227 protein-coding genes, 5 tRNA genes and 1 riboswitch (2 of these 233 only partly in view) are annotated in these 226,313 nt (G+C 67.3%); of the genes, 162 read left to right on the forward strand and 70 right to left on the reverse strand.

What is annotated here, in order from left to right; all coding sequences use genetic code 11:
* The 7 genes from AAFP35_RS09200 to AAFP35_RS09230 all read left to right on the forward strand — a co-directional run.
* Positions 1–1,135: the 3' portion of a cobyric acid synthase gene (locus AAFP35_RS09200; protein WP_419221264.1), read on the forward strand. Its footprint begins 386 nt before the window's first position; only the last 1,135 of its 1,521 coding nucleotides appear in the window; its start codon lies beyond the left edge, outside the window; its stop codon occupies positions 1,133–1,135.
* Positions 1,136–1,180: 45 nt separating this feature from the next.
* The gene (locus AAFP35_RS09205) at positions 1,181–2,005 is read left to right on the forward strand and encodes an alpha/beta fold hydrolase (protein WP_419221265.1); all 825 of its coding nucleotides are present in this window, start codon (positions 1,181–1,183) and stop codon (positions 2,003–2,005) included.
* Between the two features lie 134 nt (positions 2,006–2,139).
* Positions 2,140–3,153: a DUF6777 domain-containing protein gene (locus AAFP35_RS09210; RefSeq protein ID WP_419221266.1), complete on the forward strand. Its 1,014-nt coding sequence runs from the start codon at positions 2,140–2,142 to the stop codon at positions 3,151–3,153.
* 14 nt (positions 3,154–3,167) lie between these two features.
* On the forward strand, positions 3,168–4,535 hold the full coding sequence (locus AAFP35_RS09215; RefSeq protein ID WP_419221267.1) for a trypsin-like peptidase domain-containing protein: 1,368 nt from the start codon (positions 3,168–3,170) through the stop codon (positions 4,533–4,535).
* A gap of 48 nt (positions 4,536–4,583) precedes the next feature.
* Positions 4,584–5,210, forward strand: coding sequence for a response regulator transcription factor (locus AAFP35_RS09220; RefSeq protein WP_419221268.1), 627 nt, complete (start codon positions 4,584–4,586; stop codon positions 5,208–5,210).
* On the forward strand, positions 5,211–5,843 hold the full coding sequence (locus tag AAFP35_RS09225) for a DUF4255 domain-containing protein (protein WP_419221269.1): 633 nt from the start codon (positions 5,211–5,213) through the stop codon (positions 5,841–5,843).
* Positions 5,840–7,879, forward strand: coding sequence for an ATP-binding protein (locus AAFP35_RS09230; RefSeq protein WP_419221270.1), 2,040 nt, complete (start codon positions 5,840–5,842; stop codon positions 7,877–7,879). The genes AAFP35_RS09225 and AAFP35_RS09230 overlap by 4 nt, the downstream gene beginning before the upstream one ends.
* On the opposite strand, the gene AAFP35_RS09235 is transcribed toward AAFP35_RS09230, so the two are convergent.
* Positions 7,850–9,775 carry a hypothetical protein gene (locus tag AAFP35_RS09235; protein WP_419221271.1) on the reverse strand — a complete coding sequence of 642 codons (1,926 nt, stop codon included), beginning with the start codon at positions 9,773–9,775 and terminating at the stop codon, positions 7,850–7,852. The genes AAFP35_RS09230 and AAFP35_RS09235 overlap by 30 nt on opposite strands.
* Before the next feature lie 382 nt (positions 9,776–10,157).
* Positions 10,158–10,715, reverse strand: coding sequence for a DUF4157 domain-containing protein (locus tag AAFP35_RS09240; protein ID WP_419221272.1), 558 nt, complete (start codon positions 10,713–10,715; stop codon positions 10,158–10,160).
* A 171-nt stretch (positions 10,716–10,886) separates the two neighbouring features.
* Between AAFP35_RS09240 and AAFP35_RS09245 the strand changes: the two genes are divergently transcribed.
* The 12 genes from AAFP35_RS09245 to AAFP35_RS09300 all read left to right on the forward strand — a co-directional run bounded on the left by AAFP35_RS09245 (position 10,887) and on the right by AAFP35_RS09300 (position 22,295).
* The gene (locus AAFP35_RS09245) at positions 10,887–12,419 is read left to right on the forward strand and encodes a phage tail sheath family protein (RefSeq protein WP_419221273.1); all 1,533 of its coding nucleotides are present in this window, start codon (positions 10,887–10,889) and stop codon (positions 12,417–12,419) included.
* A 27-nt stretch (positions 12,420–12,446) separates the two neighbouring features.
* Positions 12,447–12,899 carry a phage tail protein gene (locus tag AAFP35_RS09250; RefSeq protein WP_419221274.1) on the forward strand — a complete coding sequence of 151 codons (453 nt, stop codon included), beginning with the start codon at positions 12,447–12,449 and terminating at the stop codon, positions 12,897–12,899.
* On the forward strand, positions 12,892–13,341 hold the full coding sequence (locus AAFP35_RS09255) for a hypothetical protein (protein WP_419221275.1): 450 nt from the start codon (positions 12,892–12,894) through the stop codon (positions 13,339–13,341). The genes AAFP35_RS09250 and AAFP35_RS09255 overlap by 8 nt, the downstream gene beginning before the upstream one ends.
* Complete coding sequence (locus tag AAFP35_RS09260) at positions 13,281–13,487, forward strand: DUF6760 family protein (RefSeq protein ID WP_419221276.1); 207 nt, start codon at positions 13,281–13,283, stop codon at positions 13,485–13,487. The genes AAFP35_RS09255 and AAFP35_RS09260 overlap by 61 nt, the downstream gene beginning before the upstream one ends.
* A 61-nt stretch (positions 13,488–13,548) precedes the next feature.
* Complete coding sequence (locus AAFP35_RS09265) at positions 13,549–16,086, forward strand: hypothetical protein (RefSeq protein ID WP_419221277.1); 2,538 nt, start codon at positions 13,549–13,551, stop codon at positions 16,084–16,086.
* A gap of 43 nt (positions 16,087–16,129) precedes the next feature.
* Positions 16,130–16,567, forward strand: coding sequence for a phage tail protein (locus AAFP35_RS09270; protein WP_419221278.1), 438 nt, complete (start codon positions 16,130–16,132; stop codon positions 16,565–16,567).
* A complete protein-coding gene (locus AAFP35_RS09275; protein WP_419221279.1) occupies positions 16,567–17,325 on the forward strand; it encodes a peptidase M23 in 759 nt (252 codons plus the stop codon). The genes AAFP35_RS09270 and AAFP35_RS09275 overlap by 1 nt, the downstream gene beginning before the upstream one ends.
* 3 nt (positions 17,326–17,328) lie before the next feature.
* Positions 17,329–19,044 carry a VgrG-related protein gene (locus tag AAFP35_RS09280; protein ID WP_419221280.1) on the forward strand — a complete coding sequence of 572 codons (1,716 nt, stop codon included), beginning with the start codon at positions 17,329–17,331 and terminating at the stop codon, positions 19,042–19,044.
* 12 nt (positions 19,045–19,056) lie between these two features.
* Positions 19,057–19,335 (forward strand): PAAR domain-containing protein, encoded by a 279-nt coding sequence (locus AAFP35_RS09285; RefSeq protein ID WP_419221281.1) that lies wholly within the window; start codon positions 19,057–19,059, stop codon positions 19,333–19,335.
* 15 nt (positions 19,336–19,350) lie between these two features.
* Positions 19,351–19,809 (forward strand): GPW/gp25 family protein, encoded by a 459-nt coding sequence (locus AAFP35_RS09290; RefSeq protein ID WP_419221282.1) that lies wholly within the window; start codon positions 19,351–19,353, stop codon positions 19,807–19,809.
* The gene (locus AAFP35_RS09295) at positions 19,806–21,755 is read left to right on the forward strand and encodes a putative baseplate assembly protein (protein WP_419221283.1); all 1,950 of its coding nucleotides are present in this window, start codon (positions 19,806–19,808) and stop codon (positions 21,753–21,755) included. The genes AAFP35_RS09290 and AAFP35_RS09295 overlap by 4 nt, the downstream gene beginning before the upstream one ends.
* Positions 21,756–22,295, forward strand: a complete 540-nt coding sequence (locus AAFP35_RS09300) for a phage tail protein (protein ID WP_419221284.1) — start codon at positions 21,756–21,758, stop codon at positions 22,293–22,295.
* Between the two features lie 12 nt (positions 22,296–22,307).
* On the opposite strand, the gene mtr is transcribed toward AAFP35_RS09300, so the two are convergent.
* Both mtr and AAFP35_RS09310 read right to left on the reverse strand, forming a co-directional pair.
* Positions 22,308–23,702 carry a mycothione reductase gene (gene mtr / locus AAFP35_RS09305; RefSeq protein WP_419221285.1) on the reverse strand — a complete coding sequence of 465 codons (1,395 nt, stop codon included), beginning with the start codon at positions 23,700–23,702 and terminating at the stop codon, positions 22,308–22,310.
* Positions 23,699–24,850, reverse strand: coding sequence for an alpha/beta hydrolase (locus AAFP35_RS09310; RefSeq protein WP_419221286.1), 1,152 nt, complete (start codon positions 24,848–24,850; stop codon positions 23,699–23,701). The genes mtr and AAFP35_RS09310 overlap by 4 nt, the downstream gene beginning before the upstream one ends.
* A 177-nt stretch (positions 24,851–25,027) precedes the next feature.
* On the opposite strand from AAFP35_RS09310, the gene mqo reads away from it, so the two are divergent.
* Genes mqo through AAFP35_RS09340 form a run of 6 tightly spaced genes read left to right on the forward strand, consistent with a single transcriptional unit; the run spans position 25,028 to position 32,908 of the window.
* Complete coding sequence (gene mqo, locus AAFP35_RS09315; RefSeq protein WP_419221287.1) at positions 25,028–26,557, forward strand: malate dehydrogenase (quinone); 1,530 nt, start codon at positions 25,028–25,030, stop codon at positions 26,555–26,557.
* A gap of 45 nt (positions 26,558–26,602) precedes the next feature.
* Positions 26,603–27,106, forward strand: a complete 504-nt coding sequence (locus AAFP35_RS09320; RefSeq protein ID WP_419221288.1) for a GNAT family N-acetyltransferase — start codon at positions 26,603–26,605, stop codon at positions 27,104–27,106.
* The gene (locus tag AAFP35_RS09325) at positions 27,103–29,145 is read left to right on the forward strand and encodes a VWA domain-containing protein (protein WP_419221289.1); all 2,043 of its coding nucleotides are present in this window, start codon (positions 27,103–27,105) and stop codon (positions 29,143–29,145) included. Before AAFP35_RS09320 ends, AAFP35_RS09325 begins: the two co-directional genes overlap by 4 nt.
* 37 nt (positions 29,146–29,182) lie before the next feature.
* The gene (gene cobO, locus AAFP35_RS09330) at positions 29,183–29,800 is read left to right on the forward strand and encodes a cob(I)yrinic acid a,c-diamide adenosyltransferase (RefSeq protein ID WP_419221290.1); all 618 of its coding nucleotides are present in this window, start codon (positions 29,183–29,185) and stop codon (positions 29,798–29,800) included.
* Between the two features lie 19 nt (positions 29,801–29,819).
* Positions 29,820–31,250: a cobyrinate a,c-diamide synthase gene (locus AAFP35_RS09335; RefSeq protein WP_419221291.1), complete on the forward strand. Its 1,431-nt coding sequence runs from the start codon at positions 29,820–29,822 to the stop codon at positions 31,248–31,250.
* Positions 31,247–32,908 carry a GAF domain-containing protein gene (locus tag AAFP35_RS09340; protein ID WP_419221292.1) on the forward strand — a complete coding sequence of 554 codons (1,662 nt, stop codon included), beginning with the start codon at positions 31,247–31,249 and terminating at the stop codon, positions 32,906–32,908. Before AAFP35_RS09335 ends, AAFP35_RS09340 begins: the two co-directional genes overlap by 4 nt.
* A gap of 11 nt (positions 32,909–32,919) precedes the next feature.
* Here AAFP35_RS09340 and AAFP35_RS09345 read toward each other — a convergent pair whose 3' ends face one another.
* A complete protein-coding gene (locus AAFP35_RS09345) occupies positions 32,920–33,603 on the reverse strand; it encodes a response regulator (RefSeq protein WP_419221293.1) in 684 nt (227 codons plus the stop codon).
* Positions 33,604–33,766: 163 nt separating this feature from the next.
* Between AAFP35_RS09345 and AAFP35_RS09350 the strand changes: the two genes are divergently transcribed.
* From AAFP35_RS09350 to AAFP35_RS09365, 4 genes are all read left to right on the forward strand, one after another.
* On the forward strand, positions 33,767–34,771 hold the full coding sequence (locus AAFP35_RS09350; RefSeq protein WP_419221294.1) for an acyl-ACP desaturase: 1,005 nt from the start codon (positions 33,767–33,769) through the stop codon (positions 34,769–34,771).
* Positions 34,768–35,109: a hypothetical protein gene (locus tag AAFP35_RS09355; RefSeq protein WP_419221295.1), complete on the forward strand. Its 342-nt coding sequence runs from the start codon at positions 34,768–34,770 to the stop codon at positions 35,107–35,109. Before AAFP35_RS09350 ends, AAFP35_RS09355 begins: the two co-directional genes overlap by 4 nt.
* A gap of 42 nt (positions 35,110–35,151) precedes the next feature.
* Positions 35,152–36,387 (forward strand): uroporphyrinogen-III C-methyltransferase, encoded by a 1,236-nt coding sequence (gene cobA, locus AAFP35_RS09360; protein WP_419221296.1) that lies wholly within the window; start codon positions 35,152–35,154, stop codon positions 36,385–36,387.
* A gap of 64 nt (positions 36,388–36,451) precedes the next feature.
* Positions 36,452–37,969 carry a DHA2 family efflux MFS transporter permease subunit gene (locus AAFP35_RS09365; RefSeq protein ID WP_419221297.1) on the forward strand — a complete coding sequence of 506 codons (1,518 nt, stop codon included), beginning with the start codon at positions 36,452–36,454 and terminating at the stop codon, positions 37,967–37,969.
* Between the two features lie 265 nt (positions 37,970–38,234).
* Here AAFP35_RS09365 and AAFP35_RS09370 read toward each other — a convergent pair whose 3' ends face one another.
* From AAFP35_RS09370 to yaaA, 4 genes are read right to left on the reverse strand one after another with little or no spacing between them, the layout of a single operon-like run.
* Positions 38,235–38,846: an AAA family ATPase gene (locus AAFP35_RS09370; protein ID WP_419221298.1), complete on the reverse strand. Its 612-nt coding sequence runs from the start codon at positions 38,844–38,846 to the stop codon at positions 38,235–38,237.
* Between the two features lie 32 nt (positions 38,847–38,878).
* Entirely contained in the window at positions 38,879–39,892 is a 1,014-nt protein-coding gene (locus tag AAFP35_RS09375) for a cation diffusion facilitator family transporter (protein WP_419221299.1), read from the reverse strand.
* Positions 39,889–40,302: an ArsR/SmtB family transcription factor gene (locus AAFP35_RS09380; RefSeq protein WP_419221300.1), complete on the reverse strand. Its 414-nt coding sequence runs from the start codon at positions 40,300–40,302 to the stop codon at positions 39,889–39,891. The genes AAFP35_RS09375 and AAFP35_RS09380 overlap by 4 nt, the downstream gene beginning before the upstream one ends.
* 49 nt (positions 40,303–40,351) lie before the next feature.
* Positions 40,352–41,092: a peroxide stress protein YaaA gene (gene yaaA / locus AAFP35_RS09385; RefSeq protein WP_419221301.1), complete on the reverse strand. Its 741-nt coding sequence runs from the start codon at positions 41,090–41,092 to the stop codon at positions 40,352–40,354.
* Positions 41,093–41,215: 123 nt separating this feature from the next.
* Here yaaA and AAFP35_RS09390 point away from each other — a divergent pair, with 123 nt between their 5' ends.
* Positions 41,216–42,946 (forward strand): proline--tRNA ligase, encoded by a 1,731-nt coding sequence (locus AAFP35_RS09390; RefSeq protein ID WP_419221302.1) that lies wholly within the window; start codon positions 41,216–41,218, stop codon positions 42,944–42,946.
* A gap of 34 nt (positions 42,947–42,980) precedes the next feature.
* Here AAFP35_RS09390 and AAFP35_RS09395 read toward each other — a convergent pair whose 3' ends face one another.
* Both AAFP35_RS09395 and AAFP35_RS09400 read right to left on the reverse strand, forming a co-directional pair.
* Entirely contained in the window at positions 42,981–43,415 is a 435-nt protein-coding gene (locus AAFP35_RS09395) for a ferritin-like domain-containing protein (protein WP_419221303.1), read from the reverse strand.
* Entirely contained in the window at positions 43,412–43,903 is a 492-nt protein-coding gene (locus tag AAFP35_RS09400; protein WP_419221304.1) for a hypothetical protein, read from the reverse strand. The genes AAFP35_RS09395 and AAFP35_RS09400 overlap by 4 nt, the downstream gene beginning before the upstream one ends.
* A gap of 124 nt (positions 43,904–44,027) precedes the next feature.
* Between AAFP35_RS09400 and rimP the strand changes: the two genes are divergently transcribed.
* From rimP to truB, 11 genes are all read left to right on the forward strand, one after another.
* Entirely contained in the window at positions 44,028–44,573 is a 546-nt protein-coding gene (gene rimP / locus AAFP35_RS09405) for a ribosome maturation factor RimP (protein WP_419221305.1), read from the forward strand.
* A gap of 146 nt (positions 44,574–44,719) precedes the next feature.
* A complete protein-coding gene (nusA, locus tag AAFP35_RS09410) occupies positions 44,720–45,724 on the forward strand; it encodes a transcription termination factor NusA (RefSeq protein WP_419221306.1) in 1,005 nt (334 codons plus the stop codon).
* Positions 45,725–45,780: 56 nt separating this feature from the next.
* The gene (locus AAFP35_RS09415) at positions 45,781–46,128 is read left to right on the forward strand and encodes a YlxR family protein (RefSeq protein ID WP_419221307.1); all 348 of its coding nucleotides are present in this window, start codon (positions 45,781–45,783) and stop codon (positions 46,126–46,128) included.
* Positions 46,129–46,232: 104 nt separating this feature from the next.
* Positions 46,233–49,034 (forward strand): translation initiation factor IF-2, encoded by a 2,802-nt coding sequence (infB, locus tag AAFP35_RS09420; RefSeq protein WP_419221308.1) that lies wholly within the window; start codon positions 46,233–46,235, stop codon positions 49,032–49,034.
* A 163-nt stretch (positions 49,035–49,197) separates the two neighbouring features.
* On the forward strand, positions 49,198–49,665 hold the full coding sequence (rbfA, locus tag AAFP35_RS09425) for a 30S ribosome-binding factor RbfA (protein ID WP_419221309.1): 468 nt from the start codon (positions 49,198–49,200) through the stop codon (positions 49,663–49,665).
* Positions 49,662–50,618: a DHH family phosphoesterase gene (locus tag AAFP35_RS09430; protein ID WP_419221310.1), complete on the forward strand. Its 957-nt coding sequence runs from the start codon at positions 49,662–49,664 to the stop codon at positions 50,616–50,618. Before rbfA ends, AAFP35_RS09430 begins: the two co-directional genes overlap by 4 nt.
* A complete protein-coding gene (locus AAFP35_RS09435; RefSeq protein ID WP_419221558.1) occupies positions 50,615–51,973 on the forward strand; it encodes an MATE family efflux transporter in 1,359 nt (452 codons plus the stop codon). The genes AAFP35_RS09430 and AAFP35_RS09435 overlap by 4 nt, the downstream gene beginning before the upstream one ends.
* A gap of 41 nt (positions 51,974–52,014) precedes the next feature.
* Positions 52,015–52,767 carry an esterase/lipase family protein gene (locus AAFP35_RS09440; RefSeq protein ID WP_419221311.1) on the forward strand — a complete coding sequence of 251 codons (753 nt, stop codon included), beginning with the start codon at positions 52,015–52,017 and terminating at the stop codon, positions 52,765–52,767.
* A 30-nt stretch (positions 52,768–52,797) separates the two neighbouring features.
* Positions 52,798–53,784 (forward strand): metallophosphoesterase family protein, encoded by a 987-nt coding sequence (locus AAFP35_RS09445; protein WP_419221312.1) that lies wholly within the window; start codon positions 52,798–52,800, stop codon positions 53,782–53,784.
* The gene (locus AAFP35_RS09450; RefSeq protein WP_419221313.1) at positions 53,781–54,437 is read left to right on the forward strand and encodes a 4'-phosphopantetheinyl transferase family protein; all 657 of its coding nucleotides are present in this window, start codon (positions 53,781–53,783) and stop codon (positions 54,435–54,437) included. Before AAFP35_RS09445 ends, AAFP35_RS09450 begins: the two co-directional genes overlap by 4 nt.
* Before the next feature lies 1 nt (position 54,438).
* Positions 54,439–55,341 carry a tRNA pseudouridine(55) synthase TruB gene (gene truB / locus AAFP35_RS09455; RefSeq protein WP_419221314.1) on the forward strand — a complete coding sequence of 301 codons (903 nt, stop codon included), beginning with the start codon at positions 54,439–54,441 and terminating at the stop codon, positions 55,339–55,341.
* A 102-nt stretch (positions 55,342–55,443) separates the two neighbouring features.
* On the opposite strand, the gene AAFP35_RS09460 is transcribed toward truB, so the two are convergent.
* Positions 55,444–56,199: a metal-dependent transcriptional regulator gene (locus AAFP35_RS09460; protein WP_419221315.1), complete on the reverse strand. Its 756-nt coding sequence runs from the start codon at positions 56,197–56,199 to the stop codon at positions 55,444–55,446.
* Between the two features lie 183 nt (positions 56,200–56,382).
* Here AAFP35_RS09460 and AAFP35_RS09465 point away from each other — a divergent pair, with 183 nt between their 5' ends.
* From AAFP35_RS09465 to AAFP35_RS09485, 5 genes are all read left to right on the forward strand, one after another.
* On the forward strand, positions 56,383–57,351 hold the full coding sequence (locus AAFP35_RS09465) for a bifunctional riboflavin kinase/FAD synthetase (RefSeq protein ID WP_419221316.1): 969 nt from the start codon (positions 56,383–56,385) through the stop codon (positions 57,349–57,351).
* A gap of 150 nt (positions 57,352–57,501) precedes the next feature.
* Positions 57,502–57,771, forward strand: coding sequence for a 30S ribosomal protein S15 (gene rpsO, locus AAFP35_RS09470; protein WP_419221317.1), 270 nt, complete (start codon positions 57,502–57,504; stop codon positions 57,769–57,771).
* A gap of 448 nt (positions 57,772–58,219) precedes the next feature.
* Positions 58,220–60,487: a polyribonucleotide nucleotidyltransferase gene (locus tag AAFP35_RS09475; protein WP_419221318.1), complete on the forward strand. Its 2,268-nt coding sequence runs from the start codon at positions 58,220–58,222 to the stop codon at positions 60,485–60,487.
* A 108-nt stretch (positions 60,488–60,595) separates the two neighbouring features.
* A complete protein-coding gene (locus tag AAFP35_RS09480; protein WP_419221319.1) occupies positions 60,596–62,083 on the forward strand; it encodes a putative nucleotidyltransferase substrate binding domain-containing protein in 1,488 nt (495 codons plus the stop codon).
* Positions 62,084–62,088: 5 nt separating this feature from the next.
* Positions 62,089–62,859 (forward strand): NRDE family protein, encoded by a 771-nt coding sequence (locus AAFP35_RS09485; RefSeq protein WP_419221320.1) that lies wholly within the window; start codon positions 62,089–62,091, stop codon positions 62,857–62,859.
* Between the two features lie 64 nt (positions 62,860–62,923).
* Here AAFP35_RS09485 and ald read toward each other — a convergent pair whose 3' ends face one another.
* Positions 62,924–64,030, reverse strand: a complete 1,107-nt coding sequence (gene ald, locus AAFP35_RS09490; RefSeq protein WP_419221321.1) for an alanine dehydrogenase — start codon at positions 64,028–64,030, stop codon at positions 62,924–62,926.
* A 182-nt stretch (positions 64,031–64,212) separates the two neighbouring features.
* Here ald and AAFP35_RS09495 point away from each other — a divergent pair, with 182 nt between their 5' ends.
* The 6 genes from AAFP35_RS09495 (at position 64,213) to AAFP35_RS09520 (ending at position 68,740) form a co-directional block, all read left to right on the forward strand.
* Complete coding sequence (locus tag AAFP35_RS09495; protein WP_419221559.1) at positions 64,213–64,671, forward strand: Lrp/AsnC family transcriptional regulator; 459 nt, start codon at positions 64,213–64,215, stop codon at positions 64,669–64,671.
* 92 nt (positions 64,672–64,763) lie between these two features.
* Positions 64,764–65,516 (forward strand): 4-hydroxy-tetrahydrodipicolinate reductase, encoded by a 753-nt coding sequence (gene dapB / locus AAFP35_RS09500; RefSeq protein ID WP_419221322.1) that lies wholly within the window; start codon positions 64,764–64,766, stop codon positions 65,514–65,516.
* A 3-nt stretch (positions 65,517–65,519) separates the two neighbouring features.
* On the forward strand, positions 65,520–65,999 hold the full coding sequence (locus tag AAFP35_RS09505; protein WP_419221323.1) for a hypothetical protein: 480 nt from the start codon (positions 65,520–65,522) through the stop codon (positions 65,997–65,999).
* A complete protein-coding gene (locus AAFP35_RS09510) occupies positions 65,996–66,448 on the forward strand; it encodes a flavodoxin family protein (RefSeq protein ID WP_419221324.1) in 453 nt (150 codons plus the stop codon). Before AAFP35_RS09505 ends, AAFP35_RS09510 begins: the two co-directional genes overlap by 4 nt.
* 18 nt (positions 66,449–66,466) lie before the next feature.
* Positions 66,467–67,003, forward strand: coding sequence for a nitroreductase family protein (locus tag AAFP35_RS09515; RefSeq protein WP_419221325.1), 537 nt, complete (start codon positions 66,467–66,469; stop codon positions 67,001–67,003).
* A 186-nt stretch (positions 67,004–67,189) separates the two neighbouring features.
* Positions 67,190–68,740 carry a DUF222 domain-containing protein gene (locus tag AAFP35_RS09520; protein ID WP_419221326.1) on the forward strand — a complete coding sequence of 517 codons (1,551 nt, stop codon included), beginning with the start codon at positions 67,190–67,192 and terminating at the stop codon, positions 68,738–68,740.
* Between the two features lie 9 nt (positions 68,741–68,749).
* Here the strand turns inward: AAFP35_RS09520 and AAFP35_RS09525 are convergent, their stop codons facing one another.
* Entirely contained in the window at positions 68,750–69,442 is a 693-nt protein-coding gene (locus tag AAFP35_RS09525) for a TetR/AcrR family transcriptional regulator (protein ID WP_419221327.1), read from the reverse strand.
* Between the two features lie 45 nt (positions 69,443–69,487).
* Between AAFP35_RS09525 and AAFP35_RS09530 the strand changes: the two genes are divergently transcribed.
* Genes AAFP35_RS09530 through AAFP35_RS09545 form a run of 4 tightly spaced genes read left to right on the forward strand, consistent with a single transcriptional unit; the run spans position 69,488 to position 72,469 of the window.
* Positions 69,488–69,823 (forward strand): hypothetical protein, encoded by a 336-nt coding sequence (locus tag AAFP35_RS09530; protein ID WP_419221328.1) that lies wholly within the window; start codon positions 69,488–69,490, stop codon positions 69,821–69,823.
* A 47-nt stretch (positions 69,824–69,870) separates the two neighbouring features.
* Positions 69,871–70,704: a thymidylate synthase gene (locus AAFP35_RS09535; protein WP_419221329.1), complete on the forward strand. Its 834-nt coding sequence runs from the start codon at positions 69,871–69,873 to the stop codon at positions 70,702–70,704.
* Between the two features lie 35 nt (positions 70,705–70,739).
* Positions 70,740–71,249, forward strand: a complete 510-nt coding sequence (locus AAFP35_RS09540) for a dihydrofolate reductase (RefSeq protein ID WP_419221330.1) — start codon at positions 70,740–70,742, stop codon at positions 71,247–71,249.
* Positions 71,246–72,469 carry a winged helix-turn-helix domain-containing protein gene (locus tag AAFP35_RS09545; RefSeq protein WP_419221331.1) on the forward strand — a complete coding sequence of 408 codons (1,224 nt, stop codon included), beginning with the start codon at positions 71,246–71,248 and terminating at the stop codon, positions 72,467–72,469. Before AAFP35_RS09540 ends, AAFP35_RS09545 begins: the two co-directional genes overlap by 4 nt.
* 21 nt (positions 72,470–72,490) lie before the next feature.
* On the opposite strand, the gene AAFP35_RS09550 is transcribed toward AAFP35_RS09545, so the two are convergent.
* On the reverse strand, positions 72,491–73,507 hold the full coding sequence (locus AAFP35_RS09550; RefSeq protein ID WP_419221332.1) for an NADP-dependent oxidoreductase: 1,017 nt from the start codon (positions 73,505–73,507) through the stop codon (positions 72,491–72,493).
* A gap of 96 nt (positions 73,508–73,603) precedes the next feature.
* Between AAFP35_RS09550 and AAFP35_RS09555 the strand changes: the two genes are divergently transcribed.
* Together AAFP35_RS09555 and AAFP35_RS09560 are read left to right on the forward strand one after the other, a co-directional pair.
* Complete coding sequence (locus AAFP35_RS09555; protein WP_419221333.1) at positions 73,604–74,200, forward strand: TetR/AcrR family transcriptional regulator; 597 nt, start codon at positions 73,604–73,606, stop codon at positions 74,198–74,200.
* 75 nt (positions 74,201–74,275) lie between these two features.
* Positions 74,276–75,040 (forward strand): HAD-IIB family hydrolase, encoded by a 765-nt coding sequence (locus AAFP35_RS09560; protein ID WP_419221334.1) that lies wholly within the window; start codon positions 74,276–74,278, stop codon positions 75,038–75,040.
* Between the two features lie 66 nt (positions 75,041–75,106).
* Here the strand turns inward: AAFP35_RS09560 and AAFP35_RS09565 are convergent, their stop codons facing one another.
* Together AAFP35_RS09565 and AAFP35_RS09570 are read right to left on the reverse strand one after the other, a co-directional pair.
* A complete protein-coding gene (locus tag AAFP35_RS09565; RefSeq protein ID WP_419221335.1) occupies positions 75,107–75,919 on the reverse strand; it encodes a tyrosine-protein phosphatase in 813 nt (270 codons plus the stop codon).
* Positions 75,920–76,001: 82 nt separating this feature from the next.
* Complete coding sequence (locus tag AAFP35_RS09570) at positions 76,002–77,714, reverse strand: alkaline phosphatase D family protein (RefSeq protein ID WP_419221336.1); 1,713 nt, start codon at positions 77,712–77,714, stop codon at positions 76,002–76,004.
* 153 nt (positions 77,715–77,867) lie between these two features.
* Between AAFP35_RS09570 and AAFP35_RS09575 the strand changes: the two genes are divergently transcribed.
* The 7 genes from AAFP35_RS09575 to AAFP35_RS09605 all read left to right on the forward strand — a co-directional run bounded on the left by AAFP35_RS09575 (position 77,868) and on the right by AAFP35_RS09605 (position 87,325).
* Complete coding sequence (locus AAFP35_RS09575; RefSeq protein WP_419221337.1) at positions 77,868–78,674, forward strand: DUF427 domain-containing protein; 807 nt, start codon at positions 77,868–77,870, stop codon at positions 78,672–78,674.
* 86 nt (positions 78,675–78,760) lie between these two features.
* A complete protein-coding gene (thyX, locus tag AAFP35_RS09580; RefSeq protein WP_419221338.1) occupies positions 78,761–79,513 on the forward strand; it encodes an FAD-dependent thymidylate synthase in 753 nt (250 codons plus the stop codon).
* 62 nt (positions 79,514–79,575) lie between these two features.
* A complete protein-coding gene (dapA, locus tag AAFP35_RS09585) occupies positions 79,576–80,481 on the forward strand; it encodes a 4-hydroxy-tetrahydrodipicolinate synthase (protein ID WP_419221339.1) in 906 nt (301 codons plus the stop codon).
* Positions 80,481–82,466 (forward strand): RNase J family beta-CASP ribonuclease, encoded by a 1,986-nt coding sequence (locus AAFP35_RS09590; protein WP_419221340.1) that lies wholly within the window; start codon positions 80,481–80,483, stop codon positions 82,464–82,466. Before dapA ends, AAFP35_RS09590 begins: the two co-directional genes overlap by 1 nt.
* 18 nt (positions 82,467–82,484) lie before the next feature.
* On the forward strand, positions 82,485–83,117 hold the full coding sequence (locus tag AAFP35_RS09595; RefSeq protein WP_419221341.1) for a TIGR03085 family metal-binding protein: 633 nt from the start codon (positions 82,485–82,487) through the stop codon (positions 83,115–83,117).
* Positions 83,118–83,233: 116 nt separating this feature from the next.
* Entirely contained in the window at positions 83,234–86,098 is a 2,865-nt protein-coding gene (locus AAFP35_RS09600) for a DNA translocase FtsK 4TM domain-containing protein (RefSeq protein WP_419221342.1), read from the forward strand.
* Between the two features lie 240 nt (positions 86,099–86,338).
* Positions 86,339–87,325: a TerC family protein gene (locus AAFP35_RS09605; RefSeq protein WP_419221343.1), complete on the forward strand. Its 987-nt coding sequence runs from the start codon at positions 86,339–86,341 to the stop codon at positions 87,323–87,325.
* 22 nt (positions 87,326–87,347) lie between these two features.
* Here the strand turns inward: AAFP35_RS09605 and AAFP35_RS09610 are convergent, their stop codons facing one another.
* Together AAFP35_RS09610 and AAFP35_RS09615 are read right to left on the reverse strand one after the other, a co-directional pair.
* Entirely contained in the window at positions 87,348–87,632 is a 285-nt protein-coding gene (locus tag AAFP35_RS09610) for a YciI family protein (protein WP_419221344.1), read from the reverse strand.
* A 76-nt stretch (positions 87,633–87,708) separates the two neighbouring features.
* Positions 87,709–88,230 (reverse strand): amino-acid N-acetyltransferase, encoded by a 522-nt coding sequence (locus AAFP35_RS09615; protein WP_419221345.1) that lies wholly within the window; start codon positions 88,228–88,230, stop codon positions 87,709–87,711.
* 168 nt (positions 88,231–88,398) lie between these two features.
* Here AAFP35_RS09615 and pgsA (AAFP35_RS09620) point away from each other — a divergent pair, with 168 nt between their 5' ends.
* The 7 genes from pgsA (AAFP35_RS09620) to AAFP35_RS09650 all read left to right on the forward strand — a co-directional run bounded on the left by pgsA (AAFP35_RS09620) (position 88,399) and on the right by AAFP35_RS09650 (position 93,840).
* On the forward strand, positions 88,399–89,106 hold the full coding sequence (gene pgsA / locus AAFP35_RS09620) for a CDP-diacylglycerol--glycerol-3-phosphate 3-phosphatidyltransferase (protein WP_419221346.1): 708 nt from the start codon (positions 88,399–88,401) through the stop codon (positions 89,104–89,106).
* 219 nt (positions 89,107–89,325) lie between these two features.
* The gene (locus tag AAFP35_RS09625; protein ID WP_419221347.1) at positions 89,326–89,688 is read left to right on the forward strand and encodes a helix-turn-helix domain-containing protein; all 363 of its coding nucleotides are present in this window, start codon (positions 89,326–89,328) and stop codon (positions 89,686–89,688) included.
* Between the two features lie 84 nt (positions 89,689–89,772).
* Positions 89,773–90,582 (forward strand): PspA/IM30 family protein, encoded by an 810-nt coding sequence (locus tag AAFP35_RS09630; protein WP_419221348.1) that lies wholly within the window; start codon positions 89,773–89,775, stop codon positions 90,580–90,582.
* Between the two features lie 14 nt (positions 90,583–90,596).
* Positions 90,597–91,766, forward strand: a complete 1,170-nt coding sequence (locus AAFP35_RS09635) for a glycosyltransferase (RefSeq protein WP_419221349.1) — start codon at positions 90,597–90,599, stop codon at positions 91,764–91,766.
* Positions 91,767–91,795: 29 nt separating this feature from the next.
* Entirely contained in the window at positions 91,796–91,990 is a 195-nt protein-coding gene (locus AAFP35_RS09640; protein ID WP_419221350.1) for a DUF3046 domain-containing protein, read from the forward strand.
* 270 nt (positions 91,991–92,260) lie between these two features.
* Positions 92,261–93,304 (forward strand): recombinase RecA, encoded by a 1,044-nt coding sequence (gene recA, locus AAFP35_RS09645; RefSeq protein ID WP_419221351.1) that lies wholly within the window; start codon positions 92,261–92,263, stop codon positions 93,302–93,304.
* A 20-nt stretch (positions 93,305–93,324) separates the two neighbouring features.
* Entirely contained in the window at positions 93,325–93,840 is a 516-nt protein-coding gene (locus AAFP35_RS09650; RefSeq protein WP_419221352.1) for a regulatory protein RecX, read from the forward strand.
* 32 nt (positions 93,841–93,872) lie between these two features.
* Here the strand turns inward: AAFP35_RS09650 and AAFP35_RS09655 are convergent, their stop codons facing one another.
* Genes AAFP35_RS09655 through AAFP35_RS09670 form a run of 4 tightly spaced genes read right to left on the reverse strand, consistent with a single transcriptional unit; the run spans position 93,873 to position 97,202 of the window.
* Positions 93,873–94,760 carry an amino acid ABC transporter permease gene (locus AAFP35_RS09655; RefSeq protein ID WP_419221353.1) on the reverse strand — a complete coding sequence of 296 codons (888 nt, stop codon included), beginning with the start codon at positions 94,758–94,760 and terminating at the stop codon, positions 93,873–93,875.
* Complete coding sequence (locus AAFP35_RS09660; protein ID WP_419221354.1) at positions 94,757–95,440, reverse strand: amino acid ABC transporter permease; 684 nt, start codon at positions 95,438–95,440, stop codon at positions 94,757–94,759. The genes AAFP35_RS09655 and AAFP35_RS09660 overlap by 4 nt, the downstream gene beginning before the upstream one ends.
* A gap of 36 nt (positions 95,441–95,476) precedes the next feature.
* Positions 95,477–96,472, reverse strand: a complete 996-nt coding sequence (locus AAFP35_RS09665) for a glutamate ABC transporter substrate-binding protein (protein ID WP_419221355.1) — start codon at positions 96,470–96,472, stop codon at positions 95,477–95,479.
* Between the two features lies 1 nt (position 96,473).
* Positions 96,474–97,202 (reverse strand): amino acid ABC transporter ATP-binding protein, encoded by a 729-nt coding sequence (locus AAFP35_RS09670; RefSeq protein WP_419221560.1) that lies wholly within the window; start codon positions 97,200–97,202, stop codon positions 96,474–96,476.
* Between the two features lie 226 nt (positions 97,203–97,428).
* Between AAFP35_RS09670 and miaB the strand changes: the two genes are divergently transcribed.
* On the forward strand, positions 97,429–98,898 hold the full coding sequence (gene miaB / locus AAFP35_RS09675) for a tRNA (N6-isopentenyl adenosine(37)-C2)-methylthiotransferase MiaB (protein WP_419221561.1): 1,470 nt from the start codon (positions 97,429–97,431) through the stop codon (positions 98,896–98,898).
* Positions 98,898–99,485 carry a hypothetical protein gene (locus AAFP35_RS09680; RefSeq protein ID WP_419221356.1) on the forward strand — a complete coding sequence of 196 codons (588 nt, stop codon included), beginning with the start codon at positions 98,898–98,900 and terminating at the stop codon, positions 99,483–99,485. Before miaB ends, AAFP35_RS09680 begins: the two co-directional genes overlap by 1 nt.
* 26 nt (positions 99,486–99,511) lie before the next feature.
* Here AAFP35_RS09680 and AAFP35_RS09685 read toward each other — a convergent pair whose 3' ends face one another.
* The gene (locus AAFP35_RS09685; RefSeq protein ID WP_419221357.1) at positions 99,512–100,903 is read right to left on the reverse strand and encodes a DUF349 domain-containing protein; all 1,392 of its coding nucleotides are present in this window, start codon (positions 100,901–100,903) and stop codon (positions 99,512–99,514) included.
* A 6-nt stretch (positions 100,904–100,909) separates the two neighbouring features.
* Between AAFP35_RS09685 and AAFP35_RS09690 the strand changes: the two genes are divergently transcribed.
* From AAFP35_RS09690 to hflX, 4 genes are read left to right on the forward strand one after another with little or no spacing between them, the layout of a single operon-like run.
* Positions 100,910–101,824: a hypothetical protein gene (locus tag AAFP35_RS09690; protein WP_419221358.1), complete on the forward strand. Its 915-nt coding sequence runs from the start codon at positions 100,910–100,912 to the stop codon at positions 101,822–101,824.
* Positions 101,821–102,726: a tRNA (adenosine(37)-N6)-dimethylallyltransferase MiaA gene (gene miaA, locus AAFP35_RS09695; protein WP_419221359.1), complete on the forward strand. Its 906-nt coding sequence runs from the start codon at positions 101,821–101,823 to the stop codon at positions 102,724–102,726. The genes AAFP35_RS09690 and miaA overlap by 4 nt, the downstream gene beginning before the upstream one ends.
* Before the next feature lie 27 nt (positions 102,727–102,753).
* On the forward strand, positions 102,754–103,656 hold the full coding sequence (dapF, locus tag AAFP35_RS09700; RefSeq protein ID WP_419221360.1) for a diaminopimelate epimerase: 903 nt from the start codon (positions 102,754–102,756) through the stop codon (positions 103,654–103,656).
* Positions 103,657–103,710: 54 nt separating this feature from the next.
* Positions 103,711–105,207 (forward strand): GTPase HflX, encoded by a 1,497-nt coding sequence (gene hflX / locus AAFP35_RS09705; RefSeq protein WP_419221361.1) that lies wholly within the window; start codon positions 103,711–103,713, stop codon positions 105,205–105,207.
* Positions 105,208–105,295: 88 nt separating this feature from the next.
* Here hflX and AAFP35_RS09710 read toward each other — a convergent pair whose 3' ends face one another.
* The 4 genes from AAFP35_RS09710 to AAFP35_RS09725 all read right to left on the reverse strand — a co-directional run bounded on the left by AAFP35_RS09710 (position 105,296) and on the right by AAFP35_RS09725 (position 109,566).
* Positions 105,296–105,556: an HPr family phosphocarrier protein gene (locus AAFP35_RS09710; protein WP_419221362.1), complete on the reverse strand. Its 261-nt coding sequence runs from the start codon at positions 105,554–105,556 to the stop codon at positions 105,296–105,298.
* Between the two features lie 82 nt (positions 105,557–105,638).
* Positions 105,639–107,708: a PTS fructose transporter subunit IIABC gene (locus AAFP35_RS09715; protein ID WP_419221363.1), complete on the reverse strand. Its 2,070-nt coding sequence runs from the start codon at positions 107,706–107,708 to the stop codon at positions 105,639–105,641.
* A gap of 29 nt (positions 107,709–107,737) precedes the next feature.
* Positions 107,738–108,784 carry a 1-phosphofructokinase family hexose kinase gene (locus AAFP35_RS09720; RefSeq protein ID WP_419221364.1) on the reverse strand — a complete coding sequence of 349 codons (1,047 nt, stop codon included), beginning with the start codon at positions 108,782–108,784 and terminating at the stop codon, positions 107,738–107,740.
* A gap of 14 nt (positions 108,785–108,798) precedes the next feature.
* The gene (locus AAFP35_RS09725; protein ID WP_419221365.1) at positions 108,799–109,566 is read right to left on the reverse strand and encodes a DeoR/GlpR family DNA-binding transcription regulator; all 768 of its coding nucleotides are present in this window, start codon (positions 109,564–109,566) and stop codon (positions 108,799–108,801) included.
* Positions 109,567–109,733: 167 nt separating this feature from the next.
* Here AAFP35_RS09725 and AAFP35_RS09730 point away from each other — a divergent pair, with 167 nt between their 5' ends.
* Positions 109,734–111,407 (forward strand): phosphoenolpyruvate--protein phosphotransferase, encoded by a 1,674-nt coding sequence (locus AAFP35_RS09730; RefSeq protein ID WP_419221366.1) that lies wholly within the window; start codon positions 109,734–109,736, stop codon positions 111,405–111,407.
* A gap of 18 nt (positions 111,408–111,425) precedes the next feature.
* Here the strand turns inward: AAFP35_RS09730 and lexA are convergent, their stop codons facing one another.
* A complete protein-coding gene (gene lexA, locus AAFP35_RS09735; protein ID WP_419221367.1) occupies positions 111,426–112,163 on the reverse strand; it encodes a transcriptional repressor LexA in 738 nt (245 codons plus the stop codon).
* A 200-nt stretch (positions 112,164–112,363) separates the two neighbouring features.
* Between lexA and AAFP35_RS09740 the strand changes: the two genes are divergently transcribed.
* The gene (locus tag AAFP35_RS09740) at positions 112,364–112,858 is read left to right on the forward strand and encodes a LysM peptidoglycan-binding domain-containing protein (RefSeq protein ID WP_419221368.1); all 495 of its coding nucleotides are present in this window, start codon (positions 112,364–112,366) and stop codon (positions 112,856–112,858) included.
* Positions 112,859–112,962: 104 nt separating this feature from the next.
* On the forward strand, positions 112,963–113,421 hold the full coding sequence (gene nrdR / locus AAFP35_RS09745) for a transcriptional regulator NrdR (protein WP_419221369.1): 459 nt from the start codon (positions 112,963–112,965) through the stop codon (positions 113,419–113,421).
* 37 nt (positions 113,422–113,458) lie between these two features.
* Here nrdR and hrpA read toward each other — a convergent pair whose 3' ends face one another.
* The gene (hrpA, locus tag AAFP35_RS09750; RefSeq protein ID WP_419221370.1) at positions 113,459–117,370 is read right to left on the reverse strand and encodes an ATP-dependent RNA helicase HrpA; all 3,912 of its coding nucleotides are present in this window, start codon (positions 117,368–117,370) and stop codon (positions 113,459–113,461) included.
* A 25-nt stretch (positions 117,371–117,395) separates the two neighbouring features.
* Here hrpA and AAFP35_RS09755 point away from each other — a divergent pair, with 25 nt between their 5' ends.
* Positions 117,396–118,625 carry an aspartate aminotransferase family protein gene (locus AAFP35_RS09755; RefSeq protein WP_419221371.1) on the forward strand — a complete coding sequence of 410 codons (1,230 nt, stop codon included), beginning with the start codon at positions 117,396–117,398 and terminating at the stop codon, positions 118,623–118,625.
* Between the two features lie 267 nt (positions 118,626–118,892).
* On the opposite strand, the gene AAFP35_RS09760 is transcribed toward AAFP35_RS09755, so the two are convergent.
* Entirely contained in the window at positions 118,893–119,426 is a 534-nt protein-coding gene (locus tag AAFP35_RS09760) for an alkyl hydroperoxide reductase (RefSeq protein WP_419221372.1), read from the reverse strand.
* 11 nt (positions 119,427–119,437) lie between these two features.
* Complete coding sequence (locus AAFP35_RS09765; protein WP_419221373.1) at positions 119,438–120,025, reverse strand: peroxiredoxin; 588 nt, start codon at positions 120,023–120,025, stop codon at positions 119,438–119,440.
* Between the two features lie 132 nt (positions 120,026–120,157).
* Between AAFP35_RS09765 and AAFP35_RS09770 the strand changes: the two genes are divergently transcribed.
* Positions 120,158–121,096, forward strand: coding sequence for a hydrogen peroxide-inducible genes activator (locus AAFP35_RS09770; protein WP_419221374.1), 939 nt, complete (start codon positions 120,158–120,160; stop codon positions 121,094–121,096).
* 1 nt (position 121,097) lies between these two features.
* On the opposite strand, the gene AAFP35_RS09775 is transcribed toward AAFP35_RS09770, so the two are convergent.
* Positions 121,098–123,194 (reverse strand): DEAD/DEAH box helicase, encoded by a 2,097-nt coding sequence (locus AAFP35_RS09775; protein ID WP_419221562.1) that lies wholly within the window; start codon positions 123,192–123,194, stop codon positions 121,098–121,100.
* Positions 123,191–124,156, reverse strand: coding sequence for a PAC2 family protein (locus AAFP35_RS09780; protein WP_419221375.1), 966 nt, complete (start codon positions 124,154–124,156; stop codon positions 123,191–123,193). The genes AAFP35_RS09775 and AAFP35_RS09780 overlap by 4 nt, the downstream gene beginning before the upstream one ends.
* Positions 124,157–124,324: 168 nt before the next feature.
* On the opposite strand from AAFP35_RS09780, the gene AAFP35_RS09785 reads away from it, so the two are divergent.
* Positions 124,325–125,020: a hypothetical protein gene (locus tag AAFP35_RS09785; RefSeq protein WP_419221376.1), complete on the forward strand. Its 696-nt coding sequence runs from the start codon at positions 124,325–124,327 to the stop codon at positions 125,018–125,020.
* Between the two features lie 104 nt (positions 125,021–125,124).
* Positions 125,125–126,201, forward strand: a complete 1,077-nt coding sequence (locus AAFP35_RS09790; RefSeq protein ID WP_419221377.1) for a DUF4192 domain-containing protein — start codon at positions 125,125–125,127, stop codon at positions 126,199–126,201.
* Positions 126,202–126,238: 37 nt separating this feature from the next.
* Here AAFP35_RS09790 and AAFP35_RS09795 read toward each other — a convergent pair whose 3' ends face one another.
* Positions 126,239–126,922: an iron dependent repressor, metal binding and dimerization domain protein gene (locus AAFP35_RS09795; protein ID WP_419221563.1), complete on the reverse strand. Its 684-nt coding sequence runs from the start codon at positions 126,920–126,922 to the stop codon at positions 126,239–126,241.
* Positions 126,923–127,037: 115 nt separating this feature from the next.
* On the opposite strand from AAFP35_RS09795, the gene AAFP35_RS09800 reads away from it, so the two are divergent.
* Both AAFP35_RS09800 and AAFP35_RS09805 read left to right on the forward strand, forming a co-directional pair.
* Positions 127,038–128,303, forward strand: coding sequence for an acetoin utilization protein AcuC (locus AAFP35_RS09800; protein ID WP_419221378.1), 1,266 nt, complete (start codon positions 127,038–127,040; stop codon positions 128,301–128,303).
* Entirely contained in the window at positions 128,296–131,124 is a 2,829-nt protein-coding gene (locus AAFP35_RS09805) for a GNAT family N-acetyltransferase (RefSeq protein ID WP_419221379.1), read from the forward strand. Before AAFP35_RS09800 ends, AAFP35_RS09805 begins: the two co-directional genes overlap by 8 nt.
* Positions 131,125–131,128: 4 nt before the next feature.
* Here the strand turns inward: AAFP35_RS09805 and AAFP35_RS09810 are convergent, their stop codons facing one another.
* Together AAFP35_RS09810 and AAFP35_RS09815 are read right to left on the reverse strand one after the other, a co-directional pair.
* On the reverse strand, positions 131,129–132,145 hold the full coding sequence (locus AAFP35_RS09810; protein ID WP_419221380.1) for a sigma-70 family RNA polymerase sigma factor: 1,017 nt from the start codon (positions 132,143–132,145) through the stop codon (positions 131,129–131,131).
* A gap of 158 nt (positions 132,146–132,303) precedes the next feature.
* Positions 132,304–132,753: a DUF3099 domain-containing protein gene (locus AAFP35_RS09815; RefSeq protein WP_419221564.1), complete on the reverse strand. Its 450-nt coding sequence runs from the start codon at positions 132,751–132,753 to the stop codon at positions 132,304–132,306.
* A 106-nt stretch (positions 132,754–132,859) separates the two neighbouring features.
* Between AAFP35_RS09815 and AAFP35_RS09820 the strand changes: the two genes are divergently transcribed.
* Positions 132,860–133,126 (forward strand): DUF3039 domain-containing protein, encoded by a 267-nt coding sequence (locus AAFP35_RS09820; RefSeq protein WP_419221381.1) that lies wholly within the window; start codon positions 132,860–132,862, stop codon positions 133,124–133,126.
* A gap of 23 nt (positions 133,127–133,149) precedes the next feature.
* On the opposite strand, the gene AAFP35_RS09825 is transcribed toward AAFP35_RS09820, so the two are convergent.
* Entirely contained in the window at positions 133,150–134,367 is a 1,218-nt protein-coding gene (locus tag AAFP35_RS09825; RefSeq protein WP_419221565.1) for a YihY/virulence factor BrkB family protein, read from the reverse strand.
* Positions 134,368–134,531: 164 nt separating this feature from the next.
* On the opposite strand from AAFP35_RS09825, the gene AAFP35_RS09830 reads away from it, so the two are divergent.
* Positions 134,532–136,256 carry a DEAD/DEAH box helicase gene (locus AAFP35_RS09830; protein WP_419221382.1) on the forward strand — a complete coding sequence of 575 codons (1,725 nt, stop codon included), beginning with the start codon at positions 134,532–134,534 and terminating at the stop codon, positions 136,254–136,256.
* 90 nt (positions 136,257–136,346) lie between these two features.
* Here the strand turns inward: AAFP35_RS09830 and AAFP35_RS09835 are convergent, their stop codons facing one another.
* Positions 136,347–136,553 carry a DUF7455 domain-containing protein gene (locus AAFP35_RS09835; protein ID WP_419221383.1) on the reverse strand — a complete coding sequence of 69 codons (207 nt, stop codon included), beginning with the start codon at positions 136,551–136,553 and terminating at the stop codon, positions 136,347–136,349.
* Between the two features lie 218 nt (positions 136,554–136,771).
* Here AAFP35_RS09835 and AAFP35_RS09840 point away from each other — a divergent pair, with 218 nt between their 5' ends.
* Positions 136,772–137,197: a DUF952 domain-containing protein gene (locus AAFP35_RS09840; protein ID WP_419221384.1), complete on the forward strand. Its 426-nt coding sequence runs from the start codon at positions 136,772–136,774 to the stop codon at positions 137,195–137,197.
* 111 nt (positions 137,198–137,308) lie between these two features.
* Here the strand turns inward: AAFP35_RS09840 and AAFP35_RS09845 are convergent, their stop codons facing one another.
* Complete coding sequence (locus AAFP35_RS09845) at positions 137,309–138,739, reverse strand: RNA polymerase sigma factor (RefSeq protein ID WP_419221385.1); 1,431 nt, start codon at positions 138,737–138,739, stop codon at positions 137,309–137,311.
* A 183-nt stretch (positions 138,740–138,922) separates the two neighbouring features.
* Entirely contained in the window at positions 138,923–139,717 is a 795-nt protein-coding gene (gene ppgK, locus AAFP35_RS09850; RefSeq protein WP_419221386.1) for a polyphosphate--glucose phosphotransferase, read from the reverse strand.
* 173 nt (positions 139,718–139,890) lie between these two features.
* Here ppgK and AAFP35_RS09855 point away from each other — a divergent pair, with 173 nt between their 5' ends.
* A complete protein-coding gene (locus tag AAFP35_RS09855) occupies positions 139,891–140,781 on the forward strand; it encodes an inositol monophosphatase family protein (protein ID WP_419221387.1) in 891 nt (296 codons plus the stop codon).
* A 244-nt stretch (positions 140,782–141,025) separates the two neighbouring features.
* Here AAFP35_RS09855 and cei read toward each other — a convergent pair whose 3' ends face one another.
* The gene (gene cei, locus AAFP35_RS09860; protein WP_419221388.1) at positions 141,026–141,745 is read right to left on the reverse strand and encodes an envelope integrity protein Cei; all 720 of its coding nucleotides are present in this window, start codon (positions 141,743–141,745) and stop codon (positions 141,026–141,028) included.
* A gap of 381 nt (positions 141,746–142,126) precedes the next feature.
* Here cei and AAFP35_RS09865 point away from each other — a divergent pair, with 381 nt between their 5' ends.
* Positions 142,127–142,426 (forward strand): DUF4193 domain-containing protein, encoded by a 300-nt coding sequence (locus tag AAFP35_RS09865; RefSeq protein WP_419221389.1) that lies wholly within the window; start codon positions 142,127–142,129, stop codon positions 142,424–142,426.
* A gap of 62 nt (positions 142,427–142,488) precedes the next feature.
* Here the strand turns inward: AAFP35_RS09865 and AAFP35_RS09870 are convergent, their stop codons facing one another.
* Positions 142,489–143,028 carry a DUF3093 domain-containing protein gene (locus tag AAFP35_RS09870; protein WP_419221390.1) on the reverse strand — a complete coding sequence of 180 codons (540 nt, stop codon included), beginning with the start codon at positions 143,026–143,028 and terminating at the stop codon, positions 142,489–142,491.
* 22 nt (positions 143,029–143,050) lie between these two features.
* On the opposite strand from AAFP35_RS09870, the gene dut reads away from it, so the two are divergent.
* The gene (gene dut, locus AAFP35_RS09875; RefSeq protein WP_419221391.1) at positions 143,051–143,536 is read left to right on the forward strand and encodes a dUTP diphosphatase; all 486 of its coding nucleotides are present in this window, start codon (positions 143,051–143,053) and stop codon (positions 143,534–143,536) included.
* Between the two features lie 10 nt (positions 143,537–143,546).
* Positions 143,547–144,347, forward strand: coding sequence for a DUF3710 domain-containing protein (locus AAFP35_RS09880; protein WP_419221392.1), 801 nt, complete (start codon positions 143,547–143,549; stop codon positions 144,345–144,347).
* A gap of 9 nt (positions 144,348–144,356) precedes the next feature.
* Here AAFP35_RS09880 and AAFP35_RS09885 read toward each other — a convergent pair whose 3' ends face one another.
* Positions 144,357–145,067, reverse strand: coding sequence for an alpha/beta hydrolase (locus tag AAFP35_RS09885; protein ID WP_419221393.1), 711 nt, complete (start codon positions 145,065–145,067; stop codon positions 144,357–144,359).
* A gap of 115 nt (positions 145,068–145,182) precedes the next feature.
* On the opposite strand from AAFP35_RS09885, the gene AAFP35_RS09890 reads away from it, so the two are divergent.
* A complete protein-coding gene (locus AAFP35_RS09890) occupies positions 145,183–145,560 on the forward strand; it encodes an OB-fold nucleic acid binding domain-containing protein (RefSeq protein ID WP_419221394.1) in 378 nt (125 codons plus the stop codon).
* The gene (locus AAFP35_RS09895; RefSeq protein WP_419221395.1) at positions 145,557–146,249 is read left to right on the forward strand and encodes a DUF3159 domain-containing protein; all 693 of its coding nucleotides are present in this window, start codon (positions 145,557–145,559) and stop codon (positions 146,247–146,249) included. The genes AAFP35_RS09890 and AAFP35_RS09895 overlap by 4 nt, the downstream gene beginning before the upstream one ends.
* On the opposite strand, the gene AAFP35_RS09900 is transcribed toward AAFP35_RS09895, so the two are convergent.
* Both AAFP35_RS09900 and AAFP35_RS09905 read right to left on the reverse strand, forming a co-directional pair.
* Complete coding sequence (locus tag AAFP35_RS09900) at positions 146,235–146,894, reverse strand: potassium channel family protein (protein ID WP_419221396.1); 660 nt, start codon at positions 146,892–146,894, stop codon at positions 146,235–146,237. The two genes, AAFP35_RS09895 and AAFP35_RS09900, sit on opposite strands and share 15 nt — an antisense overlap.
* A 17-nt stretch (positions 146,895–146,911) precedes the next feature.
* On the reverse strand, positions 146,912–147,577 hold the full coding sequence (locus AAFP35_RS09905) for a potassium channel family protein (protein WP_419221397.1): 666 nt from the start codon (positions 147,575–147,577) through the stop codon (positions 146,912–146,914).
* Between the two features lie 106 nt (positions 147,578–147,683).
* Between AAFP35_RS09905 and AAFP35_RS09910 the strand changes: the two genes are divergently transcribed.
* The 3 genes from AAFP35_RS09910 to dxs all read left to right on the forward strand — a co-directional run bounded on the left by AAFP35_RS09910 (position 147,684) and on the right by dxs (position 153,097).
* Positions 147,684–149,696, forward strand: coding sequence for an APC family permease (locus AAFP35_RS09910; RefSeq protein WP_419221398.1), 2,013 nt, complete (start codon positions 147,684–147,686; stop codon positions 149,694–149,696).
* Entirely contained in the window at positions 149,693–151,018 is a 1,326-nt protein-coding gene (locus tag AAFP35_RS09915) for a class I SAM-dependent RNA methyltransferase (RefSeq protein ID WP_419221399.1), read from the forward strand. The genes AAFP35_RS09910 and AAFP35_RS09915 overlap by 4 nt, the downstream gene beginning before the upstream one ends.
* 141 nt (positions 151,019–151,159) lie before the next feature.
* A complete protein-coding gene (dxs, locus tag AAFP35_RS09920; protein WP_419221566.1) occupies positions 151,160–153,097 on the forward strand; it encodes a 1-deoxy-D-xylulose-5-phosphate synthase in 1,938 nt (645 codons plus the stop codon).
* 7 nt (positions 153,098–153,104) lie between these two features.
* Here dxs and AAFP35_RS09925 read toward each other — a convergent pair whose 3' ends face one another.
* Positions 153,105–154,340 carry an HRDC domain-containing protein gene (locus AAFP35_RS09925; protein ID WP_419221400.1) on the reverse strand — a complete coding sequence of 412 codons (1,236 nt, stop codon included), beginning with the start codon at positions 154,338–154,340 and terminating at the stop codon, positions 153,105–153,107.
* 17 nt (positions 154,341–154,357) lie between these two features.
* Positions 154,358–154,978: a DUF3000 domain-containing protein gene (locus AAFP35_RS09930; protein ID WP_419221401.1), complete on the reverse strand. Its 621-nt coding sequence runs from the start codon at positions 154,976–154,978 to the stop codon at positions 154,358–154,360.
* Between the two features lie 69 nt (positions 154,979–155,047).
* Here AAFP35_RS09930 and hemE point away from each other — a divergent pair, with 69 nt between their 5' ends.
* The 3 genes from hemE to hemQ are packed head-to-tail and all read left to right on the forward strand — an operon-like array spanning position 155,048 to position 158,243.
* Positions 155,048–156,112, forward strand: a complete 1,065-nt coding sequence (hemE, locus tag AAFP35_RS09935) for a uroporphyrinogen decarboxylase (RefSeq protein WP_419221402.1) — start codon at positions 155,048–155,050, stop codon at positions 156,110–156,112.
* The gene (gene hemG / locus AAFP35_RS09940) at positions 156,112–157,509 is read left to right on the forward strand and encodes a protoporphyrinogen oxidase (protein WP_419221403.1); all 1,398 of its coding nucleotides are present in this window, start codon (positions 156,112–156,114) and stop codon (positions 157,507–157,509) included. The genes hemE and hemG overlap by 1 nt, the downstream gene beginning before the upstream one ends.
* Before the next feature lie 38 nt (positions 157,510–157,547).
* Positions 157,548–158,243: a hydrogen peroxide-dependent heme synthase gene (hemQ, locus tag AAFP35_RS09945; RefSeq protein ID WP_419221404.1), complete on the forward strand. Its 696-nt coding sequence runs from the start codon at positions 157,548–157,550 to the stop codon at positions 158,241–158,243.
* A gap of 45 nt (positions 158,244–158,288) precedes the next feature.
* Here hemQ and msrB read toward each other — a convergent pair whose 3' ends face one another.
* From msrB to AAFP35_RS09965, 4 genes are all read right to left on the reverse strand, one after another.
* Positions 158,289–158,717: a peptide-methionine (R)-S-oxide reductase MsrB gene (msrB, locus tag AAFP35_RS09950; RefSeq protein ID WP_419221405.1), complete on the reverse strand. Its 429-nt coding sequence runs from the start codon at positions 158,715–158,717 to the stop codon at positions 158,289–158,291.
* Positions 158,714–159,997, reverse strand: a complete 1,284-nt coding sequence (locus AAFP35_RS09955; protein WP_419221406.1) for a glycosyltransferase family 87 protein — start codon at positions 159,995–159,997, stop codon at positions 158,714–158,716. The genes msrB and AAFP35_RS09955 overlap by 4 nt, the downstream gene beginning before the upstream one ends.
* Positions 159,998–160,026: 29 nt before the next feature.
* Positions 160,027–161,562 (reverse strand): alpha/beta hydrolase, encoded by a 1,536-nt coding sequence (locus tag AAFP35_RS09960; protein ID WP_419221567.1) that lies wholly within the window; start codon positions 161,560–161,562, stop codon positions 160,027–160,029.
* Positions 161,563–161,623: 61 nt separating this feature from the next.
* Positions 161,624–162,427, reverse strand: coding sequence for a dihydrofolate reductase family protein (locus AAFP35_RS09965; protein WP_419221407.1), 804 nt, complete (start codon positions 162,425–162,427; stop codon positions 161,624–161,626).
* Positions 162,428–162,462: 35 nt separating this feature from the next.
* Between AAFP35_RS09965 and zapE the strand changes: the two genes are divergently transcribed.
* Positions 162,463–163,479, forward strand: coding sequence for a cell division protein ZapE (zapE, locus tag AAFP35_RS09970; RefSeq protein ID WP_419221408.1), 1,017 nt, complete (start codon positions 162,463–162,465; stop codon positions 163,477–163,479).
* Positions 163,480–163,539: 60 nt separating this feature from the next.
* On the opposite strand, the gene AAFP35_RS09975 is transcribed toward zapE, so the two are convergent.
* From AAFP35_RS09975 to AAFP35_RS09985, 3 genes are read right to left on the reverse strand one after another with little or no spacing between them, the layout of a single operon-like run.
* Positions 163,540–164,085 (reverse strand): GNAT family N-acetyltransferase, encoded by a 546-nt coding sequence (locus AAFP35_RS09975; protein WP_419221409.1) that lies wholly within the window; start codon positions 164,083–164,085, stop codon positions 163,540–163,542.
* Positions 164,082–164,720: a carboxymuconolactone decarboxylase family protein gene (locus tag AAFP35_RS09980; protein WP_419221410.1), complete on the reverse strand. Its 639-nt coding sequence runs from the start codon at positions 164,718–164,720 to the stop codon at positions 164,082–164,084. Before AAFP35_RS09980 ends, AAFP35_RS09975 begins: the two co-directional genes overlap by 4 nt.
* Positions 164,720–165,286: a VOC family protein gene (locus AAFP35_RS09985; protein ID WP_419221411.1), complete on the reverse strand. Its 567-nt coding sequence runs from the start codon at positions 165,284–165,286 to the stop codon at positions 164,720–164,722. The genes AAFP35_RS09980 and AAFP35_RS09985 overlap by 1 nt, the downstream gene beginning before the upstream one ends.
* A 56-nt stretch (positions 165,287–165,342) precedes the next feature.
* On the opposite strand from AAFP35_RS09985, the gene AAFP35_RS09990 reads away from it, so the two are divergent.
* The 5 genes from AAFP35_RS09990 to AAFP35_RS10010 are packed head-to-tail and all read left to right on the forward strand — an operon-like array spanning position 165,343 to position 169,884.
* Positions 165,343–166,005 carry a TetR/AcrR family transcriptional regulator gene (locus tag AAFP35_RS09990; RefSeq protein ID WP_419221412.1) on the forward strand — a complete coding sequence of 221 codons (663 nt, stop codon included), beginning with the start codon at positions 165,343–165,345 and terminating at the stop codon, positions 166,003–166,005.
* Complete coding sequence (locus tag AAFP35_RS09995) at positions 166,002–166,373, forward strand: nuclear transport factor 2 family protein (protein ID WP_419221413.1); 372 nt, start codon at positions 166,002–166,004, stop codon at positions 166,371–166,373. The genes AAFP35_RS09990 and AAFP35_RS09995 overlap by 4 nt, the downstream gene beginning before the upstream one ends.
* Positions 166,374–166,427: 54 nt before the next feature.
* The gene (locus tag AAFP35_RS10000; protein ID WP_419221568.1) at positions 166,428–167,585 is read left to right on the forward strand and encodes an acyl-CoA dehydrogenase family protein; all 1,158 of its coding nucleotides are present in this window, start codon (positions 166,428–166,430) and stop codon (positions 167,583–167,585) included.
* Positions 167,582–168,961 (forward strand): phosphotransferase family protein, encoded by a 1,380-nt coding sequence (locus tag AAFP35_RS10005; protein WP_419221414.1) that lies wholly within the window; start codon positions 167,582–167,584, stop codon positions 168,959–168,961. Before AAFP35_RS10000 ends, AAFP35_RS10005 begins: the two co-directional genes overlap by 4 nt.
* 29 nt (positions 168,962–168,990) lie before the next feature.
* Complete coding sequence (locus AAFP35_RS10010; protein WP_419221415.1) at positions 168,991–169,884, forward strand: isocitrate lyase/PEP mutase family protein; 894 nt, start codon at positions 168,991–168,993, stop codon at positions 169,882–169,884.
* 95 nt (positions 169,885–169,979) lie between these two features.
* Here the strand turns inward: AAFP35_RS10010 and AAFP35_RS10015 are convergent, their stop codons facing one another.
* The 5 genes from AAFP35_RS10015 to AAFP35_RS10035 all read right to left on the reverse strand — a co-directional run bounded on the left by AAFP35_RS10015 (position 169,980) and on the right by AAFP35_RS10035 (position 173,583).
* A complete protein-coding gene (locus AAFP35_RS10015; RefSeq protein WP_419221416.1) occupies positions 169,980–171,524 on the reverse strand; it encodes a long-chain-fatty-acid--CoA ligase in 1,545 nt (514 codons plus the stop codon).
* Complete coding sequence (locus AAFP35_RS10020; RefSeq protein WP_419221417.1) at positions 171,524–172,507, reverse strand: SMP-30/gluconolactonase/LRE family protein; 984 nt, start codon at positions 172,505–172,507, stop codon at positions 171,524–171,526. The genes AAFP35_RS10015 and AAFP35_RS10020 overlap by 1 nt, the downstream gene beginning before the upstream one ends.
* Before the next feature lie 161 nt (positions 172,508–172,668).
* On the reverse strand, positions 172,669–172,995 hold the full coding sequence (locus AAFP35_RS10025) for a hypothetical protein (protein ID WP_419221418.1): 327 nt from the start codon (positions 172,993–172,995) through the stop codon (positions 172,669–172,671).
* An 85-nt stretch (positions 172,996–173,080) separates the two neighbouring features.
* A tRNA-Gly gene (locus AAFP35_RS10030) sits at positions 173,081–173,156 on the reverse strand.
* 97 nt (positions 173,157–173,253) lie between these two features.
* Entirely contained in the window at positions 173,254–173,583 is a 330-nt protein-coding gene (locus tag AAFP35_RS10035) for a hypothetical protein (RefSeq protein WP_419221419.1), read from the reverse strand.
* A gap of 296 nt (positions 173,584–173,879) precedes the next feature.
* Between AAFP35_RS10035 and AAFP35_RS10040 the strand changes: the two genes are divergently transcribed.
* The 6 genes from AAFP35_RS10040 to AAFP35_RS10065 all read left to right on the forward strand — a co-directional run bounded on the left by AAFP35_RS10040 (position 173,880) and on the right by AAFP35_RS10065 (position 177,898).
* Complete coding sequence (locus AAFP35_RS10040; RefSeq protein WP_419221420.1) at positions 173,880–175,040, forward strand: tyrosine-type recombinase/integrase; 1,161 nt, start codon at positions 173,880–173,882, stop codon at positions 175,038–175,040.
* A 239-nt stretch (positions 175,041–175,279) separates the two neighbouring features.
* The gene (locus AAFP35_RS10045) at positions 175,280–175,474 is read left to right on the forward strand and encodes an excisionase family DNA-binding protein (RefSeq protein ID WP_419221569.1); all 195 of its coding nucleotides are present in this window, start codon (positions 175,280–175,282) and stop codon (positions 175,472–175,474) included.
* Complete coding sequence (locus tag AAFP35_RS10050) at positions 175,471–176,880, forward strand: hypothetical protein (protein WP_419221421.1); 1,410 nt, start codon at positions 175,471–175,473, stop codon at positions 176,878–176,880. The genes AAFP35_RS10045 and AAFP35_RS10050 overlap by 4 nt, the downstream gene beginning before the upstream one ends.
* Positions 176,881–177,166: 286 nt before the next feature.
* Positions 177,167–177,490: a hypothetical protein gene (locus tag AAFP35_RS10055; protein WP_419221422.1), complete on the forward strand. Its 324-nt coding sequence runs from the start codon at positions 177,167–177,169 to the stop codon at positions 177,488–177,490.
* Complete coding sequence (locus AAFP35_RS10060; RefSeq protein ID WP_419221423.1) at positions 177,487–177,651, forward strand: hypothetical protein; 165 nt, start codon at positions 177,487–177,489, stop codon at positions 177,649–177,651. Before AAFP35_RS10055 ends, AAFP35_RS10060 begins: the two co-directional genes overlap by 4 nt.
* Positions 177,638–177,898 (forward strand): hypothetical protein, encoded by a 261-nt coding sequence (locus AAFP35_RS10065; RefSeq protein WP_419221424.1) that lies wholly within the window; start codon positions 177,638–177,640, stop codon positions 177,896–177,898. The genes AAFP35_RS10060 and AAFP35_RS10065 overlap by 14 nt, the downstream gene beginning before the upstream one ends.
* A 413-nt stretch (positions 177,899–178,311) precedes the next feature.
* Here AAFP35_RS10065 and AAFP35_RS10070 read toward each other — a convergent pair whose 3' ends face one another.
* Positions 178,312–178,503 (reverse strand): hypothetical protein, encoded by a 192-nt coding sequence (locus AAFP35_RS10070; protein WP_419221425.1) that lies wholly within the window; start codon positions 178,501–178,503, stop codon positions 178,312–178,314.
* A 14-nt stretch (positions 178,504–178,517) separates the two neighbouring features.
* On the opposite strand from AAFP35_RS10070, the gene AAFP35_RS10075 reads away from it, so the two are divergent.
* The 7 genes from AAFP35_RS10075 (at position 178,518) to AAFP35_RS10105 (ending at position 184,040) form a co-directional block, all read left to right on the forward strand.
* Positions 178,518–179,969, forward strand: a complete 1,452-nt coding sequence (locus AAFP35_RS10075) for a terminase large subunit domain-containing protein (protein ID WP_419221426.1) — start codon at positions 178,518–178,520, stop codon at positions 179,967–179,969.
* Complete coding sequence (locus tag AAFP35_RS10080) at positions 179,966–181,315, forward strand: phage portal protein (RefSeq protein WP_419221427.1); 1,350 nt, start codon at positions 179,966–179,968, stop codon at positions 181,313–181,315. The genes AAFP35_RS10075 and AAFP35_RS10080 overlap by 4 nt, the downstream gene beginning before the upstream one ends.
* Positions 181,312–181,842, forward strand: coding sequence for a hypothetical protein (locus AAFP35_RS10085; protein WP_419221428.1), 531 nt, complete (start codon positions 181,312–181,314; stop codon positions 181,840–181,842). The genes AAFP35_RS10080 and AAFP35_RS10085 overlap by 4 nt, the downstream gene beginning before the upstream one ends.
* Complete coding sequence (locus AAFP35_RS10090) at positions 181,839–182,276, forward strand: hypothetical protein (RefSeq protein ID WP_419221429.1); 438 nt, start codon at positions 181,839–181,841, stop codon at positions 182,274–182,276. The genes AAFP35_RS10085 and AAFP35_RS10090 overlap by 4 nt, the downstream gene beginning before the upstream one ends.
* 308 nt (positions 182,277–182,584) lie before the next feature.
* A complete protein-coding gene (locus AAFP35_RS10095; RefSeq protein ID WP_419221430.1) occupies positions 182,585–183,424 on the forward strand; it encodes a phage major capsid protein in 840 nt (279 codons plus the stop codon).
* Positions 183,421–183,735 carry a hypothetical protein gene (locus tag AAFP35_RS10100; protein WP_419221431.1) on the forward strand — a complete coding sequence of 105 codons (315 nt, stop codon included), beginning with the start codon at positions 183,421–183,423 and terminating at the stop codon, positions 183,733–183,735. The genes AAFP35_RS10095 and AAFP35_RS10100 overlap by 4 nt, the downstream gene beginning before the upstream one ends.
* Positions 183,732–184,040 carry a hypothetical protein gene (locus AAFP35_RS10105; protein ID WP_419221432.1) on the forward strand — a complete coding sequence of 103 codons (309 nt, stop codon included), beginning with the start codon at positions 183,732–183,734 and terminating at the stop codon, positions 184,038–184,040. Before AAFP35_RS10100 ends, AAFP35_RS10105 begins: the two co-directional genes overlap by 4 nt.
* A gap of 70 nt (positions 184,041–184,110) precedes the next feature.
* Here the strand turns inward: AAFP35_RS10105 and AAFP35_RS10110 are convergent, their stop codons facing one another.
* From AAFP35_RS10110 to AAFP35_RS10125, 4 genes are all read right to left on the reverse strand, one after another.
* Entirely contained in the window at positions 184,111–184,515 is a 405-nt protein-coding gene (locus AAFP35_RS10110; RefSeq protein ID WP_419221433.1) for a hypothetical protein, read from the reverse strand.
* Between the two features lie 112 nt (positions 184,516–184,627).
* Positions 184,628–184,702 (reverse strand) — tRNA-Val (locus AAFP35_RS10115).
* A gap of 22 nt (positions 184,703–184,724) precedes the next feature.
* Positions 184,725–184,798 (reverse strand) — tRNA-Cys (locus AAFP35_RS10120).
* 22 nt (positions 184,799–184,820) lie between these two features.
* Positions 184,821–184,893 (reverse strand) — tRNA-Gly (locus AAFP35_RS10125).
* A 210-nt stretch (positions 184,894–185,103) separates the two neighbouring features.
* Between AAFP35_RS10125 and AAFP35_RS10130 the strand changes: the two genes are divergently transcribed.
* From AAFP35_RS10130 to AAFP35_RS10150, 5 genes are all read left to right on the forward strand, one after another.
* Positions 185,104–185,178: transfer RNA gene (locus tag AAFP35_RS10130), tRNA-Val, on the forward strand.
* Between the two features lie 223 nt (positions 185,179–185,401).
* Positions 185,402–185,695, forward strand: coding sequence for a hypothetical protein (locus tag AAFP35_RS10135; protein WP_419221570.1), 294 nt, complete (start codon positions 185,402–185,404; stop codon positions 185,693–185,695).
* Positions 185,692–186,516 (forward strand): hypothetical protein, encoded by an 825-nt coding sequence (locus tag AAFP35_RS10140; protein WP_419221434.1) that lies wholly within the window; start codon positions 185,692–185,694, stop codon positions 186,514–186,516. Before AAFP35_RS10135 ends, AAFP35_RS10140 begins: the two co-directional genes overlap by 4 nt.
* A 64-nt stretch (positions 186,517–186,580) precedes the next feature.
* Positions 186,581–188,509 (forward strand): fumarate reductase/succinate dehydrogenase flavoprotein subunit, encoded by a 1,929-nt coding sequence (locus tag AAFP35_RS10145; protein WP_419221435.1) that lies wholly within the window; start codon positions 186,581–186,583, stop codon positions 188,507–188,509.
* A 1-nt stretch (position 188,510) separates the two neighbouring features.
* Entirely contained in the window at positions 188,511–189,257 is a 747-nt protein-coding gene (locus tag AAFP35_RS10150; RefSeq protein WP_419221436.1) for a succinate dehydrogenase/fumarate reductase iron-sulfur subunit, read from the forward strand.
* A gap of 51 nt (positions 189,258–189,308) precedes the next feature.
* Here the strand turns inward: AAFP35_RS10150 and AAFP35_RS10155 are convergent, their stop codons facing one another.
* On the reverse strand, positions 189,309–190,070 hold the full coding sequence (locus tag AAFP35_RS10155) for a 3-oxoacyl-ACP reductase (RefSeq protein WP_419221571.1): 762 nt from the start codon (positions 190,068–190,070) through the stop codon (positions 189,309–189,311).
* A gap of 20 nt (positions 190,071–190,090) precedes the next feature.
* Positions 190,091–190,185, reverse strand: a riboswitch (TPP riboswitch).
* A 461-nt stretch (positions 190,186–190,646) separates the two neighbouring features.
* Here AAFP35_RS10155 and AAFP35_RS10160 point away from each other — a divergent pair.
* The 13 genes from AAFP35_RS10160 to AAFP35_RS10220 all read left to right on the forward strand — a co-directional run bounded on the left by AAFP35_RS10160 (position 190,647) and on the right by AAFP35_RS10220 (position 202,666).
* On the forward strand, positions 190,647–191,198 hold the full coding sequence (locus AAFP35_RS10160; RefSeq protein ID WP_419221437.1) for an aromatic-ring-hydroxylating dioxygenase subunit beta: 552 nt from the start codon (positions 190,647–190,649) through the stop codon (positions 191,196–191,198).
* A 28-nt stretch (positions 191,199–191,226) separates the two neighbouring features.
* The gene (locus tag AAFP35_RS10165) at positions 191,227–192,618 is read left to right on the forward strand and encodes an aromatic ring-hydroxylating oxygenase subunit alpha (protein ID WP_419221438.1); all 1,392 of its coding nucleotides are present in this window, start codon (positions 191,227–191,229) and stop codon (positions 192,616–192,618) included.
* The gene (locus tag AAFP35_RS10170) at positions 192,615–193,289 is read left to right on the forward strand and encodes an isochorismatase family protein (protein ID WP_419221439.1); all 675 of its coding nucleotides are present in this window, start codon (positions 192,615–192,617) and stop codon (positions 193,287–193,289) included. Before AAFP35_RS10165 ends, AAFP35_RS10170 begins: the two co-directional genes overlap by 4 nt.
* Complete coding sequence (locus tag AAFP35_RS10175; protein WP_419221440.1) at positions 193,286–194,557, forward strand: NADH-ubiquinone oxidoreductase-F iron-sulfur binding region domain-containing protein; 1,272 nt, start codon at positions 193,286–193,288, stop codon at positions 194,555–194,557. The genes AAFP35_RS10170 and AAFP35_RS10175 overlap by 4 nt, the downstream gene beginning before the upstream one ends.
* Positions 194,554–194,745, forward strand: a complete 192-nt coding sequence (locus AAFP35_RS10180) for a ferredoxin (protein WP_419221441.1) — start codon at positions 194,554–194,556, stop codon at positions 194,743–194,745. The genes AAFP35_RS10175 and AAFP35_RS10180 overlap by 4 nt, the downstream gene beginning before the upstream one ends.
* Before the next feature lie 75 nt (positions 194,746–194,820).
* Positions 194,821–195,594, forward strand: a complete 774-nt coding sequence (locus tag AAFP35_RS10185; RefSeq protein ID WP_419221442.1) for an SDR family oxidoreductase — start codon at positions 194,821–194,823, stop codon at positions 195,592–195,594.
* Positions 195,595–195,687: 93 nt separating this feature from the next.
* Positions 195,688–196,701, forward strand: a complete 1,014-nt coding sequence (locus AAFP35_RS10190; RefSeq protein ID WP_419221443.1) for a hypothetical protein — start codon at positions 195,688–195,690, stop codon at positions 196,699–196,701.
* A gap of 36 nt (positions 196,702–196,737) precedes the next feature.
* Entirely contained in the window at positions 196,738–197,874 is a 1,137-nt protein-coding gene (locus tag AAFP35_RS10195; protein ID WP_419221444.1) for a protocatechuate 3,4-dioxygenase, read from the forward strand.
* Positions 197,871–198,782: a nitrilase-related carbon-nitrogen hydrolase gene (locus AAFP35_RS10200; RefSeq protein WP_419221445.1), complete on the forward strand. Its 912-nt coding sequence runs from the start codon at positions 197,871–197,873 to the stop codon at positions 198,780–198,782. Before AAFP35_RS10195 ends, AAFP35_RS10200 begins: the two co-directional genes overlap by 4 nt.
* On the forward strand, positions 198,779–199,069 hold the full coding sequence (locus AAFP35_RS10205; RefSeq protein WP_419221446.1) for a hypothetical protein: 291 nt from the start codon (positions 198,779–198,781) through the stop codon (positions 199,067–199,069). The genes AAFP35_RS10200 and AAFP35_RS10205 overlap by 4 nt, the downstream gene beginning before the upstream one ends.
* A gap of 1 nt (position 199,070) precedes the next feature.
* Positions 199,071–199,910, forward strand: a complete 840-nt coding sequence (locus AAFP35_RS10210; protein ID WP_419221447.1) for a GntR family transcriptional regulator — start codon at positions 199,071–199,073, stop codon at positions 199,908–199,910.
* Positions 199,907–200,659: an Asp/Glu racemase gene (locus tag AAFP35_RS10215; protein ID WP_419221448.1), complete on the forward strand. Its 753-nt coding sequence runs from the start codon at positions 199,907–199,909 to the stop codon at positions 200,657–200,659. The genes AAFP35_RS10210 and AAFP35_RS10215 overlap by 4 nt, the downstream gene beginning before the upstream one ends.
* 72 nt (positions 200,660–200,731) lie before the next feature.
* Entirely contained in the window at positions 200,732–202,666 is a 1,935-nt protein-coding gene (locus AAFP35_RS10220; protein WP_419221449.1) for an FAD-dependent oxidoreductase, read from the forward strand.
* Positions 202,667–202,679: 13 nt separating this feature from the next.
* On the opposite strand, the gene AAFP35_RS10225 is transcribed toward AAFP35_RS10220, so the two are convergent.
* Positions 202,680–203,543 carry a GntR family transcriptional regulator gene (locus AAFP35_RS10225; protein WP_419221450.1) on the reverse strand — a complete coding sequence of 288 codons (864 nt, stop codon included), beginning with the start codon at positions 203,541–203,543 and terminating at the stop codon, positions 202,680–202,682.
* Between the two features lie 253 nt (positions 203,544–203,796).
* Here AAFP35_RS10225 and AAFP35_RS10230 point away from each other — a divergent pair, with 253 nt between their 5' ends.
* From AAFP35_RS10230 to AAFP35_RS10245, 4 genes are read left to right on the forward strand one after another with little or no spacing between them, the layout of a single operon-like run.
* Positions 203,797–205,212, forward strand: a complete 1,416-nt coding sequence (locus AAFP35_RS10230; RefSeq protein WP_419221451.1) for a purine-cytosine permease family protein — start codon at positions 203,797–203,799, stop codon at positions 205,210–205,212.
* A 55-nt stretch (positions 205,213–205,267) separates the two neighbouring features.
* Positions 205,268–206,101 carry a VOC family protein gene (locus tag AAFP35_RS10235; protein WP_419221452.1) on the forward strand — a complete coding sequence of 278 codons (834 nt, stop codon included), beginning with the start codon at positions 205,268–205,270 and terminating at the stop codon, positions 206,099–206,101.
* Between the two features lie 36 nt (positions 206,102–206,137).
* A complete protein-coding gene (locus tag AAFP35_RS10240; RefSeq protein ID WP_419221453.1) occupies positions 206,138–206,947 on the forward strand; it encodes an SDR family NAD(P)-dependent oxidoreductase in 810 nt (269 codons plus the stop codon).
* Positions 206,948–207,005: 58 nt separating this feature from the next.
* Positions 207,006–207,422: a TIGR02611 family protein gene (locus AAFP35_RS10245; protein ID WP_419221454.1), complete on the forward strand. Its 417-nt coding sequence runs from the start codon at positions 207,006–207,008 to the stop codon at positions 207,420–207,422.
* 13 nt (positions 207,423–207,435) lie between these two features.
* On the opposite strand, the gene AAFP35_RS10250 is transcribed toward AAFP35_RS10245, so the two are convergent.
* Both AAFP35_RS10250 and AAFP35_RS10255 read right to left on the reverse strand, forming a co-directional pair.
* Positions 207,436–207,660, reverse strand: a complete 225-nt coding sequence (locus AAFP35_RS10250) for a hypothetical protein (protein ID WP_419221455.1) — start codon at positions 207,658–207,660, stop codon at positions 207,436–207,438.
* Positions 207,657–208,241 (reverse strand): recombinase family protein, encoded by a 585-nt coding sequence (locus AAFP35_RS10255; RefSeq protein ID WP_419221456.1) that lies wholly within the window; start codon positions 208,239–208,241, stop codon positions 207,657–207,659. Before AAFP35_RS10255 ends, AAFP35_RS10250 begins: the two co-directional genes overlap by 4 nt.
* 297 nt (positions 208,242–208,538) lie before the next feature.
* On the opposite strand from AAFP35_RS10255, the gene thrS reads away from it, so the two are divergent.
* The 12 genes from thrS (at position 208,539) to AAFP35_RS10315 (ending at position 219,704) form a co-directional block, all read left to right on the forward strand.
* Complete coding sequence (thrS, locus tag AAFP35_RS10260; RefSeq protein ID WP_419221457.1) at positions 208,539–210,584, forward strand: threonine--tRNA ligase; 2,046 nt, start codon at positions 208,539–208,541, stop codon at positions 210,582–210,584.
* Positions 210,577–211,128 (forward strand): HIT family protein, encoded by a 552-nt coding sequence (locus AAFP35_RS10265; protein ID WP_419221458.1) that lies wholly within the window; start codon positions 210,577–210,579, stop codon positions 211,126–211,128. Before thrS ends, AAFP35_RS10265 begins: the two co-directional genes overlap by 8 nt.
* 34 nt (positions 211,129–211,162) lie before the next feature.
* Positions 211,163–211,885 carry a phosphatidylinositol phosphate synthase gene (gene pgsA / locus AAFP35_RS10270; RefSeq protein ID WP_419221459.1) on the forward strand — a complete coding sequence of 241 codons (723 nt, stop codon included), beginning with the start codon at positions 211,163–211,165 and terminating at the stop codon, positions 211,883–211,885.
* Entirely contained in the window at positions 211,882–212,796 is a 915-nt protein-coding gene (locus AAFP35_RS10275) for a phosphatidylinositol mannoside acyltransferase (protein WP_419221460.1), read from the forward strand. Before pgsA (AAFP35_RS10270) ends, AAFP35_RS10275 begins: the two co-directional genes overlap by 4 nt.
* Entirely contained in the window at positions 212,793–213,917 is a 1,125-nt protein-coding gene (locus AAFP35_RS10280; RefSeq protein WP_419221461.1) for a glycosyltransferase family 4 protein, read from the forward strand. The genes AAFP35_RS10275 and AAFP35_RS10280 overlap by 4 nt, the downstream gene beginning before the upstream one ends.
* Positions 213,918–213,928: 11 nt before the next feature.
* Entirely contained in the window at positions 213,929–214,465 is a 537-nt protein-coding gene (locus tag AAFP35_RS10285) for an NUDIX hydrolase (protein ID WP_419221462.1), read from the forward strand.
* Positions 214,466–214,556: 91 nt separating this feature from the next.
* A complete protein-coding gene (pdxS, locus tag AAFP35_RS10290) occupies positions 214,557–215,492 on the forward strand; it encodes a pyridoxal 5'-phosphate synthase lyase subunit PdxS (protein WP_419221463.1) in 936 nt (311 codons plus the stop codon).
* A gap of 28 nt (positions 215,493–215,520) precedes the next feature.
* The gene (locus tag AAFP35_RS10295; RefSeq protein WP_419221464.1) at positions 215,521–216,411 is read left to right on the forward strand and encodes a PP2C family protein-serine/threonine phosphatase; all 891 of its coding nucleotides are present in this window, start codon (positions 215,521–215,523) and stop codon (positions 216,409–216,411) included.
* Between the two features lie 106 nt (positions 216,412–216,517).
* The gene (locus tag AAFP35_RS10300; RefSeq protein WP_419221465.1) at positions 216,518–217,072 is read left to right on the forward strand and encodes a LuxR C-terminal-related transcriptional regulator; all 555 of its coding nucleotides are present in this window, start codon (positions 216,518–216,520) and stop codon (positions 217,070–217,072) included.
* 304 nt (positions 217,073–217,376) lie between these two features.
* Positions 217,377–218,231: an acyl-CoA thioesterase gene (locus AAFP35_RS10305; RefSeq protein ID WP_419221466.1), complete on the forward strand. Its 855-nt coding sequence runs from the start codon at positions 217,377–217,379 to the stop codon at positions 218,229–218,231.
* Positions 218,228–218,854: a pyridoxal 5'-phosphate synthase glutaminase subunit PdxT gene (gene pdxT, locus AAFP35_RS10310; protein WP_419221467.1), complete on the forward strand. Its 627-nt coding sequence runs from the start codon at positions 218,228–218,230 to the stop codon at positions 218,852–218,854. The genes AAFP35_RS10305 and pdxT overlap by 4 nt, the downstream gene beginning before the upstream one ends.
* Before the next feature lie 97 nt (positions 218,855–218,951).
* Positions 218,952–219,704, forward strand: coding sequence for a YebC/PmpR family DNA-binding transcriptional regulator (locus tag AAFP35_RS10315; protein WP_419221468.1), 753 nt, complete (start codon positions 218,952–218,954; stop codon positions 219,702–219,704).
* Positions 219,705–219,771: 67 nt separating this feature from the next.
* On the opposite strand, the gene AAFP35_RS10320 is transcribed toward AAFP35_RS10315, so the two are convergent.
* Entirely contained in the window at positions 219,772–220,380 is a 609-nt protein-coding gene (locus tag AAFP35_RS10320; RefSeq protein WP_419221469.1) for a hypothetical protein, read from the reverse strand.
* 93 nt (positions 220,381–220,473) lie between these two features.
* Between AAFP35_RS10320 and ruvC the strand changes: the two genes are divergently transcribed.
* The 7 genes from ruvC to AAFP35_RS10355 form a co-directional block, all read left to right on the forward strand.
* Positions 220,474–221,061 (forward strand): crossover junction endodeoxyribonuclease RuvC, encoded by a 588-nt coding sequence (gene ruvC, locus AAFP35_RS10325; protein ID WP_419221470.1) that lies wholly within the window; start codon positions 220,474–220,476, stop codon positions 221,059–221,061.
* On the forward strand, positions 221,058–221,654 hold the full coding sequence (gene ruvA, locus AAFP35_RS10330) for a Holliday junction branch migration protein RuvA (RefSeq protein ID WP_419221471.1): 597 nt from the start codon (positions 221,058–221,060) through the stop codon (positions 221,652–221,654). The genes ruvC and ruvA overlap by 4 nt, the downstream gene beginning before the upstream one ends.
* A gap of 10 nt (positions 221,655–221,664) precedes the next feature.
* A complete protein-coding gene (gene ruvB, locus AAFP35_RS10335; protein ID WP_419221472.1) occupies positions 221,665–222,741 on the forward strand; it encodes a Holliday junction branch migration DNA helicase RuvB in 1,077 nt (358 codons plus the stop codon).
* 151 nt (positions 222,742–222,892) lie between these two features.
* Positions 222,893–223,291, forward strand: a complete 399-nt coding sequence (yajC, locus tag AAFP35_RS10340; protein ID WP_419221473.1) for a preprotein translocase subunit YajC — start codon at positions 222,893–222,895, stop codon at positions 223,289–223,291.
* Between the two features lie 135 nt (positions 223,292–223,426).
* Positions 223,427–225,052, forward strand: a complete 1,626-nt coding sequence (secD, locus tag AAFP35_RS10345; protein ID WP_419221474.1) for a protein translocase subunit SecD — start codon at positions 223,427–223,429, stop codon at positions 225,050–225,052.
* Entirely contained in the window at positions 225,049–226,290 is a 1,242-nt protein-coding gene (gene secF, locus AAFP35_RS10350; RefSeq protein ID WP_419221475.1) for a protein translocase subunit SecF, read from the forward strand. Before secD ends, secF begins: the two co-directional genes overlap by 4 nt.
* 9 nt (positions 226,291–226,299) lie before the next feature.
* Positions 226,300–226,313, forward strand: the 5' end (the start) of a protein-coding gene (locus AAFP35_RS10355; protein WP_419221476.1) for an ABC transporter substrate-binding protein. 1,687 nt of this gene lie beyond the right edge of the window; 14 of the gene's 1,701 nt are visible here — the first part of the coding sequence; its start codon is at positions 226,300–226,302; its stop codon lies beyond the right edge, outside the window.

Here is a 226,313-nt window from a genome sequence, read left to right on the forward strand (position 1 = left end):
GATCTGTGAGGGTGCCGGATCGGTGGCCGAGATCAACCTGCGGGCCACCGACATCGCGAACATGGGTCTGGCACAGGCCGGTCGGCTCCCTGTCCTGGTGGTCTCCGACATCGACCGAGGTGGATCGTTGGCCCACCTGTTCGGTACCACGGCCGTGCTCGCGCCGGAGGACCAACGCTTGATCGTCGGCCACGTGATCAACAAGTTCCGCGGGGATCCGGCGATCCTGCGGCCCGGCCTCGACCAGCTGACCGCACTCACCGGCCGCCCGACCCTCGGCGTCATCCCGTTCGCCACCGATCTGTGGCTCGACGCCGAGGACTCACTCGCCGTACCGGTCGGTCGTCGAGTCGGTCCGCCCGACACCACCGCTGCGGCCGAACGGATCTCGGTGGCCGCGATCCGACTCCCGCGGGTGTCCAACACGACCGATGTGGAGGCCCTGGCCTGTGAGCCGGGCGTCGATGTCACCTGGGTCGACGATCCGGCCGCCGTGGCCGCCGCCGACCTGGCCGTGCTGCCGGGAACCCGTGCGACCGTCGCCGACCTCACCTGGCTGCGCGAGCGGGGCATCGCCGACGCGCTCGTGGGCCGGGCCAGACGCGCTCGTCCGGTCCTGGGTATCTGCGGTGGATTCCAGATGCTCGCCCGACGTATCGACGACCCGGTCGAGTCCGGGGCCGGTCCGGTCGACGGGCTCGGTCTGCTCGACGTCGAGATCGCCTTCGACGCGGACAAGACACTCCGGCAGGTCTCCGGAGTGGGTGCGGGACAAGTGATCACGGGATATGAGATTCACCACGGGCGGGTGCGTTCCTCCGCCGAGGCGGCCTGGATCACCGACGACCGGCACGGTGACGAAGGTGCTGTACGGGGCGCGCTGCGGGGAACACATTGGCACGGCCTGCTCGCCTCGGATGCCTTTCGGAGAGTGTTCCTGCGTCAGGTCGCCGACGAATGCGGCAAGTCGGGTTTCGTCGTGGCGACCGACACCGTCGTGGAACAGGTCCGCACCGCACAGGTCGACCTCATGGCCGATCTCGTCGCCGAGCACCTCGACGTCGCCGCCATCGAGGCGATCATCGATGGCGGGGTCACCCTCGCCCCGCCGGTGATCGCGCACACGCTGCGTTGACCTGCGGATCGGCGGCGACGGTCGGTTCTCGCCTATCCTGAGCCGGTGAACACGCAACAGCGCGCGGTGAAGGTGGGCGAACACACCTTCGACGTCCGTTTCGGCGGCCCGGACGGTGGCACCTGGGTGCTCCTGCTGCACGGATTTCCGGTGAACAGTTCCTGCTTCGACACCGTGGTCCCGAGACTCCATGAAAGTGGTCTGCGCACAATCGTTTTCGACCAGCGCGGATACAGTCCCGGCGCTCGGCCGACCGAGGTGGAGGCGTACCACATCGACCATCTGGCGGGTGACGCGCTCGGTGTCCTCGACGCACTCGAGGTGCAGTACGCGATGCTGGTCGGCCACGACTGGGGCGGTCTCGTCGGTTGGCATCTGGCGGCCAAGCATCTCGACCGGTTCACCGGGTACGTCGCGGCGAGCACCGGACATCCGTCGGCGACCCGGGACGCCCTCAAGAGTGGTGATCAGCGGCAGAAGTCCGCGTACATCCTCGATTTCGTCGCCGACGACGCCGAGGAGAAACTGTTGGCCCGCAACGGGGTCCTGCTGCGACGCGCCGGGGTGACGGCAGAGGAGCTGGCTCCACTGCAGGAGCCCGGTGCGCTCACCGGGCCGCTGAACTGGTATCGCGCGAACTTCACCGGCAACATCAAGGAGACGATGTCCTGCCCGCCGGTGGAGATCCCCACCACGATGGTGTGGGGCGACTCCGATCCCGCGTTGGGCCGGGAGCAGGCAGAGGGCACGGGACGATACGTCTACTCCGATTACCGCTTCTGCGAGCTGCCCGGCGTCGACCATTGGATTCCGCAGCACGCCGCTGCGGCGTTGGCCAGCGAGATCGCACTGCGCTCGGCGGTCTTCTGACCTGTCGCGCCCGGTGCGGGTCACCGGCGCCCCCGGCCGAGTAGCGCCGAACGTCTGTGGAGTAGTCCGGCGCGTACGAACAGGCGTAGTCGGCTACGCATGCCCTGAGCTGCACGGACCACAAGAATTGGTGCATGGCGAGACAGGGACGTTCCACGACCGTGCATGCGCGGCCGGGTATGCGCGGATTCGGGGCGATCGTCGCCGCGGTCCTGGTGCTGGCGATGGCCGGCTGTATGAAGGACGCGGGATCCGACACCGAGAGCCACGAGGTGGCCCTGGAATCGGCGACGTCACAGGGTGAGTCCCCGTGGACCGAATCCGTCGCCGATCCGGTCGACCCGGCGAAGATCGTCACCCTGGATGCGACCGTCACCGGCGCCGCCGGTCAGGGGCGGACCACCGACGGCGCCGCGGTCGGTATCTACGGTGGCAGTGACGACCAGACGATCTGCGATACGGACCAACTCGTCGGCTTTCTGAACGCCAATCCCGACAAGGCGGCGGCGTGGCGCGAGGTGCTCGGGGTGAGCGACATCGGCGGTTACGTCGCAACGCTGCGGCCGGTGGTGCTGCTGCGTGACACCGTGGTGACCGATCACGGCTACGAGGACGGGCAGGCGACCGCATTCACCGCACTGCTGCAGGCAGACACGGCGGTCCTCGTGGACCCGGACTGGGTTCCGCGTGTGCGCTGCGCCAGCGGCAGCCCGCTGACCCCCACGACAGTGGCCCTCGACAACGCGACCTATACCGGCCAGCGGTGGGCCAACTGGGAGCAGCATCAGGTGGTGCTGCCGCCGAAGTCGACGGACGGGTCCGGCACGACCGGGTCGTCGGAGACCTCCGGACCGTCCGGCTCGGCGCCCTCGGTCGGGTCATCACTCCCGATGCCGCCGTCGGGCGCGCAGAATCCGGAGGACCCCCAAGACGGGTCCCAGGCCCCACAGCCGGGCACCGACGGCGACAACACCGCTCCCGACGAGGACAACGGTCAGACGCCTCCCGATGAGGGAAACACCGATCCGGGGACCGGCGACACCGGGAACCAGCTCCCGGGCGGCGAGGGGGACATGAACAACGGTGGTGGCACCGAGATCGAGCCCCAGGTCGGGGTCGACGAAGCACCGCCGACCCAGAATCCCTAGAGGCGGGACAGGTCATGCAACCAACACGGCTCGGCGCACGGCAACGGGCGGCACACGATGGCAGAACGCAGTGTGCGGCAAGAGTATTCGTCACCCTCACGGTGGCGGGCGTCACCGCGGCATCGACGATGCTGTGGGCGTCGCCCGCGGCAGCCGCACCGGATTCCGCCAACGCGGCCACTCGCGCCGCCGCGGTGATCAAGCCGTCCGTCGTCTACCTGGAGACCTGGTTGCCCGATCACACCCACTATCGGTGCTCGGGTTTCGGGGTCAGTCCGGACGGCTATATCGCCACGGCAGGGCATTGCGTCGATCCCGACCACCTCTCCGGTGCCGAGCAACTGGCCGCCTCCGGCAATCAGATACTGGATCAGATAGCACAGACCGGGATGCGGGTCGCGGTGCTGCTGCCAGGGCCCAGCGGGGAGAAACCCACCCTCGTCGCCTCGCGGGTCGTCGACGCCCGGCCGCAGAATCAGGGTGACGTCGCGTTGGTGAAGGTTCCGCGAACGAATCTGCCGTCTGCACAACTCGCGGCGGGGCCACCGGAGATCGCCCAGCCGGTCCAGTCCTTCGGCTACCCGAAGGAATCCGATGCGCCGGTCGACTACACCAACCTGGAGGCCACCGCGCGCAGCGGCACCGTCAACGCAATCAAGACGATCGGTCCCGCCTCGTTCATCGAGGTCAGTGCCGACCTGGCGCAGGGGATGAGCGGCGGACCGACGATCAACGACGACGGTAAGGTTCTCGGCGTCAACAGCTTTCGTCCCCAGGCGATCGACGACGGCACCGGAGGGTCGTTGAATCCCAACGCCTCCTACATCGCTGCCGCGAGTGAGTTGCGTGAGATGTTGCGCAACAACGGGGTGACACCGGAACTCTCACCCGCCGACGACGCGTACCGTGCGGCGCTCGGCCAGTACTACGACGGTGATTACGGAGAGGCGGCAAAGAATTTCGATCTCGCCGACCAACTGACTCCCGGCTATCCCAATGCCGAGGAACTCAAGACCGATGCGATCCGCAACCGGGAAGCGTCCGGCGATCACGACTCGCAGACCAGCGGTCTGGTCTCGGCACTGCTCATCGGCGGTGGCATCGTCGTGGTGCTGGCCCTGCTGGGAGCCGGTGGCTACTACCTCTACTCGCGGCGTGGCAACCGAGGCGGCGGTGACATGCCGGGTGGGGCGGTCCCGGCGGGAGCGGCGCCTGCGCCGCAACCGGCGCACTCCGGTGCCCCTGCCGCGGCGGGGCCGACGGAAGCGACCCGGCCGGTGCCCGGCGCACCCGCGGGCGACGCCATCCGTTGCCAGAATTGCGGATTCGAGATACCGCCGGGCCAGGCGTTCTGTGGTCGGTGCGGGAAACAGCAGGACTGACGGCGAGCCCGCCGACACCATGCATGAGCACGTTGGGAGACAGAGATCATGCAACGCAGAATCACCACCTATGTCTATTCGAACGACCCCGTCCTGCAGGCGGGTGTGGCCAGTCAGCTCGGACTGCGTCCGGAGGTGATCGTGGTCGGCGAGGCGGCGCTGGACACTGCAGAGGTGGCGGTGGTGGTCGCCGACCAACTCGACGACTCGGTGCGCAGAAATCTGAAGGCACTGCAGCGCAACGGTGTTCCCCGCACCATGCTCGTGCTCGGGGTCATCGACGACGCCGTCGTGGTGGCCGCGGCAGAGGCAGGCGTGAGTGGCCTCGTCCGGCGCGGTGAGGCGACGGCGGACACGTTGACCCGCCACATCCGCAAGGTCGCCGACGGTTGCGGGGTGGTGCCGGCCGACCTCGTCGGAAGTCTGCTCGGTCAGGTTGGCAGGTTGCAGCGCCAGGTGCTCGCGCCTCGCGGCCTGCACTTCTCGGGTCTGACCGAACGCGAGATCGACGTCCTGCGGCTGGTTTCCGAGGGCTACGACACCGCGGCCATCGCCAAACAGCTGTGCTACAGCGAACGGACCGTCAAGAACGTCCTGCACGAGGTGACCACCCGACTCCAGTTGCGCAACCGCTCGCACGCCGTCGCCTATGCGTTGCGTGAGGGGCTGATCTGAGTGATCGACGAGATCGATGCCGCGCTGCGCACGATCATCGTCGACGAGGCGCTGGCGGGAGCCGGGGTGGAACTGTCGTTCGACGCCCCGACCAAGGAGTGGGCGTCGCGGCGCAGCGGACCCACGATCTGCGCCTACCTCTATGACATCCGTGAAGACGTACGGCGGCGTGAGACCGGCTTCGTCAACGAGTACCGGGACGGGCGGACCGTGGCGCGACACCGTCCACCACGGTATTTCCGGCTGTCCTATCTGGTGGCGGCGTGGACGCAGCGGCCCGAAGACGAACACGGTCTGCTGTCGCGCCTGCTGCAACAGATGATCAACTACCAGTCGATCCCGATCGAACGACTCGGTCCGACGCTGCGCGACCTCGGTCTGCCGGTCACGATGACCGTCGCGCTGCCGCCATCGGAGGACCGGTCGTTCGCCGACGTGTGGAGTGCGCTGGGGGGAGAACTCAAGCCGTCGGTGGACGTGGTGATCTGCGCGCCGTTGCCGGTGACCCGCACACAGGTCGTCGGGCCGCCGGTGCGGACACCGGTGCTGCGCACCGGGGACATCCGTGAGCCCGCTCGCGCCGAGGTGGTGCGGGCGCCTCGGGCCGATCGGCGGCGCGAGGATTCGGCATGACCGCCTCGCTGTGGTATCTGCACGCGCGGATGGGGTTGGTGGAGGCCAGGATCCGGGAGGTGGTGGAGTTCCGCAGGCTGGTCGACCCCACCCCGGACGACCCGTTCCGTGGCCTCTACATCGGTGAACCGACGGTCGCCGCACTCTTGGACCCACACGATGACCCACCGTGTGCGGACCACGACCGCCGGGAGTCGATCGAAGGTGAGGCCGACGATCTGGAGGCCGGAGGCGCCGTCGTCGGGCTGCGGACGTTGGCGCGTACCGCCGGACTGACCGAGATCGACGTGGAACTCCTGCTCATCTGCGCACTGCCCGAGATCGATGCGCGGTGGGAGCGGCTGTACGGCTACCTCAATGACGACGTCTCACGGCGCCGTGCCTCTCCCGCTCTGGCGTTGGCGCTGGCCGGGCGTTCCGCGTGGGACGCCGTCGCCCGCGGCCGTCTGGCCGAGGGCGCACCGCTGGTGCGATTGGGCCTGATGTGTGTCGACGATCGGGACCGGCCGTTCCTGACCCGTACGCTGCGCGTGCCCGACCGGGTCGTCGATCACCTGCTCGGCGGCGACGCGGTTCCGCATCCGATCGTCGACCTGCTGGTCGATCCCGGGCGACATGCCGGAGCCGCCGCCACGAGGGTCCGTCGTGCACTGGCCGGAGCATGCGATCTCGTGTACCTCCGCGACGACACCGCCGGAACAGGTTGTGCGGCTGCCGCATCCGCGGTCGCCGAGGGTGGACGCACGGCGGTGATCGTCGATGCGGCTCGCATCGGTGCCGCCGACGTCGACGAACTGCTGCCGATCATCCGCCGAGAGGCCGTGTTGCGCGACGCCGTCGTCATCGTCGACACCTTCCATGAGCTGCCCGCGAGTCGGGCACGTCGCTGTCTGTTCGACTGCCCGACCCCGGTGATCTGTGTCGGTCAGGGCCCGTGGTCTCCGGAAGCCTGCGATCGGTTGCCGGTGGTCGTCGAGGTACCGGTGACGGGACCCGACGAACGAGCCACCACATGGCGAGACGGGCTGGCGGACGAAGGGTCGGACATCGCCGTCGAGGAACTCGCGGTGTACGCGTTGAACCCGGCGCAGATCCGTCGGGCGGTGGCCAACGCGACCACCGTCGCGGCCATCGAGTCGTCGGATGTCACCGGCCATCACGTGCGTGAGGGCGCCCGGATGCTGAATTCCGCAGGGCTGCAGCGTCTGGCGCGTCGTACGACCCCCGCCGTCGACTGGTCCGATCTGGTGCTGCCCGCGGCGACGTTGGCGATGCTGCACGACCTCGGTGCGCGGGCACGCCACCGGGATCGTGTGCTGGGTGAATGGCGGATGCGGCGCGGCGGTGGGCGCGGCGACGGGGTGATCGGTCTGTTCGCGGGCGATTCCGGCACCGGCAAGACGATGGCGGCCGAAGTGCTCGCCGACGATCTCGGTCTGGACATGTACACCGTCGATCTCGCGTCGGTGGTGTCGAAGTGGATCGGGGAGACCGAGAAGAATCTGGATCGCATCTTCGCCGAGGCCGAGTCGGTGCATGCGGTACTGGTCTTCGATGAGGCCGATGCGCTGTTCGGCAAACGCAGCGAGGTCCGCGACGCACAGGATCGGCACGCCAACGTCGAGACCGCATACCTGCTGCAGCGCATGGAATCCTTCCGCGGGCTGGCGATCCTGACCACCAATCTGCGTGCCAACCTCGACGACGCGTTCACCCGGCGGCTCGACGCCGTCATCGAGTTCGGTCGCCCGGACGAGGACGCGCGCCGCGAACTGTGGCGTCGATGCCTGAGCGCACCCGTACCCTGTGCCGCCGACGTCGACCTGGATCTCTGTGCCCGGTCATTCGTGATGAACGGCGGCAACATCCGGGCCGCAGCGGTGACCGCGGCCTATCGAGCCGCGGCCGCCGACCGCGCCGTGGTCACCGACGACCTCTACTGGGGCGTGGAGCAGGAGTACCGCAAGCTCGGGCGGCTCATCGGCCCCGAGTTCGAGCGCGCGCCCTCATCGTCGGCGAATACACAGTCCGCCTAGGAATCCCGACACCGCTCCGACGACGACCAGTACCGCGCCGTAGGCGACCCCACCGACGACGATGCCGGTTGTCGTGGTGGCCAGGAAGACCATGTAGCCGACGAAACCTGCGGCCATGGCGATGGCCGCCGTCTGGGTCGTCTTGCCCGACCGCGCGAACACCCCGAGCGCCATCGCGGCCGCGAGCACCAGCACCACGACACGGGCAGGCGGTTGGGTGGCGAACAACTGTCGCAACTCGCCGTCGAGGTCATCCGGGATGGCGACCCCCAACCTATCCACGCCGAAGAAGTGTTCGGGGATGCGCGTCCACGGCGACAGCGCTCCGGCGGCCGCGACCAGGGCGCCGAGGAGGGTCAACACCACCCGGGCGACCGGCATCCAGTCCGACGTCCGCTGAGCGAACGTGCCCTCGCAGGTGACGGTGCCGCGACCGTCGGTCGCCGTGAACGACAGCTGTCGCTCGGCGCTCTCCCCGGCGTCGGGCGGGTTCGCCGTGATCGTCGTCTCCGCCCACACCGATTGCCGCGGCGGCACCTGCACGCTCGCGGGTCGGACCGTGACGCGGGCCGCGGCCTCCGGATCAGAACCGGCGAGATACACGGTCAGCCACTGGTCGGAACCCGCGTTGTCGACGATCAGCCTGCTGTGCCCTGTGGACGTGTTGCGCACCGAGATCTTGCTGGGATGCAGGCGCAGCGCCGCGGTGGTGATGGCGGCCGGTGACCGCGACAGGGTCAATGTGCCGGTGGTCTCGGCTTCCTCGACCTCATCGTTCGCGAGAACACTGAACGGATAGGAGACATCCTTGCCGATCTCGGGCGGCTCGGCCTCGACGGTGAGCCGCATGGTCGCGATCCGTCCCGCCGCCACGTCGATCCGAGATGTCGGAAATGTGAACGACACCCGACCCTCGGGGTCGCGGCCGCCGACGGTGAGCGTGCGGTCCTGGGTTCCGCGGCGATTGTCGACGACGAGCAGCAGGTCGGCCATCGCGAAGTCCTTGACCCGCATGACACTCGGCTCCAGTCGCAGGGTGACCGGCACATGCTCGGGGGCCTGCGAGCGCTGCTGTGTCACCGTCACCGACGTCTCGGTGTGCTCGTCGTCGCTCGTGGCCGTGATCGCCAGGCGCCGCTCGGTGGTCGCGCCGTGGTCGAGTTCGGGCATGGCAAACGCGAGCGTTGCCGTCGCGGTGGCACCCGCTTCGACGGTGCAGCGCGCCGGCGTGACGTCGAATCTCACCACACCCTCGGGCTCGGTTGCCGTCAACGACACCGTCTGCGGATAATTCGATGCCGAGTTATCCAGGGCCAGTTGTGCTTTGCCTTCGTTCTCATCGAGGAGCCGGATCATCGAGGGATGTGCGGTGACCGTCACCGGCCGCCCGAAGCGGGGGACCGTCAGCTCCACGCGGGCGGGCGTGCTCTTGTGTTCGTCGGTCAGCGAGCAGATGAGCAGATCCACGCTCACCGTCTGGGCCTCGGGTACCGGGCCGTCGGCGAGGCCGAACGTGACCGGGACCATCGCGTCGGAGCGGGGGAGCAGTCGGATCTCCTCGTGGGTCACGCGCAGCCAGGACGGCGCGGTCGGGATCTGCACGACGTAGCCGTCGACGACGGGCGACGGGTTGTACATGTGCAGTGACATCGGCACGGCGACTTCGGGATCCAGTGTGAGCGCCGTCTGGTCCGCCTCGACCGTCGGTGCGATCACGCGACTCGCGTCCGCGGCCGTCGCCGGGGTGACCGGTGTTGTCGTCGACATACCCGACGGGGTGGCCGGCCGCGCGGGGGCGGCCGTCTGCGACCACCCGAAATACGCGTCGCATTCGGTGCAGAACTGGGTCCCCGGTGGGTTCGCGGCTCCACACGCCTCGCAGATGATGTCGCTCATGGCTGGCTCTTTCGCTTCGGCGGCGTCGGCTCACGTCGTCGCATGCTCAGCCTCGCATCGGTCGCGTGCCGCCCCAATCTCGAACGGTCCCCTCCGAGCTACCCGATCGTGCAGACATCGTTGCCCTCGGTGGTTCGGGTGTGCGCGGTTCTGCTGTGGGCTGCGGACTGGGGGCGGCCCGGACGCTGTGTGAGACGGGTCCGCGGGTGGGGGCGCCTCCGGACTGCACGAAAGTCGATGGCGCACCCTGGAATCCGCCCACGATCTGGCACGACCCTGAAACCTGTCCCGGTGAGGACGGTGAGGACGTTTATGTCCCTGCCACCTCGCTGGTGGGCGGTTATCGGGGGCAAGCAGAATCCTGGGCAGATTTCGGTGGACGTCAGTGCCCGACGACCCGGGCGGCGGTCTCGGTGGCCTCGCGTTCGAAGCGGTCCGACGGGTGGCTGACGCTCAGGCCGTCGCCCGTCGGCGTGCCGTCGACCGGACCGCTGCGTTGCTGCACGACATGGGTCAGTTCGTGGGCCAAGGTGGTGCGACCTGCGGTGCTGGCCGGATCGTAAGCGCCCCGGCCGAACACGATGTCGGAGCCGACGGTGTACGCATGGGCATTGACGGCGAGTGCAGACTCCTGGGCACTGCCGTTGTCATGGATGCGGACATCGCCGAAATCGTGCCCGAGCCGGGACTCCATGTCCGTTCGCACCTGCGGATCGAGTGGCCGCCCGCCCTGCGAAAGAACATTCTGTACCGACTGGGCCGGCGACATCACGCCGGCGACTGCCGCGTTACCCGCCGCGCGTTGGAGATCGGCAAGGGGAGAGTCGGCGAACAACGCCGACAACGAGGTTCCGGCACTGGAGCGGGAGGCATCACGGGCTCGCGCCGTGCTCTCGGCAGCGGGCGCGTGGGGTTGTGTCGCGTGCAAACGCTGTTGCATGTTCGCAGCGTAGGCCGCCGCCCGAGTCTTCGGCACCGGCCCGCCGTCACTCTGCCCGAAAGGACATCCGGAACTGCCCCTCGCACCGGCCGAACGCACATTCTGCGGCGCCGACGATGAGCCCATCATCGATGGAAACCGCAGCCTCACACGGCGAATCAGGAGAACACCATGCCAACGTATCTCTCACCCGGTGTCTACGTCGAGGAGGTGGCGTCCGGTTCGCGGCCCATCGAGGGCGTCGGTACCGCGGTCGCCGCATTCGTGGGGCTCGCCGAGAGCGGCCCGTTCGACACTCCGACCCTGGTGTCCAACTGGACCCAGTTCACCTCCACCTTCGGGGGGTTCTTGGCCAACACCGCGCTGGCCCAGTCGGTCTTCGCGTACTTCCAGAACGGTGGCGGCAACTGTTACATCGTGCGGATCGGACACGGGGCGGATCCGTCGGGCAATGGCGATGCGCGCAAGGCCATCGAGGCGCGGCCGGCTCAGGCGGAGGTGGGCAACCTCAAGGTGATCGCACTCGACGAGGCGGCACCCGATCGCAGCCTGTCGGTGGAGGTCGCCGACCCCGACGACGGCGCCCCCGAGGGCAGCGTCAAGGTCGTGGTGAAACGCGGCGACGAGGTCGTCGAACAACACACGGGGCTGGTCTCCGGACGTGGACAGAACAGCCTGAAGACCGTGGTGAACAACGAGTCCAAGGTGATCAAGCTCGAGACCGTCACCGGCCAGTCCGGCGCCGAGATCGTGAAGGGCGCCTCCGCGGTCCTGGTCTCCCCGCCGCCGACGGCGGATGTCCCGTCCACGCTGGGAACGCAGGACTACGTCGGTGACGTGGAGTCCCGCACCGGCGTCTCCGGGCTCGAGGCCGTCGACGACATCACGATGGTCGCGATCCCCGATCTGATGACCGCGTACGCACAGAAGTCCATCGATCTGGACACGGTGAAATCCGTTCAGCTGGCGATGATCGCACACTGCGAACTGATGGGCGACAGGATGGCCATCCTGGACACACCGCCCGGTCTGAATGCCCAGCAGGTGAAGCAATGGCGCACCGAGACAACAGGTTATGACTCGAAGTACGCCGCGATGTACTGGCCGTGGATCGGTGTCGGGAAAGGCGAGTATCTGCCGCCGTCGGGCTTCATGGCCGGGATCTGGGGTCGCAACGACGACACCCGAGGCGTGCACAAGGCGCCCGCGAACGAGGTGGTGCGCGGGGCTCTCGACGTGCAGACGCAGATCACCCGCAACGAGCATGACCTACTGAATCCCTCTGGTGTCAACTGCATCCGGGCCTTTCCGGGTCGCGGTATCCGCGTGTGGGGTGCCCGGACGATGTCGTCCGATCCGGAATGGCGGTACCTCAACATCCGGCGGCTGTTCAACTATCTGGAGGAGTCGATCCTCGACGGCACCAACTGGGTCGTGTTCGAACCCAACGATCCTGCCCTGTGGGCCCGGTTGCGGCGCACCATCAGTGCGTTCCTGGTCAACGAATGGCGTCGCGGGGCGCTGTTCGGGGTGACACCCGACGAGGCCTTCTTCGTCAAATGTGACGCCGAGACGAATCCCGCCGAGGGGATCGACGCAGGCGAAGTGGTCTGTCAGATCGGTGTGGCGCCGGTGAAGCCTGCCGAGTTCGTCATCTTCCGGCTCTCCCAGTACTCCGGCGGCACCAGCCTCGTCGCCGAATGACCGCCACGACGAAAGTGATGTGACACCATGGCACTCCCCGAATTCGACAGCTCCGTCGGCCATTCCTTCGGCCTGGAGTTCGACGGCATCCAGATCAAGAGCATCACCGAGGTCAACGGGCTCAAGATGGAACAGGACGTCATCGAGTACAAATCCAATTCCGCCAGCGACGGCAAGTATTCGATCAAGAAGCTTCCCGGTCGGTGGAAGGCCGGCGAGATGACGTTGACCCGGCCGCTCACCGACGACAACAGTTTCGACAAGTGGATCAAGGATTCGCAGCTCGGCAAGATGGGCGATGTCCGCAAGGGCGGCGCGATCGTGGTCTACGACTACGAGGGCAGCGCGGTGAAGCGGTACAAGGTCACCAACGCATGGCCCAAGAGCCTCGAGGTCAACACGATGAAGGCCGGGGACACCAGCGTGCTCACCGAGAAGCTGGTGCTCACCTACGAACGGCTGGAGGTCGACGGTGCGTAGAACGCATGGCGGCGCCGCACTTCTCGATCATCCAGGTGACGACAGGCCTGTCGAACACGGATCGGTCGGGGAGGCGCTGTGCACCGAGTTCGACTTCGTGCTCCCGAGGGGCTACGTGGATGCGGCTGGTGTCGTCCACCGCGACGGGACCATGCGATTGGCCACCGCGCGTGACGAACTCGTGTCCCAACGTGACGACCGCGTCCGGGAGAACCCGGGCTATCTGACGGTGGTACTCATCAGCCGGGTGACGACCCGACTCGGTGATCTCGACGATGTCCACGCCGGGGTCGTGGAATCGATGTTCGCCTCCGATCTGGCATTTCTCCAGGATCTCTACCGACGGGTGAATCAGGAGGGCCACACCCGGGCGGGGGTCGTGTGCCCGCACTGCAGCGGCGAGTTCGCCGTCGACCTCTCGGGTGGCCGCCTGGGGGAATAGCAACGTACGAGATCGATCATCTGTACCGCGAGATCTCGTACGTCGCACTGAATTTCCACTGGAGCAGAGGTGAGATCCTCGACCTCGAGCATGCCGAACGGCAGCGGTACGTCCGACTGATCAACGACCTGACATCCACGGACTGAGACATGACATCTCAACCGACTGGGACCTGACGTCCACCGAGTGCGCAGAAGGGGTGACGCGATGAACTGGCGATGGCCGTGGCGCCGTCCGGTCGAGACCGGCAGCCTGCAGCGCAGCGCGAGCCCGGTGCCCGACGTCGGTCCTTCGCGTCCCACCCGTGCGGCGATCGCGCCGATGCGCATCGCCATGGACGACCAGATCAGCACCACCGGTGACTTCGCCACGGCGGTGACCGGGGACCCGCGTCCACTGACGTTGTCGGCGCTGGAGACCACCGTGGACGTGCAACGCGACGCGGCGCTCCTCGACGACCCGGCCACCATCCGGGTCGGACATGTGCAACGGACGATGCCCTGTGCCGCGCCGACGATCATGGCGACGACCGATCGGCGGCCGCCGCCGCTCTCGGCTCCGCAGTCGTCCTCCTGGTCGCACTCGCCCTCGTTGACGACGGGCGATCCTCCGGTGGCCGCGGACAACGATCCCGCCACAGGTGGGATGTTCCCGACGGTTGTCGATGGTCTCGCGACGACGGGGATCTCGGGTGTCACGACCACACCTCTGCCCGGGCCCCTGCAACTGACCCCGATCACCCCGGACGATTCGTCCGTCCCCGAATTCCGCAGCGCTGGTTCGATTTCTGCCCCCTCGACGGTGCTGCCGTCGAGACCTACCGATCCCGCACCTGTGGTGCCGGTCGGCGTGGCAGGCCGAGACGTCCAGCGCCTCCAGACGGTGCCGGTCTCGCGATACGCCCCGCTGTCTCCCCGCGAGCCGGCACCTCCCTCGTTCCCGTCGCCGCCGACGGGGTCCGTGTCCGACGTACCGCAGGTGGTGTCGACCGGACCGCGAGACCCCGCGGACCTGTCGACGGAGGCCGCCGGTACTCCGGCGGGCACGATCGAGTCGCCGGTCAGCCGGGTGGGCGAAACCGACCGGACGACGTTGTCGCACATACCCGACGGTGCGACGAGCGGCACCGTGTTCCCCGGCGACGGGCCGATCGTGTCACGTTCGCTGCAGCTCGACCGGGCGCCCTCCACGTCGGAGCCGGTCACCGCCAGCGAGTCGATCGCAGTGGTGCCCGCGCCGTCGCCGACGGGTGTCGCCGACGTGTCGGTGGTGCAGCGCAGTGAGCAGCTCGTGCAACCGAGGCTTGAGTCGGCGTACGGGACCGGCACGGCGTCGTCGGTGCCGAGGAAGGTTGCCGTGCAGCGAGACACGGCTCGGCCGTCAGAGTTGCCGTTCCCACCACCGACCCAGCCGGCACCGGGCGTACCGAACCGACCGCCGCCACACCAGGTGTCCACGCCATCGACCGGTTCGTGGCCCGTGGCCGTGCAGCGGACCGCGGCACGGCAGCCGGTGCCGACGTACCCGTCGAACCAGGCCGCTGGCGCATCGACCGGTGCGCGACCCGTGCAGCGATCCTCGCCGACACGACCGGCGCCAGCGCCCCAATCGCACCAGCCGGAGGCGCAACAGGCGGCGACATCGAGGAGTTCGCGGCCGGCCGCCGTGCAGCGCACCTCACCCGAACCGATGACTGGCGAGGGCATCGGAGTACCCGAGTCGGCGGACCTGTCGATCACCGCCGCACCCGCCGCCGGCGTGCCGACGACCCGAAGCGCCGAACCCCAGCCGGTCGTGCACCTGGCCCCCGACGCAGCCGTCGTTCCCGCCGCACTCGCGCTTCAACCGACAGCGACGCATCCGACAGCGATGGAACCGCTAGCGATGCAACGGTCCCAGGCGGAGCCGACAGCAATTCGGCGAGCGGCAACACAACCGGTGGCGACACAACCGGCGGCGACACAACGGTCTGGGGCACATGTGCCAGCGTCGGGGCGGTCGGCACAGAACACCCACGGGGGCAGCACATTGCGGTCGATACCGAGGACCGACGGCGCGTCTGCTCGGCCGATCCAACGCAGTGCGGTGGGCCGCCCGGTGTCGTCGTCGGGGCCGTCGTACGACACCTCGTCGGGACCTCCCGACATTCCTGCCGCGACCGCTCATTCGGTGACGACATCGGCGCCGGTGTCGTTCGCGACGATGTTCGGCGTGGGTGGTTCCGGCCCCGTGTCGCCGACCGCGGGCATCGCACAGCGAACGTCGCCGACGGTACGTGCCGAGGGACCGTCGGATGACGGACCGGACGGACCTCAGGTCACGGCACAGCGTTTCGCACTCCCGGTGGTGCCGGGGGAACCGTCACAGTTCCTGCGCGACCGCATGGCGGATACCGCGTCGACGGTCCGCGACCGTCTCGGATCGGCGATACCCGATGCGGCGGGCGGGCCCGACCGACACATCGTCACCGACGCCACGGATGTCGCGGCCGACGCGGCACATTCGGCCATGAGCGGTGTGGCGCAAGGGGTGCACGGTCTTGCGCAGATTCCGGGTGCGGCCACCGGGGCGATCACAAACGAGGCGATCACCGACGCGGCGACCGCCATGACCGCACCACGGACCGGCGCAGGCGCCGAGGATCTCGAAGAACTCGCCCGCCGACTCCACGAACCACTGTCGGCCCGGCTGCGCACCGAACTGTGGCTGGACCGAGAACGTTCCGGCTTGCTGACCGACCGGTGAGCCTGCACCGACACATCGACGTCCATCGACCTTGGGAGACGACATGACCACCGCGGATCCGGCTGTGAGCGTGTGCTTCTCGGTCAGTGTCGATTCGGCTCCGCTCGGCGATTTCGTCAGCTGCGAGGGTCTCGGGCTCGAGATCGTCATGGAGCAGCGAGAGGAGGGCGGAAACAACGGCATGGTGTGGCAGCTACCGACGCGGGTGAAGTACAGCAACATCAAGCTCACCCGACCGGTGGGTGAGGACAGTTACCAACTGGCGGAATGGGTCAGCGCGGTGGTGGCCGGCTACACCCCGACCACGGCAAAGATCGCGGCCAAGAACGGTGACGGCGAGACCGTCGCGGAATGGTCACTCGACGGAGTGCTGCCGGTCCGGTGGACCGGCCCGTCGTTGAGCGTGGACAACCCCAAGGTGGCGATCGAGACCCTCGAACTCGTCCATCGCGGTATCCGCGGGTCGAAGGGAGATGAGTGATGGGCGCGGCGGTGGCGCTGTCCGCGCCGTCGGCCGGGTCATCGGGGCAGTCGACCTCCGCCGACCAGATCGTCCACGCCGAGCTGGAGCTCTACGAACCGACCAAGGCCCCGGGCGGAGCGAAACCGGGAGCGCCGCTGGGGTCCATCGCGTTCCAGTTCAACCCCCGGGAGGTGACCATCACCAAGGCCGCGAAATGGGAGAGCAAGCCGACCAAAGGCGCGGCCAAGGCCGGCGCCGCGGAGTTCATGGGCGCCCAGCCGTGCACGCTCTCGCTGGAGATGTTCCTCGACGGCACCGAGAAGCACGACGACAGCGTGGCGAAGGGCGTCGATCGGCTCATGGCATGTTGCGTGCCGACCAGCGCCACCACCGGGACACCCAAGGCGATGCCGCCGCTGGTCGTCTTCAAATGGGGTGGGTTGACGAGCTTTCCGGGTTTCATCACCAAGGTGACGGCGAAGTTCACCCTGTTCGCCGCCGACGGCGCACCGCTGCGCGCGGTGTGCACCGTGGATCTCGAGGAGATGCCGGGCGGCAAGGGCGGACAGAATCCGACATCGCGGGCCGCGGCCGCGCGACGCACCCATGTCCTGGTCGCGGGGGAGTCGTTGGCGATCATCGCGCATCGCGAGTACGGCGATCCCAACCGGTGGCGTGCCATCGCCGACTTCAACGGCATCGACGACCCGATGCGTGTTCCGTCGGGCACCGTGATCCGATTGCCCGGTGTCGACGACGTGCGTGGCGGGCGGTGACCCGTGGCCACCACATCCGGATTCACCATCGCCGTCGGCGGGACACCGCTGCCCGACACGGTGATGCTGCAGTTGGTGTCGGCATACGTGGACACCAACACCGGGCTGCCCGACGCCTTCGCACTCCGGTTCCGTGACAACGCGCGCGGAGTGCTCACCGACGGGGGCATCCGGATCGGTGCGCCGATCCGGATCGCCATCAGCACCGATGCGCAACCTGCCCCGAAGGACCTCCTGATCGGGGAGATCACCGCGATCGAAGCCGAGTTCGAGAAGTCCGGCACATTCACCACCGTGCGCGGATACGACCAGTCACATCGCCTGTTCCGGGGGCGCCACACCGCAGCCTTCACCCAGGCGACGGCGTCGGACGCCGCAACCCAGTGCGCGCGCCGGGCCGGGCTCCGTCCGGGACGCATCGTCGCGTCGCCGACCGTCTACGACCACATCTCCCAACGCGACCAGACCGATTGGGAGTTCCTCACCGCCCTGGCCCGCGGTATCGGATATCGGGTCGGGGTCTGCGACGGCGCCCTGGATTTCGGTCCACCGACCGAGGCGCAGAGTGCTCCCGGCGCGGACCCGGAGAATCCACTGGTGCTGCGCTTCGGCGTCGACATCACGCGGTTGCGTTCGTCGATCACCGCTGCCGAACAGGTCGGGCACGTCGAAGTCCGTGGTTGGGACGTGGCGACCAAACAACCCATCGTCGGGACCGCGCAGCCGGACGCGCCCAGCGCCCGGCTCGGCGACGTCGACCCGGCGGGGCTGGCGGGCGTGTTCGGCAACCGCACCCACGTCGAATCCGATCGCGGACTGCGCTCTCAGGCCGAAGCCGACGAGGCCGCCCGAGCACGAGCTCAGACGATCGCCAGCGGCTACTGCGAGATCGATGCCGTGTGCACCGGCAATCCGGCGCTGCGCGCGGGTGTCGCGGTCGCGGTGAGCGACCTCGGTGCCCCGTTCGACGGCAAGTTCGTGCTCACCGCGGCCCGCCACCGCTACGAGCCCAACGGCGGATACACCACCGCCATCGCCGTCTCGGCGGCGCACGACCGCAGCCTGCTGGGGCTGACGTCGGCCGGCGCGGCGCGTCCGGGCGACAGGGGAGCCGGCGTGGTGGTCGCACAGGTCACCGACATCAACGATCCCGAGGGCCGAGGCCGTGTGCGACTGGCATTTCCGCAGCTGTCCGACGACTACGTCAGCGGATGGGCTCGCACCGTGATGGCCGGCGCCGGCAAAGACCGCGGCGCCCTGATCATGCCGGAGGTCGGCGACGAGGTGCTCGTCGCCTTCGAACGCGGCGACGGCGATCACCCGTATGTGCTGGGCGGACTGTTCAACGGTGTCGACACCCCCGACAAGCGCGGAGTCACGCTGGTGGACAACGGTTCCGGAGCGGCGAACCGACGTTCCGTGGTGTCTCGGCGCGGCCACCGAATCGACCTCAACGACGAGGACGGTCGGACCGAGGGAGTGGTCGTCGCCACCGGCGACGACGCGCTGCGGATCGAACTCGACGCGGTGGGCCGGGCCATCACGGTGCGCAGTGCGGGGACGATCGCGATCAAGGCCGACCAGGGCATCACCCTCGACGCCGGCGCAGGGACGCTCGGACTGCGTGGCGGTCGCGTCACGGTCGATGCATCGACCGCCGCCCAGCTCTCCGCTTCCGGTCCGCTCACGGTGCAGGGCACACCCATCAAACTCAACTGAGGAGAAGAGACCATGCCACCCGCAGCCCGGGTCGGAGACCCGACCGCCCACCCCGGCGTCATCGGGCCGCCCGGCTGCCCGACGGTGCTCATCGGCGGAATGCCCGCGGCGACCGTCGGCACGCCGCACATCTGTTCGTTCCCGCCGCCGGCGGTACACCCACCCACGACCATCGCAGGCCCGGGCTGCCCGACCGTGCTGATCGGCGGTCGTCCCGCGGCTCGCGTCGGCGACCTGGCCGGTTGCGGTGCCCCGGTGATCGCCGGAGCCCCCACCGTGCTGATCGGATGAGAGGTCGACATCATCATGGACACAAGACCTTCCGTCGACTTCGTCGGCCGCGGATGGGCGTTTCCGATCCGGACCGATCCGACCGGGGCATTCGCGCTCGCCGGGGGAGGGGTCGACGTCGAGCAGGCGATCGAGATCATCCTGCGGACAGCACCGGGTGAGCGGCCGATGCGTCCCGAATTCGGCTGCCGCATCAACGATCACGTGTTCTCGCCGGCGAATGCCGCGACCGCTGCGTCCATCGCGCGCGATGTGCGGACGGCACTCGAGGACTGGGAGCCACGCATCGACGTCGAGGACATCGGCGTCGACTTCTCCGCCGCGGATCGCGGCACCTTCCACATCGACGTCCGCTACCGCATCCACGGCCGCAACGACATCCGCAATCTGGTGTTCCCTTTCTACGTGATCCCCGACGAACCCGATGACTCCGGCGCCGTCGCCGATGCCACCCCACCGACCGAGATGAGATGACCGCCATGCTGCCCGCCCCCGACCTCGACGACCGGCACTTTCAGACACTCGTCGACGACGCACGCCGCCTGGTGCGCGAACGGTTTCCGGAATGGAGTGATCACAACATCTCCGATCCGGGGATCACCCTGATCGAGGCGGTGGCCACCATGGTCGACCAACTCATCTACCGACTGAACCGGGTGCCGGATCGCAACTATCTGAAGTTCCTCGATCTGCTCGGTCTCGAGATGCGCCCCGCGTCCACCGCACGGACACGCGTGACGTTCTGGCTGTCGGCGCCGCAGCCGCAAACCGTCGAGGTGCGGACCGACACCGAGGTGGGGACGGTCCGCACCGACATCGCCGAATCGGTCGTGTTCTCCACCGAACGCAACCTCGCGATCGTCCCGTGCAGCGCCGAGCGCGTGTTCGCGGCACCCGCGGGCACCCCACCCACCGACCGGAGTCTGTCTCTGGGCCACGGTGGTTTCGACTGTTTCGCCGCCACCCCGCGGCCTGATGACGCGCTGCTCATCGAACTGTCGGCGCCGGTGCCGTCGTGTGCGGTACTGCTGCGTTTCACCTGCCGGGTGGCCGGAGTCGGGGTGGATCCCCGCCATCCGCCGCTGCAGTGGGAGGCGCTGACCGGACACGGATGGGTGCCGTGTGATCTCGGACTCGACGAGACAGGCGGCCTCAACGAGCCCGGTGACGTCGTCGTGCACCTTCCCGACGATCATGCCCGCGCGGTGGTCGCAGGCAATCGCGGCGCATGGCTGCGCTGCCGCGTGGTCGACGCCATTGCCGGGCAGAGCGCCTACTCGCGTTCACCGCACATCGAGGCGGTGAGCGCACAGACCATCGGCGGCACGGTCGGCGCCGCGCATTCGCAAGGCGTCAGTGGCGAGGTCCTCGGCATCTCCGACGGCACGGTGGCGCAACGGTTCTCGCTGCACCAAGGTCCCGTGGTGCCGTCCGACGAACTGACCGTGTCGGTCTCCGACGGCGGAACCCGCGCCACCTGGACGGCCGTCGAGGACTTCGCCGACTGCGGTCCCGACGACCAGGTGTTCCACCTCGACGCCGTCTCCGGGGAGATCGTGTTCGGACCGGCCATCCGTGAGGCCGACGGTTCGTTGCGGTCCTACGGGGCGGTGCCGGGCAAAGGCGCGGTCGTCGGCGTCGACGAGTACCGGATCGGTGGTGGTGCCCGAGGCAACGTCGGGGTCGGACAGATCCGGGTGCTCAAGACGAGTGTGCCGTTCGTGTCCCGGGTGGAGAACCGGGTCGCCGCCGTCGGTGGCGCGCAGGCCGAGACCATCGACGAGCTCAAACTGCGCGGACCGGTGGTGCTGCGCTCCCGCGGGCGCGCGGTCACCGCAGAAGATTTCGAGGAGCTCACCCGGCAGGCGGCACCGGAGATCGCCCGCGCCCATTGCCTGCCCGCCGACGAGACGGGGGCGGGGTCGGTACGTCTGCTCGTGGTCCCGCATGTGGCGTCGGACGCCGAAGGTCAGATCCGCCTGCACGATCTCACCCCGTCGCCGGACACCCTGGCGGCGATCGCCGAGCATCTCGAACGTCGCCGCCTGATCGGTACGCGGCTGCTCGTCGAACCGCCGCGCTACATCGGGGTGACCGTGTTGGTCAGGGTCACCGCCGCCGTCGGTTTCGAACGGCAGGCGGTCGCGGCCGACGTCACGGTGCGGCTCTACCGACTGCTGCACCCGGTGTACGGGGGCCGTAGCGGCAACGGCTGGACGGTGGGCCGTTCGCTCGGTGAACCCGACATCGCCGCCGCCGTCGCCGACGTCCCCGGCGTCGACATGGGACAGGACGTGAGCGTCGAGCTGTTCGCCGTCAACCCGGCGACCGGGCGGCGCAGCCCGGAGCCGACCGACCGATTGTCCTTGCCGCCCAACGGGTTGTTCCTGTCACATCAACATCAGGTGCGGGTGGTGTAGATGCGCGGAGAACTACCGGAGGTGTTGAGCCCCTTCCCGGTCGGCGCCACACTGCCGTCGATCTACATCGACGATCCGTGTGCCCAGGGGCTGTGTGCAGTCTTCGACCGGATGTTGGCGCCCGTGCTCGCGGTGCTCGATTCCTTTCCCGCGCATCTGGATCCGGGGACCGCACCGGACGACTCGTTGAGCTGGCTGGCCGCGTGGATCGGGCTGGTCCTCGACGGTCACGAGAGTGCGGACAAGAAGCGGGAACTGATCTCCGCGGGCGCCGAACTGCTGCGCTGGCGCGGAACCGTGCGCGGTGTCCGAGACGCCATCACCGCGGCGTTCGGGGTGGTGCCCGAGATCGCCGAATCCGGCGGCGTCACCACCTCGGCCGAACCCACCGGGCCGCCGCAGGAACAGGCCGCACCGCTCATCGTGGTCACCCTCGTGGTGGACGACCCGGACACGATCGACCGCCAGCGCCTCGACGGGGTGGTGGCGCGGGTCAAGCCGGCGCACCTGCCGCATCGCGTGGAGGTGGTGGCGCGCTGATCGTGTCGGGGCTCAGATGTCCAGACCCAGCAGCGCGTTCTCCAACACCTCGGGCATCGCCGGATGGATCCAGTACTGGCCGCGTGCCATCTCGTGAGCGGGCAGCCCGAACGACATCGCCTGGATCACCGGCTGGATGACGGTCGGTGCCTGCGGGCCGATGATGTGCGCGCCCACCAGTTTTCCGGTGCCGCGCTCGGCGATCAGCTTGCAGAAGCCGGTGGTGTCCTCCATTGCCCAGCCGTAGGCGACGTCACCATAGGCCTGCACCTTGACGGTGATGTCGATGCCGCGTTCGCGCGCCTGCGCCTCTGTGAGTCCCACGTCGGCGATCTGCGGGTGGGTGAACACCGCAGCCGGAACGAACCGGTGATCGAACGAGTCGAGATCGTCGGCGTCCCAACCTCTGAGCAGGTTGGCCTGGACCACCCGCTGCTCGTGGTTGGCGACATGCTTGAGCTGATAGGGCGAGCTGACATCACCCAGCGCCCACACGCCCCGGGCTCCGGTGCGGCCATGTGCGTCGCAGACGACGCGGCCGTCGATCGCAGGCTCGATGCCGATCGTGTCCAGGCCGAGACGATCTCCGTTCGGCCTGCGGCCGACGGCGACGAGCAGAGCATCGCCCTCGACCGACGTACCGTCGGCGAACCCGAGCCGGACGCCGCCGTCGGGAAGTGTGGCCGCATCGGTGAGCGTGGCGTCCAGATGCACGTCCCACTTCGACTGCGCGATCTCGGTGAAACGTCTCGATATGTCTGCGTCGGCCTTGCGCAGCAGGGCCGGTCCACGTGCCACGATGGAGACCCGGCTGCCGAGTGATCCGAACACGTGCGCGAATTCCGCTGCGATGTAACCGCTTCCGACGATGATCAGATGTTCGGGTAGTCGGTCGAGTCGCATCACGTCGTTGTTGGTGTGATAGCGGACGCCGGACTCGGCGATGATCGGCGGGATGATGGCGCGCGATCCCGCGGCCAGAACCACCTCTGTGGCCAGGACCTCGGTGTCCGCCGTGACCAGTCGGTAGCGTCCGAGATCATCGCGACCCGCGAACTCCACGTGGCTCGGGTACACGGTGATGTTCGGACAGCGGTCGACGCGATACTCCTTGCCGCCGGCGGAGATCGGGTCGATGCGTCCGAACACACGCTCGACGACGGCAGGCCAGTCGGTCTCGAATCCGCTGCTCTTGACGCCGTAGCGGGCGCTGGTGGCAATGGTCTCAGCGACCTCGCCTGCGTAGACGAACATCTTGGTGGGGATACAGCCGACGTTCAGACAGGTGCCGCCGTAGACGCCCTCTTCGAAGATGGCGATCGTGCGGTCGTCGAACCGCTCGTCCGGGATGGAATTGCCGCTGCCGCTGCCGATGATGGCCAGGTCCACGACCTGCGTCGCCGTCATGCTCTGTCTCCTGTGGTCGACTCGGTCGTGTGCGAGTGAGGTGCGAAGGTGCTGCCACCCGCAGTCCGGCGGATGCCGGACAGCCAGCCATCGACCTCTCGATAGGCCTGTGCGCGTGCGCGTTCCACGGACAGGAACACATCGTGGCGGGCATCGGTGATGGGCGACACGGTGACCCGGTTGCCGAGGTTTCCGCTCCACCGCGCGATGTGCGCGACGTCGAGGACCACATCAGAATCGTCGACGCTCGACGGTGTGCTCCGATCGAAGATCGTCTTGTCCGACCGCAACACCAGCGCGGGCACGCCAACGTCGATGCCGCGATGCAGCCGGGCGTGTCCGGCGCGGACGGCCTGCAGGAAGCCGAAGGACACCGGGAACCCACCCATCGGCTTCAGCGTCAGGTCGTAGGCCCACTCGCCGCCGGTGCTCTCGTGGATGCTGCGCCCGTACCCCTCCGACAGCTTCTGCGGCACCACGGACTTGGGCCGCGCGGCGGCCGCGGCGCGCAACACCGCCGACACCGGCAACGAACGCAAGACCGGGCTGCCCTGCAGGTCGAACCACGGACTGTTCAGCAACAGTCCGGTGACATGCGCATGGCGGTGCGGCGAGCGCTCACGAAGCCGATCCAGCCACAGCGGGGTGATCAGACCGCCGGTCGAGTGCGCCGCCACGACGACCTCGGCCGGGCCGCCCGCCGCGGTGGTCTCCTCGATGACCACGTCGAGCGCGCGTCCGAGCTCCTCGTCGTACTGCCGTAGATCGGTGGTGAAATGCGCGGTGTGATGCGGCTGCAGCGACCGGCCGCACTTGCGTAGATCGAGCGCGTAGAACTCGTAGCCACGGTCGTGGAAGAACTCGGCGAGGGGTTCGTGGAAGAAGTAGTCGGTGAAACCGTGCACATACAGCACCGCTCCGCTTCTTCCGCTCCCGGCGCCGTTTTGATTCGGCCCGCTCGCTACGCTCCCGGCGCCGGTGACATTCGGCCCGCTCGCTACGCTCCCGGCGCCGGTGCCGGCTTTCCGGACGAGAGTCGCGGTGACGGGGTCCTCACCGTCAGGGTCCGGCCCCAGCGGCAGGGTGAGAACTTCGTAGCGGTCCAGCAGATGATCGGGTTGCCAATCGGCCCCGGGAGATGCGCTCACACACCCAACTGTAGAGAAGTCGCCCGCGGGGCCCCGGGCGAGTGCGAGTGTCGCCCAGCCCACACTTGACCCACGCGATTCTTTTCCGGACGCCCCGATGGGGGACAATGGTCGTTGACTCAGGACGACCAAGCCCCAACGTCGATCGTCCGAACTCAGCTGAAGGAGAGCTCACACGTGTCTCAATCGGTGATCAAGACGGACGTCGTGCTGGTCGGTGCCGGAATCATGAGTGCAACCCTCGGCGCACTGTTGCGTCGGTTGCAGCCGGACTGGTCGATCAGCCTGTTCGAGCGGCTCGACGCCGCAGCCGCCGAGAGCAGTGACCCCTGGAACAACGCCGGTACCGGTCACTCGGCCCTCTGCGAGTTGAACTACACCCCGCGCACTGCGGACGGCGATGTCGACATCACCAAGGCGCTCAACATCAACGAGCAGTTCCAGGTGTCGCGGCAGTTCTGGGCGCACGCCGTCGACAACGGCATCCTCGGCGATCCGAGCGAGTTCATCAATCCCATCCCGCACGTGAGCTTCACGCACGGACCCGCAGGCGTCGACTACCTGCGCAAGCGCTACGACCGGCTGGCCGGTCAGGTGCTGTTCGAAGGGATGGAGTTCGTCGACGATCCGAGCGTCTTCGCCGAACGACTGCCCTTGATGTCGGCCGGACGTGACTTCTCCGACCCGGTCGCACTCAACTGGTTCACCGACGGCACCGACGTCGATTTCGGTGCGCTGACCCAGCAGTTGCTCAACTTCGTCGGCCGCAGTGGTGCAGATATCTACTTCGGTCACCAGGTGACCAACCTCACCAAGCAGTCCGACGGCAGCTGGGTCGTCAAGGTCCGCAATGCGCGCACCAAGGAGAAGCTGACCGTGCAGGCGAAGTTCGTCTTCGTCGGTGCCGGCGGCGGTGCCCTGCACCTGCTGCAGAAGTCGGGGATCGCCGAGGCCAAGGGCTTCGGTGGATTCCCGGTGTCGGGCGAGTTCTTCCGCTGCACCAATCCCGACCTCATCGACGGCCATCACGCGAAGGTGTACGGCCAGGCCGCGGTCGGCGCGCCGCCGATGTCGGTGCCGCATCTCGACACCCGCGTGATCAACCACAAGCCAGGCCTGCTGTTCGGGCCGTATGCCGGTTGGTCACCCAAGTTCCTCAAGAACGGCAAGGTCACCGACCTGCCGTCCACGGTGAAGCCGGGCAACCTGTTGCCGATGATGTCCATCGCCCCGCAGGAGTTCGGTCTGCTCAAGTACCTGATCGGGGAGTTGGCCGCGAGTCGCGCCGACCGCGTGGACACGCTCTCGGAGTTCGTGCCGCGCGCCGACGGCTCCGACTGGGAGATCATCACCGCGGGCCAGCGTGTCCAGGTCATCCGCAAGACCGGTGTCGGCGGCACGTTGGAGTTCGGCACCGCGGTCGTGACCGCAGCCGACGGCACCATCGGTGGCCTGCTCGGCGCGTCCCCGGGCGCGTCGACCGCGGTCCCGGCGATGCTGCAGGTCCTCGAGCGTTGCTTCCCCCAGCAGTACGCGGGGTGGGCGCCTGCACTGACCGAGATGATCCCGTCGTTCGGACGCAAGCTGTCCGACAACCGCGACCTGTTCCGGCAGGTGTGGGACTGGACCAGTGCGAGCCTGCAGCTCAAACGCGGCACCGAGGTGACGGCGGCCGACGCCGGCCAGGCGGCGACCTCGGCGGTCTGACCCTCACATGGTGGGTCACCACCCGAGTGTGATAGTCACGACATCATGACTCCGGCAGGGCAGCTGCATCATCGTCCGACCGCGGAGCTCAAGGTGTCGGTCCTCTACGAGATCCTGCGTCTGCGGGTGGATGTCTTCGTCGTGGAACAAGCGTGTCCCTATCCCGAACTCGACGGTCGCGACCTCGAGCCGAAGACCGAACAGTTCTGGATCGCAGGCGATGACGGCGTGATCGCCACGCTGCGGCTGCTCGTCGATCCACCGACCGCCGACGGCAGTCCCGTCTACCGCATCGGACGGGTCTGTACCGAACGCGGCCATCGAGGCGAGGGGCTGACGGCCAGACTCATCCGGGCGGCACTCGACGGTGTCGGCGACCACCCGTGCCGCATCGAGGCACAGGCATATCTTGTGGAGATGTACGCGAAGTTCGGTTTCGCCGTCGACGGCGACGAGTATCTGGAGGACGGTATCCCGCACGTCACCATGCGCCGCGATCCGCGCGGTGTCCTCGGTCCACACACCGCACCGGGGAACCGGGTTCGATGAGCGGACGTCACCGTACCGCCGACCGGCAGGTCCACTATCCGTTCAGTGCGGTCGTCGGGCAGGAGCGTCTGAAGCTGGCGCTGATCCTGTCCGCCATCGCGCCCGGGATCGGCGGCGTGTTGATCCGCGGAGAGAAGGGCACCGCGAAGTCCACCATCGTCCGGGGCCTCGGACCACTGCTCGGCGGCGAATCCGATGCCGACGGCACGGCGGGCCACCGGCGTGGACATGTGGTGGAACTACCGATCGGTGCCACCGAGGACCGGGTGATCGGCTCGCTGGATCTGACGGCGGTACTCAGCGCGGGTCGCGCCGAGTTCACCCCGGGTCTGCTGGCGCGCGCCGACGGGGGCGTGCTCTACATCGACGAGGTCAACCTGCTCGCCGATCACCTCGTCGACGTGCTGCTCGACGCGGCCGCCAGCGGTCGCGTCACCATCGAACGCGACGGTGTCTCGCACACCCAGGCCGCCGACTTCGTCTTGGTCGGCACGATGAATCCCGAAGAGGGAGAACTGCGTCCGCAGTTGCTGGACAGATTCGGGTTGGCCGTCGACGTCGCCGCCGGGCGTGACATCGACGAACGTGTTGCGATCATCGCCAGGCGCATGGAATTCGACGCCGACCCGGAGACCTTCGTGGCCGCGCACGCCGATGCCGAGGCGGAGCTGGCCAAGCGCATCGCGGCGGCCCGGGAGGTACTCGGGACGGTCATGGTGCCGCCCGCCGAACTCCGTCGCATCGCAGGGATCTGCGCCCATCTCGAAGTGGACGGTCTGCGAGGCGACATCGTCGTGGCCCGCACCGCGGCCGCGCACGCCGCCTGGCGTCAGGCCGGCGAGGTGGCCGAAGAAGACGTCCGGGTGGCCGTCGAACTCGCGCTGCCGCATCGTCGGCGCCGCAACCCGTTCGACGAATCCGGTCTGACCCCTGAGCAACTCGACGACGCGATGGATGCGGGCGCGGATGCGTCCGGGACGGATCCCGACGACGACCCGGACCCGGGGCCCGACGGTGGTGACACCCCGCCGGACGATTCCGACGGACACGACGCCGACGGAAACGACACCGACGGTGACGACGCGACCGGGGGACCGGCCGACGACGCGCCCGTCGACCCCGCCGATCGCGAGCGGACCGACGACACACCGGCAACGCAGACGTCGGACGCCGAGGGGCGTGACAGCGACGACGAGAAGCCGTCGCCGACCGTCGGTGGTGCGCGGTTCGGATCGCCGCGCAGCGGTGCCCAGGTCCGGCGGATGACGCGGATGCGGGTCGAGGGGCTCGGCAACGGGGATCCGGGACGACGCTCACGTGCCCGATCGTGTCGTGGGCAGACCACGCACGCAACAGATTTCGAGACAGGTGCACCCGTGCACCTGTTCGGGACGATCCTCTCGGCCGCCGAACGTGGTCACCGGACCGCGGGTGATGGGTCTGGCTTGCGGGTGGTCGCCGACGATCTGCGTGCCGCACAGCGAGTCGGTACGGAGGGCAACCTGGTGGTCTTCCTCGTCGATCTGTCCGGCTCGATGACGGCACGTCGACGGCTCGCCGCGGTCACCGACCTGTGTGTCGACCTGCTGCGCGATTCCTACACGCGACGTGACCGAGTCGCGGTGGTGGTGGCGCGCGGCGCGGAGGCGACGGTCGCGGTGCCACCGACGCGTTCGGTGGACATCGCGGTGCGCCGACTCGCCGACATCCGTACCGGTGGACGCACCCCGCTCGCCGAAGGACTGCAGGCCGCCGATGACCTCATCACCCGTGCGGTGCGGCGAGAGCCCCGGCGCAGGCCGCTGCTCGTCGTGCTCACCGACGGGCGTGCCACGGCGGGACGCGACGCGGCACCTCGCGCACGGTCGGCGGCGTTGGACATCGGGCGTCGCGGCGTCGAGTCCGTCGTCGTCGACTGCGAACAGGGCATGATTCGGCTGGGCCTCGCCGCGGAACTGGCTGCGGCGCTCGGTGGTCGCTGCCTGCCCATGGACGAACTCACCGCAGGCACGCTGACCAGGACCCGACGCGCTGCCTGACCTCGCCAGACACCCCCGATCGGCAGGAGACACACAAGTGCCCCGAGGAGTACCCGACAGCGTTCCCGACGACGGGCTCACCACACGCCAGCGCCGTAACCAGCCGGTCCTGGCGGTGCACACCGGCGACGGCAAAGGTAAATCGACGGCAGCGTTCGGAATGGCCATGCGCGCCTGGAACGCCGGCATGCGGGTGGCCGTCTTCCAGTTCGTCAAGAGCGCGAAGTGGCGGGTGGGCGAGGAAACCGCGCTCACCGCGTTGGGCGCGGTGCACGAGCAGACGGGAGAAGGCGGGACCGTCGAATGGCACAAGATGGGGCAGGGCTGGTCGTGGTTGCGCGCCAACGTCGACCAGGACGACGACCACGCCTCGGCGGCCCAGGCGGGCTGGACCGAGATCGCCCGTCGGATCGCCGCCGAGCAGCACGACTTCTACGTCCTCGACGAGTTCACCTACCCGTTGGACTGGGGCTGGGTGGACACCGACGAGGTGGTGGCCACCCTCCGCGATCGTCCCGGTCGCCAGCACGTGGTGATCACGGGTCGGCGTGCCCCCGCCACTCTCGTGTCGGCGGCGGACCTGGTCACCGAGATGCGCAAGGTTGCGCATCCGATGGATGCCGGGCGCAAGGGGCAGAAGGGGATCGAATGGTGACGCGACGGGGTCGACGCGCATGACCGGCGTTCCCGCCGTGGTGGTGGCCGCACCGTCGTCGGGCAGCGGCAAGACCACCGTGACCACCGGACTGATCGGGGCGTTGAAGGCGGCCGGTCATCGGGTGGCCCCGTTCAAGGTGGGCCCCGACTACATCGACCCCGGCTACCACGCCGTGGCCGCCGGGGTCGTCGGCCGCAATCTCGACCCCAATCTGGTGGGTACCGAGTTGATCGGACCGCTCTTCGCGGCGGGGTCGGCGGGCGCCGACATCGCTGTCGTCGAGGGCGTGATGGGTCTGTTCGACGGCCGCATCCTCGAGGGGCAGGACGATCCCACCGGATTCGGGTCGACCGCGCACGTGGCGCGGCTGATCGGGGCGCCGGTCGTCCTCGTCGTCGACGCCGCCGGCCACAGCCAATCGCTCGCGGCCGTGCTGCACGGTTTCATCGGGTACGACCCGTCGGTGCGGATCGTCGGGGTGATCCTCAATCGGGTGGGTTCCGACCGGCACGAGGCGGTCCTGCGGCAGGCCTGCGTCCGCGTCGGACTGCCGGTGTTGGGGGTGCTGGGCCGCAACCCGGATCTGACGGTTCCCTCGCGGCATCTCGGTCTGATCCCGGCTGCGGAGCGACGTGACGACGCGGTCCGTGCCGTCGATGCGATGACCGGCCTCGTCGGTGCCGCGCTGGATCTGCCCGCGATCGTCGCCGCGGCGCGCACTCGGGTGTCGCAGACGACGACGGCGTGGTCGGCCGGGACCGTGATGGCGCAAGAGGGGATGGCGCAAGAGGGGATGATCTCGGCCGATGGCAGACGTCCCGTCGTGGCGGTGGCCGGTGGCGCGGCCTTCACCTTCGGGTACGCGGAACATCGCGAGATGCTCGTCGCCGCAGGCGCCGACGCCGTCGGCTTCGACCCGCTGCATGAATCCTTGCCGTCGGGTACGGACGCGGTCGTGATCGGCGGCGGGTTCCCCGAGGAGCACGCCGAGGCGTTGGCCGCGAACGAGCCGTTGCGCGCCGATCTCGCCGCGCACGCCCGTGCAGGTCGGCCGATCGTCGCGGAGTGCGCCGGATTGCTCTATCTCGCAACCGAACTCGACGGACACCCGATGTCGGGTGTGCTCGACGTCGTCGGTCGGTTCCGACCCACCCTGACGCTCGGCTACCGTGACGCGGTGGCGCCCGGCGACTCGGTGGCGTTCACGGCAGGGCAACGTGTCACCGGCCACGAGTTCCATCGCTCGACGGTGATCGCCGGGGAGGGGGCGCCCACGCCGGCCTGGGCGTGGCGTGACCATGACGGCACCGCGGGTACCCACGGCTTCGCGTCCGGTTCGGTCCACGCGTCCTATCTCCATGTCCATCCGGCCGGAACTCCTTCTGCTGTGGCGAGATTCGTATCGGCGGCCAGGGCCGCGGCGGCGACGCCGGAGCGTGCCGGATGAATCCCCGAGGCCTCACCGAGGCACTCGACGCGCTGGCCCGCAACGGTGTCGACGACCCAGTCATGCTGCGCGACCTGCTCGAAGCCGTCCTGGTCGTCGGTCAGGGCCTGGAACTCGACGAGGCGTTGCAGCGCATCGTCGAGGTCGCGTGCGAGGTGCTCGGCGCACGGTACGGCGCGCTCGGGGTGCGCGGCCCGTCCGGTGGACTGAGCGCGTTCGTCTACACCGGCATCGCCCCGGCCGAACGGGCACGGATGGGGCATCTGCCCGTCGGGCACGGAGTCCTCGGCGTCCTGATCGAAGACCCGCAGGTGCTGCGTATCCATGCGTTGTCCGACCACCCCGCGTCGGTGGGATTCCCGGTGAATCATCCGCCGATGACCACTTTTCTGGGCGCGCCCATCATCATCCGTGGATCGGTGTTCGGCAGCATCTATCTCACCGAGAAGCGCTCCGCGCCCGAGTTCACCGAGACCGACGAATCGCTGGTCGCCGTGCTGGCCGTCGCCGCGGGAATCGCCGTCGACAACGCCCGCTTGTTCGAACGGGCGCGTACCCGGCACCGGTGGATGCAGGTGATCGCCCGGCGCGGATCCGAGCCGCTGGCCGGAATCGCCTTGGAGGACACGCTGTCCCGCCTGTGCGTCGAGGTCGCCGAGCTCACCGGGGCGGTGGACGTGTTCCTGCTCACCGACGAGGCCGGTGAGGTCACCGCGCTCGCCCACACCGGCCCGCCCATCGTGGTCGGGGACCTGACACTGCCGTCCGACGAGCAGCGCATGGTGCTGCCGGCCGACGAGGTGCCGTCGGAGATCGTGCGGCGCGACGCCGCGTGGGCGACCGTGCAGAGCCTGCAGCGGGCGTCCGGTGTCTTCGGTTGGATCGTGATCACCCACCGCCGCCGTCCGGAATGGGATGACGAGGCGGCATCGGGTCTCGCCGGTGTCGCGGAGGTGGCCTCACTGGCCGTCGCCTACGCCGAGCAACAGCAGATGGCCCGTGATCTCGAGGTCCTGGCCGATCGGCACCGTATCGCCCGCGATCTCCACGATCACGTCATCCAGCGACTGTTCGCGATCGGCATGTCCGTACAGACGATGCTCGCCGCGTCGGCGGCAGGCGAACCCATCACCGAGACCGAGGCCCAACGGGCGACCACGTCCCGACTGCAGCAGGTGGTCACCGACCTCGACCGCACGATCGCGCAGATCCGGACGTCGATCTTCGACCTGCAGACGGTGCCGGGGCATCACGACACCGCGACGTTGCGGCGTCGCGTGCTCGACATAGTCTCCGAACTCGCCGCGCACGCGCCGATCGCGCCCGGCGTGCAGTTCGCCGGCCCGGTCGACACGGTGGTGCCGGAATCACTCGGGCCGCACATCGACGCGGTGTTGCGGGAGGGGCTGTCCAACGCGTTGCGCCACGCACGTGCCGAACACATCGACGTGGCCGTCCGCGCCGACGACGAGGTGCTGACCGTGGAGATCCGCGACGACGGGATCGGCATCGGTTCCGGCGTGACCTACCGCGGTCTGGACAATCTGACCCGACGTGCCGAACAGTGCGACGGAGTGTTCGACGTGGTGACCGGCGCACGCGGCGCACGACACGGCGGCGGCACCACTCTCACCTGGTCGGTGCCGCTGTCGGGCTGACCACGGCGGATCTAGCGTCTGCCGTCACGCAATTTGGTGGCCATCACGGCCACCTGCGTACGACGCTGCATGTCCAACTTGGCCAGGATGCGTGAGACGTAGTTCTTGATCGTCTTCTCCGCCAAGAACATCCGCTCGGCGATCTGCCGGTTGGTGAGACCTTCGCCGATGAGGTTGAACACCTCGCGTTCTTGCTGGGTGAGTTCGGCGAGCGGATCGTTCGGGGTGTCGCGGCCGTCGCGCAGCCTGGCCAGCAAGGCGGCGGTGCTGCGATCGTCGAGCAACGACCCCCCACGGCCGACGGTTCGGACCGCGGCGACGAGGTCGTGACCGAGGATCTGTTTGAGCACGAACCCGGATGCGCCCGCGAGCACCGCGGCGAGAAGAGCGTCGTCGTCGGAGTAGCTGGTGAGCATCAGGCAGTGCACGGACGGTTCGGCCGCACGGACGTCCCGGCAGAGTTCCACCCCGCTGCCGTCGGGCAACCGGACGTCGAGGACGGCGACGTCGGGCTTGGCGGCCAGGATGCCGACCTTGGCCTCTCCGACGGAGGCTGCTTCGCCGACCACTTCCAGATCGGGGGCGGTGCCGAGCAGGTCACGCAGCCCGCGCCGGACCAACTCGTGGTCGTCGACGAGGAAGACGCGGACCGGTGCGGACGCGGATGCGCTGTTCGGGGTGGCGTCTGCGGGCATGTCCGAAACGCTACTCGCAGAGGCGTGCCGAGGCGACGCAGTCGCGCACTCGTCGCCATTCTCCCGACCTGCGGCCCAGCGCACCCGGGACCTTGGCCTCACGCTCTCACGACGATGTCGGCGCAGAGTGACCATCAGCCACACCGTCGACTCGAGGAGAACGATGACCAGCGGTTCACCGGACGTGATGGAAGCCCGCATGAGCGGTTCCGACTTGCTGCGGGAGTTGCTCCCGGTCTGCGAGACCGAGGTGGAGCGGCACATGAAGATGACCAAGGACTGGCACCCGCACGACTACGTGCCGTGGGACGACGGGCGCAACTTCGCCGCCCTCGGCGGCGTCGACTGGGATCCCGGGCAGTCGCAGCTGACCGACACCGCGAAGGCGGCGATGATCACCAATCTGCTGACCGAAGACAACTTGCCGTCGTATCACCGGGTGATCGCCGACAACTTCAGCCTCGACGACGCGTGGGGTTTCTGGGTCGGGCGATGGACCGCCGAGGAAATGCGTCATTCCACCGTCATGCGGGACTACCTGGTGGTGACCCGGGGAGTGGATCCGGTGGAACTCGAAGAACTCCGCATGCTGCACATGACCCACGGATTCAATCCGCTGCCCAGCGATGACGGCCAGCGCGATCACAGCTTCGACATGCTGTACGCGGTCAGCTACGTGAGTTTCCAGGAACTCGCCACCCGCGTGTCACACCGCAACACCGGCAAGGCGTGCGGTGACCCGATCGCCGATCGGATGTTGCAGCGAGTCGCCGCAGACGAGAACCTGCACATGCTCTTCTATCGCAACATCGTCGCGGGCGCACTGGACCTCGTTCCGGATCAGACGATGGCGGCCATCTACGGCATCGTGACGAACTTCCAGATGCCCGGCGCCACCATGCCGAACTTCCGGCGCAACGCGGTGCTGATCGCCAAGGGTGGGATCTACGATCTGCCGCAACATCTCTCGGAGGTCGTGATGCCGGTGTTGCGGAAATGGCGGATCTTCGAGAGGGACGATTTCGGGCCGCTCGGCGAACACTACCGGGAACTGCTCGGAGAGTTCCTGGACCAGATGAACGTCAAGGTCCGACGGTTCGAGGAGTCGCGTGACCGCGCGTTGGCCCGGGCCAGGGCCAAGGGGACGACGGGGGAGTCGGCTCGATGACCCTGCTCGACGGTCCCAGGTTCAACGGTCCCGGGCTCAGCGGCGACGTGCTCGACGTGTCGTCGGCGTGCGCGGAGTGCGCGTGCGGTGGCCGCGAGTCCGACGCCGACCGTCCGTTGCCTGGATTCGACACCGCCATCGCCATGGCGGAGGCCGCCGGCTGCGCAAACATGACGTGGTGGAACACCATTCGCGCCCACGCCGCTGATCCAGCGGCCGCCGAGTACGCGGCGTCGGTCCTGCTGGCGCAGCTGATCACGTCGTCTGCGCACCGCATGGGAGTCCCCGCGGCGGACGCGTGGGTGCGGATCCGCCAGACCGGGCGGTTACCGCAGTAGCCAGCCGAAACCGGACCGGGCACGTCGGTAGGATCAAGTCCCATGTCTGCTGATGCCTCGCCCGGTCATGGCGGCGAACGACACCACTATCTGGCCGGACTCGACCTGAACGGACGCAAGGTCGTCGTCGTGGGCGGGGGATCGGTGGCGCAGCGCCGGTTGCCGAACTTGATCGCCGCCGGTGCCGACGTCCACGTCGTCGCCGTCGACCCGACCCCGGCCGTGGAATCCACACCCGGGATCGCGGTGTCGCGCCGTGCCTATGTCGACGGTGATCTCGACGGTGCCTGGTACGTGATGGCGTGTACCGACGATCCCGAGGTCAACGCCCGTGTGGTCGCCGATGCCGAACAGCGGCACACCTTTTGCGTGCGGGCCGACGACGCGCGTCACGGCACCGCGGTCACGCCGGCGTCCGGTCGGCACCGGGATGTGCAGTTCGGCGTGCTGGCCGGTGGCGATCATCGGCTGTCCGCGTCGTTGCGCGCGGCGATCGGCCGGGCGCTGGCCGAGGGGTCGCTCGACGTCGCCGACGATGCTCCCCACGCTGCGGGGGTCGCCCTCGTCGGTGGAGGGCCCGGTGACCCGGATCTGATCACCGTGCGGGGGCAGAAGCTGCTCCAGCAGGCCGATGTGGTGGTCGCCGACCGCCTGGCGCCGCCGCAACTGCTCGCCGAACTCGGTCCCCAGGTGGAGATCATCGACGCCGCGAAGGTGCCGTATGGGCGTGCGATGAAGCAGGAGGCCATCAACGCGGTCCTCGTGGACCGGGCCGCGGCGGGCAAGTTCGTCGTGCGGCTCAAGGGCGGTGACCCCTATGTGTACGGTCGCGGGTTCGAAGAGGTTCAGGCCTGCGTCGACGCGGGCATCCCGGTCACCGTCGTCCCGGGCATCAGCAGTCCGATCGCCGCACCGGCCGCGGCGGGGATCCCGGTCACCCATCGCGGGGTCACGCACGAGGTGGTGATCGCGTCTGGGCACGTACCTCCGGGGCATCCGGATTCGTTGGTCGACTGGTCCGCGATCGCCCGTTTGCGTGGCACGCTGGTGCTCATGATGGCCGTCGAGCGGGTCGACGCCTTCGCCGAGGCGCTGCTCGCCGGAGGGCGGGCTCCGCAGACCCCGGTGGCGATGATCGAGAACGGCTCACTGCCCACTCAGCGGGTGCTGCGGACCGATCTGGCGCATGCGGCGGCCACGGCGGCGGCCGAATCGCTGCGGCCACCGGCGATCGTGGTGATCGGGGATGTCGCAGGGTTCACCGAACTCGCCGGCTGAGCGGGACCCAACTGGTCAACGGCGATTGGCAAAGTCGCCGTGGTGGGCGGTAGCGTCGGGCTTTATGTCCGCACCGGAAACGTCGAGTACCCAGCATCTGTCCGGCGGGTACCGCAAGGTCTTCGGGCCCGCCATCTTCGTGCTCAGCGGCATGCAGTTGCTGATGGTGCTCGATGGCACGGTGGCGGCGCTCGCCTTGCCGAAGATCCGCGACGCTCTGCATCTGTCCGAGTCGAGCGCGAACTGGATCATCAGCAGCTACGTGCTCGCCTTCGGCGGGTTGATGCTGCTCGGCGGGCGTCTGGGTGATGCGTTCGGCCGCAAACGCATGTTCATCGTCGGCGTCGCCGCGTTCACGTTGACGTCACTGCTGTGCGGTGTGGCGTGGAACGAGACGAGCCTGATCATCGGCCGCGCCCTGCAGGGGGCGTCGGCGGCCGTTGCTGCGCCGACCGCCATGGCACTGGTCGCGACGACCTTCGCGCCGGGCAAGGCGCGCAGTCAGGCGTTCGCGATCTACGCGGCGATGACGGGTGTCGGATCGGTCGCGGGTCTCATCCTGGGCGGGGTCCTCACCCAGGTCTCGTGGCGGCTGGTCTTTCTCATCAATGTCCCGATCGGTGTGCTGGTGGTCGCCGGGGCCCTCGTGGCGCTGCGCGAATCGCAAGGGGAGCGGCTGTCGCTGGACGTGCCGGGCGCAGTTCTGGCGACGCTCGGCTGCACCTTGCTCGTGCTGGCCGTCAACGAGGGGCCCGACGGGTGGGCGCGCCCACTGGTCGTCGGGTCGTTCGTGCTCGGCGGTCTGGCGCTCATCGCGTTCGTCGTCGTCGAGCGCCGGGCGAGCAACCCGATCCTGCCGTTCGTGCTGTTCGAGAACCGCAATCGCGTCGCCGCCCTGGTCGCGATTTTCTTCGCCAGCATGATCATGATGTGCATGGCGGTGTTCATCTCGCTGTATCTGCAGGGCATCCTCAAGTACTCGCCGATCGAGAGCGGGTTGGCCGTGGTCCCGTTCGCGTTCGGGCTCGGCATCGCGGCGGCGATCGCGTCCAAACTCGCGCTCGTCATGCAGCCGCGCTGGCTGGTGTTGTTCGGTGGTGCGATCATCCTGGCCGGCTGCCTGTACGCATCGTCGATTGCCACCGACAACCCGGACTACTTCCCGGGCATCGCGCTGCCCGTGGTGGTCATCGGGTTCGGCGTCGGCTTCGCGGTGATCCCGTTGACGTTGTCGGTGGTGGCCGGGGTCGGGCCGACGGAGATCGGTCCGCTGACCGCGCTCGCCCAGGTGGCGCAGAATCTCGGTGGTGCCATCGGTCTCGTCGCGGTCGGCGCAGCGGTCACCTCACGCGCGCTCTCCGAAGGTGGGACGACCGCTCCGGTCGAGGAGATGAATCCCACCCAGTTGGCGGCACAGGCCTCCGGCTACGGCCTCGCGTTCGCCTCCTGCGCCGGCATCGCCGTGCTCGCTGCCGTCGTCGTGCTGTTCATGCGGTTCACCCCGAACGAGGTCGCCGAGGGCCAGGCGGCACAAGAGGCCGCCAACACCGACCTCGACATCCCGGACACCGGCCACCACTGACGTCGCAGCACCGCCGCGCACCGCGCCGACAGCAACCCCTTTCACCCCGACAGCAACCGCTTTCGCGCTGACAGCAACCGCCCTCGCGCTGACAGCAACCGCCCTCGCGCTGACAGCAACCGCTTTCGCGCTGACAGCAACCGCCCTCGCACTGACAGCAACCGTTATCGCGCTGACAGCAACCGCCCTCGCGCTGACAGCACCGTCCGTCTCCTCGTGCGAACCCCGACGGCACTGTGGTCGGGGCCCGCGGTTGTGACGCGGCTCAGAAATGAATGTGCCGGACACCCACGGACACGCGGCGCATCTGATGGCCGATCGGTCCGAGTCGGGGCACCGTCAGGTGCCAGCCGAGGTCGTCGGCGATCTGCTCGACGACGCCGTCGAGCCCGAGGTCGTCGGTGTCGATGTGGGTGGCGAACCGAGGGGATTCGAGCGCCGTCACGCACCGCTCGATCTGTGCCTCCGCCCAGGTTTCGGATCGTCCGGCGACCCGCCCGATCCAGTACCCGCTGCGGGTCCGCAGCCGACGACGGAGTGTCGCAGGTGATGCGTTGAGGGCGAAGTGACGGACCTGCACCCGGGCGTCGCCGAGCCCACCCATGATCTCGTCGAAGTAGCGGTGCTCGACCAGCGTCATCGGCACCAGGACCGGGCCGTCGACGACGCGGTCCGCATCGGCAAGGGTCGCGACGACAGCTGAGCGCCACTGCGGTCTGTCCTGGAAGTCGTGACGCGCGGCGGACGGCAGCATGCGGTGGATTCCGTAGCCGATCAGTTCGGGATCGGCCACATGCGAGCCCGGTATCCGACGATGCAGTTCGAAGGCGGTCTGGGTCTTGCCGGCACCGAATGCGCCGTTGATCCACACGAGCACCCGGCCGAGTGTACGGCCGGGACACGGTCTCGTCAGGCGCTGTGGAGATCGACGTCGTGTGCGGGATACGCGTGCACCAACACCGTCGCGAGACGCGGAATCCGGGAGATCAGTCCGTCCTCGGCGGCATGTGCGACACCATGTGCCTCGCTCAAGCTCAGGTGCGGGTCCACGTCGAGTTCGACGTCGGCGTGCAGACGGTGCCCGATCCACCGCATCTTCAGGCCGCGCACACCGAGGACCTCGGGTCGATCGACGAGTACGGCTTCGGCAGAGGTGACGAGTTCGGGGTCGACCCCGTCCATCAGTCGGCGGAAGACGTCGCGTGCGGCGGTGCGCAGGACCGCCAGGATCGCGATCGTGATGACGATGCCGATCACCGGGTCGGCGATCGGATATCCGAGGGCGACCCCACCGGCACCGAGCAGCACCGCGAGCGACGTGAAACCGTCTGTGCGAGCGTGTAATCCGTCGGCGACCAGTGCAGCGGAGCCGATCCGGCGGCCCACACGGATCCGATACACCGCCACGAGTTCGTTCCCGACGAAGCCGACGAGACCTGCGAGCGCCACCCAACCGAGATGCTCGATGGTGACGGGGTTGATCAATCGCCGCACCGACTCGACACCGGCAATCACCGCCGACAACGCGATCATCGCGAGTACGAACAGGCCTGCGAGGTCCTCGGCACGGCCGTAGCCGTAGGTGAAACGTCTCGTCGCGGTGCGCTGCGCCAGGGCGAAGGCGATCCAGAGTGGCACGGCGGTCAGAGCGTCGGAGAAATTGTGGATCGTGTCGGCGGCCAACGCGACGCTCGTGGACACCGCGACGATCACGACCTGCAGAGCCGCGGTGATCATGAGCACGACCAAACTGATCTTCACCGCGCGTATGCCGATGTCACTGGCTTCGAGTGAGGAGTCGATGCTGTCGGCCGCGTCGTGACCGTGCGGGGCGAACACGTCTCTCACCGCACCGAGAAATCTGGTACGTCCGTGCCGATGTTCGTGCCCATGTGAGTGTCCGTGTGCGTGCGATCCGTTCATCGCGCGGTGGTCTCCTGCTCGTCGTCGTCGGGCGGTGCCTGGTGCAGGGCACGAATGCCCGCATCGGCCCGGTGATGGCCGGGTACTCCGGGACCGGCGTGTTCGGCATTGAAGACGGCGTCGGTCACGAGCTGCCTGATGTGCTCGTTCTCGAGGCTGTAGTAGACCGTCGTGCCCTCGCGCCGGGTTCGCACGAGCCGTGCCATCCGCAGTTTCGCCAGATGCTGCGACACTGACGGTGCAGCCTTGCCCACGTGTTCGGCGAGCTCGGTCACCGACAATTCGCGATTGACCAACGCCCACAGAAGCCGCACTCGGGTCCCGTCGGCGAGCATGCGGAACACCTCGACCACCAGACCGACCTGGTCATCGTCGAGCCTGCGCCGACAAGGCTCGTTATTTGCGTACATATGCAGATAGTAAACCGTCTCGATGTGAGGTGCGAGCGTGCACCGTCGATCAGTCGGTGACGACCACGATCTCGTCGGCCCCGGCGATCTCCACACGCTGCCCGGCATCGGACAAGACCGCCGCGAGGGCGTTGATGTCGCGAACATTGCGTCGGGTCTGCACGAGTTCGCGCGCCATCAGGCCCTTGTAGTGCTTGTTGAAATGGCTGACCACTTTTCGGCTGCCGTCGGCGGCCTCGGTCACCACGGTGGCGGTGACGGCTCCGTGGACCGGCCCGAGCTGTTGGTACACCCCGGAGCGGAGGTCGACGACGAAATCGTCGACCGCGTCGAGGCTTTCGGTGAGCTCCGGCTTCCACACGGAGGCGAGCGTGGACATGCCGGGCAGTTTCGAACCACCCGAGAGCCGGTACGCCGGGATCATGTCCGCTGCCCGAACCACGCCGAACAATGCCGAACCGATCGCCAGGCGTTGCGTCGACTTGGTCTTCGAGGCACGCGTCAGGGAGGCGTGATCGAGGGCGTCGTAGAGGACGCCGGTATAGCGCTCGATGGCAGGCCGGGTGGGGGACAGCCACAGTTCCGCGTTGCGATCCACCTCGGCCAGCTGCGTGCGGCCCAGTCCCAGTGCCTCACGACTGGCGTCGAGGTCGCCCGCCAGATCGACGATGGCTTCGGCTATCCGCTTGCGGATCGGGTTCAGCTCCGGGAAGGCGAGCGTGTCCAGGTCGAGCGGGGCGCCGCGCCCGCCGTCGGATTTGGTCTCGGAGGGAGGCAGGATGACGAGCACGGCAACACCATAGCCGTCCGACATCCGCCCGTCGGGTGCCGTGTCCGGCCGCCGTCGCCCCGCGCGGGGGTCCCGACCGGCGTGCACCGGACACGTCTAAGCTGGTCACCTGTGATCACACGGATGTCGACCCTGTTCCTGCGCACCCTCCGCGACGATCCGGCCGACGCCGAGGTGCCGAGCCACAAACTGCTCGTGCGCGCCGGCTATGTCCGGCGTGCCGCACCGGGCGTGTACAGCTGGCTGCCGCTGGGGCTGCGCGTGCTCAAGGCGGTCGAGAACGTGGTGCGCGAAGAGATGGATGCCATCGGCGCGCAAGAGATCCTGTTGCCCGCGCTGCTGCCGCGGGACCCGTACGAGACGACCAATCGGTGGACCGAGTACGGCGACAGCCTGTTTCGTCTCAAGGACCGCAAGGGCGCCGACATGCTGCTCGGCCCCACCCACGAGGAGCTCTTCACTCAACTGGTGAAGGGGGAGTACTCGTCGTACAAGGATCTGCCGGTCATCCTGTATCAGATCCAGACCAAGTACCGCGACGAGGAACGGCCGCGGGCAGGCATCCTGCGCGGCCGCGAGTTCGTCATGAAGGACGCCTACTCGTTCGACCTCGACGACGACGGTCTCAAAGCCTCCTACAACGCGCACCGTGAGGCCTACCAGGCGATCTTCGGTCGCCTGGGTATCGAGTACGTCATCGTCGCGGCCACCTCCGGCGCGATGGGCGGCAGCGCATCCGAGGAATTCCTCGCAGAGAGCGAGGTGGGTGAGGACACCTTCGTCCGCTGCCTGGAGTCGGGGTACGCCGCCAACGTCGAGGCGGTGATCACGCCTGCGCCCGAACCGATTCCGTTCGACGGACTGCCCGAGGCCGCGGTCCACGAGACCGGGGACACGCCCACCATCGAGACATTGGTGCAGTGGGCCAACGACACCCTCGACGGCGAGTACGGCGGGCACGACACGCTGAAGAACGTGATGGTCAAGATCCGCAGGCCGGGCGGCGACTGGGAGATCACCGGCGTCGGTGTGCCGGGCGACCGCGAGGTCGACATGAAGCGACTCGAGGCGTCGGTCGAGCCGGCCGAGGTCGAGATCCTCACTGAGGAGGATTTCGCCGCCAACTCGTTCCTGGTGAAGGGGTACATCGGCCCGAAGGGGCTGGCAGCCAACGGGGTTCGTTATCTCGTCGATCCGCGGGTGGTGGACGGGACCTCGTGGATCACCGGCGCCGACGAAGCAGGCAAGCACTACGTGAATCTGGTCGCAGGCCGTGACTTCACCACCGACGGCACCATCGAGGCCGCGCAGGTCCGTGACGGTGATCCGTCCCCCGACGGCAAGGGGCCGCTGGTGTCCGCGAAGGGTATCGAGATCGGCCACATCTTCCAGCTCGGCAAGAAGTACACCGACGCGTTCGAGGTCGACGTACTCGGCGAGAGCGGCAAGCCGGTGCGGCTGACGATGGGGTCCTATGGTGTCGGCGTGTCGCGGCTCGTCGCGGTCCTCGCCGAACAGTGCCATGACGACAAGGGACTGCGGTGGCCGCGGGAAGTCGCGCCGTTCGCTGTCCATCTGGTCATCGCGAACAAGGACGACGCCGCGATCACCGGTGCGCACGGCCTGGCCGAGGAACTCGATGCGGCCGGTCTGTCGGTGTTGCTCGACGACCGCAAGGCATCTCCGGGCGTCAAGTTCAAGGACGCCGAGCTGCTCGGGATGCCCGTCGTGGTCGTGGTCGGGCGTGGATATGCCAACGGCACCATCGAGATCCGTGATCGGTTCACCGGAGAGACCACCGAGGTCTCGGTCGACGATGCGGTGTCTGCGGTGACGTCGGCAGCCCGCGGTTAGGTTCCGCTGACGGTCGGCTCGGGGCCCTGTTCGCTCAGGCCGTCGAGCCGGGGAAGGCGACCGTGGCAGGCGACTCGCGCAGGTACACCCGCCACCCGGCGGCGCGGACGGCGGAATCGGTGAGACCGTCGACGCCCAGTCGCCGGGCCGTGGCGTCGGTGGCTTGCTCGAGCACGGCACGGTAGGCGACCGTGCAGTCGACTTCCGCGGCGAGCAGCGCTCGGATCGCGCTGGACTGGTTGTCGACGGTCACCGGCAGCGTGTAGCCGGCCGCGGCGTCGGGCGCCTGCGCGCCCGCCGCGGTGATCGCGTCGACGGCGGCGTCGCGGGAGGCGCGATGAGCGGCGATGTGGTCGGCGACGGTGTCTCGTTGTATGGCCGTCACGAAAGCGGTCGACACTCCGTAGGCGAAGATCGCCGCGTTCTCGGCATCCACCGCGGTGGACAGGGCATCGGTGGTGGCGCTCATCCCAGCTGCACCTCCACCATGGAGGTCACCGCGGCACTGACCGAGCCGGCCAGGCCGGCCGAGTAGCCGCTCAACGACGAGCCCGCGTCGCCCGCGAGTCGAGCCGACCGGGTCAGGCGCCCGCGGAGTTCGGCGACCGTCGTCGGCGGCGGGATCGGCGCTGCCGACGGTGCGACGATCCGATTGGCGGTCTCCTGATCGAGTCGGGTGATCTCCTCGCGCAGGGCTTGTGCGTGTGCGCCACGCTGCTCGGCGACCACACCGAGCGCGCGGGTGTACGCCGGTGCGCGGGGTGCCAGCGATTGCGCGGCAACCTGATCGGCGAGGGCGGCGTCGGCCAACGGCAGGAGCGCGGCCGCGGTGATCTGCTCGGCGGAGGGGCCTCGGTCGCAGCCGGCCAGAGCGGCCCCGACGGCGACGCCGGTCGCCGCGGTGAGGCCGCCGCGCAATACGACGCGTCGGGTCAGGGGTGAGGGCACGCGACACATGATGCCAGTTCTGTGTCCGCGCACCGGCGTCGCCGGGCCGGGGCGCCGAATGTGGGTGTGGGCGCGCTGATCCACTACAGTGGCGGGGCAACCGCCACCGACAACTGAAGACGAGGAGTGCGCCGTGTCCATCAGCGCCGAGCAGATCACGGACCTCGTCGAACCCATCGTCGGTGCCCGCGGCTTCGATCTCGAGGACGTCGCGGTGGCCACGGCCGCCGGACGTACCGACGTCACCGTCGTCGTCGACCGAGACGGTGGCAGCGATCTCGATGTACTCGCCGACCTGAGCCGTGAGATCTCCGAACGCCTCGACGACGAACCCGATCTCGCCGACGCCGCCTACGTTCTCGAGGTGACCTCACCGGGTGTCGATCGTCCGCTGACGCTTCCGCGGCACTGGCGGCGCGCCGTCGGCCGCAAGGTCGCCGCGGAGGTCGCCGACGCGAACGGGGACACCCGGCGGATCGTCGGCCGGGTCGGCCCGATCGACGACGACCGGGTGCGGTTGGTACTCAACGAACGTGGTCGGATACGCACCGAGGAGATCGCGCTCGACGCGATCACCACGGCGGTCGTGCAAGTGGATTTCTCGCGGCCGAGCACGGCCGAACTCGAACTGTGCGGGCTGTCCGAGGACGAGATCTCGCGACGCCGATCCGACACCTGACACCACGACACGCCCGTAGACCTCGACCACCGGTCGCGGCGATCTGCGCACAATCGGACGCGAACAGCCCACAATCGGACATACGGACAGATGAACAGCAGCGGACAAATGAATAGCAGCGAACAAATGAATAGGAGCCCAGGGACATGAACATCGACATCAACGCGCTGCGCATGATCGAGGCGGACAAGGGCATCTCGATCGACACGGTGATCACCGCCATCGAGACGGCGTTGCTGACCGCCTACCGCCACACCGACGGTTTCGCCCCGCACGCGCGCATCGACGTGAACCGCAAGACCGGTGCGGTTCGGGTGATGGCCCAGGAACTCGACGATGCAGGCGAGGTCGTCCACGAATGGGACGACACGCCCGAAGGCTTCGGACGGATCGCCGCGACGACCGCACGCCAGGTCATCCTGCAGCGTCTGCGCGATGCCGAGAACGAGAAGAGCTTCGGCGACTTCGTGACTCACGAGGGCGAGATCGTCGGCGGAGTCGTCCAGGCGGACGCACGGGCCAACGCGCGGGGCATGATCGTCGTGGCCATCGGCAGCGATTCCAACAGCGCCGAGGGCATCATCCCGCCCGCCGAGCAGGTGCCGGGTGAGACGTACACGCACGGCGACCGCATCAAGTGCTACGTGGTCGGTGTGTCCCGCGGACCGCGGGGACCCCAGATCACCCTGTCGCGCACACACCCGAACTTGGTGCGCAAGCTGTTCTCGCTCGAGGTTCCCGAGATCGAGGACGGATCGGTGGAGATCGTCGCCGTGGCACGCGAGGCCGGGCACCGTTCGAAGATCGCCGTACACACCGGGGTGAACGGGCTCAACGCGAAGGGCGCCTGCATCGGTCCGATGGGTCAGCGTGTGCGCAACGTGATGAGTGAACTCGCGGGGGAGAAGATCGACATCATCGACTTCGACACCGATCCGGCCGTGTTCGTCGGGAATGCGCTGTCGCCCGCAAAGGTTGTGTCGGTCGAGGTGGTCGATCTCGCGCAGAAGGCGGCGCGGGTGGTCGTGCCGGATTACCAGCTGTCGCTGGCGATCGGCAAGGAGGGGCAGAATGCCCGGCTCGCGGCGCGGCTGACCGGCTGGCGGATCGACATCCGATCCGACGCCGACCCGGCCCCGCAGGCGAACTGAGCAGCCGGTTGTCCCTGACGAGACCTGGCGCGCTAGACTGATCGATGGTTCAGCGAATGCTGTCGACATCCGAGGGTGAACGGACACCGCGAGACGTTTCATCTCGCCACGTCCCGGTCCGGACGTGTGTCGGCTGTCGGCACCGCGCCGAGGCAACGGATCTGGTCCGGATCGTCGCCCGCAGGGGAGACGAGCCGCCGACGATCGTCGTCGATCACGCGAGAACCATGCCGGGACGAGGTGCCTGGTTGCACCCGCGACGCGACTGTGTCGACGCCGCGGTGCGACGCAAGGCGTTTGTCTCGGCGCTGCGGGTCCCCGGTCTGACCGTGGACCCGGACGACCTCGCCGAAGCGATCGACGAGATCACGAAGAAGATGGCCGGTAGCGGCCAGGACAGGTAGCAGAAGACATGAGCACACCGTGAAGAACCCACGATGAGCACGTATCGGACGTAAACCGAGGTCGTAGCGGGCATGCCCGCTCGACCTCACAAGTGAGGAGAGCAGTGGCAGGCAAGGCCCGCGTGCACGAACTGGCCAAAGAACTCGGCGTGACGAGCAAGCAGGTGCTCGAGCGTCTCAAGGAGCAGGGCGAGTTCGTCAAATCTGCGTCGTCGACCGTCGAGGCCCCGGTGGCCCGTCGACTTCGCGAATCATTCCCGCAAAGTGGCGGCAAAGACTCCGCCAAGCCGGCGGCGAAGCCCGGTGGCGCCCCGAAGCCGGGCGCGAACGGCTCCGGTGTGAAACCCGGTCCCGCACGTCCCGGCCCCAAGCCGGGCGCACCCACCCCGGGTCCGTCCCCGGCGGCCGCCAAGGCGCCCGCGCCTGCGCCGGCCCCGACACCCACACCGGCAGCACCCACCCCGAAGCCCGCGCCGAGCCCGGCCGCTCCGGCCGCCAAGGCCGATGCCCCGGCAGCTCCGGAAGCCGGTTCGGGCACCTCGGCACGTCCCGGACCCCGTCCGGGCCCCAAGCCGGGTCCCCGCGCGCCGCGCGTCGGGAACAACCCCTATTCGTCGACTCCGACCCCCGCGCCGCGTCCCCAGGGACCGCGTCCCGGTCCGGGACAGGGTGGACCCCGCCCCGGCGGTGGACGCCCCGGTGCGAGCGGTCGTCCCGGCCCCGGTCAGGGCGGTACCCGTCCGGCTCCCGGGCAGGGCGGCCCCCGGCCGAGTCCCGGCAGCATGCCTCCGCGCCCCAACCCGGGTGCGATGCCGAGCCGTGCCGCACGCCCGGACGCCGGTCGTCCGGGTCGTGGTGGGCCCGGTGGAGGTAACCGCGGCGGTGGCGGCGGTGGCGGCTATCGCGGTGGCGGCGCTCCCGGTGGTGCACCGGCGGGCGGCGGCTTCCGCGGACGTCCCGGCGGCGGCGGTGGTCGCGGTCGCGGCGGTGCCGCGGGTGCGTTCGGTCGTCCCGGTGGCGCGCCCCGACGGGGCCGCAAGTCGAAGCGGGCGAAACGCGCCGAGTACGAGAACATGCAGGCTCCGGCCGTCGGCGGCGTCCGGCTGCCGCGCGGTAACGGTGAGACCATCCGGTTGGCCCGTGGTGCCTCGCTCTCGGACTTCGCCGACAAGATCGACGCCAATCCGGCATCGCTCGTGCAGGCGTTGTTCAACCTCGGCGAGATGGTCACGGCCACCGAGTCGGTGAACGACGAGACGCTCGAGCTGCTCGGTTCCGAGATGAACTACACCGTGCAGGTGGTCAGCCCCGAGGACGAAGACCGCGAGCTCCTCGAGAGCTTCGACCTCAGCTACGGCGAGGACGTGGGCGGCGAGGAAGACCTCGAGCAGCGTCCGCCGGTGGTCACCGTCATGGGTCACGTCGACCACGGCAAGACCCGCCTGCTGGACACGATCCGTAAGGCCAACGTCCGTGAGGCGGAGGCCGGTGGTATCACCCAGCACATCGGTGCCTACCAGGTCGACACCCACCTCAACGGTGAGGACCGCCTGATCACCTTCATCGACACCCCGGGTCACGAGGCGTTCACCGCCATGCGTGCTCGCGGTGCGAAGGCCACCGACATCGCGATCCTCGTGGTCGCGGCCGACGACGGCGTGATGCCGCAGACGGTGGAGGCGGTCAACCACGCGCAGGCAGCAGAGGTGCCGATCGTGGTCGCGGTCAACAAGATCGACAAGGAAGGCGCGGATCCGCAGAAGATCCGTGGCCAGCTCACCGAGTACGGACTCATTCCCGAGGAGTACGGCGGCGAGACCATGTTCGTCGACATCTCGGCGAAGCAGGGCGACAACATCGAAGCGCTGCTCGAGGCCGTCTTGCTGACCGCTGACGCTTCGCTGGATCTGCGCGCCAACCCGGACATGGACGCACAGGGCGTGGCGATCGAGGCCCACCTCGACCGTGGCCGTGGCCCGGTGGCGACCGTGCTGGTGCAGCGCGGCACGCTCAAGGTCGGCGACTCGATCGTGGCGGGCGACGCCTACGGACGTGTCCGCCGCATGGTCGACGAGCACGGCGACGATGTCGCAGAGGCGCTTCCGTCGCGGCCGGTTCAGGTCGTCGGTTTCACCTCGGTGCCCGGTGCAGGTGACAACCTGCTCGTCGTCGAGGAAGACCGCACAGCCCGACAGATCGCCGACCGCCGCAATGCGCGCAAGCGCAACGCGTTGGCCGCACGCAGCCGCAAGCGGATCAGCCTGGAAGACCTGGATTCGGCGCTCAAGGAGACCAGCCAGCTCAACCTGATCATCAAGGGCGACAACTCGGGTACCGTCGAGGCCCTCGAAGAGGCGCTGCTCGGTATCGACATGGGCGACGAGGTCTCGCTGCGCGTGATCGACCGCGGCGTCGGTGGCGTCACCGAGACGAACGTCAACCTGGCGACGGCTTCGGACGCGATCATCATCGGGTTCAACGTCCGTGCGGAGGGCAAGGCCACCGAGCTGGCCAACCGCGAGGGCGTCGACATCCGGTACTACTCGGTGATCTATCAGGCCATCGACGAGGTCGAGAGCGCGCTGAAGGGCATGCTCAAGCCGGTCTACGAAGAGGTCGAGCTCGGTCGCGCCGAGATCCGCGCCATCTTCAAGTCGTCGAAGGTCGGCAACATCGCCGGCTGCCTGGTCCAGTCGGGCATCATGCGGCGTAACGCCAAGGCCCGCCTGCTCCGCGACAACGTCGTGATCGCCGAGAACCTGACCATCTCCTCGCTGCGACGGGAGAAGGACGACGCGACCGAGGTCCGCGAAGGCTACGAATGTGGTCTCACGCTGACCTACAGCGACATCAAGGTCGACGACGTCATCGAGAGTTACGAATTGCAGGAGAAGCCGCGCGACTGACGGTCGATGGCGTCGTCGACGGACATCAAGGTCGACGACGTCATCGAGAGTTACGAATTGCGGAAAAGCCGCGCGACTGACGGCTCGATCTGTCTGCGTGGTTCCGGTCGCCCACCGCGGCCGGGACCACGCTTCTCTCCTCGCGAACCGAAAGGATCTCCAGATGGTTGATTCGGCGAGAGCTGCCAGGCTGGCGAAGCGCATCTCGTCGATCGTGGCGTCGGCGATCGGGACCGAGATCAAGGATCCCCGTCTGGCCTACGTCACCATCACCGATGCGCGCGTCACCAACGATCTGCACGACGCGACGCTGTACTACACCGTGATGGGTGAGTCGATCGACTCCGAACCCGACTACGAGGCGGCGGCTGCCGGTCTGGCCAAGGCCACCGGCATCCTGCGCTCCAAGGTCGGCGCCGGGACCGGCGTGCGGTTCACACCGACGCTCACCTTTGTTCTCGACACCGTTCCCGACACCGCGCGCCACATGGAAGAACTCGTGGCGCGTGCGCGGGCCAACGACGAACTCGTCGCCCGACAGGCTCGCGACGCGAGTCCGGCAGGCGAGTCCGATCCGTACCGGCGCGACGACGCCGACGATGACGACGGCGAGGACGGTTCCCGCGAGTGACCTCCTCGACCAGTGCGGCCGTCGCCCGTGCGCTCGCCGACGTCCCCGCGGTCACGATCCTCTGCCATGTGCGTCCCGACGCGGACACCATCGGCAGCGGGTTGGCACTCGGGCTTGCCCTGACCCGGCTCGGAGCCGACGTCGAGGTGGCGTTCCCGGCGACCGTCGGACTCCCGACGATGCTGCACGACCTGCCGGGAACCCAGCTGCTCGTCGCGGAGGGCGACATCGTCGGACATCCTGTCGTGGTGTCGGTCGATGCCGCCAGCCTCGGACGGCTCGACACCCTCGCTCCGGTGTTCACCGCGGCGTCGGAATCGATCACCGTCGATCACCATGCCTCCAACCCGGGCTTCGGTGACCTCGACCTGATCGACCCGGCGGCGGACTGCACCGCGGTGCTCGTGCTGTCGGTGCTCGACGAACTCGGCGTGAAGGTCGACGACGAGATCGCCACCTGCCTCTACGCCGGGCTGGTCACCGACACCGGATCGTTCAAATGGGCACGGCCGGAATCGTTTCGGATCGCGGCTCGACTGCTCGACGCCGGGGTGGACGCCCGTACGTGGAGCCGCAACCTGCTCGACACCCACCCGTTCAGTTGGTTGGCGATGGTGTCGTCGGTGCTCGGCGACGCGACGCTCGTGCCGAACGCGTGCGACGGGCGTGGGCTCGTGTACGCGGTCGTGCGCCACGACGTCCTCGCCGATCTGAGCTGGGAAGAGTCCGAGAGCGTCGTCGATCTGGTGCGTACCGCCAACGAGGCCGAGGTGGCTGCGGTGTTCAAGGAGGTCGAACCGGACACCTGGACGGTGTCGTTGCGGTCGAAACGCAGCGTGGACCTGGTACCGATCGCGGGTACCCACGGTGGCGGTGGGCATCGTCACGCTTCCGGATACAGCGATTCCGGAAGCGCCGACGAAGTGGTCGGTCGGCTGCTGGAGTCCCTCTGAGCCAGAGCGGGCCGGACACCGGATCGGCGCACACGGCCCGTCGCATCGCGACCCTGACCGTCTCCGCTCTGGCGGTGTTGATCGCGCCACCGCTGTACCTGCTGCTCGACCTCGCCGTCGTGGGACGACTCGGCGGCACCGAACTCGCGGCACTCGGTGTGGCCACACTCGTGTTGTCGGTGATCAGTACCCAGCTCACGTTCCTGTCGTACGGCACCACGGCACGTTCGGCTCGGCGCTTCGGCGCAGGCGATCGGCCCGGTGCGGTCGCCGAGGGCGTGCAGGCCAGCTGGATCGCCGTGTTCGTCGGGGCGGTCATGGTCGCGGTCATGTATCCGCTTGCGCCGGTGGTGATGCGCATCCTCGTCGGAACCGGCTCCGCGCGGTCGGAGCAGGTGATCGACGATGCGACGGACTGGTTGCGGATCGCGATGTTCGGAGTCCCACTCATCCTGCTGTCCATGGCGGGCAACGGATGGATGCGCGGCGTCCAGGACACGCGGCGGCCCGTCCTGTATGTGATCGCCGGGCTGTCGGTGGCGGCGGTTCTCGTGGTGGGGCTCACCCACGGCGTCGCGTTCTTCCCCCGATGGGGTCTGCCCGGTAGCGCGGTCGCCAACCTGATCGGACAGGGCATCACCGGGATGCTGTTCGCGGTCCGGGTGATCCGCGCGGCACGCGGGTCGTCGACGCTGCGACCGGATCGCAAGGTCATGCGGGCGCAATTGGTGATGGCTCGGGATCTGGTGGTGCGCAGCCTGTCGTTCCAGATCTGCTTCCTGTCGGCGGCCGCCGTGGCGGCACGCTTCGGCGTCTCCGCGGTCGCCGCCCATCAGGTGGTCCTGCAGCTGTGGGAGTTCATGTCGCTGTTCCTGGATTCTCTGGCCATCGCCGCCCAGGCCCTGGTCGGTGCTGCGCTGGGAGCGGGCACCGTCGGGGCAGCGGTGGGTGTGGCCCGCAAGGTCACCGTGGTGTCGGCGGCCGCGGCAGGCGTGATGGCGGCGGTGTTCGCGGTCGGGGCGAGCACCATTCCGCGTCTGTTCACCTCCGACAAGGAGATCCTCGACGCGATCGTCGTTCCGTGGTGGTTCTTCGTCGCGATGCTGCCGATCGCAGGTGTCGTGTTCGCCCTCGACGGTGTCCTGCTCGGCAGCGGCGATGCCCGGTTCCTACGGACCGCGACCCTGTTTGCGGCGTTGGTGGGATTCCTTCCGCTGATCTGGCTGTCACTCGCGTTCGACTGGGGGCTGGCAGGGATCTGGTCGGGACTCGTCGTCTTCATGGTGTGCCGATTGGCCGCCGTGGGGCTGCGCATTCGGTCGGGACAGTGGCGGCGAACAGGCGTCGACGCCTGATCGATCGTGGCCACGATCCGAAGTTCGGTTATCCTCACCTAATGCTGAAGCGTCTTCTACTCGCCCTGGTCTGCGCCGCGGTGGCCCTGGGCCTGCCCTCGTTGGTGGCGTCGGCCGATGCGGCCCCTGCCCACACCACTCGCGTGATCATCGTCCCCGGCCAGTATCTCGGTGCTCTGCCGTATCAACCCATGGCCCAGAACCTCACCTCGCGGGGATATCCGACGACCGTTCTCGATCTGCCCGGCGTCGCGATGAAGAAGGAAGCGGGTCAGATCGGCGCCGCGGTCGACAAGATCCGTCGCGAGCATCCCGGAGACCGGATCGCCCTCGTCGGTCACAGCATCGGGGGCGTGAGCGCGCGGTGGTATCTCAAGGAGATGGGCGGGCACGAGAAGGTGGCCACCTACCTCGCGTTCGGTAGCCCGCAGTACGGCTCACCGGGGGCCTGTGGACAGCAGGGCGCCCCGGAGGTGTGCCCGAACACCACCTTCATGAAGACCCTCAACAAGGGAGACGACACCCCCGGCAAGACCAGCTACCACGGAGTGCGTAGCGCTCGTGAGTGGGTCGACGGAAACCTCGACGGTGGACAGTGCCGTGTCAGCCCCATCCCTGCCAACGAAGCGCTGCCCGCGCTCGGTCTCGAGCACACGTTCGAGCCCGTCGACCCGAAGATCTGGGACGTCACGGTGGCTGCTCTGCAAGGTCGCTGCGTCGGCCGGTTCGTCACCGAGCCCGACGGTGTGTTGACCTACAAGAAGTCGGCACTGCCGGGCAACCCCGCACCCTGATCGTCGTGACCCCTCGATAGGCTGGACGGCATGGCGACGTTGTGGGCAATCAGTGATCTCCATGTTGCCCACCGGGGGAACGAGCACATCATCGATCTGCTCCGCCCGAGTGACAGCGACGATTGGCTGATCGTCGCCGGCGACGTGGCCGAGCGGACCGACGACATCGTCGACACGTTGCGACGGTTGCGGGCACGCTTTCACACCGTGATCTGGGTACCCGGCAATCACGAGTTGTACACCACCGCGAAGGACCCGTTACAGGTGTTCGGGGTGGCGCGCTACGACTACCTCGTGCAGGCCTGCCGGGACATCGGCGTGGTGACCCCGGAGGACATCTATCCGTTGTTCGACCCCGGCAACGGCGGGCAACCGGTACGCGTCGTGCCGATGTACCTGCTGTACGACTACACGTTCCGGCCCGAGGGGACGTCGACGACCTTGACCGCACTCGCCCTCGCGCGTGAGCGCAACGTGGTCGCCACCGACGAGTTCCTGCTGTCACCCGAGCCCTATCCCACCAGGGATGCCTGGGGTCGGGCCCGCGTGGAGTCGACTCGAAAGCGGCTTGACGCGCTCGATCCGTCCGAGCCGACGGTGCTCATCAACCACTGGCCGTTGCGTCGGGAACCGACCGACGCGCTGATGTACCCCGAGTTCGCGCTCTGGTGCGGCACTGTGGAGACCGCTGACTGGCACACCCGCTACAACGCGGCCTGCTGCGTCTACGGGCATCTGCACATCCCGCGGACCACCTGGTACGACGGCGTGCGGTTCGAGGAGGTGTCGGTCGGCTACCCACGGGAATGGAAGCGTCGCGGTCTGCCGGAACCGTTGTTGCGCCCCATCATTCCCGATCCTGGCCTCACCGAGGCAGATCTACCGGGACATGGTGCCCGGTTCGAGTTGCCGCCCGACTACGAGCGTCGTGCCGAGGAGTTCGCCCGCAAGATCGCCGAGCGACGCGAACGCCGTGCCAATCGGACCGCACCGTCGAGGAACGAGGAACAGCAGTGATCGACGACCTGGTGCCCGCCGGTGTCGCGTCGTCGGAGTCCTTCGGCGACCCGCCCGGTCTGGAACCGATGCCCGCCGAGCGGAGTCTGATCGAGCGCGCTGTGGAAAAGCGCCGTCGCGAGTTCACCACCGCGCGCCACTGTGCACGGGAGGCATTGGGCCAGTTGGGTATCGGGCCCACGCCGATCATGCGAGGCGAGCGGGGGATGCCGTTGTGGCCCGAACGTGTGGTGGGCAGCCTCACCCATTGTGACGGCTACCGGGCGGCCGTGGTCGCCTACTCGCTTCAGGTCCGGTCGCTCGGTATCGACGCCGAACCGCACGAGGCGTTGCCCGACGGTGTTCTCGACCACACCAGCCTGCCGCAGGAGCGTGACGTGCTCGCCACCCGTCCCTCCGGACTGCACTGGGATCGACTCCTGTTCTGCGCCAAGGAAGCCACCTACAAGGCGTGGTTCCCGGTCACCGGCCGGTGGCTTGGTTTCGAAGACGCACACATCACGTTCGAGCAGACCGCGGAGCCGGGTGGGACGTTCGTCTCCCGAATCCTGATCGACGGTGCCGCAACCGATGGCGGGCATCCGTTGACCGAACTGCACGGTCGGTGGTTGATCGATCGAGGGCTCATCACGACGTCGATAGCGCTGGTCTGACATGGCCGACACCACCATCGAGAACGCGGGCATCGTCATCGTCGACAAGGCTGCCGGAATGACCAGCCACGACGTCGTGTCCAAGTGCCGCAAGATCTTCGACACACGCCGGGTCGGGCATGCCGGCACCCTCGATCCGATGGCGACCGGCGTGCTCGTCGTCGGTGTCGAACGTGCCACCAAACTGCTCGGTCTGCTGTCGCTGACCACCAAGTCCTACACGGCGAAGATCCGTCTGGGCGCGGCCACCGACACCGACGACCGTGAGGGGCAGGTGATCTCGCGAGCCGACGCATCCCATCTGGCAGCCGACGAGATCACCACCGGGGTCGCGGCCCTGACCGGTGACATCGACCAGATCCCGGCGAAGGTCAGTGCGATCAAGGTCGACGGCAGGCGAGCGCACAGTCTGGCCCGCACCGGCGCCGACTTCGACCTGGCCGCCCGCCCGGTGACGGTGTCGCGGTTCGACATCTCGGAGATCCGCTCGGCGGAGGACGGTTTCGTAGACCTCGACGTGACGGTCGACTGCTCGGCGGGCACCTACATTCGTTCGCTCGCAAGGGACCTGGGCGCCGGACTGGGCGTCGGTGGCCACCTGACGTCGTTGCGCCGTACCGCCGTGGGGCCGTTCACCCTGGAGCACTCCCGCATGATCGAGGAGTTGCGCGAGCACCCCCGGCTGTCGCTGACCATCGACGAGACGGCGAAGCTCTCCTTCCCGCACCGCGACATCGACGACGACGAGGCAGAGTCGATCAGCCAGGGGCGCTGGCTGGATCCGGTGGGTCGCAAGGGCATCTACGTGGTTGTCGACCCGGCCGGCCAGGCCATCGCGCTGGTCCAGGAGAAAGGGCGTCGGGCCAGTTCGGTCATGGTCGTTCGCCCGGCGACACTGCGCTAGCCCTCGACGATTCCTGCGATCATCAGGACTGCTGCTCTCGTCACGGGGAGAGAGCCACCAACACCCGCCCGCGGGAGGTCCCCGCGGGAGCGGCGCAGGATGTCAGCGCGGCACCAGGAAGATCGCGCGGGCGGCGATGTCACCGAGGTCGATGCGCTGGTCGCCGTCGACCGCGATGGAGATGGTGCCGGCGAACGGGCGTTTCTCGACGACTGTGAGCACGCAGTCCAGTGCGAGTCCGACCTCGTCGAAATACCGCAGCATGGCCGGATCGTCGTCGGAGATCCGCGCCACCGTGCCCGACTCGTCAACATCGAGTTCGGAGAGCAGTCGCACATCCGGGCTCGGTACCGACCCGTCGAGGGCGGGGATGGGATCGCCGTGCGGGTCGCGGTTGGGATGGCCGAGCTTCGCATCCAGTCGAGACATCAGCTGATCGGACACCGCGTGCTCGAGCACCTCGGCCTCGTCGTGCACTTCGTCCCAGCCGTATCCGAGTTCACGCACCAGGAAGGTCTCGAGGAGCCGATGACGCCGCACCATGAGGATGGCGGCGGTGCGTCCCTTGTCCGTGAGTGAGACAGCGCCATACCGTTCGTGCGAGACGAGGCCCTGATCGGCCAGTTTGCGGATGGCCTCCGATGCGGTCGAGGCCGAGACGCCGAGACGCTCCGCGAGCATCTTGGTGGTGACCTTGACGTCGGCCCACTCCTGGATCGTCCAGATCACCTTGAGGTAGTCCTGGGTCACCGTCGACAGCTCGGTCACCGGGAGGTCGGCCTCCGCGAGGAGTTTGCGGGTGTCCGGCTTGCCGGAGTCGGGTTTCCCGCCGGTCGCGGACGCACGGGACTGAGGCATTCTCCGAGCTTATGTCGTCCGGGGACCCAGAGCGAAGTCGGTGCTCGGTGTGTTGCCGCGTCGAGTCGCCGTTCACTCGTCCGGGCTGCGGTCGAAACACGGTGTTCACCACCAGGACCGGAAAGTCGGACACCGCCGAGGGGCAAGTGGTTTGCGGACTCCGCGCGCCGTAGGCTGGTGCGCGTGTTGCGTTGGCGAGGTCTCGAAGACATCCCCGCGGACTGGGGTAGGTGTGTGGTCACCATCGGTGTTTTCGACGGGGTCCACCGCGGACACGCGCAGTTGATCCACGCCGCGACGGTGGCGGCCCGGGAGCGCGGCGTTCCGGCGGTGCTGATGACCTTCGACCCGCATCCGGCCGAGGTGGTCAGGCCCGGCTCTCATCCACCGCAGCTGACGACCCTGACGCGCCGCGCCGAACTGGCCGAGCAACTCGGGATCGACGTCTTCTGCGTCATGCCGTTCACCCCCGAACTCGCGGCGCGCTCACCCAAGGATTTCGCACACGACATCCTCGTGGAAACGCTGCACGCGGCAGACGTCGTCGTCGGCGACAACTTCACGTTCGGCCGCAAGGCCGCCGGTGACGTCGCGAAACTCGCCGAGCTCGGGCAGAAGTTCGGGTTCGAGGTGCAGGCGATCTCGCTGTTCGGCGAGCACGCGGTGACCTTCTCGTCGACCTACATCCGTTCCTGTGTGGCCGCAGGCGACGTCGAGCGTGCGACCGAGGCGCTCGGACGGCCGCACCGTGTCGAAGGTGTCGTGGTGCGCGGTGATGGTCGAGGCCGCGAACTCGGCTATCCGACCGCCAATGTCGCGCCACCGATGTACGCGGCGATCCCGGCCGACGGCGTCTACGCGGCGTGGTTCACCGTGCTGGGCGCGGGCCCGGTGATCGGCCAGGTGGAGCCGGGGGAGCGGTATCAGGCTGCCGTGTCGGTGGGGACCAATCCGACGTTCTCCGGGCGCACCCGAACCGTGGAGGCGTTCGTTCTCGACGCCACCGCCGATCTGTACGGCCAGCACGTCGCGGTCGACTTCGTCGCCCGACTGCGCGGCATGGTGAACTTCCCCGACATCGACGACCTGGTCACGGCGATCGCCGGAGATGTCGAGGAGACCCGGCGGGTGTTGTCGAAGCCGGACGCCTGAGTCGCCGAGCTCGATTTGGTCGAGGCACGTCGGCGCTGGTAGATTCGACGGTCGGCGTAGCTGCGGTCCGCGGTGGCACGTCGCCCGTGCGCTTCCGGGTGGAAGCGCCGGTCATCGAAGAACGCGGGACTGAGAAACAGGAGTATCTCCATGGCATTGACTGCCACCCAGAAGAAGGACATCCTCGCCGAGTACGGGCTGCACGAGACCGACACTGGTTCGCCCGAGGCGCAGGTCGCCCTGCTCACCAAGCGCATCACCGACCTCACCGAGCACCTCAAGGAGCACAAGCACGATCACCACAGCCGTCGTGGTCTGCTGCTGCTGGTCGGCCGTCGTCGCCGCCTGCTCAAGTACGTCGCCAAGGTCGACATCAACCGCTACCGCTCGCTGATCGAGCGTCTCGGTCTGCGCCGCTGAGCGCATCACGATCACTTCTCGGCCGTTCCCGCACCGCGGGGACGGCCGAGCTTGTCTGTCCGCTCGGCCCTCAATGATAGGCTGAACCTCGAACGTTGCCGTGAAAGTCCTGCTGGACGTGACGAACGAGCAGATCGGTCCTCGGTAGTGGCCGCCGGAACGGGTAGATGTACCGCCCGGTTCCGGCCGCTTCGATCGAAGGCCGTCTGCGTATGAAGTCCCGGCGCACATGATCGCTCTGTCGATCTGCAGCCGCCGCGCACGACCGGCATTCCACTCTCACAGCTCGTTCCGGGCCGGACCGACCAGCATTCGCAGTCGGGTCCGCACGTCACGACGTCGTGCCGACGGCCGCGCAGAACATCTGCGTGCAACAGCCGCATCGGGCCCACCGCACAACCGCAGTCGTCAGACCTGACGGCTGACCTGAAGGGACCATTTCACTCACATGACAGATGTGACCACCACCGACGTCGCCGACGATTTCGACGACGCCATCACCGAGGCGACCGCCGTCATCGACAACGGCAGCTTCGGCACCCGCACCATCCGCTTCGAGACCGGCCGCCTCGCCCTGCAGGCCGCAGGGTCGGTGACCGCCTACCTCGACGACGAGAACATGCTGCTCTCGACGACGACGGCCTCCAAGTCACCCAAAGAGCACTTCGACTTCTTCCCGCTCACCGTGGACGTCGAAGAGCGCATGTACGCCGCCGGCCGAATCCCGGGATCGTTCTTCCGCCGTGAGGGCCGCCCGTCCACCGACGCGATCCTCACGTGCCGTTTGATCGACCGGCCGCTGCGTCCGACCTTCGTGGACGGTCTGCGTAACGAGATCCAGGTCGTCGTGACCGTCATGTCGCTCGACCCCAAGGATCTCTACGACGTGGTCGCGATCAACGCGGCCTCTGCGTCCACCCAGCTCGCCGGTCTGCCGTTCTCCGGCCCCGTCGGCGGCGTGCGCGTGGCCCTCATCCCGACCGAGGAGAACAAGGCGGGCCAGTGGGTCGCGTTCCCGACCGTCGAGCAGCTCGAGGGCGCCGTGTTCAACATGGTCGTCGCCGGTCGCATCGTGTCCGGTGAGGGCGACAGCGCTGATGTCGCGATCATGATGGTCGAGGCCGAGGCCACCGAGAACATCCTCGAGCACATCGCCGGTGGCGCGCAGGCACCGACCGAGGCGATCGTCGCCGAGGGCCTCGAGGCCGCCAAGCCGTTCATCGCCCGTCTCTGCGAGGCACAGAAGTCGCTCGCCGAGGCCGCGGCCAAGGAGACCGGCGAGTTCCCGCTGTTTCCGCCGTACGAGTCCGACGCCTACGACGCCGTCGCGGCAGCCGCGACCGAGCGCCTCTCGGAGATCCTCACGATCCCCGGCAAGCAGGAGCGTGACGACAAGACCGACGAGCTCAAGGCCGACATCCTCGCCCAGCTCGGCGAGCAGTTCGAGGGTCGTGAGAAGGAGATCGGCGGCGCGTACCGTTCGCTGACCAAGAAGCTGGTCCGCCAGCGCATCCTGACCGACCACTTCCGTATCGACGGTCGCGGGATCACCGACATCCGGTCGCTCTCGGCCGAGGTCGCCGTGATCCCCCGTGCGCACGGCAGCGCCCTGTTCGAGCGTGGCGAGACCCAGATCCTGGGCGTCACCACGCTGGACATGGTCAAGATGGCCCAGCAGATCGACTCGCTCGGGCCCGAAACGTCGAAGCGCTACATGCATCACTACAACTTCCCGCCGTACTCGACCGGTGAGACCGGCCGGGTCGGGTCGCCGAAGCGGCGCGAGATCGGCCACGGTGCGCTCGCCGAGCGCGCCCTGATGCCGGTGCTGCCCAGCGTCGAGGAGTTCCCGTACGCCATCCGTCAGGTTTCGGAAGCGTTGGGCTCCAACGGGTCCACCTCGATGGGTTCGGTGTGTGCCTCGACCATGTCGCTGCTGAACGCCGGTGTGCCGTTGAAGGCGCCGGTCGCGGGTATCGCGATGGGTCTCGTGTCCGACACCGTCGACGGGGAGACCCGCTACGTGGCCCTGACCGACATCCTCGGCGCCGAAGATGCATTCGGTGACATGGACTTCAAGGTCGCAGGCACGAAGGACTTCGTCACCGCGCTGCAGCTCGACACCAAGCTCGACGGTATCCCGAGCCAGGTGCTCGCCGGTGCGCTCAGCCAGGCCAAGGACGCCCGGCTGACCATCCTGGACGTTATGGCCGAGGCCATCGACGAGCCGGACGAGATGAGCCCGTACGCGCCGCGCATCACCACCATCAAGATCCCGATGGACAAGATCGGTGAGTTGATCGGCCCGAAGGGCAAGACGATCAACGGCATCACCGAGGAGACCGGCGCCAACGTCTCGATCGAGGACGACGGCACCGTGTTCGTCGGTGCCGCCGACGGTCCGTCGGCGCAGGCCGCGATCGACCGGATCAACGCGATCGCCAACCCGCAGCTGCCCAAGGTCGGCGAGCGGTTCCTCGGCACCGTTGTCAAGACCACCGCGTTCGGTGCGTTCGTGTCGCTGCTCCCGGGTCGGGACGGGCTGGTGCACATCTCCAAGCTCGGCAAGGGCAAGCGCATCAACAAGGTCGAGGACGTCGTGAACGTTGGCTCCAAGCTCCGCGTGGAGATCGCCGACATCGACGAGCGCGGCAAGATCAGCCTGGTTCCGGTGGACGACGAGGCCGAGAAGGCCCCCGAGGCAGCCGAAGCCTGAGCAACGCATACTGAGAACCGCCCCCAGCGCGGCGCCACCGGCATCTGCCGGTGACCGCCCGCCGGTGGGCGGTTTTCCGTTTCCGATACGAGGGATGAGGAAGCGCGCGTGACCGATCCGGACAGCCGGCTGCACAGCGAGAAGCTCACCGTCGCGCGGCGACGTGATCTCGTGCGGCCCGAGCGGGCCGTCGTCGACGATCTGATCGTCTCCGAGCCCGTCATGGGCACGCCGTCGATGACCGTGCAGGAGGCCGCCGCGCTGATCACCGAGCGGGGGCAGAACTATCTGTTGGTGCCTCTCGGCGACCGACGCCACGGCCTGGTGACCGACGCCGATCTGCGGGCGCGGGTGGTGGCTCGGGGACGTGATCTCGGTACGGCGGTGGGCGATCTGGTCACCGGCGACTGTCCGACCGTGCCGTCCGGCACCCCGGCGGTCGACGCCCTCACCGAGATCCTCGATCGCGATCAGTCGGTGCTCCCCGTCGTCGATGCGGCGGGCGAAGTGGTCGGTGTGGTGGCCGCCGCCGACTTCGTGGCTGCTCCGTCCGGATCGGGAATGGCGTTGCGCGGTCAGGTCTCCCGCGCCGCGACCGTCGCGGTACTGCAGGAACGTGCCCGGCGGATACCGCAGGTGATGGCGGACCTGCTGCGCCGCGGCGAACCGGCGCACGAGATCGGTACGGTCGTGTCGCTGATCAACGATGCGGTGGTCCGCCGAGCACTGGAACTGGTGCTCGCCGAGCACGACGAACTGAATCCCGATGCGCTGACGTGGCTTTCGCTGGGGAGCAACGCTCGTCGAGAGCCCGTCCTGACGTCGGATGTCGACTCCGCGGTGTCCTTCGACGACGCGGTGGCCGACGAGGAGATCGCCGACTACCGGGGAGCGTTCGCCGAGGTCGACGATGTCCTTCGCGGCGCCGGGATGACGATCGACGCCAACGGTGCGATCGCATCGATGCCACTGTTCGCTCGCACCCACACGCAGTGGCGGACAGCGGCCCGCCGCTGGCTCGCTGAACCGCTCGAGAACAAGGGCATGATCTTCACCTCGCTGCTGCTCGACGGGCGGCCGATCTGGGGCGATCCGGGGTTGTCTGCGGTGGCCGAGGTCTTCGGCGATCTGCGGTCGCACCCGGCGACGTTGTCGCTGTTGTTGCAGGAAGCGCTGGCCGATCGAGCGCGGCTGCGTTCGTTCCGGGACGTGATGTCAGGTCGCGGCGGCACCTTCGACATCAAGCAGCACGCGGTGACGCCGCTGGTGAACATCGCCCGATGGGCGGCACTGAGCGTGGAGTCGACTGTGCTCGAGACCAGGTCCCGGCTGACGGCTGCGGCCGGCAGTCCCATGCTGCCCGAAGATCATTCGGCGACCCTGGTCGAGGTCTTCGATGTGCTGCAGCGGATTCGACTGACCTACCAGGTGGCGCAATTCGACAGGGGGGAGAAGTGCACGGATCTGCTGGAGATGAAGCGATTGTCGCCACTGGATCGCAGCCTCGTCGCGCAGGCGGTGCGTGAGATCGCCGGCGTCCAGCGCCGCATGGGCAACCTGAGTCACTATCTACCGATCACCGAACAGTCGAGGTGATCGGGATGTGCCTCATCTTGTTCGCCTGGAACGTACATCCCGACCTTCCGCTCGTGGTGGCCGCCAACCGTGACGAGTTCCATCGTCGCCGGACGACGGCGCTGTCGAGATGGGACGATCTTCCCGTCATCGGCGGACGCGACAATCTCGCCGGCGGCACCTGGATGGGTGTGAACGCGCAGAACCCGCAGCGGGTCGCGATGGTCACCAACGTGCGTGACGGACAGCTGACGGCGGAGGTATGGCCGCGGTCGCGCGGTGCACTACCGGTCGAATTCCTCACCGGCACCGACGATCCGGGTTCGTTCGCCCGAGGGCTCCGTGACGATGCCGGGCAGTTCGCCCCGGTGAACCTGCTCGTGGGGGACGGTCGAGAGCTGTGGTGGACCACCAACTGGCCGACGCCCTGCGCCGAGCGCGTCCCCGACGGCGTGCACGGACTGTCGAACGGTGCGCTCGACAGTCCCTGGCCCAAGGTGACCGACGGCGCCGATGCCTTGCGTGTGGTCGTCGACGACGACGAGCCAGGAGGATCGGTCGAGCCCTATCTCGACCTGCTCGCGCTGCGTGACCGGCCCGCCGACGATCGCTTGCCGGACACGGGCGTCGGGGTCGATCGGGAGCGTGACCTGTCGCCGAGATTCATCGACCTTCCCGGCTACGGAACCCGTGCGTCCACGGTGCTGCGGATCGGGCGCGACGGCCACGGTGACATCACCGAGCGACGATTCACCTATCGCGGGCGCCGCCGCGGGACGTCGACGGTCCGATTCTGAGGGTCGCCAGGCACCGCGCGGACAGGGCGGCCGAGCGGTGGTGCGCTCGGACCGCACCACCCACTCAGAACGGCCGTGTCTGCACCGGGATGTCCAGGGCTGCACCGACTTCGGGAGCGAACAGGACTCCGCCGTCTGTCGACAGCCCGGCCGCCAGGCTCGCGTCTTCCCGGCACGCCTGCTGCCAGCCGCGATCGGCGAGACGCAGCACGTAGGGCAGTGTGGCACCGGTCAGTGCGAGCGTGGACGTCCGTGCGACGGTGCCCGGCATGTTGGCGACACAGTAGAAGACGGTGTCGTGCACCGCGAACGTCGGGTCGTCATGCGTGGTGGGACGGCTGTCCTCGAAGCATCCGCCCTGGTCGATCGCGATGTCGACGAGCACGGCGCCCGGCTTCATCTGCGCGACGAGGCTGTTGGACACCAGGACCGGGGCCTTGGCGCCGGGCACGAGGACCGCACCGATGACGAGGTCCGCAGCGCGGACGGCTGCCGACAGTGCGAGCGCGGTGCTGTGCCGGGTGTGCACCCGGCCACCGAAACGGGCGTCGATGGCCCGGAGTTTGGTGATGTCGATGTCGAACACCGTCACCTGTGCGCCCATGCCGACCGCGATCGTGGCTGCGTTGATGCCACTGACGCCGCCGCCGATGACGACGACGTCCGCGGGCTCGGTGCCCGGTACGCCGCCCATCAGCACGCCACGTCCGCCTGCCGAGCGCATCAGGTGATAGGCGCCGACCTGGGGTGCCAGCCGGCCCGCGACCTCGCTCATCGGTGCGAGCAGGGGCAGGGAGCCGTCGGTGGCCTGAACGGTCTCGTAGGCGATCGAGGTGGTCTTGGACGCGAGCAGTGCTTCCGTGCAGGCGCGACTCGCGGCGAGGTGTAGGTAGGTGAACACCGTCTGTCCCTCGCGGAGCAGGGGGTACTCGGCCTCGATCGGTTCCTTCACCTTGAGCAGCAGGTCGGCCTGCTCCCAGACGTGCTCGGCGGTGGAGAGGATCTGCGCGCCGGCTTCCTTGTAGTCGTTGTCGTGGATGGCCGAGCCCTCGCCGGCCCCGGCCTGGACCACGACCTCATGGCCGCGACTGTGGAGTTCGGCGACACCTGCCGGTGTGATCGCCACTCGGTATTCGTTGTTCTTGATCTCGGCGGGGATTCCGACGCGCATTGATGCCTCCTGGAGACGGGTGGGGCGGGGCACTCGCGACGATGCGTGGTGTAACCACCAGGGTGAAGGAACATCGAAGTGTTGACAATATATGTGCTGATAATTCTGCCGAAGTGCTAGATTCTGATTATTCGTCGAGGATCGGAGGTTGGGACGTGGCGATACCGAAGGATGTTCGGGGAATGGAGCGCGGGCTCGACGACACCGATCGGACACTGTTGCGTCTGTTGCAGACCGACGCGCGGATGCCCAACAGCGACCTCGCCGTACGGGCCGGGATCGCCCCGTCGACCTGTCATGGACGGGTGCGACGGCTGGTGGAATCGGGGGTGGTCCGAGGATTCTTCGCCGACGTCGATCCGGCTGCCGTCGGTCGTCCGCTACGAGCGATGGTGGCGGTCAGTCTGCAGGCCGAGGCACGCGGCGAGATCAGGCGTTTCGTCGGGGACATCGAGCGCCAGGACGCCGTCATCGACGTCTTCTTCCTGGCCGGCGCCGACGATTACCTGCTGCATGTCGCCACCGCGGACACCGAGGCGCTGCGACAGTTCGTGGAGATGCTGAACTCACGACCCGAGGTGGCGGGCACCACCACGTCGCTGGTGTTCGAGCATCGTCGGGGTGGTGCGCCGATCTTCTGAGGAACGCCGCTGAATAGAATCGACGACGAGTCATGCGTTGCAGGGCGCTCGCCCGCTGCGCTCCCGAGGTGAACGAAGGGACTTCTCACGACATGTCAGGCGAAATCCGCGTAGGTGTTCTCGGCAGTTCCGGCAAAGTGGGGCAGGCGATCGTCGCAGCGGTCGAAGCTGCCGACGACCTGACGTTCAGCGTGGGTGTCGACAAGGGCGATCCGCTCGAGCGGTTCACCGAGTCCGACACCTCCGTCGTGGTCGACTTCACCCACCCGAGCGTGGTGATGGACAACCTGAAGTTCTTGATCGACAACGGTATTCACGCGGTGGTCGGCACCACCGGATTCACCGAGGAACGCCTGGAGCAGGTGCGCTCGTGGCTGGCCGAGAAGCCCGGCGTCGGGGTGTTGATCGCGCCGAACTTCGCGATCGGAGCGGTGCTGTCGATGCGTTTCGCCGCGCAGGCGGCGCGGTTCTTCGATTCGGTCGAGGTCATCGAACTGCATCACCCGCACAAGGCCGACGCGCCCTCGGGTACGGCCTACCGGACGGCCAAGCTGATCGGGGAGGCCCGCGCCGCCGCCGGTGTGGCACCGAGCCCGGACGCGACGACCGAGGAGCTCGACGGCGCCCGCGGCGCGGTGGTCGAGGACGTGCGGGTCCATTCGGTCCGCCTGGCCGGTCTCGTCGCGCATCAAGAGGTGATCCTGGGGACGCAGGGGGAGACGCTCACCATCCGCCACGATTCTCTCGACCGCACGTCGTTCGCACCGGGTGTGCTGTTGGGTGTCCGCGAGATCGGTGGACGCCCCGGACTCACCGTCGGGCTCGAACAACTGATGGACCTGTAGAGCATGGCGAAGGACCCGACCACGCGCGATGCCCGACCGATCGTCTGGATGATCGGGTTCCTCGTCGTCGCCATGATCGTGTACTTCGGCATCCTCGGTTGGCGGGCGTTCGACCTGATCGGGTCGGGCACCGTTGCGGGGATCGGGGTGGGCATCGGGGTGCTCATCCTGCCGTTCATCGGTGCGTGGTTGATCTTCGCGACCTTGCGCGCGGGCCTCGAGCATCAGCGTCTGGCGCGGATCATGGCCGAGGAGGGTCGTGAGTTGGACGTGTCGTCGTTGCCGCGACGTGCCTCGGGACGCATCGAGCGGGATGCAGCCGACGCATTGTTCGCAGAGGTGAAGACCGAATGGGAAGCGGACCCGCACAACTGGCGCAACACCTATCGGATTGCCCGCGCCTACGACTACGCAGGTGACCGTAGCCGTGCCCGACAGATGATGAAACGCGCTGTGGCGCAGTATCACGGGCGCGAGTCATGAGCACCCTGCTGATCGTTCACCACACGCCCTCCCCCTTCTGCCAGGAGATGTTCGAGGCGGTGATCGCGGGTGCCACCGACCCGGAGATCGAGGGGGTCGACGTGGTGCGCCGGGCAGCGCTCAACGTGTCGCCCGCCGACATGCTGGGCGCCGACGGCTACCTGCTCGGATCGCCCGCCAACCTCGGATACATCAGTGGCGCACTCAAGCACGCCTTCGATGTCTGCTATTACCCGATTCTGGATTCGACCAAGGGACGACCCTTCGGGCTGTACCTGCATGGCAACCAGGGGACCGAGGGTGCCGAGAAGGCGGTCGACACCATCACCACGGGGCTCGGCTGGGTGAAGTCCGCGGACTACGTCACCGTGTCCGGGAAGCCGTCGAAAGACGACATCGAGAAATGCTGGGAGCTGGGTGCGACAGTCGCTGCGCAGCTGATGGGCTGACGCGGGCTACCGTGGGGCATGGCACGCCCTTCCTTGTTGTCGATCCTCGAACAGCGCTGGAGTCCGCGCGAATTCGATCTGAGTCACACCCTCGACGAGGACGAGATCTCGGTGTTGCTCGAGGCGGCCCGATGGGCGCCGTCGGCGGGCAACTCTCAACCGTGGGCCTTTCACGCCGTCGGTCGCCGAGCATCGGGTTGGGACCAGATCGTCGAGTGTCTGGCGGCGAGCTCTCGGACGTGGGCGTCGACGGCGGCGCTTCTGGTGGTGAACATCTGCCACAGTCGGGTGGAGGGGACCGACTGGGAGTACAGCGAGTTCGCCGGCTACGACCTCGGTCAAGCCGTGGCGCACATGACGATTCAGGCTCAATCGATGGGTCTGTCGTGCCGGCAGTTCCGCGCCTTCGACCTCGACGGGCTCACCGATCTGCTCGAGGTCCCCGATCATTGGACGATCATGAGTATGACGGCGATCGGCCGTGCCGCCGCCGACGCACGACGCGGACCCGGCGCAGACGTGCGGGATCCGAGTGTGACGTGGCCGCGAGAGTGACGTGGATTCGGTGGTCGAGCGAGCGCGTCAATCGTGTCGGTGGGGTGAGTTAGTTTGTTTTCAGCACAGTGATTGAGTGACGACGGTGTGTGAGACAGGGCCTTTCGGGTCGGATGACGAGTGGTGCGGGTTTTCTCGCGAGCACTGTGTGCATTGTCGGTTCGAGTGTTGTAAAGGTCGTTCGTCGTGTCGTCGTTGCTGGGTTCGCCCTCATCGTGGCCTGGGTTGCCGCTCGGGTTCCTCGGTGATGTCGATCCGGTGTACCCGGATGAGGCCGAGATGAACGACCTCCTGTGCGGGATGACCGAGCTCGGGCGCGGTAAGTCGTTTCTGGCGTGGGCCGAATACCAGTCTGTAGCAGTGCTGTTCGATCGGCTGATCGCGGCGCGTGAGTCGTCGGACGGGTTGATCGTGGATGGGTTCGCCGACTGTGCGGCCCGGATTGCGCGGACGCAGGCAATCAGCCAGCATGCCGCCGAGTGTTTGCTGAACGAGGCGATCGCGTTGCGAGATCGGTTACCGGAAGTGTTCGCCTGTTTGCGCGACGGGATCATTTCCCCGAAGCAGGCGCTATTGGTCATCTCACGGACCGACCTGCTCGACGGGTTGTCGGCGGCAGTCGACGTAGATGCCGAGATCGCAATGTTGTTGCGGTCGCGGCGGGGGTCGTGGTCGCGGAAGCGGTTGCGCGACATGTGTGATCGCATCGTGTTCCGCCACGACCCCGATGCCGTCCGCGAACGCCGCCAGGTCGCGCTCGATGAGCGTGGGGTATGGACCGACCCACGCGATGACGGCACCGCAACGATCACCGGCCTGATGGCAGCCGAAAACGTGCGCATCGCCGCCGCCGCGGTGACCGCGCTGGCCGATGCCGTGTGTGAGCGTGATGGTCGCACGAAAGCTCAGCGCGCGTCGGATGCGATGTTCGCACTGTTGTCGGGCACCACCTTCGAGTGTCTGTGCCGACACGATGAGTGCACCGCGCAGATCCCGGAGCCGGGCACGATCCCGCCGGTCGACACCACGGCGGTCATCCATGTCGTGTGTGATGAATCGACTCTGGCGGGTGGGGCTGACCATCCGGCGTACATGGACGGGCACGGCGTCATCTCCGCCGAACACGTGCGCGACATCGCCGCCCGACAGGGCAGCGTGACGAAACCGCTCATCCCGTCGGGTATTCCAGCAAGCGCCGACGATACCTACACCCTCCCGGCGCACCTGCCGTCGAACCCGTATCGCCCCTCCACGGCCCTGGATACTTTCCTGCGTATTCGTGACGGTGTGTGCGTCGAACCCGGTTGTGAGACCTCGGCATGGCGATCGGATGCCGATCACGTCACCGAGTATGACCATGACGATCCGGCACAGGGTGGTCAGACGACTGCGGAGGGCATGAATATCAAGTGCCGGTTCGATCATGGTCGAAAGACGTTCGGCGACTGGCTCGATGACCAATACCGCGACCTGGACGGTCGCCTGCACACCGAGTTCACCACGCCCGAAGGCCTGGTCATCGTGGGTGAGGCCGAAACCAACGAGGACCTGTTCCCGGGCTTACGGCGTATCCGTTTCCAGGCACCCACGCATGCACCACCGCATCGCCCACGAATCCTAGACACCAACCAGCCCACCCGGGTACGCACCCGGGTGGCGAACAAACACGCCCGACGCCGGGCCGAGAGGAGCCGCAACCGTCGACGGCACACCGCCGACGGACCACCACCGTTCTGAGTCGCGCCACTACGGCAGCAATAGCCGGCACCACGCGTCGTGCAGCCAGGAGGTGAATCGCTCGGGTTGCCACTCGCGATCGAAGACGAGCATCGCGTAGTACTCGGAGCTGTTCATGGTCCAGATCACGTCGGCGACTTCGTCGACCCCGAGGTCGGCGCGTAGTTGTCCGCCCGACGCGAGGTCGGCCGCCAGCGCCCGCATGTTGGTCGCGCGGCGCAGGGTGATCTCGTCCCACAGCTCCCGCAGATCCGGGTCGACCGCCGCGGCCTCCCGCAACACCAAGAACAGCGGTGCCAACCGCGACTGGATCGCCGTCACGGCCTCGGCGTAGATGGCCAACTTGCTGCGGACATCGGGTTCGGCCCGCATGCGGACCGCATACTCGCGTTGCGCGCCCGGCACCGGCTCGTCCGTTCCCGACAACGCGAGCTCGATGAGCTCGCGGAAGAGGGCGGGCTTACGACCGACCGTCGCGTACACGGTGTCGGCGACGACGCCGGCACCGCGGGCGATATCGGCGATGGTGGTCGCCGCATACCCGTTGGCCATGAACAACTCCCGGGCCGTCGCCAGGACCCGACTGCGGGTCTGTGCCGCAGCCGCCCGTCGGCGCGTGGAGTCGTACCGCCGGGTCTCCCGTCCGGTGTCGCCGGCGCCGGGTTCGGGGGCGGTGTGCCGACCATTGACCACGTCTGACATCGGGCCTACTCTAACTACACCGATATTGATCCGATAGTACATCGGATGAAAAAGAGGGTGAACGACATGGGATTCTTTGCCTGGACCCAGAACGTCCCGATCACGGCCGAGATCTACGACGAGATCAGCACCCGGATGGGCGATAGCCCGATGCCCGGGCTCGTGGTGCACCTCGCCATCGAGAACCCCGACAAGACGCTGACGTACCTCGACGTCTGGGAGTCGGAGGAGAGGTGTGCGGAGGCCGTGGATCGCGTCGTCCACCCGGCCGTGCGGCCGGTACTCGCAGCACATGGCATCCATCCACCCGGCGAGCCCCCACGCCATCCGGCCACCGTGCTCGACGTGCGCTTCGCCGACGGGACATCGCAACGGCCGTGACGCACGGTTGCCCGGTTCACCGAGGTGCGCCCGTTAGACTCGGGCTCGTGAGCACGGCGATTCGAGACATCACCCCGGCCGGGGACATCCCGACCCCGTACGAGGACCTGCTACGACTCGTCCTCGACACGGGTACGCCCAAGGCCGACCGCACCGGAACCGGTACGCGCAGCCTGTTCGGACATCAGCTGCGCTATGACCTCGCCGACGGTTTCCCGCTGGTCACCACCAAGAAGGTGCACCTGAAGTCGATCGTCTACGAGCTCCTGTGGTTCCTGCGCGGCGACTCCAACGTGCGTTGGCTGCAGGACCGCGGTGTCACCATCTGGGACGAATGGGCGGCAGCAGATGGAGAGCTCGGGCCGGTCTACGGCGTGCAGTGGCGCAGTTGGCCGACGCCGTCGGGTGAACACATCGACCAGATCTCCGCGGCTCTCGACCTGCTCAAGAGCGATCCCGACTCGCGACGCAACATCGTCTCGGCGTGGAACGTCGGGGAGATCCCGCAGATGGCGCTGCCGCCGTGCCACGCCTTCTTCCAGTTCTACGTCGCCGACGGCAAGCTGTCATGCCAGCTCTACCAGCGCAGTGCCGACCTGTTTCTCGGAGTGCCGTTCAACATCGCCTCCTACGCGCTGCTCACCCACATGATGGCCCAGCAGGCGGATCTCGAGGTCGGTGAGTTCGTCTGGACCGGCGGTGACTGTCACATCTACGACAACCACGTCGAGCAGGTCCGCCTGCAGCTCTCGCGTGAACCGTATCCATACCCGACTCTGGAACTGCGCCAACGGGACTCGATCTTCGACTACGAGTACGACGACATCGCGGTGGTCGGCTACCAGTCGCATCCGGGAATCAAGGCGCCGGTGGCGGTGTGAGTGGCCGATGAGGCTGGGGCGATGAGGTTGGGGCGATGACGCAGCGAACGATCACATTGGTCTGGGCGCAAGACCGTGCCGGCGCAATCGGCCGCGACAACGCCATCCCATGGCACGTGCCCGAGGACATGGCGCATTTCCGTGAGGTCACCGCGTCTCATGCGGTGCTGATGGGGCGAAAGACCTGGGAGTCACTGCCCTCGCGGTTCCGTCCGCTACCGGGCAGGCGCAACGTGGTCATCACCCGTTCGGACAGCTTCGAGGCCGATGGGGCAGATGTCGTGCACAGCCTCGCCGAGGCGCTCGACCGGGTCGCCGACCACGAGGTGGTGGTGATGGGCGGTGGTGAGATCTATGCCGCAGCAATGGAATCGGCGACGCATCTGCGACTGACGGAGATCGATGTGCTGGTCGAGGGTGCCGACGCATTCGCACCCGAGGTCGATCCGTATGCGTGGGATACCGCGGTGACGGGGGAGTGGCTCTCGTCGACGACCGGGGTGCGTTATCGGTTCGTCGACTACGTTCGACACACCCGCGGATGACCCGGGCGTCCGTCTCGGCCGCCCAGGCGCGCAGGATCGCGCTGGCCGCACAGGGTTTCACCGACCGAGCCCCTGCGGGCACGCCCACCATGGCGCATCTGCGGCGAGTCGTCGGGCGGACACGACTGGTGCAGATGGATTCGGTCAACATCGCGGTGCGTGCCCACTATCTGCCGATGTTCAGTCGGATCGGCGACTACGACCGGGCACTGCTCGACCGGGCCGCGTGGCGTCCGCGTCGCGGTGACCGTCTGCTGGTCGAGTACTGGGCCCACGAGGCCGCACTGATACCGGTCGAGGATTGGCCGCTCTTCGGTTGGCGCCGAGACGAATTCCGCGACGGCCGATACCGCTTCACCAAAGAGGTCATGCGTCGCAACCGTGACCTTGCGCGCGACGTCCACGCGGTGATCGGTGACGTCGGTGCGTGCACACCGAAACAGATCGAGGAACGGCTGGGCATCGAACGCCCCACAGGCACCCCGGGTGGATGGTGGCATCGCGGTGAGGTCAAACACGTGTGTGAGGCCATGTTCGCCTCTGGTGACCTGTCCGCGGTACGCAACGGCAATTTCGTCCGCCATTACGATCTGACCGAGCGGGTCATCGCACCGGAGATCGTGGCGCGCACGGTCGACAAGACCGAGGCGCACCGCGAATTGATCGCCCGTGCCGGTGCTGCGCTCGGCGTCGCCACCGTCGCCGATCTCGCCGACTACTACCGAACCAAGGCGGTCGACGTGCGGCCCGCGGTCGCCGATCTCGTCGATGCGGGCGAGCTGATCCCGGTCGCCGTCGAGGGATGGACCGATCAGGCATACCTCCACGCGGGAGCGACGACGCCCCGGCAGGTGCGACGGTCGGCGATCCTGTCGCCGTTCGATCCGGTGGTGTTCTACCGTCCGCGGGCGCACCGGCTCTTCGACTTCCACTACCGCATCGAGATCTACGTACCCGAACACAAACGCGTGCACGGCTATTACGTGCACCCCTATCTGATGGGGTCCGATATCGCCGCGCGCGTCGACCTGAAGGCCGACCGGAAGACCGGCGCCCTGCTCGCCCTCGGCGTCTTTCTGGAAGACGGTCGGGAGCGCTCGGTGGTCGCCGATCGGCTGGCGCACGATCTGCGGGCGATGGCCACCTGGCTGGACCTCGATCGGGTCGAGGTGGGACAGCGGGGTGACCTCGCGCCGGCGCTGCGCAAGGCCCTCCGGTGAACGTGGGCGGCGATGCGCGGCTCAGGAAGCCGTGCGTACCACCATTTTTCCGGTGTTCGCACCGCGCATGAGCCCGAGGAAGGCGTCGACCGCATTGTCGATGCCGTCGACGACGGTCTCGTCGTGCACGACCTCGCCGTCGGCGAACCATTGCCCCATCTCCCGATTGAAGGCACCGGCCTGGTCCAGGTAGTGGCCGATGGTGAAGCCCTTCAGGGTCAGGCCGCGAGTGATGATGTTGGCCATGTTGGCCGGGCCCGGGGTCCGCTCGGTGCTGTTGTACTGGGCGATCGCACCGCAGAGCGCTGCGCGACCACCGTCGTTGAACGAATCGAGCGCGGCTTCGAGGTGGTCGCCGCCGACGTTGTCGAAGTAGACGTCGATCCCATCAGGTGCAGCGGCCCGCAGCTGCTTGCGGACCGGTCCGTCCTTGTAGTCGAACGCGGCGTCGTAGCCGTAGCGTTCGGTCAGCAGAGCCACCTTCTCGGGAGTGCCCGCCGATCCGATGACGCGCCCGGCTCCCTTGAGGCGGGCGATCTGGCCTGCCGCGGTGCCGACCGCGCCGGCGGCGCCGGAGATGAAGACCGTGTCACCCGGCTGCATCGCGGCGACCGTCAGCAGGCCGACGTATGCGGTCAGTCCGGTCATCCCCAGCACTCCCAGGTAGACCGACGACGAAACCCCTTGGGGCGGCTCGGGCAGCACCCGGAAACCCGCAGCATCTTCTTGGGTCACGTCACGCCATCCGAACTGATGCGTGACCAGCGCGCCGACCGGGAGTTCGTCGACGGTGCTCTCGAGGACACGCCCCACCGCTCCGCCGGTCATCGTCTCTCCGAGTGCGAGCGGCGGAATGTAGCTGCGGGTGTCGATCATGCGTCCGCGCATGTATGGGTCGACGGAGACGAACTCGTTGGCCACCCGCACCTGGCCGGGTGCCAGGTCGCCGTACTCGACGGTCACGGTGGCGAAATCGTCGGCGGTAGGCCACCCGTGGGGTCGGTTCACGAGCTGGATCTGGGTGCTGGTGACGGTCATGGACAGCTCCTTCGACTTATTGTGTACTGATCGTTACAGAATAGGTCTAGAATCCACAGACGACAAACATCGTGGGTACGACGACGGGGAGAGCCGATGGGAAGGACGCCGGGTTATCAGCAGGCAGAGGTCATCGCCGCTGCGCGAAACCTCTTCTGGAAGAAGGGCTTCGATGCGGTCTCGGTCGCCGAGGTCGAACGTGCCACCGGATTGTCGCGGTCGAGTGTCTACCACGCCTTCGGCAGCATGCGGGGGCTGTTCGACGCCGCCGTGCAGGAATATCTCGACACGATCGTGCGGCCACGGCTACGGCCGTTGCGCACACATGAGGTGGCTGATGACGCGCTGGAGCGCCACGTCCGCGACCTGGCGGCCTGGATCGAGCACCTCGACGACGCCACCGATCCCACCGGATGCCTGCTCGTCGGTACCGCCGCCACCTCACTCGGCGACGACGCGGCGATCCGGGAGGTCGTCGCCGCCTATCACGCGGAGCTGTCGACCGCGGTCACGGCCGGGGTGCGAGCGCGGTTCCCGGACGCGGACGAGGTCGCGGTGGCGTCACGCGCGCGGATCGTCACCGGTTCGTTGATCGCGGCGATGACCTTGGCGCGGGTGAACCGGACCGAGGCGCTCCGGCTGCTCGATGCGACCGCGGCCACAGTCGGGCCGAATGCGCCTGACCTCGCGTAACCCCGGGGTGCAGGCGCCGACGAGGGATGACATGCTGGGAACCGCATGCGCCAGCATCCGATCGGGAGGACGTAGATGACGGTTTCGTACCAGGGCAGGGACTATCGACTGGTCATGTTCGACCTCGACGACACCTTGGCACCGTCGAAGAGTCCACTGCCCGACGAGATCGCCGGTGTCCTCACGAGAATGCTGGACACCACGGCGGGATGCATCATCTCCGGAGGTCGTTTCGCGCAGTTCCAGGCCCAGGTGATCGACCGACTCGGATCGTTCGCCGGCGCGGCGAATCTGCATCTGATGCCCACCTGTGGCACCCAGTACGTGCGGTGGTCGGGCACGGAATGGGAAACGGTCTATGCCGAATACCTGACCGACGACGAGAAGGCGCGCACGCTGGAGGTCCTCGAGACCGGAGCCAAGGAACTGGGGTTGTGGGAGACCGATACCTGGGGGCCGGTGCTGGAGGATCGGGGCAGCCAGATCACCTTCAGTGCGCTCGGTCAGACGGCGCCGGTGGATGCCAAGGCCGCGTGGGATCCCGACGGGGCCAAGAAGGAGGCGCTGCGTGCCTACGGGGCGCAGCGGTTGCCTGATCTCGAGGTGCGCAGCGGTGGGTCCACATCGGTGGATGTCACCAAGAAGGGCATCGACAAGGCTTACGGCGCACGCAAACTCATGTCGATCCTCGACCTGGGCCGCGAAGACATCCTGTTCTTCGGGGATCGGCTCGACGAAGGTGGAAACGACCGCCCGGTGCAGGATCTCGGCATCACGTCGATCGCGGTGCACGGCTGGGAGGACACGTTCGCGAAGCTCTCGGCCATCGTCGACGCCTGAGCGGCGCGGCACAGCCGAGTGCTGGCGAGACCGACTGCCGTGCAGCCGGTCTCGCCAGCGCGAGCGTCAGGCCAGTACGGCCTTCTTCAGTCCTGCGATGTCGGCGTTCGTCAGCCCCAGGCCCTTGTGGACGTAGTTGTCGAAGCTGCCGAAGGTCTGATCCGCGGCGGCGAAGGCGGAGCGCAGCCAGGAGATGTTCACCCCGTTGAGCGGGTCGTTCGCGCTGGCGTGCCGGAAGGTGTTGCTGGCCAGGAAGTCCCGCTCGACGGTCGCGCGGTCGACACCCACGATGGTCAGCAGGACCGCCGAGGCCCACCCGGTCCGGTCCTTACCCGCGGAGCAGTGATACAGCACGGCATCGCCCTTGCCTGCGGTGGACTTGATGTCCAGCAGCGTGTTTCGGAATGCCGAACGGGCGTGGGCGTCGGTGACGAAGGTGCGGTAGGCCGACGACAGGTCCACCAACGTGGTGACCGGTGCCGCGCCGAGGACGTCGAAGTTGTGCAGTGTCGCACCGGGGACCTGCGGCTCGGGCTGGATGGTGCGTTCGATCTGAGTGCGGAAATCGATGATCGACGTCACGTGCAGGGATGCGAGCTTCTTCATGTCCGCGGCGGTCAGACTCGACAGATCGTCGCTGCGGATGACGCGATCGTTGAGCTTGCGACCGGCCGTCGTGCGGTAGTTGGCGAAGGTCCGGGTGTTCTCCGTGCCCGCGAGTTCGACTGCGGCAGGCGTCGCGGCCACCGCGCTCTGCTGAGAGGGGGCCGCGCCGGCGCTGCCGACCATCGTCGGCGCGAGTGCGGGCATGCCCACCACCGCGAGTGCGGCCAGGGTGGCCGCGAGTCGGCGGGCGGGCAGGGAGCGTGTCGGAGTCATCGTGGACCTTTCCTCGTCGGATCTGTCGGATCTGGATGGTGCTGTCTGTTCGGGTCGGGCTGGGCGAGACCTGTTCGTGACACTAGCCCGCCGGCCGAGCCGCGGGTTCGACACGCTGGGTTCCGGACCGTACCCGGAAGGATCGGGCGTGATAGCGCGCGGTGTGCGGATCGGCCTTGTCGACGACGAAGTACCAGTCCATCTGTGCCGCCGCGGCGTCGACCGTCAGCAGGCCGTAACCGTGCGCGTCGAAGTCGTTCCACCGGACATGGCGGTTGACCGCCATGATCGCGGGCGGAACCGCGGCACCCACGGTGTGCTCGGGGACCTTCAGGATGTCGTCGATGTTGGACGACGTCACCGACGGCACGACCAACTCGGTCGCCACGGTGCCCGCCGCGGGGTAGTTCGCCGCGTCGACAGGGACGTCGCAGGCCCACGACGAGTGGATGTCGCCGGTGATGAACACGACGTTGTCGATGTGACGCGATCTGATGGTGTCGAGCAGGCGCCGACGGTCCGCGGTGTATCCGTCCCACTGATCGGCGTTGTAGGGCACCCCGCCCGCCGGGAGCCCCAACGTCTCGGTGAGGGCGGCGGCATTGCGGGCATCGAGCGGCGGGATCACCACGGGCGAGATCATCACCGGATTGCCGACGATGCGCCACCGGGTCGGTGATGATGCCAGTCCTTCTGTCAGCCAACGCATCTGGGCCGCGCCGGTGATGCTCCGGGCCGGGTCGTCGGTGCGCCGTGAGGTCCGCGACACCTGTGCGTCGCGGTAGGTGCGCAGATCCAGCATGGACAGCTCCAACAGTCGTCCGTACCGCAGGCGCCGGTACAGGTGCCTGCGGGTGCCGGAGACGGCCGGACGCACCGGCATCCATTCGTAGTAGGCGCGCTCGGACGCCGCCTTACGGGCCGCCCATCCTCCTTCGCCTGCGCTGTGGTTCTCCGCGCCCGACGACCATGAATCATTCGCCGACTCATGGTCGTCCCAGGTGCAGATCCAGGGCAGTTCTCGATGCAGGGCGGCCAGGTCGGGATCGGTCTTGTACAGGCCGTGCCGGATCCGGTAGTCGCGCAGCGAGACCGTCTCGTTGGGCGGCGAGACCGTCCGGACGACGCCGTTCTTGCCGGTGTAACCGCCGGTCTCGTATTCGTAGAAATAATCGCCGAGATGCACGATGGCGTCCACGTCGTGATGCGCGCGCAGATGACGGTAGGCGCCGAAGTATCCTGCCTCCCAATTCGAACACGACACCACCCCGAAGCGGACCCGCGCGACGTCGGCGCTGTCGGCGGGTGCGGTTCGGGTCCGTCCGGTCGGCGAGACCGCGCCTGCGGCCGGTCCCGACACCACCCGAAAGCGGTAGTAGAGCACGGTGTCCGACGGCAATCCGGTGACGTCGAGCTTGACCGTGTGATCCGACTCGGCCGTCGCGACCACGGTGCCGGATGCGGTCACCGAACGCAGCGCGCGGTCACGGCCGATCTCCCACTCGATGTCGGTGTCCGGGCCGACGCCGGACCCGGGTCGGGCCGCGGGGGTGGGGGTCACCCGCGTCCACAGGATCACCGCGTCCGGCAGGGGATCACCCGAGGCGACACCGTGGGCGAAGACGGTGGCCACGTTGGGGGTGGGTGCCGCGGAGGCCGAGGACAGCGACGTCGGTGCGATCGCCAGTCCGGTGGTGACACCCGCGGCCAACGCCCCCGAACGCAGAATCGTTCGTCTGTCGACGCCGGACGGCGTCGACGAAGGGGGTTGATCATCGGTGAGCTGTGCAGACACGAGGCACATCATGCGGCACCGGGTGCCACGAATGCGAGCGGCCCACGGGCCGGAATCCGTTGTTCTCGTGCGACTTCGGTCCGATGTCGCGCAAAGTTCATCCGGACGTCACCGGCACTGGTGCGATCGGCCGTGGCGGAGCAGGATCAGGACATGGCGATCTCGATGGACCAGCTCACGATGTCGGCTCTGGACCGCGTGCGATGGTGTGCGATGCGCAGGCGGCTGCGGGCCGTGGTCGGCGGTCAGACGATCGTCGACACCCTGGACGTCGTGCAGGTGTGGGAGCCGTATCGGGTGGTCGGTTCCTACGCCGTGCCGATCGTCGACGTCCATCCGCCGATCACCGATCCGGTTGCGGTGACACCGGCCGCCCATCATCCACCGATCCTGACCCCGGACCATCCGTTCTCCCTGCACACGTGTGCGGGGGCCACGTGGACGATCCAGTCGGCAGACGGGCCGTTGTATGCGGCGGGTTTCGCGCCGGACGATCCCGATCTGGCCGGGTACATCGTGCTGGACTTCGCGGCGTTCGACGAATGGCGTGAGGAAGAACAGACCGTCATCTCCCACCCGCACGACCCGTTCAAACGCATCGACTGCCTGCCCACCTCCCGGCACGTCGTGGTCAGTCTCGACGACGTCGTCCTGGCCGATACGCACCGGGCCACGCTGTTGCTCGAGACCCATCTGCCGCCGCGGTACTACATCCCGGCCGACGACGTGGACCTCGATCGGCTCGAGCCCAGCGACACCATCACGACGTGCGCATACAAGGGTCATGCGACGTATTGGTCGGCCCGCGCCGACGACCGCACGGTCGCCGATGTCGCCTGGACCTACCGTGATCCGCTCAACGACGCCGTGCCGGTGCGTGACCTGATCTGCTTCTACGACGAACGCGTCGACCTCGAGGTCACCGTTGCGGTGGGACCCGGGGGTCGTGGCGCGGGGTGATGCCCGCCGCGCCACCGACCTCGTGGACAATCGACGGGTGGCCACCGGCGCAGCGGTGGCGCCGTGCGCAACGTCGAGGAGGCAGCGTGTCCGAATTGGTGCCGTTGAAGGTGCAGATGGTGGCCGCAACGCAGTTCACCGCACCCTCCGATGTGGACTGGAGCACCGACGCCGACGGCGGCGAGGCCCTCGTCGAGTTCTCCGGCCGAGCCTGCTATCAGAGCTGGGACAAGCCGAACCCGCGGACCGCGACCAACGCCGGATACCTGCGTCACATCCTCGAGGTCGGACATCTGTCGCTGCTCGAGCACGCGTCGGTGACCTTCTACATCACCGGTATCTCGCGATCGTGCACCCACGAACTGATTCGGCACCGTCATTTCTCGTACTCGCAGCTCTCGCAGCGTTTCGTGCCCGAACACGACTCGAATGTCGTCGCGCCGCCCGCGATTCGCGGTGACGCCGAACTCGAGGCCCTGTTCACCGAGGCCACGGATGCGAGCCGCAAGGCCTACAGCGAACTGCTCGACGCTCTCGAGGCGAAGTTCGCCGACGTTCCCAATGCCATCCTGCGGCGCAAACAGGCTCGCCAGGCGGCGCGATCGGTGCTGCCCAACGCCACCGAGACCAAGATCGTCGTCACCGGCAACTATCGGGCGTGGCGCCACTTCGTCGGGATGCGTGCCACCGAGCACGCCGACGTCGAGATCCGTCAGCTCGCGGTCGAATGTCTTCGGCAACTCATGCGGGTGGCACCGACCGTGTTCGGCGACTTCGAGATCGGCACACTCGCCGACGGTACGGAGGTCGCGACCTCGCCGTATGTGCTCGAGGGCTGAGGTCCGCGACACCCGCCGCCCGCACGCGTGATGGCGTCAGGGAGAAGGTAGCCTTGAGCACCATGAACGCAGGCGCAGACCAGCTGCAGACACACCCGTTCGGGACCATCGGCGTGGCCATGGTGACCCCGTTCAAGCCGAACGGTGCGCTGGATCTGGACAAGGCCGCCGAGCTGGCCGATCACCTGGTCTCCAAGGGCTGCGACGGACTCGTGGTGTCCGGCACCACCGGTGAGTCGCCGACGACGACCGTCCAGGAGAAATTCGACCTGCTGCGGGTGGTTCTCGACGCCGTCGGAGATCGCGCACGGATCACCCAGGGCGCAGGCAGTTACGACACCGCGGAGAGCGTGCGCTTCGCCATCGAGGCCGAGCGGATCGGTGCCCACGGGTTGCTCGTCGTGACGCCGTACTACTCCAAGCCGCCGCAGGCCGGATTGCTGGCCCACTTTCGGGCGGTCGCCGATGCGACCGAGCTGCCCGTGCTGCTCTACGACATCCCACCGCGTTCGGTCGTGCCGATTGCCAACGACACGATGCTGGCGCTCGCCGAGCACCCGCGGATCAAGGGGGTGAAGGACGCCAAGGGCGACCTGCACTCCGCGGCAGGCATCATCGCCTCCACCGATCTCGAGTACCTGTCCGGTGAGGACGCCCTGAACCTGCCCTGGTTGTCGGTGGGTGCCACCGGCTACGTCAGCGTGATCGGACACCTCGTACCGGATCGGTTGCGGGACATGCTGATCGCCTTCGAGAAAGGTGACATGAAGACCGCTCGCGAGATCAACATCTCGATGCTGCCGCTGGTGAATGCGATGGGGCGGCTCGGGGGAGTGACCATGGTGAAGGCGTCGCTGCGCATCCTGGGCTTCGACGTCGGCGATCCACGCCTGCCGCAGGTGCCGGCGGACGGTCCGCAGATCGAAGCGCTGATCGCCGATCTCCGAGCAGCTAGCGTGCTGGTCTGATGACCGGGCCGACGCGTCGCCGCCGTAGCGCCAGCCGTCAGGCCGGGCCGCCCGCACCGGCGCCCACGGACCCGACACCCACGCTCGAGGAGCCCACCGAATCGGTGAAGTCGTCTCCGGCGCAAGAGGATTCGCCATCGCGATCCCAGGCCTCGGACACGTCGTCGAAGGCCGGCGGGTCCAAGCGTCAGCCTGCCAAGAAGGAACAGGGCAAGAAGGCGCCCGCCAAGCGGGGAGGTGGTCGCAAGGACCGGGCCTCCGCGTCGGATCGCGGTGCGCAGAAGCCGCCGGTCGAAGCGGCCGTCGATCGCCTCGGTCTGCCGCCGCGGGCGCCCAAGAACGGTCTGCGAGTGGTGGCCCTCGGCGGGATCGGTGAGATCGGTCGCAACATGACCGTCTTCGAATACGACGGCCGGCTGCTCATCGTCGACTGCGGTGTCCTGTTCCCCGAAGACGCCCAGCCCGGTGTCGATCTCATCCTGCCGGACTTCACCTACATCGAAGACCGCATGGACGACGTCGATGCGCTCATCCTCACGCACGGCCACGAGGACCACATCGGCGCCGTGCCGTTCCTGCTGCGGCTGCGCAGCGACATCCCGGTCGTCGGGTCGAAGTTCACCCTCGCACTGGTCGAGGCGAAGTGCCGCGAGCACCGTCTGCGGCCCAAGCTCGTCCAGGTCGCGGAAGGGGACCAGACCACTCACGGTCCGTTCGACTGCGAGTTCTTCGCGGTCAATCACTCGATCCCGGACGCGATCGCGGTCGCCATTCGTACCGGCGCCGGTGTTGCCCTGCACACCGGCGACATCAAACTCGATCAGTTACCGCTCGACGGACGCCTCACCGACCTCGCCGGATTCAGCCGCCTCGGCGACGAGGGGGTCGACCTGTTCCTGGTGGACTCGACCAACGCCGAGGTGCCGGGCTTCGTCACCCCGGAACGCGAGATCGGTGCCGTGCTCGACCAGGTCATCGGACGCGCCCGGCAGCGGGTGATCGTGGCGTCCTTCGCCAGTCACGTGCACCGGATCCAGCAGATCGTCGACGTCGCGCACGCCCACAATCGTCGGGTCACGTTCGTCGGGCGGTCGATGGTCCGCAACATGCAGATCGCGCAGGATCTCGGCTACCTGTCGGTGCCGGACGGTGTGGTCGTGGATCTCGACACCGCCGCCACGTTGCCCGACAACCGACTGGTGCTCATCTCGACCGGTTCGCAAGGTGAGCCGTTGTCGGCGCTGTCGCGGATGGCCCGTGGCGAACACCGTCAGATCAACATCCGCGCCGACGATCTGGTGGTGCTCGCATCGTCGCTGATCCCGGGCAACGAGAACTCGGTGTTCGCGGTGGTCAACGGTCTGGCCCGGCGCGGCGCAACGGTCATCACCCAGCAGAACGCCAAGGTGCACGTTTCCGGCCACGCGTCGGCAGGCGAACTGCTCTACCTCTACAACGCGGTGCGGCCGTCGAATGCGATGCCGGTGCACGGGGAGTGGCGACACCTGCGCGCCAACGCGGCGCTCGCCGTGGCGACCGGGGTCGCCGAGGACCGTGTCGTGCTCGCCGAGGACGGCGTCGTGGTGGATCTGGTGGACGGCCGCGCCGGGATCGTCGGTCGTGTCCCGGTCGGGCACGTGTACGTCGACGGTCTGTCCGTCGGTGACGTCGGCGAATCGACCCTGTCCGAACGTCTGGTGCTCGGCGAAGGTGGTTTCATCTCCATCACCGTGGCCATCGATCCAACGACCGGACGGGCGGTGAGCGCCCCGGAGGTGTCCGGTCGAGGATTCTCCGACGATCCCGACGCGCTCAAGGCGGCGGCGGACCTGGTCGACCAGGCGCTCGATGCCCTTGCCGCCGAGGGAGTCACGGACGCACACCGGATCGCGCAGACGATCCGACGCGCGGTGGGACGCTGGGTAGCCGAGACCTATCGTCGGCGACCGATGATCGTGCCGACCGTACTCGCCGTCGGGTCCTGAGCGACCTAGGGTGAAGGGGTGACCCTTGCCCGCGAAGAACGCGCTGCCCTCGTCGAGACACTGCGATCGGTCGGACCCGACGCTCCCACGCTCTGTGCCGGGTGGACCACCCGGGATCTGACCGCACATCTGGTCGTCCGCGAACGTCGCCCCGACACCGGGCCGGGCATCCTCCTCGAACAGTTCGCCGGGCACACCGAGAAGGTTCGGTTGGAGGCCACCGATTTGCCGTGGGAGACGTTGGTGGAGCAATTGGCCTCCGGGCCACCGATCTACTCGCCGTTTCGTCTGGTGGATCGTTGGGCCAATCTCGCGGAGATGTTCGTGCACCATGAGGACGTGCTGCGCGGTGCTGCCGCACCGGACTCGGACTGGACGCCCCGGACACTCTCCACGGAACTGCAGAATGCGCTGCTGACCCCGGCGAAATCGATGGGCAAGATGACCCTCAAGAACTCGCCGGCATCGACGACGTTGCAGACCGTCGACGGACGCCAGGTGGTGACCGCCGGAAGTGGTGATCCGGTGACGGTGACCGGCAGCCCGGGCGAACTGGTCATGTTCGCCTTCGGTCGGGCTCCGGTGGATGTGCGATTCGACGGCGCCGACGATGCGGTGTCGGCGCTGGTCGCTGCGAAACGCGGTCTCTGACGGCGTCGATCATGAATGCCGGCGGTTACGTCTGCCGGTTACGAATTCGACACACAATCGCGTTGCCAGTGTTGCCCATGTGACTCACGTGACGGGTGCCGACTAGGCTGTCGGGCATGGCTTCGAAAGCAACCACGGGTGCGCGAAAGACGACCTCGCGCGCGACCGCAGGCACCACGAAGTCTGGTACCCGCGGGACACGCAGTACCGGCGCGCGTTCGTCCACGTCACGCGGCTCCTCGGGGGGCCGTGCGTCGAGTTCACGGAGTGGGTCATCGCGCAGCGGCCGGTCGTCGACGCCGAGCCGTCGGGCCGACGCGTCCGCGGACATCCATCGTCGTTCGGTGGCCGCCACCGGCGCGTCCGCGGTCGGTCGCGGTCTGGGCGCCGGTTGGTCACTGATGGCTCGAGGTGTCGGCAGCCTGGCACGGGCGAGTTCCGCGCACGCCGACGACCCGCGCGCCGGACGGTATGTCGACGAGGAGCCCGCAGACGCCGACGACGAGGGGTTCGATCTCGACGGACCGATCGTCGAGGACACGGGCCGCAGCGCGGGTCGCCGACGTCCGGCGGCGCAGCCGCGCGCGGATCTGGCCGGACATTCGCATCGTCGAGATGGTGTGGCCCTGGGCCTGTTGGCGCTGGCACTGCTGGTCGCGGCCAGCGTCTGGTTCGGCGCGGCCGGGCCGGTGGGTGCGTTCATCGATGCCCTGATCCGGGCGATCGTGGGCGTCGGCGCGGTCGTCGTCCCGCTCGCGCTGCTGGCCATCGCGGTCATCTTGATGCGTCGTCCGCCGAATCCGCACCGCCGGGCACGCTACCTGGGGGCCGGACTCCTGATCGTGCTGCCGATCCTGGGCCTCGTGCACCTGGTCGGCGGCGCGCCGGTGGACTTCCCCGGACGGTCGGAGGCAGGCGGTTTCCTCGGGTTCGCGGTCGGTACGCCGTTGACCAACGGTGTCACAGCCTGGATCTCGGTCCCGGTTCTGGTGCTCTGCATCGCGTTCGGCGCCTTGGTGCTCACCGGTATGACGGTGCGAGAGGTCATCGACGGGATCACCGGATACCTCGGACTGGGCATGGCCCGTACCGATTCCGCCCCGTGGGACGATCTCGACGACGACCTCGCCGAGGACGAGGACGATGCCGACAACTCGGAACCGGCGGAGCAGGTCACCGAGGTGTTCGACTCGCGGTCCGGGTACTCGTCGGATCCCTACAGTAATTACCCACCCGACGCCGAGCCCGTGCGCAGACGCAGGCGCCGTCGACCCGTCGACCCCGATGTGGATGCCGCCGATTTCGCCGCGGCGACCACGGTCCCGCTCGACGACGAGATCACCGAACAGATCGAGGTCGACGACGAGCCGGCACCCGCGCCGCGGCGGACGAGCCCGAAGAAGCCGAAACCGACTCGACCGCACGCGGCGCCCACACCGGTGGCCGAAGAGACCTCCGAGCCGGTCGTGCCGGTCACGCCGCCCGGGGACGGTGACTATCACCTGCCGCCGTCGAGTCTGCTGATCGACGGAGAGCCGCCCAAGCAGGGCGGCCGTTCCAACGACGAGATGATCGATCGGATCACCGGTGTCATGGAACAGTTCAAGATCGATGCGGCGGTCACCGGCTACACCCGTGGGCCCACCGTGACGCGCTACGAGGTGGAACTCGGACCCGGCGTGAAGGTGGAGAAGATCACTGCGCTGCAACGCAACATCGCCTACGCGGTGGCCACCGACAACGTGCGGTTGCTGGCGCCGATCCCGGGTAAGTCCGCGGTCGGCATCGAGGTGCCCAACAGCGACCGCGAGATGGTGCGGCTGGCCGACGTCCTCAAGGCTCCCAAGACGCGCAAGGACACCCATCCGCTGGTCATCGGGTTGGGCAAGGACATCGAGGGCGAGTTCGTCAGTGCCAACCTGGCGAAGATGCCCCACCTGCTGGTGGCCGGTTCTACCGGCTCGGGTAAGTCGAGTTTCGTCAACTCGATGCTGGTGTCGCTGCTCTCGCGGGCCACGCCCGAAGACGTGCGCATGATCCTGATCGACCCGAAGATGGTGGAATTGACGCCGTACGAGGGGATTCCGCACCTGATCACGCCGATCATCACGCAGCCGAAGAAGGCTGCGGCGGCCCTGGCGTGGCTGGTCGAGGAGATGGAACAGCGCTACCAGGACATGAAGGCGTCGCGGGTGCGACACATCGACGACTTCAACTCCAAGGTCCGTTCCGGCGAGATCACCACACCGCTGGGTTCCGAACGCGTCTACAAGCCGTACCCCTACATCCTGGCCATCGTCGATGAGCTCGCCGACCTGATGATGACCGCGCCGAGAGACGTGGAAGACGCGATCGTCCGTATCACGCAGAAGGCCCGTGCCGCCGGTATCCACCTGGTGCTCGCCACCCAGCGACCCTCCGTGGACGTGGTGACCGGTCTGATCAAGACGAACGTGCCGTCGCGGCTGGCATTCGCGACATCGTCGTTGACCGACTCTCGGGTCATCCTCGACCAGCCGGGTGCCGAGAAGCTGATCGGCATGGGTGACGGACTGTTCCTGCCGATGGGCGCCAACAAGCCGATCCGTATGCAAGGTGCCTTCATCACCGACGAAGAGATCCAGGCCGTCGTCGACTTCACCCGCGAGCAGAGCGAACCGGAGTACACCGAGGGCGTCACCACCGCAAAGGCCGGCGACAAGAAGGACATCGACGGCGACATCGGAAACGACCTCGACGATCTGTTGCAGGCGATCGAGTTGGTGGTGTCGAGTCAGTTCGGCTCGACGTCGATGCTGCAGCGCAAACTGCGTGTCGGATTTGCCAAGGCCGGGCGCCTGATGGACCTGATGGAAACGCGCGGGGTGGTCGGCCCCAGCGAGGGCTCCAAGGCGCGCGAGGTGCTCGTGAAGCCGGAGGATCTCGCGGGTGTGATCACGTCCATCACCGGCGGTGGCGGCGACGAAGACGCAGGGGAGTAGCGCGTTGCGGTGCGCCCTGCTGCGGGCGGGGCTCAACGTGTACTAGGCTGATCCACGATCGAAGAGGGGAGTATCCCCGATCTCGCGGCGTTTCCGTCAATACGGTCGCTTCCCTGTCACGATGCCGATCATCGCCGACGGGGACGGCCCGGATTCGTCGGTCGGAACAGGTGATCCGTTCCGGCGGGAGAGACCTCTGGCATCGCAACCTTGTGCTGCGCGCTGGAGGAGATCATTTCCATGGATGTTTCGGCAACGGTCTGGATCGTCACCTGTGTGGTGATCCTGGGCCTGTTCGTCTTCGACTTCTTTGCCCATGTCCGGGTGCCCCACGCCCCGTCCCTCAAGGAATCCGGAACGTGGTCGGCGGTGTACATCTCGATCGCCGTCCTGTTCGGACTCTTCGTGTGGTGGAAGTGGGGCGGCACGTTCGGCGGTGAGTATTTCGCCGGTTACGTGACCGAGAAGGCATTGTCGGTCGACAATCTGTTCGTCTTCGTCATCATCATGTCGAAGTTCGCGGTGCCCCGGGAGTATCAGCAGAAGGTCTTGCTGCTCGGCATCCTGATGGCGCTGGTGATGCGCGGCATCTTCATCGCACTGGGCGCAGCCGCCATCAACGCATACAGCTGGGTCTTCTATCTGTTCGGCGCGATCCTGATCTACACCGCGGTGAAACTCGTCAGTGAGAGCGACGATCCGGTCGAGCACGAGGAAGCTCGGGAGAGCCGGACGGAGCGCCTCGTCAAGAAGGTGCTGCGCACCTCGGACACCTACGACGGCGACAAACTGTTCACCCGGGCCAACGGGAAGCGCTTGGCCACCCCGATGCTGATGGTGCTCGTCGTCATCGGGTTCACCGATGTGCTGTTCGCCCTCGACTCGATCCCGGCCATCTACGGGCTCACCCAGGAGCCGTACCTGGTGTTCACGGCGAACGCCTTCGCGCTCATGGGCCTTCGCCAGCTGTTCTTCCTACTCGGCGGATTGCTCGACAAGTTGGTGCACCTGTCCTACGGGCTGGCGTTCATCCTCGCCTTCATCGGGGTCAAGCTGGTGCTGCACGCCCTGCACGAGAACACACTGCCGTTCATCAACGGTGGCGAGCATGTGTCGGTGCCCGAGATCAGCACCGCCGTGTCGTTGAGTGTCATCGTGCTGACCCTGGTGATCACGACGGTCACGAGCCTGGTCTCGGCCAGACGTTCGGAGAACGCGAAGTCGTGACCGGGGGACTCGGGTGGCGGGCTCAGTCGGCGAACGGGCCCTTCACCTGAGTCCACTCGACGATGCGGATGCCGTCGACGGCGCGATGCGCCTGGAACGGGTCGTTGGCCATGAATGTCTCCGCACCGTCGAGGCTGTCGGCGCGGATGAGGAGCAACGCGCCGGTGCCGTCCGGGTAGGGGCCGGTCGCGAGCACATTGCCGGCGTCGTATTCCTCGCCGAGCCACGCGCGGTGCAGTGGCCGGTGTTCGTCGCGGATCGCAGCCTTGGCCGGGGTGTAGGTGTAGTGCACGGCGAAGATCGCCATCGAGGGTCTCCTGTCTGATCGGTCGTGAGTCTGCGCGGACGAATGGTGTCCCGGTCGGGATTCGCCGCGGATTCGGTCAGTCGAGCGTCGCGAGCATCCGGGTGTTGCCGAGGGTGTTCGGCTTCACGTAGCTGAGGTCGAGGAACTCGGCGACACCTGTGTCGTAGGAGCGGCACATCTCCTCGAACACCTCGCGGGTGACCGGGGTGCCCTGGATCTCGGCGAAGCCGTGTCGGCCGAAGAACGAGGTCTCGAAGGTGAGCACGAAGACCCGGGACAGCTGGAGTTCGCGGGCGACCGCCATCAGCCGGTCGACCAGTTGGTGACCGATGCCACGGCCTGCATGGGCGGTGTCGACGGCGACCGTGCGGACCTCGCCGAGGTCGGCCCAGAGCACGTGCAGCGCACCGCAACCGACCACCTCACCGCCGATGTCGGCGACCCAGAACTCCTGCACGGCCTCGTACAGGGTGACGAGATTCTTCTCCAACAGGATGCGACCCGCGTACTGATCGATGAGTTCCTTGATCCGGGGCACGTCGGAGGTACGTGCCCGACGGACCACCGCCTCTTCCGGATCAGGCGAGACAGAGGACATGGCAACACACAGTAGTCGGGCACGAGACCGGTTCGCATGCGGTATTTCCGCCCCGGGTGGCGACCAGTGCGACCTGGCGAAGCGGTGTCGTCGACCCGGTCGATACCCTGGAGGCGTGCGCATGGAGTTCTGCCGGGTCGTGGCCCGGTCACGATCGGTCGGACCGTCATGACCGAACGGATGCGCCGCACCGTCGAGGAGAAGGGGCTCGCTGCGGCGGGCCGCGGTCCCGACCACATCACCGATCCCGTCGACCCTGTGCCATTGCTCAACATCGCCAACGCGCTCACCGTCTTCCGGATCGTTCTGGTCCCGGTGTTCGTCGCCGCACTCTTCATCGGTGGCGGCCACGACACCGCGTGGCGGATCGTGGCCACGGTGATCTTCGCGATTGCCGCCATCACCGATCGATACGACGGCCGGCTGGCACGTGAGCGTGGTCTGATCACCGACTTCGGCAAGATGGCCGACCCGATCGCCGACAAGGCGCTGATCGGTGCCGCGCTCATCGGTCTGTCGATCCTGGGTGATCTGCCGTGGTGGGTCACCATCGTCATCCTCGCCCGCGAACTCGGGGTCACCGCCCTACGGTTCTGGGTCCTGCGCCACGGGGTCATCCCGGCCAGTCGTGGGGGCAAGCTCAAGACACTGCTGCAGGCAGTGGCGATCGGCCTGTACCTGCTACCGCTCGACGGTGTGTGGCAGATCGCCGCGGGCGTGGTGATGGGGCTCGCCCTGGTGGTCACCGTGGTGACCGGCCTCGACTACGTGTGGCAGGCGGTGCGATTACGCAACCGCTCGACCCGCGCTCCCCGGCAGGTGGTCGATCCGGGTCGGTCGACCGACGGACAGGCCACCGACGCGCCCGGACGCTGAACCTCGTCACCGGCCCTGTTCGCCCTCGGCGCAACGGTCGACGCGCGTCGAAACCGAGCGGCACCGGCCGGGATATTCGACTACTGTCGTCGGCACAGGCGTTGGGTGACCGACCGGCGAGATCGCCGACGAGAATCCGGTGCCGGGAACGGACGCGGCACATCGCGCGTTGTCACTTTGGCGAATGTGTCGGGATTGCAGCAGTGAGGAGGACACTCGATGGCAGTGCTACTGCGAGAGGCGCTGGGCGACAGCCTGCGCCGGGCCCGCACCGCACAGGGCCGTACCCTGCGTGAGGTGTCCACCGATGCCCGCGTGAGCCTGGGCTACCTGTCCGAGGTGGAACGTGGACAGAAGGAGGCCTCCAGCGAATTGCTGGCGGCCATCTGTGAGGCATTGGACGTGGAGATCGCCGACTTGCTGCTCGACATCGGACACGCGATGCGGCCGACGGCCGACGAGCTGGTCGGGGCGAACGACTCCGGTGTCGTCGCCGACGCCGACATGGCCGTACTCGACGCGAAGGTCGTCATCCCCGGACCCGCAGGCCGTTCCGAGGCCGCAGCGCTCGCGGCCGCCTGATCGGTATACGCGGCCCGCACCTGCTCGGCTAGATTGGTTACACACCGCACCGAACCCCGTCCCGGGAATGGAGTTGACGCAGTAATGGCGAATCCGTTCGTGAAGTTGTGGCGCTACATGATGGCACTCGGCAACGCGAAGATCGACGAGAACGCAGATCCGAAGATCCAGATCCAGCAGGCGATCGAGGAAGCGCAGCGTCAGCACCAGGCCTTGTCGCAGCAGGCCGCGTCGGTCATCGGCAACCAACGTCAGTTGGAGATGAAGCTCAACCGGCAACTCGAGGAGATCGAGAAGCTACAGGCCAACACCCGGCAGGCGCTCACCCTGGCCGATCAGGCGAACACCGCGGGCGACGCCGCCAAGGCGCAGGAGTACACCAACGCCGCCGAGGCGTTCGCCGCGCAGCTCGTCACCGCCGAGCAGAGTGTCGAAGATCTCAAGGCGCTGCACGATCAGTCGCTGCAGGCAGCCGAGCAGGCCAAGCAGGCTGTCGAGCGCAACGCGATGATGCTCCAGCAGAAGTTGGCCGAACGCTCGAAGCTCCTGACCCAGCTCGAGCAGGCCAAGATGCAGGAGCAGGTCAGTTCGTCTCTCAACCAGATGAGCGAGCTCGCCGTCCCCGGCAACACCCCCAACCTCGACCAGGTGCGCGACAAGATCGAGCGTCGTTACGCCAATGCACTGGGGCAGGCCGAACTGGCGAAGAACACCGTGCAGGGCCGTATGCAGGAGGTCGAGCAGGCGGGTGTCCAGATGGCGGGTCACGCACGTCTGGAACAGATCCGTGCCAGCATGCAGGGGTCGCTGCCGGCGTCCGAGACCCCGGCCGCACAGCCGGCATCTCAGCCGGCCCCGCCCTCGGCCGAACAGCCTCCGCAGGCAGGCAACTGAACCAGACCGGTGGCGTGGCGAACGTCGCCATCGTCGCGGGACCTGATGCGGGGCATGCCTTTCCGGCTTTCGCGCTGGCCGAACGGTTGGTGGGCGAGGGCATCGGCACCATCGTGTACACCGGGGCGCAGTGGTGCGGCCCGGCCGGTGAGCGCGGTCTGGACGTCCGCGAACTGCCGGGGCTGGCACTCGTCGACGGCGACGACGACACGGATGCCGGCGCCAAGCTGAGCCTGCGTGCGGCACGGATCGCGGAATCGTTGGCGCCACGCCTGATCGACGACCGCGTCGAGTTGGTCGTCTGCGACGTCATCACCGTCGGCGGTGGGTGGGCCGCCGAACTCGTCGGAATCGACTGGATCGAGTTGTCCCCGCATCCGCTCTACCGCCCGTCACGGGGTCTGCCGCCGATCGGTGCCGGACTCGAACCCGGTACCGGATGGTCGGGACGACTGCGTGATCGGCTGATGCGGGCGGCCACCGGCCTGTCGTTGCGCCAGGGCGAGCGTCAACGTGTGATGGCCCGTGAGGCGATCGGACTGACCGGCCTCGGTGACCGGCCGACCGCACGGTTCGTCGCCACGTTGCCCGCACTGGAGGTCCGTCGTCCGGACTGGCCGGATCGCACGCACCTCGTCGGCCCACTGCTGTGGGAACCGACCGACGAGGTCTTCGATCGCCCGGCCGGATCGGATCGGCTCGTGCTCGTCGCGCCGTCCACGGCCGTCACCGGTGCCGCGGACATGGCTGCACAGACGCTTGCCGCGTTGCGCCCCGAGGTCTTGGGAATGCCTGTGCGCGTTGTGGTCTCGGCGCTCGATCCGCCCACCGGGACGAGCGTCGACGAGGCCGTGGTCGTCGGTACCGCGCGACAGGACGACATCCTGCCGGAGGCGGATCTGGTGATTTGCGGTGGCGGGCACGGGATGCTCGCCAAAGCGCTGTCGGCAGGTGTCCCGGTGGTCACCGTCCCGGGCGGCGGGGATCAGTGGGAGTTGGCCAATCGCGTGCAGCGGCAGGGGAGCGGGCGACTGGTACGGCCGGTGTCGGCCGACGCCATCGGCGCGGCGGCCCGCGAGGTGCTCACCGATCCGGCCCACGGCGCCGCGGCCCGTCGGGCGGCGGCGACCGCTGGATCGGTCGTCGACCCCGTCCGGGTGGTGCGGCGGATCCTCGGGAGGTAGCCCGGCGCCGACGTCGGTAGTCTGGCCGCGTGCGTCTGACGGAGTTCACCGAGTTGATCACCGAGGAGTTCGGGCAGCAGTCCGCCGATTCGATCCTCGTGGATCACGTGCTGTTGGAGTTCGGCGGGCGAACCGGCGCACAGGCGATCGAGGACGGGGTCGATCCGCGCGACGTCTGGGTGGCGATCTGCCGTGACTTCGACGTGCCGCGCGACCGCTGGTAGGCGTCGCCGAACCCCCGCCGACGCGCGGCGTGTCACACTTGCCATCGAACACATGTTCGTTCATTGTTGTGGGTGACGGAACCGGGCACGAGTCGCGAACGTCCAATGCATGAGAGTCGGCAATGCGTGAGAGTCACCCAAGGCGACGACGAGATCGGGCGAACGAGATTTGTCGGACCCTCCGGCTAGCGTGCAGAACACGTCAGCCGACACCCCAGACCCACACAGCATCCGTCCGGATCACCGGCGGACAGTTCGGAGGAGAACCCCATGGCAGCTGCACCCCAGGATCGGGAGAAGGCGCTCGATCTGGCCCTCGCCCAGATCGACAAGAACTTCGGCAAGGGTTCGGTCATGCGCCTCGGCGAGGAGACCCGTCAGCCCATCGAGGTGATCCCGACGGGATCGATCTCCCTCGACGTCGCGCTGGGGATCGGCGGTCTGCCGCGTGGCCGCGTCGTGGAGATCTACGGACCGGAATCGTCGGGTAAGACCACCGTCGCGCTGCATGCGGTCGCCAACGCTCAGGCGGCCGGTGGGATCGCCGCCTTCATCGACGCCGAGCACGCCCTCGACCCCGACTACGCGGCGAAGCTCGGTGTGGACACCGACGCGCTGCTGGTCTCTCAGCCCGACACCGGCGAGCAGGCACTCGAGATCGCGGACATGCTGATCAGGTCCGGCGCGCTCGACATCCTGGTGATCGACTCGGTTGCCGCGCTGGTGCCGAAGGCCGAGATCGAGGGTGAGATGGGCGACAGCCACGTCGGTCTGCAGGCTCGTCTGATGAGTCAGGCGCTGCGCAAGATGACCTCGGCGCTGAACAACTCGAAGACCACCGCGATCTTCATCAACCAGCTCCGCGAGAAGATCGGCGTGATGTTCGGCTCGCCGGAGACCACCACCGGTGGTAAGGCTCTGAAGTTCTATTCCTCTGTCCGCCTTGATGTCCGGCGCATCGAGACCCTCAAGGACGGAACCGACGCGGTCGGCAACCGCACACGCGTGAAGATCGTCAAGAACAAGGTGGCCCCGCCGTTCAAGCAGGCCGAGTTCGACATCCTGTACGGACACGGCATCAGCAAGGAGGGATCGCTGATCGACATGGGTGTCGCCGAGGGCTTCATCCGCAAGTCCGGTTCGTGGTTCACCTACGAGGGTGATCAGCTCGGTCAGGGCAAGGAGAACGCCCGCAAGTTCCTGATCGAAAACGACGACATCCGTGACGAGATCGAGAAGAAGATCAAGGAGAAGCTCGGTATCGGTGCCGTCGTCGACGCCGACGATGTCGCACCGGCGCCGGTGGAGTTCTGACCTCCCGGAACCGACGCTCGATGAGTACGACACCGGACCCCGAGGAACGGACCGGTCCCAGCGCCTGGGACGCGGCACTCCGACTCCTCGGGGTCCGCGCACGTTCACGGCACGAGATCCGGGACCGTCTCGCACGCAAGGGGTTCGACGCCGAGACGATCGACGATGTGCTGATCCGTCTGGACAAGCACCATCTCGTCGACGACGAGGATTTCGCCGCCGAATGGGTCCGTGCGCGCGGTACCAACTCGGCGCGCGGACGTGTCGCGTTGCGTCACGAGCTACGAGCCAAGGGCGTCGATGCCGGCACCATCGAGTCGGCGCTCGCCGAGGTCGATCCCGCCGACGAGCGGGCGGTGGCGGCAGAGCTGGTCGAGAAGAAACTGACGCCCGCCCAGCTGGACCGACTACACGACGATCCGGCGATGCGTGACAAGCTGTTTCGTCGACTCGTCGGGATGCTGTTGCGCCGTGGCTATCCGCAGGCGATGTCGATCGACGTGGTCAACGAGTCGCTCGACGAAGCCCTGGCCTGATCGGGCGCGAGCCGGTGTCGACTCGAGCCCGATCACCGGCCGAACGGGATGTTCTCCGCCGCAGCGATGTCGGTCGTGTCGGCGTCGGCGACATCGGTGTGGCGCGCCCCGCGCCGGAGCCGTCCCTCGATGAACGTTGCCAGTGACGACAGCCCGAAGTTGATGACGATCATCACCACCGCGACCACGATCAGCGCGGGCAGATAGTTGCCGTAGTACGACGCCGACTGGATTCCCGAACGGACCACTTCGACGTAGCCGATCGCGTATCCGAGGGCGCTGTCCTTGAGCGCGATGACCATCTGGGAGATCAGCGCGGGCAACATCGCGGTCACGGCCTGGGGGAGCAGGATGATCCGCATCATCTGGGACTTGCGCAGTCCCAGCGCCATCGATGCCTCGGTCTGGCCCTTCGGCAACGAATTGATCCCGGAGCGCAGGATCTCCGCGATGACCGAACCGTTGTACAGGGTCAGACCGGTGACCACGGCCGCGAAGGCCAACTGAGACGACGGGAAGATCGCGTAGTCGGCGTAGAGGTAGTAGGTGAAGATCATCAGGATCAGCACCGGGATGGCGCGGAACACCTCGACGAGCAGTCCGGCGATGGCGCGGACCCAAGCATGGTCGGAGAGCCTGCCGATACCCAGCACCGCACCCAGCAGCAACGCCAGGATGATCGACAGCACCGCCGCCTTCAGCGTGCCCCAGAGTCCGGGCAGGATGTAGGTCGTCCACGTCGTGGACTTGACGAACGGATTCCACTTCTCCGAGGTCAGCTGATCATTGCCGGCCAGGATGTAGATTACGTAGGCGAGCACCGCGACCAGGATGGCGATGAACGCCACCGCGACCAGCCGGTTACGCAGCCGTGCCCGCGGTCCGGGGGCGTCGTAGAGGACGGTGGCGTCGGCGCTCATCGCTTCACCGCCAGTCGCTTGGCCAGGTATCCGAAGACGAAGCCCTCGGCCAGGGTGATGATCATGAAGCCGATCGCGATGATGATGAACACCGCGATGATCTGGTCGGAGTACGTCTCGATCTCCTCCTTCATGAGCAGCGACGCCTCGGCGACGCCGATGACCGACGCGATCGTGGTGTTCTTCGTCAGAGCGATCAGGACGCTACCGAGCGGGCCGATCACCGACCGGATCGCCTGCGGCAGTACGACGATCCCGAAGACCTGCATGAAGGTCAGACCCAACGAACGGGCCGCCTCGGCCTGACCCATCGGTACCGTGTTGAAACCCGAGCGCAGCGTCTCGCACACGAACGTCGCCGTGTAGAGAATGAAGCCGAGTACGGCGAGCCAGAAGTTGTTGTTCTCGATGAAGTTCTCGTTCTCCGGAGCCAACGTCAGCCCGAGGTTCTGATAGAGACCGATCGAGCAGAACAGCACGATCAGCGTCAACGGGGTGTTCCGGACGATGTTGACGTAGATCCCGGCGAACCGGCGCATCACGGGCACCGGCGACACGCGCATGCCCGCGAGGATCGTTCCCCAGATCAACGCGCCGATCGCGGAGAAGAACGTCAGTTTGAGGGTCACCCAGAACGCGGGCCACAGCTGTGGACCCATGTCCGCCCAGAGTTCACTCACCGGCGATCAGCCCCCTTCGTTTCTCTCGCGGTCATGTCAGCTCAGCCCCGGCGGGCACGGTGTGGAGGTGGAGTCGAGAAAACCGAGATCTCCGGGATTCGGGGTGAACTTGTACCGCGAACCGGGAGCATCGGCGCGAGCGATCATCGAGTCGACCTCTTCGTCGCCGATCGCGTCGCGGAGGGCGTTGTCCCACGGCGAGCGGCCGTCAGGTCCGTCGACCATCATCGCCTTGAGCGCCTCGTTGACCTTGGCCACCGACTCGGGATACTCCTTCGCCATACCGATGCCGTAGTACTCGGTCGAGAACGGTGTGCCCGCCGTCTTCAGGGCATCCTTCACACACGCGTCCTTCGGGTACGACATGCTCACGAGTTTGAACTCGTCCGGGAAGAAGGCCGCGTACCCGGCGAGGATCACCTCATCGGTGGTCAACGCGTCCACCTTGCCGCGGCGCAACGCCTCCACACACGACGAGTAGGAGTCGTATTCCTGCAACTGCACCGACGGCAGTTGGGCCTTCACGTTCTGCGCGGGGGTCGAACCGGTGACCGAACACAGTTTCTTGCCCGAATTGAGATCGGTGAGTGTCTGGATCGAATCGTCGTCCTCGCGCACCAACAGACCCTGGTAGTTGATCAGGTACGGGCCGGCGAAGTCCACCCGCTTGGCGCGTGCGGACGTGATCGAGTAGGTGGCGGCGATCATGTCGACCTCGCCGTTGTCGATCAGCGTCTCGCGTTGGGCAGACGGCGTTTCCTTCCAGGTGATCTTCGGATGAGGTACGCCCATCTCGTCGGCCATGTGGTTGACCACATAGGTGGACACCGACGGGTCGAACCCGGTCACCGACTTGTCCGGATTGCGGATCCCCAGTCCGGGTTGGTCGTACTTGGTGCCCAGGACGACCGACCCGCTGCGGATGGAGTCGACGAGGTTCCGGGGCTCGGAATTGCCGCAGCCGGCCAGCGTCGCGGCGATCAACGCCAACGCCGCGGTGACGGCTCCGAGGGTCGTTGCAGACTTGCGCATCTCAGTGGCCCAGGATCTTGCCGAGGAAATCGCGCGCGCGCTCGGACTTCGGGGCCGAGAAGAAGCTCTCCGGATCCGAGTCCTCCACGATCGCCCCGTCGGCCATGAAGATGACCCGATCCGCGGCTCGACGGGCGAAGCCCATCTCGTGGGTCACCACGATCATCGTCATGCCTTCTTTGGCGAGTGACACCATGACGTCGAGTACCTCGTTGACCATCTCGGGGTCGAGCGCAGACGTCGGTTCGTCGAACAACATGACCTTGGGCGCCATCGCCAACGAGCGTGCGATCGCCACACGCTGCTGCTGTCCGCCGGAGAGCTGCGCGGGGTACTTGTCCTTCTGGCTCGCGATGCCCACGCGCTCGAGGAGTTCGAGCGCACGCTTGCGTGCATCGGCCTTGCTCTGCTTGCGGACCTTCGTCGGCGCGAGGGTCACATTCTCCAGAATTGTCTTGTGCGCGAACAGATTGAACGACTGGAAGACCATTCCGACGTCGGCGCGCAGCCGGGCCAGATCACGGCCCTCCTCGGGCAGCAGGTTCCCTTCGATGTAGATCTCGCCGCTGTCGATGGGCTCGAGCCGGTTGATGGTGCGGCACAAGGTCGACTTACCCGAACCCGACGGTCCCAGGACCACGACGACCTGCCCGCTGGGGACCTCGAGGTCGATGTCGCGGAGCACGTGCAGCGCACCGAAGTGCTTCTGCACGTCCTTCATGACGATCATCGGCTTGGCGGTGTTCGTCGTTCCTGTCGTCAGTCCGGCTGGCGCAGAATCGTCGCTGGGCGAATCGGTCATAGATGATGACCCTAGTGTGGTCGGGGGCAGCGCGTCCTGTTCATCGGCCTGGCGAGTGTCGGAAACGCGATTTGCCCTGGCCAGTACCCTGTATCGAGTGAGTATCAGTGCCGCACCCGCCCGCCGTTATCAGGTTCGCACTTATGGCTGCCAGATGAACGTGCACGATTCGGAGCGGATCGCCGGTCTACTCGAAGACGCCGGGTACGTGAAGGCCGACGACGACGGGGATGCGGACCTGGTGGTGTTCAACACCTGTGCGATCCGCGAGAACGCCGACAACAAGCTCTACGGCAACCTCTCGCACCTCGCCCCGGTCAAGTCGGAGCGACCGGGCATGCAGATCGCTGTCGGCGGGTGTCTGGCACAGAAGGACAAGGACGTGGTGCTGCGCAAGGCGCCGTGGGTCGATGTGGTGTTCGGCACACACAACATCGGTTCGTTGCCCGCACTGCTCGACCGGGCGCGACACAACGAGTCCGCTCAGGTGGAGATCCTCGATTCGCTCGAGCGGTTCCCGTCGACCTTGCCGGCCAAGCGGGACTCCGCATATTCGGGCTGGGTCTCGGTCTCGGTCGGCTGCAACAACACCTGCACGTTCTGCATCGTGCCATCGCTGCGCGGCAAAGAGGTCGATCGTCGGCCCGGTGACGTGCTCGCCGAGGTGCAGGCACTCGTGGATCAAGGTGTGATGGAGGTCACGCTGCTCGGTCAGAACGTCAACGCCTACGGCATGTCGTTCGCCGACCCCGACCAGCCGCGCAATCGAGGTGCGTTTGCTGAACTGTTGCGAGCCTGCGGTGACATCGACGGGCTCGAGCGCGTACGGTTCACCTCCCCGCATCCCGCCGAGTTCACCGACGACGTGATCGATGCGATGGCGCAGACCCCGAATGTCTGCCCACAACTGCACATGCCGTTGCAGTCCGGGTCGGACCGCATCCTCAAGACGATGCGACGCTCCTACCGTCGACGTAAGTTCCTCGGCATCCTCGAGAAGGTTCGTGCCGCGATGCCGCATGCGGCGATCACCACCGACATCATCGTCGGGTTCCCGGGCGAGACCGAGGAGGACTTCCAGCAGACCCTGGAAGTCGTTGCGGCCGCACGGTTCTCCAGCGCATTCACCTTCCAGTACTCGCCGCGGCCGGGCACGCCCGCCGCGACGATGGACGATCAGGTTCCGCCGGACGTCGTCGCCGACCGGTATCAGCGTCTGATCGCCCTGCAGGAAGAGATCTGTCTGTCCGAGAACCGGGCACTCGTCGGAACCGACGTGGAACTGCTGGTGGTGGCCGACGACGGCCGCAAGTCCGCGCATTCGCACCGCATGACCGGTCGCGCACGCGATGGTCGGCTGGTGCACTTCGCGACCGACGAGCGACACGGCGTGGAGACGATCCGGCCCGGAGACGTGGTCACCACCCAGGTGACCGGAGCTGCACCGCACCACCTGATCGCCGACGCCGGTGTGGTCACCCATCGTCGTACCCGGGCCGGCGACGCGCATGAGGCGAGCCGCACGCCGACGACACCTCCGGTGGGTGTCGGGCTCGGCATGCCGACGATTGGAGTCGCTGCGCCCGAACCGGTCGGTGCCAGCTGTGGGGGAGGGTGCGAGTGATGGCCGAGTTCGCCGAATACGAGGGAGACCTACGCAAGGCCGAACGGAAGGTCGCGGGCGAGATCGATCCGGGCGCACGTGCGGTCGTCGTGGCGGTGGCCGTGCTCGTGGCCATCCTGTCGCTGATCCTGCCGCACACCGGGACCGCGAGCGGCATCGACGTCCTGACCTTCTCGCCGGATGCGGTCGCCGAACGCGTCACCATCACCTCGAAGGTCTTCGTCTACCTGCTCGTGATCTTCGGGATCGGCGCGTCGGTGCTCGCCCTGCTCACCCGGCGGTGGATCGTCGCCTGGATCGCGCTGTGCGGCAGCGCCGTCTCCTGCGTGGCGGGCATGCTTGCCTGGTGGTCGCGCAACACCCCGGGCGTCGGCGGTGTCGAACCGCCCTCGGGAGTCGGGATCGGCCTGATCCTCGGATGGTTGGCCGCGCTCGTGCTGACCTTTCACTGGGCACGTGTGGTGTGGGCGCGCAGCACCTACCACCTGGCCTTGGAGGAAGAACGTCGCAAGGAGGCCGCCGCCCGCGAGGACGTGCTGCGGTCGCTACAGCACAAACCGGAGCAGACGACCGACACCGACGACTGACACCGGACGACCACTGGTCCGATGCGTCAGCGGTCGGCGATGGCGCTGGCCGCGGCGTCGGCCCATTCCCGCCATTGGGCGGCCTGCTCGCGTAGCTCGGTGGCCTGTTTCGTCTTGCCACGCTCGTCGGCCTTGCGGGCCTGATCCTCGAACTGTGCGGCGCGGTCGGCGAACTGGGCCGCCCGGGCCTGCGCCTCCGGATCGGTGCGTTGCCACTGAGTCTCCTCGGCGTCGCGGATCCGCTTCTCCAGTGCCCTCGCCCGACCCTCGAGACTGTTCATCTGGTCGCGCGGCACCTTGCCGATCTCGTCCCACTTGTCGCGGAACGTCCGGAACTCCCGGCGGGCGGCCTCGAGGTCGGCGGCCGGATCGATGCTCTTCTCGGCGTCGTCGAGCAGCGCGCGCTTGGCCGCGCCGTTGGCGGCGTACTCGCTGTCGCGTTCCGACGACGCAGCGTTGCGGGCGGAGAAGAAGACGTCTTGGGCGGCCTTGAACCGTCGCCAGAGCGCGTCGTCGGAATCGCGCGGGGCGCGGCCGGCCGCCTTCCACTCCGCGAGTAGTTCGCGGAACAGGGCCGACGTGGGACCCCAGTCGGTGGATCCGGACAGTTCCTCGGCGCGGGTGATCAACTCTTCCTTGCGTGCCTTGGCCCCGGCGCGTTCCCGGTCGAGCTCGGCGAAGTGCGCACCGCGTCGACGATTGAACGCATCGCGTGCCTTCGCGTAGCGCTTCCACAGCGCATCGTCGGTCTTGCGGTCGACCCCCTTGATGGTCTTCCACTCCTCGAGGATCGTGCGCAACCGGTCACCGGCGACCTTCCACTGAGTGGAGTCGGCGCCGATCTGCTCGGCCTCGGCCGCCAGTTCCTCCTTGCGGGCGATCGCGGCGCTGCGGGCCTGCTCTCGCTCGGCCTTGATGGAGTCGGCGACCTCGTCGGCACTGCCGACGATCACCGTGAGACGTTCCTCGATGGCGGCGACGTCGCCGATCACGGCGACGGTGGGCAGCGAATCCAGCAGATGCCGCGCGGCGGCCTGTGCCTTGCGCGGATCACCGGACCGGGCGGCCAGACGTTCCTCGAGGATCTCCACCTCGGTGGCCAGGTCGTCGAACTTGCGCGCGAAGTGGGCGAGGCCGTCCTCGATGGAGCCCGCCTGCCAGGAACCGATCTCGCGTTCGCCGCCCGCGGTCTTGAGCCACACCACACCGTCGGCGTCGATGCGCCCGAACTCGTGGGGATCGCCATGCGGGACGGGGGTCGGGACCGCCGGGATCTCCGCCGGACGCGGTGGCGGGCCCGGGCGCGGTCCGGGTTTGGGGCCCGGTTTGGGGATCGGATGTGGTTTCGGTGCCTCGGCGGCGGTGTCGGCGCCTGCCGAGGGATCACTGGTGGTCGTCGGGTCGATCGGATTCGTCATGTGCAGGTGCCCTCTCCCGCAGGTTGGGTGCCGCGCGTCACGGCTGCCGGTCACTCGACCCCGCGCGACATCGCCCGGATGCCGGAACGGGTCTCCCCATTCAAGCAGGTCAGCGCTCACCGTGGGGCCGCTGCGACGACATTGCGTCGCGATGCGGTGCTCGCGGGGTCGTCACGGTCGGCTAGCGTCGTGGTCGTGTTGGCGTCCGTCGTCTTCGTCCCGAGTGCTCCGCTGCTGGTGCCCGCGCTGTCCGGGCCCGCTGCGGTCGAGACCGAATCCGTGCGAGAGGCGACGCTCGGCGCGGCCGCCGAACTCGCCCGCGTGGCGCCTCGGTGGATCGCTGTCGGCGCGTCGGACGGGGACCCGCGCGACGTGGGGGTGTCGGGCACGTTCGCCGCGTACGGCGTCGACCATCCGGTCTCGCTCGAGGTGGCAGCGCCCGGTGATCCGACCACACGCACCGGTGGGCTCCCGCTGTCGATGCTCATCGCGGCGTGGCTGCGCGGCGAGTCGAAGGCCGATTCCGTCACACCCGTGCTCGTCGGCGTTGACGCGTCGTCGGACGAGTGCGCGCGGATCGGCGCCGAACTCGCAGACCGCATCGCCGCCGACCCGGAGCCGATCGGGGTGCTCGTCGTCGGGGACGGTGCGATCTCCTTGTCGGCGCGGGCACCCGGTGGGGGACTGCGTGACGAAGCCGTCGTCCTACAGGGGCAGGTCGACGCCGCGATAGCGTCCGCGGACACCGCGACGCTCGCGGGGCTCGACATCGACCGGTGCGCGGCAGAGTCGGTCGCGGGGCGCCCGGCATGGCAGGTGGCGGCAGGCCTCTGCGGTGATCGGCCGATGGCGGTCGACGTGCGTTACGCCGACGCGCCGTTCGGCGTCGGCTACACGGTCGCGGTGTGGACGCCGCGATGACCACACCGGTTGCCGTCGTCGGTCCCACCGCGAGCGGGAAATCCGACCTCGCCCTCGACATCGCGGAGCGGCTCGGCGGGGAAATCGTCAACCTCGATGCCATGCAGCAGTACCGCGGGATGGACATCGGCACCGCGAAACTGCCCGTCGCGCAGCGGCGCGGCATCCCGCACCATCAGATCGATGTCCTCGACGTCACCCAGACCGCGACGGTGGCGCGGCATCAGCGTGCCGCCTCCGACGACGTCGACCGGCTGATCGCGGCCGGCGTCACGCCCGTCCTCGTGGGCGGCTCGATGATGTACATCCAAGGCCTGCTGGACAATTGGCAGTTCCCGGCCACCGATCCGGAGGTGCGCGCGCGCTACGAGGCGATGCTCGAGGACCTGGGGGTGGCCGCGCTGCACCGCCGTCTCGCCGAGGTCGATGCCGCGGCGGCGGCATCCATCCTGGACACCGACGGTCGCCGGATCGTCCGTGCGCTGGAGGTCGTCGAACTCACCGGCAAGCCGTTCGCGGCCTCGGCGCCGACCATCGGCGAACCACGCTGGCAGACCCGTATTCTCGCGCTGGACCGGGACACGGAAGCCCTCGACGAGCGCATTCGGTTGCGGACCCGACAGATGTTCGCCGACGGGCTCGTCGACGAGGTGCGCGCGCTGTGTGATGTCGGGCTGCGGGAGGGGCGTACCGCATCTCGGGCCATCGGGTACGCGCAGGTGCTCGCCGCCCTCGACGGCGACCACGACATGGACGCGGCCGAGGAACTCACCTTCATCGGCACCCGCCGTTACGTCCGGCGTCAACGATCCTGGTTCCGTCGCGACCATCGCATCGTATGGCTCGATGCGGCCGACGCGGATCTGACGGGCACCGCCCTGCGCGCCATCGGTCCGCGCTGATCGGCGCCGGCCGACGACCCGTACCCTGTGGGGGTGGACAAGCAGCGCTTCGTGAAGGGTCACGGGACCCAGAACGACTTCGTCATCCTCACCGATCCGGCTGCCGATCTCGACCTGGACGAACGGTCGGTCGCCGCGCTGTGTGACCGGCGTCGCGGTATCGGTGCCGACGGTCTGTTGCGTGTGGTGCGTTCGGCCGCCCTCGTGCAGCAAGGTGTACTCGACGCCCTGCCCGACGGCGTGGCCCCCGACGACTGGTTCATGGACTACCGCAACGCCGACGGGTCGATCGCCGAGATGTGCGGCAACGGGGTTCGCGTCTTCGCCCACCACCTGCGGGCATCGGGTCTCGTCGCCGACGACGAGTTCACCGTCGGGTCCCGCGCCGGTGCACGTCCCGTCACCGTGCACTCGTACGACAACGTGCACGCCGACGTCACCGTCGAGATGGGGCGGGTATTGATCGACGGCGAGTCGATGGTCCGGATCGGCGACGACGTGTACCGCGGTGTGCGTGTCGACGTGGGCAATCCGCACCTCGCGTGCGTCGTGCCGGAGATGAGCGACGACGATCTGGCCGCGGTAGATTTCGCCGAGGGCGTACAGATCGACCACGAGGCCTTCCCGCACGGTGCGAACGTCGAACTGGTCACCCCGCCGGATGCGCGCGATGCCGCCGGCCGCTTGAGCGCGGCGATGCGCGTCTTCGAGCGCGGTGTGGGGGAGACCCGCAGCTGTGGGACCGGGCTGGTGGCGGCGGGTGCCGCGATCCTGCACGGACGGGGAGAAGAGGTCGGCACGCTGCGCATCACCGTCCCCGGCGGACTGGTGGAGGTGGGTGTGCGCGCCGACGGTGCCACCCTGCGCGGCCCGTCGGTACTGGTCGCCGACGGACAGCTGCGTCCGGGCTGGGAGCGTGGCGCGCCCTGACGCCGGAAAAACCAGATGCCGCCCGGCCGTCGGCCGTGACATCATGGATCCCGTATGACCGAATCAACAGCAGCAACATCATCTGATTTCACCGACGTCCCCGACGCCCGTGACATCCTGCACGGACTGGCGGCGCCGACGACCGGTGAACTCCAGCTCGAGGATCGCGCGTCCCTGCAACGCGTCGCCGGACTGTCGACAGAACTCACCGACGTCACCGAGGTCGAGTACCGGCAACTGCGGCTCGAGCGTGTCGTGCTGGTCGGTGTCTGGACCGAAGGCACCGCGGCGCAAGCCCGCGCCAGCATGGTCGAACTCGCCGCGCTCGCCGAGACGGCGGGCTCCGAGGTGCTCGATGCCCTCATCCAGCGCCGGTCGCGGCCCGACTCGGCCACCTACATCGGTTCGGGCAAGGCTGACGAGCTGCGTGAGGCGGTGCTGGCCACCGGTGCCGACACGGTGATCTGCGACGGTGAGTTGACCCCCGCCCAGCTGACCGCGCTGGAGAAGATCGTGAAGGTCAAGGTGATCGACCGCACCGCCCTGATCCTCGACATCTTCGCCCAGCACGCCACATCTCGGGAGGGCAAGGCGCAGGTCTCGTTGGCCCAGATGGAGTACATGCTGCCGCGCCTGCGTGGTTGGGGCGAGTCGATGTCCCGTCAGGCAGGCGGTCGCGCCGGCTCGAACGGCGGCGTGGGTCTGCGTGGTCCCGGCGAGACCAAGATCGAGACCGACCGTCGGCGTATTCGCGAACGGATGGCGAAGCTGCGCAGAGAGATCCGTGGGATGAAGAAGTCTCGTACGGTGATGCGCGCCGCGCGCGAACGCAACGCCATTCCGCGGTTGACGGTTGCCGGCTACACCAATGCCGGAAAGTCCAGCCTGGTCAATGCGATGACCGGTTCGGGTGCCCTGGTCCAGGATGCGCTGTTCGCGACCCTCGATCCGACGACGCGGCGGGCCACCCTCGACGACGGGCGCGCCGTGGTGTTCACCGACACCGTCGGCTTCGTGCGTCACCTGCCCACCCAGCTGGTCGAGGCGTTCCGTTCGACACTGGAGGAGGTCGTGGACGCCGATCTGGTCCTGCACGTGGTGGACGGTTCGGATCCGTTTCCGGCCGAGCAGATCTCGGCGGTCCGCCAGGTGATCAACGAGGTGGTCGCCGCCGACGACGTCAAGCCGCCGCCGGAGATGTTGGTGATCAACAAGATCGATGCGATCGACGGTAACCGTATGACCGAGCTGCGCCATGCGTTCGGTGACGCGGTCTTCGTCTCGGCGCGCACCGGCGAGGGGATGCCCGAGTTGTTCGACCGCATCCGCGAGTTCGTCGGACGCGGCGACGTGGAGCTGACCATCGACGTGCCCTATACCCGTGGGGACCTGGTGTCGCGAATCCACGAGGAGGGCGAGGTGCTCACCAGCGAACACACCGCCGACGGCACCCGGATGCGGGTCCGCGTGCCCGTCGCGTTCGCGGGTGGACTTGCCGATCTCGAGGTCGCCACCGAATCGGACCAGTCACCGGTCGGCGGGCTCACATAACCCGAGCTGACGACGAGCCGGGCTGACGACGACGAACACCGCCCGCCCAGGCCGCGGGGCCCAGGCAGGCGGTGTCCGCCGACGGTTCCTAGTCGGCGTCGAGATCCTTGGCGACCAGCGCCGCGATCGTGTCCAGGGTGGTCTGATCGTCGGAGGTGACGACCACGTTGGTGCCCTTCTCTGCACCCAGGGTCATGATCATCAGCGCCGAGCCCGCATCCACCGGGTCACCGCCTTCGAGGGCGAGGGTCACCGGTGTGCCGGCTTCCTGGGCGGCCTCGGCGATGATGGTCGCAGGTCGGGCGTGCAGTCCGACGGCGGACCCGACGGTGACGGTCGTGCTGGGCATAAGCGCTCCTTCGTGGGTTGCTGGGATCGTACGGGTCGGGAATGTCTTGGGTGTCTTGGTAGCAGTGTTACCCGAATCAGGCTCAGGCGGGAACTGTTTCGAGTTCCGCGATCGAGGTCACCTCGTCGCGGTTGCCCCGCCACTGTTTGGCGGCGATGACCAGTACCGCCGAGAGGACCACACCGGCGGCCAACGCGATCAGGAACAGGTACCAGTGGTTCATCGTGAAGAACACGAAGATCCCTCCGTGCGGCGCCCGCTGCGTGACGCCGAACGCCATGATCAGCGCCCCGGACAGTGCGCCGCCCGCCATCATCGACGGGATGACGCGGAACGGGTCGGTCGCGGCGAACGGGATCGCGCCCTCGGAGATGAACGACGCTCCGAGCAACCAGGCCGCCTTGCCGTTCTCGCGCTCCGGCTCGGTGAACAGCTTGGGACGCAGAACCGTTGCCGCGAGGGCGAGCGCGAGGGGCGGCACCATGCCCGCGCACATGACCGCCGCCATGATCTCGAGTTGCGCCGTGCCGCCGATGGCCAGACCTGCCGTGGCGAACAGGTAGGCGGCCTTGTTGACCGGGCCACCGAGGTCGAAGCACATCATCAGGCCGAGCACGATACCGAGGACGATGGCCGAACCGCCGGACATGCTGTTGAGCCCGTCGGTCATCTTCTCGGTGAGCCAGGCGAGTGGCTTGCCGAGCAACATGTACAGCAGCAGACCGATGACCAGGCTGCCGGCCAGCGGGATGATCACCACCGGCATCAGTCCGCGAGCCCACTGTGGCAACGGGATTCGGGAGATCCACAGGCATGCGACGCCGGCGATGAGACCACCGACCAAGCCGCCGATGAAGCTCGCGCCCACGGCCACCGACACCAGGCCGGCGACGAAACCGGGAGCGATCCCGGGGCGATCGGCGATCGCGAACGAGATGTATCCCGCCAGGACGGGGACGAGCATGCTCATGGCGAGACTTCCGACGGCGAACAGCACCGCGCCGATGTACTGTCCGAGCCCACCGGCGGGCAGATCCCACAGGCTATTGTGCAGGGAGATGAACTGCCCGTCGTTCATCGCTCCGGTGGGGTCGAGGGTCGAATTGGCGATCTCGTACCCGCCGAGGAAAGGCAGGAAGGCCAGCGCCATCAGCAGGCCGCCCGCCGCGACGAACGGGATCATGTAGCTCACACCGGTCATCAGCGCCTGCTGGACCTGCTTGCCGATCCCGAGACCGCCGGTCGTCGCAGAGTCGGCGGCTTCGTTGCCGTCGCCCTCACGGACGACCGCCGCGTGTGGATTCGTCGATGCCGCAACGGCTTCGGCGATCATCTGGTCGGGTTCGTTGATCGCCCGCTTGACGCCGGAGGCGATCACCGGCTTGCCGTGGAAACGTTCCTTGCCCTTGACGCCGACGTCGGTGGCGAAGATGACGGCATCGGCCTCGGCGATGACGTCGGGTGTGAACGGCGTGGTGCCCGACGACCCCTGCGGCTCGACATGGAAGTCGACACCGGCACGTTCGGCGGCGTACTTGAGCGCGTCGGCGGCCATATAGGTGTGTGCGATACCGGTGGGGCAGGCGGTGATGGCCACGATCGACGTGCGCTTCGCGGGCTCCGCAGTGGAGGCAGCGACGGGGGGAGGCGCGGCGGTCGTTGTTGTTGTCGTGGACGGGGAGCCCGAGGCCTCGGGCGTCGGGTTGATCGCGTTGTCGACGAGGGCGACGACGTGGTCGTCCGTGGGCGCCTCGCGCAACGACTGCACGAAGTCCGGCCGGACCAGCGCACGGGCGAGTGAGCTCAGCAACTTCATGTGATCGGCGGCCGCACCCGCCGGGGCGGCGATCAGGAAGACGAGGTCGGCGGGCCCGTCGGGGGCACCGAAATCGACTTTGTGGGACAGGCGTGCCATTGCCAGGCTCGCCTCGGTCACCGATTCGGCACGCGCGTGCGGAATGGCGATGCCGCCCGGCAGCCCGGTCGCCGACTTCGACTCCCGCTCGATCGCACCGCGGACCAGGTCGGTGGGATCGGTGGTTCGTCCGGCATCCGCGAGATGGTCGGCGAGGTAGGCGATCACGGCGGCCGGATCGGCGCCCGCGTCGACGTCGAGGCTCACCGTCTGGGGCGAGATGATCTGTTCTGACATCGGATTTCCTTCGGTTTCGGCTGCGGGTTTCAGCGCCGGTGGATCGGGGGTGGGGTGATCGGGTTGGTCGGGGGAGTGGCCCGCGATCTCGGGCCGTCCGGCGTGAGGTCGACGACGTGGACCCCGCGACGATCGAGGTGCTCTGGAGTGGGGGGTTGCGTGCCTGCCAGCGCGGTGGCGGCCGAGCCGTAGGCCACCGCGGTGCGTAGTCGCTCCGGTTCGGTGTCGCCGCGGGACTCGGCGATGAGATAACCGGCCAGTGCGGCGTCCCCGGCGCCGACGGTGCTGCGCGGCACGATCGGTGGCGGGGTGGCGAACCAGGCACCCGCCTCGGTGATGAGCATCGCCCCGGCCGCGCCGAGGGTGACCAGGACCGTCGCACCGGTCCGCTCCGCCAGGGTTCGCGCGGCCGCCGCCACCGGCGCGTGATCACCACGCGCGGTGGCGGCGACGAGGGGTGCGGGGTCGAGTCCGGTGGCCTCGGCGAGTTCCTCTTCGTTGGGTTTGAGCAGATCCGCGTGGCCGTTCATCGTCGCCGAGAGCGGGGCACCGGACGTGTCGACGGCGACGCGACATCCCTGTCCGGCGAGTTCGTCGATGACGGTGCGGTACCAGGTGTCGGGCAATCCCGGTGGCAACGAGCCACACAACGCGACCCAGCGTGTGCCGGCAGCGCCCGCGACGATCAACTCGAGAAACCTGCGAGCCCCGTCGGCATCGAAGGGGACGCCCGGCACATTCAGCTTTGTCGTCGTGCCGTCCGGATCGACGACAGTGATGTTGGACCGCACGTCGCTGTTGGTCGACAGCGCGACGTAGGGCAGTGCCACCGCGTCGAGCGCGGTGAGCAACGGGTCGCCGGTTCGCGCCGGGAGGAGCGCTCGGGCGTGCAGGCCGGCCTCGGTGACGACACGGGCGACGTTGACGCCCTTGCCGCCGGGCTCGGCCCGTACCGCGGTGGCGCGTTGCACGCCGCCACGGTGCAGTGGAGCGGGCAACTCGAGAGTGCGGTCGAGACTGGGATTCGCGGTGACGGTGAGGATCGTCGGTACCGCGTCCGGATCGGGTCGTGTCATGGCTGCTCCCTGGTTCATGCGATCACCACGTCGATGCCTCGTGCCGACAATGCGGCCGACTGCACAGGGTCGATACCGCCGTCGGTGATCACCACGTCGATGTCGGCGAGGTCGGCGAAGGACGAGAGGTCCTCGCGGTTCACCTTGGACGAATCTGACAGCACCACAACGCGATTGGCCACACGTACGATGGCCGACTTGATGGCGGCCTCGTCCGGATCTGGCGTGGACAGGCCGTGCGACTCGCTGATCCCGTTGGTGCCGACGAATGCGGTCGAGATCCGTAGCCGTTCGAGGGCGGACACCGTGTCCGCGCCGACCGTGGCCTGGGTGAGTCCGCGCACGCGTCCACCGAGGACATGCAGTTCCGACGACTGCCCGGCCAGTGCGGCCGCGATCGGGATGCTGTGGGTGATCAGGGTCAGCCTGCGATCGCGCGGTAGCGCCAACGCCGCCTGATAGGTCGTGGTGCCCGCGTCGAAGAAGACCGAGCCGCCATCGGGTGGGAGGAATCGGGTCGCCGCCCTGCCGATGGCGATCTTCTCCTCGGTGTGCGACAGCAGCCGCTCGTCGATGCCCTGCTCGCCGATGACCGGGGTGGCGCCCGGTCGGACCGCGCCGCCGTGAACGCGCTGCAGGTGACCGGACCGTTCCAGCGCCGCGAGGTCGCGGCGCACGGTCTCGCTGGTGACATCGAACAACGAGGCCAGGGCCGTGACCGAGGCGCGGCCGTTGACCCGCACCTGGTCGGCGATCGCCTGCTGGCGTTCCTCTGCGTACACAATGTCCTCGTCTGTGGTTTTGCGTTGCTTTGAATGTGGTGTTCTCTTTGTTTACGCCTGTTTGTGTTGACAAGTCAAGGAAATCTTGTAACTTGAATCACAGAGTTTGGCGATGTCGTCTCTTCCCACACTCGGCCCCACACGGTCGACGCACAGTTAGGACTTCGGTGGCGGATTCACACGTACTGAACGGAACGCCCGTCGTCGGCGGGAAGGCATACGGACCGGCGGTCTGGCCGGGGGAGCGGCCGGTGTACGACCCCTCGACGGCGCCGACGGTGGCCTCCGACGAGCGCGAGGTGGAGACCAAGCGATTCACCGATGCTGCCGCGACCGTCGCCGGACGGCTTCGGGAACGGGCGTCACACGCATCGGGCGCCGCCGCCGAGGTCCTTTCCGCCACAGCAGGATTGGCCGAGGATCGCGGCTGGATCGGTGCGGCATCCGGGCTGATCGCGAAGGGGACGGCGGCTCCGGCCGCGGCGGTCGCGGCGACCGAACAGTTCGCCACCATGTTCACCAAACTCGGTGGGCTCATGGCCGAGCGTGTCACCGACCTCAACGACGTGCGCGATCGCGTGGTCGCCGAGTTGGTCGGCGTCGCCGAACCCGGGGTGCCCGAACCCGACGTCCCGTCGGTGTTGTTGGCCGACGATCTGGCGCCGGCGGACACCGCCGGGCTGGATCCGACGAAGATCACCGCATTGGTCACCCGACTCGGCGGACCGACGAGTCACACCGCGATCATCGCGCGGCAGTTGGGGATTCCGTGTGTGGTGGCGGTCGGTGGGCTGGCGAGCATCGCGCCGGGCACGGTGGTACTGGTGGACGGCACCGCGGGCACCGTCGAGGTCGACCCGGATCCGAAGAAGGCGCAGGCCGGAGTCGAGGAGAGTCGCCGCGTCGCGGCGGCGGCTGCCGCATGGAAGGGGCCGGGCCGGACATCCGACGGCAAACCCGTCGGCATCCTCGCCAACGTCGCCGACGGCGCCTCGGCCCGCACGGCCAGCGGATTCCCGGTGGAAGGCGTCGGGCTGTTCCGCACCGAACTCGCCTTCCTCGACCGCACTGATGCTCCCACGGTCGCCGAGCAGACCAAGCTCTACCGCGAGGTCATCGACGCGTTCGGTGATCAGAAAGTGGTGATCCGCACGCTCGACGCCGGATCGGACAAGCCGCTGAAGTTCGTGGCCCAGCCCGACGAGGCCAACCCCGCACTCGGTGTGCGCGGCAACCGAATCGCCAACGCCCACCCCGAGATCCGCGCGGCCCAACTCGATGCCATCGCGGCCGCAGCCAAGGAGAGTGGCGCGAGTCCGTGGGTGATGGCGCCCATGATCGCCACGGCGGCCGAGGCGCGGGAGTTCGCCGGCGAGGTGCGGGCACGAGGTCTCGTCGCCGGGATCATGGTGGAGGTCCCCGCCGTGGCGATCCTCGCGCCGCAGGTCATGGCCGAGGTCGACTTCGTGTCGATCGGTACCAACGATCTGACGCAGTACACGATGGCCGCGGACCGGATGTCGTCGGATCTGGCGTCGCTGACCGATCCCTGGCAACCGGCGGTGCTGGCGCTGATCGCGAACGTGGCCCGCGCCGGGCGCGCCGCGGGCAAACCGGTGGGCGTGTGCGGTGAGGCCGCGGCCGATCCGTTGCTCGCATGCGTCCTGGTGGGTCTGGGTGTCACGTCACTGTCGGCGGCGCCGGCCGCGGCGGCCGCGGTCGGCGCCAAGCTCGGCCGGGTCACCAGCGATCAATGCAAGTTGGCCTCGGACACGATCCTGGGGCTGGCCGACGCAGCCTCCGCTCGAGCCGCCGCGGCTGCCGCTTTCGGCAGCAACTGACCGGGCGTCGGACGGCTCTCAGACCCGGCGCATCACGGTGACGACCTTGCCGAGGATGGCGGCGTCGTCACCGGGGATGGGCTCGAACAGCTCGTTGTGCGGCATCAGCCACACGTGACCGTCCTTGCGCTTGAACGTCTTCACGGTCGCCTCGCCGTCGATCATCGCCGCGACGATGTCGCCGTTGTCGGCGACGTTCTGTTGCCGGACGACCACCCAGTCGCCGTCGCAGATCGCCGCATCGATCATCGATTCGCCGACCACACGCAGCAGGAACAGCGACCCCTCGCCGACGAGTTCGCGCGGCAGCGGGAAGACGTCCTCCACAGCTTCCTCGGCGAGGATCGGTCCGCCCGCGGCGATCCGGCCCAGCACGGGTACGAACGTGGGCGCGGGCAGGCTCGACCCGTCGTCGGCGGCCGAACCGCCGGGCGGGATGTGATTGTGCTCGCCGTCTGAGATGTTGACCGCCCGTGGACGGTTGTGGTCACGCTTGAGCAGTCCCTTGCGTTCCAGGGTGCGCAACTGATGGGCCACCGACGACGTGGACGTCAGGCCGACCGCATCGCCGATCTCGCGGATGCTCGGTGGATATCCACGTTCCCGGACCGACTGTCGGATGTACTCCAGCACGCCGCGCTGACGTGGGGTGAGCGACGCCTCCGCGACAGCCGGGTCGACAGAAGCCTCGTCGGTGTCGGCCTTCTCGTCGACCGCACGCGGGGTACCGCGTCGTCCGCCGGCCTTGTCGCTCATCGGTGAGTCCTCTCTGTTCGAATCCGGCCCCGGGCCGGGATTCGCGGAAAAACGCTGGTCGATGGGTTCTCTCAGCGCCGAGAGTAACCCACGTCGCAGACATGTTCAAACATTTGTTCGACGTGTGTCGAGACTTTGTCGGTGCACCGTGCTACAAATCGAACATCAGTTCCATCGAACATGTGATCGAGGAGACCGCGATGAGCACCATCACACTGGAACGCCCGCAGGCATCGACGGCGAACGCCCGCACCGACGCCCGTGTGGTCGGCACGCCCACCCGCCGCCGCGCCCACGGTGATCGGAGCAGGCCCGGGCCGAACCGGCCGGCCACCTCGCTGGCCGTCGGCAGGCCGCGGGTTGCCGGCACTCGGTGCGCGTCGCCCGCGTCGACGTCGCGCGTCTACGCACGCCGTCGCGCGGCCGCCCTCGCCGTGTTGGCCGGCGGTGCTCTCGCGATCGTCGTCTGGGTGGTCGCCATCGTCGGGTCGAACTATGCGGCCTCGGTCGCTCCCGAACCCGTCGGCGCCGAGGTCGTGCACGTGCGGGCCGGTGACTCGCTGAGTTCGATTGCCGACCGGGTGGCTCCGGACATGCCGCGCGAAACGGTCATCGATGCGATCGTGGCGCGCAACGATCTGTCCGGCTCGGGTCTGCGCGTGGGGCAGGCGCTGATCGCCCCCGCGTATCGCTGAGGGGCCGGACGGTATCCTCGGTGGCACAGGGTCCAGCCGGAAACCGGCACGGCGTAGCGAAGATCCGGTGCGCCGGTGTGTCCCGCGATGTGCGTGAGGACGACATGCGCTGTCCGTTTTGCAAGAACGAAGACACCAAGGTCATCGACTCGCGTGTCGCCGACGACGGGCAGGTGATCCGACGCCGGCGCTCGTGTGCGGACTGTGGTCGGCGATTTTCCACGGTCGAGAGTGCGGTGTTGTCGGTGGTCAAACGCAACGGTGTGACCGAACCGTTCAGCCGCGAGAAAGTCATGCGCGGCGTGCGTCGGGCGTGTCAGGGGCGCGACGTCGCCGAGGATGCGTTGGCGCAATTGGCGCAGCAGGTCGAGGATGCGGTGCGGTCCTCGGGATCGGCCGAGATCCCCAGCAACGAGGTGGGTCTGGCGATCCTGGGGCCATTGCGTGACCTCGACGCCGTGGCCTATCTGAGGTTTGCATCGGTCTACCGCTCATTCGACTCCGTCGCCGACTTCCAGCGTGAGATCGACGAGTTGCGAGCGGTTTCCGACGAGGTCGGCTGACCCGTCGTATCCGCGGAACCCCGTCGAGGCCGTCGTTTCAGCGGAACCCGTCGAGTGCTTTCATCGCGCGTTTCTCCGAGATCGGATAGGCGGTTCCGAGTCGTTGCGCGAACAACCCGACGCGCAGTTCCTCGACCAGCCAATGCGCGAACTCGTTGAACTCGTCGCGCCGTGCGGCCGGCACCTGGTCCAGACGCTGATTCCATCGGGTGACCACACGGTCGAGAGCGGCGACGCCTGCGCGGTCCCGATCGTGTGAACCCGGCAGGTCGGTCAGTCGGGAGGCGGCCGCCTGGAGATATCGCGGCAGTCGTTCGAGGTGCTGGCGCGGGGTCGCGACGACGAACCCGTCGAAGACGAGCTGATCGAGTTCTTCGGCCACATCGTCGGCGGCCAGATGCCCACTGAGTCGGTCGATCTGTCTGCGCAGCGGGGCGACGTACCGCAGGGCGTCGGTGGCGAGCTCGAAATACTCTGGTGCAGTGGCGGTGACGGTCGGCCGGACGTCGTCGAGTAAGCGCGTGAACGCCGCCGGCGTGCGCACCTTCGAGAGATCACGTCCCGCAACGGCGTCGCGTACCGCGCGCCGGGTGCAGTCCGCAGTCAGGTCGTCGGGACGACGGTACGGACTCTGGCTCAGCGCGAGCCGTCCGGCCGGGTCGAGTGTGGCGGTGATCTTCTTGGGCAACGTCGGGATGGCGCGGTCGAGCAGTGCCACGACCGCGGCGGCGGTGCGCCGGTCACGGTCGGCGGCCGAGGTGGCCTCCGCGCGGGTGACGCCGACGACGACCCCGACGTCGTCGAGGGCCGGGTCGAGCGTGGGGAAACGGGTGATCGACTGTCCGGCAACCGTTGTCGTGGTGGTGTCGGCGAGATCGCCGATACCGTCTGCGGTCCAGGCCGTGTACACAGTGCGTGGCTGCGGGGTCGTCTCGGCGCCGTCGAACCGGTCCTTGAGTGCCGTCAGGGATTTGTCGGTGGCCAGTATCGTCCCGGCCCGGTCGACGACGGCGTAGTTCATCGTCAGGTGCCCCGGGATGCGGTCCGGTGAGAAATCCGTGGGCGACACCGTCATCGTGGTGATCGTGGACAGCTCACGCGCCAGCCCAGAGATCAGGGGTTCGGCGCGTGGAGTGAGTCGTGAGAGTGCGAGGTCGGCAAAACGCTGTGCGGGTGCCATGGATTTGCGGAGCGCCTTCGGCAGGGACTTGACCAGCTCGGTGGCCAGCTCCGAACGCAGACCGGGCACCGACCAGTCGAAGCCGGCGGGGCGGACATGCTCGAGGAGGGGTCGTGGGATCAGAACGGTGACACCGTCGTCGGGCGCTCCCGGCTCGAAGCGGTAGCGCAACTCGAAACGGGTCTCGCCCTGCTGCCAGGCGCCAGGGAAGTCGGTGTCGGCGACGGTGACGTCGGCGGCGACGTCTTCGGGACGCAGATCGAGGAGGTCGGGGCGATCGCGACGGGCCTTCTTCCACCAGGTGTCGAAATGCCTCGCGGAGACCACCTCCGCGTCGATCCGCGCGTCGTAGAAGTCGAACAGTTGTTGCTCGCCGATGACCACATCGCGGCGGCGGGCGCGGTGCTCGACGTCTGCGGCTTCGTCGAGGAGGGCTCGATTGTGGTGGAAGAAGGCGTGTTCGGTGCGCCAGTCGCCTTCCACCAGGGCATGCCGGATGAACATCTCTCGGGAGGTGACCGGGTCGATCGAGCCGAAGGTGACCCGTCGGCGTGCGACGAGGGTGACGCCGTAGAGGGTGACGCGTTCGTACGCCATTGCCGCGCCACGTTTTGCCGACCAGTGCGGCTCGCTGTAGGAGCGGCGGACCAGGTCGCCGGCCAGCTTCTCGGCCCAGAGCGGGTCGATCCCCGCAACGGTGTGCGCGAACAGTCGGGATGTCTCGACGATCTCGGCGGCCATGATGAACTGCGGTGGTTTCCGGGCCACCGCCGAGCCCGGGAAGATTGCCAGCGTGGTGTTTCGTGCGCCGCTGTACTCGCGGGAATCACCTTGGCGGACAGCGATGTTCCCCAACAATCCGGACAGGATGGCGCGATGGATGGCGTCTGCGTCGCGGTCGGTGGGTGTGGTCGCCCAGTCGAGGTCGGTGACGATGCGCGACAGCTGCCGGTGCAGTTCCTGCCACTCCCTGATGCGGAGGAAGTGGAGGAACTCGCGTTCGCACATCCGGCGGAACTGATTGCCGGACAGACTCGCACGCTGCTCGCCGAGGTACTCCCACAGCGTGAGGTGTGCCAGGAACTCCGATCCGGGCACCGCGAAACGCCTGTGCGCGGTGTCGGCAGCCTCTCTGTGATCGGCCGGCCGCTCGCGGACATCGGGAATCGACAGTGCGGCGGCGATCACCAGAAGGTGATCGAGACATCCCGATTCGTGGGCGGCGATGAGCATGCGCGCCAGACGTGGATCGACGGGTATGCGCGCCATGTCCTTGCCGATGCGGGTGAGCACGGGTTCGTGGTCGTCGCGTTCGGTCACGCGGATCGCGCCGAGCTCGGTCAGGACCGCCATTCCGTCGCGGATCGCCCGCGCATCGGGCGGTTGGACGAAGGGGAACTCGGCCACGTCGCCGAGCCGCAGCGAGGCCATCTGCAAGATGACCGCCGCGAGGTTGGTGCGCAGGATCTCCGGGTCGGTGAACGCCGGCCGCGCGTCGAAATCCTTCTCGCTGTACAGGCGGATGCAGATGCCCGGGGCGACACGGCCACAGCGCCCGGCGCGTTGGCGGGCGCTGGCCTGCGAGACCGGCTCCACCGGTAGGCGGTTGACCTTGGTGCGCGTCGAGTAGCGCGAGATGCGGGCGGTGCCGGTGTCGATCACATATCTGATGCCGGGGACGGTCAACGAGGTCTCGGCCACGTTGGTGGCGAGCACGATCCGATGGCCGGACGACGGGGCGAACACACGTTGCTGGTCGGTGATGGACAGCCTTGCGTACAGCGGCACGATCTCGGCCCCGGCCTGGGCCCGATGTCGCAGCGCGTCGGCGGCTTCCCGGATGTCGCGCTCGGTGGGCAGGAACACCAGGATGTCTCCGCTGCCGCGGCCGGCCCACAACTCGCCGATCGCTGCGTCGATGCCCTGGATCTGGTCGAGGTCGCGGTGGTCGTCCTCGGTGTCGTCGGAGGCCAGCGGGCGATACCGGACCTCGACCGGATATGTCCGGCCCGAGACCTCCAGGATGGGTACGGTCGGATCCGGTCCCGCGCCGGTGGAGAAGTGCCGTGCGAATCGATCCGGCTCGATGGTCGCCGAGGTGATGATGACCTTGAGGTCGGGCCGACGAGGCAGGAGTCGCTTGAGATAGCCGAGGATGAAGTCGATGTTCAGACTGCGTTCGTGTGCCTCGTCGATGATCAGCGTGTCGTACTGACGCAGCAGGGGATCGGTGCCGATCTCCCGGAGCAGGATGCCGTCGGTCATCACCTTGACCAGGGTGTCGGCGCCGGCACGATCGGTGAATCGCACCGAGTATCCGATGGCGTCGCCCAGGCGGGTGCCGGTCTCGTCGGCGATGCGGCGTGCGACCGAACTCGCCGCGATCCGCCGCGGCTGGGTGTGGCCGATGGCGCCGCGGATGCCTCGGCCGAGTTCCAGACAGATCTTCGGCAACTGAGTCGTCTTCCCGGAGCCCGTCTCGCCTGCGATCACCACCACCTGGTGCTCGGCGATCGCGGCGGCGATCTCGTCGCGAGCGGCCGACACCGGCAGTTCGGGTGGGAACTCGATGGTCGGAACACTGCGCCGACGCCGCGCGATGCGCGTCTCGGCGGCACCGATGTCGGCGAGCAGCTTGTCCCGGGTGGCGGCTTTCGGCGACCCGCCGAGCTTGTCGATCCGCCGCTGTAGGCGATGTGCGTCGACGATGCTCAGTTCGGCGAGTCGGTCATTCATCGCGTGTCGGTCGTCGGCGGTCGGGGCGGGCATGATGTCTCCAGGATAGATTGGCCCCATGGCAGGTTCACTGTGGCATGGTTTCGCCGACATGGGCGCGGTCGAGTCGACCGGTCCCTTCGTGGTGGCGCGCGGTAGCGGCGCGCGGATCTGGGACTCCGAAGGGCGCGAATATCTCGACGCGACCGCCGGGCTCTGGTTCACCAACATCGGGCACGGACGGACCGAGGTGGCGCAGGCCGTGGCCGCCCAGCTCGGCCGCCTCGCGCACTATTCGGGCTTCGGCGACATCACCGCCGACGTCACCGCCGAACTCGCCGACCGGCTCGCCGCGATCGCGCCGGTGCCGGACAGCAAGATCTTCTTCACCTCCGGAGGTAGCGACTCGGTCGACAGCGCGGCAAAGCTGGCGCGCCGCTACTGGCACGAGATGGGTAAGCCGGACAAGCGCATCATCGTCGGGCGCACCAAGGCCTATCACGGCATGCACGTCGCGGGCACGGCACTCGCGGGCATCCCGGGCAACCGGGAGGGATACGGGGTCCTGATGCCCGACGCCGAGTCGGTGGAGTGGGACAACGCCAAGAGTCTGCTGGGGCTGATCGAACGCCTGGGTGCCGACCGGATCGCGGCCTTCTTCTGTGAGCCGATCATCGGCGCGGGCGGTATCTACCTGCCGCCGGACGGGTACCTCGACGAGGTGCGACAGATCTGCCGCGACCACGATGTGCTCTTCGTGGTCGACGAGGTGGTGACCGGATTCGGCCGCATCGGCGGCGACTCGTGGTTCGCGTCCGGACGATTCGATCTGCAGCCGGACATGATGACCACGGCCAAGGGGTTGACGTCCGGGTACGTCCCCATGGGGGCGGTGTTCATCTCGCCGCGGGTGGCCGAGCCGTTCTACGGCGGTGGCGTCTGGTGGCGGCACGGTTACACCTACGGCGGTCACGCCGGGGCCGCGGCGGCGGCCATGGCGAATCTCGACATCATCGAGCGCGAGGGCCTGCTCGCAGAGGCCACGCGCCTGGAAAGCGATCTGGCGCAAGCGCTGTCGCCGCTGGTCGAACTCGATGCGGTGAGCGAGGTGCGGACCGGCCTGGGGGCGGTCAGCGCCGTGCAGCTGGCCGATCCCACCCAGGGGCCGGCCGCAGTGGCGAGGCTGCGTGAACACGGGGTCAGCGGACGGGCCGCAGGCCAAGGCGCGCTGCAGATCTCGCCGGCATTCGTGATGACGACCGCCGAGGTGAACGAACTGGCGCAGCGACTGCACGCCGGATTGTCCTGACCGCAGTGTTCCACTTGGCCGGTAGCGACCAGGCCGTCGGTCGGGTGGTGCCTTGGCCGCTGATCGAGTCGTGCTTTCGCCGCCGGTCGGGTGATGTTGTCGCCGCTGATCGAGTCGTGCTCTCGCCGCCGGTCGGGCGGTGTTGTCGCCGCTGATCGAGTAGCCCGAGGCGCTAGCCGAGGGCGTATCGAGATCTGCTGTGCGAGGTCTCGATACGCTCCCTCGGCTGGCGCCTCGGGGGCTACTCGACCGGCGGTCGGGTGCCGCTCAGGCGGTGGCGAGCACCTCGGTCGTGGCGATCGCCTGGGCGACACCGGCGACGATCGAGGCGACCTTGAGGGCCTCGAGGATCGCCTCACGGTCGACGCCCGCCTCGCGCAGGGTGTTCTCGTGGGCGGCGACGCAATGGCCGCAGCCGTTGATCGAGGACACCGCGAACGACCAGAGTTCGAACAGCGCCTTGTCGACCCCGGGGTTGCCGATGATGTTCATGCGCAGGCCGGGACGCAGGTCGTCGTACTTGCCGTCGAGGAAGCCGCGACCCCGGTAGAACACATTGTTCATGCCCATGATCGAGGCGGCCCCGAGTGCGCCGTTGTAGGCCTCTGCGGACAGGGTGTCGGCGGCTTCTGCCGCGATCTCACCGAGCACCTTGGCATTTCGCGTCGCAGCCGCGGTGGCCAGCAGGGTGCCCCAGAGCTGCTCTTCGTTCAGCACGGTGGTCCGGCTGATGGTGCCGAGGTTGAGCTTGAGGTCCTTCGCATACTCGGGAAGGACTTCCTTGAGGTTGTCGATGCTCATCGGTTCTCCTCTCAGACGCTGGCGGTCAGCAGTTCGCCTGCATCGATGGTCGGGTCGCCCTTGCGCCAGTTGCAGGCACACAGTTCGTCGGACTGCAGGGCGTCGAGGACGCGCAGGACCTCGTCGACGTTGCGGCCGACCGAACCGGCGGTGACCGAGACGAACTGGATCTCGTTGTTCGGGTCGACGATGAAGGTGGCGCGGTCGGCGACCCCGTCGGCGTTGAGAACGCCTGCAGCGGCGACGAGTTCACGCTTGAGGTCGCTGAGCATGGGGAACGGGAGGGTCTTCAGGTCGTCGTGCTGTGCGCGCCACTGGAAGTGCACGAACTCGTTGTCCACCGAGGCTCCGAGGACCTGCGCATCGCGGTCGGCGAACTCGTCGTTCAGCTTGCCGAAGGCGGCGATCTCGGTCGGGCACACGAACGTGAAGTCCTTGGGCCAGAAGAAGATGATCCGCCACTTGCCGGGGTGATCGTCGCTCGTGACGGTGGTGAAGTAGTCGTCGGGCTGCTGGGCGTCGACCTTGGAGAGGTCACCGCCGATGACCGCGGTGAGGTTGTATGCGGGGAACTGGTCGCCGATTGTCAGCAGAGCCATTCTCGTTTCGCTCCTTGTTGATCGAGTCACTGGGTACGTCGTGTGCGGATGAGATGTCATCACCAGACATGCACCATCGTGCCGGAATTCGAGCAAAAGCGAAACGTGATGATTGGCACTATATTAATAGCTATGGCCAATAAGAGTTATCAGCCTTCCACGACCGCCCTGCGGGCCTTTGTCTCGATCGCGCACCGTCGTCATTTCGGTTCTGCTGCAGAGGAATTGGGTATCAGTCAACCGACCTTGTCGCAGGCGTTGTCCGGGCTCGAGCAAGGACTCGGGCTCACGTTGGTGGAACGCACCACGCGGCGTGTCTTCTTGACACCAGAGGGGCAGAGATTGCTTCCCAGGGCAATTGCCGTGATCGACGCCGTCGACGAACTCATGGGGGAGGCGACGGGTAACGGCGACCCGTTGACCGGGACGGTGCGATTCGGCCTGATACCGACTGTGGCGCCGTACATCTTGCCCACCGTGCTCAGTGGGCTGGCGGATCGTCTGCCATCGTTGACGCTACAGGTGGTCGAGGATCAGACGGCGCGACTGCTACGGCAACTGCGAGAAGGGTCACTCGATGTCGCCATCATGGCGTTGCCCACGGGCGAACGCGGTTTCAGCGAGGTGTCGATGTACTCCGAGGATTTCGTGCTCGCACTGCCGGAGGGGCATCCGTTGGCCGGCCGTCGTCGGATCGCGCCGGCGGCTCTGACCGATCTGCCGCTGCTGCTGCTCGACGAAGGGCATTGTCTGCGCGACCAGGCTCTCGAGGTGTGCCGGATCGCCGGCGCGCAGCCGAGGGTGGGTCAGACGCGCGCCGCATCATTGGCGACCGCGGTGCAGTGTGTGGAGGGTGGTCTCGGCGTGACGTTGATCCCGCAGACCGCGGTGGCAGCCGAGACCGGTGGTGGCACACTGTCAACCGCGACCTTCGCGCGACCGCGCCCGGGGCGGGAGATCGGATTGGTGTTCCGCGAGTCGGCAGGCCATGCGGAGTCGTATCGAACGTTGGCCGCGATGATCGCCGATCTGGTGGCCGAGCACGCCGACGTGCGCCGTACCCGGTCGTGACTCACGCCGTGGTGAGCTCTTCCCATTCATCGAGCAGGCTGGAGTCGACCTCCCGCACCATCGTGCCGACCCGTTCGGTGATCTCGACGATCTCAGGTGTGCTGACGGTGTGCGGAAGTCCCTGTCGCAGTACGCGATAGCAGTCGGTGAGATAACGCAGCACCACGCCCTCGCTGCGTGCCAGACCGTAGACCGAGATGAGCTCGGTGAACGTCATGGCACGTTCGAGCATCTCTCGGAGCACCGATTTGGGTGATGGCGGATAGGGCGACACCCAGGGGTGCCCGCGTCGGTACACGCCGTAGGCGTAGTCGATCTCCTCGGCCAGTGGTCGTGGCCACGTGATCTCCTCGAGCCGGGCCATTCGCTCCTCGTACTCGACGCCGTCGGCCTTCATCTCCGCGATCGCGGCGTCGCGGGCAATCTTCCGCTGTGCGAACAGCAGCGGTCGCGGGTCGTCGAGGGTGGCCTCGAGTACCGAGACGACGTCGAGCGCATACGTGGCGCCGTCGGGGTCGAGGATCTCGAAGGCGGCGAGCGCGAACGCCGACAATGGGTTGGTGAGTGCGAAGTTCTCCGGCATGTCCACCGAGAGTGCGACATTCTTGCCGTCGGCATCGGGCGAATCGAGCTGCACCACGATGTCGGACGCGCGTAGGCCTCGGTAGAGCTCGATGGTGTGCCGGATGTGTCGCAGCTGCCGGTTACGGGGCTCGTGGCTTTCCTCGAGGAGATGACGGAGCGCGGCAAAACAATCGCCGGGTCGCGACAACACCTCCATGAGGATCGCCGTCGTCATCCGGAAATGTGACCGCAGGGGCTCGTCGGGCGCTTCGACGAGCTGGGTGAAGGTCTTCTCGCCCCACGAGACGAAGCCCTCGGGAGGTTTCTTGCGCACCAACTTTCGGAGCTTCTTGGGATCGTCGCCGGCCTTGGCGACGGCTCGGGCGTTCTCCACGTCGTGCTCGGGTGCCTGGGCGACCACGTACCCGACGGTGTCGAACCCGGCCCGGCCGGCACGACCGGCGATCTGGTGGAACTCGCGGGCGCGCAGTCGGCGTACGCGCGTCCCGTCGTACTTGCTGAGCCCGGCGAACAGGACCGTGCGGATGGGCACGTTGATGCCGACGCCGAGGGTGTCGGTGCCCGCCACGACCTTCAGGAGTCCCTGTTGGGCAAGCCGTTCCACGAGACGGCGATAGCGGGGCAACATTCCGGCGTGGTGGACACCGATCCCGGCGCGCAACAGTTTGGACAGGGTGGCCCCGAACCCGGTGTGGAAGCGGAAATCCCCGATGGCGGCGGCGATCTCGGCCTTCTCCGCCTTGTCCGCAATCTTCGCCGACAGCAGGGCTTGGGCACGTTCCACCGCGGAGGCCTGGGTGAAATGCACCACATAGATCGGGGCGCGACCGGCCTCGATGAGCTGTTCGATCGTCTCGTGCACCGGCGTCATCGCATACGAATGCTCGAGTGGCACCGGTCGTTCGGTGCCGGTGATGGCCGTCGTGTCGCGACCGGTACGACGACGCAGGTCGTCGACGAAGAACGTGACGTCGCCCAGAGTGGCCGACATCAACAGGAACTGGGTGTGTGGCAGCTCGATGAGTGGCACCTGCCAGGCCCAGCCGCGGTCGGCCTCGCCGTAGTAGTGGAACTCGTCGGCAATGAGCACGCCGATGTCACTGGCGGATCCGTCACGCAGCGCGAGGTTCGCGACGATCTCGGCGGTGGCGCAGATGATCGGCGCGTCCGCGTTGACCGCGGCGTCGCCGGTCAACAGACCGACCGATTCCGCTCCGAACATCGCGCACAGGTCGAAGAACTTCTCGCTGACCAGGGCCTTGATCGGTGCGGTGTAGTAGGCGCGGACACCCCGCCCCCGGGCGAAGTGGATGGCGCCGGCTGCCACCAGCGACTTGCCCGACCCCGTAGGGGTGGCGAGGATGACGTTGTTGCCCGAGATCAGCTCGAGCAGCGACTCCTCCTGATGGGGATAGAGTTCGATACCGCGGTCGTTCCACCAACTGGTGAAGGTCTCGAAGGCGGCATCCTCGTCGTCGACCGGGGTCAGCGGCGCCTGCGTCGTCTCACTCAGATCGGCGATGACCGACCGCCGGCGTCGTCGTCGCCACCGTCACGCAGTTGTTCGGCCAGGAATCGCTCCAGTTCGGCGCCGAGCTCGTCGCCGGTGGGCAGATCCTCCTCGGCGGCGAGCAGTGAGGCTCGCTCCTCCTGGGCATGCGTGAAGGTGTCGTACTGGGTCTCCAGCGCGGCCACGACGGACTCGATCTCGGCGTTGCCCGACACCTCGTTGTCGATCTGGACGCGGACCTTGTCCGCGGCGTTGTCCAAGGCGGTGACCGGCAGGTTCAGGCCGGTCAATTCGCCGACGGTCTCCAGCAACCGGGCGGCGGCCGCCGGGTAGTCGGTCTGCGAGAGATAGTGCGGCACATGCACCGACAGGCCCGCGGCACGGTAGTCGTGCTCACTCATCCGCAGCTCGAGCAGCATCGACGCGCTCGCCGGGAGCTTCATCTCCGAGCCCCAGCGGGGGAGTTCGCCGAGCCGGTCGGCATCGCCGTGCGCGGTGATCGACGGCGGACGTGTGTGTGGCACGGCCATCGGGATCGCGTTGAGGCCGATGACGTCGGTGACACCGAAGTGTTCGGCGAGACGTCGAACCGCCTCGACGAACTGTTCCCAGCGCAGATCGGGTTCCGACCCGGCCAGCAGGAGGAACGGGCGTCCGGCGGTGTCGCGGATGGCGTGCATCGTCAGCGACGGCATCTCGATATCGGTGAACTTGTCCCCGCTGAACGTGATGGTCGGTCGGCGGGAGCGGTAATCGATCAGCTCGTCGGTGGAGAACGTCGCGACCAGCTCGGAATCCAGCGCGTCGCGCAGATGTTGTGCGGCGAGCGCCACGGCGTGACCGGCGTCGGCAAACCCGTTCAGGGCGTGCAGCAGCACCGGCCCGGTGCCCTCGTCGTTCGACACCCGGGGCGCGGGAAACTCGAGCGAGTACAGCGAACTGTGCTCGGCGGGTCTCTCGTCCATTGGGTCGTCCCCTCTCATGTCCACTCTCATTCTCGCGCATCCACGGTCCACACGGCCAATCCCGGTGCGGATGCAGCGACCACGACAGTTCAACAACCTCCGTGCGGTGAGGATTCCCCGGGTGTCGATCCACGGCGGTCGCGTCCCCGGATGGCAGGGTAGGGCCCTGTGACCGAATCAGTACGCCGTCGGGTGGCGTGCCGGGTGATGGGCCCGGTCGTGGGGATCGTCGCGGGTCTGATGGTGCTCGGATGCACCGTCGACGGCGAGGCGACCGCAGGCTCACCCGACCTGTCGTCGCGATCGTTGACCGCAGCGGACTTCCCCGACGGGGCGGCGAGCCGGGTGCCGGCGACCGCCGTCGCCGACGCACTCGCCGACCTCACCGGGCATCGGATGCACGGTGACGTCGTACCGCCCGACTGCATGCCCTACGCCGTCTCCGCCGAAGGCGCTGCGGTGATGGTGGGCCCGGACCCGCGGACCAGTACGGCGACGTTCACCTCCGCGGTGGTGCGCGCCGGGCGCGGATTGTCGGATGTGGCCTCCCAGGCTCGGCGATGTCCGCGGTATCTGGCCGGTTCCGCGCCGACCGCGGTGTCGACGGTGACCACCCGGGTGGTACCCGCGCCGACACAGAGGGGCATCACCACGACCGGGCTGCAGCGCGATATCGCCACGGGAGGTGTCGAGGCTGCCGGCTCGTCGTCGACGACGACCGGTACGACCACGCTCATGGCGCAGCGCAACGGGGTGCGCGTCATCACCGAGTACCGCCACCAGGGCGGTGGCGCTCCGTCGGCGACCACTCGCAAGCAACTCGACGCGTTGTTCGACAAGGCGGTCGACCGCGCCTTCCGGTGACATCGGTGCAGGTGGATCTGGGGATGGCGACGGGTTTGTGGACAAGTGGGCCACGGGGACCCGCTGCGCCGTGAGTCGACGGTGTGGCCGTCCACGATGGCCGCATGTCCGCATCCTCGCGTCCTCGTCCGCTCACCCCGTCGGCGTTGATCACCGCCGTGCCCGCGATGCTCGGCTTCCTGCCCGAGCGATCCGTGATTCTGCTCGCCTTCGACACCGATCCGCGGGTCGTCGCGGCGACGATGCGTCACGATCTGGTGCTCGACGACGACGGCAGCCCCGTGCCCGGTTGGGCGGCCGTGCCCGCGGGCCTGGCGGCGATCTGTGCGCGTGAGGACATGGGCGGCGTCGTCGCCGTCATCGTCGACGACCGCTATCCGCCGGGTGACCACAGATATCACGAGATCTGTGCACTCATCGACGAACAGTTCGACGAGATAGGTGGTCTCACAGGGGGTTTCATGGTGCCGGCCTTCGTCGAGGGCGCCCGATGGGTCAGCGTGTGGACATCGCGGTCGGGGCCCACCCGGGGAAGGATCGGCGATCCACACACCAGTCCGACCGCGATCCATCATGCGGTGCATTCCGGACGACGGATCCTCGCCCGGCGTTCGGAGATGGAGAACATGCTCGCCCCCGCCGAGCACTGCGAGGGGCCGCACGGAGAGCCCGCAGACGACGTCATCGAGGGCCTCGAGGATGCCGAACTGCTGCGGGCGATCCTGGTGGAGGTCGCCGGGGTCGGACCGGGTCGTCGGGACAGAGATCGTGCCACCGGCTTGCATCTCGACTGCGAGACCACCACGCTGCTCGGTGCCGCGCTGGTCCGCCTACCGGTTCGCGACGCCGCACTTGCGCTGGCGGTCACCGGACTCCGGCATCGCGCCGAGGCGTTGTGGCGGGAACTGACACGTCGGCTGACCGGTGCGCAACGTGCCAGTGCCGCAACCATGCTCGCCCATCTGCACTACATCGGCGGCGAGGGCGGGTATGCGGGTGTGGCCCTCGACTGTGCTCTGGAAGCCGATCCGAAGTGGTCGCTGGCCGTTCTGTTGGACACGGCGTTGCGCAACGGCATCCGGCCGCGCGAACTGTGGGCGATGATCGACGACTGCTACGAGATCGCCCGGTCGCTCGGGGTGCCGATTCCGCAACCCATGCCCGACCTCGAGGCGGGCTGAGGGGCGAGAGGCCCCGGCGCTCGACCCGACCGTACGGTCAGACCTTCTCCACGAACACCGAGTGGGCCATCTCCTCGGCGAGTTCCAGCCCGTCGTGTCCGGGTGAATGGACCACCGCATGCCCGTTGGTGATGGTGACGGTGACACGCGCGTTGGGCACCACGCCTGCCTCGCGCAGTTCGGCGATCAGACCGGTGTCGGACTGTGCGTGCTCGGAGAGGCGTCGCACGATCACCACGACCGGATCGCCCTGCGGCAGGTCGGAAAGCCGGGTCGCGCTGTCGATCCGCGGCGCCTCGGAGGCGCCGAGCAGTTCGAGTCCCGGGATCGGGTTGCCGTAGGGCGACGTGGTGGGGTTGTCGAGGACGGAGAGCAGACGTCGCTCGACGTTCTCGCTCATCACGTGTTCCCAGCGGCACGCCTCTTCGTGTACCTCGTCCCACGGCATCCCGATGACGTCCACCAGCAGACGCTCGGCGAGGCGGTGTTTACGCATCACCGCCACGGCCAGTTCGCGGCCCTTCTCGGTGAGCTCCAGATGGCGGTCGCCTGCGACCCGCAGCAAGCCGTCGCGTTCCATGCGCGCGACGGTCTGCGAGACGGTCGGGCCACTCTGCTCCAACCGTTCCGCGATACGCGCGCGGAGTGGCACGATCCCTTCCTCTTCCAGGTCGTAGATCGTCCGCAAGTACATCTCGGTGGTGTCGACCAGATCGTTCACTGTGCGCAGTCCCTTCGTCACCGTCAAGGGTACCTTGACCTGGACAGCGACCCGGTTGCCCGCGTGTCGCGGGAGACGGCCCCGGCACGTGTCGCCGACGCCCTAGCCTGTTGTGGTGACGCAGAACAGTGCCGACGACGCGGCAGCGGTCATCTGGAGCGAGGATTTCCTCTCGTACCGGTGGGCGCACACCCATCCGATGAACCCGATCCGGCTCGCACTGACGATGAGTCTCGCGCGCAGTCTCGGTGTCCTCGACGGCATCGACACCCGAGCACCGCTGACCATCGACGACTCGGCGTTGACCGTCGTGCACTCCACCGATTACATCGACGCGGTCCGTGCGGTCGGGTCGGGGACCGCGGCGTTGTCGGGTCCGCTGCTCGAGCGGTTGTTCGGCCTCGGCGACGCCGACAATCCGATCTTCGAGGGCATGCACGAGGCGGCACGGCTCCTGGTGGGCGGCACGCTGGCCGCCGCCCAGGCCGTCGCGGGCGGATCGGTGCGACGCGCGGTGAACATCGGCGGCGGCATGCATCACGCGATGCGCGCACGGGCAGCCGGTTTCTGCATCTACAACGACTGCGCCGTCGCCATCCACTGGCTGCTGGCGAACGGCTACGACCGGATCGCCTACATCGACATCGACGCTCACCACGGTGATGGCGTGCAGGCCGCGTTCGTCGACGACCCGCGCGTGTTGACGGTGTCGCTGCACCAGCATCCCGCCACCCTGTGGCCCGGTACCGGGTGGCCCACCGAGATCGGCAACGGTGACGCGCAGGGCAGCGCGGTCAACATCGCGCTGATGCCCGACGCCACCGACCGGCTGTGGCTGCGGGCCTTCCACGCCGTGGTGCCCTCGGTGCTGGCCCAGTTCCGCCCGCAGATACTGATCAGCCAGTGCGGCGTCGACAGCCATCGAGCCGACCCGCTCACCGACCTGTCGTTGACCGTCGACGGACAACGTGCGGCCATGCAGGCGATGCGCGGGTTCGCCGACACCTACTGCGAGGGTCGCTGGGTGGCTGTCGGCGGTGGTGGCTACGGCGTGGTGAACGTGGTGCCCCGCAGTTGGACGCATCTGATGGCGGTGGCCCTCGACCGTGACGTCGACGTCGACACCACGATCGGCGAATCCTGGTGCGCCACCGCAGAAGAGGTCGCCGACCAGGTGTACTCGGAATACTCGGCGCAACCCGTCGGGGTGATGGGGGACGGCGGTGACGTCGGCTACGTCGCCTGGGATGGTGACACCGGGCAGCCACCACCCGACGGCATCACCGAATCGGCGCAGCGGCAGGTGGATCGTGCCATCCTGGCGACGCGGCGTGCGATCTTCCCGTTGCACGGACTCGATCCGGAGGACCCACGTGACTGATCAGGAACAATCGCTGCAGCCCCGCGAACCGTGGGACTATCCGCGACACTGGATCGCCGACGTCCTGGCGTCCGACGGGGGCGTCGTGCACCTGCGCCCGATCGTGCCCGACGACGCGGACCGCGTGGTGACCTTCCATTCCGGACTGTCCGAGCGGACCCGGTACATGCGGTATTTCGGTCCGACGCCGACTCTGCCGCCGCGGGAGGTCGCCCGCATGACGACGGTCGACTATCAGAAGCGGGTGGCCCTCGTCGCCGTGCTCGGTGGCGAGATCATCGCGATCGGGCTCTACGAAGGACTCGGTTTCGACGGCAAGCCGGATTCCGCCGAGGTGGCCTTCGTGGTCGCCGATGACCATCAGGGCCGCGGGCTCGGTCCGATCCTCCTCGAACATCTCGCCGGGGCGGCCGCGGAGAACGGCTTCACCCGTTTCGAGGCGGAGGTGCTCAGCGAGAATCCGAACATGGTCGCCGTCTTCCGCGATGCCGGCTACCAGTTGTCCCGCAGCTTCGACGGCAGCACCGTGCACGTGGAGTTCCTCATCGATCCCACCGAGGCCCTGCTGTCGGTCCGCAACGCCCGCGAACGTGCGTCCGAGGCGCGCAGCGTCGCCAATCTGTTGCGCCCGTCGTCGGTGGCCGTGATCGGGGCGTCGACCGACCCGCACAAGGTGGGTAACGCGTTGTTGGCCAACATCATCGCCGGAGGGTTCACCGGTCCGGTCTTCCCCGTGAACGGACCCGGCCAGGCGGCCGACGACGACGAGTCACAACCCGATGCCGACCCGTACGCCGGCGTGCGGCAGACGCCGATACAACGTCGTCACACACATCCGCGTCCACCATCGGTGCGCGGAATCCGCGCCTACCCGAGTGTGCGCGACATCCCGGATCCCGTGGACCTCGCGGTGGTCGCGGTGCCCGCCGCGATCGTCGTCGACGCGGTCCTCGACGACTGCCTCGCCAAAGGGGTGCGCACGCTGGTGGTCGTGTCGTCGGGGTTCGGTGAGGCCGGTGAAGCCGGACTCGAGAGCGAGCGCCGACTGCTCGAGCAGGTCCGGGAACACGGCATGCGCCTCGTCGGCCCGAACGCTCTGGGCGTGGCCAACAACGACGCCGCCATCGCGCTGAACGCGACGCTGGCGCCACGCATCCCGGCCGCCGGGAGGGTGGGGTTCTTCTGTCAATCCGGTGCGCTGGGGATCGCGATCCTCGACACCGCGGCCCGCCGCCAGATCGGCCTGTCCACCTTCGTCTCGGCCGGTAATCGCGCCGACGTGTCGGGCAACGACCTCCTGCAGTACTGGGACACCGACACCGCGACCGATGTGGTCTTGCTGTATCTGGAGAGCTTCGGCAATCCCCGCAAGTTCTCCCGCATCGCGCGTCGGGTGTCGCGTTCCAAGCCGATCGTCGCGGTCAAATCCGGCAAGGGTGCACTGACCGCGGCGCGAGCGGCCCGGTCCACGGCGGCCGGTCTCGACGACCGCATCGCCCAGATGGTGCTCGAGCAGGCCGGCGTCATCCAGGTCGACACCATTCCCGAACTCTTCGACTGCGCAACGATCTTCGCGTATCAACCGCTGCCGCGCGGCCCACGCGTGCAGATCATCGGCAATTCGTCGGTGCTGGGCAGCCTGGCCGCCGAGACGGCACGTGGGGGAGGCCTGGAGGTCACCGGCACCATCGATCTCGGGGCGGGCGCCTCCGACGCCGACTTCGAGGCCGCGGTGTCGGCGGCGATGACCGATCCGGACGTGGACGCCGTGCTCGTGGTGTTCGTGCCGCCGGTGGCGGTGGACGTGGACTGGCATGCCCGCGCATTGATGGCCGGGGCCACCACCCCTGCCGCGGATGCGGCGAAGCCGATCGTGACGACGTTCCTGGCCGTCGAGGGCATCCCTCCCGGCCTCATGCGTCCCGGCCCGAACGGTATGCCCGACCGGGGGTCGATCCCGTCCTACGGCAGCCCCGAACGGGCGGCCGAAGCCCTGGCTCGCGCGTGGCAGTACGCGCAGTGGTGCCAGCGACCCGAATCGGAGATCCACCGACCCGAGAACACCGACCCGGAAGCCGCACGCATGTTCGTGCGGGAGGCCATGGCCGACAGCGAATCGGCCGACAGCGAACCGGCGGACAGCACGTCCGGCCGCACCCTCGGTCACGTGGACTCGGCCAAGCTGCTGGGGTGGTATGGCATCGAGGTGGTGCCGTTCCGCGAGGTCACCACGATGCACGAGGCGTCTGCGGCGGCACGCGAACTGGGTTTCCCGGTGGCCGTCAAGGCGACGTCGGAGACCTGGCGTGGCCGGCTCGACCGGGAGGGCGCGCGGCTGGATCTGCCGGATGCGACGGCGGTCGTCACCGCGTTCTCCGAACTGTCCGAACTGACCGGGGACCGGGTGCTGCACGTGCAGAAGATGGCGCCCAAGGGCATCGGCACGATGGCCCGCGTGCGCGACGACGCCTCGTTCGGCTCGCTGATCTCGTTCGGACTCTCGGGACGCACCTTCGATCTACTCGGCGATCATGGGTACCGGGCGATCCCGCTGTCGCCACTCGATGCCACAGAGTTGCTCGACGAGCCCACATCGTCGTCGCTGCTCGACGGTTACGGCGACGAACCGCCGGTGGATCGGGACGCGCTGTCGGAGCTGCTGTTGCGCATCTCGACGCTCGTGGACGACATCCCCGAGGTCCGCGAGGTGCTCTGCGACCCGATTCTCGCCTCACCCGACGGTGCAGCGGTGCTCAACGCCCAGATACGCCTCGGTCCGGTGCCCACCCGAGTGGACACCGGACCGAGAAGGCTGGCGTAGTGCGTCAGCTGGCGTAGGCGCGCAGCCGTTCGGCACGCTCGCCCTGGCGCAGCTTGTTCATGACCTCACGCTCGATCTGGCGGACCCGCTCCCGGGACAGACCGAACATCCGACCGATCTGGTCGAGAGTGCGCGGCTGGCCGTCGTCGAGGCCGTAACGCATGCGGATCACCTGCTGTTCGCGCTCGTCGAGGGTGGCGAGCACCGAACGGATGTCGGAGTGCAGCAGGCCGGCGATCACGGCGTTCTCGGCCGATGTGGCCTCGGCGTCCTCGATGAAGTCACCGAGCGGTGCTTCCTCGTCGCTGCCGACCGGCATGTCCAGGCTCACCGGGTCGCGGCTGTGGTCGAGCAGATCGGCGATCTTTTCGGCCGGGATGCCCGACTCGCTGGCCAGCTCGTCGTCGGTGGCCTCGCGTCCGAGTTGCTGATGCAGCTCCCGCTTGATCCGCGCCAGTTTGTTGACCTGCTCCACGAGGTGGACGGGCAGTCGGATCGTGCGGCTCTGGTCGGCCATACCGCGGGTGATGGCCTGACGGATCCACCAGGTGGCGTACGTCGAGAACTTGAAGCCCTTGGCGTAGTCGAACTTCTCCATGGCGCGGATCAGACCCAGGTTGCCCTCCTGGATGAGATCCAGCAGCGGCATGCCGCGACCGGTGTAGCGCTTCGCGAGCGAGACGACGAGGCGGAGGTTGGCCTCCAGCAGGTGCGAGCGTGCGAACTCGCCCTCGCGGACGATGATCGCCAGGTCCCGCTTGCGCGTGGGGGACAGTCGCTTCTTGGTCGCCAGGACGTGCTTGGCGTAGAGGCCAGCCTCGATCTGCTTGGCGAGTTCGACCTCCTGCTCGGCGTTGAGCAGAGCAGTACGGCCGATGCCGTTCAGATAGACGCGAACCAGATCTGCGGCCGGAGACTGGGCGTCGAGATCCTGCTCCGTCATCGCGGGCCGGGTACGGGTGGCGGGGTCGTCGGCGAATCCAGTTGTCGTGGTCGGGCGTGCAACTGTCGAGCGTGACATACGGCCTCCTGACTTGAGTGCATTCACGGGGTTCAACGCCGAGCAGGGGGTGAAAGTTCCCGCGGCCGTCGCGGGCCCGATCCGGTGGTATCGCGGTGACCTGCGCGTTCGACGACCAGATGTAGGACAGGAGATGAGAAGTTGCTGAGAGTGTGATCTCAGTGGGAACGATGCTTGTCGTCGGTCACCGTCGGCTCGACAGTCGAGTCGACGACCGGACCGCCGAGCCCGCGCCGGTCGGTGCCGAGCGGGGAGGGGCCGGTGGCCGGGTGGTCGGCGCCGTACTTGTACTGCGGCACCTCGCCGCGCCTGCGGGGCGGACGGTCGTTGGCGATCAGCACCGCGATCCAGGGCAGCGGGATCGACACGGCGACGATCGCGAGCGCGAGCAGACCGGAGCCGGTCGCGCTGTACACGATCCCGGCGATGATCAACGCCGGAACACGGAATGCCATGAGCGTGAGGTATTTGCGGACCCGTGCCCGCTGCTGTGCCTCGAGGGACTCCTGGGCATCGGTGATCAGGACGGCGTCGCGGGGCCGACCATGGCCGCCCCGGGCGCCGTCGGTGCCGGTGCCGCCACGTGCCCCCGTTCCGTCGCCACCCATGTGTCCACTGTCCCACTTTCCACGGTCGAACGCACCGCCGGGCCCGAGTTGTCGCACGACCGACACCGGTGGCCGCGGGTCACGTCGTTGACGCACAATGGTGGGCATGGGAACCCAGACGATCGAGCGCCCTGATCTCGATGAGAAGACCGACGTCGACGAGCGGCCGGACGCCGACAGCACCGACCAGGGCGATGACGATCGCCCCAAGTTCTTCCACTACGTGAAGAAAGACCGGATCGCCGAGAGCGCGGTGATGGGCAACCACGTGGTGGCATTGTGCGGTGAGACCTTCCCGGTGACCCGGTCGGCCAAGCCCGGCTCACCGGTGTGCCCGAAGTGCAAGAAGATCTACCAGCGCATGCGCAAGTGACGCGGTGACCCCGTTCGCCCGCCTCAGCCCGGCGGACCGGGGGGACGGGCCGGCCGCCGACGATTCGTCGGCGGCCGCGACGGTGTCGTGTCGGTCTTGGACCGTCGGATCGGGCCGGACGCGAGCCGGTCGGGCAGCGTCTTCAGCTGACCGGTGATATCGGAGGTCTGCGAGTTCACCCAGTCGCGGACCTGCGTCGAGGTCGAGGGTTTCGCCGGCCACATCGATTGCATCGCGGCATTGAACTCGGCGCCGACGACGATCGCGAATCCGAGGAAGAACGTGAACAGCAGGAACGCGATCGGTGTGGCCAACGCACCGTAGGTGTAGCCGGCCCGGGCCAGGGCGGTCAGGTAGATGCGCAGGATGTAGCTGGCCACCCAGAAGAAGATCCCGGCGACGATCGCCCCACCCACGAGCCGATGCCAGGGCAGGGGATTGGGCAGCGCCAGGTGATAGAGCGTGGTGAGCACGATGAGCAGCAACGCCGCGACAAACGGGAAGTAGCCGTAGTCGATCAGATTGGTGATCAGCGGATCCCACGACTCCGGGACGATCTCGTGCAGGTAATTGGGGCCGAGCGCCACCAACGGCAGCAAGAACACCGACACGACCAGGAAGCCGATGTAGAGGAACAGGGCGAAGAACCTCTGCCACACGGGGTTTCGCACCTGATGCTGGTCATGGGCGCGCACGATGGATGCGACGAAACACGAGACCGCCGACGATCCCGCCCACAGCGAGATGACGAAGGCGACCGACACGACGCCGACGCGTCCGCGGCCGAGCACGTTGTCCACGGTCGGCGCGATGATGTCGCTGACGACGTTCTCCGAGAAGGTGCGGTCGGCGAACGAGATGATCCGTCCGTGGATGACCTCCACGGTGTCCGGTCCGAACCACCCGGCGATGTAGCCGACACTGCCGAGCAGACCGAGGACCAGCGGTGGCAGCGACAGCGCCTGCCAGAAGGCCGCCTGGGCGGCCCAGCCGACGATGCCGTCGTCCCACGACTTCTTGATGGTGCGCCAGACCAGGCGGTGGATGTTGGGGAGTACCGGTGGTCCCGGCTCGGTCGGGATGTCGTCCTCGGGATCGTCATGACCCGGATCGTCGCGGCGGGGATCGTCGTGGCGGGGATCGTTGCGGACCGGTTCCCGAACGCCTCGCGGGTACTGCGCAACCTCCGACGACTCGGTGTCCTCGGGTATCGGTACTGGGTTGCGGTTACGACGTGCGATGGCTCTAGCATCCCTGATCGTCTGTGGAATGGGGCGACCGGTCCACGTCAGCGCGTCGGACGAGAGGTCGTCGGCGGCCACCGGTAGCATGTCTCGGGTCCCCGGAACCACGTGTACGAGGGGACGATTCATGCCCCCGAAAGCCATGTCAGGAGCAGTGCGTAGTGACTTCAGCAGCCGATGAGGTTGCCATTCCGGCCGGGCCTTCGCTGCGTGCATGGCAGCGGCGCGCCCTGACGAAGTACCTGACGCGTCGGCCGGTCGACTTCCTCGCGGTGGCGACGCCGGGCGCGGGCAAGACGACCTTCGGTCTGCGGATCGCCCGTGAGCTTCTCGACGACCGGACCGTCGACCAGATCACCATCGTCGCGCCGACCGAACACCTCAAGCACCAGTGGGCCGAGGCGGCAGCCCGGGTGGGGATCATGCTGGACTCACGGTTCAGCAACTCGACCGGACAGACCAGCTCGGATTATCACGGTGTGGTGCTCACCTACGCCCAGGTGGCCGCCCACCCGACGCGACATCGCGTGCGCACCGAGAACCACCGGACGCTGGTCGTGCTCGACGAGATCCATCACGGCGGTGACGCCAAGTCGTGGGGTGAGGCGATCCGCGAGGCGTTCTCCGATGCGACCCGACGTCTCGCCCTGACCGGTACCCCGTTCCGATCCGACGATTCGCCCATCCCGTTCGTGACCTACGAACAGGAAGCGGGCGGCGTGCTGCGATCCAAGGCCGACCACACGTACGGCTACGCGGATGCGCTGGCCGACGGCGTCGTGCGGCCCGTCGTCTTTCTCGCCTACAGCGGACAGGCCAGTTGGCGTACGAGCGCGGGGGAGGAGTTCACCGCACGGCTCGGTGAGCCGCTCTCGGCCGAGCACACGGCCCGTGCGTGGCGGACGGCGCTGGATCCGCACGGCGACTGGATTCCGAGTGTGCTGGAGGCCGCGCACACCCGGCTGCGACAGCTTCGGGCCTCGGGTGTGCCCGACGCAGGCGGCCTGGTCATCGCGACCGATCAGACGACCGCTCGCGACTACGCGGAGTTGCTGACGGCGATCAGCGGCAAGAAGGTCACGCTGGTGCTCTCCGACGATCCCAAGTCGTCGTCGCGCATTGCCGAGTTCTCCGCGTCCGACGACGAGTGGATGGTCGCGGTGCGGATGGTGTCCGAGGGCGTCGACGTCCCCCGCCTGGCCGTCGGTGTGTACGCCACCAGCGCATCGACCCCGTTGTTCTTCGCACAGGCCATCGGACGTTTCGTGCGGTCGAGGCGTCCGGGAGAGACGGCCAGCGTGTTCCTCCCGTCGGTGCCGGTGTTGCTGAACCTGGCCAGCGAGATGGAGGCCGAGCGCGACCACGTCCTCGGCAAACCGCATCGCGAGAGCGACGGTCTCGACGACGCGTTGCTCATCGACGCGAACAAACAGAAGGACGAGCCCGGGGAAGAGGAGAAGGCGTTCCAGTCGCTGCACGCCGACGCCGAACTCGACCAGGTCATCTTCGACGGTGCGTCATTCGGCACCGCGACGTTCGCCGGCAGCGACGAGGAATCCGACTATCTCGGGTTGCCGGGCCTGCTCGACGCCGACCAGGTGCGTGAACTGCTGCGCAAACGGCAATCCGAGCAGGTGACCGAACGGTCGGCCGCGGCGGTCGCAGGGCAGGCTGCGCCTGCCGCCGCACCGCGCCCGGCGGGGGAGAACCTGCACGCCTTGCGTAAGGAACTCAACACACTCGTCGCCATGCACCATCACCGCACCGGCAAGCCGCACGGAGTCGTGCACAGCGAACTGCGTAGTCGGCTCGGTGGCCCGCCGACCGCCATGGCGAGCGCGGATCAACTCCGCGAGCGGATCGCCGCGCTGCGTGAGTGGCGCTGAGCCGTCACGGACTCCGCACGCCGCACATCGTCACCGATAGAAATCGACCCGGCCGGATTATCCGGCCGGGTCGATTCACAGGTCGTCGGTTCACACCAGTTCGCCCGCTGACTCCTCGACCGTGGCGGAGAGCTCGACGAGCTTCGCCTCGTGCTCGTTGAAGTGATGGCGGCAGAAGAGAAGTTCTCCACCGGCGGGCAGCACTGCCCGTACCTTGGCGGCCGCACCGCAGCGGTCACAGCGGTCGGCGGCGGTGAGCGGCATGGAGATCGGGGGCGTGGTTGCGGTCTCTGACATGGTTCCTCCGTCCCGGTTCGACGACCGCTGCGAGATCGGTCGCCGTTCCCTTCGTGAGCCGACACATCGGTCTGATGCGTCGCCCTCACTCTTTCAGACGTTCGGGGCGTTCGTATTGTTCCGGGGGGTCGCCCGGGTGTGTCGTCACTCACCCGTAACACGACGATGGCGCATGGGCCTCAGTTGACAACACCGGCCCCGTCGGTGTTGGTGAGAGGATGACGATTCGGCGGACGCTGCTGCACATGTGTACCGAGGCCGAGTGGGCCGCCGTCCGGCGGCCGGACGGTGACGGACGCGGGTCGCCGACTCCTGGGGCTGTCGCCGCCGGCTCTCCGGCGCCTGCATCGCTCGCCCCTGCGTCTCTGGCAGAGGTGGGTTTCGTGCATCTGTCGACGCCCGAGCAGGTACACCTACCCGCCAACCGGCTGTTCGCCGGACGTGACGATGTGGTGCTGCTCGTGCTCGACCAGGATCGCCTGCCCGACGAGATCCGTTGGGAGCCAGGCGTTCCCGGCGATCCGGACTCCATGCGCTTCCCGCACCTGTATGCGCCGTTACCGCTGGCGGCGGTCACCGACGTGCGGCCCTACCGGCCCGGCGCCGACGGTTCGTTCATGCCGCCCGTGCTCGACCAGGCCTGATGTCCAGGCACGTTGATCAGCCGCTGAAGAGCGGCTGACGGAGAACCCATAGCCGGTCCGCACAGCCGACGACGACCGTGCCGGCACCGCCCCACGGAGGGCCGTCGACTTCTAGTCGAGGTAGTCGCGCAGTACCTGCGACCGGCTCGGATGCCGCAGCTTCGACATCGTCTTGGACTCGATCTGACGGATGCGCTCACGGGTGACGCCGTAGACCTGGCCGATCTCGTCGAGGGTGCGCGGCTGACCGTCGGTGAGCCCGAAGCGCAGGCGCACGACGCCTGCCTCGCGCTCGGAGAGCGTCTCGAGCACAGACTGCAACTGATCCTGGAGCAGGGTGAAGCTGACCGCGTCGACTGCGACGACCGCCTCGGAATCCTCGATGAAGTCGCCGAGCTGGCTGTCGCCCTCGTCGCCGATCGTCTGGTCCAGCGAGATCGGCTCACGCGCGTACTGCTGGATTTCCAGCACCTTCTCCGGCGTGATGTCCATCTCCTTGGCGAGCTCCTCGGGCGTCGGCTCGCGGCCGAGGTCCTGGAGCAGTTCGCGCTGGATGCGACCGAGCTTGTTGATGACCTCCACCATGTGCACCGGGATGCGGATGGTGCGGGCCTGGTCGGCCATCGCGCGGGTGATCGCCTGACGGATCCACCAGGTGGCGTACGTGGAGAACTTGTAGCCCTTGGTGTAGTCGAACTTCTCGACCGCGCGGATCAGCCCGAGGTTGCCCTCCTGGATGAGGTCGAGGAACGCCATACCGCGGCCGGTGTAGCGCTTGGCCAGGGAGACGACCAGACGCAGGTTGGCCTCGAGTAGATGGTTCTTCGCGCGGTTGCCGTCTCGCGAGATCCAGTTCAGATCGCGCTTGCCCGCGGTGCTGAGCTTCTCGCCGGAATCGACGATGCGTCGCAACCGCTCGGTGGCGAACAGGCCGGCCTCGATGCGCTTGGCGAGTTCGACCTCCTCCTCGGCATTCAGCAGGGCGACCTTGCCGATCTGCTTCAGATACGCACGCACCGAGTCCGCAGACGCGGTGAGCTCGGCGTCCTTACGGGCCTGACGGAGTGCCTCGGACTCGTCCTCGTCCCAGACGAAGTCGCCGGCGGTTTTCTCCTTCTCGGCGGCCGCGGCCGCATTGGCCTTCGCGGTTGCGGGCTTCGCCGCAGTGGTCTTCGCGTCCTGCTCGTCGCCATCGGACTCGTCGTCGGATTCGTCGTCGTCGACGTCGAGATCGTCGTCGATCTCCACGTCGTCATCGAGCTCGCCGTCCGGAGCTTCGATGTCGTCGATCGAACCGGCGTCGTCGAGGTCCTCGACGCCATCGGCGTCTGCGGAGGCACCGGCCTTCTTCGCCGCAGCCTTCTTTCCGGCTTTCTTCGGCGCGGCCTTCTTGGCGGCCTTCTTCGCAGGGGCCTTGCGCGCGGTCGCCTTCTTGGCGGCCTTCTTCGCGGGGGCCTTGCGGGCCGGTGCGTTCTCCGTGGCGGTCGTCGTCGCGTCTGTCGTATCGTCGACGTCGGCCTGGTGGGTCTGGGTGGCTGCCACGTACAACCTTTCGGAACTGACTCTCGTGAATCACTCACGGCGGCATGCGCCGACGCGGTTCAGGGCTTGGTTTTCTCGGCCTGTGACGACCGGTGAGCACCATTGTAACGACATCGCGTCGCCGGATGTGTCAATGGCCAGGTCAGCCGGGTGGCGGACGGGTGTCGTCGGTGCGATGACCGGTCATGTCCGCAGTCCCGCGTCGACTGCCATCGCGGCTCCGACGATCCCGGCCGTGTTGCGCAATGTGGCCGCGACGACGGGGGTCGAGTTGGAGAGCATAGGCACCCATTTGTCGGCCTTGCGGCTGATGCCGCCGCCGACGATGAACAACTTCGGCCAGAACAGTGCCTCGTAGGTCTCGAGAACGGTGGACAACTTGCCGGCCCACTTGTGGTACGACCAGTCCTTGTCCTCCTTGACCTTCGACGACGCCATGTGTTCGGCCTCTTTGCCGTCGATGACCATGTGGCCCAGTTCGGTGTTGGGCACCAGGGTGCCGTTGATCAGGATCGCCGAACCGATCCCGGTGCCGAGGGTGAGCAGCATGACGACCCCGTCGACATCCGCGCCCGCACCGAACCGATCCTCGGCCATACCCGCGGCATCCGCGTCGTTGAGCACCGAGACCTGCCGCCCGCCGAGCGCCTTGCCGAACAGCTCGTAGACGTCGGTGCCGATCCAGCCCTTGTCGATGTTGGCGGCGGTGCGCATGGTGGCGTCGGTGATGACGCCGGGCAGCGTGAGACCCACCGGGCCTGTCCAATCGAAATGCTCCACGACCTCGACGACACCGCCCGCGACGGCGTCGGGTGTCGACGGCTGCGGGGTCAGCACCTTGAACCGTTCGCCGACGAGTTCGCCGGTGTCGAGGTCGACGACGCCACCTTTGATGCCGGAGCCGCCCACATCGACGCCGAAGGCGAGGTTGGTCGGGGCTGATGGGCGTGCGGTGCTCGTGCCCTCCGCGTCGGTCATGTCGGTCCTTCCTGATCGAGCACGCTTGTGTGTGGGTGATCGCAGAACTGGTGTCGTCTAAGGCTATCCAGGCGCGCCGCGGTCTGCGCGAGGTCGATGCAAAGTCGTGCCGTGTGCAGCGGTGCGACGGTCCTGGCTGGGTGGGAGAGCCTCGGGTGTGCTGACATGGGGGCGTGACGAAACCTGCCGTCCCCACCGACCTCGAGCGCGTCGCCATCGACGTCGCCGAACTCGCCGCCGACCATGTCCGCCGCCGACGGCCCGAACTGTTCGGGGTCCGGCCCGGCCACGACCCGCACGCGGTCGGCAGCGGCGACGACGGACTGGCGGCGGTGAGCGTGAAATCGACGCCGACGGACCCGGTGACGCTCGCCGACACCGAGACCGAGCAACTCATCCGCTCGGCGTTGAGGCAACGCCGACCCGACGACGAGGTCCTCGGCGAAGAGGCGGGTGGATCGGTCACCGTGCCGTCCGGTGTCCGCTGGGTTGTCGACCCGATCGACGGCACGGTCAACTTCATGTACGGCATTCCTGCCTATGCGGTGTCGGTGGCCGCCCAGGTGGACGGCCGGTCGGTGGCCGGTGCGGTGGTCGACGTGGCGCGGGCGGTCACCTACTCGGCGGCGCTCGGCCATGGTGCACACATCGACAGCGGCAGCGGACGAACGCCGTTGTCGGCCAATCCGATCGGTCGTGTCGATCTGGCACTGGTGGCCACCGGGTTCTCCTACGATGCCCGTCGTCGCGCTGTGCAGGGCGAGATCATCGCGCAGATGCTGCCACGGGTCCGAGACATCCGCCGGGTGGGTGCGGCGGCGCTCGATCTGTGCATGGTGGCCAGCGGTGCGGTCGACGCGCATTTCGAACACGGGCTCAGCCCGTGGGACTGGGCTGCCGGCGCACTGATCGCGGCCGAGGCCGGCGCGGCGGTGTTCACACCGCCGCCGGAGTCACGGTCGGACGACGGGCACGTGACGGTGGCCATCGCGCCGCGGATCGCCGATGAGTTCGTGGCCCTGCTCGACGAACTCGGCGCCCGCGCAGCGATGCCGACCGACTGAGGTCGCCTGACTGAAGGCGACCGAATGACGCCGACGTACTGCAGATGACCGGGTGACGCTGATCGAGCGATGCCGTGCGAGTTGTGCGCACTGACTCATGTTGACCGGATGCGGCCGACCGACTGATGCCGAGTGCCTGATGTCGATCCACTGCGGCTGATCGACATCAGGCCGACGTACCGCAGTTGACCGAGTCAGGCCGCCTGACCGAAGGCGACCGAATGACGCCGACCGGCAGAAGCCGTCAGCAGGACGCGGAGTGGATCGCGTTCACCAGAGAGGGGTCGGCTCCGGTCTGCGGATTCTTCGGGTCGGCCGAGCGCAACGCGCCGAGAGCGGCCTGCTGGTCCTGTGTTTGTTCACGGCCCTCGTAGTACTCACCGAGGGCGACGTCCACCGCGGTGCCCTGTCGACCGTCGTCGACGAGTTCGGCGCACGGGATCGCCAGCCACAGCGCGGCGGCCCCGGCCTTGCCCGCCGGGCCGAACCGGATCTGGGCCACACACGCGAGGTCGTGGTTGGCGTACACGGTGTCGTCGGCGAACGGGGTGTCGGGGACCGGGTTGAAGCCCTGCGAGGCCAGATCGTCGGACACCGACTGGGCGGCACCGCGCTCGGATGACGCGTTGAGTACGCGGACCTGGAACGTCGACAGGGCGGCCGGGGTCACGTCGCGCATCTCGTCGGTGTCGGCCACGGTGAGTTTCGGTGTCCCGGTCCCGGTCGCGGTCGTGGGGCCGGGACCGGCGGCCTCGGCCGCGGTCGGGGAGGCCGATGGGGGACTCGGCTGGTTGCAGGCGGTGGGAACGGGGTCCGAGCCCCCGTCGACCAGGGCGACCGCCCACGTGATCAGTGCGAGCAGGAACAAGACCACCACCGCGATGACCGCGGGTCGCTGCCGGCGACGACGGAACGGACGCCCTTTCGAGTCGACCGGCGAACCCGCTGTTATCTGCGACACCACCGTGAACTGGCTCCTTCTCCGACGCTCGGACTGCCGCCCACTGTAGAGGGTGGCCGCTCTCACCACGCGCAGGCAGGCCCGGTCGGGTGGGCTTCGACACGCCCGGGAATGATCGGCGTGAGTAGGTCGTTGACCGCGGCAAGTCCGTGGACTAGGCTGCGGACGCCCCGCCCTCACAGACTGTGCAGGGTTTGTCGAGAGGATGTGGTGAAGATCACACCAATCGTCGGGGTTCTGGGCAACGAATTGCACCGGTCACGACGTTGTAGTGACGCCACCGGCAAGACAATCCCGGCGGGGTCCCGCGCACCCTACGTCGGTCCGGCCACAAGCCGGTACCGCGAGAGCGCCCCTCACACTCTCCACTAGGTAAGGCACACAATGGCTACTGATTACGACGCGCCGCGACGCACCGAGACCGAGGACATGAACGAGGACTCCCTCGAGGAGTTGAAAGCACGCCGCAGCGAAGCTCAGTCCTCGGCGGTCGACGTCGACGAAACCGACACCGCAGAATCGTTCGAACTCCCGGGAGCCGACCTCTCCGGCGAGGAGCTGTCGGTGCGGGTCATTCCCAAGCAGGCGGACGAGTTCACCTGCACCAGCTGCTTTCTCGTCTACCACCGCAGTCGACTCGCCCGCGAGAACGGCAATTCGATGATCTGCGTGGACTGCGCCTGAATCCAGGCCGTCCGCACGACATCACGGCGGGTCCGTCGCTTCCGGACCCGCCGTTGCGCTACTTACTCGGCGACGCCCGCCTGCGCTGCCGCATCCGGCAGATCGAGCGCGGCGAGCACCGCCGCCGGATTCCTGGTGGACACCAGCCAATACGGCGTCGGATCATCCGGATCGTCGAGCACCAGCAGCACCATCGTCTTCACCCACGCCCGATGCGACATGAACGCGGCCGGATCGAGCTGCCTGCCCAGTGCGGCGCTCTTCGCCGTCGCCGGAACCGTCGCGCCCCGGGCGATCACCGACCGCGGCAACCGTGCTCGGCCCGCGTGGAGCTCACCGTCGGCAGTGACCCGGACGGTCACTCGACCCAGCGACCACAGCAACCACGCGCACAGCAGGCCGATCACCACATAGCCGACGACGCTCCACACCGCGCCGTGCGCGGAGAGCTGGATTTCGTATCCCATGACGCCGGTCACGACTGCGGCCGCCAGCCACCACCACCACGGCACATACAGCCGCTCGTGATAGCGGTCGGCACCCGAGTCGTGTTCTCGCGTCGGGGGACCGGCCGGATTGTCGGGTGATGCTTGGGGAGTCACGAAACCAGCGTAGTCTGCCCTCGTGACGCCGAACTCTGCCGCCGTGGGATCCGTCGCGGTCCGCCGACTCGATCCGGGGATCGACCTGCCCCGGCGTGCGCATCCCGGTGATGCCGGGGTGGACCTGTGCTCGACGATCGATCTCGAACTGCCGCCCGGCCGCCGCCAACTCGTCGGCACCGGAATCGCTGTGGCGCTGCCGATCGGCACCGTGGGATTGATCCATCCGCGCTCGGGGCTGGCCGCGCGTGCGGGGCTGTCCATCGTGAACACGCCGGGCACCATCGACGCCGGCTATCGCGGCGAGATCAAGGTCTGCCTGATCAACCTGGACCCCGACGAGCCGATCACGATCGCGCGCGGTGACCGGATCGCACAGCTCGTGGTGCAACGGGTCGAGCTGCCCGAGTTCGTGGAGGTCGACGAGCTCGACGACACCAGTCGCGGGGCCGGCGGATACGGCTCCAGCGGTGGGCACGCCATCCTCGGCCACGCCGAGATCGACTAGGAGTACGGACATGGCACGTGAGGAACAGGGCGGCGGACTGCAAATTGGTTCCGCGCAGGGCCCCTACGACATCGAAGCCCTCGACACCTCGGTGGACGATCTGGGGAACTCCCATCTCGACCTGGGCTCGGTGCTCGTACCGGTCGTCGAGGGTGGGCAGGTCACCGTCGAGATGACGCCCGATCACCAGCCCGAGGCTGTCTATCTGGTCACACCGCACGGCCGTATCGGCGTCAGCGCCTTCGCCGCTCCGAAGTCGCCCGGGCTGTGGCGCGAGGTGGTCACCGAGTTGTCCGCGTCGTTGCGCGACGAGGGCGCCAAGGTCTCCATCGAGGACGAACACTGGGGTCGGGAGATCGTCGCGACGGTACCGGGCGCGACCCATCGGTTCATCGGTGTCGACGGCCCCCGATGGATGGTCCGGTGCATCGCCAGCGGACCCGAGGAATCGGCTGTCGAACTCGGTCGTCTCGCGCGCGCCGTGCTCGCCGAATCGGTGGTGCGGCGCGGCGATGATCCGATGCCCCCGCGTGACGCGTTGCCCATCGTCTTGCCGCCGGTGCTGGCCGAACAGGTGGCCGCAGCGCAGGAGCAGATGGCCGCCGAGCAGGACGGCGAGCAGGCCGGTCCCGCCGAACAGGGCGAGGCGCCGGACCCCGACAACGCGGCTGGCAGCGCTGGTTTCCCGCAACAGCCCTTGTCCGACAACGGGATCGGTGAAGGTGTCGATGTGGAGGACGCTGGTGAGGAGCCGTTGCCACGCTCATCGGGTTCGGCGATGCAGCGATTCCGACGTAACCGGCAGCGGTGACGAGGCCGGTCAGCCAAGTCCCGACCAGCCTCGGGCACAACCGAATCCGAGTGTCGACGGGTCGGTACCCCATTCGTCGAGGGTGACCTCGGTCAACGCGGAGCGCGGGGCCACCCGTGCCCACTCCATGCCGACCTCGTGCGGATGGACCGGATCATCGATCGCTGCCGTCACCGCCAACGGCGCACGTAGCGTTGCGATCTCGTCGACGGTGGGAGAGTGGAAGGCCGCCGCGCGGTCGAGCTGATCGACCAGTCCCGGGTGTAGCGCACGCCATGACCGGTCCAGTTCGGCGGCGAGCCAGCGCGGGCTGCTCGCCGCCATGGTCGCGATCGTCGCGTCCAGACCGTCGGTCGTCAGTGCCCTTGCGGTCGCCGACGCACTCCACGCCGCCGGCGCGTGTGCCGGGTCTCCCGACCACGCGGGCAGCGCCGCCCAGACGCCCGCGCACGGATTGTGCAGAGCCCACTCGAGTGCGATCGCAGCCCCGATCGATACACCCCCGACGATAAGCGGTCCGGCGGTCTCCGCCAGCGCGTCGAGCTGCCGTCGATGGCCCTCGACCAGGTCTGTCGTCGGCTCGATGGCGACCAGTGTCAGGCCCATCTCACGTGCCGCCGGACCGAAGGCCCGCCGCACATAATCCGCGTCCGAACCGGTGCCGGGAATGGCCACCAGTGTCGTCGGGACCCTCGGGTCGTGCCTTCGGATCTCGGGCATGTAATGATCATGCCCGACGTTTGAACAGCTGACGGGATCGGGACTACGCTGGCGTCTGTACGCAGGGCCGACCGACCCCGCCCGACTTAGAGATGAGTCACCCAGGGAGGGTGTGATGCCTACCACCGGTTATCTCAAACGGTTGACCCGCAAGTTGACCGAGGATCTCGGCGATGTCGACGCCGAGCAGATCGCCGAACAATCCCGTGCGACGGGCGCCCAGCGGGCCGCGGAATGTTGCCGTGGCGACGAGGTCAACATGCACGGAGAGCTGCGGGCCGTGGAGACGTGTTCGCGTGCCGCCAAGGTCGGGGTCAAAGCCGAGTTCTTCGACGGTTCCGACACCGTCCTGCTCAAGTGGCTCGGCCGCAATCGCATCCCCGGCATCGAGCCGGGGCGCAAACTGACCGTGCGCGGCAGGCTCGCCGAGCACGACGGTCTCAAGGTGATCTACAACCCGTCGTATGAGCTCTATGGCGACGACGACGAATGATCGAACCGTCCACGAGTGATCGGGCCGACGGGGACGCCGACGACGACGCGGGTGCGCCGTCGATCCTCGAACAGATGGGTGGCGTCTCGGGCCTGATCTATTCGACGGTCCCGATCGTGGCCTTCGTGCCCGTCAACGCGATCTGGGGGCTGCGGGCCGCGATCATCGCGGCGTTGGCGGTGGCCGTGGCCATCTTCTGTGTCCGGCTCATCCGCCGGGAACCGCTGAATCCGGCCATCTCCGGTCTGATCGGGGTCGCGATCTGTGTGTTCATCGCACACCGCGTGGGTGATGCCAAGGGCTACTTCCTGTTCGGCATCTGGACCACGCTGGCGTACGCGATCGTGTTCGTCGTCTCGATCGTGGTCCGCTGGCCGTTGATCGGCGTCGCCTGGAATCTCATCAGCGGCGACGGGATGGCCTGGCGCAAGCACCGTCGCACGCTCTACGCGTACGACATCGCCACTGCGTTCTGGGCGTTGGTGTTCTTCGCGCGCTATCTGACCCAGTCCGAACTGTATGACGACGGGCACACCGGCTGGCTTGCCGTCGCGCGTATCGGTATGGGCTGGCCGCTCACCGCGGTGGCCGTCCTGGCCACCGTGTATCTCGTGCGTCGCGCCGGGCGCAGCGAGGACGAGCTCGAGGCGCGAGCCCAGACCGACGACGAGCCCTCAGCTCAGCTGTAGGGCGTCGTGTAGCGCCGCTTCGGCTTCGGCGGGGGCGATGAAGATCAACTCGTCGCCGCCCTCGAGCGGATCGTCACTCTGCGGCACGATCACCCGGCCGCCGCGCAGGATGGTCACCAGTGCCGCGTCACGGGGTAGCGCCAGCTTGCGGACCGGTTTGCCCGCGAACGGTGTGTTCGCCGGCAGCGTCAGTTCCACGAGGTTCGCCTGCCCCTGACGGAACGTCATGAGACGCACCAGATCACCCACCGACACCGCCTCCTCGACGAGCGAGGCCAGGATGCGCGGTGTGGACACCGCCACGTCGACACCCCAGTCCTCGCCGAAGAGCCATTCGTTGCGGGGGTCGTTGACCCGCGCGACGACGCGGTTGACGGCGAACTCGGTCTTGGCGAGCAGGCTCACCACCAGATTGGCCTTGTCGTCGCCGGTGGCCGCGACCATGACGTCGTAGGTCTGCAGGGCGGCCTGCTCGAGGTTGCTCAGTTCGCAGGCATCGGCGAGCACCCAGCTCGCCTGCGGGACCGCGTCGGGATCGATGTGGCCGCTGTTGCGCTCGAAGAGCGTCACCTCGTGTGCGTTCGCCAACAGTTCACGCGCGATCGAACGTCCGACCGCGCCGGCGCCGGCAATGGCGACCTTCATGTGTGTCCTCTCCGGTGTCAGTCGGACGTCGTGTATGCGCTACGGGCGGTGCTGCGTGCCTGCGCCAGATTGTCGGTCAGCACGGCCGCGAAGACGATGTCGTCTTGCTGGATAACGGTTTTCACCTCGGGCAGGATCGGGCGGCCCAGCCGGTTGAGGAAGGCGATCCGGGCACCGGTGTGTTCCTGGAACTTGCCGACAGTGATGCCGATCCAGGACTCGTCGACCTCGAGTTGGGCGATCGCGAGCGAACCCGACGGATCTCGCCATTCGGTGGTGGTCGACGTCTCACCCAACGCGGAGACGAAACGTTCGGTGGTCCACGGCACGGTGGCCACGGTCGGGATGCCCAGACGTTCGTAGACCTCGGCGCGTTTCGCGTCGTAGATGCGCGCCACGACGCGCTCCACTCCGAAGGTCTCCCGTGCGACGCGGGCAGAGATGATGTTCGAGTTGTCCCCGGAGGAGACGGCGGCGAACGCGTCGGCGCGTTCGACCCCGGCGCGCACGAGCACGTCCCGATCGAAGCCGACACCGACGACCGTGGTGCCGTCGAAATCAGGTCCGAGCCGGGTGAATGCGTTGCGATCGCGGTCGATGACGGCGACGTCATGACCGCGCTTGCGCATCGCCATCGCCAACGACGATCCCACGCGACCGCATCCCATGATGACTACCTGCACGTTCGCCCTTCCGCTGACTTGCGAAACCGTATCGGGTCCGATCGATCGCATCGAACGTACCCGCCCTGTGATGGCCTTTGTCTACTACACGCTTTAGTGTTGCGTGGTGTCCACCGTGTCCAAGGTGTCCGTCGCAACAAAACGGTTGCTGCTCGGGCGTCCCTTTCGCAGTGACAGGCTGGGTCACACCCTCCTGCCCAAACGCATAGCCCTACCCGTCTTCGCATCCGACGCGATGTCCTCGGTGGCCTATGCGCCACAGGAGATCTTCCTCGTGTTGTCGGTGGCCGGACTGTCGGCCATGACCATGGCGCCGTGGGTCGCGGTGGCGGTCGCGGTCGTCATGATCGTGGTGGTCGCCAGCTATCGCCAGAACGTGCACGCCTATCCCTCCGGCGGCGGCGACTACGAGGTCGCGACGGTCAACCTGGGACCGAATGCCGGTCTGACGGTGGGCAGTGCGCTGCTCGTCGACTACATCCTGACCGTCGCGGTGTCGATCTCGTCGGCAGCGGAGAACATCGGATCGGCGATCCCGTTCGTCGAACACCACAAGGTGTTGTTCTGCGTCGCCGCGATCCTGCTGTTGGCGGCGGTGAACCTGCGCGGGATCAAGGAATCCGGCGCGGTCCTGGCGATCCCGACCTATGCGTTCATCATCGGTGTGATCGCCATGTTGGCCTGGGGATTCGTGGAGATCTTCGTGTTGGGTGACGACGTGCGTGCCGAGACCGCCGACTTCGACATCCGCGCGGAGAACGACCACCTGGTCGGTATCGCATTCGTGTTCCTGATCGCGCGCGCCTTCTCGTCGGGGTGTGCGGCGCTGACCGGTGTCGAGGCGATCAGCAACGGTGTGCCCGCCTTCCGCAAACCCAAGTCGCGGAACGCCGCGACCACGCTGCTGATGCTCGGCACCTTCTCGATCGTGCTGCTGCTGGGGATCGTGTTGCTCGCCGAGAAGATCGGTGCCAAGTACGTGGTGGATCCGGCCGCCGATCTCATCGGCGCGCCCGATGGCTACCAACAGAAGGCGATGATCGCCCAGCTCGCGCACGCGGTCTTCGATTCGTTCCCGATCGGCTTCTACTTCGTCGCCGTGGCCACCGCGCTGATCCTGATGTTGGCGGCCAACACCGCGTTCAACGGTTTCCCGGTCCTCGGATCTGTTCTGGCGCAAGATCGCTACCTGCCGCGGCAGCTGCACACGCGCGGTGACCGGTTGGCGTTCAGCAACGGCATCCTGTTCCTGGCGCTGGCGGCGATCATCTTCGTGGTCGCCTTCGACGCGCAGGTGACCAAACTGATCCAGCTCTACATCGTCGGCGTGTTCGTGTCGTTCACCCTCAGTCAGACCGGGATGGTCCGACATTGGACGCGCCATCTGCGTACCGAGACCGACCCGCGCGCGCGGCGCCGCATGATGCAGTCGCGGGTGATCAATTCGATCGGCCTGGTGATGACCGCCACCGTGCTCGTCGTGGTGTTGATCACGAAATTCAGTGCAGGCGCGTGGATCGCGATCCTGGCCATGGTCGCCATCTTCGTGTTGATGAAAGCGATCCACCACCACTACGCGACGGTGCAGCGTGAACTCGAACGTGAAGACGTCGACCTCGTGCTGCCCAGCCGCACCCATTCGGTCGTGCTGGTGTCGACGTTGCACCTGGCGACCAAGCGCGCGTTGCAGTACGCCCGCGCGACACGCCCGGACGTCCTCGAGGCGATCACCGTCAACGTCGACGACCGCGACACCCGCAAACTCGTCTCCCAGTGGGAGGATTCCGACATCACTGTGCCGCTCAAGGTGATCGCGTCTCCGTACCGCGAGATCACCCGGCCGGTCATCGACTACGTGCGGCGAGTGCGGCGCGAATCGCCGCGCGACGTGATCACCGTGTTCATCCCCGAGTACGTGGTCGGGCACTGGTGGGAACAGATCCTGCACAACCAGTCCGCGCTGCGGCTCAAGACCCGTCTGCTGTTCGAGCCGGGAGTCATGGTGACGTCGGTGCCGTGGCAGCTGACCTCGTCGGATCGCCTCAAGAACCGAGACCTGATGTACGCGGCACCCGGCGATACCCGACGGGCCCTCGGCGGGGAGCCCGAGCAGCGGTGACCGATGTGCTGGTGGTCCGGCCCGAGCGTCCCGCCAACGGGGGCGAGGCGGTGGGACGTGTGGACGGGCGCGTCGTCTTCGTGCGCGGTGCGATCCCGGGCGAACTGGTCCGTGTCCGTGTCACCGGCGATCGCCACTCGGGGTTCTTGCGGGCCGACGTCGTGGAGATCCTGGAACCCTCACCGCACCGAGTCGAGTCGATCTGTGACGCGGCCGGGCACGGTGCCGGGTGCTGTGATCTTGCTTTCATCGAGCCGGCATACGCACGAGAACTCAAGGGCCGCATCGTCGTCGACGCGTTGAGTCGGATCGGGCGGTTCAGCGCCGACGACATCACCGCCGCCGGTGTGGACGCGGACACGGTGGTCGACCCGCTCGGCGGCGAGGCGACCGGATGGCGGGTCCGTACGCGGCTGGGCGTCGACGCGCACGGGCGTGCCGGGATGCGCGCGTTCCACGACGCGCGGATCGTGGTCGGTCACGAATGCGCTGCACCGGTGCCCGGGATGCTCGACGGTCTCGACGCGGGATCATTCACGCCCGGTGCCGACCTCGCGGTGGTCGCCGACATGGACGGCCACCGGCACATCACCGAGCTCGCGCCACCCGCGGTCTCGCGGCCCCGGCACGGGCGTGACCGGCGGGGACGGGCACAGTCGGCCCGTCGCCATCGCGACGCCCCGCGCCCCGAACGTGTCGTCGAGGGCGGGGAAACCGCCGCGCACCGGGTCGGTGAGCGGGTATGGGACATCCCGGTGACGGGATTCTGGCAGGCCCATCGCGCGGCGCCGGAGGTCTACGCGAACACCGTTGTCGATCTGCTGACGCGTGCGGATCCGCCTGGCGCAGACCGAGGCCTGGTGGCGTGGGACCTCTACGGCGGCGCCGGGGTGTTCGCCGCCGGGGTGCTCGACCACCGAACGGGCGGGTCGGTGCGTTCGGTGCACGTCGTCGAATCCGATGCGGGCGCGGTGGCGGCCGCCGAGCAGACCCTCGGCGACGACGATCGGGTGCACACCCATCGCGCCGAGGTGAGTGCCGCCGTCGCCGATCTCCCCACCCCGGACGTGGTGATCCTCGATCCGCCGCGCACAGGTGCGGGCGCGAGTGTGGTCGGTGCGATCGCGGACGCGGATCCGGCGGTGATCGTGCACGTCGGATGTGACGTCGGTCGGTTCGCGCGGGATCTGGCATTGTTCACCGAGCACGGATACCAGGTGCGCGAGATCCGCGCGTTCGACGCCTTCCCGGCGACCCACCATGTGGAGGCGATCGCCTGCCTCGTCCCGGTGAATCGACAGGCTCCACCACAGGGCCGGTGACCGCGCCGGGCACAGGCACGCCGACGCGGTCCGTAGACTGTTCGGCACAGACATGCGGTCAGTATTTTCGGGCCCGTCGCTCCGTCCGCCGACAGCCCGGCGTGCAACGTGAGCCGGACCTCGGACGTGATGGAGGATTCGATGGGGCTGCTCGACACGATCGGTTCACCGGCTGATCTGCGGACGTTGTCGGCGACCGAGATGGTCGCGTTGGCCGGCGAGATCCGCGAGTTCCTCATCGAGAAGGTCGCGGCGACCGGAGGACACCTCGGTCCGAACCTGGGCGTGGTGGAGCTGACGCTGGCGCTGCATCGGGTGTTCGACTCGCCGACCGATCCGATCATCTTCGACACCGGCCACCAGAGTTACGTGCACAAGATCGTCACCGGTCGCCGCGACGGCTTCGACCGCCTTCGGCAGAAGGACGGACTCACCGGCTATCAGGAGCGCGCCGAGAGCGAGCACGACTGGGTGGAGTCCTCGCACGCATCCGCGGCCCTCTCCTACGCCGACGGACTGTCCAAGGCGTTCGAGCTCGCCGGACGTGAGGATCGGACCGTGGTCGCCGTGGTGGGAGACGGCGCCTTGACCGGCGGCATGTGTTGGGAGGCACTCAACAACATCGCGGTGGGTGAGCGGCCGGTGGTCATCGTCGTCAACGACAACGGGCGGTCGTACGCGCCGACGATCGGCGGTGTCGCCAGCCACCTGTCCGGATTGCGTCTGCAGCCCGGCTACGAGCGTTTCCTCGACGAGAGCCGCCGAGTGGTCAAGCAGGTTCCCGTCGTCGGCCCGCCGACCTACGCGGTGCTGCACGGTATGAAGAGCGGGCTGAAGGATCTGCTCGCACCGCAGGCGATGTTCACCGATCTCGGTCTGAAGTACGTCGGCCCGGTGGACGGACACGACATCGGCGCACTGGAGTCGGCGTTGAGCCATGCCCGCACGTACGGCGGCCCGGTCATCGTGCACACCGTGACCCGCAAGGGTATGGGCTACGCGCCTGCCGAAAACCACGAGGCCGACCAGATGCACTCGACGGGGGTCATCGACCCGCGCACCGGTCGGGCCACCAGCGTCTCCCCGCAGGACTGGACGTCGGTGTTCTCCGCGGCACTGGTGGAGGCGGGTGGTCGGCGCAACGACGTCGTCGCGATCACGGCCGCGATGCCCGGCCCGACCGGTCTGTCGGCCTTCGCAGACCACTTCCCGGAGCGCATGTTCGACGTCGGGATCGCCGAACAGCACGCGATGACCTCGGCGGCCGGTCTGGCGTTGGGCGGCATGCACCCGGTGGTGGCCATCTACTCGACGTTCCTCAACCGTGCCTTCGACCAACTCCTGATGGACGTCGCACTGCTGCGCCTGCCGGTCACCCTGGTCCTGGACCGTTCGGGTATCACCGGCCCCGACGGCCCGAGCCATCACGGCATGTGGGATCTGTCGCTGATGGCGCTGGTGCCCGGTCTGCGGGTCGCTGCACCGCGCGATGCGGTGCGTTTGCGGGAGGAGTTCGACGAAGCGCTCGCCGTCGACGACGGGCCGACGGCCCTGCGCTTCTCGAAAGGTGCCGTACCCGAGGACATCCGGGCGATCGAACGTCTCGACGACGGCGTGGACGTGCTGGCCCGGGCGAAACCCGGTATCGGTGAGGCGGCCGGTGACGTGCTGATCGTCGCGGTCGGCGCCTTCTGTGGGCTCGCCGTGGACACCGCCGGGCGGCTCGAGCAGCAGGGCATCGAGACGACCGTCGTCGACCCGCGCTGGGTGCTGCCGGTACCGGCATCGGTGGCCGGGTTGGCCGCTCGGCATCGTCTGGTCGTGACCCTGGAGGACAGCGGGGTGCGCGGCGGTGTCGGTTCGGCGGTCGGTGACGCGCTCTCCGAGGCAGAGGTGATGGTCCCGGTGCAGCACCGAGGAATCCCGCAGCAGTTCGTCGAGCACGCGTCGAGGGGGGAGATCCTCGCCGAATTCGGTCTGACCGCACAGGATCTCGCGCGGAGCATCACCGCGACGGTCGCCGGGATGGAATCGGCGCCGGGCATCGACGACACCTCGGACCTGTCGTCGGACACCTGATCGGAGATCAGCCGAGCGCGTCGAGTGCCGTCGCGATCGGCGCGGCCACCAGGGCGCGTTGCCACGGGCGGGCCCCGTCGGCGATCAACCGGCGATCGACGGCTTCCGCGGTGACGGGAGGATCGATGCCGTCCCAGCACAACTGACGGACCAGATCCGGTGCGAGCAGGTTCTCCACGGGGAGCTCGTTGGCCTCGGCGATCTCGCGGATCACCGGTCGCACCGCGGCCGCCCGCGCGGCGGCCTCGGGATTGCGTTGATCCCATCGGTTGATCGGTGGCAGGCCCACCGTCGGTGCCTTGCGGGCCGGTAGCTGATCGTCGGGCAGCTCGCGGGCACGATCGAGTGCCGCGAGCCAGAGACGAGCCTGACGGCGTTGTCGGGGACCGCCGAACACCGGCAGCCGGGTGAGTTCGTCCTGGGTCGTCGGATTGGCCGTCGCCGCGGTGACGATCGCCGAATCGGGGAGGACCCGGCCCGGCGCGACATCGCGTCGGCGAGCGAGGTCCTCACGCGCCGTCCACAATTCGCGGATCGCGGCCAGGGTGCGGACATCCTTGACGGTGTGGATGTTGGACGTCTTGCGCCAGCGGTCGGGACGCGGCGCCGGCGTGGGCCGCGTCAGGATGTTGCGGAACTCCTCCCGAGCCCATTCGGCCTTGCCGGACTCGACCAGTGCCGCGTCCATCGCGTCACGCAGTTCGACGAGCACCTCGACGTCGAGGGCCGCATAGTTGAGCCACTCGTCGGGCAGTGGTCGACGAGACCAGTCCGCGGCGCCGTGCCCCTTGACCAGACCGAGGCCCAGGAACTCGGCCACCATGGCGGCCAGATTGACCTTGTGGCATCCCAACAGCCGCCCGGCCAACTCGGTGTCGTAGAGCTCGCGCACCACGAAGCCCAGCTCGACCAGGCACGGCAGATCCTGATCTGCGGCGTGCAACACCCAGGAGGGGCCGTCGAGCGCCTCCACGACGGGGGCGAGCGCCTGCGGTTCGGGGATCGGGTCGAGCAGGAATGTGCCCGCGCCGGCCCGACGGAGCTGGATCAGATAGGCGCGTTGCGAGTAGCGGTACCCCGAGGCGCGTTCGGTGTCGACCGCGATCGGTCCGTCACCGGCCGCGAGTTGTTCGGCCGCCTCGGCGAACTCGCGGGCGGTGCTCAACACCGGCGGCACGCCACCGGCCGGGTGCAGCAGCGGTGTGGTGGTGGGTTCGGGCCGATCCTCGGGGGCGTCGGTCATGGTGGTCGGCGCTCGACTCAGGCCGGACCGAGCTCGGTGACGCCGACCGGCGGCAGCCCGGACGCCGACGACAACACATCGCAGAAGGCTTCGAGATGTCCGCCGAGCTCGGTGCCACCGGCGGTCCAGGAGGCGCGCAGTTCCAGCTGGTGGGCGCGTGGGGGACCGGCGATGTCGCCGTAGCGAACCGATGTCGTGGATGTCACGGTGCCGCCCAGGGCGGTGACGCTGATCGGTCCGGAAGGGCCGGCCGCGGTCTCACCCGCCGGCACCCCCAGGGCGTCCGACAGCCAACTCCAGGCGACCTCGGGCAGCAGCGGATCCATGGCGAGCGCCGCTTCCACCTCGGCCTGGATGAAGGCGACCATCCGCATGGTGCCGTTCCAGGCCTCCTGCCCGGCAGGGTCGTAGAGCACGATCAGTCGGCCGAAGGAACTGCCGGTCGAGTCCACCGGGATCTCATCGGGATCGTCGCCGCCGGCCCGGACCTCGGCCCCGACCGCGTAGCTGTACGGCGCGAGCCGCTGTGGTGGACGGATCGGACCGACCTCGATCTCCGGCCGGATCCGCGCGGCGTGCAGGGACGCGACCGCGGCGCGGAAGTCAGCAGGCTCCGTCGGAGCTCCAGAAGAGGTCACGCCTCGACGGTAGGTCTGGCCACCCCACCGTGGTCGGAGGCGCGCCGACACGTGGCAGAGTAGCTATCGATGTCCGAGTCAATCCGATCCCGCGCCCGTCGTGCCGACCTTCCTCTGGTCGCGGCGGCCACCGGCGGGACCCCCAGTCGTCGTCCGGTGTGGTTCATGCGTCAGGCGGGCCGGTCGTTGCCGGAATACCGCGCCATCCGCGCAGACCACGGCATGCTCGAGTCGTGTTTCGACCCGGAGCTGGTCTGCGAGATCACCATGCAGCCGGTGCGCAGGCACGACGTGGACGCGGCCATCCTCTTCTCCGACATCGTGGTGCCGTTGAAGGCGGCTGGTGTCGACCTCGACATCGTCGCGGGGACCGGTCCGGTCATCGCCGAGCCGGTGCGTTCGGCGGCCGATGTCGCGGCACTGCCCAGATTGGAACCGGAATCGGTCGGTGCGATCGGTCGCGCCGTGGAGTTGCTGCTCGACGAGTTGGGCGACGGCCAGGCATTGATCGGTTTCGCCGGCGCCCCGTTCACTCTGGCGTCGTATCTGATCGAAGGTGGGCCCAGCCGGAACTACGAGCGCACCAAGGCACTGATGCACGGCGACCCGGATACGTGGAACGCCTTGATGGGCAGGCTCGCCGACATCACCATCGCGTTCCTGCGGGTGCAGCTCGACGCCGGAGTCGACGCGGTGCAGCTCTTCGACTCGTGGGCGGGCATGCTGTCCGATGCCGACTACCGCACGTACGTGGCGCCCCACAGTCGGCGCGTTCTCGCCGAGGTCGCCGCCTACGAGGTGCCACGCATCCACTTCGGTGTCGGCACCGGCGAACTGCTCGAGGTGATGGGGGAGGTCGGCGCGGATGTCGTCGGCGTCGACTGGCGTGTGCCGCTCGACTCCGCGGTGCGCCGGATCGGCCCCGGAAAAGCCGTGCAGGGCAATCTCGATCCGACGTTGCTGTTCGCCGGCCCGACCGTCGTCGAACGCGAGGTACGGCGCGTGATCGCCGACGGCGAGCGCGCGATCCGGGCGGGCGCCACCGGCCACATCTTCAACCTCGGCCACGGCGTCATGCCGGGCACCGACCCCGACGTCCTGACCCGCGTCGTCGAACTCGTCCACTCGATCTGATGTCCGCGTCGCGTCGTGTCGCCGTCGTCGGCGGAGGGATCTCCGGACTGACCGCGGCTTTGCGGCTGCGGCAGGCACTGGGGCCGGACGCGACGATCGACGTGTTCGAGGCCGCCGGGCGCACCGGCGGCCACCTACGCACGGTCGACGTTGGTGGCCGGGCCGTCGACGTCGGTGCCGAGGCCTTCATCGTGCGGCGACCGGAGGCACGCGACCTCGTCGCGGAGCTCGGACTGTCGGATCGGATCACGTCGCCGACGTCGCGTCGGCCCGCGGTGTGGTCGCGCGACACGCTGCACGATCTCCCCACGCCCGCGCTGATGGGCATCCCGGCGGATGCGCGCGCCGTCGCCGGTCTCGCCGACCCCGACGACGTCGCCCGCATCGCCGCCGAACCCGAACGCGAGTGGCACTGGGATGCCGAGGGCGACCCGAGTGTGGGGGAGTTGGTCGCGGAGCGGTTCGGCGCATCGGTGGTGGCGCGCTGCGTCGATCCGATGCTCGGCGGCGTCTATGCGAGCCTCGCCGGCGACATCGGATTGCGTGAGGCGGTGCCCGCGTTGGCCGCGCGACTGGACGCGGGGGCGTCTGGCCTGACCGCCGCTGTGTCCGAGGTACTCGCCGCACCGTCCGGTTCGGGGCCGGTGTTCGGTGCCCTGACGGGCGGGTACGCGGTGCTGCTGGCGGCGTTGGCCGACGCCGCCGGGGTACGTCCCGAATTCTGTTCGTACGTACGGGGACTCGAATCCCGCACCGACGGTTGGACGGTGGATCTCGGCGATCGCAGCCCCGACTACGACGGTGTGGTGCTCGCGATCCCGGCCTGGTCGGCGGGTCAGATCCTGCGGCGCACCCACCCCGACTTCGCGGCCCCGCTGCGACAGGTCGAGCACGCGTCGTCGGTGGTGGTGTCGATCGCGCTGGCACCCGGCACTGCGCTGCCCGACCATTCCGGTGTCCTCGTCGCGACGGGAGACAGCCTGCGCGCCAAGGCGTTCACCTTCAGTTCGCAGAAGTGGCCGCATCTGGGCGGCGACGACGGGCCGCTCTCGGTGCGCGCGTCGTTCGGACGGTTCGGTGCTGCGATTCCCGATGATTGTGTCGAACCCGGTGTCGACGACCGCATCCGCACCGAGGCGCTCGAGGATCTGGACAGGGTGTGCCAGGCAGCGGGGGTGCCGGCACCGTCGGGTGAGGTCACCGATGTCTTCGTCCAGCGGTGGACGCGCGGACTGCCGGTCTACCAGCCCGGACATCTCGCGCGGATGGCGCGTCTCCAACGGTCTCGTCCGGCGCGTCTGGTGCTGGCCGGGTCCGCTTACGCGGGCGTCGGTGTGCCCGCGTGCATCGGCCAGGCCGGACATGCGGTCGCGCAGCTGGTCGCAGACCTGACCTGACTGGTCTGGGCCCGTCGAGCGGTGGCACCATGAGTGTCATGAGCCGCTTGGACTACGCAGAACTCAACGCCACCGTCCGCTACCTGATGTTCTCGGTGTTCGCCGTGCGCCCGGGAGAATTGCCCGCCGAGCGGGATCAGGTGCGCTCGGACCTCACCGATTTCCTCAAGACACTGGAGGATTCCGGTGTCGTGGTGCGTGGTGTCTACGACGTGTCAGGTCTGCGTGCCGACGCCGACTTCATGATCTGGTGGCACGCGGAGAAGATCGAGGACCTGCAGGCCGCCTATGCGCGATTCCGACGGGACACGCTGCTCGGCCGCGCCTGCAACGCCGTGTGGAGCAATGTGGCGCTGCATCGTCCGGCGGAGTTCAACAAGAGCCACATCCCGGCATTCCTGGCCGGCGAGGAACCGGGCAACTACATCTGCGTCTACCCGTTCGTGCGGTCCTACGACTGGTATCTGCTGCCCGACGAGGAGCGGCGCAAGATGCTCGCCGACCACGGCATCGCCGCCCGTGCCTACAAGGACGTGCGCGCCAACACGGTGGCGTCGTTCGCGCTCGGCGACTACGAGTGGCTGTTGGCGTTCGAGGCGCCGGAGTTGCACCGCATCGTCGACCTGATGCGCGACCTGCGTGCCACCGAGGCTCGACGCCACGTCCGGGAGGAGACCCCGTTCTTCACCGGTCCGCGAGTGGAGCCGACCGCACTCGTCGACGCTCTGCCCTGAGCAGCACCTTTCCCTGAGCGGCGCCTGACCTGAGCAGCGACCCGATCAGTCTTCGGCGGGCTCGAGCCGGAGACTGATCGAGTTGATGCAGTACCGCAGGTCGGTCGGGGTGTCGTACCCCTCACCCGAGAAGACGTGGCCGAGATGGCTGCCGCAGTTGGCGCACAGCACCTCCACCCGCCGCATGCCCAGCGAGTCGTCGGCGCGCTCGATGATCGCGTCTCCGGCGAGTGGGGAGAAGAACGACGGCCAGCCGCAGTGCGACTCGAATTTCTGTTCGCTGCGGAACAATTCGGCGTCACAGGCCCGACACCGGTACACGCCCACCGTCTTGCTGTCGGTGTACTCGCCGGTGAAGGGCGCCTCGGTGCCGGCCTGCCGGAGTACCCGGTACTCGGCGGGGGTCAACCGCTCACGCCACTGCTCGTCGGTGACCTCGGCGGCGTCGGAACCCTGCGGGATGTCGGTGCTCATTTCTCCACGGTAGCCACCGCGTCTCGATCCTCGCCACCATCGGCGGACGCGGTCGGTGCGGGGTCCGGGGTCGGCCCGCCTGCATCGTCGGCCAAACCGGTCACCCCGTCACGGCGCATGTCGAGATAGCGGAACAGCAGCGAGCAGAACACGGCGATCATCAACAGCGACCAGCCCCAGGTGACCTTGTTGTATTCCAGCCACCAGCCGAACGGCGTCCAGCGATTCGAATAGAACGAGTCGAACGTCATACATCCGTACACACCGAGCCACGCAGGCCAGTTACGCATCGTCGACCCCGGCAAGAAGACCGTCATCAGCAACGGGAAGAGCAGCATCGAGTAGTAGCCCTGTCCGAGGGCGCCGACGAGGAACTCGGTGACCAGCAGGACACCGGTGGAGGTGGTCAGCCACAGCAGTTCGTCTGTCTTGCGGTAGTAGCGGTACAGGAACCACAGCGAGAAGACCGCCATCAGGACGAACGCGATACGCAGCAGAAGCACGAGCCAGTCGGCGACACCGAAATAGGCGCCGTTGCCGGCAATCGAACTGTTGTAGTAGTCGCGGGCCTCGGACAGGTACGGCAGTGTCCGCGAGATGAACGACCCGGGATCGACCGACAGCGGCCACGCCACCGCGGTCAGCACCACCGGGATGGCGATAGCGCCGACGAAGACGCGCCACTGCCGGTTCAGCAGCGGTAACAGCAGCAGTGGCAGCAACACCGGTTTGACCGCCACGGTCAGTCCCAACGGCACCCCGGCCCACAGATCGTGCCGTTGTCTCATCAAGAGGAGGAAGGCCAGCAGGCCCAACAGGACGAACGAGTTGAAGTTCGTGAAGACCAGCGTGTGCGAGACGGTCTCGGTGCTGAAGAAGAAGAACAGGATGACCGGGATCACCCAGGAGCGGGCGCCGAACCCGAACAACTTCGCCAACAGGTAGGCGCAGGCGAGCAATGCCAGGACGCTCACCACGATGAACAGCCACCGTGACCGTTCCGGATCGATCAGGGCCAGCGGCGCCATCAACAGGGTGCCCGACGGCGGGTAGAGGTAGTGCGGGTCGACCGTGTTGAGGTTCTCCCCGTACACCGGCTGCCGGTTCAGGAACTGCAGCGCAGCGTCGTAGACGGGCCGGAAATCGTCGGTCCGGTCCCCGTTCACGCCGAGGATCACCGACCGATGGAAGACCATCAGGATGGAGATCGGCCACAGCACCATCGGGATGATCCGCTCCGCGGACATCTGCGGGTGAAGATACCTGTCGAGAATCGCCACCCGCGAACCGTACTACGTCGCGCTGTGGGTCAGGTGGGGCATCCGCGTTCGGTGGGTTCGCCGAGGGGCTGGTTGCCCAGATACTGCCCGACGATGTCTGCCGCGCACGCGCTGCGCGCCATCACGGAATAGCCGAGACCGTCCCAGGTCACGGTCGTCGGACGCGCACCCGCCTTGATGAACAGTGCGCCGAGGGCATCGGCGCCACCACCGCCGTTGATCGGGTCGTTGGCCCCGTCGAGGACGAGCGGATCGGTCGGGAACCCGCTGGGCGGGTTGGTGGGGTTCGACGACGACCAGGCGTTGCAGCGCATCAGCGACAGCGCGGCGTCGGCACCGGTCAGCGGGTTCTGTTTGGACCACGAGTCGATGAGACCGGGGATCTCGTTCTGCCCGACCGGACCGTTCACGTCGTTGCAGCGGGAGACCAACTGCCCGTCGGTGGTGCGCAATTCCTGCGCGCTCGACACCAGGTTCGCGAGCCCGGACGTGTCGCCACGGTTGGCCGCGGCCACGGTGCGCGCCAGAGCGACCAGGTCTCGGTTGTCGTTGGGGTTCACGGCGAGCGCGGTGGTGATCGCCGACAATGCCTGGGTGTCGGAGATACCGCCGAGCCGACCGGTGCGCCCCTTTGCCAGGACGTCGCCGATGGTGGCCGTGCCGTCGGCGCCCAGCGGACAGGCTCCCGCCGCCGCACATCGTTGGGCAAAGGTGCGCAGGGTGGCCTGGACGCCGGTGGCCTGCTGGCCGGCGCGGTCGCGACTGTTGGCACCGAACGGTGTCGGGGTGTCCAAGATCAGGCGACCGGCGCGCCCGGCGTAGTTGCTGGCGTAGGTCAGCGCCACGTCGGATCCCTCGCCCACGCCCAGGAGAGCCAGATGCTCGACGCCCCACCGGATGCGCAGCGCTTCGACATCGGCGGCGGCGAACGACGCCCCGAACGACAGCTGATAGGGCGTCAGGGTCTCGGTGCATCCGTCCGACGCCGATGACGCGGCCCGGGCCAGACGCGCCACCCGGTCGGCCTGGGGGACCGACGGGGCGCCGGCGAGACCGTTGCTGGCCATCGCCGAGCGCTCGGCACGGGTCATGCAGTCGAGTTCGCTGCTGGCGACGATCCCGCGACGATCGACGGCGACCACCGGATGCTGCGCGAGCAGGCCGCGGGCGGGACCGTCGGCGACCATCAGGAGCGCCCGCGAGGACGGCAGGTCGGAGCCAGCGGTGAGCACGATCGGTGCAGCCTTCGCCGGGGTGGCTTGCACGCGGGCCCGGGTCACCGCGACGGTCACCGTGTCGCCGGAAGGTTGGTTCGGGTCGACCGGGACGTCGAGGTCGGCGCATTCGATCGTCACCCCGCCGGGCGCACCGACGCCGTAGCGCGACGCCGTCTCACGGGCACACGGCCTCCAGGCGAGCTCGTTTCGGGGCGCCTCGACGGACGGCAAGGCGGGTGGCGCCGACGACGACGGGGCCGCGCCGTCGTCACCTCCGCCTCCGGTGACGATGTCGGGGCCGGTGTCCGGCCCGACCGCACACCCCGCGAGGACGGCGGTCGACACCATCGCACACAGAAATGCGGCCGGCCTCGTGTGCCGCCGGGGTCGCAATCGCATGAGCGCGAGCCTAGTCACGTCCCGGGGCGATCCGATCGCCGACGCGGCACCAACGGGTGAACACGAAGCCGTCGTCGTCGGTGAGGATCGTCGTCGGCCGCATGGCATGCAGGCCGGCGGGGGCGGGGTGATGGGCGATCCGGCCCGCACTGCCGGCCACGGCGTTCGGACTGGTGGTGACGCACAGTTCGTCGAGGACATCGGCGTCGATGAACGAGCCCAGCAACGACGGACCGCCCTCGCTGAGCACGTCGACCCAGCCGCGTTCGGCGCACAGGTCGAGCACCGCGTCGACGTCGACGGTGTCGGCGCCGCAGTCGACGACGGTGGCACCCACGTCGGTGAGGGCGGCACGGCGTTCGGCGGATGCCGCACGGCAGGTGATCACCACGGTGCCGGGGTCGGTCAGCGGTGCGAAGTCGGTCGGGATCGACAATGTGCGCGACAGCAGCGCCAGGGCAGGGGCGGGAGTCTGATCGTGGGCTGCGCGGGTCGCGGTGAACACGTCGTCGGGCGACGGCGTCCGGTAGCCCTCGATGACGGCGGTGCGGGCGCCGACGACGACGACGTCGGACAATGCCCGCAGCACTCGGAAGACTGCTTTGTCGCCGGCACCGGCCAGCCCGCCCGAACGTCCGTCCTGGGTCACCGCACCGTCGATCGAGCTGACCATGTTGACCCGCAGATAGGGCCGGGGCAGACACGGGGGCGATGCCGGACGTTCGGGATAGGCGAACTGCGCGGCGAGCCAACGCAGGGTGGCGGGGTCGTCGACACCGGATGTGACCTGAGTCGCTTTCTGCAGACCGAACATGACTCCATCATGGCGGAGGTGGCTAGGCTCCCGGTATGGCGGCACGACTCTGCGACCGGACACCGATGGTCGCACCCGAAGCACTCATCGACGAGATGGTGCCACCGTCGACGTTCGACTCGGTGAGCTTCGACTCCTACATCCCGGACCCGGCCGAACCCTCTCAGGCCGAGGCGGTGGCCAAGGCCCGCGACTTCGTCGCTCGTGCCGGCAAGGTCCGTGGCGGCAAGAAGGGGTTCTTCTCGCGGAAGTCGTCCGGCGGGAACGGTATCGGGCTCTACCTCGACGGCGGGTTCGGCGTCGGCAAGACCCACCTGCTGGCGTCGATCTACCACTCGTTGCCCGGGCCCAAGGCGTTCGCGACCTTCGTCGAGGTCACGCATGTGGTCGGCGCACTGGGCTTCATGAATGCCGTCGAGCGCCTGTCGGAGCACACCGTGCTGTGTATCGACGAGTTCGAGCTCGACGACCCGGGCGACACAATGCTGGTGTCGCGCTTGCTGTCCGAACTGACCGCGAAGGGCGTGTCGGTCGCGGCCACCTCCAACACGCTGCCCGGGCAGTTGGGTGAGGGGCGATTCGCCGCGCAGGACTTCCTGCGTGAGATCCGCAAGCTGTCCGGGATCTTCGAGACCATCCGTGTCGACGGTCCCGACTATCGTCATCGCGACCTGCCCCCGGCCCCGGAGCCACGCACGGATGCCGAGCTCGACGAGTTGGCCGAGTCGACCTCGGGCGCCACACTCGACGACTTCGACGCCCTCTGCGATCACCTCAGCACGTTGCACCCCTCGAAGTACAAGGCGCTGGTGGACGGGGTGTCGTTGGTGTGCATGCGCGGTGTGCACCCGGCGAAGGACCAGTCGGTGGCGCTGCGCCTGGTGGTGCTGGCCGACCGGCTCTACGACGCCAACATTCCGGTGACGGTGTCCGGTGCCAAACTCGACGAGATCTTCACCGACGAGATGTTGGCCGGCGGCTACCGCAAGAAGTACCTGCGCGCGACCTCGCGGCTACTGGCGCTGTCTCGGTTCGCCGAGACGACCGTCTGAGAGTCACGGTCGCGGCTTGCGCGACCGTCGGCCCGAGCGACGACACGGCGGCCTACATGCTCAGTCGAGCCGCTGCGCGAACACGTAGTCGTGCTCGACGGACCCGTTGAGGTCGAAGGTCTTCACACCCACCCGGGCGAATCCCATCTTGGTGTAGAACCGTTGTGCGCGTTCGTTTTCCTGGTTCACGCCGAGCCACACCACCACACTCGCGTTGGCTCGCGCGCACTCGATGGCGGCGTCCATCAGCGCACGTGACGGCGCGACGGACCGCCCCCGTGCGTGGTGATCGGGCACCACGTACATCTTGGACACCTCCGACACCGGCCGATCGGTGATCACCGCCGCGACGTCCGGATGGGTGGGTGCGTCGTGCTTCACCAGGCAGTAACCGATGATCGGGCCACCGACCACGTCGCGGGCGACCAGCACGTCGCTTTCGGCACGCAGGATGTAGCGGGCGAAGTTCGACGGCGCCAGATTGTCCCGGATGAACCCGGCGATGTCCTCGGGCGTGGAATGCGGCGGGCAGGCGAGCGGAAAGGTCGCCGCGGCGACCTCGGCCACGTCCGGAGCGTGACCGAGGTCGGTGATCAGTTCGATCATTCGCCTGCGAGGTCGGCCGAGAGGTCGGCTACTTCCACACCTTCGGGGATCTGGACTTCGGTGATCCGTTCGGGGACGTCGTCGAACTCCAGTTTGAGGGCCCGGCACATCGTCGCGTGCATGTCGTAGAGCGCGGTGATGTAGGTCAGCTGCAGGATCTCCTCGGGGTTCAGGTGCTCTTGCAGCACCTCGAACACACCGTCGGGGACACGGCCGCCGTCGTAGACGAGGGCGTCGGTGTAGGCGAGTACGGCTCGCTCCAGCGGCGTGAACAGATCACTGACCTGCCAGGCCGGAATGGCCGCGATCTTCTCCTCTGGCATGCCGAGAGAGCGCATCTGCTTGCAGTGCTGGGAGAAGACGAACTGGCTGCCGCGCGCGAAACCCGCTCGGCCCTGGCCCAATTCGCGCAGGAGTGGGTCGATGGTGGCGTTGCGGTAGAGCGAGAAACCGCGCACCGCGTGCCGAAAGACCGCGGGGGACTGCGCGAACACGGTCCACCAATCACCGGGTGTCGCATGGATGGTGCCGTGATCGACGGCCGGGTCCTTGTCGGGGCCGAAGAGATGGTCGTAGAAGTAGAGGATCTTGTCGTCGGTGACGTCGGCGCGGTTGACCTCGGGGAGACGTGGCATCAGGAGTTCGCCCCCACCTTGCGGTCGGCCGCGGTCTTCGGTTCGTGTGCGACGTCGGCCTCGGTGAACTCGCGCGTCCAGCAGGCGAATTCGAGGAGAACACCGTCTGGGTCCTGGAAGTAGAACGACCGCACGAAGGTGCCGGGGTGGACGTGGCGGGACACGCCTGCCGGGCTGTCGTCGTGGTTGAGGACGGGACTGACGGCGACCCCGGCGGTTTCCAGGCGGCTGCGGTACTCGTCGAACTCCTCCGGCGGCACGGCGAACGCGACATGGTTCATCGAACCGATCGCGCTCGCGAGTTCACCCTCGTCGGGACGTCCCTTGGGGGCCGCGATCCCGGGTGCCGCGTCGGGGGAGTCGGCGAGCCAGAAGAAGGCCACCGTGTTGCCGTTGCCGCAGTCGAAGAAGAAGTGCTGGCCCAGCCCGCCGGGCAGATCGAGAGTCTTCACCAGCGGCATGCCGAGCACCCCGGAGTAGAAGTCGATCGTGCGACGCATGTCCGAGCACACCAGCGCCAGGTGGTTGATGCCGCGGAGGTCGAATGTCGTGTTGGTTGCGGTCATGATTGCCTCTCGAAGTTGACTTGACTGTCATGTCAGCTTGTTGGATAGTGTGGTTCGTGGCGAAGTCCTCTGTCAACACCTCGACGGTCCCGGCCCCGGTCGACTCCCTGTCGCCGCGCGGCAGGGCGACTCGTGACGCGTTGCTCGATGCGGCGCAACGGGTATTCGAAAGGGTCGGTTTCCTCGACGCCCGGGTGGAACTCATCGCGCAGGAGGCCAATGTCTCCTACGGGACGTTCTACCGGTACTTCGAGTCGAAGGAGGACGTTTTCCGGGAACTGAGCACCTGGCTTTTCAGCGAGATGCACCGCCGGGAGCCCTCCTCGTCGGAGATGGGCCCCGCGGAGCGGTTGATCGCCTCGAATCGTGCCTATTACCAGGCATATCGGCGTAATGCCGCGATGCTCGCGATCGTGGAACAGGTCGCGACGTTCAACGACGAGTTCCGCGAACTGCGCCACCAGCACCGGGCGCAGCTGATCGAGCGTTCCGCGGCCGCGATCACGAACTGGCAGGCCGAAGGTCGCGTGCGGTCGACGTTGGATCCCACCATGGCGGCGCGCGCGATGGCCGCGATGGTCGATCACACGCTCTACCTCTGGCTGGTGCAGGGCGAGGACGCCGACGAGGCGGCACTTCTCGACACCCTCGACGAGATGTGTTTGGGTGCTTTGGGTTTGACCGATTCGGGTGTGACCGAGGAGAACGGTGGACGATGACGATCGAACAGGTGGCGGACCGCTTCTTCGCGGCGATCGAGGCAGGTGACATCGATACCCTGCGGGCGCTCTACGCGCCGGGGGCGGTGATCTGGCACAACGAGGACCGCACCGAGCAGACCATCGACGAGAACCTGCGGGTGCTGCGCTGGTTGTCGCGCACCGTCGGTGACCTCGCCTATCGCGATGTCCGGCGAATCCTGCACGACGACGGATTCGTCCAGCAGCATCTGCTGACCGGTACATTGCCCGACGGCGCGCCCCTCGAGGTCCCGGCCGGGCTGTTCGTCACGGTCGCCGACGACCACATCGTCCGGATCGACGAGTATGTCGACTCTGCCCACATCCAACCGCTTCTCACGATCTGAGGGTCACCGGTGAACACACCCGACAACGCGACATCCGGCAGCACGACAGCCGAGGTGGCCGATCTCCGAGTGCGCATGCGCGCCTTCATCGACGGCGAGGTGATCCCGCGCGAGTCCGAACTCGTCGCCGAAGATGCCGCGGCGGGCCAGATTCTCGACGAATTACGTTCACGGGCAAAAGAACTCGGCCTCTGGGCGCTCGGTCATCCCGCCGAGGTCGGTGGCGGTGGACTGCCGTTCATGGACTTTGTGTATCTGAACGAGATCATCGGGCGCTCGGAGTTCGGCCAGCTCGCCGTCGGCTCGGTGACCATGCAGGACACCATCATGCTGCACAAGCACGGCACCGACGAGCAGCGGCAGCGGTGGGTGACCGGCATGGTGGCCGGCGATGTTCTTCCGTCGGTGGGTCTCACCGAACCCGAGGTCGCCGGGTCCGACCCCACGCTGATCGCCACGCACGCCGAACTCGATGGCGACACGTGGGTCATCAACGGACACAAATGGTTCACCACCGGAGTCAACGTCGCGGCGTACTGCACGGTGTTCGCTCGTACCGAGGACGAATCGGTGCCGCGCCATTCGCGGATCAGCTCCATCATCGTGCCGACCGACACGCCCGGCTTCGAGATCGTGCGGTCCATCCCGACCATGGGGCACGACCCGAGTGACCATTTCGAGGTGAGACTCACCGATGTCCGGGTACCGAAGGAGAACCTCCTCGGCGAACGGGGCAAAGGTTTCGTCATCGCCCAGGACCGCCTGGGTCCCGGACGCATCTTCCATTGCATGCGATGGCTGGGTCAGGCGCAGCGCGCATACGAACTGATGTGTGAGCGTGCCAACAGCCGATACGTCCACGGTTCGTTGTTGGCCGACAAGGGTGAAGTGCACCGCTACATCTCGGAATCGGCGGCCGAGATCCAGGCGGCCCGGTTGATGACCCTGGATGCGGCCCGGGTGATGGACACCGGCGACGACGCCCGTATCCAGATCGGCCTGATCAAGTTCTGGGGTGCGCGGATGCTGCACAACGTCGTCGACCGTGCGATCCAGGTCCACGGTGCCCTGGGTCTGACCGCCGATACGCCGCTGGAGCGGATGTACCGGCAGGCTCGCTACGCCCGCATCTACGACGGTCCCGACGAGGTGCATCGCATGTCGACCGCACGCCGGTTGCTGCGCGACCCCGACGCCGCGCCCTGGCGATGAACGACACGACGACCCCGACGGTCGAGAATCTGGCCACCGGGATCGCAGCGGTGGTCGGCACCGCACTCGACGAACCCGGCACGGTCTCGGACCTCACGCGGTTGACCGGCGGAGCCAGCCGTGAGACCTGGTCTGCGCGTGTGCGGTTCGACTCCGGAGCGGCGCGAGACGTGGTCTTGCGCCGGGATCCGCCCGGACTGGGTGAAGTCGAACGTATGGCCGCCGAGGCCGCCTGCCTGCGCGCGGCCGCGGCGGCGGGAGTCCCGGTGCCGGAGCTCATCGCCTCCGGCGACGACGCACCCGGCATCGACTCCCCGTTCCTGGTCACCGAGAAGGTGGCGGGCGAGGCGATCCCGCGAAAGCTGCAGCGCGATCCCGAATATGCGGACGCCCGAGCGCATTTGGCGCAGGAGATGGGTCGGGTCGTCGGACTGATCCACCGCACCGATATCTCGACGCTCGACATGCTCGATCGGCGCGACCCGATCGACGTCCTCGAGCAGATGTATCTCTCGTTCCACGAGCCGCGCCCCGTTGTCGAGTCGGGACTGCGGTGGTTGCGTGATCACCGCCCGCCGCGTCGCCCGGCCACGTTGGTGCACGGCGATTTCCGGCTCGGAAATCTGCTCGTCGACACCACGGGCATCCGAGGCGTATTGGACTGGGAACTGGCACATGTCGGTGATCCGATCGAAGACCTGGGCTGGTTGTGTGTGCGGGCGTGGCGATTCGGGCGTGCCGAACCGGTGGCCGGAATCGGTACCAGGGCACAGCTGCTCGATGGCTACGAGGAGTCGACCGACACACGGCCCACCTCCGACGAACTGCACTGGTGGGAGGTCTTCGGCACGCTCCGTTGGCTGGTGCTGAGCAGATACCAGGCTCAGCGTCACATCAGCGGGGCCGAGCACTCACTGGAGTTGGCTGCCATCGGCCGACGGGTGTGCGAGTCCGAGTACGACCTGTTGTCGGTGCTCGACATGCTCGACGGAGCGGCAGTCGCGGCAGCACCCCCCGTCGTCGCACCCTCGACGCTGCACGACCGTCCATATCTGACCGAACTCCTCGATCTGGTCACCGAAGCGCTCGGCTCCGACATCCTCGAGGGGCTCGGTCCGGATCAGGCGCGCAGGCGCTATCAACTCCGGATCTGCCTCAATCTGTTGGGCATCGCCGGCCGTGAGATCGCACACGGCAGCGACGACGAGGCCGAGCTGGCTCGAGCCCTGATCGCGACGGGGCAGGGGAGCGAGGCCGAACTGGCGACCGGGATCCGGTCACACGCGGTGGATTACGCGGATCCGTCGGTGCGGTACGCGATGTCGGTGGCCGTGATCGGCCGACTCCGTGTGGCCAATCCGCGTCATCTGAAGTGAATTCGTCCCTCTGAACATCCGAGGCCACCATGTCTGAACTTCTCGGCGACCGTTCGCCGGTCCGCGCCCGACTGCGGGCTGCCATCGGCGGGGACCGTCCCGTCGTCGTCCCGGGTGCGTGTGACGCCCTGTCGGCCAGGATCGCCGAATCGGTGGGGTTCGAGGCCGTGTACATGAGCGGATTCGGTGTTGCCGCAAGTCTTCTCGGCCGCCCCGACGTGGGGCTCGTCACCGCCTCGGAGATGGCCGACACGGCCCGTCGGATGGCTGCGGCCATCGACGTGCCGTTGATCGCCGATGCCGACACCGGATACGGCAACGCGATCAACGTGATCCGTACCGTTCAGGAGTACGAACGGGCCGGCGTCGCAGCGATCCAGCTCGAGGATCAGGTGGCGCCCAAGCGATGCGGTCACATGGCGGGGAAATCGGTTGTCCCGGCGGGGGAGATGGCGGCCAAGATCCAGGCTGCGGTCGACGCGCGGATCGATCCCGATCTCGCGATCATCGCCCGCACCGATGCGGTGGCGGTGACCGGTGTCGCCGACGCCATCGATCGTGCTCGGCGATACGCCGATGCCGGAGCCGATCTGCTGTTCGTCGAGGCGCCGCGCACCATCGACGAGATCGAGGCGGTGGCCGCGGCCCTCTCCGATCACCGGCTGGTCTTCAACTGGGCCGAGGGCGGTCGCACACCCGGATTGGGCCTCGACGAGATCGCAGAACTCGGATTCGCGATGGTGCTCTACCCGATCGGCGGGCTGCTCTCGGCGGTGCGTGCCATCCGCGGCTACTACGAGGTGCTCGCCGCCGACGGTGCGCCGACGGCTGTGCTCGGCGACCTACCCGCCTTCGACGAGATGACCGACTTCCTCGGACTTCCCGAGATCAACGCCCTGGGCGAGCGTTTCGCCGATCGGTAGGACCCCGGACACACGGGTCCGCCCGTCAGTCGACATCGGGACACGACGACGCGGCCGCACTCATCGGACTCTGAGTGCGGCCGCGTCGTGTGTCATCAGACGAGCGTGTCCACGAATTGCTGTCGCAGATCCTTCTTGAGGATCTTGCCGGTGACGTTCTTGGGCAATGCGTCGACGAACTCGACCCGTCGCGGAACCTGGAAGCCGGCGAGTCGTTCCCGACACGAGGCGATGATGGTGTCGGCGTCCGCGGTGGCACCCGGACGCAGTGCGACCACGGCACAGACGATCTCGCCCCAGGTGTCGTCGGGGATACCGATCGCGGCGGCCTCGGCGACCGCCGGGATCTGGTACAGGGCCTGCTCCACCATGAGCGACGCGACGTTCTCTCCGCCGCTGATGATGAGATCCTTCTTGCGATCGACGATGTAGACGAAACCTTCCTCGTCCTGACGTACCAGATCGCCGGTGTGGAACCACCCGTCGGTGAACGACTTCGCCGTTGCCTCGGGGTCGCGCCAATAGCCGGTCATCACCTGATCACAACGCACCAGCATCTCGCCGATCGACCCGGTGGGCAGATCGACGCCCTCGTCGTCGACGATCCGGATGTCGGCCAACCGCATGGGCTTTCCGGCCGCGGCCAGCAACCCGGTCTCGCCCGCGGCGGCACGTCGGTGCGCCGCTTCGTCGAAGTGCAGCACGTTTCCGCCGACCTCGGTCATGCCCATGCCCTGGTAGAAATCGACCTTCAGCCGTTCCAGGCCCTCGCGCAACACGGCGGCCGGGATCGCCGACGATCCGTAACCGATCTCCTGCAGGGTGCCCAGATCGTGGTCGTCGAGGGCCGGATCCTGGAGCAGGAAATTGATCATGGTCGGGGCCAGGCCGGTCTGGGTGACCTGCCAATCGTCGACCAACCGCAAGAAGGTGGCGTTGTCGTAGGCACGCAGGATCCCGACGGTGCTGCCCATGAAGTGATTGAGCACCGCGACGTAGCCTCCGACGTGGCACAGCGGGAAGCAGAAGAGGAACACCGTGGCCTCGGGGAGATTCCACTCCACCGCAGAGGAGGTGACCGCGCTCATCAGGTTGCGGTGGCTGAGCATGACGCCCTTGGGTTTTCCGGTGGTCCCGCTGGTGTAGACCAGCCATGCCATCGTGTCGTCGGCCGGCCGATGGGCCGGTAGCGCAGCGGACGCCGAACCGACGAAGCTCTCCCACGGTGTTGCACCCTCGGGCGTGTCGGTGGCGGCGCCGATCACGACCACCGTCTGTACCGACGGGATGCGATCACGGATCGTCGCCAGCAGATCGGCGAACTCTGCCGCGATGATGAGGACGGAAGCCTCCGAGTCGTTCACCAGAGCGGCGATCTGGTCGGGGTGCAGACGGAAGTTGAGGATGGTCAACGCCATCCCCGACATCGGCACGCCGTAGTAGCAGTCGAAGTACTCGGTGCAGTTGGTGGACAGGACGGCCACTCGGTCGCCCGGTTCGGCGACGTCCGACAACGCATTGGCCAACTGTCGGCACCGGTCACGTAGCTCGCGGTAGGTGATGGTCTCGTCCTCGAATCGCACCGCGAGCCGATCGGGATGCTTGCGAGCGCCGTACTCGACGATGTCGCTGATCAACATCAGATGACCGCCGCGTGTGACTGGTTGTTGAGCGCCAGGCCGGGACGCGGCCATTCGAAGCGCAGGAGCTTACCGGTACTCGACGCGGTCACGAACGCGGTGCGCATGTCGTCGCCGCCCCAGCAGATGTTGGTGATGCCGGGATCGCCATCGGTGTCGATCGCCACGAAATCGACGAGGTCGCCGTCGGGGCTGATGACGCAGATCCCCGGCGTGGCCAGCGATGCGACACAGACGTTGCCGTCTGCCTCCACGCCGAGCGAGTCGAGGTAGCGGAAATCGCCGGAGCCCCACAGGAAGTTGGCGTCGCCGGAGCCGGCGAGCGTGCGACCGCCGGTGATCTCGCCGGGCGCGACGACGTCCCACCACCAGACACGGGCCGTGTAGGTCTCGCTGACGTAGAGTCGGCTGCCGTCCGGTGAGAGCCCGATTCCGTTGGGGGCGTTCATGTCGGACGCCACGAGAGTGATCGACGATCCGTCGGCGGCGCAATAGAAGATCCGGCCGCGGTCGGCCACCACACCGTCACTCTTGCCGTGGTCGGTGATGTAGCAGCCGCCGTGCGCGTCGAACACGATGTCGTTGGGCCCACGTAACTGACTGCCGTCGCACTCGGTGTAAATGGTCTCCACAGCCCCGGTGGCCAGGTCCACGGCCTGCAGGCTGCCCGTCACGTAGTCGTCCGGGGTGCCACCCGCGAACGCATAGGGGCCGACCTCGAAGCGGCCGAGACCACCGCTGTTGGCAATGTAAACCCGTCCGTCGGGTCCGATCGCGGCCCCGTTCGGTCCGCCGCCGACTTCGGCGACGACGGTTCGGGTGCCGTCGGTGCCGACTCGTGTGAGTGTCTTTCGATGGAGTTCGACGACGAGTGCGTCGCCGTCGGGGAGCGCGATCGGCCCCTCGGGAAACAGGAGGTCGGTGGTGACGACGTCAAAGCTCGGTTGGCTCAAGGCAAGTCGCTTTCGTGTGAAGAAGGGCATGACCTGACAGTCATGTCATGTTAGCCGCCGTTATTGTGACCTGGCACACTTTGAGATGTCAAGCCCTGATCGGCGGGTGGTGAAAGTGCGGCCTCCACCACGAAGAAACCGCCCCGAGGGCGGGGCGGTTTCGGTGGGCTGGGGACCGGTGGGTCGGTCGGTCAGGGTGTGCGTGACCAGCGACCGTCGGCGCAGAGCAACGCCTTGCCCTTGGGGGTGCGCGCGACGGGGAAGGTCCCCGAACACGGCTGGCCCGCGCGACGGATGGTGGGGTCGACCCGTCCGGTGCGCACCCACCTGAAGGCGCGGCCGGTGTTGGCGCACACCGTCGGCTTCTTGGCCGTGGTGTAGCGCAGGTTGCCGCTTTCGGAAGCGCTGCAACTCTTTCCGATGGCGGGGGTGGAGGCGTGGGCGGCGGCCGGGGTGAACGCGATGAGCGCGCCGGCGGCGGCAAGGGCGGAGAATCCGGCGACGAATCGTGTCTTCATGGTGGTGAAGTGTATCGGCCGACGATGACATGTCCCGGAACGTCGTCTGAATGATCGACGGAAGGAACCCGGGGTTCGGTGACGGTGGAGCGGATGACGGGATTCGAACCCGCGACCCTCACCTTGGCAAGGTGATGCGCTACCAGCTGCGCTACATCCGCATGGTCGGGAGTCGTCCGACGACGTGCGTCGTGGTGATTCCTGACCGCTCGCAAACAGTATGCGATGACGGGCCCAAAGACCAAATGCGGCAGGTGCCTACGGCCCGTAGACCCAGCGTCCGCCCGAGCACACGACGGCTTTGCCGCGCGGTGTCTTGGCCACCGGGTACTTGTTGTTGCATGGGCTGCCCAGTTTGCGAACCTTGGGATCGACCCGTGCGGTGCGCACCCACTTGTGGCCACCGTGGGCACCCATCCATGCGCAGACCGTCGGCTGATGACGCGCCGTGTAGCGCAGATCGTTGGCCTGTTTGTTGCTACACGCGGTGCCGATGACCGGGGCGGCATCCGCGGTGGCCGGTGACACCGAGATCAACGCGCCGGCAACAGCCAGGGTCGCGAAGCCGGCGGCGATACGAGTCTTCATGGGCGACAAGTGTATCGGGGTGGGGTGACAGATCCGGGCCGGTTGGCCGGCGCGGTGGACGTGCACACGCGGTGGAGATGCAAAGCAGGTCGGGCACCCTCGTGGGGTGCCCGACCTGCTGTGGTGCGCGATACTGGGATTGAACAATTCTCAGAAGCATTCAGCGGTCAGGCTGTGACCAGCGAGATTATCTCTCTCACGTGCTGGTATGTCGGACAGTATCGTGTGAACGGCGCGGAAGCAAGCGGAAGATTTGATAGGTTCATTCCGCACGTATTCTGCACGAAAGGCGTCAGATGGCGAACACTCGCTCGCGCGGTAAGCGGTCGTTCGGGGGCCTACGACAGCTTCCGTCAGGCCGCTGGCAGGCCAACTACACCGGCCCCGACGGGCGGCTCTACAAGGCTCCCGCGACGTTCGGCGCGAAGGTTGACGCCGAGGCATGGCTGACTGACCGTCGTCGCGAGATCGACCGCGACCTCTGGTCGCCGCCAGTTGATGCAGTTACCCAGGAGACCCGCCGGCGCACGTTCGGTGAGTACGCCGAGAACTGGCTGACGCGGCGCGAGGTCGGAGGTCGGCCGATCAAGCCGCGCACCAAGGCTCACTACCGACGCATCCTCGACGCGCATCTGCTGCCGCGGTTCGGATCGCTGCCGCTGGCCTCGATCACCTCGGCCGAGATCCGCGACTGGTACGCCGAGCTGCTGCCGAATCGTCCGACGATGCGTGCCCACACCTACAGCCTGTTGCGCACCATCATGGCCACCGCCGCCGACGAGGATCTGATCGCCGCCAACCCGGTCAAGGTCAGGGGAGCGGGCGCCGTCAAGCGAACCCACAAGCCCAAGCCCGCCACGCTCGGCGAGCTGGACGTGATCGCCGAGAACATGCCCGAACGCTGGCGGCTGATGGTCCCGCTGTCAGCCTGGTGTGCCTTGCGATTCGGTGAAACCGTCGAGCTGCGAGTCAAAGATCTTGAGCTGCCCGACGCCAGGGACGAGCCAGGTCTGATCCGTGTGCGGCGTGCCGCGGTGCGTGCCGCGGTGCGTGCCGAAGGTGGCACATTCGTGGTGTCGACACCAAAGTCTGATGCGGGCGTGCGTGACGTGGCGATCCCGCCGCACCTGCTGCCCGAGATTCGTGAGCACCTGGCCCGCCTCGACCCTGGCCCCGAGGTACTGCTGTTTCCGGCCGACCATGGCGGGCACTTGCAACCCTCGACGCTGTACCGGCACTTCTACCGTGCGCGCCAGGTTGCGGGTCGCGAGGATCTGCGCTGGCACGATCTGCGGCACACAGGCGCCGTGCTGGCCGCGGGCACCGGCGCGACGCTGGCCGAACTGATGGACCGGCTCGGCCACTCCACACCCCAGGCTGCCATGCGCTACCAGCATTCGGCGCAGGGCAGAGACCGTGCGATCGCCTCGGCGCTCTCGAAACTCATTGAGGGATAGGGTGAGTCGCTTTGCGGAAGCTGTCGGAACCATTTGGTAATCTCTAGTCAGTACACGGAGACGTAAGCGCGTAACCCACGAGCGTATTTCTCCGGGCCACTTCGACGAGGTGGTCGACCACTTGATGCTGCACAACTTGATACAGAGTCTTGCTTCGTGGTGACACCGGATTCGTGGGTGGTGCTTCATCGGTGGCGGTCGATAAGGAATCTCAATCCCTCGTCGTCGGAGCCACCTCCATGCCTACCTCCACGTTCTCTCGTCGCCGTTACGCGACAATCAATCAGACTGCCGACTACCTCGGCGTCACCGACCGAACCGTTCGGCAGATGATTGCCGACGGACGTCTACGCGGATACCGCAACGGGCGCCTGATTCGCCTGGACCTCAACGAAGTTGACGCTTCGATGCAGCCGTTCGGTGGTGCCGCTTGACGGCCCTCAACGGCGAAGAGGCCCCCGCGCCACACAGGGACCTCTCCAAGTCAGTCGCCACCAAGCAATCCGACGCTCTCGATTCTAGCGCCTACGTGCTGCCCTGCCCGCCCGGTTCGGACGGCGAGTTCTGGCAATGCCTGCCCTACCTCCGGCAGATCCGCGACATGGCGCACCACCGCTACGTCTCGCCGTGGTCGGTCCTGGGCGTGGCCATAGCGCGTGTTCTGGCCACGATCCCGCCGTGGATCACCTTGCCGCCCATCATCGGTGGTAAAGCCTCGCTCAACACGTTCATCGCCATCGTTGGCATCTCGGGCATCGGCAAAGGTGCATCCGAAGCTGTCGGCGCCGAACTCGTCACCTTCGACACCGACGACAACATCGGCGTCCTGCCCGCCGGGTCCGGCGAAGGACTCGCCCACGCCTACGTGCACCGCGCGACCACCGGCGAGGACAAAGGCAGCATCGTCCGCGACCGCAACGCGTGCCTGTTCTCGGTGCCCGAAGTCGATACGCTGACGTCGGTGGCCGGCCGCCAAGGCTCGACGGTCATGTCGAAACTACGGTCCGCCTACAGCGGCGAAGAGATCGGATTCTCCTACGCCGACCCCAGCAAACGACTTCTCGTCGGTGCCCACAACTACCGTCTCTGCCTCGTCCTCGGCGTGCAGCCCGAGCGGGCCGAAGCGCTGCTTTCGGAGAGCGCAGGCGGCACACCCCAGCGATTCGTCTGGCTGCCGGCGAACAACCCGCAGATCATCCCTGGACGTGGACGAGAGCGCGAGCCGATCGCCTACAGCCGCATGGCCAGTTGGGGAGCGTACGCGCGTTCGCTCACGATCCCGCAGGTAGCCGAACAGACCGCCATCGAGGCTCATGTTGCGCGCCACCGCGGAAACGCGGACGCGCTCGACGGGCACGCGTTGCAGACCCGACTCAAGGTGATGGTTGCGTTGGCCGCGCTCGACGGGCGCACCGAGCCGAACGAACAGGATTGGATGCTGGCCACGTACGTGATGGCCAAGTCCGACGCGACGCGGGCCGACGTCGTGGCCGCGGTCGAGGCCGCAGAGGAAGCAGACGCCGAAAAACGTGGCAGGCAGCAAGGTGTCGCACGGGACGCTGCCACCGTGAGCGCCCAGGGCAAGAAAGTCCAGCGCTACATGCGCAGGATCGCGCGGAAGCTGGCGAAAGACGGTCAGGTCACGCAGCGCGAGCTACTCCATTCGTTCAACTGGGCTGAGCGTCAAGACACGGCCACGATCAACGACGCCCTCACCCAACTCGCCGAGGACGGTTTGCTCGCAACCGAGCGGGATGTCACCGAAGCGGCCAATCAGCACGTCGAACTCACGCGGACAGGCCGCGACTGGCTCGTCAAAAACGGGGGATTGGTGTCATGACGGCCACCGCGACGATCCGTCCCCAGTGGGGACGAAATTTGTCCCTGGGGACAGTTTTCGGCTGGGGACAGTCCCCATGCGTTACGCCTGAAAAATCACAATTCACCTTGGAAAGATTTCTATCCTTCCTGGTCAAATACATGAACTTCACAACGATTTTTCGTCCGTGTGCAAAAAGACTGTCCCCACTGTCCCCTTTGTCCCCGGCCTCCAACTCAGCCCTCGACGCTGGCCGTCAGTCAGATCGACCTGCGTTTCTCACAGCATTCACCGAAGGAGATCGACGATGAGCAACGGCATCGCCCCCGCCATACGCCCCGCCTATGTCATGTGTGCGCTCACCAACGAGAACGAGACCCGTCGCGAGTACTACCCCGTTCACGCCTGGGTGGCCTACGACGACTACGACATGCACCCGTTGATTCTGATCGACGGCGAATCCAAGACGGTCACCACCAGGTGCGTGAGGTTCCACGATGGCCGCGCCGAAGTCTGGACAGTCCATGACGGATCGGCACCCGACAACCACAACGGCCCTCGTGACGAGGAAGCGTGGCTGTCCTATTGCACGCACACCGGCACCAAGTACACCCGCCAGGCGCAGCGATGAGCGGGCGCTCACGCCAGCAGCGCGTCACCAAACGCGTCTACGCGCTGGCCACGCTCGTGCGCAACGGCCACTACAACGACGCCCAACTGCGCTACCTGCAAGCCGTGCTCGACCACTACCACCACGCCATCAAGGAGATGACCACCGATGACCACGCCTGACCTTGACCACCGCGACAGCATCAACCACTACCTCGCCGTGTGTGCGCTCGTCGCCGACGGCAAAGCCTGCGACGCACACACATTCATCGTCGGCCTCGACGACGACGAACGCGCCGACATGTGGCTCGCCGGATGTTCCATCACGCTCGCGTTCGCCAACGACTGCCGACAGCACCACCACATCCCCGATGACCTACCCGGCTGGCTGCGCCACATGGCCGCCACCAACGTGGACGACGCCCTGTGATGCGGCCATGCGTCGACTGCGGTGAGCCTTCCGAGCACACCAGGTGCGACGAGCACACCGTCATCTACCGTGCCGCCACCCGCGCACCGGAAGTGAAGGCGCCCACCAGGGCACGCGGCTACGGCACCGCGTGGCGCAAGCTGTCCCAGCGGGCACGTGCAGCGCAGCCGTTCTGCTCGGACTGCGGAGCGCGCGACGACCTCACCGCCGACCACACGCCGCAGGCGTGGGCACGCTACAACGCCGGAAAGCCTGTGCGCCTGTGTGACATCGACGTCGTCTGCCGGGCATGCAATGCACGCCGAGGCCGCGCCAGACCGTCCACGTCGCCCTCAGCCCCAGGGGGAAGCCCCCACACGCGGGGGGATCGACCCGACTGGGGGGAGTCGAAATCTGCGTCTCACATCGTGAGATCAGCGCAATTCGAGAGTCCAGGACCCTGCGTAGACGGTGACCAGGTTGGCGCCGTTGTACACCTCGAGAATGCTGCCCTCCCGCAGTGCCCAACTGTGTTCGGGCATCCGATACGTACGCGCACTGTCGCCCGTAGGTCGAACAGAGAATTCGGTGCCCTGGTCCGTGCTCGTTCGAATGAAGTCAGCCATGGACGGAGTCTCTCATGAAGGCCGGCCCCAAGGGGATGCTCGACGTCGAACCCCTCGACCTGAGCGACTATCCGGCTGACAGGTCTGCACGTATCGTCCGGTTCATCGAGGACTACCTCGTGATCCCGAAGGGCGTGGGTGCCGGTGATCCGGTGCGCCTGCCCAGCTTTCAGCGCGAGATCATCGACGGCGCATTCGGCGACGGTATCCGTCAGGCGCTCGTGTCCATCGCGAGGGCCAACGGCAAGACGGGTTTGGCCGCGATGGTCGGTGTGGCCGAGTTGTTCGTCGGTGGCGAGTCACCCGAGGTGCTCGTGGTGGCCAGTGACCAACGGCAGGCGAACATCACGCTGCGTGTGGCCCGTCGCATGATCGAGATGGTTCCGGCGCTGGCCGAACGCTGCCACATCTACGCCGACAAGCTGCAGACGCCACACAATGGGGGCCTGCTGCAGCCGTTGCCGGCCGATCCTGCGGCCCTACATGGTTGGGACCCGACGCTGTTGATCGTCGACGAGCTTCACGTGGTGACCGAGGAAGTGTGGGAGGCCGTCACCTCGATGGTCGGTAAGCGGCCGGTGTCGACGACGCTGGCGATCTCGACGCCGGCCACCAGCATCGAGTCGGTGATGTGGCGGCTGGTGCAGCACGGCCGAGCCGGCGACGATCCGGCATTCTTTCTGCGCGAGTTCGCCGCTCCCGAGGGCTGCGACATCGACGACCGCGATGCCTGGCGTATCGCCAACCCGGCGATGGGGTTGTTCCTCGCCGAGGACGGCATGGCCGCGGCGCGTCGCACGTTGCGCGAGCCGGTGTTTCGTCAGCTTCGACTCGGCCAGTGGGTCGGCCAGGTCGACCGGTGGCTGCCGTGGGGAGCGTGGGAGCCGCTGGTCGATCTGGGTCGCACGATCGGCAAACGTGAGCGTGTCGTCCTGGCGTTCGACGGTTCGGCGTCGGGTGACTCGACCGCGCTGGTCGGCTGCACCGTGGGCGCCGATCCGCACCTGTTCGCCGTCGAGGTGTGGGAGAACCCCGGCGATCCTCGCTGGCGTGTGCCACGCGGTGAGGTCGACGCCACTATCGGCCGGGCTTTCGACCGGTTCGACGTGATCGAGTTGGCGGCCGACCCGTGGGGTTGGCGTTCCGAACTCGAGACGTGGGCGCAGCGCCATGGTGAGCGTCGCGTCCTCGAGTGGAACACCGCGAACGCATCTCGGATGGCACCGGCCACCGACCGGCTCTATCAGGCGGTCGTCGACAAGACAGTCAGCCATGACGGCGACGAACGCCTCGCCTCCCACCTCGGCAACTGCGTCGCCAAGGCCACCCCGATGGGCGACCTGGTGAGCAAAGACAAGAAGGGCAGCAAGAACAAGATCGACGCCGCCGTCGCGGCGATTGTGGCCCTCGACCGGGCCGCATTCCACACCAACAAGCCCCGCAAGAAAGCGAGATCCTTCAAATGACCAACGATCTGCACACCACTCTGCTGCAACGCATCGACGAACCTGCCGCCCGCTACGCGTCGCTGGACCGCTACTACCGCGGTGAGCAGCCGCTCGCATTCCTGGCGCCCGAGGCTCGTATTGCGTTGGGAGACAGGTTCGGTCGCATAGCCTCGAACCTGTGCCGGCTGGCTGTGACGTCGATCGCCGAGCGTCTGCGAGTCACCGGATTCGACGGCGTCGCGGTGTGGCCGGACTGGCTGCGCAACGACCTCGACCAACTGGCCCCCGTCGCGCACCGCGAAGCCCTGCTACTCGGCTCGTCCTACGTTGTGGTGTGGGCCGACGCCGTCGGCCGCCCGCAGGTCAGTGTCGAGTCGGCTCATCAGATGTCGGTAGTACGTGATCCCGGCACCCGCCAACTCGTCGCGGCGTGCAAACGGTGGACCACCGACACCACCACCGAGGCAACGGTTTTCGAGGCCGACAAAATCACCCGACTGCGCGCCAACAACACCGGCGCAACCACCGCCGGATTCGCCACCGTCGAGGTACTCGACAATCCGCTCGGCGTGGTGCCGGTGGTCCGGCTGGCCAACACGGACCGCATCATCGACCCCCATCCACACCGACGCCACGGCACCAGCGAGATCGACGACCTCGTGCCGCTGGTCGACGCACTGAACAAGATCCTCGCCGACATGATGGTCGGCTCCGAATACTTCGCCCGGCCTCGACGGTGGGCGACCGGTGTCGAGCTCGTCGACGAACCTGTCCTCGACGACGAGGGCAACCCGGTCCTCGACGACGACGGCGAACCGGTCACCGAGGAGGTCAACCCGTACCCCGAGGGCAACCGCATGATGCTGTCGGAAGCGGCCGAGGCCAAGTTCGGTCAGCTCGACGCGTCGGGGCTGGCCGGATACGAGACCGCGGTCAAAGTGCTGCTCGAGCAGATCATGGCTGTCTCGGCTCTACCAGCCCACTATGTCGGCATCACCGCGGCGAACCCGGCCAGCGCAGATGCGATGCGGGCCGCCGAGGCGGCACTGACCGCGCGCGCCGAAAGCAAACAAGCCCTGTTCGGCCGCTCGTGGGAACAGGTGGCCCGACTGATCATCGCCGTGCGCGACAATATCGACCCGGCCGACGTCGAGGCTCGCGTGCAGTGGGCCGACCCGAGCACCCGCAGCATCGCCCAGGAAGCCGACGCCATCACCAAGCTCTACGCCGCCGGCCTGCTGCCCGCCGACTACGCATTGAAACGCCTTGGCTACACCGACACCGAAATCGTCGAGATCCGCGCGGCCCGACGCATCGAGGCCCTCGACAACGCCGGCACCGACCTGACCGCACTCGTACCGTGACCGGCTACACCGACACCATGGCGGCGCTGGCCGCCTCGACCGACGAGCGTGTGCAGGCGCTCTATGGCCGGTACACATCCGGTGAGATCACCGCGGACGAGTTCGTTGCCATGGCCATCGGCATCCTCGCCCAGGGTGAGAGCCGAGCGGTCAGCCTGGCAGACCTTGCGCTCGCCGGGGCGCTCACCGCCGCCACCGGCCGTGTCCGCACGCCGGTGGGGCTGCTGCCGGATCATGGCGCCGAACAGCGTGCCGCCCAGGCGATCCGCGAAGCGTTCGACGACTTTGAGCCGCCGGCCAAGCTGACGATCAATATCCGCGACGCGGTACTCGAGACCGCCCAACGCAGCTACGGCACCGCGATGCGCCGGCAAGGCGTCGAAAGGTGGACGCGCAAGCTCAACACCGGCGCCTGCGAACTCTGCCACGACCTGGCCGGCGACACCCTGCCCGCGTCTGCCGACATGTACCGACACAAGGGCTGCGGCTGCAGCCAGAAACCCATCATCGAAAGCGAGAAGCCATGACCGACACCACCGCCGACATCACCGAGAACGAGACCGAGGTCGTTGAGGCCGCCGTGACCACCGAAACCGAGCCTGTCGAGACCATCGACGACACAACCCAGGGCAGCGAGCCCGACACGTTCCCCCGCGCCTACGTCGAGGACCTGCGCAAGGAGAACGCCGACTACCGCAACCGCGCCAAGGCCGCCGACGGCCTCGCCCAGCGCCTGCACACCGAACTCGTCCGCGCCACCGGCAAGCTCGCCGACCCGACCGACATGGCATTCGACGCCGAGCACCTCGACGACCCCGACAAGCTGACCGCGGCGATCGACGACCTGGTGGCCCGTAAGCCGCATCTGAAAGCGCGGCGAGTTGTCGGTGCCGTCGGGCAAGGTGAATCCGGCACCAACACCGGTGTCGACCTGCTCGGCATCATGCGAGGCCGAGCCTGACCTATCGGGAGGCCCCTTAATGTCGCTCCACGCGAACAACTACGCGAAGAATGCAACCGACGCGTGCAATGCGGTAGCGAAAGGCAATATCGACGACGACCGCAAGAAGGAACTACTGGCGATGGCCCAGGTTCAGGCAACGTTGGCAGTAGCCGAGGAGCTACGGCGCTGGCTCCCCTCGAAGTAATCGACAACCGTTGTCATCTGGCCTGCATCCTGTCATCATGGGTGCAGGCCAGATGCCTGCCTGTAGACGTTGCGAGCCGGGCGCTCGACGTGAATCCATTCATCTCACGTAGGAGCCCCTCATGGCCGAAACCACCACCGCCAACCCGGAACTGCTGCAATCGCAGGTCTCTCAGCTGCTCGTGCAGCCCCTCGAGGCCGCCTCGGTCGTCCTCGCCGCCGGCCCGCAGATCTTCGACACCGCCGGCGTGCTGCGCATCCCGCGCCTCGTGTCCGGCGCCACCGTCGGATTCGTTGCCGAAGGTGCACAGATCCCCGACACCGGTGACGTCGACTTCGACGAGGTCACGCTCATGCCGACCGAACGCACCAGCCTCAAGATCATCCTCAAGTACACCAACGAGTTGGTCCGGCAGTCGGTCCTCGGTGTCGACGCCGTCCTCAAAACCCGGTTGGTGACCGACGTCGCCAACGCACTCGACTCGGCACTGCTGTCCGGCGCCGGTACAGCCAACGCCATCACCGGCATCACCGCGCAGACCGGCGTGCAAACCGGCACCCTCGACGTCACCGACCCTGACAGCCTGCTCGACGCCATCGCGTTGTGCCATGCCGAAGAGGTCACCCCCAACCGATGGTTCCTCAACTCGCAGGACTTCATAGCCCTGCGCAAGATCAAGGACACCTCCGGCAAATACATCCTCCAGGCTGACCTCACCGCGGACGCCACGTACACGCTGTTCGGTATCCCGGTGACCGTCACCAACAAGCTCGCCGAAGGCAAGGCGATCCTGGTCGACATGAATCAGATCGCCGTCGCCCGCGACGTCGACCCGAGCGTCACCGTGCTCACCGAGCGCTACGCCGAGTTCGACATGGTGGGCCTGCGCGTGGTCACCCGCTACGACCTTGGCCTGCTGCACCCTGAGGGGGTCGTCGTGCTCACGGACGCAACCCCGTGACATCTGCCGGCGATGTAGCTGCCCTGCTCGGCCGCGGTGACGACACCGACCTCGTCGCCGTGGCCGGCCAGGCGCTACCCATTGTCACCGCCCAGGTGCGCGGCTACACGCGTGGCCGCGGATTCTCCGGCGACCAGCCGGCGGCCGACCTCGACACCGTCATCCTCACCTCGACGGCTCGCCTGGCCGCCAACCCCGAGAACCTGCGATCGGAAAAGATCGGCGACTACGAGGTGCAGCGCCAGGTCGTCGACGGCTGGACGCTACCCGAGCTGGCCATCCTCAACCGCTATCGCAGGCGTGCCCGGTGATCCCGAAACGTCTGCTGCCGCAGACACTCACCTACCGGCCGATCCTGGGCCGCAACTCGCTCGGCATCATCTACGGCGACCCGGTGACCGTGCCGGCGCGTGTGCAGTTCGGCAACAAGGTCGTACGTGACGGCAACGGCGCCGAGATCGTATCCTCTGCCACCATCTACCTACAGCCAGCCGAGACCCTGCCCGGCCTCGGCGACAACGTGACCTTGCCCGACGGCACCATCCGACCCGTGATCGCGACCAGCGACCACGTCGGTGCGCGCACGGTCGAGCTGGTCACCCTCGACGTGTCCTGAGGGTTACCAGGACACAGAACGACCCCGGCCCCTGATCTGCGAGGGAGGGACCGGGGTCGTTCGCCGTCTGTCAGAGTTCGCGCGCGTAGCGCCTCTCCGCTGCAGGGTTGGCCTCCCACAACGGCTCGACAGTCTCGATCGCCCTCGCGAGCATCGCCTGCAGTTCGTACGCCTCACGCAGGCACAGGTTGCCGAACGCTGACCCGTCTGCTGAATCGACGCTGATGCCGATGAGCGGCACGTCGTCGCGGCCCGGCCAGTAAGCGGTGTCGACGGCCACCACGGTGCCCTCGACGCGGTCACCGCTCGTGCTCATAGTTGCCTGCACACTCTCGACGTGACTGTGGTCCTCGTGCTGGCCGGTCATTGCACACCACCGGAAGACAGGGCACCGGCGGTGGCGGCACTCGCACCGGCTGGCATCGCCGTTGGCATCGGCGTGAACACAGGAAACAACGAATCGGCTGGTGGTCATGGTGGTGCCTTTCGTGCGGAATCTGGACGGCACGACCTGACCGCATTCTGCACGTATTCTGCACGGCAACAAGAAAGGCCCCCTCGAAAGGGGGCCTGACCTGCTATTTCTTTGGTGCGCGATACTGGGATTGAACCAGTGACCTCTTCCGTGTCAGGGAAGCGCTCTCCCGCTGAGCTAATCGCGCGAGTATTGAGTTCGGAGTGCTTTGGAGGTGGCGACGGGAATCGAACCCGTGTGCACGGCTTTGCAGGCCGTTGCCTCACCACTCGGCCACACCACCAGATGCGAGAGGACTCGCCTCGAGCGGATGACGGGATTCGAACCCGCGACCCTCACCTTGGCAAGGTGATGCGCTACCAGCTGCGCTACATCCGCGTGGTCGGGAGCGATCTTGTGGATCTTTTGTGCTCTCGACGCGATGCAGAACATTATCTGACCTGAACAACCAACACCAAATCGCCTGGTCAGGGGCCCTGATTACACGCTTGTAGTTCATCGGCGCCGCGACGACATGCCGATTTGGGTAAGCGAGGCATCTGTGTGTAATCTTCTACCTCGTGCACAGGCGCCGCAAGCGCCTCGCGCGGTCCCGTGGCTCAGTGGAAGAGCGTCCCGTTCACACCGGGGAGGTCGCTGGTTCGATCCCAGCCGGGACCACCATTTTTTTGCCCGCTTCGAGGTCGCCGGGCGGCCAAGGGTGCAGCACGTCGGATTCGACGTCCGAGTGGGCCTGCCAGGTCATCCTGTTGTCGATGCTCCGCGGCCGATTTGCGCAGTGCACCGTCCGACGCGGTGAACACGACCCGTTCGGTGAAAGTCGTTGACTGAGGAACCCACGCCAGTACTGTGTTATATGTCACAGATATCTGGAGGTAGGGCCATGATGACGACGGCCGAGATGAAGGAACTCCACCGCAGCATCGGCGTGCTGCGACATCACATCGCCACCCTCAAGACGCAGTATGGGGATGCTGATGCCGTTCGCCGCATGACCAACGATCTCGATCGGCTCGATATCGACGTGCACGATTTCGAACAGGCGCCACCGCCGCTCGTGCACGCGAAGGCGGGCCGAGAAGACATCGTCTACGTGCCCGATAGCAAGTCAGACGAGTTGGCGTGGCTCGGTGCGCAAGACGAAGGGCTGGGCTTTCATTCGCGTGAGCGAACGAAGTGAGCGCCCCCGCGCGTGAGCGGGATGCTGTCGGGGTTTTCTCTCCCGGACGGGCGCGCATCGCCGCCCGTACCCTTCGGGTCGACAGATGGTGGTTGTCGCCACTCTTGACTTTTCTCGGGCTGGCGATCTTTGTCGTTTACGCAACGATTCGGTCGTTCGTCCGCAGCGCCTACTGGGTGGCCGACTACCACTATCTGACGCCGTTCTACTCGCCATGCCTGAGTGAATCGTGTGCGCCGGGTTCCAGTCACTTCGGGACCCCATTCCCCGAACTGCCGATGTGGATACCACTCGGGTTTGTGGTCCTTCCCTTCCTTCTGGGGTTTCGCCTGACCTGCTATTACTATCGCAAGGCCTACTACCGGTCGTTCTGGCTCGCGCCGCCGGCCTGCGCAGTGGCCGAGCCTCATTCCCGCTATTCCGGTGAGACGCGTCTACCGCTGATCATTCAGAATTCGCATCGATACTTCTTTTATGTGGCCGTCGTTGTCTCGGTGATCAACACCTACGACGCGATTACCGCATTCCATGGCAAGGATGGTGGTTTCGGATTCGGCCTGGGCAACGTGATCCTGGTCGTCAATGTCGTTCTGCTCTGGACATATACGGTGTCGTGTCATTCGTGCCGGCATGTCACCGGTGGTCGTTTGAAGCACTTTTCGGCTCATCCGATCCGATACCGGATCTGGACCTACGTCTCCGCACTCAATACGCGTCACATGCAGTTCGCGTGGATCACGCTCGGCACTTTGCTGCTGACCGATTTCTACATCATGTTGGTGGCCAGTGACACGATTTCCGATCTGCGGTTTGTGGGCTGATGCGGGCAGCCATCGCCGAGTCGATTGTCGTTCAGTACGCGACGTGTGAATCAGGGGGAGCGTCATGACCGAGCCGGAACGCCACAAATACGATGTCGTCGTGATAGGTGCGGGTGGCGCCGGTCTGCGGGCGGTCATCGAAGCCCGTGAGAAGGGCTATTCGGTTGCCGTGGTGTGCAAGTCGCTGTTCGGTAAGGCGCACACCGTGATGGCCGAGGGTGGTTGTGCGGCGTCGATGGGAAATGCCAATTCGAAAGACAATTGGCAGGTGCACTTCAAAGACACCATGCGCGGAGGAAAGTTTCTCAACAACTGGCGCATGGCCGAACTGCACGCCCAGGAGGCGCCGGACCGGGTGTGGGAATTGGAGACATATGGTGCGCTGTTCGATCGAACGGAAGACGGGCGAATAGCGCAGCGTAACTTCGGTGGCCACACATACCCGAGGCTGGCCCACGTCGGCGACCGAACGGGCTTGGAGCTGATTCGGACGATGCAGCAGAAGATCGTCTCGCTGCAGCAGGAAGATCACGCCGCCACCGGCGACTACGAATCACGGATCAAGGTGTTCGCCGAATGCACCATCACCGAGTTACTCAAAGACGGGGACGTGATTTCGGGGGCTTTTGGCTACTGGCGTGAGTCGGGTCGCTTCGTCGTCTTCGAGGCGCCCGCAGTGGTGGTTGCGACGGGTGGCATCGGCAAGTCGTTCAAGGTGACGTCGAACTCCTGGGAGTACACCGGCGACGGACACGCGCTGGCACTGCGCGCCGGCGCGAGCCTGATCAACATGGAGTTCATTCAGTTCCATCCGACTGGCATGGTGTGGCCGCCGAGTGTCAAAGGGATTCTGGTGACCGAAGGTGTTCGGGGAGATGGCGGGGTACTGAAGAACACCGACGGAAAGCGCTTCATGTTCGACTACATTCCGCCGGTGTTCAAGGGCCAGTACGCCGAATCAGAAGACGAGGCCGACAAGTGGCTCGCGGACAACGACAGTGCCCGCCGCACCCCCGACCTGTTGCCGCGGGACGAGGTTGCCCGGGCGATCAATGACGAGGTCAAGGCGGGCCGCGGCACCGAACACGGAGGCGTCTACCTCGACATCGCGTCTCGGATGTCGGCAGAGGAGATCATTCGCCGGCTGCCGTCGATGCATCACCAGTTCAAGGAACTGGCCGATGTCGACATCACAGCCGAGCCGATGGAAGTGGGGCCCACCTGCCACTACGTGATGGGAGGCATCGAGGTGGACCCGGATACCGGTGCTTCGCGTGTGCCTGGCCTGTTCGCGGCCGGCGAATGCTCCGGCGGGATGCACGGTTCCAATCGGCTGGGCGGAAACTCGCTGTCGGATCTGTTGGTGTTCGGGCGGCGGGCCGGGCTCGGCGCGGCGTCCTATATCGAGTCGCTGGACAGGCGGCCGACGGTCGCCCAGTCCGACATCGATCGCGCGGCCACTGTCGCGCTTGCACCGTTCGACCCGGTCGCCGACGGGCAGGCCGAGAATCCGTACACCCTCCATACCGAGCTGCAGCAGTCGATGAACGACCTGGTCGGCATCATCCGGAAAGAGTCCGAGATGGAGGAAGCGATCGCGAAGCTCGCCGAGATGCGCTCCAGGCTGGGGAACATGCAGGTCGAGGGGCACCGGCAGTTCAACCCCGGATGGCACCTCGCTGTCGACCTCCGCAACATGCTGCTGGTCTGCGAATGTGTTGCGATGGCGGCGCTTCAGCGCACGGAGAGTCGTGGCGGTCATACCCGAGACGACCACCCCGCGATGGATCCCGACTGGCGCAACACTCTGTTGGTCTGCACGGCAGACGTCGACGGCGACTCGCCGGTCCCCGCCGTCACCGTTGCGGTGGAGGCGCAGACCCCGATGCGCGCTGACCTGCTTGCGCTGTTCGACTTCGGCGAGATCGAAAAGTATTACACCGCACAAGAAATCGCCGGTCATCCCGACGCCGGAGGTACGAAGGAGAGCTGACATGGGCTACGACGCGACGTTCCGGGTGTGGCGTGGGAACCACACGGAAGGTGGCCTCGAGGACTACACGGTGCTCGCCAACGACGGCGAGGTGGTCCTCGACGTCCTCCATCGTCTCCAAGCGACGCAGACCCCGGACTTGGCGGTGCGCTGGAACTGTAAGGCCGGCAAATGTGGGTCCTGCTCGGCGGAGATCAACGGCCGACCGCGACTGCTGTGCATGACCCGGATGTCCACCTTCGCCGAGGACGAGGTCGTCACGGTGACCCCGATGCGGACGTTCCCGGTGATCCGCGACCTGGTCACCGATGTCTCCTTCAACTACACAAAGGCTCGCGAGGTCCAGTCGTTCACACCTCCCGAAGGCCTGAAGCCGGGGGAGTATCGGATGAAACAGGTCGATGTGGAGCGGTCGCAGGAGTTCCGCAAATGCATCGAGTGTTTTCTGTGCCAGGACACGTGCCATGTGGTGCGTGATCACGAGGAGAACAAACAGAACTTCGCCGGACCTCGGTTCCTGATGCGGGTCGCTGAGCTCGACATGCACCCCTTGGACGTCGCCGAGCGCCGCGATGCCGCCCAGTCCGAGCACGGCCTCGGGTTGTGCAACATCACGAAGTGCTGCACCGAGGTATGTCCAGAGCACATCAAGATCACCGACAACGCGCTGATCCCGATGAAGGAGCGGGTGGTGGACCGCCGCTACGACCCGCTGGTGTGGTTGGGCAACAAGCTGTTTCGCCGGTGAGTCGCGACGACATCGGTAAGGGACCGTTGGTGCTCGGGTGCTGCGCGCCCGTCAGTTCTTGACCAGCCCGCCGTCCACGATGAGATTCTGTCCGGTCACCGCACGTGACCACGGAGACAAGAAGAACAGCACTGCATCGGCGAACTCGGCCGGTGTGGTGACCGACCGTAGTGGAGTCGCTGCGGCAATCGCATCGAACACGTCAGCGGGTGTGGCGGCGCTGGCGTCGGTCGTGCGCAGCAGTCCACCCGAGACCATGTTGACGGTGATCCCGTCGGGTCCGAGGTCGTGGGAGAGGGTTCGCGTGAGCGCGAGCAATGCTGACTTCGCAGCGGTGTAGTCGTGATACGGGACCACCGGATTCTGGACGAGGTTGGTGCCGATGTTGATCACCCGGCCACCGCCCGCAGCGCGCATACCCGGCAACGCGGCCTGCGTGACCGTGAGCGCCCCGCCCACGATTCCGCGCAGCTGTGCGTCGACCTCGGCCCAGGTGAGAGAGTCGGCATCCGAACGCGCGTCGCCGTTGAACGAGTAGTCGGGCAGCGCGTTGTTGACGACCGCGGTGACCGGTGCGCCGAAATGGTCGGCGGCGTCGACGAACATCGTGGCGACCGCGGTCGGATCGGTGACGTCGGCGCCCAGTGCGATGGCACGATCGCCGAGTTCCTCGGCGAGCCTGTGTGCGGAGTCGGTGCTGTGGCGGTAATTGATGATCACCCTGGCGCCCTGGGCTGCGACCGCTACGGCGATGGCAGAGCCGAGTCCTCGACCGCCGCCGGTCACCAGCACGACTTGTTCGGACAGGGGCATCTCGGAAATGCGATGTGTGACAGACATGGACTGACCATCCCTTCGCCAGTGCTAGCTGGAGCAGGTTCTACGGGTGTGATCTCAGCCGGCCGATCCGGCACCCCGAGTCAGACGTCATCTGACCCCATCGGCCCCGCAGATGCAAGCCCTCGCGTGGCCCACTTCTCTGGCCGAGCCGCGTGGGTGATCGAGAGCTCCACACCGCCGACGACCTCAAGCACTGACGTGCTCAACCGCTGAAATCTGAACCACCGAGTGTTCGGGCGCCCGTTGTGGCCCGGTCGGAACGGGTCCGGGCCGTCAGACCGGCGGTGTTCGCGGCCCGTTAGCACCCGTACTGATGTGCGGCGCTGGTGGGGAGCCCGGCATCGCTCGGGGCATGCCGCATGCCAGGGCGGATCCAAGCAGATAACTGCTGTGTCCGTGGGTGTTTCGTGTCATTGGTGTAGCCGGGATGGACGGAGACGTCCATCGAATGTTTCCCGGACGTAAATGTTGCTTCTACCCATTGCGTCCGTCGGGCGGTGTGTGCATACTCACTGAATACAAAAGTGTATCCAGTTTTGGAGGCAGTGAATGGCGTACGGAAGCGAGACGGTGGTGGCGCCGCGGGCCCTGCGGGTCGACGACAGCCGATACGTGGATGCGGTGGACTTTCTCCACTCCGAGGCGGAACTGCTCGACGATCTCGAGGAGCGTCGATGGTTGTCCGAACTGGTCAGCCCCGACATCGTCTACCAGGTGCCGGTCCGGGAAACCGTGGAACGGGCACGCGGACGCGGGTTCTCGGCCACCACGTTTCACCTCGACGAGACCTGGGGGTCGCTCGATTCCCGGGTCACCAGGGGAGAGACGAAGTACGCCTGGGCCGAGGACCCGCCGTCACGGGTACGGCATTTCGTGACCAACATCCGTGTGCGTCCGCACGAGGCCGGCGACGACCACCTCGAGGTGCGCAGCAACATCCTCATCTTCCGCACCCGTCAGGAGCAGACCACACCTCAGCTGCTCTCCGGTGAGCGGCACGACGTGCTGCGGCGCGAAGACGGACGGTGGCGGCTGCTGAGACGCGTCGCCTATCTGGATCTGACCGTCATCGGTACCCACAACTTCTCCCTCTTCTTCTAGATCCCTTCCCTCCAGGAGTGCAGCCCGCATGAATCCTCCTATCTCACAGGAATCCTCGACACTCGATCCCAAGGTCCGTGACCTCATGGACCGCATCGACGACGGTCTGGCCGACGGCCGCATCCCGTCGCAGATCTTCGGGAACCCCGCCGTCTACCAGGCCGAACTCCGCCGCGTCTTCGGCCGTGCGTGGGTGTACATGGCACACGAATCCGAGATCGAGGCCAACGGCGATTACGTCGTCCGCAAGATCGGTGAGGACAACTTTGTCGTCACGCGCGACGAAAGAGGTGGCATCAACGTCCTTTTCGACGCCTGCCGGCATCGCGGCGTGCAGATCTGTCGGGCCGACTCCGGGAATTCTTCGCACTTCCGCTGCCCGTACCACGGGTGGACGTACTCCTCGGACGGGTCACTCGTCGGCGCGCCGTTGTGGAAGAACGCCTTCGGCAACATGGGCAAAGAACGCAACGGCCTCGCCCGGGCCGCGCAGGTGGAATCGTTCCACGGTCTGATCTTCGCGACGCTCGATCCCACCGCTCCGCCGCTGCGCGAGTACCTCGGCGGGATGGCCTGGTACCTCGACCTGGTGTTCGGACTCGACCGTGACGGTGTGGAGGTCCTCGGCAAGCCGCAGCGTTTCGTCGTCGACGCCAATTGGAAGTCCGGTGCGGACAACTTCTCCGGCGACGACTACCACCTGGGCACCCTGCACAAGTCGGTGTGGAGCATCGGGGCATTCCCGGTTCCGTTCAGCGAGAACATGATGGGCTATCACATCCAGGCGTCTCCGGGTCATTCTCTCTCGTTTTCGATGGCCGAGTACGCCGACGAGCCGGGCCCCAACTTCTTCGGATTCCCGGAGACGTTGGCCGAACACTTCGACAGCATCAACATCTCGCCCGAACAGTTGGAGGTGGCGCGGCGGTCACGAGTGTTCGTGGGCAACGTGTTCCCCAACTTCTCCATGCTCGCCCTCCCGATGACCGAGGACGGCGCCCACCACGCACCGACCGGCATCCTGACGATCCGCACTTGGCAGCCCAAGGGGCCCGGACAGATCGAGATCTGGAACTGGTTTCTCGGCTACAAGAACATGACCCCGGATCAGAAGGAGCGTGCTTATCACGCGGCGCTCGGAACCTTCTCTCTCGGTGGATCTTTCGAGATGGACGACACCGAACCATGGTTGACCGTCACACGCACCGGTTCGTCGGTGGCCGGTGAACTGCTGGACTTCGAACTGAACTACGAGATGGGCATGCCCGGGATCGGCATGGCCACCCCGGTCGCCGACTGGCCGGGCCCGGGCAAGGTCTTCTGGACCCGCTACGAGGAGGGCGTCCAGCGCAACCTCTACCAGTTCTATGCCGACATGATGCGGGCCGAGCCCGGACAGTGGCCGGAGTTCGAGTTTTGAGCGCGGCGAACGGGATCCGTGAGCGATATGCGGCCGGTGGTCTGTTGGGCAGGCTGACACCCGGCGCACGTCCCGGCATCGTCGTGGTGGACCTGCAGTACGGCTTCACCGAGAGTGGATATCAGCCCGGGTTCGATCTCGACGACGTCGTCGCCCACACCAACACGCTGATCGATGCAGCCCGCGCGGCGGGAGTTCCGTTGTGGTTCACCATGATTGCCTTCCCGGCCGAGGGCGACGGCATCGGCGGCACCTGGCTGACCAAGATGCCCGCCATGAACTGCCTGCGCGACGGCGACCGGAGCGTCGCGATCGACGAACGACTCGGCATGCGCGACGACGAACCACTGGTGGTCAAGCAGACGGCTTCGGCGTTCGCCCACACGGATCTGTGCACACAACTCGAGGCGGCAGGTGTGGACACGCTCATCGTCGTCGGGGCCACGACCTCCGGATGTGTACGCGCGACGGTGGTCGACGCGTGTGCTGCCGATCTACCGACCTTCGTGGTGCGTGAGTGTGTCGGGGACCGCGAATCCGGACCGCACGAGGGCGCACTGCTCGACATCGACGCCAAGTACGGCGACGTCATCTCGCTCGATCAAGCCCTGTCACTCATCAAGAAGCGGTCACTCATCAAGAAGCGGTCACTCGTCAGGGGGTTGTCATGACACTCGCCATCGCCTCGGCACTGCATCGGGCACCGGCGCCAGAGGTACCGGCCCAGGTTGTTGCAGGCTCACCGGCCCGCCTCGTGGTGCCGGGTGTGGAGGGTCCGACGTGGGGTCTGGAGTCCGAACGGGCACTTGGCTTTTTCGCGAGGTCGCACGATGGACCCACCATCATCGACGAACTCGAACGGTCCGGTCTGCGGGGCCGCGGCGGTGCCGGCTTCCCGGCGCACCGCAAATGGGTGAGCGTCGCAGCCGCACCGGGTCCCAAGGTCGTGGTGGCCAACGGACACGAGGGTGAGCCCGCGTCATCGAAGGATCGCTGGCTGCTGACCCGCCGCCCGCACCTCGTCCTCGACGGGCTACTGCTCGCGGCCCGGGCGGTCGAGGCCGAGGAGGCCATCGTCTATCTGTCGGATACGGCGGTGGCGGCGGTCGTGGACCGTGCGATCGGTGACCTCGCCGCTGCAGACCTGATCCCGCAGGGGCTCACGGTGCGTACGCATGTCGCCGAGCACACCTACGTGGCGGGCGAGGAGTCTGCGGTGTGCCGGTCCATCAACGGCGGACCGGCCAAGCCGTTGAGCAAACCACCACGTCCATATCAGGCCGGGGTCCGAGGACTCCCGACGTTGATAAGCAACGTGGAGTCGCTCGCGCATGCGGCGTGGACAGCGGTGCACGGGGCCGATGCATTTGCCTCGGTCGGCAGCGCCACATCGAAGGGCACCGCACTCTTCACGATCACCGGGGCGGTCGAGACGCCCGGCGTCTACGAGATGTCGCTGGGCGCGACCGTCGCCGAACTCATCGCCGCGGCGGGTGGCGGACCCGGCAGCACCGGACTGATGGTCGGCGGGTGGTTCGGCGGCATCCTGCACGGCGACCACACCGACATGACCTGCTGCTACGAGGCGATGCGCGCGGCAGGTACCGGATTGGGCTGCGCGGCGGTCACCGTGCTCGGCCCCGACGACGACGTCCTCGACATCGCCGCCGAGCTCGCCGACTGGTTCCGGCAGGAATCGGCTGCGCAGTGCGGGGTGTGCGTCAGCTCCACCAATGCCATCGCGCGCGCGGTACGCCAAGTCGTGCGCGGCGACGACCCCACCGCGCATCGGCAGAATCTGCTGCGCTGGGGCGGCGACATCTCCGGCCGTGGTGCCTGCGGATTCGTCGACGGCGCAGCGACACTCGCGCGGACGGTGGGTGCCGAACTCGAGCGCCGCGCGCAACACAACCACGATTCCGAAGGAGGCCCGCGATGAAGGTCACCGTCGATGCGACGAGATGCGACGGATACGGCACGTGTTTCGACGTCTGCCCGTCGGTGTTCCGATCCGACGAATGGGGCTATGCCGCCGCCGACGGCGACGGCACGGTTCCCGATGCCGACCTCGACAAGGCGAGGCGGGCGATCTCGCTGTGTGCCGAGCAGGCCATCCGCGAGATCTGATGCCCGCCCGCCGAACTCCCCGCACACGTACTCACGAATCACCACGCAGGCCCACACGAAACCAGGAGTGAACACATGTATCTCGGACTCGAGAAGGGCGTCGCACTCGTCACCGCGGCCTCCCGCGGCATCGGTCGCGCGACCGCCGAACGGCTTGCGCTCGAAGGTATGACGGTGGTGGCGGCGGCGCGCACGGTCGGCACAGACGTCGAAGACCTCGGCGACGGGCGCATCGTGCCGTTCGAGGCCGACCTCAGCGACACCGAAGCGACAGCAGCGCTGGTCGCCTCCGTCGTCGAGATGCACGGAAGTCTCGATGTCGCGATCCTCAACACACCGGGACCGGTGATCAAACCGGCGCTCGACCTGACCTGGACGGAATGGCAGGCGGCACATGATCTGCTGTTGCGCCCGGTGATCCAGCTGGGCACCGCTGCCGGCCGCCAGATGCGTCGGCAGGGGAGCGGGTCCATCGTGCTGCTGTCCTCGACCTGGGTCCGACAGCCTGCAGCAGGGGGCGTGTTGTCGACGTCATATCGCTCGGCGGCCTCCGCATTCGTGAAGTCGCTGGCCGGCGAACTCGCCGCTTCCGGGGTGCGGGTGAACCAACTGCTGACCGGAGCGACCGGAACGGACCGGATGCAGGGGATCGTCGAGATGAAGTCGCGCAACAACGGCACCACCGTCGAGCAGGAGATCGAGAAGGTCGTCACCGACATCCCCATGGGCCGGTGGGCGGAGGCCTCCGAAATCGCCGATGCCGTCGCTTTTCTCGCCTCGGAGCGGGCGTCCTTTGTCACCGGATCGGCACTGGTCGCCGACGGCGGAGCCGTGCGCGCCGCCCACTGAGGCTGCGACACAAACGACTTCGACTGCGCCACCATCACCGCGCCAACAGAACAGCGCACCAACACAACGAAGTGAACAAGGAGTAATGCACACATGCCAAGAACACTGACCGAGAACTTCGTCGAGCAGTTCACACTGTGCAAGGTGACCGCCGACGAAACCGTCGGCATCATCGCCGAACTGGGACAGAAGGACGAGTACGTCGCGGCCGCGGTCGCCGCAGCCCGCCAGCTCGGTGCCGGTGCGCTGGTCCTGCACGCGTCGAGCCTGTCCAATCCGAATCTGCCCCCGTACGCGGCCGACGGTCGGGAGATCGCCCCGCTGCTCGCCGCCGCGGGTGAATGCGATTTCGTCGTCGACGTGACCGTCGGCGGGCTCATCCACTCCGACGTCCGCACCCGCATCACCGGCAACGGCAAGCGGATGCTGTTCGTCGCCGAGCCGAATGACGTGCTCGAACGCCTGGCCGGCAACGCGGACCTGCGTGGACAGGTCGAGTCGGGCGGCAGCAAGCTGCGCAAGGGCTCGGTGCTGCACGTGACCAACGGCGCCGGTATGGATCTGACCGCCGACATCTCCGGCGAGGACCTGCCGATCACCCACCAGTGGGGCTACGTCGACGAGCCGGGCCGCTGGGACCACTGGCCGTCGGGGTTCGTCGCCTGCTTCCCGAACGACCGAACCGCGGAGGGGACCATCGTGCTGCAACCCGGCGATGCGCTGATCCCGTGGCAGCGTTACGTGCAGGACACCGTGACCATCGAGGTGGAGAAGGGCTTCATCACCGCGGTGTCGGGCAAGGGCACCGACGCGCATGTGCTCAACGACTACTTCGAGGCCTGGGAAGACAGCGAGGTGTGGGCACTGAGCCACATGGGCTGGGGTTTGCTGGAGCGGGCCCGCTGGTCGGCCTTCGACGTCTACGACCCGCGCAGCCTCTACGGCCAGGAACTGCGTTCCACCGCAGGCAACTTCATGTGGTCGACCGGTTCGAACCGCTTCGCCGATCGCGAGACCCCGGCACATCTGGACGTGCCGATGCGCGGCTGCACCGTCGAGATCGACGGCGTCGCAGTGGTCCGTGACGGAAAGCTCGTCGTCGAATAAGCGGTGCGAGCCGAGGACAACCCAGGGGTGACCAGAATGGACAAGAGCTCGATCGAGAACGCGATCCTCGCGATGGCGCGGGACGCAGAACTGCTCGCAACCGTGAAGAATGCGCCCGAGCGGGCGCCGGAACTGCTCGGAGTGGACCGAGAATGGGCCGAGACGATCCTCACCGGCAACCGTGACCGGTTGCGGGCCATCGGCCTCAACGACGGTATGACCATTCTGGTCAGCCGCTGGTTCAACGACGATCTTGGGGATGCATCAAGTGCAGGCGCATTCGTCGTGGACGACTCGATACCGCTGCCGGCTCCGGATGTACCGGACAACCTCGTCTTCGCGGGCGGTTGTTCGCATGTCCCGGATCTGTTGGCGCGCCCGGAGATCGATCCCGAGGATGCGGTGGCGAGATTGCTGGCGGGATACGAGGCGCTGGCCCGCGACCTCGCCGCAGCCGAGCCAGACGTGGTTCTGGTGTCGGCCGACTGCCACTTCCAGAGCTTCGAGACGGGACACTTCGTGCTCGGCGTCGGTGAGCACCACAAGGGTTCGATGGAATTCTTCAAGCGGCCCGACCTCGACCTGGAACTGACCGGCGCCCCGCAGTTCGCGAATGCGCTGGCCGACGCGGTTCGTGCCGCCGGCCAGGAGGTGGAGGCCGCGCCGGTGGTGGAGCTCGACCACGGCCTGATCGTTCCGCTGCGGTTGGTGCTGCCGCGGCCGGATCTACCGGTCATCCCGGTCATCACCCAACCAGCGCGTACGTTCTCGCCGTTCAACGCACAACGCTTCGGCGAGGCGATGCGAACGGTCATCGCCGAGTCGGGACTCAAGGTGGCCTTCCTCGCCACCGGCGGCCTCTCGCACTGGCTCGACCCCGGCCACTTCGGCGGCGTCGACACCGAGTTCGACACGTACATCCTCGAACTGCTGCAGGCCGGGCGCGGTCTGGACATGTGTTCGCTGGAGCCCTTCCCACTGCTCGAGCACGGTCAGTACGAGATCATGAACTGGATGATCATGCTCGGCGTCGCCGGGCCCGCCGTCCACGGCAAGGTGCACTGCTACGAGCCGATGGAGGCATCCGGTGGCGGCTGGACCGCGGTCACCATGGATCTCGACGACGCCCGACGCCGGACGCCGGCCGCCACCGCGCAGGTGGCGTCGTCGTGACGGCGGGGCGGACCTTGCGGATCGGTCTCACGCAGTGGCACGCAACCACCGATGTGGCAGCCAACGTGGCGGTGGCGGTGCGCTGCATCGAACGTGCCGCCGCCGACGGCGCGACCGTCGTCGTTCTCCCGGAGAACGGGCTGATGCTCGGTACCAACACCGAGATGCGGGAGGCGGCAACCGGAGTCGACGGTGAGCAGGTCCGGCGACTGCGTGACGCGGCTGCCCGGTGTGGGGTCACGGTTGTCCTCGGCGGGATGAAGAACCGCACCGACGACGGAGTGTTCAACTCGGCGCTCATCATTGACGCGACGGGCGCGGTGGCCGGTCGGTACGACAAATTGCACCTCTTCGATGCGAATATCGGGGGCCAGTCGTTCGAGGCGTCCACGGTGGAGAAACCGGGCACCGAGCTGGTTCTCCTCGACGTCGACGGTGTGCGCATCGGCATGACGATCTGCTACGACGTCCGGTTCCCAGAGGTGTCGCGGGCACTGGCGGCCGCCGGTGCCGAGGTGCTTCTGGTGCCTGCGGCGTTCGTGCGTTCCACCGGGGAGGCGCACTGGCACACCCTGTTGCGCGCCCGTGCGATCGAGAACCTCGCCTATGTGATCGCCCCGGCGACAGTGCATTCGCCGACACCGGATTACCAGGATGCGTTCGCCACCTATGGTCACGCGCTGGCCGTCGGACCCTGGGGCGAGGTACTCGCCGACCTCGGGGAGAGCCCGGAGGCGGTGACCGTCGTCGAACTCGACCTCGACACGGTGGCGAGGGTGCGCGGCACCCTCCCGGTTCTGGCGGGTCGACGCGATGCCGAGATCTACGGCGCGGCACCGACAGTGGTGACCGTGGGCCGGCCGGAGCCGGCAATCGTCGGGACCTCGAGAGGGGAGCACCAGTCATGACCGCCGCATCGCATTCCGCCGCACCGCCGAGCGCAGACCCGTCAGCGTCCGAGGATCTGCCGCCCGGTGTCGTGGACGCGGACCCGTGGTCGGGGATCGGCAACGAGTTCACCGGGGTGCGGTTCCGGAAGGTGTACACCCGCAACGGGGAACGGCTCGAACTGTTCATCCCGCGCACCGAGCGGCGGGTGCTGCTCGATCCGATGGCGTTGGAGGTGGTCGCCATGCAGGAGGCCGACTTCTTCACCCACCTGATCGCGCGCCAACTCGGTTCGGCGGACGATTGACATGTATGTCGAACCCGACACCCGTGTCGTCCGGCGGGGGAACGCTGTGGAGGACACCTATCGCACACTGCGCGAACGGATCATCTCCGGGCAGTATCGACCCGGGGTGAGCCTGTCGCAGGTGCGTCTTGCCGACGAGTTCGCCGTCTCGCGTACCCCGCTGCGGGAAGCGTTGCGGCGGCTCGAAGCCGAAAATCTGGTGATCAGTCAGGCCAATCGGGGAGTGATCGTGGCGCCCATCGGTCTGGAGGATGTGGAGGGTTCCTATGCCATCCGGTTGCTGGTGGAGCCTGCGCTGTTGTCCGCGATCGTGCCCGAGGTCTCCGACGACGATCTCGCGGACATGGCCGACGCGCTCGACCGGATGCAACGCACGACGGTCTCGCCCACCGATTTCCAAGTGGCCCACTGGGAGTTCCACCGGGTCATGCTGGCCCGATTCCCGCTCGGGGTCCGCACGATGATCGAAGAACACCTGACCGTCATCGATCGGCACCAGCGGTTGTACTTCCAGCGCCCGGCGGTCGTCGACGATCTCACCGGCGTCGACGAGCAGCTGCTCGACGCGATCCGTGCCCACGAGCCTCGGCGGGCGCGCGGCCTGCTCGAGTTCCATCTGCTCGATACGGCGCTCGGTGTGATCACCGCCGTCGAGACCGCGCACGAGTTCTCGGCTCTCCCCATCGCGTTGGCGGGCATCGGTATCGAGACAGGCGACTTCGGTCGACTCGACGACGGCCTACCGGTACCCGTCGCCTGGACGCACGAATCGGGCTCCGGCGGGGGACCGGGCCCACTGCACACCTCGAATCTCTACTCGACAGGAGAAACACCGCCATGACGGACAGCACCTACCGGATCGGCATGATCGTTCCCAGCTCCAACACCACGATGGAGACGGAGATCCCGGCGATGTTGCGCGCACGCGAGGAGATCGCCCCGGAACGCTTCACCTTCCACTCCTCCCGGATGCGCATGCAGCACGTCACGCCGGAGCAACTCGCGGCCATGGACGCGGACTCCTTGCGGTGTGCCGCCGAACTCGCCGACGCCCGCGTCGATGTGATGGCCTACGCATGTCTGGTGGCGATCATGTCGCAGGGGCGCGGCTACCATGCCGAGTCCGAACCGAAGCTGGCGTCCATCGCCGAAGAAGAAGCGGGCGTGCCCATTCCGGTGTTGTCCTCGGCCGGTGCGCTGACGGAGGCGCTCGCGCACCTCGACGTGAAGAACATCGCTGTGGTCACGCCCTACATGAAGCCGTTGACCGCGACCGTGTGCGACTACATCGAGCACGAGGGATTCAACGTCGTCGACTCACTGTCGCTCGAGGTACCCGACAATCTGGCGGTCGGCAGGCTAGATCCGACGGAACTGCTCGATCATGTGCGCCGCGTGAACACCCAGGGCGCCGACGCGCTCGTGCTCAGTGCGTGTGTGCAGATGCCGTCCCTGCCGGTGCTCGATCTCGTCCAGCAGCAATTCGACATCCCGGTGCTCTCGGCCTCGGCCGCCACCACCTGGCGCATTCTCAACCGGCTGGGCCTGGACCCGGTCGTACCCAGAGCGGGTGCCCTGCTCGCACCCTGATCGACGCAGATCACCGTCTCGTCAGCCTGCTCTGTCCCAGCTCCACTGTCCTACAGCCCCTTTGGAGACGACATGCATTACCAAGCCCTGTTCAGTCCCGGCCGAATCGGTTCACTCGAGATCGACAACCGGGTTCTCAAATCGCCGCAGTCGACCGCAACCTGCAATCCCGACGGCACCGTCAGCCAGCGCACAGTCAACCACTACAAGCGTTTGGGTGAGGGTGGCATCGGACTCGTGATGATGGAGTACAGCTACGTCGACGACGATGCCAGCAAGGCGATCCACAACCAGCTGGGCAATTCCCGGCGCGAACACACCCCGGGCCTCGGTTGGGTGGTCGACGAGGTGCATGCGACGGGGGCCCGGATCGGTATCCAGATCGCGCACGGTGGACGCCAGAAGTTCCTCGGTACGGCGCCGATCAAGTCGGCGACCGACTCGTCGTGGTCGGATGTGGAGGGCCAGTACGGGGTCGTGCCGACTCCGATGACGATCGATGAGATCGACGGGGTGGTGAAGGCTTTCGGCGAAGCCGCTGCCCGCGCCCACAACGCTCGGTTCGACATCGTCGAGGTACATGCCGGCCACGGTTATCTGATCACGAATTTCCTTTCACCACACACCAACTGGCGTGATGACGAGTACGGCGGGAGTTTTGCGAACCGGTCCAGACTGTTGTTGCGCATCGTCGACGAGATCCGGGCCTCGGTGCCGCGTGAGTTCCCGCTCAGCGTGCGGATTTCGGTCACCGACTACGAGGCGGACGGCATCCCCATCGAGGAGACGGTGGAACTGTGTCGCCAACTCGAGGCGCACGGAGTCGACGTCATCCATGCCTCCGGTGGACACCACGCCGGAATGGAGTGGGAGGTCAGTCCCTGGTATCAGGTGCGTGCGCCGCATCGGTGGGGCTGGGAGCAGATCAAACCGGCGCTCACCATCCCGGTCATCGCGTCGGGCTCGCTGGTGACGCCGGAGATCGCGGAGGAGGTCATCGCGTCGGGCTCGGCCGATTTCGTGTCGCTGGGGCGTGCCATGCTGGCCGATCCGGACTGGGCGCGCAAGGCGAAAGAGGGACGGCTGCTCGAAATCACTCCGTGCATCCGGTGCAACGACGGCTGTCTGCACCGCGGACTGAACATGGGTCGCAGTGCAGGTTGCAGCGTGAACCCGAGTGTGACCGAAGAAGGGCGGTTCCCGATTCTGCCCGCCGAGACACGCAGGCGGGTCGCGGTGGTCGGCGGCGGTCCGGCCGGCCTGCGCAGTGCCGCAGTGCTGCGTGAGCGTGGCCACGATGTGACGCTCTTCGAATCTGGCGAACTCGGTGGTCTGTTGGCACATGCGGACGGTTCGACCGTCAAGCAGGACCTCGCCGGACTGCTCCGTCATCTGGTGCACGAGGTGCGACGCACCGGGGTTCGGATCGTCGAGGAGCAGGCCGACAGCGCGACGCTTACGGCGGCGGGCTTCGATGCGGTGGTGGTGGCGACAGGAGCCCCGGTGCGTCGCGCCCAGTTCCCTGTCGCGGGTCGTCGCCCGGTTCTCTACGCCGCCGATGTGCGGGCCGGAAAGCCGTTGTCCGGCAGGGTTGTCGTCGTCGGGGGAGGGTTGCACGGCAGCGAGGTCGCGCTGCGTCTGGCAGAGATGGACGGGGTGAAGGTCACGGTCGTGGATGCCGGTTCGACACTGCTCGGTGGCGACGAGGTCTTCACCGATGTCGAACGGCTGCCGCGATTCCTCGATGCCGCGGGCGTCGATGTCCGGTTTCGAACCGAGGTCGTCGGAATCGACGACGACGGAGTGCGCACGGTGTCCCCGGAAGGGGAGGAGTGGCTGGTGGCCGACGCCGTGGTCTTGGCGCTGGGGCGCACGACCGGCGATCCCCGGCTCGCCGACGAGTTGCGCGACGCCGGTGTGGACGTCCATGTTGTCGGCTCCGCGCAACGACCGGGACGGGTGTTCGACGCGATGCACACCGCGTTCTTCACGTGCCGGACGATCTGAGACGGTAGGTGGCTCAGTGGGGTTCGCGTCCGGGCGGGTAACGCAACTCGAGATTGCTGGTGACCGTGTCGGGCAGCACCGGATCGGAATCCAGCCAGTAGATCGGCGCCGGGCGGCTGATGTGGCCTGCGGCATCGTGCTCGATGACGATGTCGCGGCCCCGCAACGCCGTGAGCAGGGAGTCGAACGCATGATCGGGATCGGCGTCGAGGACGAGGCCGACAGCGGCGTCGATGAGGTGGAACTCCAGGATGCGGCGGGCCGATCCGGCGTTGCGCGCCGTGATCGCACGGAGCAGGTGCTCGTCGACCGCGATGAAGTCGTCCGGAGTTCGCTGGTGGGAGAGATAGACGCTCTGATGTCGGTGGATTCGCGTGTGCATCGACATGGTGAGGTCGCGGAACTGCGCCGGATACCGGACCAACGCCGCGTCGTGGAACTCCTGGTGCGCCCGTTGGAAATTGCGGCTGTGGTTGCGATGGCGGCGCATGTCGTCGAGCGCTGTGGTCATCGCCGCGATGTCATCAGGGGTGATCGCATCGATCACTGCAGCGATCGTCGGCGGCTCGACGAGGAGGCGCAGCGCGTAGCTCTCTTCGGTCTGGGAGTTGACGATGGGGGCGACGTGCATGCCGCGGTTGGCCTCGGCCACCAGGAGTCCGTCCGCCTCGAGACGTTGCAGCGCCTCACGCAGCGGAGTGCGGCTGACCTTGAACTCGGCGGCGAGTTGCTCCTGCGACATCCGCTGGCCCGGCTGGTAGACCCCGTCGACGATGCGCTGGGCCAGCGCCGCATGCAGATCATCCACCGTGGTGCCTGCCCGCACCCGTCGGGTCGGTGCCCCCACTGCGTCCCCGTTCGTCGATTCCGCACGCACTCGATGTGCATACAGTTCTTGAACTGTACCCGCAGGGGCGGCGAGATCGGTGCACGCCGTGCACCTCGACCTGCGGTGGGCGGTCGCCTTCACGGAAGATGCTGCGCCCCAACGATCTTGGAAACCTGGAAGTTACCGAAAGTGACATCACGGTGATGTCGCGAAACCTATGCTCATCCATAACTGTATTCAGTTCTGAACACAAAACTCCTCACCGAGGGCGAGGCCCTCACTCACGAATGGAGGTCGGCCCATGCCGGCTGTACCCGTGCAGCATTCCGAGAACGCCGAAGACGGCAACTTCAGCACCACCGCGGTGCCGCTGACCGCACGTCTGGGTAGGTGGCAGGTGACCATGTCGTATTGGTCACTGCTGTCCGCGATGGTGTGGCTGTTCTACGGCGCACTCGCCGCAAACCTGTACGGCACGAAGGACGCGATGATCGCGATCGCGCTGTCGACGGTCGTGTTCGCCTGCGCCAACATCGTCATGACACGGCTCGGCATCCGTCTCGGTCTCAACGCGACATTGCTCACCAAGACGATCTTCGGACGCTGGGGATCGATGTTGACAGCATTGCTGCTGGGTGTCACGGTGCTCTACTACGCTGTCTTCGAATCCAGCACTCTGGCAGTGGCTTTCGAGAGCTACATCGGGCACGGGGACATACGTTTCTGGTATCTCGTGGTGGTCGTCGCGATGTTGCCGTTGATGTTGGGCAGTGTCCAATCGTGGATGGCCAAGCTCAACGGTGTGCTCCTGCCGTTCTACTTCGTGGGACTGGCCGCAGCGCTGATCGCGGCCTATATCCGATTCGGCGGCGACGCCGACGTGTTGTCGAACACCGGTGTGGTTCCCGACCAGGCGCGGGCCCTACCGGGCTGGCTCCTGGGCTTCATCCTCTACATGGGCATCTACATCACCATGCCCACCACGGTGGAGTTCGCGCGCTTCGGCCGGGTGCAGGACCGCAGATTCCACGAGGTCGTCACCTTCGGTTGGGTGTTCTACGCAGTGCTGTTCGTGGTCAACGGATTCGCCGGGATCTATCTGGTGCAAACCGCGTTGAACGGGGCCGAGGTGTCCGAGACCGGAGTGGTACAGGCGATCCTGGCCAGCCTGGGATTCGTCGGCCTGCTGTTCATCCTGATCTCCCAGACACGGATCAACACACTGAACTATTACGCTTCGACGACCAACTTCGAACGGATCCTCAGCTCGACGACCAACGTCCGGTTGCCGCGGTGGGTGTGGGTGGCGGCCGTGTCGGTCGTCGTGTTCGCAATGATGCTCACCGACGTCTTCAGCTATCTGCAGACCGCCCTCAACTGGCAGGGCGTCCTCGTGATCGGCTGGGTGGGAGTGGTGTTGACCCACTTCGCCTTCACGGTGCGCGATCGGCGAGACGGGCCACGCATCGACGACGACATCCCCCGGGTCCGTGCCGGACTGATCGCCTGGATCGTGCCATCGGTCATCGGCATCGGGTTGATGGAGATCTCCTCGGTCCCGGCGGTGATCGGCCAGTCGACCCAGCTGATCGTCCTGGCGCTGTCGGTGATGTCGTACGCGGCGATCTGCTTGGTGGGCCGATCCGAGCGCACCGACGAGGTGTCGGTGGTCGCCGAGAGCGTCGTCGAGCGTGATGACGCGATGCCTGCCCGGTGATGCGGCGAGAAGTGAAATCGGCTGTCTACCAAGGCTCGTCGGAAGGGAATGAATCATGAAGATCTACGGAATCAGGTGGGTGGGTTCGCGCACGACGAACTACCAGGCGATGCGGGACTTCGCCGCCGACACCCTGGGACTCACGGTGGTCCAGGATCAGCAGAACGCGGTCGTGTTCGCGTTTCCGGACGGCTCGGCGCTGGAGGTCTTCAAGCCCGGCGACGACGACCATGCGTTCTTCGATCATCCGGTGGCCGGCCTCATCGTCGACGACGTGCGCGAGGCTCGCGCCGAGCTGGAGGCCCGAGGAGTCGAGTTCATCGGGGAGGTGCACGACGGTGTGGCGGATTCGTGGGGCTCGGCGTGGTCGCATTTCCGGGCGCCGGACGGGCATGTCTACGTCCTGATCAGTAGGCCTGCACTGCATCCCGCGGACACGCCGCGTCGATTCGACGAGCTGAGGTTCTGCCTCAAGGTGAAGGATCTCGACGCGGCGGTGGAGCTCTATCGGGACGGACTCGGTATGCCGATCGTGGACGATTGGACCCATCCGGGCGGTCAGCGAGGGGTCCTGTTCTCGGTCGCGCCGGCGGCCATCGAGTTGTTCGACGAAGCCCAGTGGGATCTGGTGGACACATCGGAGCTGGGCAGCTCAACCGGCACCGATCATGCAGTGCGCGTGGAGGTTCGTGATCCCGATGCCCTCGAGGCACTGGCGGCCCACCTCGGCAAGGCGGGCGCCCGGCGCGACGGTGTCGTCACCGAGACACCGTGGCAACAGACATGCCTGCGGATGAGTTCGTCCGACGGAGAGCAGTTGACACTGTTCACCCTGCCGGCCGACGAGCAGCCGGTGCGCGAGCGCGCCCGGTCGTTGCTGCCCTACTGATCGACCGACTCAACACACACGACACAAGGAGCTCGTATGGATGCACTGGCCGGACAGGTCATCGTCTTCACCGGGGGCGGCGCGGGCATCGGCCGGTCCGTCGTCAGCAGATTCGTGGCCGAGGGTGCCCGGGTGGTCGCCGTCGACATCACCGATGCCGTCGTCGACCTGGCCGCCGAGTTCGGTGACGCGGTGGTCCCGGTGGTCGCCGACGTGTCGACGTGGGACGGCAACCGAATCGCGGCCCAGACGGCGCTGGATCGGTGGGGTCGGATCGACGTGTTCGTCGGCAACGCCGGTATCACCGACGGGGCCTGTCCGCTCGAGGAGATGGCCGGTGATCAGCTGTCGGCCGCGTTCGGAGAGTTGTTCGGCGTCAATGTGCTGGCTCCGATGTTGGGGGTGCGAGCGTGTCTTGATGCGCTGGTCGCGTCGTCCGGCAGCGTCATCCTGACGGGCTCGTTCGCCAGCACCAATGCGGCGGGCGGTGGTGTGCTCTACACGGCGTCCAAGCACGCGGTGCACGGACTGGTCCGGCAGTTGGCGTATGAATTGGCACCGGATGTCCGGGTCAACGGGATCGCCCCCGGAGTCGCCCCGACCCGGCTGCGCGGCACGACGTCGTTGGGGCAGTCGGTGAGTGATGCGGTTCTCGACGGCACCGAGCAAGCGCTGCCGTTGCAGGAGGTCGCACCGGTCTCGGCCTACGACGGTGTCTTCACCATGCTGGCGTCGAGGACCGAATCCGCCGCCATGACAGGCAGTCTCGTGACCGTCGACAGCGGACTGTCGATCCGCGGCATCGCGAAGCCGGGAGGTCGGGTGCAGGCCGACGCGGTGTCCTGACCGGGGCTGTCAGGGCGCGGGTATCCTGGCAGCACCGCAGCGGAGAAGGGGGCAGACGATGTCAGCGTGGTGGCGGCGACTCCGCATCTGGGGGCGCAAACGCCGGTACGTCATCCGGCGTGATCCGCGACTGAACCTCGCCTACCGCATCTCGGTGGGGGTGGTGGGAGCGATGGTGCTCGCCGGCGGCATCGTGGCCATCCCGTATCCCGGGCCCGGGTGGCTCATCGTCTTCCTCGGTCTGGGCATCCTGGCATCGGAGTTCCGCTGGGCCCATCGGCTTCTGCAATTCGCCAGGGGCAAGTACGACGCCTGGCTGGAATGGATGAAACGCCAGCATTGGTCGGTGCAGGGCGCCTTCGGGCTGGGAACCTGTGCCGTGGTGCTCGGCTCGCTGTGGGTGCTGGGCGTGTTCGGGACGCTCGCCGGGTGGGTCGACTACCAGGCCGGGTGGGTCGAGAGTCCAATCCTCTGACCGTCTGACGTCCTCACAACCGCGGCCCGCCACGCACGAAGCCGTGCAACGCGGCGCGATAGCCGCGAGAGAAGCTCGGTCGGGAGCCGTCGATGGTGCCGGCCAGCGTCGTCACCGCGTGGTGTCGAGCCCACGGCAGGGGCAACGTGCCCAGGTGCGCATATGCCGCGTCGATACCGAGGCGGAACTCGGTGGCGTCGAGGACATCGACGTCGCAGATCGCCGGGACGCTGCTCACCGCGTCTCCCTCGTCGCCAGCGTGCGATAGAGCGTGGCGCGGCTGACCCCGAGGGTCTCGGCGATGCTGGGCACCCGATGTCCGCTCGCGCGCATGCGTTCGGCTTGGGCGACCTGATCGGGATCGAGAGCTCGCGGCCGTCCGACGGCTCCACTCGCAGGACGTCGCGTTCCGCGGGGGGCCGCCCGCCTGGGTGCGGGCTCGTCGTCGAGCTCGGACAACGACGCGAGGACACCGACGATCATGTGTCCGGCGGGCTCGGCGGTGTCGATCTGTTCCCGCAGCGACCGCAGGCGAAGTCCCCGCCTGCCGAGCTCGGCAACGGTGCTCATCACCTCCGTCACCGACCGGCCGAGTCGATCGATGCCCACGACGACGACGGTGTCGTCGCGGCGGGCGTAGTCGAGCAGCGCGGCCAGCCCGGTCCGATCGGTCTCGGGTGGTGATGGCGCATCGATGTAGACGCGCTCGGGCGTGACGCCGTCGGCGGTGAGGGCGTCGATCTGCCGGTCGAGCGACTGGTTGGGGGCGGACGCGCGGGCGTACCCGAGTCGCACCGCCGTCGGCGGGGGCGAGGACATGCCGTCAGACTATCTCGAAACTGGGCGAGGTTTCGTTATTGAGATGTCTCGGAGTTTCGCGACAGACGCTCTGCATCTGAGATAGATCGCGGGTACGGTCGCAGTTTCGGACGGGATCCTGTCGCGATATGTTATGCAACTATCGCGACGAGGTCTCAAAAAGTGGGTGTGGGGGACTCGACCCGCATCCTGTGGCGCCCGGCGTCGGGTCAACTGGATACGATCGACGTCGAAACCCGTGTGCCGGCGGGGCGCCGAAGGGTGCCCGCCGACCGATCCCCGCAAGGAGCGTCTGCCGTGCCCGACGATGTCAAGGTGAGTCACCCAGCCACGATCCGTGTGCCGGCCGGGACCACCGCGGGAACGGCGCTGCGCGAACACGAGCTGCCCAACAAGGGGCCCGACGCGGTCGTCGTGGTGCGTGACGCGGCCGGTGAACTCCGTGACCTGTCCTGGATTCCGGAGCTCGACACCGAGGTCGAACCGGTCGCCGCGAACACCGAGGCCGGGCGCAGCGTGATCCGTCATTCCACCGCCCACGTGCTCGCACAGGCAGTGCAGGAACTGTTCCCGGCCGCCAAGCTGGGCATCGGTCCGCCGATCCGGGACGGCTTCTACTACGACTTCGACGTCGCCGAACCGTTCACGCCCGAGGACCTCGCGGCCCTCGAGAAGAAGATGAAGCAGATCATCAAATCGGGGCAGCGTTTCTCCCGACGCGTCTACGCCTCCAAGGACGAGGCCCGGGTCGAGTTGCGGGCCGAGCCCTACAAGCTCGAACTCATCGACGACAAGGGCGCCGCCGCAGACAGCGAGGTCATGGAGGTGGGCGGCGCCGAACTCACCGCCTACGACAACCTCAATCCGCGCACCGGAGACCGCATCTGGTGCGACCTGTGCCGGGGACCGCACGTCCCGACGACCAAGTACATCGCCGCGTTCAAGCTGACCCGTAGCTCGGCCGCGTACTGGCGGGGCGATCAGGCCAACGCCGACCTGCAGCGCATCTACGGAACAGCTTGGGAGTCCGCGGCAGCCCAGGATCAGTACCTGGAACTGCTCGCGGAGGCGGAGCGTCGCGACCACCGTCGACTCGGCGCCGAACTCGACCTCTTCAGCTTTCCCGACGAACTCGGATCGGGCCTACCGGTGTTCCATCCCAAGGGCGGCATCATCCGCACCGAGATGGAGGACTACTCACGCCGTCGCCACATGGCGGCCGGCTACGAGTTCGTCAACACGCCGCACATCACCAAGGGGCATCTCTACGAGGTGTCGGGGCACCTGGACTGGTACTCCGACGGCATGTTCCCGCCGATGCAGCTCGACGCGGAGTACAACGAGGACGGCACCGTGCGCAAGCCTGCGCAGGACTACTACCTCAAGCCGATGAACTGTCCGATGCACAACCTGATCTTCCGGTCCCGGGGGCGGTCCTATCGCGAATTGCCGTTGCGGCTCTTCGAGTTCGGTTCGGTCTATCGGTACGAGAAGTCGGGTGTGGTGCACGGTCTGACGCGAGTGCGCGGCATGACTCAGGACGACGCGCACATCTACTGCACACGCGAGCAGATGCGCGACGAACTGCGGTCGCTGCTGACCTTCGTGCTCGATCTCCTCAAGGACTACGGCCTCGACGACTACTACCTGGAGCTGTCCACCAAGGACCCCAAGAAGTACGTCGGCGACGACGAGTCCTGGGAGATCGCGACCAACACCCTCGCCGAAGTGGCCCGCGAGTCGGGACTCGACCTGGTGCCTGACCCGGGTGGCGCGGCGTTCTACGGCCCGAAGATCTCCGTGCAGGTCAAGGATGCGCTCGGGCGCAACTGGCAGATGTCGACCATCCAGCTCGACTTCAACCAACCGGCGCGCTTCGACCTCGAATACACCGGTGCCGACGGTGCCAAGCACCAACCGGTGATGATCCACCGAGCCCTGTTCGGTTCCATCGAGCGGTTCTTCGGTGTGCTGACCGAGCACTATGCGGGGGCGTTCCCGGCGTGGCTCGCCCCGGTCCAGGTGGTCGGCATCCCGGTCGCCGAGGCCTTCGGCGACCATCTGCAGGGCGTCGTCGACGAGCTCCGCAGCCGTGGCATCCGCGCGGAGGTCGACCACTCCGACGATCGCATGCAGAAGAAGATCCGCAATCACACCACCGGCAAGGTGCCGTTCATGCTGCTGGCCGGTGAGCGCGATGTCGAAGCCGGGGCGGTGAGCTTCCGTTTCCGTGACGGTTCACAGGTCAACGGGGTGCCCGTCGCCGACGCCATCGAGACGATCGCCTCCTGGGTCACCCAGCGCCGCAACGATTCCCCGTCGGCGGAGTTGATCGATGGCTGAGTCCGACAGCGAGATCCGCGATTGCGGCACCGGGGATCCGGATCGCCTGCAACGGCTCTGGAGCCCGCACCGGATGACCTACATCACCGCCGATCCGCCGACGTCGCAGAAATCCTCCGGCCATCCGTTCCTCGATATCCCGACGATGTCCGACGAGGACGGGCTGATCGTGGCGCGCGGTGAGGCCGTGTACGCGGTGCTCAATCTCTACCCGTACAACCCCGGCCACACGATGATCGTGCCCTATCGGCAGGTGGCCGACCTCGAGGATCTGACGCCCGCGGAATCGTCGGAGCTGATGTCGTTCACCCAGCGCATCATCCGGACCATCAAGTCGGTGTCCAATCCCAACGCGTTCAACGTGGGCCTCAACCTCGGTTACGCCGCGGGCGGATCGCTGGCCGAGCACCTGCACCAGCACATCGTCCCGCGCTGGATCGGCGACGCGAACTTCATCACCGTTGTCGGTGAGACGAAAGTCATGCCACAGTTGCTGCGCGACACCCGCGCACTGCTCGCGACCGCGTGGCACGAACAGTCGTGAAGGTCGTCGGACGGGGGATGAAAGGAGCGGTCACATGCTGAGCATCCGAGGCCGGGCCTCGGTGTCGAAGGTGACGTTGCCGCTGGGGCGGGCCTTGCTGCGCACCGGCCTCACCCCGGACCTGATGACCCTGATCGGAACCGCGGCCACGATCGCGGCCGCGCTGACCTTGTTCCCGATGGACTACCTGTTCGCCGGCACCTTGGTCATCTGGCTGTTCGTGATGTTCGACATGCTCGACGGTGCGATGGCCCGGGCGCGCGGAGGCGGGACCCGGTTCGGTGCGGTGCTGGACGCCACATGCGACCGCATCGCCGACGGCGCCATCTTCGCGGGCCTCGCATGGTGGTGTGCGATCACCGAACCGCATCATCTGCTGCTCGTGGCGACGCTCATCTGCCTGGTCACCTCGCAGGTGATCTCCTACGCGAAGGCACGAGCCGAAGCGAGTGGGCTCAACGGCGACGGCGGGTGGATCGAACGGCCGGACCGGCTCATCATCGTGCTGGTCGGTTCCGGTCTCACCGGCCTTGGCCTGTGGTGGGCCATCCACGTCGCGATGTGGGCGCTGGCCGTGTTGTCGGTGATCACCGTCGGGCAGCGGATGTGGTCGATCTACACCTCGCCGGGCGCTCGCGATCTCATCCCGCTCGCCGCCCCGGCCGACGACGACCTCGCTGCCCCGGCCGACGACGACCTCGCCGCCCCGGCCGACGACGACCTCGCCGCCCCGGCCGACGACGACACAGCGCAATGAGTTCGTTGACCGCACGGCTCACGGACATGGGCTACGCGGCCGGGTGGGCCGCCGTCCGACACGCTCCCGATGCCATGGCGCGCAGCATGTTCGACCGAGTCGGCGATCTCGCCGGCCGGCGCAACGGGGGCCCCGACCAATTGCGCGCGAACCTGGCACGTGTCGTCGGGACCACGCCCGAGCATGTCCCCGACGATCTGGTCGCGGCCGCGGTCCGCTCCTATGCGCGGTACTGGTACGAGGCGTTTCGTCTGCCCGCTCAGGACCTGGCGGCAACAGCGGCGACGGTGACCGTCCCCGATGCCGACCGCGACCGGCTCGACGACGCGGTGGCGAAGGGCCGGGGCGTGGTGCTGGCGTTGCCGCACACCGGAAACTGGGACATGGCAGGCGTCTGGCTGGTCCAACACTACGGACAGTTCGCGACGGTCGCCGAACGGCTGAAGCCGGAGTCCCTGTTCAACCGTTTCGTCGCTTACCGGGAGTCGCTGGGATTCGAGATATTCCCGCTCAGTGGGGGAGAACAGCCACCGTTCGGGTTGCTGGCGCAACGGCTGCGGGCCGGCGGCATCGTCTGCCTGCTCGGCGAACGCGACCTCGCCCGACACGGCGTCCCGGTGACGTTCTTCGGCGAACGCACTCGTATGCCCGCGGGGTCGGCACAGTTGGCCATCGAGACCGGGGCCGTGCTGCTGCCGGTCCACCATTGGTTCACCGAGGCCCCCAACTCGCAGATCTGCTGCGGTACACCGATCGACGTGTCCGAGGGAGTCGGGCCGGCCACGCAGGCGTTGGCGGACGCGTTCGCTGCGAACATCGCCGCCCACCCGCAGGATTGGCACATGCTCCAACCGCTCTGGGAGTCGGACTGGTCGGCCGAACGCCGCGCGCGCATCGAGGAGCCGTCATGAGGATCGGGATGATCTGCCCGTACTCGTTCGACGTGCCCGGCGGTGTGCAGGCGCACGTGGTGGAACTAGCGCAGGTCTTCATCGAACGCGGGCACGAGGTCAGTGTGCTGGCGCCGTCGGCGTCGGACACGGGGCTGCCCGACTATGTGGTCTCCGCCGGGCCTGCGCTCGCGATCCCGTACAACGGATCGGTGTCGCGGGTGAACTTCAGCCCGAAGGGTTATCTGCGACTGCGTGATTGGGTCACCGAGGGCGGCTTCGATGTGTTGCATGTGCACGAACCGAACGCGCCGAGCATCTCCATGCTGTCGCTGATGGTGGCGACCGGGCCGATCGTCACCACGTTCCACACCTCGACGACCCGATCCTTGTGGCTCACCGTCTTCCAGGGCATCCTGCGCCCGTATCACGAACGGATCGCAGGCAAGATCGCCGTCTCCGAACTCGCCAGACGTTGGCAGATGGAGTCGTTGGGCTCCGACGCGGTCGAGATCCCGAACGGCATCGACACCGGTGCATTCGCCGACGCGCGGCCGTTGGACGGTTATCCCCACGACGGCCACTCGATCCTGTTCCTCGGCCGCTACGACGAACCACGCAAGGGCATCGACATCCTGATGCGCGCCCTGCCGGACATCGTCGCGGAGTTCCCCGACGTACGTGTGCTCGTGGTCGGCGGTGGTAACGAGCGCGCACTGCGTCGACGTGCGGGCGCGCTGGCCGACCATCTGGTGTTCCTCGGTCAGGTCGACGACGAGACCAAGGCACGGGCGCTGCGCTCCGCGGACGTCTACTGCGCGCCCAACCTCGGTGGAGAGAGCTTCGGCATCGTCTTGGTGGAGGCGATGGCGGCAGGGGCCGCGGTGGTCGCCAGCGACCTGAACGCGTTCCGGCGGGTCCTCGACGACGGCCGGGCCGGACGGCTGGTACCGACCGGGTCGTCGGACCGGCTCGCCGACGCCGTCATCGAACTGCTCAGCGACGACACCGCCCGTGCCGAGCTGGTCGCCGAGGGGCGCCGCCGAGCCGACCGCTACGACTGGTCGCGGGTGGCCGACCAGATCCTGCGGGTCTACGACACCGTGACCGTCGGCGCCGGGCCGGTCGTGGTGGCCGAGTAGGGGACGCTGAGATGACACTTTCGGGACTCACCGTCGCGGTTATCGCACTGGTCCTGCTCCTGGTGGTGCTGGCCGCCGGTTGGGCGTTCCAGACCGCCAATCGGCTCGACCGACTCAACGTGCGTGTCGACCTGGCACGACAGGCGCTCGATGCGGCCCTGGCCCGCCGGGCCGTGGTGGCGCGGGCGATCGCCGCCGGCATGGTGGCCGGGTACGACGACGACCTGATCGCCGCGGGGCAAGACCTGGCCGCCGCCGCGGACCAGGCCGAGCACGCGCCGCCGAGCGGCCGCGAACAGGCCGAGAACCGCGTGTCGTCGCTGCTCGCGCGCACCGACACCCAGTCACGCCCACAGGGACTCGTGGTGGAGCTCGCCGACGCCGAGACCCGGATCATGATGGCGCGTCGCTTCTACAACGACGCCGTCCGCGACACCCGTAACCTGGCCGAACGCCGGTTGGTGCGGTGGCTGCACCTCGGCGGAACCGCCGAACCGCCACAGTTCTTCGAGATCATCGAACGGGTCACGCCGGGCAGCAATCCGTGAGAGACGCGTCACGAACTAGACTCGAGGGCGATCCCGCTCAGCGGACCAGCGGCAGATGCTGCCGCCCGAGACGACACCCAGGAGACATCACGTGAGTCAATTCCAGTCAGGGAACGCCAGCACTCCCGGACCGGACGCGCCAACCGTCGGTCAGGGCACCGCCCGGGTGAAACGCGGCATGGCCGAGATGCTCAAGGGCGGCGTCATCATGGACGTGGTGACCGCCGAGCAGGCGAAGATCGCCGAGGACGCCGGTGCGGTGGCCGTGATGGCCCTCGAACGCGTTCCGGCCGACATCCGTGCCCAGGGTGGTGTGTCGCGGATGAGTGATCCGGACATGATCGACGGCATCATCTCGGCGGTGTCGATCCCGGTGATGGCGAAGGCTCGTATCGGGCATTTCGTGGAGGCGCAGATCCTGCAGAGCCTCGGCGTGGACTATGTCGACGAGTCGGAGGTACTGACCCCGGCCGACTATGCCAATCACATCGACAAGTGGGCGTTCACCGTGCCGTTCGTGTGCGGTGCGACCAATCTCGGTGAGGCACTGCGCCGTATCACCGAGGGCGCGGCGATGATCCGTTCGAAGGGCGAGGCCGGCACCGGCGACGTGTCCAACGCGACCACCCACATGCGTCGGATTCGCGACGAGATCCGACGGCTGACGTCGTTGCCGTCCGACGAGTTGTACGTGGCGGCAAAGGAACTGCAGGCGCCCTATGACCTCGTGGTCGAGGTGGCGCAGGCCGGGAAGTTGCCGGTCACCCTGTTCACCGCCGGTGGTATCGCGACACCGGCCGATGCGGCGATGATGATGCAGCTCGGCGCCGAGGGTGTGTTCGTCGGTTCGGGCATCTTCAAGTCCGGCAATCCGGCCCAGCGGGCCGCGGCGATCGTGCAGGCGACGACCTTCCACGACGATCCCGACGTGCTGGCGAAGGTCTCGCGGGGGCTCGGTGAGGCGATGGTCGGCATCAATGTCGACGACATTCCGCAGCCACACCGACTCGCAGAACGGGGTTGGTAGTCAAGTCCTGCCGTAGGATCTGCTGATCATGGACGCGGCGACGATAGTCCGAGACGCATCCGGCTGCGGCACCGACACCCTGGAGGGGTTGCGGCTCGAGTGGGCGGTGGCATGCGATGTCGGTCGGGTACGTGAGGCCAATGAGGACGCGGCCGTCATCCTGCCGGGCAGATACCTGCTCGCCGACGGTATGGGTGGCCATGACAGCGGTGAGTTGGCCAGCGAGGCGGCGCTGCTGACGATCGCCGAGGTGCCGGTGCTGCACGAGCAGTCCGAGACGCAGCTCGATCTGATCGCCCTGCTGTCGCGGGCGCAGGAGAAGATCGGCGACATCTCGGTGGATTCGGATCGCCGGGCCGGGACCACGGTCACCGGCGCGGTGCTGGTCACCTTTGAGGGACAACCGCATTGGCTGGTCCTCAACGTCGGCGACTCGCGTACCTATCGGTTGCAGGGTGGCGCGCTCGAACAACTCACCGTCGATCACTCGCAGGTCCAGGAGTTCGTCGACGCGGGATTCATCACGCGGGAGCAGGCCCGCGTGGACCCGCGCCGCAACGTGATCACGCGGGCTCTGGGCGCCGGGATGGTGGAGCCGCAGGCCGATTTCTTCTCGCTGCCCGCGCTGCCCGGCGACGTCTTGATGGTCTGCTCGGACGGACTCACCGGAGAACTCCCGGACGAAGAGATCGCCGACATCCTGCTGGGCTCCGACAGCGCCGAACAGGCGACCGATGCGCTCGTGGAGGCCGCGCTCGCTCTCGGCGCCCACGACAATGTCACCGTGATCGTGGTGGCGGTCCACGAATCGGACGGTGGCGAGGCATCCGACAATGCCGAGGTATCCGACGGCGCCGAGGTGTCCAACGGTGCCGGGATGTCGCAGAGCGAGAAGGCGTCTGACACTGCCGACGAATGATTTCTGATTTTTTTCGGAATTCGCGGAACCAGAGCCGAACTCGCTGCGTCTAACTCTCGAAAGCGGGGCAGAAGACGATTTGCCCCCCGGACGAGTGAGGACATCCATGACCGTCATCGCAGATCACGTGCCCGCACATCACTCACCGGTACGTCACGGGGCTCATCAGGATTCGCGACGTCAGGCCGAGGCCGCTCGACGCAGGCAGGAGGCGCTGGCCCGACTCAAGCAGCGTCGGATGCCCCTGCCCGGTCAACCCCTGCCCGGTCAAGTGCTTCCCGGTCAAGCGCTGTCCGGGCGGCCGATGCGCGGCGCAGTGCGTGCTCCGCGTGGCGAGATGGGTCCACGGCCGCACATGACATTGGTCACCTCGGCCTCGCGCGTCGAATCGGCCGGTCGTGGCTGCTCGTGCGGGTCGTCGGTGGTTCCGAGCGATCGTCCGGCACTCACCACCCGCGAGATCGAGGTGCTGCGCACCTGGTTGAAGCTCGATTCGAAACCCGCTGTCGCAGAGGCCCTCTACATATCGCTGGGCACGGTCAACACCCATCTGACGCGCATCCGCGCCAAATACTCGGATGTCGGGCGTGCGGCACCCACCAAGGCGGCTTTGGTGGCGCGGGCCGTCCAGGACGGGCACATGTCGCTCGAGGAACTCTGAGCCCGATCTGACGAGGAGGCGGCGCCGAGCGGGATGACAGCGCCGCAGAGAACACAGCGCCGCAGAGAACACATCGCCGCCAGGGATACACAGCGCCCGCCGGGGAAACACGGCACCGCACGGGGACGACGGGGAGACGGGATAGACCCGGGGGAGTCGGGGAAAGGCTTGGACCGGACCATCGGGTCGGGGGTTCCGATGGTCCGGCCCAAGCCACTGAGGAGATCGCCGGACCCGGTGCCGCCGTTACACATTTCGGGTCCGTTGGCCGATCACCGATCGACAGTGCGCGATACTGGACCTCGTGGCAACCATCGAAGAGATCCTCCAGGTCGAGGCGATCGAGAAAGACATCTATCGCGGACCTGCATTTCCGAGCCATCTGCAACGTACGTTCGGGGGTCAGGTTGCCGGGCAGGCGTTGATGTCGGCGACACGCACCGTGCCGGACGAGTTCGCCGTCCACTCGCTGCACGGATACTTTCTGCGGCCGGGAAATCCGGACAAGCCGACCGTGTTCCTCGTGGACCGCATCCGCGACGGGCGATCGTTCACCACCAGGCGGGTCACCGGGATCCAGGACGGCGAGGCGATCTTCACCATGTCGGCCTCCTTCCACGTGACCACCGATCAGGGCATCCAGCATCAGGATCGGATGCCGCCGGCGCCCAGCCCCGACGAACTGCCCGACCAGGCTGCCGATCTGTCGGACGAGGCCAAGGCGGTGTTCAAGGAATGGCGCGACTTCGATGTGCGTCTGGTGCCTCCGGAGCAGATGGCCACCTCCGGCTATTTCGCGGCCCAACAGCGGGTCTGGTTCCGGCATCGTCGACGGTTGCCCGATGACCAGGTGTTCCATGTCGGCACCCTGGCCTACATGAGTGACATGACGCTGCTCGGATCGTCCAAGGTGCCGCATCCCGGCGTCGAACCGCAATCTGCCTCCCTCGACCACGCGATGTGGTTCATGCGGCCGTTCCGCGCCGACGAATGGCTGCTCTATGACCAGACCTCGCCGTCGGCGGACGCCGGTCGTGCGCTGACCCAGGGGCGCATCTTCGATCTCGACGGACGGATGGTCGCTGCGGTCACCCAGGAGGGACTGAGTCGTACCGGCCGGGCGATGCCCGCCGATCAGCACGCACGGCAGGACCGGTGAGCACGATCGACGCACCGCTGATCGGGGTCCTCGCACTTCAGGGTGACGTACGCGAGCACCTCGCCGCTCTCACCGAGGCAGGCGCGCAGGCGTGCACGGTGCGACGACCGAGTGAGCTGACGCAGGTCGACGGCATCGTCATCCCGGGCGGGGAATCGACGACGATGAGCAAGTTGCTCGGAGTGCTCGACCTGTTCGATCCGTTGCGGGAGCGTCTGGCCGCGGGGTTGCCTGCCTACGGTTCGTGCGCCGGCATGATCATGCTGGCCAGCACGATCCTCGACACCCGGCCCGACGCGCGGCACCTCGACGCCCTCGACATCACGGTCCGGCGCAACGCCTTCGGACGGCAGGTGGAGAGTTTCGAGACGGATCTGGAGTTCGCCGGGATCACCGACCGATCGGGAGCAACACCGATGCGTGCCGTGTTCATCCGCGCACCGTGGGTGGAATCGATCGCCCCGGAGGTCGAGGTGCTCGCGAGGGTTCCCGACGGTCCCGCTCAGGGGCGCATCGTCGCCGTGCGGCAGGGTTCGGTGCTCGCGACGTCGTTCCATCCCGAGGTCACCGGCGACCGCCGCGTGCACGGTTACTTCGTGGACATGGTGCGCACCCGTCGGTGAGTGTGACCCCGCCCGGTAAGCTCTTGTCGTTGGGCGGATCGTCATCGGATGGTCACGTCAGCCGGGAATCGACGTCGAGAAGGAATGCGGGAGTCTCATGAGCGGCCATTCCAAATGGGCCACCACCAAGCACAAGAAGGCGGTCATCGACGCCAAGCGCGGCAAGATGTTCGCCAAGCTGATCAAGAACATCGAGGTGGCGGCACGTACCGGCGGTGGTGACCCGGCAGGCAACCCGACTCTCTACGACGCCATCCAGAAGGCCAAGAAGTCGTCGGTGCCCAACGACAACATCGAGCGCGCCCGCAAGCGTGGCGGCGGCGAAGAAGCAGGCGGCGCCGACTGGCAGAACATCACCTACGAGGGCTACGGCCCGAACGGTGTCGCCATCCTGATCGAATGCCTCACCGACAACCGCAACCGTGCGGCCGGTGAGGTGCGGACCGCGATGACCCGCAACGGCGGCAACATGGCCGACCCGGGTTCGGTGGCCTACCTGTTCACCCGCAAGGGCGTGGTGACCCTGGAGAAGAACGACCAGTCCGAAGACGATGTGCTGCTCGCCGTCCTCGACGCCGGTGCCGAAGAGGTCAACGACCTCGGCGAGACCTTCGAGGTCGTCAGCGAGCCGGGAGACCTGGTCGCGGTCCGTACGGCGTTGCAGGAAGCCGGCATCGACTATGACTCGGCGGAAGCGGATTTCCGTGCGTCGGTGGAGGTTCCGGTCGACGTCGACGGTGCGCGCAAGGTGTTCAAACTGATCGACGCGCTCGAGGACTCCGACGATGTGCAGAACGTCTACACGAACATCGACGTGAGCGACGAGGTCCTCGCCGAACTCGACGCCTGACCCGCGCCGACGGACTAGCGCCGACGGATTCGCGCTGACGGATTTGCGGCGCTCGTCCTCGCTCAGGTCATCGCTCGGCTATCGCGGGCCGATCGGGATGGTCGTAGCGGATCTCGACGTCGGCCGACGGCCCGTTGCGGGCATGGTCGAGCAGTGCGGGGATGGTGAACAGCTCCGCGGCCGGGGTCGCGCGCCGCAGCGCACCCTCCGACAAACGCAGGGCGATCGTGACGTCGGCATCCAGCCCGCTGCCGAGCAGCAGGGGACCCGACAGCACCACCACCTGGTCGGCCGTCGCGCTGCGCGCGGTGTCACGAAAAGATCTGTCGCGCACCGCATTCCAGAGCCTTGGTAGCCATTCGCCGCGGTTGTGCAGCGCATCGATCACCTCGCGGCGGACGGCGTCGTGGTCGAACCAGATGGTCCGATAGCTCTCGGTGTCGGTGTGGCCGTACTCGAAGCGTAACGACGCCGGACGCAGATAGTCGTTCATCGCCACCACCGCGGCGGCCCGCCCACGTGACGTCAGGGTCTCGGTGATCGCCTGCGCGAACCGGTCCGGGTCGGCGGCGTCGGCGCCGTCGACCACGATGATCCGGCGGCCGGGCTCGCCTGCCGCGACGTCGGCACAGTGCTCGATGAGATCGGCTGGGGTGATCGGACGGTAGGTCGGCATGGTGGCGCCATTGTCGCGTGTTGGTCGACGACGATGTCGTCGGGTGCCGATAGAATCTCGAACAACTGTTCGGTAGCCGTGGTGGAGGTGTGCGTGCGTGTGATGGGGGTCGATCCCGGTCTCACCCGATGCGGGATCGCATTGGTGGAATCCGGCCGCGGTCGCAAGGTCACCGCTCTCGACGTCGACGTGGTCCGCACGCCGACGGACATGGATCTCGCGGATCGGTTGCTCGCCGTCTACACCGCTGCCTGCCATTGGCTCGACGTGCACCAACCCGATGTGGTCGCCATCGAGCGGGTGTTCGCCCAGAACCAGGTCTCCACCGCGATGGGCACGGCGCAGGCGGGCGGGGTCATCGCACTCGCCGCGGGTCAGCGGGGCATTCCGGTGCGATTTCACACCCCGTCGGAGGTGAAGGCCGCCGTCACCGGCAGCGGTCGCGCCGACAAAGCACAGGTCACCACGATGGTGACGCGGATCCTGGGAATGCAGACCAAACCGCGCCCTGCCGATGCCGCGGACGCGCTGGCGCTGGCGATCTGCCACTGCTGGCGGGGACCGATGATCGAACGGATGGCGCAGGCACAGCGCAAGGCCGACGAGCTCACCCGCCGTCATCGGGACAAGGTGGCGAGCGCGAAGCGGTCCGCGGCGACACGTAGCGGGGGAGTTGCATGATCGCGTCGGTTCGCGGGCCCGTCGTCGACATCGCCCTCGATCATGTGGTGATCGACTGTGCCGGCGTCGGTTACCGCGTGCTGGTGACCCCGGCGACGGTGTCATCGCTGCGTCGCGGTGACGAGGCCACCCTGTTGACCTCGATGATCGTCCGAGAAGACTCGATGACGCTCTACGGCTTCACCGAGCCCGATGCGCGGTCGTTGTTCGCGCTGTTGCAGACGGTCACCGGCGTCGGGCCGCGATTGGCCATGGCGACCCTGGCGGTCCTCGAACCCGATGCGCTCCGGCGGGCGCTGGCGGAGTCTGATGTCAAGGCGCTCACCACGGTGCCGGGAATCGGTAAGCGAGTGGCCGAGCGGCTGGTCGTGGAACTGCGCGACAAGGTGGAGATGCCCACCGGATCGGCCGGCGGACCGGTGAGCATCGCGCCCGGATCGGTGCGCGACCAGGTGGCCGAGGCGTTGGTCGGCCTCGGCTTCACCGCCGGACCGGCCGACAAGGCACTCTCGGCCGTGCTGGCCGACGCACCCGACGCCGATGCCTCCACCCTGTTGCGCAAGTCGTTGGCGCTGCTGGGGAAGACAGCGTGAGAGGGGAGCGATGACCGATTCCGAGGAGCGTGAGGTCAGCGCCACCGAGCTACCCGCCGACGGCGACTTCGACGCCGGGCTGCGGCCACGGTCACTGTCCGACTTCATCGGCCAGCCGCGGGTGTGTGAGCAACTCGAACTCGTGTTGCACGGCGCCAAGGGGCGTGGCGGAACCCCCGACCACATCCTGCTGTCCGGTCCGCCCGGACTGGGTAAGACGTCGTTGGCGATGATCATCGCCGCCGAGATGGGTGCGGCCATCCGGGTCACGTCGGGCCCGGCGTTGGAGCGGGCCGGTGATCTCGCGGCGATGCTGTCGAACCTCGTCGAGGGTGACGTGCTGTTCATCGACGAGATCCACCGCATCGCCCGACCAGCCGAGGAGATGCTCTACCTGGCGATGGAGGATTTCCGGGTCGACGTGGTGGTGGGCAAGGGGCCCGGGGCCACGTCCATACCGCTCGACGTCGCCCCGTTCACCCTGGTCGGCGCTACCACGCGATCGGGATCGTTGACCGGACCGCTGCGCGACCGGTTCGGGTTCACCGCACACATGGAGTTCTACGAGACCGACGAACTCGTGCGGGTGCTGCGTCGATCCGCCGGCATCCTGGGCATCCGGTTGCGCGACGACGCGGCCGTGGAGATCGCCGGACGCTCGCGCGGCACCCCACGCATCGCCAACCGGTTGCTGCGTCGGGTCCGGGACTACGCGGAGGTGCGCAGCGACGGTGTCATCACCGTCGAGATCGCGCGGGCCGCGCTGGCCGTCTACGACGTCGACGGTCTGGGTTTCGACCGTCTCGACCGTGCGGTGCTCAACGCCCTTGTCCGGGGGTTCGGTGGCGGTCCGGTCGGCGTCTCCACCCTCGCGGTGGCCGTCGGCGAAGAACCGGCCACCGTCGAAGAGGTGTGTGAGCCGTTCCTGGTGCGTGCCGGGATGATGGCGCGCACCCCACGCGGCCGGGTGGCCACGGCCGCGGCGTGGCATCACCTCGATCTGACCCCGCCGGCCGGTGCCCTGAATGCCGCCTTCGGGGTGCGCACCCGCGACGTCGGCACCGACAGTCTTTTCGACGACCTGTGACCGGCGTCGCACCCGCATTTCGGGTGCACCGGCACGGGCATGGCACACTGGATGACGACCGCCGACCCGACTGAGTGCCGGAATCGGACAAAACACCCGTACGACTGCAAGCACGTACGACTCGACATCGACAAGGATTGACGCGTTCATCATGGAGTCCCTTCTCTTCCCCCTTCTGCTGGTCCTGCTGGCCGGTTTCATGTATATGAGCATCCGTAAGCAGAAGAAGCGCATGGCCGAGATGCAGGACATGCAGAACTCGGTCGCCACCGGCGCGCGGGTGCAGCTGACCTCCGGGATGTTCGCGACCGTGGTCGACGGCTCGTCGTCGGATTTCGTCGACCTGGAGATCGCGACCGGCATCGTCGCGCGTTTCAACCGGGTCGCGGTGGTGCGTGTGGTGCCCACCGACGAGGCCGCCGAGACCTACCCGGGTGCGCTGACCGGTCGTCCCGAGCAGATCGATGCTCCGGAACCGGAGTCGGACTCGCTGTCCGACGATTCCTTCTCCACTGATCGTCCGGCCGAGAACCCGACCGACGACAAGTGATCTCCACGCGGTGACGCCCGGGCGACCGGGTGTTACCGCGTAGTCAGTAGAGTGGGCGACCGACCGGCATTCCCGCGTGCGTCGGGGCACGTTCACGCCTGAAACGCACGGATTCCTCAGGAGATCAGAACAGTAGTGACCACACCTCGCCGGGCGTCGACGAAGCGGTCGGGACCTCAGCGTGAGATTCCCCCGTGGCGACCCCTGACCGCATTCTTGGCGCTGTTGGCAATCGTCTACGCGCTGGTCTTCTTCACCGGAGGCGGTTCGCCGACACCGAAACTCGGTATCGACCTACAGGGCGGTACCCGGGTCACTCTGACCGCCCGCACCCCGGACGGCAAACCGCCGTCACGTGAGCAGCTCGACCAGGCGAAGCAGATCATCGAGCAGCGTGTGAACGGGCTGGGTGTCTCCGGCTCGGAGGTCGTGGTCAACGGCAACAACCTGGTGATCACCGTCCCGGGCGACGACGGCAAGCAGGCACGCTCGCTGGGTCAGACCGCACGTCTGTTCGTGCGTCCGGTGGAGAACGTCACCGCCGCGACGCCCCAGCCGAAGACGCCTCAGAACGACGAGAACCAGTCCGGGGACACCGAGCAGTCCGCCCAGGATCGCGAGACGTCGGCGGCGGCCATCGACGAACAGCGCAAGCTACGACAGGCGCCGGAAGGGGCCAATCTCGATGCGCTGAACGCACAGATGGCCAAGATGGACTGCTCCACGGACGCCAACGATCCGCTGCTGGGTAACGACCTGCCCGACCAATACCTGGTCGCGTGCTCGCAGGACGGCACCCAGGTGTACCTGCTGGGCCCGGAGATCATCGACGGCCGGGACATCAAGAACGCCACCGCGGGGACCACGCAGCAGGCGGGTTCGTGGATCGTCCAGGTGGAATTCAAGGGCGACGCGCAGAAATTCTGGGCCGATTACACCGCCAAGAACACCGGTAAGCAGACGGCGTTCACGCTCGACACGAAGGTCGTGTCCGCCCCCCAGATCCAGGGTGCGATCACGACCCCGCAGACCGAGATCAGCGGCAACTTCACCCAGCAGGAAGCCAAGGACCTGGCCAACGTCCTGAAGTACGGATCGTTGCCGCTGTCCTTCGAATCCTCGGATGCCGAGACGGTGTCGGCGACGTTGGGTCTGTCCTCGCTCAAGGCCGCGTTGGTCGCGGGTGCGGTGGGTCTGATCGCCGTGCTGTTGTACGCGTTGTTCTACTACCGCATGCTGGGCATCCTGACCGTGTTGTCGCTGGTGCTCTCCGGGCTGATGGTCTACGGCATCATCGTGCTGCTCGGCCGGTGGATCGGCTTCACTCTCGACCTGTCCGGCATGGCCGGCCTGATCATCGGTATCGGCATGACGGCGGACTCCTTCGTCGTCTACTTCGAACGCATCAAGGACGAGATGCGCGAGGGACGAAGTTTCAGATCGGCGGTACCACGAGGCTGGGCAAGCGCCCGGCGCACGATCTGGACGGGTAACGCCGTCAGCTTCATCGCCGCGGTCATCATCTATGTGCTCGCGATCGGTGAGGTTCGCGGATTCGCGTTCACCCTGGGTCTGACGACGATCCTCGACGTGGTGGTCGTGTTCCTGGTCACCCATCCGCTGGTCGTGTTGGCCAGCCGCTCGGAGTTCCTGTCACGACCGTCGGTCAACGGTCTCGGGGCGGTCAGCGAGGTGGCCCGACAACGTCGGGTCGCGGCGCGGTCGAACCGTGAGGGTGCGTCGGAAGGATCGACGAAATGAGCATGCAGACTCCCGAACCCGCGCGGCCGAACTCGGGTCGCACCGACGGAGCCCGCGGCTCCACACCGCCGCCGCCCCCGCGCACCGAGGACACCGGGACCGACACGCTGACGACGACGTCGTCGGATGCCGACTTCGTGCCGGAGTCCGGTCGGTCGTTCCTGTCGCGGCTCTACACCGGTACCGGTGCCTTCGACATCATCGCGCGGCGCCGCACCTGGTACGTGGTGACGCTGGTGATCCTGGTGATCTCCATCGGGTCGATCGCGATCCGCGGCTTCACCCTCGGCATCGAGTTCGAGGGCGGTACCCAGATCTCGATCCCGGTCTCCGCAGGCATCACCACCGACGCGGTCGAGAAGGTGTTTGCCGACACCCTCGGAAGTGAGCCCGAATCGCTGCAAACCGCGGGCTCGGGTTCCAGCGAGACCGTCCAGGTGCGCACCGAAACCCTCAATGCGGTTCAGACAGAACAGATCTCCCGTGCTCTTGCCGACGAGTTCGGTCCCCAGCTGACCGCGGGGGAGGTGAGTTCGTCGGATGTCAGCTCCAGTTGGGGCGGCGAGATCACCGAGAAGATGCTGATCGCGTTGGCCGTGTTCCTGGTGATCGTGTTCATCTACATCGCCGTGCGATTCGACCGCGAGATGTCGATCGCCGCGCTGGCGTCGTTGTTCTTCGACATGATCGTGACCGCGGGCATCTACTCGCTCGTCGGCTGGGAGGTCACCCCGGCCACCGTCATCGGCTTGCTGACCATCCTCGGTTTCTCGATCTACGACACCGTGGTGGTGTTCGACAAGGTCTCGGAGAACACGCGGTCGGTGTTGCAGACCACGCGACGCACGTACGCCGAACAGGCAAACCTGGCGGTCAACCAGACCCTGATGCGCTCGATCAACACCACCGTCATCTCGGTGCTGCCGATCATCGCGCTGATGGTGATCGCGGTGTGGATGCTCGGTGTCGGCACGCTGAAGGATCTCGCGCTGATCCAGCTCGTCGGCGTCATCGTCGGCGCCTATTCGTCGATCTTCCTCGCCGCACCGCTGCTGGTGACGCTCAAGGAGCGCCGTGAGGACATCGGCAGGCACACCAAGCGGGTGCTGGATCGTCGGGCACGTGTCGCGGCGGGCGACGATGTGGTCGAGCCGCGTCCGGTGCGTGGCCGTCCGGCCGGCCGACGGGCCGGCGACGCGCCAGCGAACCCGACGGGAAAACGGCGGCGGTCGCGTTAACCTACGCCCGTGACTGATCCGAC

This window comes from Gordonia sp. CPCC 206044 (assembly GCF_048537895.1).
Taxonomy (GTDB): domain Bacteria; phylum Actinomycetota; class Actinomycetes; order Mycobacteriales; family Mycobacteriaceae; genus Gordonia.

What these genes read in the sequence shown, in the direction of transcription:
- AAFP35_RS09665 (WP_419221355.1), bottom strand. Translation starts at nt 96,472, where the DNA reads ATGCGCAAGTCTGCAACGACCCTCGGAGCCGTCACCGCGGCGTTGGCG.
- AAFP35_RS10020 (WP_419221417.1), bottom strand. Translation starts at nt 172,507, where the DNA reads ATGCCCTTCTTCACACGAAAGCGACTTGCCTTGAGCCAACCGAGCTTT.
- AAFP35_RS10040 (WP_419221420.1), top strand. Translation starts at nt 173,880, where the DNA reads ATGGCGAACACTCGCTCGCGCGGTAAGCGGTCGTTCGGGGGCCTACGA.
- AAFP35_RS09960 (WP_419221567.1), bottom strand. Translation starts at nt 161,562, where the DNA reads ATGGTGTCGACCGCCGTCCTCGCGGGGTGTGCGGTCGGGCCGGACACC.
- AAFP35_RS09235 (WP_419221271.1), bottom strand. Translation starts at nt 9,775, where the DNA reads ATGAGCGACATCATCTGCGAGGCGTGTGGAGCCGCGAACCCACCGGGG.
- AAFP35_RS10155 (WP_419221571.1), bottom strand. Translation starts at nt 190,070, where the DNA reads ATGCCCCTGTCCGAACAAGTCGTGCTGGTGACCGGCGGCGGTCGAGGA.
- AAFP35_RS09605 (WP_419221343.1), top strand. Translation starts at nt 86,339, where the DNA reads ATGGATGTTTCGGCAACGGTCTGGATCGTCACCTGTGTGGTGATCCTG.
- pgsA (WP_419221459.1), top strand. Translation starts at nt 211,163, where the DNA reads ATGCTGAGCATCCGAGGCCGGGCCTCGGTGTCGAAGGTGACGTTGCCG.
- AAFP35_RS09770 (WP_419221374.1), top strand. Translation starts at nt 120,158, where the DNA reads ATGGCCAATAAGAGTTATCAGCCTTCCACGACCGCCCTGCGGGCCTTT.
- AAFP35_RS09335 (WP_419221291.1), top strand. Translation starts at nt 29,820, where the DNA reads ATGACCGGCGTTCCCGCCGTGGTGGTGGCCGCACCGTCGTCGGGCAGC.
- AAFP35_RS10095 (WP_419221430.1), top strand. Translation starts at nt 182,585, where the DNA reads ATGGCCGAAACCACCACCGCCAACCCGGAACTGCTGCAATCGCAGGTC.
- hflX (WP_419221361.1), top strand. Translation starts at nt 103,711, where the DNA reads ATGACCGAATCAACAGCAGCAACATCATCTGATTTCACCGACGTCCCC.
- AAFP35_RS10255 (WP_419221456.1), bottom strand. Translation starts at nt 208,241, where the DNA reads ATGTCCTCGCCCCCGCCGACGGCGGTGCGACTCGGGTACGCCCGCGCG.
- AAFP35_RS09550 (WP_419221332.1), bottom strand. Translation starts at nt 73,507, where the DNA reads ATGACCGTCACCAGCACCCAGATCCAGCTCGTGAACCGACCCCACGGG.
- AAFP35_RS10070 (WP_419221425.1), bottom strand. Translation starts at nt 178,503, where the DNA reads ATGGCTGACTTCATTCGAACGAGCACGGACCAGGGCACCGAATTCTCT.
- AAFP35_RS09345 (WP_419221293.1), bottom strand. Translation starts at nt 33,603, where the DNA reads ATGCCCGCAGACGCCACCCCGAACAGCGCATCCGCGTCCGCACCGGTC.
- AAFP35_RS09670 (WP_419221560.1), bottom strand. Translation starts at nt 97,202, where the DNA reads ATGATCGTCATGAAGGACGTGCAGAAGCACTTCGGTGCGCTGCACGTG.
- AAFP35_RS09245 (WP_419221273.1), top strand. Translation starts at nt 10,887, where the DNA reads ATGCCAACGTATCTCTCACCCGGTGTCTACGTCGAGGAGGTGGCGTCC.
- AAFP35_RS09365 (WP_419221297.1), top strand. Translation starts at nt 36,452, where the DNA reads ATGTCCGCACCGGAAACGTCGAGTACCCAGCATCTGTCCGGCGGGTAC.
- AAFP35_RS10165 (WP_419221438.1), top strand. Translation starts at nt 191,227, where the DNA reads ATGAATCCTCCTATCTCACAGGAATCCTCGACACTCGATCCCAAGGTC.
- AAFP35_RS10190 (WP_419221443.1), top strand. Translation starts at nt 195,688, where the DNA reads ATGCCAAGAACACTGACCGAGAACTTCGTCGAGCAGTTCACACTGTGC.
- AAFP35_RS10245 (WP_419221454.1), top strand. Translation starts at nt 207,006, where the DNA reads ATGTCAGCGTGGTGGCGGCGACTCCGCATCTGGGGGCGCAAACGCCGG.
- AAFP35_RS09460 (WP_419221315.1), bottom strand. Translation starts at nt 56,199, where the DNA reads ATGCCTCAGTCCCGTGCGTCCGCGACCGGCGGGAAACCCGACTCCGGC.
- AAFP35_RS10205 (WP_419221446.1), top strand. Translation starts at nt 198,779, where the DNA reads ATGACCGCCGCATCGCATTCCGCCGCACCGCCGAGCGCAGACCCGTCA.
- AAFP35_RS10090 (WP_419221429.1), top strand. Translation starts at nt 181,839, where the DNA reads ATGACCGACACCACCGCCGACATCACCGAGAACGAGACCGAGGTCGTT.
- AAFP35_RS09625 (WP_419221347.1), top strand. Translation starts at nt 89,326, where the DNA reads ATGGCAGTGCTACTGCGAGAGGCGCTGGGCGACAGCCTGCGCCGGGCC.
- AAFP35_RS10015 (WP_419221416.1), bottom strand. Translation starts at nt 171,524, where the DNA reads ATGTTGATCAGCGACATCGTCGAGTACGGCGCTCGCAAGCATCCCGAT.
- AAFP35_RS09395 (WP_419221303.1), bottom strand. Translation starts at nt 43,415, where the DNA reads ATGAGCGCCACCACCGATGCCCTGTCCACCGCGGTGGATGCCGAGAAC.
- AAFP35_RS09985 (WP_419221411.1), bottom strand. Translation starts at nt 165,286, where the DNA reads ATGACCGCAACCAACACGACATTCGACCTCCGCGGCATCAACCACCTG.
- dxs (WP_419221566.1), top strand. Translation starts at nt 151,160, where the DNA reads ATGGGGCTGCTCGACACGATCGGTTCACCGGCTGATCTGCGGACGTTG.
- AAFP35_RS09355 (WP_419221295.1), top strand. Translation starts at nt 34,768, where the DNA reads ATGACCCTGCTCGACGGTCCCAGGTTCAACGGTCCCGGGCTCAGCGGC.
- nusA (WP_419221306.1), top strand. Translation starts at nt 44,720, where the DNA reads ATGAACATCGACATCAACGCGCTGCGCATGATCGAGGCGGACAAGGGC.
- AAFP35_RS10275 (WP_419221460.1), top strand. Translation starts at nt 211,882, where the DNA reads ATGAGTTCGTTGACCGCACGGCTCACGGACATGGGCTACGCGGCCGGG.
- rpsO (WP_419221317.1), top strand. Translation starts at nt 57,502, where the DNA reads ATGGCATTGACTGCCACCCAGAAGAAGGACATCCTCGCCGAGTACGGG.
- lexA (WP_419221367.1), bottom strand. Translation starts at nt 112,163, where the DNA reads ATGAGCGACAAGGCCGGCGGACGACGCGGTACCCCGCGTGCGGTCGAC.
- AAFP35_RS10110 (WP_419221433.1), bottom strand. Translation starts at nt 184,515, where the DNA reads ATGACCACCAGCCGATTCGTTGTTTCCTGTGTTCACGCCGATGCCAAC.
- AAFP35_RS10320 (WP_419221469.1), bottom strand. Translation starts at nt 220,380, where the DNA reads ATGCCGACCTACCGTCCGATCACCCCAGCCGATCTCATCGAGCACTGT.
- AAFP35_RS09320 (WP_419221288.1), top strand. Translation starts at nt 26,603, where the DNA reads ATGACTCCGGCAGGGCAGCTGCATCATCGTCCGACCGCGGAGCTCAAG.
- AAFP35_RS09230 (WP_419221270.1), top strand. Translation starts at nt 5,840, where the DNA reads ATGACCGCCTCGCTGTGGTATCTGCACGCGCGGATGGGGTTGGTGGAG.
- AAFP35_RS09715 (WP_419221363.1), bottom strand. Translation starts at nt 107,708, where the DNA reads ATGTCAGAACAGATCATCTCGCCCCAGACGGTGAGCCTCGACGTCGAC.
- AAFP35_RS09610 (WP_419221344.1), bottom strand. Translation starts at nt 87,632, where the DNA reads ATGGCGATCTTCGCCGTGCACTACACCTACACCCCGGCCAAGGCTGCG.
- AAFP35_RS09545 (WP_419221331.1), top strand. Translation starts at nt 71,246, where the DNA reads ATGACCCGGGCGTCCGTCTCGGCCGCCCAGGCGCGCAGGATCGCGCTG.
- dapA (WP_419221339.1), top strand. Translation starts at nt 79,576, where the DNA reads ATGAACGCAGGCGCAGACCAGCTGCAGACACACCCGTTCGGGACCATC.
- AAFP35_RS09350 (WP_419221294.1), top strand. Translation starts at nt 33,767, where the DNA reads ATGACCAGCGGTTCACCGGACGTGATGGAAGCCCGCATGAGCGGTTCC.
- AAFP35_RS10285 (WP_419221462.1), top strand. Translation starts at nt 213,929, where the DNA reads ATGACACTTTCGGGACTCACCGTCGCGGTTATCGCACTGGTCCTGCTC.
- AAFP35_RS10240 (WP_419221453.1), top strand. Translation starts at nt 206,138, where the DNA reads ATGGATGCACTGGCCGGACAGGTCATCGTCTTCACCGGGGGCGGCGCG.
- AAFP35_RS10210 (WP_419221447.1), top strand. Translation starts at nt 199,071, where the DNA reads ATGTATGTCGAACCCGACACCCGTGTCGTCCGGCGGGGGAACGCTGTG.
- AAFP35_RS09925 (WP_419221400.1), bottom strand. Translation starts at nt 154,340, where the DNA reads ATGACCGACGCCCCCGAGGATCGGCCCGAACCCACCACCACACCGCTG.
- AAFP35_RS09630 (WP_419221348.1), top strand. Translation starts at nt 89,773, where the DNA reads ATGGCGAATCCGTTCGTGAAGTTGTGGCGCTACATGATGGCACTCGGC.
- hrpA (WP_419221370.1), bottom strand. Translation starts at nt 117,370, where the DNA reads ATGCCCGCCCCGACCGCCGACGACCGACACGCGATGAATGACCGACTC.
- AAFP35_RS09565 (WP_419221335.1), bottom strand. Translation starts at nt 75,919, where the DNA reads ATGACTCCGACACGCTCCCTGCCCGCCCGCCGACTCGCGGCCACCCTG.
- rbfA (WP_419221309.1), top strand. Translation starts at nt 49,198, where the DNA reads ATGGTTGATTCGGCGAGAGCTGCCAGGCTGGCGAAGCGCATCTCGTCG.
- AAFP35_RS09780 (WP_419221375.1), bottom strand. Translation starts at nt 124,156, where the DNA reads ATGGACGAGAGACCCGCCGAGCACAGTTCGCTGTACTCGCTCGAGTTT.
- ppgK (WP_419221386.1), bottom strand. Translation starts at nt 139,717, where the DNA reads ATGACCGACGCGGAGGGCACGAGCACCGCACGCCCATCAGCCCCGACC.
- AAFP35_RS09900 (WP_419221396.1), bottom strand. Translation starts at nt 146,894, where the DNA reads ATGAAGGTCGCCATTGCCGGCGCCGGCGCGGTCGGACGTTCGATCGCG.
- AAFP35_RS09300 (WP_419221284.1), top strand. Translation starts at nt 21,756, where the DNA reads ATGCGCGGAGAACTACCGGAGGTGTTGAGCCCCTTCCCGGTCGGCGCC.
- AAFP35_RS09515 (WP_419221325.1), top strand. Translation starts at nt 66,467, where the DNA reads ATGGCACGCCCTTCCTTGTTGTCGATCCTCGAACAGCGCTGGAGTCCG.
- AAFP35_RS10025 (WP_419221418.1), bottom strand. Translation starts at nt 172,995, where the DNA reads ATGAAGACACGATTCGTCGCCGGATTCTCCGCCCTTGCCGCCGCCGGC.
- AAFP35_RS09285 (WP_419221281.1), top strand. Translation starts at nt 19,057, where the DNA reads ATGCCACCCGCAGCCCGGGTCGGAGACCCGACCGCCCACCCCGGCGTC.
- nrdR (WP_419221369.1), top strand. Translation starts at nt 112,963, where the DNA reads ATGCGCTGTCCGTTTTGCAAGAACGAAGACACCAAGGTCATCGACTCG.
- AAFP35_RS09880 (WP_419221392.1), top strand. Translation starts at nt 143,547, where the DNA reads ATGGCACGTGAGGAACAGGGCGGCGGACTGCAAATTGGTTCCGCGCAG.
- AAFP35_RS10300 (WP_419221465.1), top strand. Translation starts at nt 216,518, where the DNA reads ATGACCGTCATCGCAGATCACGTGCCCGCACATCACTCACCGGTACGT.
- AAFP35_RS09400 (WP_419221304.1), bottom strand. Translation starts at nt 43,903, where the DNA reads ATGTGTCGCGTGCCCTCACCCCTGACCCGACGCGTCGTATTGCGCGGC.
- AAFP35_RS09485 (WP_419221320.1), top strand. Translation starts at nt 62,089, where the DNA reads ATGTGCCTCATCTTGTTCGCCTGGAACGTACATCCCGACCTTCCGCTC.
- AAFP35_RS09560 (WP_419221334.1), top strand. Translation starts at nt 74,276, where the DNA reads ATGACGGTTTCGTACCAGGGCAGGGACTATCGACTGGTCATGTTCGAC.
- miaA (WP_419221359.1), top strand. Translation starts at nt 101,821, where the DNA reads ATGACCACACCGGTTGCCGTCGTCGGTCCCACCGCGAGCGGGAAATCC.
- AAFP35_RS09820 (WP_419221381.1), top strand. Translation starts at nt 132,860, where the DNA reads ATGGGAACCCAGACGATCGAGCGCCCTGATCTCGATGAGAAGACCGAC.
- AAFP35_RS09600 (WP_419221342.1), top strand. Translation starts at nt 83,234, where the DNA reads ATGGCTTCGAAAGCAACCACGGGTGCGCGAAAGACGACCTCGCGCGCG.
- AAFP35_RS09215 (WP_419221267.1), top strand. Translation starts at nt 3,168, where the DNA reads ATGCAACCAACACGGCTCGGCGCACGGCAACGGGCGGCACACGATGGC.
- AAFP35_RS10045 (WP_419221569.1), top strand. Translation starts at nt 175,280, where the DNA reads ATGCCTACCTCCACGTTCTCTCGTCGCCGTTACGCGACAATCAATCAG.
- AAFP35_RS09895 (WP_419221395.1), top strand. Translation starts at nt 145,557, where the DNA reads ATGATCGAACCGTCCACGAGTGATCGGGCCGACGGGGACGCCGACGAC.
- AAFP35_RS09295 (WP_419221283.1), top strand. Translation starts at nt 19,806, where the DNA reads ATGACCGCCATGCTGCCCGCCCCCGACCTCGACGACCGGCACTTTCAG.
- AAFP35_RS09685 (WP_419221357.1), bottom strand. Translation starts at nt 100,903, where the DNA reads ATGACGAATCCGATCGACCCGACGACCACCAGTGATCCCTCGGCAGGC.
- AAFP35_RS09740 (WP_419221368.1), top strand. Translation starts at nt 112,364, where the DNA reads ATGAGCACCATCACACTGGAACGCCCGCAGGCATCGACGGCGAACGCC.
- AAFP35_RS10215 (WP_419221448.1), top strand. Translation starts at nt 199,907, where the DNA reads ATGACGGACAGCACCTACCGGATCGGCATGATCGTTCCCAGCTCCAAC.
- AAFP35_RS09530 (WP_419221328.1), top strand. Translation starts at nt 69,488, where the DNA reads ATGAAAAAGAGGGTGAACGACATGGGATTCTTTGCCTGGACCCAGAAC.
- AAFP35_RS09575 (WP_419221337.1), top strand. Translation starts at nt 77,868, where the DNA reads ATGGCGATCTCGATGGACCAGCTCACGATGTCGGCTCTGGACCGCGTG.
- AAFP35_RS09975 (WP_419221409.1), bottom strand. Translation starts at nt 164,085, where the DNA reads ATGATCGAACTGATCACCGACCTCGGTCACGCTCCGGACGTGGCCGAG.
- AAFP35_RS09445 (WP_419221312.1), top strand. Translation starts at nt 52,798, where the DNA reads ATGGCGACGTTGTGGGCAATCAGTGATCTCCATGTTGCCCACCGGGGG.
- AAFP35_RS10135 (WP_419221570.1), top strand. Translation starts at nt 185,402, where the DNA reads ATGACGACGGCCGAGATGAAGGAACTCCACCGCAGCATCGGCGTGCTG.
- AAFP35_RS10010 (WP_419221415.1), top strand. Translation starts at nt 168,991, where the DNA reads ATGTCTGAACTTCTCGGCGACCGTTCGCCGGTCCGCGCCCGACTGCGG.
- AAFP35_RS09325 (WP_419221289.1), top strand. Translation starts at nt 27,103, where the DNA reads ATGAGCGGACGTCACCGTACCGCCGACCGGCAGGTCCACTATCCGTTC.
- AAFP35_RS09495 (WP_419221559.1), top strand. Translation starts at nt 64,213, where the DNA reads ATGGAGCGCGGGCTCGACGACACCGATCGGACACTGTTGCGTCTGTTG.
- AAFP35_RS10220 (WP_419221449.1), top strand. Translation starts at nt 200,732, where the DNA reads ATGCATTACCAAGCCCTGTTCAGTCCCGGCCGAATCGGTTCACTCGAG.
- AAFP35_RS09505 (WP_419221323.1), top strand. Translation starts at nt 65,520, where the DNA reads ATGGCGAAGGACCCGACCACGCGCGATGCCCGACCGATCGTCTGGATG.
- AAFP35_RS10175 (WP_419221440.1), top strand. Translation starts at nt 193,286, where the DNA reads ATGACACTCGCCATCGCCTCGGCACTGCATCGGGCACCGGCGCCAGAG.
- AAFP35_RS09760 (WP_419221372.1), bottom strand. Translation starts at nt 119,426, where the DNA reads ATGAGCATCGACAACCTCAAGGAAGTCCTTCCCGAGTATGCGAAGGAC.
- AAFP35_RS09655 (WP_419221353.1), bottom strand. Translation starts at nt 94,760, where the DNA reads ATGAGCGCCGACGCCACCGTCCTCTACGACGCCCCCGGACCGCGGGCA.
- AAFP35_RS09475 (WP_419221318.1), top strand. Translation starts at nt 58,220, where the DNA reads ATGACAGATGTGACCACCACCGACGTCGCCGACGATTTCGACGACGCC.
- AAFP35_RS09415 (WP_419221307.1), top strand. Translation starts at nt 45,781, where the DNA reads ATGCTGTCGACATCCGAGGGTGAACGGACACCGCGAGACGTTTCATCT.
- AAFP35_RS10180 (WP_419221441.1), top strand. Translation starts at nt 194,554, where the DNA reads ATGAAGGTCACCGTCGATGCGACGAGATGCGACGGATACGGCACGTGT.
- AAFP35_RS09240 (WP_419221272.1), bottom strand. Translation starts at nt 10,715, where the DNA reads ATGCAACAGCGTTTGCACGCGACACAACCCCACGCGCCCGCTGCCGAG.
- cobA (WP_419221296.1), top strand. Translation starts at nt 35,152, where the DNA reads ATGTCTGCTGATGCCTCGCCCGGTCATGGCGGCGAACGACACCACTAT.
- recA (WP_419221351.1), top strand. Translation starts at nt 92,261, where the DNA reads ATGGCAGCTGCACCCCAGGATCGGGAGAAGGCGCTCGATCTGGCCCTC.
- AAFP35_RS09965 (WP_419221407.1), bottom strand. Translation starts at nt 162,427, where the DNA reads ATGTTCGGTCTGCAGAAAGCGACTCAGGTCACATCCGGTGTCGACGAC.
- AAFP35_RS10055 (WP_419221422.1), top strand. Translation starts at nt 177,167, where the DNA reads ATGAGCAACGGCATCGCCCCCGCCATACGCCCCGCCTATGTCATGTGT.
- msrB (WP_419221405.1), bottom strand. Translation starts at nt 158,717, where the DNA reads ATGAGCACCGACATCCCGCAGGGTTCCGACGCCGCCGAGGTCACCGAC.
- AAFP35_RS10060 (WP_419221423.1), top strand. Translation starts at nt 177,487, where the DNA reads ATGAGCGGGCGCTCACGCCAGCAGCGCGTCACCAAACGCGTCTACGCG.
- AAFP35_RS09270 (WP_419221278.1), top strand. Translation starts at nt 16,130, where the DNA reads ATGACCACCGCGGATCCGGCTGTGAGCGTGTGCTTCTCGGTCAGTGTC.
- AAFP35_RS09890 (WP_419221394.1), top strand. Translation starts at nt 145,183, where the DNA reads ATGCCTACCACCGGTTATCTCAAACGGTTGACCCGCAAGTTGACCGAG.
- zapE (WP_419221408.1), top strand. Translation starts at nt 162,463, where the DNA reads ATGGCGGCACGACTCTGCGACCGGACACCGATGGTCGCACCCGAAGCA.
- AAFP35_RS09835 (WP_419221383.1), bottom strand. Translation starts at nt 136,553, where the DNA reads ATGTCAGAGACCGCAACCACGCCCCCGATCTCCATGCCGCTCACCGCC.
- AAFP35_RS09720 (WP_419221364.1), bottom strand. Translation starts at nt 108,784, where the DNA reads ATGACACGACCCGATCCGGACGCGGTACCGACGATCCTCACCGTCACC.
- miaB (WP_419221561.1), top strand. Translation starts at nt 97,429, where the DNA reads ATGAACGTGCACGATTCGGAGCGGATCGCCGGTCTACTCGAAGACGCC.
- AAFP35_RS09840 (WP_419221384.1), top strand. Translation starts at nt 136,772, where the DNA reads ATGACGATTCGGCGGACGCTGCTGCACATGTGTACCGAGGCCGAGTGG.
- AAFP35_RS09650 (WP_419221352.1), top strand. Translation starts at nt 93,325, where the DNA reads ATGAGTACGACACCGGACCCCGAGGAACGGACCGGTCCCAGCGCCTGG.
- AAFP35_RS09275 (WP_419221279.1), top strand. Translation starts at nt 16,567, where the DNA reads ATGGGCGCGGCGGTGGCGCTGTCCGCGCCGTCGGCCGGGTCATCGGGG.
- AAFP35_RS10080 (WP_419221427.1), top strand. Translation starts at nt 179,966, where the DNA reads ATGACCAACGATCTGCACACCACTCTGCTGCAACGCATCGACGAACCT.
- mtr (WP_419221285.1), bottom strand. Translation starts at nt 23,702, where the DNA reads ATGACGGCGACGCAGGTCGTGGACCTGGCCATCATCGGCAGCGGCAGC.
- AAFP35_RS10230 (WP_419221451.1), top strand. Translation starts at nt 203,797, where the DNA reads ATGCCGGCTGTACCCGTGCAGCATTCCGAGAACGCCGAAGACGGCAAC.
- AAFP35_RS09680 (WP_419221356.1), top strand. Translation starts at nt 98,898, where the DNA reads ATGGCCGAGTTCGCCGAATACGAGGGAGACCTACGCAAGGCCGAACGG.
- AAFP35_RS09525 (WP_419221327.1), bottom strand. Translation starts at nt 69,442, where the DNA reads ATGTCAGACGTGGTCAATGGTCGGCACACCGCCCCCGAACCCGGCGCC.
- pgsA (WP_419221346.1), top strand. Translation starts at nt 88,399, where the DNA reads ATGACCGAACGGATGCGCCGCACCGTCGAGGAGAAGGGGCTCGCTGCG.
- AAFP35_RS09380 (WP_419221300.1), bottom strand. Translation starts at nt 40,302, where the DNA reads ATGTACGCAAATAACGAGCCTTGTCGGCGCAGGCTCGACGATGACCAG.
- yajC (WP_419221473.1), top strand. Translation starts at nt 222,893, where the DNA reads ATGGAGTCCCTTCTCTTCCCCCTTCTGCTGGTCCTGCTGGCCGGTTTC.
- AAFP35_RS10150 (WP_419221436.1), top strand. Translation starts at nt 188,511, where the DNA reads ATGGGCTACGACGCGACGTTCCGGGTGTGGCGTGGGAACCACACGGAA.
- AAFP35_RS10185 (WP_419221442.1), top strand. Translation starts at nt 194,821, where the DNA reads ATGTATCTCGGACTCGAGAAGGGCGTCGCACTCGTCACCGCGGCCTCC.
- AAFP35_RS09980 (WP_419221410.1), bottom strand. Translation starts at nt 164,720, where the DNA reads ATGCCACGTCTCCCCGAGGTCAACCGCGCCGACGTCACCGACGACAAG.
- AAFP35_RS09885 (WP_419221393.1), bottom strand. Translation starts at nt 145,067, where the DNA reads ATGCCCGAGATCCGAAGGCACGACCCGAGGGTCCCGACGACACTGGTG.
- ruvA (WP_419221471.1), top strand. Translation starts at nt 221,058, where the DNA reads ATGATCGCGTCGGTTCGCGGGCCCGTCGTCGACATCGCCCTCGATCAT.
- AAFP35_RS10160 (WP_419221437.1), top strand. Translation starts at nt 190,647, where the DNA reads ATGGCGTACGGAAGCGAGACGGTGGTGGCGCCGCGGGCCCTGCGGGTC.
- AAFP35_RS09220 (WP_419221268.1), top strand. Translation starts at nt 4,584, where the DNA reads ATGCAACGCAGAATCACCACCTATGTCTATTCGAACGACCCCGTCCTG.
- AAFP35_RS10315 (WP_419221468.1), top strand. Translation starts at nt 218,952, where the DNA reads ATGAGCGGCCATTCCAAATGGGCCACCACCAAGCACAAGAAGGCGGTC.
- truB (WP_419221314.1), top strand. Translation starts at nt 54,439, where the DNA reads ATGGCCGACACCACCATCGAGAACGCGGGCATCGTCATCGTCGACAAG.
- AAFP35_RS10295 (WP_419221464.1), top strand. Translation starts at nt 215,521, where the DNA reads ATGGACGCGGCGACGATAGTCCGAGACGCATCCGGCTGCGGCACCGAC.
- AAFP35_RS09440 (WP_419221311.1), top strand. Translation starts at nt 52,015, where the DNA reads ATGCTGAAGCGTCTTCTACTCGCCCTGGTCTGCGCCGCGGTGGCCCTG.
- AAFP35_RS09710 (WP_419221362.1), bottom strand. Translation starts at nt 105,556, where the DNA reads ATGCCCAGCACGACCGTCACCGTCGGGTCCGCCGTCGGACTGCACGCC.
- hemG (WP_419221403.1), top strand. Translation starts at nt 156,112, where the DNA reads ATGTCCGCGTCGCGTCGTGTCGCCGTCGTCGGCGGAGGGATCTCCGGA.
- AAFP35_RS09390 (WP_419221302.1), top strand. Translation starts at nt 41,216, where the DNA reads ATGTCGACCCTGTTCCTGCGCACCCTCCGCGACGATCCGGCCGACGCC.
- AAFP35_RS10075 (WP_419221426.1), top strand. Translation starts at nt 178,518, where the DNA reads ATGAAGGCCGGCCCCAAGGGGATGCTCGACGTCGAACCCCTCGACCTG.
- AAFP35_RS09765 (WP_419221373.1), bottom strand. Translation starts at nt 120,025, where the DNA reads ATGGCTCTGCTGACAATCGGCGACCAGTTCCCCGCATACAACCTCACC.
- AAFP35_RS09995 (WP_419221413.1), top strand. Translation starts at nt 166,002, where the DNA reads ATGACGATCGAACAGGTGGCGGACCGCTTCTTCGCGGCGATCGAGGCA.
- AAFP35_RS09865 (WP_419221389.1), top strand. Translation starts at nt 142,127, where the DNA reads ATGGCTACTGATTACGACGCGCCGCGACGCACCGAGACCGAGGACATG.
- AAFP35_RS09510 (WP_419221324.1), top strand. Translation starts at nt 65,996, where the DNA reads ATGAGCACCCTGCTGATCGTTCACCACACGCCCTCCCCCTTCTGCCAG.
- AAFP35_RS09815 (WP_419221564.1), bottom strand. Translation starts at nt 132,753, where the DNA reads ATGGGTGGCGACGGAACGGGGGCACGTGGCGGCACCGGCACCGACGGC.
- AAFP35_RS09615 (WP_419221345.1), bottom strand. Translation starts at nt 88,230, where the DNA reads ATGTCCTCTGTCTCGCCTGATCCGGAAGAGGCGGTGGTCCGTCGGGCA.
- AAFP35_RS09555 (WP_419221333.1), top strand. Translation starts at nt 73,604, where the DNA reads ATGGGAAGGACGCCGGGTTATCAGCAGGCAGAGGTCATCGCCGCTGCG.
- AAFP35_RS09540 (WP_419221330.1), top strand. Translation starts at nt 70,740, where the DNA reads ATGACGCAGCGAACGATCACATTGGTCTGGGCGCAAGACCGTGCCGGC.
- AAFP35_RS09790 (WP_419221377.1), top strand. Translation starts at nt 125,125, where the DNA reads ATGTCCGCATCCTCGCGTCCTCGTCCGCTCACCCCGTCGGCGTTGATC.
- AAFP35_RS09755 (WP_419221371.1), top strand. Translation starts at nt 117,396, where the DNA reads ATGGCAGGTTCACTGTGGCATGGTTTCGCCGACATGGGCGCGGTCGAG.
- AAFP35_RS10035 (WP_419221419.1), bottom strand. Translation starts at nt 173,583, where the DNA reads ATGAAGACTCGTATCGCCGCCGGCTTCGCGACCCTGGCTGTTGCCGGC.
- AAFP35_RS09210 (WP_419221266.1), top strand. Translation starts at nt 2,140, where the DNA reads ATGGCGAGACAGGGACGTTCCACGACCGTGCATGCGCGGCCGGGTATG.
- ruvB (WP_419221472.1), top strand. Translation starts at nt 221,665, where the DNA reads ATGACCGATTCCGAGGAGCGTGAGGTCAGCGCCACCGAGCTACCCGCC.
- ald (WP_419221321.1), bottom strand. Translation starts at nt 64,030, where the DNA reads ATGCGCGTCGGAATCCCCGCCGAGATCAAGAACAACGAATACCGAGTG.
- AAFP35_RS09290 (WP_419221282.1), top strand. Translation starts at nt 19,351, where the DNA reads ATGGACACAAGACCTTCCGTCGACTTCGTCGGCCGCGGATGGGCGTTT.
- AAFP35_RS10005 (WP_419221414.1), top strand. Translation starts at nt 167,582, where the DNA reads ATGAACGACACGACGACCCCGACGGTCGAGAATCTGGCCACCGGGATC.
- hemQ (WP_419221404.1), top strand. Translation starts at nt 157,548, where the DNA reads ATGAGCCGCTTGGACTACGCAGAACTCAACGCCACCGTCCGCTACCTG.
- secF (WP_419221475.1), top strand. Translation starts at nt 225,049, where the DNA reads ATGAGCATGCAGACTCCCGAACCCGCGCGGCCGAACTCGGGTCGCACC.
- AAFP35_RS10195 (WP_419221444.1), top strand. Translation starts at nt 196,738, where the DNA reads ATGGACAAGAGCTCGATCGAGAACGCGATCCTCGCGATGGCGCGGGAC.
- dapB (WP_419221322.1), top strand. Translation starts at nt 64,764, where the DNA reads ATGTCAGGCGAAATCCGCGTAGGTGTTCTCGGCAGTTCCGGCAAAGTG.
- AAFP35_RS10280 (WP_419221461.1), top strand. Translation starts at nt 212,793, where the DNA reads ATGAGGATCGGGATGATCTGCCCGTACTCGTTCGACGTGCCCGGCGGT.
- AAFP35_RS09810 (WP_419221380.1), bottom strand. Translation starts at nt 132,145, where the DNA reads ATGTCACGCTCGACAGTTGCACGCCCGACCACGACAACTGGATTCGCC.
- hemE (WP_419221402.1), top strand. Translation starts at nt 155,048, where the DNA reads ATGTCCGAGTCAATCCGATCCCGCGCCCGTCGTGCCGACCTTCCTCTG.
- AAFP35_RS10145 (WP_419221435.1), top strand. Translation starts at nt 186,581, where the DNA reads ATGACCGAGCCGGAACGCCACAAATACGATGTCGTCGTGATAGGTGCG.
- AAFP35_RS10065 (WP_419221424.1), top strand. Translation starts at nt 177,638, where the DNA reads ATGACCACGCCTGACCTTGACCACCGCGACAGCATCAACCACTACCTC.
- AAFP35_RS10235 (WP_419221452.1), top strand. Translation starts at nt 205,268, where the DNA reads ATGAAGATCTACGGAATCAGGTGGGTGGGTTCGCGCACGACGAACTAC.
- AAFP35_RS09340 (WP_419221292.1), top strand. Translation starts at nt 31,247, where the DNA reads ATGAATCCCCGAGGCCTCACCGAGGCACTCGACGCGCTGGCCCGCAAC.
- AAFP35_RS09590 (WP_419221340.1), top strand. Translation starts at nt 80,481, where the DNA reads ATGACCGGGCCGACGCGTCGCCGCCGTAGCGCCAGCCGTCAGGCCGGG.
- AAFP35_RS09375 (WP_419221299.1), bottom strand. Translation starts at nt 39,892, where the DNA reads ATGAACGGATCGCACGCACACGGACACTCACATGGGCACGAACATCGG.
- AAFP35_RS10265 (WP_419221458.1), top strand. Translation starts at nt 210,577, where the DNA reads ATGGCTGAGTCCGACAGCGAGATCCGCGATTGCGGCACCGGGGATCCG.
- AAFP35_RS09265 (WP_419221277.1), top strand. Translation starts at nt 13,549, where the DNA reads ATGAACTGGCGATGGCCGTGGCGCCGTCCGGTCGAGACCGGCAGCCTG.
- AAFP35_RS09250 (WP_419221274.1), top strand. Translation starts at nt 12,447, where the DNA reads ATGGCACTCCCCGAATTCGACAGCTCCGTCGGCCATTCCTTCGGCCTG.